Origin of the sequence: Pseudooctadecabacter sp. (genome assembly GCF_965657175.1) — a bacterium.
Taxonomy (GTDB): Bacteria; Pseudomonadota; Alphaproteobacteria; order Rhodobacterales; family Rhodobacteraceae; genus Octadecabacter.
In genome coordinates this window covers 1-228,488 of the sequence record NZ_CBFHNH010000001.1, presented here as the reverse complement: position 1 = coordinate 228,488, position 228,488 = coordinate 1, and the positions used below count along the sequence as shown (strand labels likewise).

The 228,488-nt window shown below is 59.5% G+C and carries 221 protein-coding genes, 1 pseudogene and 2 riboswitches (1 of these 224 running past the window's edge); of the genes and pseudogenes, 122 read left to right on the top strand and 100 right to left on the bottom strand.

Translation table 11 applies throughout. The annotated features are described in order from the left end of the window. The 8 genes from bchZ to dxs all read left to right on the top strand — a co-directional run. A protein-coding gene (gene bchZ, locus ACTG36_RS01110) for a chlorophyllide a reductase subunit Z (protein ID WP_375279498.1) crosses the window boundary here: on the top strand, positions 1-670 show its end. Its footprint begins 797 nt before the window's first position; 670 of the gene's 1,467 nt are visible here — the last part of the coding sequence; the start codon falls outside the window, past its left edge; it ends in the stop codon at positions 668-670. Next, positions 667-900 (top strand): cytochrome PufQ, encoded by a 234-nt coding sequence (gene pufQ, locus ACTG36_RS01105; protein WP_296418328.1) that lies wholly within the window; start codon positions 667-669, stop codon positions 898-900. The genes bchZ and pufQ overlap by 4 nt, the downstream gene beginning before the upstream one ends. Before the next feature lie 121 nt (positions 901-1,021). Continuing rightward, positions 1,022-1,180 (top strand): light-harvesting antenna LH1, beta subunit, encoded by a 159-nt coding sequence (gene pufB, locus ACTG36_RS01100; RefSeq protein ID WP_375279497.1) that lies wholly within the window; start codon positions 1,022-1,024, stop codon positions 1,178-1,180. A 14-nt stretch (positions 1,181-1,194) separates the two neighbouring features. After that, the gene (gene pufA, locus ACTG36_RS01095; RefSeq protein WP_375279496.1) at positions 1,195-1,350 is read left to right on the top strand and encodes a light-harvesting antenna LH1, alpha subunit; all 156 of its coding nucleotides are present in this window, start codon (positions 1,195-1,197) and stop codon (positions 1,348-1,350) included. Between the two features lie 130 nt (positions 1,351-1,480). Continuing rightward, positions 1,481-2,329 carry a photosynthetic reaction center subunit L gene (pufL, locus tag ACTG36_RS01090; RefSeq protein ID WP_375279495.1) on the top strand — a complete coding sequence of 283 codons (849 nt, stop codon included), beginning with the start codon at positions 1,481-1,483 and terminating at the stop codon, positions 2,327-2,329. Then, positions 2,322-3,242, top strand: a complete 921-nt coding sequence (gene pufM, locus ACTG36_RS01085; protein ID WP_375279494.1) for a photosynthetic reaction center subunit M — start codon at positions 2,322-2,324, stop codon at positions 3,240-3,242. The genes pufL and pufM overlap by 8 nt, the downstream gene beginning before the upstream one ends. Positions 3,243-3,256: 14 nt before the next feature. Next, positions 3,257-3,499, top strand: a complete 243-nt coding sequence (pufX, locus tag ACTG36_RS01080; RefSeq protein WP_375279493.1) for an RC-LH1 core complex protein PufX — start codon at positions 3,257-3,259, stop codon at positions 3,497-3,499. A gap of 217 nt (positions 3,500-3,716) precedes the next feature. Continuing rightward, a complete protein-coding gene (dxs, locus tag ACTG36_RS01075; protein ID WP_375279492.1) occupies positions 3,717-5,627 on the top strand; it encodes a 1-deoxy-D-xylulose-5-phosphate synthase in 1,911 nt (636 codons plus the stop codon). Between the two features lie 3 nt (positions 5,628-5,630). Here dxs and idi read toward each other — a convergent pair whose 3' ends face one another. From idi to ACTG36_RS01045, 6 genes are all read right to left on the bottom strand, one after another. Continuing rightward, positions 5,631-6,170, bottom strand: coding sequence for an isopentenyl-diphosphate Delta-isomerase (gene idi, locus ACTG36_RS01070; RefSeq protein WP_375279491.1), 540 nt, complete (start codon positions 6,168-6,170; stop codon positions 5,631-5,633). Between the two features lie 5 nt (positions 6,171-6,175). Next, positions 6,176-7,354 (bottom strand): geranylgeranyl diphosphate reductase, encoded by a 1,179-nt coding sequence (locus tag ACTG36_RS01065; RefSeq protein WP_375279490.1) that lies wholly within the window; start codon positions 7,352-7,354, stop codon positions 6,176-6,178. Between the two features lie 2 nt (positions 7,355-7,356). Next, positions 7,357-8,613, bottom strand: coding sequence for a BCD family MFS transporter (locus tag ACTG36_RS01060; RefSeq protein ID WP_375279489.1), 1,257 nt, complete (start codon positions 8,611-8,613; stop codon positions 7,357-7,359). Then, positions 8,613-9,512, bottom strand: coding sequence for a chlorophyll synthase ChlG (chlG, locus tag ACTG36_RS01055; protein ID WP_439141229.1), 900 nt, complete (start codon positions 9,510-9,512; stop codon positions 8,613-8,615). Before chlG ends, ACTG36_RS01060 begins: the two co-directional genes overlap by 1 nt. A gap of 108 nt (positions 9,513-9,620) precedes the next feature. Beyond that, complete coding sequence (gene ppsR / locus ACTG36_RS01050; protein WP_439141380.1) at positions 9,621-10,976, bottom strand: transcriptional regulator PpsR; 1,356 nt, start codon at positions 10,974-10,976, stop codon at positions 9,621-9,623. 95 nt (positions 10,977-11,071) lie between these two features. Then, positions 11,072-11,887, bottom strand: a complete 816-nt coding sequence (locus ACTG36_RS01045) for a cobalamin B12-binding domain-containing protein (protein WP_375279486.1) — start codon at positions 11,885-11,887, stop codon at positions 11,072-11,074. A 292-nt stretch (positions 11,888-12,179) separates the two neighbouring features. On the opposite strand from ACTG36_RS01045, the gene bchF reads away from it, so the two are divergent. From bchF to ACTG36_RS00945, 20 genes are all read left to right on the top strand, one after another. After that, positions 12,180-12,668, top strand: a complete 489-nt coding sequence (gene bchF / locus ACTG36_RS01040; RefSeq protein WP_375279485.1) for a 2-vinyl bacteriochlorophyllide hydratase — start codon at positions 12,180-12,182, stop codon at positions 12,666-12,668. Next, positions 12,665-13,951, top strand: a complete 1,287-nt coding sequence (locus ACTG36_RS01035) for a ferredoxin:protochlorophyllide reductase (ATP-dependent) subunit N (RefSeq protein WP_375279484.1) — start codon at positions 12,665-12,667, stop codon at positions 13,949-13,951. Before bchF ends, ACTG36_RS01035 begins: the two co-directional genes overlap by 4 nt. Beyond that, positions 13,948-15,504 (top strand): ferredoxin:protochlorophyllide reductase (ATP-dependent) subunit B, encoded by a 1,557-nt coding sequence (gene bchB / locus ACTG36_RS01030; protein WP_375279483.1) that lies wholly within the window; start codon positions 13,948-13,950, stop codon positions 15,502-15,504. Before ACTG36_RS01035 ends, bchB begins: the two co-directional genes overlap by 4 nt. Beyond that, entirely contained in the window at positions 15,494-19,027 is a 3,534-nt protein-coding gene (locus ACTG36_RS01025; protein ID WP_375279482.1) for a cobaltochelatase subunit CobN, read from the top strand. The genes bchB and ACTG36_RS01025 overlap by 11 nt, the downstream gene beginning before the upstream one ends. Before the next feature lie 127 nt (positions 19,028-19,154). After that, positions 19,155-20,051, top strand: a complete 897-nt coding sequence (bchL, locus tag ACTG36_RS01020) for a ferredoxin:protochlorophyllide reductase (ATP-dependent) iron-sulfur ATP-binding protein (RefSeq protein ID WP_375279481.1) — start codon at positions 19,155-19,157, stop codon at positions 20,049-20,051. After that, a complete protein-coding gene (gene bchM, locus ACTG36_RS01015) occupies positions 20,051-20,737 on the top strand; it encodes a magnesium protoporphyrin IX methyltransferase (RefSeq protein WP_375279480.1) in 687 nt (228 codons plus the stop codon). The genes bchL and bchM overlap by 1 nt, the downstream gene beginning before the upstream one ends. Continuing rightward, complete coding sequence (locus ACTG36_RS01010; protein ID WP_375279479.1) at positions 20,734-22,167, top strand: MFS transporter; 1,434 nt, start codon at positions 20,734-20,736, stop codon at positions 22,165-22,167. The genes bchM and ACTG36_RS01010 overlap by 4 nt, the downstream gene beginning before the upstream one ends. A gap of 17 nt (positions 22,168-22,184) precedes the next feature. Continuing rightward, positions 22,185-22,967, top strand: coding sequence for a photosynthetic reaction center subunit H (gene puhA / locus ACTG36_RS01005; protein ID WP_375279478.1), 783 nt, complete (start codon positions 22,185-22,187; stop codon positions 22,965-22,967). A gap of 21 nt (positions 22,968-22,988) precedes the next feature. After that, a complete protein-coding gene (puhB, locus tag ACTG36_RS01000) occupies positions 22,989-23,618 on the top strand; it encodes a photosynthetic complex putative assembly protein PuhB (RefSeq protein ID WP_375279477.1) in 630 nt (209 codons plus the stop codon). Between the two features lie 6 nt (positions 23,619-23,624). Continuing rightward, positions 23,625-24,080: a photosynthetic complex assembly protein PuhC gene (gene puhC, locus ACTG36_RS00995; protein ID WP_375279476.1), complete on the top strand. Its 456-nt coding sequence runs from the start codon at positions 23,625-23,627 to the stop codon at positions 24,078-24,080. Positions 24,081-24,104: 24 nt separating this feature from the next. Then, entirely contained in the window at positions 24,105-24,401 is a 297-nt protein-coding gene (locus tag ACTG36_RS00990) for a hypothetical protein (RefSeq protein ID WP_375279475.1), read from the top strand. Next, a complete protein-coding gene (gene acsF / locus ACTG36_RS00985; protein ID WP_375279474.1) occupies positions 24,398-25,531 on the top strand; it encodes a magnesium-protoporphyrin IX monomethyl ester (oxidative) cyclase in 1,134 nt (377 codons plus the stop codon). Before ACTG36_RS00990 ends, acsF begins: the two co-directional genes overlap by 4 nt. Further along, positions 25,531-26,334, top strand: a complete 804-nt coding sequence (puhE, locus tag ACTG36_RS00980) for a putative photosynthetic complex assembly protein PuhE (RefSeq protein ID WP_375279473.1) — start codon at positions 25,531-25,533, stop codon at positions 26,332-26,334. Before acsF ends, puhE begins: the two co-directional genes overlap by 1 nt. After that, positions 26,324-27,538 (top strand): 5-aminolevulinate synthase, encoded by a 1,215-nt coding sequence (gene hemA, locus ACTG36_RS00975; protein ID WP_375279472.1) that lies wholly within the window; start codon positions 26,324-26,326, stop codon positions 27,536-27,538. The genes puhE and hemA overlap by 11 nt, the downstream gene beginning before the upstream one ends. 114 nt (positions 27,539-27,652) lie before the next feature. Then, complete coding sequence (locus ACTG36_RS00970) at positions 27,653-28,123, top strand: c-type cytochrome (protein ID WP_375279471.1); 471 nt, start codon at positions 27,653-27,655, stop codon at positions 28,121-28,123. A gap of 141 nt (positions 28,124-28,264) precedes the next feature. Beyond that, positions 28,265-28,885 carry a CDP-alcohol phosphatidyltransferase family protein gene (locus tag ACTG36_RS00965; protein ID WP_375279470.1) on the top strand — a complete coding sequence of 207 codons (621 nt, stop codon included), beginning with the start codon at positions 28,265-28,267 and terminating at the stop codon, positions 28,883-28,885. Continuing rightward, positions 28,882-30,081 carry an ABC transporter substrate-binding protein gene (locus tag ACTG36_RS00960; protein WP_375279469.1) on the top strand — a complete coding sequence of 400 codons (1,200 nt, stop codon included), beginning with the start codon at positions 28,882-28,884 and terminating at the stop codon, positions 30,079-30,081. Before ACTG36_RS00965 ends, ACTG36_RS00960 begins: the two co-directional genes overlap by 4 nt. Before the next feature lie 45 nt (positions 30,082-30,126). After that, positions 30,127-31,767 (top strand): ABC transporter permease, encoded by a 1,641-nt coding sequence (locus ACTG36_RS00955; protein WP_375279681.1) that lies wholly within the window; start codon positions 30,127-30,129, stop codon positions 31,765-31,767. Further along, positions 31,760-32,407, top strand: coding sequence for an ATP-binding cassette domain-containing protein (locus ACTG36_RS00950; protein WP_375279468.1), 648 nt, complete (start codon positions 31,760-31,762; stop codon positions 32,405-32,407). Before ACTG36_RS00955 ends, ACTG36_RS00950 begins: the two co-directional genes overlap by 8 nt. A 78-nt stretch (positions 32,408-32,485) precedes the next feature. Further along, complete coding sequence (locus tag ACTG36_RS00945; RefSeq protein ID WP_439141220.1) at positions 32,486-34,477, top strand: hydantoinase/oxoprolinase N-terminal domain-containing protein; 1,992 nt, start codon at positions 32,486-32,488, stop codon at positions 34,475-34,477. 1 nt (position 34,478) lies between these two features. On the opposite strand, the gene msrA is transcribed toward ACTG36_RS00945, so the two are convergent. From msrA to ACTG36_RS00925, 4 genes are all read right to left on the bottom strand, one after another. After that, a complete protein-coding gene (gene msrA / locus ACTG36_RS00940) occupies positions 34,479-34,985 on the bottom strand; it encodes a peptide-methionine (S)-S-oxide reductase MsrA (protein ID WP_375279466.1) in 507 nt (168 codons plus the stop codon). Further along, positions 34,986-35,432 carry a peptide-methionine (R)-S-oxide reductase MsrB gene (gene msrB / locus ACTG36_RS00935; RefSeq protein WP_375279465.1) on the bottom strand — a complete coding sequence of 149 codons (447 nt, stop codon included), beginning with the start codon at positions 35,430-35,432 and terminating at the stop codon, positions 34,986-34,988. An 88-nt stretch (positions 35,433-35,520) separates the two neighbouring features. Then, complete coding sequence (locus ACTG36_RS00930) at positions 35,521-37,038, bottom strand: trimethylamine methyltransferase family protein (protein WP_375279464.1); 1,518 nt, start codon at positions 37,036-37,038, stop codon at positions 35,521-35,523. Further along, positions 37,035-39,431: a GcvT family protein gene (locus ACTG36_RS00925; protein ID WP_375279463.1), complete on the bottom strand. Its 2,397-nt coding sequence runs from the start codon at positions 39,429-39,431 to the stop codon at positions 37,035-37,037. The genes ACTG36_RS00930 and ACTG36_RS00925 overlap by 4 nt, the downstream gene beginning before the upstream one ends. A gap of 218 nt (positions 39,432-39,649) precedes the next feature. Here ACTG36_RS00925 and ACTG36_RS00920 point away from each other — a divergent pair, with 218 nt between their 5' ends. From ACTG36_RS00920 to ACTG36_RS00900, 5 genes and pseudogenes are all read left to right on the top strand, one after another. Beyond that, entirely contained in the window at positions 39,650-40,438 is a 789-nt protein-coding gene (locus ACTG36_RS00920) for a hypothetical protein (RefSeq protein ID WP_375279462.1), read from the top strand. A 3-nt stretch (positions 40,439-40,441) separates the two neighbouring features. Next, entirely contained in the window at positions 40,442-41,812 is a 1,371-nt protein-coding gene (locus ACTG36_RS00915) for a tetratricopeptide repeat protein (RefSeq protein ID WP_375279461.1), read from the top strand. After that, complete coding sequence (locus ACTG36_RS00910; RefSeq protein WP_375279460.1) at positions 41,805-42,209, top strand: DUF6165 family protein; 405 nt, start codon at positions 41,805-41,807, stop codon at positions 42,207-42,209. Before ACTG36_RS00915 ends, ACTG36_RS00910 begins: the two co-directional genes overlap by 8 nt. Further along, a complete protein-coding gene (locus tag ACTG36_RS00905) occupies positions 42,206-42,967 on the top strand; it encodes an FkbM family methyltransferase (protein ID WP_375279459.1) in 762 nt (253 codons plus the stop codon). The genes ACTG36_RS00910 and ACTG36_RS00905 overlap by 4 nt, the downstream gene beginning before the upstream one ends. A gap of 72 nt (positions 42,968-43,039) precedes the next feature. Next, positions 43,040-43,330 (top strand): annotated as a pseudogene (locus tag ACTG36_RS00900) (flagellar motor protein MotB); the annotation flags it as partial. A gap of 92 nt (positions 43,331-43,422) precedes the next feature. On the opposite strand, the gene flgA reads toward ACTG36_RS00900, so the two are convergent. Genes flgA through ACTG36_RS00885 form a run of 3 tightly spaced genes read right to left on the bottom strand, consistent with a single transcriptional unit; the run spans position 43,423 to position 44,735 of the window. Continuing rightward, entirely contained in the window at positions 43,423-43,839 is a 417-nt protein-coding gene (gene flgA, locus ACTG36_RS00895; RefSeq protein WP_375279458.1) for a flagellar basal body P-ring formation chaperone FlgA, read from the bottom strand. Continuing rightward, positions 43,836-44,621, bottom strand: a complete 786-nt coding sequence (flgG, locus tag ACTG36_RS00890; RefSeq protein WP_375279457.1) for a flagellar basal-body rod protein FlgG — start codon at positions 44,619-44,621, stop codon at positions 43,836-43,838. Before flgG ends, flgA begins: the two co-directional genes overlap by 4 nt. 18 nt (positions 44,622-44,639) lie before the next feature. Next, the gene (locus ACTG36_RS00885; protein WP_375279456.1) at positions 44,640-44,735 is read right to left on the bottom strand and encodes a hypothetical protein; all 96 of its coding nucleotides are present in this window, start codon (positions 44,733-44,735) and stop codon (positions 44,640-44,642) included. Here ACTG36_RS00885 and fliK point away from each other — a divergent pair. Further along, positions 44,734-45,381, top strand: a complete 648-nt coding sequence (gene fliK / locus ACTG36_RS00880) for a flagellar hook-length control protein FliK (protein ID WP_439141214.1) — start codon at positions 44,734-44,736, stop codon at positions 45,379-45,381. The two genes, ACTG36_RS00885 and fliK, sit on opposite strands and share 2 nt — an antisense overlap. Before the next feature lie 12 nt (positions 45,382-45,393). Continuing rightward, entirely contained in the window at positions 45,394-46,050 is a 657-nt protein-coding gene (locus ACTG36_RS00875; RefSeq protein ID WP_375279454.1) for a flagellar hook capping FlgD N-terminal domain-containing protein, read from the top strand. 2 nt (positions 46,051-46,052) lie between these two features. Here ACTG36_RS00875 and ubiB read toward each other — a convergent pair whose 3' ends face one another. Both ubiB and ubiE read right to left on the bottom strand, forming a co-directional pair. Further along, positions 46,053-47,585 (bottom strand): 2-polyprenylphenol 6-hydroxylase, encoded by a 1,533-nt coding sequence (gene ubiB / locus ACTG36_RS00870; RefSeq protein WP_375279453.1) that lies wholly within the window; start codon positions 47,583-47,585, stop codon positions 46,053-46,055. A 1-nt stretch (position 47,586) separates the two neighbouring features. Further along, the gene (gene ubiE / locus ACTG36_RS00865) at positions 47,587-48,333 is read right to left on the bottom strand and encodes a bifunctional demethylmenaquinone methyltransferase/2-methoxy-6-polyprenyl-1,4-benzoquinol methylase UbiE (RefSeq protein ID WP_375279452.1); all 747 of its coding nucleotides are present in this window, start codon (positions 48,331-48,333) and stop codon (positions 47,587-47,589) included. An 85-nt stretch (positions 48,334-48,418) separates the two neighbouring features. Here ubiE and mutM point away from each other — a divergent pair, with 85 nt between their 5' ends. The 10 genes from mutM to ACTG36_RS00815 all read left to right on the top strand — a co-directional run bounded on the left by mutM (position 48,419) and on the right by ACTG36_RS00815 (position 59,536). Next, the gene (gene mutM / locus ACTG36_RS00860) at positions 48,419-49,270 is read left to right on the top strand and encodes a bifunctional DNA-formamidopyrimidine glycosylase/DNA-(apurinic or apyrimidinic site) lyase (protein ID WP_375279451.1); all 852 of its coding nucleotides are present in this window, start codon (positions 48,419-48,421) and stop codon (positions 49,268-49,270) included. 62 nt (positions 49,271-49,332) lie between these two features. Next, positions 49,333-50,109 (top strand): enoyl-CoA hydratase, encoded by a 777-nt coding sequence (locus ACTG36_RS00855; RefSeq protein WP_375279450.1) that lies wholly within the window; start codon positions 49,333-49,335, stop codon positions 50,107-50,109. 148 nt (positions 50,110-50,257) lie between these two features. Beyond that, complete coding sequence (gene rpsT / locus ACTG36_RS00850; protein WP_296418191.1) at positions 50,258-50,521, top strand: 30S ribosomal protein S20; 264 nt, start codon at positions 50,258-50,260, stop codon at positions 50,519-50,521. Between the two features lie 576 nt (positions 50,522-51,097). Next, positions 51,098-52,441, top strand: a complete 1,344-nt coding sequence (dnaA, locus tag ACTG36_RS00845) for a chromosomal replication initiator protein DnaA (protein ID WP_375279449.1) — start codon at positions 51,098-51,100, stop codon at positions 52,439-52,441. 116 nt (positions 52,442-52,557) lie between these two features. Then, entirely contained in the window at positions 52,558-53,676 is a 1,119-nt protein-coding gene (gene dnaN, locus ACTG36_RS00840; protein ID WP_375279448.1) for a DNA polymerase III subunit beta, read from the top strand. 100 nt (positions 53,677-53,776) lie between these two features. Next, positions 53,777-54,883 carry a DNA replication/repair protein RecF gene (recF, locus tag ACTG36_RS00835; protein WP_375279447.1) on the top strand — a complete coding sequence of 369 codons (1,107 nt, stop codon included), beginning with the start codon at positions 53,777-53,779 and terminating at the stop codon, positions 54,881-54,883. After that, a complete protein-coding gene (locus tag ACTG36_RS00830) occupies positions 54,880-55,503 on the top strand; it encodes a LysE family translocator (protein ID WP_375279446.1) in 624 nt (207 codons plus the stop codon). The genes recF and ACTG36_RS00830 overlap by 4 nt, the downstream gene beginning before the upstream one ends. 81 nt (positions 55,504-55,584) lie before the next feature. Continuing rightward, positions 55,585-58,002, top strand: coding sequence for a DNA topoisomerase (ATP-hydrolyzing) subunit B (gyrB, locus tag ACTG36_RS00825; protein WP_375279445.1), 2,418 nt, complete (start codon positions 55,585-55,587; stop codon positions 58,000-58,002). A gap of 162 nt (positions 58,003-58,164) precedes the next feature. Continuing rightward, the gene (locus ACTG36_RS00820) at positions 58,165-58,434 is read left to right on the top strand and encodes a hypothetical protein (protein ID WP_375279444.1); all 270 of its coding nucleotides are present in this window, start codon (positions 58,165-58,167) and stop codon (positions 58,432-58,434) included. A gap of 10 nt (positions 58,435-58,444) precedes the next feature. Further along, on the top strand, positions 58,445-59,536 hold the full coding sequence (locus tag ACTG36_RS00815; protein ID WP_375279443.1) for an alkene reductase: 1,092 nt from the start codon (positions 58,445-58,447) through the stop codon (positions 59,534-59,536). Positions 59,537-59,573: 37 nt separating this feature from the next. Here ACTG36_RS00815 and ACTG36_RS00810 read toward each other — a convergent pair whose 3' ends face one another. Both ACTG36_RS00810 and trhO read right to left on the bottom strand, forming a co-directional pair. After that, positions 59,574-60,815, bottom strand: a complete 1,242-nt coding sequence (locus ACTG36_RS00810) for an aminotransferase class V-fold PLP-dependent enzyme (RefSeq protein ID WP_375279442.1) — start codon at positions 60,813-60,815, stop codon at positions 59,574-59,576. Positions 60,816-60,866: 51 nt separating this feature from the next. Beyond that, the gene (gene trhO / locus ACTG36_RS00805; protein WP_375279441.1) at positions 60,867-61,775 is read right to left on the bottom strand and encodes an oxygen-dependent tRNA uridine(34) hydroxylase TrhO; all 909 of its coding nucleotides are present in this window, start codon (positions 61,773-61,775) and stop codon (positions 60,867-60,869) included. 77 nt (positions 61,776-61,852) lie between these two features. On the opposite strand from trhO, the gene pncA reads away from it, so the two are divergent. Next, positions 61,853-62,443, top strand: a complete 591-nt coding sequence (pncA, locus tag ACTG36_RS00800) for a bifunctional nicotinamidase/pyrazinamidase (protein ID WP_375279440.1) — start codon at positions 61,853-61,855, stop codon at positions 62,441-62,443. Between the two features lie 56 nt (positions 62,444-62,499). Then, positions 62,500-62,799: a PilZ domain-containing protein gene (locus ACTG36_RS00795; RefSeq protein WP_375279439.1), complete on the top strand. Its 300-nt coding sequence runs from the start codon at positions 62,500-62,502 to the stop codon at positions 62,797-62,799. 4 nt (positions 62,800-62,803) lie between these two features. Here the strand turns inward: ACTG36_RS00795 and ACTG36_RS00790 are convergent, their stop codons facing one another. Further along, positions 62,804-63,859, bottom strand: a complete 1,056-nt coding sequence (locus ACTG36_RS00790) for a proline racemase family protein (RefSeq protein WP_375279438.1) — start codon at positions 63,857-63,859, stop codon at positions 62,804-62,806. A 244-nt stretch (positions 63,860-64,103) separates the two neighbouring features. On the opposite strand from ACTG36_RS00790, the gene pncB reads away from it, so the two are divergent. Continuing rightward, on the top strand, positions 64,104-65,396 hold the full coding sequence (pncB, locus tag ACTG36_RS00785; RefSeq protein ID WP_375279437.1) for a nicotinate phosphoribosyltransferase: 1,293 nt from the start codon (positions 64,104-64,106) through the stop codon (positions 65,394-65,396). A gap of 8 nt (positions 65,397-65,404) precedes the next feature. On the opposite strand, the gene ACTG36_RS00780 is transcribed toward pncB, so the two are convergent. The 6 genes from ACTG36_RS00780 to ACTG36_RS00755 form a co-directional block, all read right to left on the bottom strand. Next, positions 65,405-65,587 (bottom strand): nicotinate phosphoribosyltransferase, encoded by a 183-nt coding sequence (locus ACTG36_RS00780; protein ID WP_375279436.1) that lies wholly within the window; start codon positions 65,585-65,587, stop codon positions 65,405-65,407. A 55-nt stretch (positions 65,588-65,642) separates the two neighbouring features. Then, positions 65,643-66,062 carry an alternative ribosome rescue aminoacyl-tRNA hydrolase ArfB gene (gene arfB, locus ACTG36_RS00775; RefSeq protein WP_375279435.1) on the bottom strand — a complete coding sequence of 140 codons (420 nt, stop codon included), beginning with the start codon at positions 66,060-66,062 and terminating at the stop codon, positions 65,643-65,645. A gap of 327 nt (positions 66,063-66,389) precedes the next feature. Next, entirely contained in the window at positions 66,390-67,025 is a 636-nt protein-coding gene (locus ACTG36_RS00770; RefSeq protein ID WP_375279434.1) for a queuosine precursor transporter, read from the bottom strand. A 101-nt stretch (positions 67,026-67,126) separates the two neighbouring features. Next, positions 67,127-68,062: a penicillin-insensitive murein endopeptidase gene (mepA, locus tag ACTG36_RS00765; RefSeq protein ID WP_375279433.1), complete on the bottom strand. Its 936-nt coding sequence runs from the start codon at positions 68,060-68,062 to the stop codon at positions 67,127-67,129. After that, positions 68,047-69,429 carry an MFS transporter gene (locus tag ACTG36_RS00760; protein ID WP_375279432.1) on the bottom strand — a complete coding sequence of 461 codons (1,383 nt, stop codon included), beginning with the start codon at positions 69,427-69,429 and terminating at the stop codon, positions 68,047-68,049. Before ACTG36_RS00760 ends, mepA begins: the two co-directional genes overlap by 16 nt. 66 nt (positions 69,430-69,495) lie before the next feature. Further along, entirely contained in the window at positions 69,496-69,957 is a 462-nt protein-coding gene (locus ACTG36_RS00755; protein WP_375279431.1) for a thioesterase family protein, read from the bottom strand. A 184-nt stretch (positions 69,958-70,141) separates the two neighbouring features. Here ACTG36_RS00755 and ACTG36_RS00750 point away from each other — a divergent pair, with 184 nt between their 5' ends. From ACTG36_RS00750 to yaaA, 3 genes are all read left to right on the top strand, one after another. After that, complete coding sequence (locus ACTG36_RS00750; RefSeq protein WP_375279430.1) at positions 70,142-70,429, top strand: YggT family protein; 288 nt, start codon at positions 70,142-70,144, stop codon at positions 70,427-70,429. 74 nt (positions 70,430-70,503) lie between these two features. Continuing rightward, a complete protein-coding gene (recQ, locus tag ACTG36_RS00745) occupies positions 70,504-72,534 on the top strand; it encodes a DNA helicase RecQ (RefSeq protein WP_375279429.1) in 2,031 nt (676 codons plus the stop codon). A 111-nt stretch (positions 72,535-72,645) separates the two neighbouring features. Next, the gene (yaaA, locus tag ACTG36_RS00740; protein WP_375279428.1) at positions 72,646-73,431 is read left to right on the top strand and encodes a peroxide stress protein YaaA; all 786 of its coding nucleotides are present in this window, start codon (positions 72,646-72,648) and stop codon (positions 73,429-73,431) included. Here yaaA and ACTG36_RS00735 read toward each other — a convergent pair. Further along, positions 73,428-74,603: an acetyl-CoA C-acyltransferase family protein gene (locus ACTG36_RS00735; RefSeq protein WP_375279427.1), complete on the bottom strand. Its 1,176-nt coding sequence runs from the start codon at positions 74,601-74,603 to the stop codon at positions 73,428-73,430. The genes yaaA and ACTG36_RS00735 overlap by 4 nt on opposite strands. A gap of 149 nt (positions 74,604-74,752) precedes the next feature. Between ACTG36_RS00735 and ACTG36_RS00730 the strand changes: the two genes are divergently transcribed. From ACTG36_RS00730 to selD, 4 genes are read left to right on the top strand one after another with little or no spacing between them, the layout of a single operon-like run. Further along, entirely contained in the window at positions 74,753-75,409 is a 657-nt protein-coding gene (locus ACTG36_RS00730) for an ABC transporter ATP-binding protein (protein ID WP_375279426.1), read from the top strand. Further along, complete coding sequence (locus tag ACTG36_RS00725; protein ID WP_375279425.1) at positions 75,406-77,790, top strand: FtsX-like permease family protein; 2,385 nt, start codon at positions 75,406-75,408, stop codon at positions 77,788-77,790. Before ACTG36_RS00730 ends, ACTG36_RS00725 begins: the two co-directional genes overlap by 4 nt. Next, positions 77,780-78,817, top strand: coding sequence for a lipocalin-like domain-containing protein (locus ACTG36_RS00720; RefSeq protein WP_375279424.1), 1,038 nt, complete (start codon positions 77,780-77,782; stop codon positions 78,815-78,817). Before ACTG36_RS00725 ends, ACTG36_RS00720 begins: the two co-directional genes overlap by 11 nt. Before the next feature lie 57 nt (positions 78,818-78,874). After that, complete coding sequence (gene selD, locus ACTG36_RS00715; RefSeq protein WP_375279680.1) at positions 78,875-81,007, top strand: selenide, water dikinase SelD; 2,133 nt, start codon at positions 78,875-78,877, stop codon at positions 81,005-81,007. Here selD and mnmH read toward each other — a convergent pair. Then, positions 81,004-82,047: a tRNA 2-selenouridine(34) synthase MnmH gene (gene mnmH, locus ACTG36_RS00710; RefSeq protein ID WP_375279423.1), complete on the bottom strand. Its 1,044-nt coding sequence runs from the start codon at positions 82,045-82,047 to the stop codon at positions 81,004-81,006. The two genes, selD and mnmH, sit on opposite strands and share 4 nt — an antisense overlap. 82 nt (positions 82,048-82,129) lie before the next feature. Here mnmH and ACTG36_RS00705 point away from each other — a divergent pair, with 82 nt between their 5' ends. Then, positions 82,130-82,612 (top strand): GNAT family N-acetyltransferase, encoded by a 483-nt coding sequence (locus tag ACTG36_RS00705; protein WP_439141200.1) that lies wholly within the window; start codon positions 82,130-82,132, stop codon positions 82,610-82,612. Here ACTG36_RS00705 and ACTG36_RS00700 read toward each other — a convergent pair. The 4 genes from ACTG36_RS00700 to ACTG36_RS00685 all read right to left on the bottom strand — a co-directional run bounded on the left by ACTG36_RS00700 (position 82,588) and on the right by ACTG36_RS00685 (position 87,100). Beyond that, on the bottom strand, positions 82,588-83,355 hold the full coding sequence (locus tag ACTG36_RS00700; RefSeq protein WP_375279421.1) for a metallophosphoesterase: 768 nt from the start codon (positions 83,353-83,355) through the stop codon (positions 82,588-82,590). The genes ACTG36_RS00705 and ACTG36_RS00700 overlap by 25 nt on opposite strands. 48 nt (positions 83,356-83,403) lie before the next feature. Next, positions 83,404-83,982, bottom strand: coding sequence for a hypothetical protein (locus ACTG36_RS00695; protein ID WP_375279420.1), 579 nt, complete (start codon positions 83,980-83,982; stop codon positions 83,404-83,406). A 316-nt stretch (positions 83,983-84,298) separates the two neighbouring features. After that, positions 84,299-85,891 carry a phosphoglycerate dehydrogenase gene (serA, locus tag ACTG36_RS00690; protein ID WP_375279419.1) on the bottom strand — a complete coding sequence of 531 codons (1,593 nt, stop codon included), beginning with the start codon at positions 85,889-85,891 and terminating at the stop codon, positions 84,299-84,301. Positions 85,892-85,960: 69 nt separating this feature from the next. Then, positions 85,961-87,100: a phosphoserine transaminase gene (locus ACTG36_RS00685; RefSeq protein ID WP_375279418.1), complete on the bottom strand. Its 1,140-nt coding sequence runs from the start codon at positions 87,098-87,100 to the stop codon at positions 85,961-85,963. A 264-nt stretch (positions 87,101-87,364) separates the two neighbouring features. Here ACTG36_RS00685 and serB point away from each other — a divergent pair, with 264 nt between their 5' ends. Then, positions 87,365-88,234, top strand: coding sequence for a phosphoserine phosphatase SerB (serB, locus tag ACTG36_RS00680; protein WP_375279417.1), 870 nt, complete (start codon positions 87,365-87,367; stop codon positions 88,232-88,234). Here serB and ACTG36_RS00675 read toward each other — a convergent pair. Continuing rightward, positions 88,231-88,665, bottom strand: coding sequence for a 6,7-dimethyl-8-ribityllumazine synthase (locus ACTG36_RS00675; protein WP_375279416.1), 435 nt, complete (start codon positions 88,663-88,665; stop codon positions 88,231-88,233). The two genes, serB and ACTG36_RS00675, sit on opposite strands and share 4 nt — an antisense overlap. Before the next feature lie 89 nt (positions 88,666-88,754). Beyond that, positions 88,755-88,886: riboswitch (FMN riboswitch) on the bottom strand. A 23-nt stretch (positions 88,887-88,909) separates the two neighbouring features. After that, complete coding sequence (locus ACTG36_RS00670) at positions 88,910-89,905, bottom strand: asparaginase (RefSeq protein WP_375279415.1); 996 nt, start codon at positions 89,903-89,905, stop codon at positions 88,910-88,912. Positions 89,906-90,088: 183 nt separating this feature from the next. Here ACTG36_RS00670 and ACTG36_RS00665 point away from each other — a divergent pair, with 183 nt between their 5' ends. Together ACTG36_RS00665 and rlmN are read left to right on the top strand one after the other, a co-directional pair. After that, complete coding sequence (locus tag ACTG36_RS00665; RefSeq protein WP_375279414.1) at positions 90,089-90,616, top strand: invasion associated locus B family protein; 528 nt, start codon at positions 90,089-90,091, stop codon at positions 90,614-90,616. A gap of 94 nt (positions 90,617-90,710) precedes the next feature. Further along, on the top strand, positions 90,711-91,895 hold the full coding sequence (gene rlmN / locus ACTG36_RS00660; RefSeq protein WP_375279413.1) for a 23S rRNA (adenine(2503)-C(2))-methyltransferase RlmN: 1,185 nt from the start codon (positions 90,711-90,713) through the stop codon (positions 91,893-91,895). Positions 91,896-91,898: 3 nt separating this feature from the next. Here rlmN and ACTG36_RS00655 read toward each other — a convergent pair whose 3' ends face one another. Both ACTG36_RS00655 and ACTG36_RS00650 read right to left on the bottom strand, forming a co-directional pair. Further along, the gene (locus ACTG36_RS00655; protein ID WP_375279412.1) at positions 91,899-92,384 is read right to left on the bottom strand and encodes a gluconokinase; all 486 of its coding nucleotides are present in this window, start codon (positions 92,382-92,384) and stop codon (positions 91,899-91,901) included. A 72-nt stretch (positions 92,385-92,456) separates the two neighbouring features. Further along, positions 92,457-93,296, bottom strand: coding sequence for a TIGR00730 family Rossman fold protein (locus ACTG36_RS00650; protein ID WP_375279411.1), 840 nt, complete (start codon positions 93,294-93,296; stop codon positions 92,457-92,459). Positions 93,297-93,377: 81 nt separating this feature from the next. On the opposite strand from ACTG36_RS00650, the gene ACTG36_RS00645 reads away from it, so the two are divergent. The 6 genes from ACTG36_RS00645 to ACTG36_RS00620 all read left to right on the top strand — a co-directional run bounded on the left by ACTG36_RS00645 (position 93,378) and on the right by ACTG36_RS00620 (position 96,505). Further along, positions 93,378-94,301, top strand: a complete 924-nt coding sequence (locus tag ACTG36_RS00645) for a serine/threonine dehydratase (RefSeq protein ID WP_375279410.1) — start codon at positions 93,378-93,380, stop codon at positions 94,299-94,301. Between the two features lie 63 nt (positions 94,302-94,364). After that, the gene (dapD, locus tag ACTG36_RS00640; RefSeq protein WP_375279409.1) at positions 94,365-95,192 is read left to right on the top strand and encodes a 2,3,4,5-tetrahydropyridine-2,6-dicarboxylate N-succinyltransferase; all 828 of its coding nucleotides are present in this window, start codon (positions 94,365-94,367) and stop codon (positions 95,190-95,192) included. Next, complete coding sequence (locus ACTG36_RS00635) at positions 95,185-95,535, top strand: hypothetical protein (protein WP_375279408.1); 351 nt, start codon at positions 95,185-95,187, stop codon at positions 95,533-95,535. Before dapD ends, ACTG36_RS00635 begins: the two co-directional genes overlap by 8 nt. Beyond that, positions 95,532-95,816 (top strand): hypothetical protein, encoded by a 285-nt coding sequence (locus ACTG36_RS00630; protein WP_375279407.1) that lies wholly within the window; start codon positions 95,532-95,534, stop codon positions 95,814-95,816. The genes ACTG36_RS00635 and ACTG36_RS00630 overlap by 4 nt, the downstream gene beginning before the upstream one ends. A gap of 46 nt (positions 95,817-95,862) precedes the next feature. Further along, the gene (locus tag ACTG36_RS00625; RefSeq protein ID WP_375279406.1) at positions 95,863-96,105 is read left to right on the top strand and encodes a GlsB/YeaQ/YmgE family stress response membrane protein; all 243 of its coding nucleotides are present in this window, start codon (positions 95,863-95,865) and stop codon (positions 96,103-96,105) included. A gap of 40 nt (positions 96,106-96,145) precedes the next feature. Next, positions 96,146-96,505, top strand: a complete 360-nt coding sequence (locus tag ACTG36_RS00620) for a hypothetical protein (RefSeq protein ID WP_375279405.1) — start codon at positions 96,146-96,148, stop codon at positions 96,503-96,505. On the opposite strand, the gene ACTG36_RS00615 is transcribed toward ACTG36_RS00620, so the two are convergent. Both ACTG36_RS00615 and ACTG36_RS00610 read right to left on the bottom strand, forming a co-directional pair. After that, entirely contained in the window at positions 96,502-97,443 is a 942-nt protein-coding gene (locus tag ACTG36_RS00615) for a Hint domain-containing protein (RefSeq protein WP_375279404.1), read from the bottom strand. The two genes, ACTG36_RS00620 and ACTG36_RS00615, sit on opposite strands and share 4 nt — an antisense overlap. Before the next feature lie 149 nt (positions 97,444-97,592). Beyond that, the gene (locus tag ACTG36_RS00610) at positions 97,593-99,179 is read right to left on the bottom strand and encodes a Hint domain-containing protein (RefSeq protein WP_375279403.1); all 1,587 of its coding nucleotides are present in this window, start codon (positions 99,177-99,179) and stop codon (positions 97,593-97,595) included. A 297-nt stretch (positions 99,180-99,476) separates the two neighbouring features. On the opposite strand from ACTG36_RS00610, the gene dapE reads away from it, so the two are divergent. Then, positions 99,477-100,619 carry a succinyl-diaminopimelate desuccinylase gene (gene dapE, locus ACTG36_RS00605; protein WP_375279402.1) on the top strand — a complete coding sequence of 381 codons (1,143 nt, stop codon included), beginning with the start codon at positions 99,477-99,479 and terminating at the stop codon, positions 100,617-100,619. Positions 100,620-100,725: 106 nt separating this feature from the next. Continuing rightward, positions 100,726-102,969: a ribonuclease R gene (rnr, locus tag ACTG36_RS00600; RefSeq protein ID WP_375279401.1), complete on the top strand. Its 2,244-nt coding sequence runs from the start codon at positions 100,726-100,728 to the stop codon at positions 102,967-102,969. Here the strand turns inward: rnr and ACTG36_RS00595 are convergent. The 7 genes from ACTG36_RS00595 to rsfS form a co-directional block, all read right to left on the bottom strand. After that, positions 102,966-103,451 carry a hypothetical protein gene (locus ACTG36_RS00595; RefSeq protein ID WP_375279400.1) on the bottom strand — a complete coding sequence of 162 codons (486 nt, stop codon included), beginning with the start codon at positions 103,449-103,451 and terminating at the stop codon, positions 102,966-102,968. The two genes, rnr and ACTG36_RS00595, sit on opposite strands and share 4 nt — an antisense overlap. Beyond that, positions 103,448-103,930: an RNA pyrophosphohydrolase gene (locus tag ACTG36_RS00590; protein WP_375279399.1), complete on the bottom strand. Its 483-nt coding sequence runs from the start codon at positions 103,928-103,930 to the stop codon at positions 103,448-103,450. The genes ACTG36_RS00595 and ACTG36_RS00590 overlap by 4 nt, the downstream gene beginning before the upstream one ends. 69 nt (positions 103,931-103,999) lie before the next feature. After that, on the bottom strand, positions 104,000-105,340 hold the full coding sequence (locus tag ACTG36_RS00585; protein WP_375279398.1) for a S41 family peptidase: 1,341 nt from the start codon (positions 105,338-105,340) through the stop codon (positions 104,000-104,002). Between the two features lie 50 nt (positions 105,341-105,390). After that, on the bottom strand, positions 105,391-106,491 hold the full coding sequence (locus ACTG36_RS00580) for a murein hydrolase activator EnvC family protein (protein WP_375279397.1): 1,101 nt from the start codon (positions 106,489-106,491) through the stop codon (positions 105,391-105,393). Beyond that, positions 106,488-107,999 (bottom strand): 2,3-bisphosphoglycerate-independent phosphoglycerate mutase, encoded by a 1,512-nt coding sequence (gene gpmI / locus ACTG36_RS00575; RefSeq protein WP_375279396.1) that lies wholly within the window; start codon positions 107,997-107,999, stop codon positions 106,488-106,490. The genes ACTG36_RS00580 and gpmI overlap by 4 nt, the downstream gene beginning before the upstream one ends. An 87-nt stretch (positions 108,000-108,086) precedes the next feature. After that, complete coding sequence (gene rlmH, locus ACTG36_RS00570) at positions 108,087-108,557, bottom strand: 23S rRNA (pseudouridine(1915)-N(3))-methyltransferase RlmH (RefSeq protein WP_375279395.1); 471 nt, start codon at positions 108,555-108,557, stop codon at positions 108,087-108,089. Further along, on the bottom strand, positions 108,557-108,916 hold the full coding sequence (gene rsfS, locus ACTG36_RS00565; protein ID WP_375279394.1) for a ribosome silencing factor: 360 nt from the start codon (positions 108,914-108,916) through the stop codon (positions 108,557-108,559). The genes rlmH and rsfS overlap by 1 nt, the downstream gene beginning before the upstream one ends. 226 nt (positions 108,917-109,142) lie before the next feature. Between rsfS and ACTG36_RS00560 the strand changes: the two genes are divergently transcribed. Together ACTG36_RS00560 and ACTG36_RS00555 are read left to right on the top strand one after the other, a co-directional pair. After that, a complete protein-coding gene (locus ACTG36_RS00560) occupies positions 109,143-109,640 on the top strand; it encodes a hypothetical protein (protein WP_439141190.1) in 498 nt (165 codons plus the stop codon). 188 nt (positions 109,641-109,828) lie between these two features. Further along, entirely contained in the window at positions 109,829-111,844 is a 2,016-nt protein-coding gene (locus ACTG36_RS00555; protein WP_375279392.1) for a hypothetical protein, read from the top strand. 4 nt (positions 111,845-111,848) lie between these two features. On the opposite strand, the gene ACTG36_RS00550 is transcribed toward ACTG36_RS00555, so the two are convergent. The 4 genes from ACTG36_RS00550 to ACTG36_RS00535 all read right to left on the bottom strand — a co-directional run bounded on the left by ACTG36_RS00550 (position 111,849) and on the right by ACTG36_RS00535 (position 116,720). Further along, positions 111,849-113,177, bottom strand: coding sequence for a mechanosensitive ion channel family protein (locus ACTG36_RS00550; RefSeq protein ID WP_375279679.1), 1,329 nt, complete (start codon positions 113,175-113,177; stop codon positions 111,849-111,851). Positions 113,178-113,322: 145 nt separating this feature from the next. Beyond that, positions 113,323-114,294 (bottom strand): LuxR family transcriptional regulator, encoded by a 972-nt coding sequence (locus ACTG36_RS00545; RefSeq protein ID WP_375279391.1) that lies wholly within the window; start codon positions 114,292-114,294, stop codon positions 113,323-113,325. Positions 114,295-114,567: 273 nt separating this feature from the next. Then, entirely contained in the window at positions 114,568-115,188 is a 621-nt protein-coding gene (locus ACTG36_RS00540) for an SOUL family heme-binding protein (RefSeq protein WP_375279390.1), read from the bottom strand. Between the two features lie 92 nt (positions 115,189-115,280). Then, positions 115,281-116,720 (bottom strand): hypothetical protein, encoded by a 1,440-nt coding sequence (locus ACTG36_RS00535; protein ID WP_375279389.1) that lies wholly within the window; start codon positions 116,718-116,720, stop codon positions 115,281-115,283. A 281-nt stretch (positions 116,721-117,001) separates the two neighbouring features. Between ACTG36_RS00535 and leuC the strand changes: the two genes are divergently transcribed. The 6 genes from leuC to leuB all read left to right on the top strand — a co-directional run bounded on the left by leuC (position 117,002) and on the right by leuB (position 123,002). After that, positions 117,002-118,408, top strand: coding sequence for a 3-isopropylmalate dehydratase large subunit (gene leuC / locus ACTG36_RS00530; RefSeq protein WP_375279388.1), 1,407 nt, complete (start codon positions 117,002-117,004; stop codon positions 118,406-118,408). After that, on the top strand, positions 118,408-118,890 hold the full coding sequence (locus ACTG36_RS00525) for a hypothetical protein (RefSeq protein ID WP_375279387.1): 483 nt from the start codon (positions 118,408-118,410) through the stop codon (positions 118,888-118,890). Before leuC ends, ACTG36_RS00525 begins: the two co-directional genes overlap by 1 nt. A gap of 76 nt (positions 118,891-118,966) precedes the next feature. After that, complete coding sequence (leuD, locus tag ACTG36_RS00520; protein WP_375279386.1) at positions 118,967-119,572, top strand: 3-isopropylmalate dehydratase small subunit; 606 nt, start codon at positions 118,967-118,969, stop codon at positions 119,570-119,572. A 350-nt stretch (positions 119,573-119,922) separates the two neighbouring features. Next, positions 119,923-120,762: a hypothetical protein gene (locus tag ACTG36_RS00515; RefSeq protein ID WP_375279385.1), complete on the top strand. Its 840-nt coding sequence runs from the start codon at positions 119,923-119,925 to the stop codon at positions 120,760-120,762. A gap of 104 nt (positions 120,763-120,866) precedes the next feature. Continuing rightward, positions 120,867-121,823 carry an endonuclease/exonuclease/phosphatase family protein gene (locus ACTG36_RS00510; RefSeq protein ID WP_375279384.1) on the top strand — a complete coding sequence of 319 codons (957 nt, stop codon included), beginning with the start codon at positions 120,867-120,869 and terminating at the stop codon, positions 121,821-121,823. Positions 121,824-121,898: 75 nt separating this feature from the next. Continuing rightward, a complete protein-coding gene (gene leuB, locus ACTG36_RS00505) occupies positions 121,899-123,002 on the top strand; it encodes a 3-isopropylmalate dehydrogenase (RefSeq protein WP_375279383.1) in 1,104 nt (367 codons plus the stop codon). On the opposite strand, the gene ACTG36_RS00500 is transcribed toward leuB, so the two are convergent. Beyond that, positions 122,999-123,964, bottom strand: a complete 966-nt coding sequence (locus ACTG36_RS00500) for an NAD(P)H-binding protein (RefSeq protein WP_375279382.1) — start codon at positions 123,962-123,964, stop codon at positions 122,999-123,001. The genes leuB and ACTG36_RS00500 overlap by 4 nt on opposite strands. Before the next feature lie 99 nt (positions 123,965-124,063). Here ACTG36_RS00500 and ACTG36_RS00495 point away from each other — a divergent pair, with 99 nt between their 5' ends. From ACTG36_RS00495 to ACTG36_RS00480, 4 genes are all read left to right on the top strand, one after another. Then, on the top strand, positions 124,064-125,041 hold the full coding sequence (locus ACTG36_RS00495; RefSeq protein ID WP_375279381.1) for a DMT family transporter: 978 nt from the start codon (positions 124,064-124,066) through the stop codon (positions 125,039-125,041). Positions 125,042-125,252: 211 nt separating this feature from the next. Further along, complete coding sequence (locus ACTG36_RS00490) at positions 125,253-129,701, top strand: beta strand repeat-containing protein (protein ID WP_375279380.1); 4,449 nt, start codon at positions 125,253-125,255, stop codon at positions 129,699-129,701. Further along, positions 129,586-137,277, top strand: coding sequence for a DUF7507 domain-containing protein (locus tag ACTG36_RS00485; RefSeq protein WP_375279678.1), 7,692 nt, complete (start codon positions 129,586-129,588; stop codon positions 137,275-137,277). Before ACTG36_RS00490 ends, ACTG36_RS00485 begins: the two co-directional genes overlap by 116 nt. Then, positions 137,277-140,657 carry a hypothetical protein gene (locus ACTG36_RS00480; protein WP_439141184.1) on the top strand — a complete coding sequence of 1,127 codons (3,381 nt, stop codon included), beginning with the start codon at positions 137,277-137,279 and terminating at the stop codon, positions 140,655-140,657. The genes ACTG36_RS00485 and ACTG36_RS00480 overlap by 1 nt, the downstream gene beginning before the upstream one ends. Positions 140,658-140,663: 6 nt before the next feature. On the opposite strand, the gene ACTG36_RS00475 is transcribed toward ACTG36_RS00480, so the two are convergent. Continuing rightward, entirely contained in the window at positions 140,664-141,881 is a 1,218-nt protein-coding gene (locus ACTG36_RS00475; RefSeq protein WP_375279378.1) for an NAD(P)/FAD-dependent oxidoreductase, read from the bottom strand. Positions 141,882-142,029: 148 nt separating this feature from the next. Between ACTG36_RS00475 and ACTG36_RS00470 the strand changes: the two genes are divergently transcribed. Next, positions 142,030-143,037: an extracellular solute-binding protein gene (locus tag ACTG36_RS00470; protein WP_375279377.1), complete on the top strand. Its 1,008-nt coding sequence runs from the start codon at positions 142,030-142,032 to the stop codon at positions 143,035-143,037. Positions 143,038-143,102: 65 nt separating this feature from the next. Here the strand turns inward: ACTG36_RS00470 and ACTG36_RS00465 are convergent, their stop codons facing one another. Continuing rightward, complete coding sequence (locus ACTG36_RS00465; protein ID WP_375279677.1) at positions 143,103-144,773, bottom strand: ABC transporter permease; 1,671 nt, start codon at positions 144,771-144,773, stop codon at positions 143,103-143,105. Between the two features lie 120 nt (positions 144,774-144,893). On the opposite strand from ACTG36_RS00465, the gene ACTG36_RS00460 reads away from it, so the two are divergent. Both ACTG36_RS00460 and ACTG36_RS00455 read left to right on the top strand, forming a co-directional pair. Further along, positions 144,894-146,069 (top strand): MFS transporter, encoded by a 1,176-nt coding sequence (locus ACTG36_RS00460; RefSeq protein WP_375279376.1) that lies wholly within the window; start codon positions 144,894-144,896, stop codon positions 146,067-146,069. 81 nt (positions 146,070-146,150) lie between these two features. Beyond that, positions 146,151-147,173 carry an aspartate-semialdehyde dehydrogenase gene (locus ACTG36_RS00455; protein WP_375279375.1) on the top strand — a complete coding sequence of 341 codons (1,023 nt, stop codon included), beginning with the start codon at positions 146,151-146,153 and terminating at the stop codon, positions 147,171-147,173. A 65-nt stretch (positions 147,174-147,238) separates the two neighbouring features. Here ACTG36_RS00455 and ACTG36_RS00450 read toward each other — a convergent pair whose 3' ends face one another. The 4 genes from ACTG36_RS00450 to ACTG36_RS00435 all read right to left on the bottom strand — a co-directional run bounded on the left by ACTG36_RS00450 (position 147,239) and on the right by ACTG36_RS00435 (position 150,277). Next, the gene (locus tag ACTG36_RS00450; RefSeq protein ID WP_439141181.1) at positions 147,239-148,144 is read right to left on the bottom strand and encodes a hypothetical protein; all 906 of its coding nucleotides are present in this window, start codon (positions 148,142-148,144) and stop codon (positions 147,239-147,241) included. 128 nt (positions 148,145-148,272) lie between these two features. Further along, positions 148,273-148,584, bottom strand: a complete 312-nt coding sequence (locus ACTG36_RS00445; protein WP_375279373.1) for a P-II family nitrogen regulator — start codon at positions 148,582-148,584, stop codon at positions 148,273-148,275. A 1-nt stretch (position 148,585) separates the two neighbouring features. Further along, entirely contained in the window at positions 148,586-149,563 is a 978-nt protein-coding gene (locus ACTG36_RS00440; protein ID WP_439141179.1) for a sodium-dependent bicarbonate transport family permease, read from the bottom strand. Positions 149,564-149,629: 66 nt separating this feature from the next. Further along, a complete protein-coding gene (locus tag ACTG36_RS00435) occupies positions 149,630-150,277 on the bottom strand; it encodes a carbonic anhydrase (RefSeq protein WP_375279371.1) in 648 nt (215 codons plus the stop codon). Between the two features lie 139 nt (positions 150,278-150,416). On the opposite strand from ACTG36_RS00435, the gene ACTG36_RS00430 reads away from it, so the two are divergent. Genes ACTG36_RS00430 through ACTG36_RS00420 form a run of 3 tightly spaced genes read left to right on the top strand, consistent with a single transcriptional unit; the run spans position 150,417 to position 153,082 of the window. Beyond that, positions 150,417-150,818: a hypothetical protein gene (locus tag ACTG36_RS00430; protein WP_375279370.1), complete on the top strand. Its 402-nt coding sequence runs from the start codon at positions 150,417-150,419 to the stop codon at positions 150,816-150,818. Positions 150,819-150,878: 60 nt separating this feature from the next. Beyond that, positions 150,879-152,258 (top strand): leucyl aminopeptidase family protein, encoded by a 1,380-nt coding sequence (locus tag ACTG36_RS00425; protein ID WP_375279369.1) that lies wholly within the window; start codon positions 150,879-150,881, stop codon positions 152,256-152,258. Next, positions 152,255-153,082, top strand: coding sequence for a C40 family peptidase (locus ACTG36_RS00420; protein WP_375279368.1), 828 nt, complete (start codon positions 152,255-152,257; stop codon positions 153,080-153,082). Before ACTG36_RS00425 ends, ACTG36_RS00420 begins: the two co-directional genes overlap by 4 nt. Here ACTG36_RS00420 and ACTG36_RS00415 read toward each other — a convergent pair. Together ACTG36_RS00415 and ACTG36_RS00410 are read right to left on the bottom strand one after the other, a co-directional pair. After that, the gene (locus tag ACTG36_RS00415; RefSeq protein ID WP_375279367.1) at positions 153,079-153,414 is read right to left on the bottom strand and encodes a DUF2794 domain-containing protein; all 336 of its coding nucleotides are present in this window, start codon (positions 153,412-153,414) and stop codon (positions 153,079-153,081) included. The genes ACTG36_RS00420 and ACTG36_RS00415 overlap by 4 nt on opposite strands. 179 nt (positions 153,415-153,593) lie before the next feature. Next, complete coding sequence (locus ACTG36_RS00410; RefSeq protein WP_375279366.1) at positions 153,594-153,884, bottom strand: I78 family peptidase inhibitor; 291 nt, start codon at positions 153,882-153,884, stop codon at positions 153,594-153,596. A 95-nt stretch (positions 153,885-153,979) separates the two neighbouring features. Here ACTG36_RS00410 and ACTG36_RS00405 point away from each other — a divergent pair, with 95 nt between their 5' ends. Together ACTG36_RS00405 and ACTG36_RS00400 are read left to right on the top strand one after the other, a co-directional pair. After that, complete coding sequence (locus tag ACTG36_RS00405) at positions 153,980-155,092, top strand: S-(hydroxymethyl)glutathione dehydrogenase/class III alcohol dehydrogenase (protein WP_375279365.1); 1,113 nt, start codon at positions 153,980-153,982, stop codon at positions 155,090-155,092. Then, the gene (locus tag ACTG36_RS00400; protein ID WP_439141174.1) at positions 155,089-156,126 is read left to right on the top strand and encodes a serine hydrolase domain-containing protein; all 1,038 of its coding nucleotides are present in this window, start codon (positions 155,089-155,091) and stop codon (positions 156,124-156,126) included. Before ACTG36_RS00405 ends, ACTG36_RS00400 begins: the two co-directional genes overlap by 4 nt. Here the strand turns inward: ACTG36_RS00400 and ACTG36_RS00395 are convergent. Then, on the bottom strand, positions 156,114-156,731 hold the full coding sequence (locus tag ACTG36_RS00395; protein ID WP_375279363.1) for a TetR/AcrR family transcriptional regulator: 618 nt from the start codon (positions 156,729-156,731) through the stop codon (positions 156,114-156,116). The two genes, ACTG36_RS00400 and ACTG36_RS00395, sit on opposite strands and share 13 nt — an antisense overlap. A 139-nt stretch (positions 156,732-156,870) precedes the next feature. On the opposite strand from ACTG36_RS00395, the gene mbfA reads away from it, so the two are divergent. From mbfA to ACTG36_RS00355, 8 genes are all read left to right on the top strand, one after another. Then, positions 156,871-157,848, top strand: a complete 978-nt coding sequence (gene mbfA, locus ACTG36_RS00390) for an iron exporter MbfA (protein WP_375279362.1) — start codon at positions 156,871-156,873, stop codon at positions 157,846-157,848. Positions 157,849-157,887: 39 nt separating this feature from the next. Then, positions 157,888-158,814 carry an AEC family transporter gene (locus ACTG36_RS00385; RefSeq protein ID WP_375279361.1) on the top strand — a complete coding sequence of 309 codons (927 nt, stop codon included), beginning with the start codon at positions 157,888-157,890 and terminating at the stop codon, positions 158,812-158,814. A 9-nt stretch (positions 158,815-158,823) separates the two neighbouring features. Continuing rightward, positions 158,824-159,522, top strand: a complete 699-nt coding sequence (locus tag ACTG36_RS00380; RefSeq protein WP_375279360.1) for a nitroreductase family protein — start codon at positions 158,824-158,826, stop codon at positions 159,520-159,522. Continuing rightward, the gene (gene fghA / locus ACTG36_RS00375) at positions 159,522-160,349 is read left to right on the top strand and encodes an S-formylglutathione hydrolase (RefSeq protein ID WP_375279359.1); all 828 of its coding nucleotides are present in this window, start codon (positions 159,522-159,524) and stop codon (positions 160,347-160,349) included. The genes ACTG36_RS00380 and fghA overlap by 1 nt, the downstream gene beginning before the upstream one ends. A gap of 70 nt (positions 160,350-160,419) precedes the next feature. Next, the gene (locus tag ACTG36_RS00370; protein WP_375279358.1) at positions 160,420-160,866 is read left to right on the top strand and encodes a YaiI/YqxD family protein; all 447 of its coding nucleotides are present in this window, start codon (positions 160,420-160,422) and stop codon (positions 160,864-160,866) included. Between the two features lie 48 nt (positions 160,867-160,914). Then, the gene (locus tag ACTG36_RS00365) at positions 160,915-161,535 is read left to right on the top strand and encodes an HAD family hydrolase (protein ID WP_375279357.1); all 621 of its coding nucleotides are present in this window, start codon (positions 160,915-160,917) and stop codon (positions 161,533-161,535) included. Next, on the top strand, positions 161,532-162,449 hold the full coding sequence (locus tag ACTG36_RS00360) for an ornithine cyclodeaminase family protein (protein ID WP_375279356.1): 918 nt from the start codon (positions 161,532-161,534) through the stop codon (positions 162,447-162,449). Before ACTG36_RS00365 ends, ACTG36_RS00360 begins: the two co-directional genes overlap by 4 nt. Further along, a complete protein-coding gene (locus ACTG36_RS00355) occupies positions 162,446-163,387 on the top strand; it encodes an alpha/beta fold hydrolase (RefSeq protein ID WP_375279355.1) in 942 nt (313 codons plus the stop codon). Before ACTG36_RS00360 ends, ACTG36_RS00355 begins: the two co-directional genes overlap by 4 nt. Before the next feature lie 17 nt (positions 163,388-163,404). On the opposite strand, the gene ACTG36_RS00350 is transcribed toward ACTG36_RS00355, so the two are convergent. Continuing rightward, positions 163,405-164,661 carry an MFS transporter gene (locus tag ACTG36_RS00350; RefSeq protein ID WP_375279354.1) on the bottom strand — a complete coding sequence of 419 codons (1,257 nt, stop codon included), beginning with the start codon at positions 164,659-164,661 and terminating at the stop codon, positions 163,405-163,407. Between the two features lie 168 nt (positions 164,662-164,829). Here ACTG36_RS00350 and zapE point away from each other — a divergent pair, with 168 nt between their 5' ends. Further along, positions 164,830-165,906 carry a cell division protein ZapE gene (zapE, locus tag ACTG36_RS00345; protein WP_375279353.1) on the top strand — a complete coding sequence of 359 codons (1,077 nt, stop codon included), beginning with the start codon at positions 164,830-164,832 and terminating at the stop codon, positions 165,904-165,906. Here the strand turns inward: zapE and ACTG36_RS00340 are convergent. The 9 genes from ACTG36_RS00340 to ACTG36_RS00300 all read right to left on the bottom strand — a co-directional run bounded on the left by ACTG36_RS00340 (position 165,903) and on the right by ACTG36_RS00300 (position 173,013). After that, positions 165,903-166,805, bottom strand: a complete 903-nt coding sequence (locus ACTG36_RS00340) for a LysM peptidoglycan-binding domain-containing protein (protein ID WP_375279352.1) — start codon at positions 166,803-166,805, stop codon at positions 165,903-165,905. The genes zapE and ACTG36_RS00340 overlap by 4 nt on opposite strands. A gap of 21 nt (positions 166,806-166,826) precedes the next feature. Further along, positions 166,827-167,465 (bottom strand): rhodanese-like domain-containing protein, encoded by a 639-nt coding sequence (locus ACTG36_RS00335; RefSeq protein WP_375279351.1) that lies wholly within the window; start codon positions 167,463-167,465, stop codon positions 166,827-166,829. 253 nt (positions 167,466-167,718) lie between these two features. After that, on the bottom strand, positions 167,719-168,333 hold the full coding sequence (locus tag ACTG36_RS00330) for a rhodanese-like domain-containing protein (protein ID WP_375279350.1): 615 nt from the start codon (positions 168,331-168,333) through the stop codon (positions 167,719-167,721). A gap of 150 nt (positions 168,334-168,483) precedes the next feature. Further along, positions 168,484-169,032 (bottom strand): hypothetical protein, encoded by a 549-nt coding sequence (locus ACTG36_RS00325; RefSeq protein ID WP_375279349.1) that lies wholly within the window; start codon positions 169,030-169,032, stop codon positions 168,484-168,486. Further along, a complete protein-coding gene (locus tag ACTG36_RS00320; RefSeq protein WP_375279348.1) occupies positions 169,029-170,297 on the bottom strand; it encodes a bifunctional folylpolyglutamate synthase/dihydrofolate synthase in 1,269 nt (422 codons plus the stop codon). Before ACTG36_RS00320 ends, ACTG36_RS00325 begins: the two co-directional genes overlap by 4 nt. 76 nt (positions 170,298-170,373) lie before the next feature. Then, positions 170,374-170,769, bottom strand: coding sequence for a hypothetical protein (locus ACTG36_RS00315; protein WP_375279347.1), 396 nt, complete (start codon positions 170,767-170,769; stop codon positions 170,374-170,376). Then, entirely contained in the window at positions 170,766-171,707 is a 942-nt protein-coding gene (accD, locus tag ACTG36_RS00310; protein WP_375279346.1) for an acetyl-CoA carboxylase, carboxyltransferase subunit beta, read from the bottom strand. Before accD ends, ACTG36_RS00315 begins: the two co-directional genes overlap by 4 nt. A 54-nt stretch (positions 171,708-171,761) precedes the next feature. Then, on the bottom strand, positions 171,762-172,649 hold the full coding sequence (locus tag ACTG36_RS00305) for a CPBP family intramembrane glutamic endopeptidase (RefSeq protein WP_375279345.1): 888 nt from the start codon (positions 172,647-172,649) through the stop codon (positions 171,762-171,764). Further along, entirely contained in the window at positions 172,636-173,013 is a 378-nt protein-coding gene (locus tag ACTG36_RS00300; RefSeq protein ID WP_375279344.1) for an ACT domain-containing protein, read from the bottom strand. The genes ACTG36_RS00305 and ACTG36_RS00300 overlap by 14 nt, the downstream gene beginning before the upstream one ends. 111 nt (positions 173,014-173,124) lie before the next feature. On the opposite strand from ACTG36_RS00300, the gene ilvD reads away from it, so the two are divergent. The 9 genes from ilvD to ACTG36_RS00255 all read left to right on the top strand — a co-directional run bounded on the left by ilvD (position 173,125) and on the right by ACTG36_RS00255 (position 181,618). Beyond that, a complete protein-coding gene (ilvD, locus tag ACTG36_RS00295; protein ID WP_375279343.1) occupies positions 173,125-174,897 on the top strand; it encodes a dihydroxy-acid dehydratase in 1,773 nt (590 codons plus the stop codon). 25 nt (positions 174,898-174,922) lie between these two features. Beyond that, the gene (locus ACTG36_RS00290; protein ID WP_439141165.1) at positions 174,923-175,588 is read left to right on the top strand and encodes a hypothetical protein; all 666 of its coding nucleotides are present in this window, start codon (positions 174,923-174,925) and stop codon (positions 175,586-175,588) included. Positions 175,589-175,676: 88 nt separating this feature from the next. Next, positions 175,677-176,450 (top strand): DUF6478 family protein, encoded by a 774-nt coding sequence (locus tag ACTG36_RS00285; protein ID WP_375279341.1) that lies wholly within the window; start codon positions 175,677-175,679, stop codon positions 176,448-176,450. Positions 176,451-176,460: 10 nt separating this feature from the next. Beyond that, positions 176,461-176,844, top strand: coding sequence for a hypothetical protein (locus ACTG36_RS00280; RefSeq protein ID WP_375279340.1), 384 nt, complete (start codon positions 176,461-176,463; stop codon positions 176,842-176,844). Positions 176,845-176,994: 150 nt separating this feature from the next. Next, positions 176,995-179,013, top strand: coding sequence for an NADPH-dependent 2,4-dienoyl-CoA reductase (locus ACTG36_RS00275; RefSeq protein WP_375279339.1), 2,019 nt, complete (start codon positions 176,995-176,997; stop codon positions 179,011-179,013). 54 nt (positions 179,014-179,067) lie between these two features. Further along, positions 179,068-179,265, top strand: coding sequence for a TIGR03643 family protein (locus ACTG36_RS00270; protein ID WP_375279338.1), 198 nt, complete (start codon positions 179,068-179,070; stop codon positions 179,263-179,265). Then, positions 179,262-179,918: an SGNH/GDSL hydrolase family protein gene (locus tag ACTG36_RS00265; RefSeq protein WP_375279337.1), complete on the top strand. Its 657-nt coding sequence runs from the start codon at positions 179,262-179,264 to the stop codon at positions 179,916-179,918. Before ACTG36_RS00270 ends, ACTG36_RS00265 begins: the two co-directional genes overlap by 4 nt. 64 nt (positions 179,919-179,982) lie before the next feature. After that, positions 179,983-180,546: a type 1 glutamine amidotransferase domain-containing protein gene (locus ACTG36_RS00260; protein ID WP_375279336.1), complete on the top strand. Its 564-nt coding sequence runs from the start codon at positions 179,983-179,985 to the stop codon at positions 180,544-180,546. A 166-nt stretch (positions 180,547-180,712) separates the two neighbouring features. Then, complete coding sequence (locus ACTG36_RS00255; RefSeq protein WP_375279335.1) at positions 180,713-181,618, top strand: LysR family transcriptional regulator; 906 nt, start codon at positions 180,713-180,715, stop codon at positions 181,616-181,618. Between the two features lie 76 nt (positions 181,619-181,694). Here ACTG36_RS00255 and ACTG36_RS00250 read toward each other — a convergent pair whose 3' ends face one another. Genes ACTG36_RS00250 through ACTG36_RS00235 form a run of 4 tightly spaced genes read right to left on the bottom strand, consistent with a single transcriptional unit; the run spans position 181,695 to position 184,621 of the window. After that, positions 181,695-182,615, bottom strand: a complete 921-nt coding sequence (locus tag ACTG36_RS00250) for an OmpA family protein (protein ID WP_375279334.1) — start codon at positions 182,613-182,615, stop codon at positions 181,695-181,697. After that, positions 182,612-183,178: a peroxidase-related enzyme gene (locus ACTG36_RS00245; protein ID WP_439141161.1), complete on the bottom strand. Its 567-nt coding sequence runs from the start codon at positions 183,176-183,178 to the stop codon at positions 182,612-182,614. Before ACTG36_RS00245 ends, ACTG36_RS00250 begins: the two co-directional genes overlap by 4 nt. Position 183,179: 1 nt before the next feature. Next, positions 183,180-183,899 (bottom strand): GNAT family N-acetyltransferase, encoded by a 720-nt coding sequence (locus ACTG36_RS00240; RefSeq protein ID WP_375279332.1) that lies wholly within the window; start codon positions 183,897-183,899, stop codon positions 183,180-183,182. Then, the gene (locus tag ACTG36_RS00235) at positions 183,896-184,621 is read right to left on the bottom strand and encodes a competence/damage-inducible protein A (RefSeq protein ID WP_375279331.1); all 726 of its coding nucleotides are present in this window, start codon (positions 184,619-184,621) and stop codon (positions 183,896-183,898) included. The genes ACTG36_RS00240 and ACTG36_RS00235 overlap by 4 nt, the downstream gene beginning before the upstream one ends. Before the next feature lie 39 nt (positions 184,622-184,660). Between ACTG36_RS00235 and sfsA the strand changes: the two genes are divergently transcribed. The 3 genes from sfsA (at position 184,661) to ACTG36_RS00220 (ending at position 187,192) form a co-directional block, all read left to right on the top strand. After that, positions 184,661-185,356, top strand: coding sequence for a DNA/RNA nuclease SfsA (gene sfsA / locus ACTG36_RS00230; RefSeq protein WP_375279330.1), 696 nt, complete (start codon positions 184,661-184,663; stop codon positions 185,354-185,356). Positions 185,357-185,456: 100 nt separating this feature from the next. Beyond that, the gene (map, locus tag ACTG36_RS00225) at positions 185,457-186,266 is read left to right on the top strand and encodes a type I methionyl aminopeptidase (protein ID WP_375279329.1); all 810 of its coding nucleotides are present in this window, start codon (positions 185,457-185,459) and stop codon (positions 186,264-186,266) included. Positions 186,267-186,325: 59 nt separating this feature from the next. Further along, complete coding sequence (locus tag ACTG36_RS00220; protein WP_375279328.1) at positions 186,326-187,192, top strand: serine hydrolase domain-containing protein; 867 nt, start codon at positions 186,326-186,328, stop codon at positions 187,190-187,192. Between the two features lie 4 nt (positions 187,193-187,196). Here ACTG36_RS00220 and rsmD read toward each other — a convergent pair whose 3' ends face one another. Further along, a complete protein-coding gene (gene rsmD / locus ACTG36_RS00215) occupies positions 187,197-187,742 on the bottom strand; it encodes a 16S rRNA (guanine(966)-N(2))-methyltransferase RsmD (RefSeq protein ID WP_375279327.1) in 546 nt (181 codons plus the stop codon). Next, positions 187,739-188,947, bottom strand: a complete 1,209-nt coding sequence (locus ACTG36_RS00210) for an NAD(P)/FAD-dependent oxidoreductase (RefSeq protein ID WP_375279326.1) — start codon at positions 188,945-188,947, stop codon at positions 187,739-187,741. Before ACTG36_RS00210 ends, rsmD begins: the two co-directional genes overlap by 4 nt. Positions 188,948-189,028: 81 nt before the next feature. Here ACTG36_RS00210 and ACTG36_RS00205 point away from each other — a divergent pair, with 81 nt between their 5' ends. Continuing rightward, positions 189,029-189,520: a peroxiredoxin gene (locus tag ACTG36_RS00205; protein WP_375279325.1), complete on the top strand. Its 492-nt coding sequence runs from the start codon at positions 189,029-189,031 to the stop codon at positions 189,518-189,520. 51 nt (positions 189,521-189,571) lie between these two features. On the opposite strand, the gene ACTG36_RS00200 is transcribed toward ACTG36_RS00205, so the two are convergent. The 6 genes from ACTG36_RS00200 to ACTG36_RS00175 are packed head-to-tail and all read right to left on the bottom strand — an operon-like array spanning position 189,572 to position 195,364. Further along, entirely contained in the window at positions 189,572-189,850 is a 279-nt protein-coding gene (locus tag ACTG36_RS00200) for a 4a-hydroxytetrahydrobiopterin dehydratase (RefSeq protein WP_375279324.1), read from the bottom strand. Then, positions 189,847-191,031 (bottom strand): GNAT family N-acetyltransferase, encoded by a 1,185-nt coding sequence (locus tag ACTG36_RS00195; protein WP_375279323.1) that lies wholly within the window; start codon positions 191,029-191,031, stop codon positions 189,847-189,849. Before ACTG36_RS00195 ends, ACTG36_RS00200 begins: the two co-directional genes overlap by 4 nt. Before the next feature lie 30 nt (positions 191,032-191,061). Beyond that, the gene (locus ACTG36_RS00190; protein WP_375279322.1) at positions 191,062-191,805 is read right to left on the bottom strand and encodes a glycerophosphodiester phosphodiesterase family protein; all 744 of its coding nucleotides are present in this window, start codon (positions 191,803-191,805) and stop codon (positions 191,062-191,064) included. After that, the gene (locus ACTG36_RS00185; RefSeq protein ID WP_375279321.1) at positions 191,802-192,263 is read right to left on the bottom strand and encodes a RidA family protein; all 462 of its coding nucleotides are present in this window, start codon (positions 192,261-192,263) and stop codon (positions 191,802-191,804) included. The genes ACTG36_RS00190 and ACTG36_RS00185 overlap by 4 nt, the downstream gene beginning before the upstream one ends. A 57-nt stretch (positions 192,264-192,320) precedes the next feature. Then, positions 192,321-193,613, bottom strand: coding sequence for an HlyD family type I secretion periplasmic adaptor subunit (locus ACTG36_RS00180; protein ID WP_375279320.1), 1,293 nt, complete (start codon positions 193,611-193,613; stop codon positions 192,321-192,323). Then, positions 193,610-195,364, bottom strand: coding sequence for a type I secretion system permease/ATPase (locus ACTG36_RS00175; protein ID WP_375279319.1), 1,755 nt, complete (start codon positions 195,362-195,364; stop codon positions 193,610-193,612). Before ACTG36_RS00175 ends, ACTG36_RS00180 begins: the two co-directional genes overlap by 4 nt. Before the next feature lie 169 nt (positions 195,365-195,533). Between ACTG36_RS00175 and ACTG36_RS00170 the strand changes: the two genes are divergently transcribed. From ACTG36_RS00170 to ACTG36_RS00160, 3 genes are read left to right on the top strand one after another with little or no spacing between them, the layout of a single operon-like run. Further along, positions 195,534-196,295, top strand: a complete 762-nt coding sequence (locus ACTG36_RS00170) for an MlaA family lipoprotein (protein ID WP_375279318.1) — start codon at positions 195,534-195,536, stop codon at positions 196,293-196,295. Further along, positions 196,295-196,891 carry an MlaC/ttg2D family ABC transporter substrate-binding protein gene (locus ACTG36_RS00165; RefSeq protein ID WP_375279317.1) on the top strand — a complete coding sequence of 199 codons (597 nt, stop codon included), beginning with the start codon at positions 196,295-196,297 and terminating at the stop codon, positions 196,889-196,891. Before ACTG36_RS00170 ends, ACTG36_RS00165 begins: the two co-directional genes overlap by 1 nt. Further along, positions 196,888-197,274 (top strand): hypothetical protein, encoded by a 387-nt coding sequence (locus ACTG36_RS00160; protein ID WP_375279316.1) that lies wholly within the window; start codon positions 196,888-196,890, stop codon positions 197,272-197,274. Before ACTG36_RS00165 ends, ACTG36_RS00160 begins: the two co-directional genes overlap by 4 nt. Here the strand turns inward: ACTG36_RS00160 and ACTG36_RS00155 are convergent, their stop codons facing one another. After that, positions 197,275-199,428 carry a transglycosylase domain-containing protein gene (locus tag ACTG36_RS00155; RefSeq protein WP_375279315.1) on the bottom strand — a complete coding sequence of 718 codons (2,154 nt, stop codon included), beginning with the start codon at positions 199,426-199,428 and terminating at the stop codon, positions 197,275-197,277. Between the two features lie 273 nt (positions 199,429-199,701). On the opposite strand from ACTG36_RS00155, the gene ACTG36_RS00150 reads away from it, so the two are divergent. From ACTG36_RS00150 to ACTG36_RS00140, 3 genes are all read left to right on the top strand, one after another. Next, positions 199,702-200,040 (top strand): P-II family nitrogen regulator, encoded by a 339-nt coding sequence (locus tag ACTG36_RS00150; RefSeq protein WP_296418037.1) that lies wholly within the window; start codon positions 199,702-199,704, stop codon positions 200,038-200,040. A gap of 26 nt (positions 200,041-200,066) precedes the next feature. After that, the gene (locus tag ACTG36_RS00145) at positions 200,067-201,380 is read left to right on the top strand and encodes an ammonium transporter (protein ID WP_375279314.1); all 1,314 of its coding nucleotides are present in this window, start codon (positions 200,067-200,069) and stop codon (positions 201,378-201,380) included. A 175-nt stretch (positions 201,381-201,555) separates the two neighbouring features. Next, positions 201,556-202,344 (top strand): FkbM family methyltransferase, encoded by a 789-nt coding sequence (locus ACTG36_RS00140; protein WP_375279313.1) that lies wholly within the window; start codon positions 201,556-201,558, stop codon positions 202,342-202,344. Between the two features lie 15 nt (positions 202,345-202,359). Here ACTG36_RS00140 and ACTG36_RS00135 read toward each other — a convergent pair whose 3' ends face one another. From ACTG36_RS00135 to smpB, 5 genes are all read right to left on the bottom strand, one after another. Beyond that, positions 202,360-203,133 (bottom strand): SDR family NAD(P)-dependent oxidoreductase, encoded by a 774-nt coding sequence (locus ACTG36_RS00135; protein ID WP_439141151.1) that lies wholly within the window; start codon positions 203,131-203,133, stop codon positions 202,360-202,362. A 116-nt stretch (positions 203,134-203,249) separates the two neighbouring features. After that, complete coding sequence (locus tag ACTG36_RS00130; RefSeq protein WP_375279676.1) at positions 203,250-204,434, bottom strand: amino acid aminotransferase; 1,185 nt, start codon at positions 204,432-204,434, stop codon at positions 203,250-203,252. After that, entirely contained in the window at positions 204,434-205,291 is an 858-nt protein-coding gene (gene sseA / locus ACTG36_RS00125) for a 3-mercaptopyruvate sulfurtransferase (protein ID WP_375279311.1), read from the bottom strand. The genes ACTG36_RS00130 and sseA overlap by 1 nt, the downstream gene beginning before the upstream one ends. 140 nt (positions 205,292-205,431) lie before the next feature. After that, positions 205,432-205,740: a hypothetical protein gene (locus ACTG36_RS00120; RefSeq protein WP_375279310.1), complete on the bottom strand. Its 309-nt coding sequence runs from the start codon at positions 205,738-205,740 to the stop codon at positions 205,432-205,434. 122 nt (positions 205,741-205,862) lie between these two features. After that, positions 205,863-206,336, bottom strand: coding sequence for an SsrA-binding protein SmpB (gene smpB, locus ACTG36_RS00115; protein WP_375279675.1), 474 nt, complete (start codon positions 206,334-206,336; stop codon positions 205,863-205,865). A gap of 73 nt (positions 206,337-206,409) precedes the next feature. Here smpB and ACTG36_RS00110 point away from each other — a divergent pair, with 73 nt between their 5' ends. Further along, the gene (locus tag ACTG36_RS00110; RefSeq protein ID WP_375279309.1) at positions 206,410-207,597 is read left to right on the top strand and encodes a winged helix-turn-helix domain-containing protein; all 1,188 of its coding nucleotides are present in this window, start codon (positions 206,410-206,412) and stop codon (positions 207,595-207,597) included. 58 nt (positions 207,598-207,655) lie between these two features. After that, on the top strand, positions 207,656-208,864 hold the full coding sequence (locus ACTG36_RS00105) for a hypothetical protein (RefSeq protein WP_375279308.1): 1,209 nt from the start codon (positions 207,656-207,658) through the stop codon (positions 208,862-208,864). A 39-nt stretch (positions 208,865-208,903) separates the two neighbouring features. Here ACTG36_RS00105 and dapA read toward each other — a convergent pair whose 3' ends face one another. Further along, positions 208,904-209,776, bottom strand: coding sequence for a 4-hydroxy-tetrahydrodipicolinate synthase (dapA, locus tag ACTG36_RS00100; RefSeq protein WP_375279307.1), 873 nt, complete (start codon positions 209,774-209,776; stop codon positions 208,904-208,906). Positions 209,777-209,958: 182 nt separating this feature from the next. Between dapA and ACTG36_RS00095 the strand changes: the two genes are divergently transcribed. Continuing rightward, on the top strand, positions 209,959-212,055 hold the full coding sequence (locus tag ACTG36_RS00095; protein ID WP_375279306.1) for a lytic transglycosylase domain-containing protein: 2,097 nt from the start codon (positions 209,959-209,961) through the stop codon (positions 212,053-212,055). Positions 212,056-212,058: 3 nt separating this feature from the next. On the opposite strand, the gene ACTG36_RS00090 is transcribed toward ACTG36_RS00095, so the two are convergent. Both ACTG36_RS00090 and mnmD read right to left on the bottom strand, forming a co-directional pair. Beyond that, positions 212,059-212,922, bottom strand: a complete 864-nt coding sequence (locus ACTG36_RS00090; protein ID WP_439141148.1) for a DMT family transporter — start codon at positions 212,920-212,922, stop codon at positions 212,059-212,061. Beyond that, entirely contained in the window at positions 212,919-213,584 is a 666-nt protein-coding gene (gene mnmD / locus ACTG36_RS00085) for a tRNA (5-methylaminomethyl-2-thiouridine)(34)-methyltransferase MnmD (RefSeq protein ID WP_375279304.1), read from the bottom strand. Before mnmD ends, ACTG36_RS00090 begins: the two co-directional genes overlap by 4 nt. Before the next feature lie 48 nt (positions 213,585-213,632). Here mnmD and ACTG36_RS00080 point away from each other — a divergent pair, with 48 nt between their 5' ends. After that, positions 213,633-214,667, top strand: a complete 1,035-nt coding sequence (locus ACTG36_RS00080) for an NAD(P)/FAD-dependent oxidoreductase (protein WP_375279303.1) — start codon at positions 213,633-213,635, stop codon at positions 214,665-214,667. On the opposite strand, the gene ACTG36_RS00075 is transcribed toward ACTG36_RS00080, so the two are convergent. Both ACTG36_RS00075 and ACTG36_RS00070 read right to left on the bottom strand, forming a co-directional pair. After that, positions 214,664-215,443, bottom strand: coding sequence for an FAS1-like dehydratase domain-containing protein (locus ACTG36_RS00075; RefSeq protein ID WP_375279302.1), 780 nt, complete (start codon positions 215,441-215,443; stop codon positions 214,664-214,666). The two genes, ACTG36_RS00080 and ACTG36_RS00075, sit on opposite strands and share 4 nt — an antisense overlap. Before the next feature lie 38 nt (positions 215,444-215,481). Continuing rightward, on the bottom strand, positions 215,482-216,018 hold the full coding sequence (locus ACTG36_RS00070) for an NADPH-dependent FMN reductase (RefSeq protein WP_375279301.1): 537 nt from the start codon (positions 216,016-216,018) through the stop codon (positions 215,482-215,484). 93 nt (positions 216,019-216,111) lie between these two features. On the opposite strand from ACTG36_RS00070, the gene ACTG36_RS00065 reads away from it, so the two are divergent. Beyond that, positions 216,112-217,758, top strand: coding sequence for a thiamine pyrophosphate-binding protein (locus ACTG36_RS00065; RefSeq protein ID WP_375279300.1), 1,647 nt, complete (start codon positions 216,112-216,114; stop codon positions 217,756-217,758). A gap of 60 nt (positions 217,759-217,818) precedes the next feature. Here the strand turns inward: ACTG36_RS00065 and ACTG36_RS00060 are convergent, their stop codons facing one another. From ACTG36_RS00060 to cobN, 6 genes are all read right to left on the bottom strand, one after another. Next, positions 217,819-219,129 (bottom strand): aminotransferase class III-fold pyridoxal phosphate-dependent enzyme, encoded by a 1,311-nt coding sequence (locus ACTG36_RS00060; protein WP_375279299.1) that lies wholly within the window; start codon positions 219,127-219,129, stop codon positions 217,819-217,821. A gap of 47 nt (positions 219,130-219,176) precedes the next feature. Next, the gene (locus tag ACTG36_RS00055; protein WP_375279298.1) at positions 219,177-219,521 is read right to left on the bottom strand and encodes a Lin0512 family protein; all 345 of its coding nucleotides are present in this window, start codon (positions 219,519-219,521) and stop codon (positions 219,177-219,179) included. Beyond that, entirely contained in the window at positions 219,518-219,856 is a 339-nt protein-coding gene (locus ACTG36_RS00050; protein ID WP_375279297.1) for a Lin0512 family protein, read from the bottom strand. Before ACTG36_RS00050 ends, ACTG36_RS00055 begins: the two co-directional genes overlap by 4 nt. Before the next feature lie 34 nt (positions 219,857-219,890). Then, a complete protein-coding gene (locus ACTG36_RS00045; RefSeq protein ID WP_375279296.1) occupies positions 219,891-220,229 on the bottom strand; it encodes a DUF3140 domain-containing protein in 339 nt (112 codons plus the stop codon). 53 nt (positions 220,230-220,282) lie between these two features. Next, entirely contained in the window at positions 220,283-220,891 is a 609-nt protein-coding gene (cobO, locus tag ACTG36_RS00040) for a cob(I)yrinic acid a,c-diamide adenosyltransferase (protein WP_375279295.1), read from the bottom strand. 262 nt (positions 220,892-221,153) lie between these two features. Beyond that, the gene (gene cobN, locus ACTG36_RS00035) at positions 221,154-224,861 is read right to left on the bottom strand and encodes a cobaltochelatase subunit CobN (RefSeq protein ID WP_375279294.1); all 3,708 of its coding nucleotides are present in this window, start codon (positions 224,859-224,861) and stop codon (positions 221,154-221,156) included. Between the two features lie 50 nt (positions 224,862-224,911). Here cobN and ACTG36_RS00030 point away from each other — a divergent pair, with 50 nt between their 5' ends. After that, the gene (locus tag ACTG36_RS00030; RefSeq protein WP_375279293.1) at positions 224,912-225,172 is read left to right on the top strand and encodes a hypothetical protein; all 261 of its coding nucleotides are present in this window, start codon (positions 224,912-224,914) and stop codon (positions 225,170-225,172) included. On the opposite strand, the gene ACTG36_RS00025 is transcribed toward ACTG36_RS00030, so the two are convergent. Both ACTG36_RS00025 and cobW read right to left on the bottom strand, forming a co-directional pair. Then, on the bottom strand, positions 225,169-225,618 hold the full coding sequence (locus ACTG36_RS00025; RefSeq protein WP_439141142.1) for a GNAT family N-acetyltransferase: 450 nt from the start codon (positions 225,616-225,618) through the stop codon (positions 225,169-225,171). The genes ACTG36_RS00030 and ACTG36_RS00025 overlap by 4 nt on opposite strands. Then, entirely contained in the window at positions 225,615-226,694 is a 1,080-nt protein-coding gene (gene cobW, locus ACTG36_RS00020; RefSeq protein WP_375279291.1) for a cobalamin biosynthesis protein CobW, read from the bottom strand. Before cobW ends, ACTG36_RS00025 begins: the two co-directional genes overlap by 4 nt. Positions 226,695-226,743: 49 nt before the next feature. Between cobW and ACTG36_RS00015 the strand changes: the two genes are divergently transcribed. Then, a complete protein-coding gene (locus tag ACTG36_RS00015) occupies positions 226,744-227,055 on the top strand; it encodes a DUF1636 family protein (protein ID WP_439141139.1) in 312 nt (103 codons plus the stop codon). Here ACTG36_RS00015 and ACTG36_RS00010 read toward each other — a convergent pair. Both ACTG36_RS00010 and ACTG36_RS00005 read right to left on the bottom strand, forming a co-directional pair. Further along, positions 227,052-227,732 (bottom strand): CbtA family protein, encoded by a 681-nt coding sequence (locus tag ACTG36_RS00010; protein WP_375279289.1) that lies wholly within the window; start codon positions 227,730-227,732, stop codon positions 227,052-227,054. The genes ACTG36_RS00015 and ACTG36_RS00010 overlap by 4 nt on opposite strands. 18 nt (positions 227,733-227,750) lie before the next feature. After that, positions 227,751-227,921, bottom strand: a complete 171-nt coding sequence (locus ACTG36_RS00005; RefSeq protein WP_296417993.1) for a CbtB domain-containing protein — start codon at positions 227,919-227,921, stop codon at positions 227,751-227,753. Between the two features lie 33 nt (positions 227,922-227,954). Further along, positions 227,955-228,175: riboswitch (cobalamin riboswitch) on the bottom strand. Positions 228,176-228,488 lie beyond the last annotated feature (313 nt).

The window sequence follows — 228,488 nt, the reverse complement described above, 5'->3', positions numbered from 1 at the left end:
AATCAAACCCGTCTGGGATTTGTGGCGCTCCGTCACGCAGGACTTCTTTGCAACGGCGTCTTTTGCCGTCGTCGCCAATGAGACCTACGCCCGCGGGATGCGGAAATTCCTTGAGGATGATCTGGGCCTACCCTGTGCTTTTGCTGTGGCCCGCACCGCCGGTGCGAAGACCAACAACGACGAAGTGCGCGCGATGATGGGCCAGAAACGTCCTCTGATCGTCTTCGGGTCCATCAACGAAAAAATGTATCTGGCTGAGTTGAAGGCCGGACACGGCCCATCGCCCGCGTTCATTCCCGCAAGCTTCCCCGGTGCCGCCATCCGGCGCGCCACGGGTACGCCATTCATGGGATATGCCGGTGCGACCTACATGGTTCAGGAGGTGTGTAATGGGTTGTTTGACGCGCTCTTCCACATCCTGCCTCTTGGTTCTGACATGGATGCCGCCGAGGCGACGCCAACGAACTTACGCCGTGATTTCCCTTGGGATGAAGACGCCGCGCGCGCGTTGGATGAGATCGTGGCAACCCACCCCATTCTTACACGAATTTCTGCCGCAAAGACCCTAAGGGACGCGGCCGAGAAAGCGGCGCTGGAAACCGGCGCGGAACGTGTCGTCCTTGAGACGGTGCGTAGATTGCAACCTGCCACGGGAGGGCAAAAGCAATGAGCGATTTTACATCCGGAACACCGATTGAGGTGAAACAGGGTCGAAATACCAACGCCGCAAAGCGCGAATACGGCGCCTATTTCGTCGTGATTTTCTTTGCCTGCCTGCCCTTGGCAGCCTTCACATGGGCGCTTTTCGCCCTGCGTAATTTCCGCCTGCCTGAGAAAGACCCGGTGCAAGCCGCGTGGTCACAGGCCGGGATCATTACGCCGATGATTTTCCAGCCGTGACAGCCATGGCCGGATACCAGTTTGCCGCCCCTTGGGGTGGTGAAGGAGGGCGGAGGATGAGCCTCCGTCGTAGCCCTGTCGCGGGGAATGCGCGGCGTCAGTTCTGTAAGGAGTAATTTACATGGCTGATAAATCTGATCTGTCTTTCACAGGTCTCACTGACGAGCAGGCCCAAGAGCTGCACGCGGTGTACATGAGCGGTTTTGCACTGTTCACGGTTGTTGCCGTGGTCGCGCACATCCTGACGTACATCAAGCTGCCTTGGTTTGCTAATTGGTAAAGGAGGCTTGAGAAATGGCACAGTTTTACAAGATCTGGTTGGTATTCGACCCTCGCCGCGTGTTCGTGGCACAGGGCGTTTTCCTGTTCCTGCTGGCTGCGATGATTCACCTCGTCCTGCTTAGCAATCCAGAAACAAACTGGTTCACTCAAGCCTTCGGCGCGATGTGATTACCAGCTGCATATAGCACAAGTGATAGTCATGGGCGGGTCGGCAACCTTCTCGCCCGTGGCAAACAAACCGACAGAACCGGCGACATGAGTACGTCCGCGTCCATGCCGCATGAAAAGGAGTTTGAAGATGGCACAGCTCAGCTTCGAAAGAAAATACCGCGTCCGAGGCGGGACGCTGGTCGGCGGTGATCTGTTCGACTTCTGGGTGGGGCCGTTTTACGTCGGCTTCTTCGGAGTCACGACATTTTTCTTTGCCGCCCTAGGCACAATTTTGATTTTCTACGGTGCCGCCCTTGGCGACACGTGGAACCCTTGGCTGATTTCGATCAATCCACCGTCGCTTGAGGTGGGCCTCGGCATGGCACCGCTGGCCGAAGGCGGATTGTGGCAGATCATCACGATCTGTGCGACGCTGGCCTTCGTCAGCTGGATGCTGCGAGAGGTCGAGATTTGCCGAAAACTTGGCATGGGGTACCATGTGCCTTTCGCATTCGGTGTGGCAATCCTTGCCTATGTCACACTGGTGATTATTCGCCCCGTCCTGATGGGCGCATGGGGACATGGTTTCCCCTATGGCATCTGGAGCCACCTCGATTGGGTGAACAACGTGGGCTATGCCTACGGCAACTTCCACTACAATCCGGCGCATATGATTGCGATCACGTTCTTCTTTACGAACTGCCTCGCCCTCGCATTGCACGGGTCGCTGGTGCTGTCCGCGGTCAATCCCGCCAAAGGCACGGAAGTGAAATCCCCCGATCACGAAGACACCTATTTCCGCGATCTGATCGGCTATTCGATTGGGCCATTGGGCATTCACCGTTTGGGCTTGTTCCTGGCGCTGATGGCCGGATTCTGGTCCGCCGTGTGTATCGTGATTTCAGGCACCATCTGGTTCGATGAATGGATCGTGTGGTGGTACGGCTGGGTTGACCTGCCGATTTGGGTAGACCTTGAAGGAGGCGTAAATGGCTGAGTATCAGAACATCTTTACTCAGGTGCAGGTCGCTGGACCGCCTGAGATGGGTATGGAAGGCAACGGCAAAATCGCCGCGGAGCGCACCAAAGGCGCATCCATGTCGAAACTGGCAGGTTGGGTCGGAAACGCCCAGCTTGGCCCCATCTACCTCGGGCCGTTTGGTCTGGTGTCGCTGGCAACCGGTTTTGCTTGGTTCTTCATCGTCGGCATGTCGTTCTGGGCGCAGGCGGGCTATTCCCCCGGTGTGTTCATGCGCGATCTGTTCTGGTTCGCACTTGAACCCCCCGGCCCTGAATATGGCCTTGGCTTTGCGCCCTTGAATGAAGGCGGTTGGTGGCTGATTTCCAGCTTCTTCCTGCTGGTCAGCGTCATCGCATGGTGGATCCGCACCTATCTGCGGGCCGAAGAGCTGGGCATGGGAAAACACGTGGCATGGGCCTTTGCCTCCGCCATCTGGTTGTTCCTGGTGCTGGGTCTGTTCCGCCCCATCCTAATGGGATCCTGGAGCGAGGCTGTGCCCTACGGCATCTTCCCGCACCTTGATTGGACGAACCTGTTTTCGATCACCTACGGCAACCTGTTCTACAACCCGTTCCACGCGCTTTCGATTGTGTTCCTCTATGGCTCAGCCCTGCTGTTCGCTATGCACGGTGCCACGATCCTTGCGGTCAGCCGCTTTGGCGGTGAACGCGAGATCGAACAGATCGTGGATCGCGGTACGGCCTCTGAGCGGGCAGCACTGTTCTGGCGCTGGACCATGGGTTTCAACGCCACGATGGAAGGTATCCACCGCTGGGCGTGGTGGTTCGCAGTTCTGACGACCCTGACGGGTGGTATCGGAATTTTGCTGACCGGCACGGTTGTCGACAACTGGTTCGGCTGGGCCGTCGAGCACGGCTATGCACGGTAAGAAAGGACAATAAGATGAGTGACAATGACCACGATTATCTGCGCACAGGCCAAGGCGATTTTCGCCTGACCGCCGACATCACCGCTTTGATGCTGAAGGGCGCGGGATATGCCGCACTGTTCTGTCTGGTGATCGGTCTGGCCTATGCCGTCCTGATCGGGGTTTCGAACCTGCTGCCGGAAGACAGCAAGTTCGCCCCTGATCCGACACCGCTGTCGATGAGCATCGAAGACGCGGAGCCACGCGTCCTGATTTGAGGCCGTGGGCGCGGTGCGCCGCGCCCCCCTCTGCCGAGGTCCGCCCCCTGTTCCCTGGGGCCGGACATCAAGATGCCCCCCAAGGGCCATCTTGGTTCCCTTCCTGTTGGCTACAGGAAACCGGTGTCGTGGGTGGCTTGCCTGCCCACGACACCACACTGGGAACATAAGCGGGCTGCGCCACAGCTCGTTTCAGGGAACTTAGGGAGAATAACACATGACCAACCGCCCCCACACCCCGACACTGGACCGCGTGACGGTACCGTCCGACCTGAAGGCGCTAAGCGACCGTGACCTTGCCGTTTTGGCAGATGAGCTGCGGGCCGAAGTGGTGTCTGCCGTGTCTGAAACAGGCGGGCATCTTGGGTCGTCACTGGGCGTGGTTGAAATGACTGTGGCGCTTCATGCGGTGTTCAACACGCCCCACGACAAGATCGTGTGGGACGTGGGTCATCAATGCTATCCACACAAAGTTCTGACCGGCCGGCGAGACCGTATCCGGACACTACGCCAAGAAGGCGGGTTGTCCGGTTTCACCAAACGGGCGGAATCCGAATATGACCCTTTCGGCGCGGCGCATTCATCGACATCAATTTCCGCGGCACTTGGCTTTGCCACAGCGCGGGACTTGGGTGCACCCACGGGGGACGCCATTGCGGTGATTGGGGACGGTTCAATTTCTGCCGGCATGGCCTACGAGGCTATGAACAACGCGGGCGCCGAAGGCCGGCGCTTGTTTGTAATTTTGAACGACAATGAAATGTCGATTGCGCCACCGGTGGGGGCGATGTCGAAATACCTCAGCAGTCTCTATGCCAGCCCGGCAGCTACGTTGGCGGAAGGGTTTGAGGCTGCGTTGCCCGGTCCGCTTCGCGACCATGCGCGCCGCGCGCGTCAGTTGGTAACGGGGCTGAATGGCGGGTCTGGGACCTTGTTTGAAGAGTTGGGGTTCCAATACGTCGGGCCCATCGACGGGCACGACATGGGGCAGTTGTTGAATGTTCTGCGGACCGCAAAGGTGCGGGCAACAGGGCCTGTCTTGATCCATGCCTGTACGGTTAAGGGCAAAGGCTATGCGCCCGCCGAAGGGTCCGACGACAAATACCATGGTGTCGCGAAGTTTGACGTGGCCACCGGCGCACAGAAGAAATCACGCCCGAATGCGCCAAGCTATACCAAGGTGTTTGGGGAATGCCTTGTCACAGAGGCCGAACGAGACCCAAAGATCGTCGGCATCACCGCAGCGATGCCGTCTGGCACCGGCATTGATATCTTCGGCAAAGCTTTTCCGAAACGCACCTTTGATGTGGGTATTGCTGAACAACACGCTGTGACCTTTGCCGCCGGTTTGGCAGCGTCGGGGATGAAGCCCTTTTGCGCGATCTATTCGTCGTTCCTGCAGCGCGGGTATGACCAGATCGTCCACGATGTTGCGCTTCAAAACCTGCCCGTCCGCTTCGCAGTAGATCGTGCAGGACTTGTCGGCGCTGATGGGCCGACCCATGCAGGGGCGTTTGACATCGGCTACCTTGCGGCCTTGCCAAATATGGTCGTCATGGCCGCCGCCGATGAGGTGGAGTTGATGCACATGGTGGTCACCGCCGCGGCCTACGACGACGGCCCGATTGCGTTCCGTTATCCACGTGGTGAGGGCGAGGGGATGGAGATGCCTGACCGCGGCGATGTGCTGGAGATCGGCAAGGGGCGCATCGTGCAAGACGGGTCCGATGTGGCCCTGTTGTCGTTCGGGGCGCATCTTGGGGAAACCCGTAAGGCGGCAAAACTGCTTGAGGCGCAGGGCGCCAGCGTCACAATCGCCGACGCACGTTTTGCCAAGCCACTGGACATGGGCCTGATCCGCAAATTGGTGAAGACCCACCGCGCTGTGATCACGATTGAACAAGGCGCGGTCGGCGGCTTTGGTGCCATGGTTCTGCAATCGCTTGCGCAGGACGGCCTGCTTGCCGAGGCACAGTTGCGCACCATGACATTGCCGGACCGGTTCATCGATCAGGCGGCGCCGGATGCGATGTACGCAGATGGTGGATTGTCAGCAGTGGATATCGCCGCAACGGCAATGGAGGCGGCGGGTATCGACGCCGCAGAGTCACCGATTAAGGCGAAGTAGGCTCTATTCGCCGACCTGTGCCATCGAAGACTGATCTGCGATCACCAGGTCGAGGTGATCGGCGAGATAGATTTGCAGCCATGGCGTGAATTGATCCGGATGGCGCGCGACTTCCGCCGCGAGGTCGTAGATATCCACCCAGCGAGTCGCCATGACCTCTTCGGGATTCAGGTTCAGTTTGAGGGTATGTTCCGATGCAGGCGCGACGAACAGATCGACCACTTCGTGTTCGATCAACCCGTCGCCAACATTGGCACGATATTCAAGCTGGTCGCGGTAAACGGGGTAAAGGCCCGTGATCCCCAGCTCATCCTCAAGGCGCCGGACGGCACATGTGCCGGAATCCTCATCCCAATGGGGGTGGGTGCAGCAGGTGTTCGCCCACAGCCCAGGCGTGTGATATTTGGACAAGGCGCGCTGTTGGATCAGCACATTCTGACCATCCATCACGAACACCGACACCGCCTTGTGACGCAGTCCTTTGACGTGCGCCTCAAGCTTATCTACGGGGGTCAGGACACCGTTCACCCAGGTCGGGATCATAGTCATCAGACGTGATGCGGCCGGACCAAGCGCGTCAGATGCGCGAGGTTTTTGATGCCGATTTTGATGTGGGCCATGGGACGGGCTTTCACGAGTTTCTTGTTCATATAGGCCTCAAACGTGAGGCGCTGCACGTCGACATCATGACACAGGGACACAAAGCGTTCGCGGCGTTCGTCGGATTTATAATAGGCATCCTGCATGGAGCGAAGAACCTTAAAGACCATCTTGTGTTCTTTCATGAAGGCTTTGCGCGCAAGCTGCAGATCGCGAACCTTGCCGGAGGCGAGGCATGCCAAACACGCCTCCGCCGCAACACGCCCGCCGACCATGGCGTAGTAGATGCCTTCTCCGGATGACGGGGCCACGACGCCTGCGGCATCGCCGGCCAGCACCACATCCCGGCCATTGTCCCAGCGGTCCAAGGGTTTCAACGGGATCGGCGCGCCTTCTTTGCGGATCGTCTTACAGTCGGTCAGGCCTGACGCCGCGCGCAGCTTGGCGGTGGCTTCTTTAAGGTCAACATTCGTCACCTCGGTTCCCATGCCGACGCTGCATTGCGCGCCGTGGGGGAAGACCCAGCCGTAGAAATCGGGGCTGATCGCGCCGTCATAGATGACATCACAACGCATGGGGTCATAGGCGGAATTGGCCTGAGGTGCTTCGATGATCTCGTGGTAGGCGATGACATAGGGAATGGTGTCGCCGCCCGGAACTTCCTGTGTGCCCACTTTAGATCGCGCTCCGTCTGCGCCGATGACCAGCCGTGTCGTCAGGCGCTGTTCATTGCCGGAAATCTTGTCGCGGAACACCACGTGTGTGCCCGCATCATCACGGTCGATCCGAAGGAACGTACCGGTGTAACGATGGGCGCCGGCAGATTTGGCACGGTCACGAAGGAAGGCGTCGAAATGTTCACGGTCGACCATGCCGACATATCCGTTTTCAATCGGGATATCGACGTGACGCTGTGTGGGGGAGATCATCCGCGCTGTGTTCACGCGGGCCACGATCTGCGCATCCGGGATGTCAAAGTCCGCGATCAGGCGTGGGGGCACGGCGCCGCCACACGGTTTGATGCGACCTTCGCGATCAATCATAGCGACTGTTTTGCCCGCGCGGGCGAGGTCTTCTGCTGCGGTGGCCCCTGAGGGTCCGCCGCCGACAACGACGACATCATACATGGCTATTCTCCTGGTTGCAGGATGGGAGGGGAGGCGGGCGATTGGCCCAGAATACGAAGAGCAACGAATGCGGCAGCGCAAAACAGCGCAGCCTCAAGCGTGAAAACGGTGGCATAGGCGGTGGCGTCCGGCAGGATCATGCGGATCAGGTCCAGCATGCCCGTGGCGATTAAACCGGCGAGGCCTGCGGCAATGGCCTGTGCCGCGCCAAAGACGCCCATTCGAACGCCGGTTGATCCTTCACGTTCAGACGACAGCACCATCATGGACCCCACAGCGCCAACGACAAACAGGCCGTTACCAAGTCCAAGGGTCACAGACGACGCGATCAGGGACATTTGTGCGCCGAGCGCCAGGAGGCCAGCGGCTGAAATCAGGCACCCGGCAACAGCCCACATGCGCAGCGTTCCAATCCGCAGCGATGACAAGATTCCGGCAAGAATCATCCCCAGCAGGGCCGCGCCGTCCTTGCCGCCGGACAGTTTTGTGGACTCTTCAGGCGAAAGGCCGTGGACGTGGCCTGCGAAAGGCTCAAAAATCAGTTCTGACAGGTAGAAGGCAAAGATGGACAGGAAGACAAAACCGGTAAAGCGTCGCGCTGCGGGGTCAGCCCACGTGGCGCGCAACGCAGGGCCGAGCGCCGTGTGTTCCGGTGCAGGGGCGTGGCCCAGTTTGCGTTCCACGCCGACGGTCGCAATGATGCATAGCAAAACCGCGATGGCCGCAACGACAGCCACAACTGCGACCAACCGTTCGGGCGAATAGGGTTCTAGGGCGATGCCGGTGCCGATGGATGCAATGATCGCCCCTGCAATTAAAAACAGCCACGCGGTCGTGGCAGCACCGCCCTTGCCGCGTCCGGATGTCACGGTCGCCAAAAGGGCCAAAAAGGATGTGCCCGCCGCGCCAATACCAAGACCGAGCGCGGCATAGGCCCCGATCCAAAGCAGCAGCGCCATTCCCGGTGCGGTGCTGGCAACAAGGATCGCATAGGCAGCGATCACGATAGACAGACCCGTGACAACGATACCGCCCAAAATCAGCGGCGTTCGCCCACCCCGTGCATCAGACCGATGGCCCCAAACAGGCCGCGTTAGCTGAACACCGTAGTGCAGCGCTACCAGCAGGCCGGGCAGAAGGGCGGGCAGGCTCAGCTCCACGGTCATCAGCCGGTTGAACAAATTAACGGGCAGCGCGGCGAGGCCGCCGATGGCCATATTCACCAAACACAGACGCGCGATTGTCGGCCAGCCCACCATCAGACGATCCCTTTTAGTGCCACAGCAGCGACCATCATGCCTGAGATGTAAAAGAGGACGCCGGTGCCGTTGTACCATGGGGCCTTGCCCTTCGGATCGCGCAACATGACGGACATCGCCCAGCCTTGGGCTAGCAACAAAACAGAGACTATTCCGGCCTGAAGTGGCCGATCCCAGAGAAACAGAAGGGCGACGACAACCGCCTGTGGTGCTGCCATGATCGCACAGGCCAACCGCGCTGCGCGGTCTGGGCCAAGTGTGACAGGGAGAGAGGCAACGCCGGTTTGGCGGTCACCCTCAAGCGCCTTGAAATCGTTTAGGGTCATGATGCCATGGGCGCCGATCCCGTAGAGGAGGGCGATGACCACGATACGCCAATCGGGCGCGCCCGCAGACAACACCACCGCGCCAGTGATCCATGGCAGGGTTTCATAGCTGAGGCCCACAAGGCCGGGTCCCCACCAGCCGGACCGCTTCAGTCGCACCGGCTCTGCGGAATAGGCCCAAGCGGCCAAGACGCCCAACACAGTGGCGGCAAACCCCCAAGGGCCAAGCAATGCGCCGACAGCTAAAGACAGGACCGACATCATCAGGGCGATCCACAACCCCCACCGTCCGGGGATGCGGCCCGATGGGATGGGGCGGTCAGGTTCATTGATGGCGTCTACATGCCGGTCGCACCAATCATTGGCCGCCTGCGACATGCCACAGACAATCGGGCCTGCAAGGATGATACCAACCACGACGAGGGAGAGATTCGACAGGGGCGAGACGCCCGATGATACGGTGCCACACAAATACGCCCACATCGGAGGGAACCACGTGATCGGTTTGATCAGGCGGAGCGCTGCGGCAGGTTCGGGATACCGGCGATGGGGGATGGTGGGGCTAACACTCATAACTGTAAACATAAGCTTACAGTTATAGAATCAGCAAGTGTTAAGTCATGTTTACAGGTGCGACGGAGCTAGGCGATGTCGCAGAACCCGTCGATGACCTTCCAGGGATCAGTCGTTCTTATTCAAAAGGTGATATTTGCGCAGTTTCACGTAAAGCGACTGACGCGACAGGCCGAGCATTTCAGCCGCAGCAACGCGGTTATTCGACGTCAGTTCAAGCGCGGTTTCGATGCACATCCGTTCGACGACATCGGTGGTTTCCGCCACAATTACCTTCAGCGTGGCGCTGCCCACCAGCTCCATGACGGATTTGACGTTTTCCTCTCCCACGGGGGCGGGGGACACGCGGACCGCATCAGCGCGGGAGGCATCACGCAGGATAAACGCATAGCCAGGGTGTTCCAGATCGCTGAGGTAGGTGGCAGAAATCTCAACCGTACGAGGTTCGCCAAATTCACCGGCCATCTTGGTGGAATAGAGACGAATATGTCCCACACGGGCCGCATTTTCCAACAAGACGCGCAGGTCGACATTCCCACGATGCAGGTAGTCCCCCAGCGACCGGCCTTTAACGTTCAGCGCATGGGCTGCGTTGGTCAGCTCCAGAAATGCCTCGTTCACCGAAGCGAGGTTCCCATCGCCATCGGTAAAGGCAATCGCATCCGCGCCTTGGTCAAACAGGCCCGACAACCGTTCAGGCAAATCATTGGACACCGTGGCTCCACCGTCCGTCAGATCGAGACGGCACAGGATCACCCGTTCGCCCGTTGCGCGGAACATCGTGGGGTGCACGCGGATCGACTTGCGGCTGTGACGGGTTTGGACAGCGAGGGTGGCGGGCCCTTCCGCGAGCGCTGAGGAAGACAAAGCATCCATCAACTCACCCTTGCGGCGGCCGTCAAATTCTTGCGCAAAGGCGGATCCGATAAGATCATCCCGTTCGCGCCCCAACAAACGGGCAGCGATCGAATTCACATCAATAATCCGGCCCGTGCCAACAGCGACGAAAACCACGGCATCGCGGCTGGATTCCATCAAGACGCGGAACCGCGTGTCATATTCGCGCTGCTGTTCGTAGTCCTGTTCCAGCGCAATTTGCGCCTTTACCAGCTGTTGCTGCATGTCTGAAATAGGGCGCAGATCACGCCCCAGCATCAACAAGGACCCATCTGGCCCAACGTGATGGAGAGTATAGTTCACCGGCAGGCCAAGATCCTTGCGGTCATTGGCGTGGTTCAATTGCACAGGCCGCGCGGCTGGATCGCCTTCAACGAAGCTTTTCAATGCGCGTTCAAATTTAGGAATGCTCTCTGTTGTCAGCGTATCCGCGACCTCACGGCCCTCCCAATGGCCAAGGTCTTCAATCGCCGCATGGGTCGGATTGGTGATGACAGATTTGATTTGTCCGGTGTCGCTGATGACCAACGCAATATCGGCCAACGCCGCAATGATATCGCCGAGCATTTCCGGCGCGATCAACGGTATGGTCCCGGTGTCCCAATATTTGGTCCCGCGCGAGGTCACAGAGTGGCCGGAGGATTGGGGCCGCGCACCACGGCTTAAGTCCGATGTCCGGACTGTGTTGCCTTCTTGCGCGTTGTCTTTGTCAGCCCGCAATGTTCAAGCGCCTCAAACGGATCTTTCGTAGCAAAGTCGGCACCCGTTGCCGCCTTCACATCTGCCTCTTGATCCAGAACGGTCCCGCCAATGATGATGGGCGGAGAACCAGAGACAGATTTTCTTATAGTTTCCACGTATTCACGCAAGAAATCAAGGCTCTCAAAAGTTGTGGCAGACACAAGGACTGCGTCGAAAGACGTGTCCTTGAACATGCTGCGCAGTTCGTGAGGGGACGCACCCATCGCAAGGCGGACAGACAGACCCATCTGGCGCAATTGCCCGCACAAAATCGATGCGCCCAAGGTATGATACGCATCCTTCGCGACGATCACGATTACGCCGGTGCTTTGCCCATTGTCGGACTGGTTGCGCGCATCGTGCCACCAGTCCTTGCCCAGCACCCTCAGCGCCGACTGAAGGCGGGACACGCCGATCGTCACGTGCCCGAAGCTAAGCTCGTCTTCGCACCATTCGTCGCCCATTTGACGGGCCACTTCGGGGATGTAGTGAACGGCGATCACCTCGGCAGAAATCCCGCGCGACAGCATTGCTTTGACGACGTCCGGGACTTCGTTGTGCATGCCAATGGCCGCCGCATCGTGCAGCTGACGCACAAGGGCCTTGTCCAATGGAAGGCCAGCTTTGGTCGTACGGTTCGCGACAACTGATAAGGCGCGCGAGGCCAGCGCATCGACTGATGCGTTCGCCCCCGTTTTCTCAAGGGCCTTTTTGTCCGACTTTGACTGTTCGGCCATTTCACAACTCCTGCGGGTCTTGGGATGGCTGGAAAGCGACTCCTCTCCGGCATGACCCAAACCGCCCGTGCATTGTCAGTCATGCCCTCTTCATTGTCAAAGGTAATTGACAGATTGTCTTGGCCGTGGCCTGTATCGGGTTCATAGCGCCAGCAAACATTGACGTTTAGCACTGTTCTGTGGGCCTTACAGTCTGCACGGTGTGTAAACCGAATGACTGTAAATCTAAATTGACACTTTGCTGTTTTGCCGCGTACATTTGTTCCTGAAGACCACGAGGGAACACCACGCCATGCGAGAGCAGCCAGCCTCTCATTTAGGGAAAACCACGCTGTACACAGCCGCAGAACGCGCCCGACGGGACGCGACGAAATGGACATTGGTGCAGGGCATTCTGGCCCCATTGCAGTTTGCGGTATTCTTGGTGTCCGTGGCGCTTGTCTGGCGTTATCTGGCGGTGGGCGAAGGCTATGCTGCGGCAACCGTTTCCGTTGTCATCAAGACGGGGGTTTTGTACCTCATCATGGTGACAGGCGCGATCTGGGAAAAGGTTGTCTTCGGGCAGTATCTTTTCGCACCCGCCTTCTTTTGGGAAGACGTATTCAGCTTTGGCGTGATCGCGCTGCATACCCTTTATATCTATGGGCTTTTCGCAACCGGTTGGTCGGCTGAAACGCTCATGTGGATCGCCGTCGCAGCCTATGTTGCCTACGCCATTAACGCCGCCCAATTTGTATGGAAATTGCGCCGTGCGCGCCTTGATGCACAGGTGTCCGTATGACGTACGCCCCCACCCCTCCGACCGGTGGCGGTTGCCGCACAGCACCCGTCCTCAAAGAGCGCGGCCAGCGAGAGGTTTTTTGCGGCCTGACGGGTATCATTTGGCTGCATCGCAAAATGCAGGACGCCTTCTTTTTGGTCGTCGGGTCGCGGACCTGCGCACATCTTTTGCAGTCTGCGGCCGGTGTGATGATTTTTGCCGAACCTCGATTCGCGACAGCGATTCTCGAAGAGGGCGATTTGGCCGGTCTGAAAGACGCGCAGGACGAATTGGATGCCCAAGTTGACAGATTGCTGGCCCGCAGGCCGGACATCAAACAGCTGTTTCTTGTGGGGTCTTGCCCGTCCGAAGTGATCAAACTGGACCTCGCGAAGGCGGCAGAACGACTCAGCATCACCCACGGGCCGTCCGTTCGGGTCCTGAATTTCTCAGGCTCAGGGATTGAGACGACGTTCACCGAAGGCGAAGACGCCTGCCTTGCCTCCATGGTGCCGGTGCTGCCCGAAACAGATGCGCGGCAGTTGGTTGTCGTGGGTGCGTTGCCCGACGTTGTCGAGGATCAGATGCTGGGGCTTCTCAGCGGTTTGGGCATCGATACGGTGCGGTGTTTGCCCACGCGGACGGCGGCGGATGAGCTGTCGGTCGGGCCAAACACGGTCTTCGCTTTGACGCAGCCGTTTTTGGGTGAAACCCATGCGGCGCTGCTGCGCCGTCACGCACGGCATCTGCCTGCGCCGTTTCCATATGGTGAGGAAGGCACGACAGCATGGCTTGCCGCGATTGCGGCTGAGTTTGGGGTTGATGCAGACACTTTTGCCAAAGTCACCGACGCCCCCCGTGCCCGTGCACGGGCTGCGGTTTCGCAAGCATCCGAGGCACTGCGCGGCAAATCGGTGTTCTTTATGCCGGACAGTCAGATGGAAATTCCGCTGGCGCGGTTCTTGGCGCGCGAATGTGGGATGCAGCCGATTGAGGTCGGCCAGCCCTATATTCACGACGCACTACACGGCCCCGATCTGGACCTGTTGCCAGCCGGCCCGCAGATTTCCGAAGGTCAGGACGTGGACAAACAACTGGACCGTGCGCGCGCCGCGCGGCCTGATCTGACCGTCTGCGGCCTTGGCCTGGCCAACCCGTTGGAGGCCGAGGGTCTGACCACAAAGTGGGCCATCGAATTGGTCTTCACGCCCGTGCATTTCTACGAACAGGCAGGGGACCTTGCCGGGTTGTTCAGCCGCCCCGTGCGGCGCCGCAACATGCTGGGACTGGAGGCTGCGGAATGAAGCTCAGCGTCTGGACATATGAGGGCCCGCCCCATGTCGGCGCCATGCGCGTCGCCACCGGAATGAAGGGACTGCACTACGTGCTGCACGCACCGCAGGGCGACACCTATGCGGACCTGCTGTTCACCATGATCGAACGGCGCAATCATCGTCCGCCAGTCAGCTACACCACCTTCCAAGCCCGCGATTTGGGCGCGGATACCGCGCATTTGTTCAAGGACGCCTGTCAGGATGCGGTGGACCGGTTTAAGCCACAAGCGATCATTGTGGGCGCGTCCTGCACGGCCGAATTGATCCAGGATGATCCTGCCGGACTGGCCGAGACGATGGGCTTCGACATTCCGGTTATCCCGCTGGAACTTCCATCCTATCAGCGCAAAGAAAACTTCGGCTGTGATGAGACGTTCTTTCAGATCGTCCGCCATCTGGCCAAACCCATGGACCGAACGACACGGGTGACGTGCAACCTGATCGGACCAACGGGCCTTGGGTTCCGCCACCGTGATGACATCGAAGAACTGACTGGGCTGCTGTCCGACATGGGCATCGACGTGAATGTTTGCGCCCCGATGGGGGCCACGCCCGCCGACATCGCCCGCATGGGCGCCGCGCATTTCAACGTGTTGATGTACCCTGAAACGGCGGAAGCTGCGGCGCGCTGGATGGAGCGGAACCTTGATCAGCCGTACACCAAGATCGTGCCAATCGGTGCAGGTGCCACGCGCGATTTCATTGCCGAAGTGGCCGCGATCACGGGCAAGTCGGCGTTGATTGATGAAAGCCGACTGCGCCAGCCTTGGTATGCGGCCTCGGTCGACAGCACCTATCTGACCGGCAAACGCGTGTTCCTCTTTGGCGATGGCACGCACGTTAAGGCCGCCGCCCGCATTGCCCGCGATGAGATGGGGTTTGAGGTCTGCGGCATGGGCTGTTTCAACCGCGAAATGGCCCGCGACATTCGTAAGACGGCCAAAGAATACGGCGTCGAGGCGCTGATCACTGACGATTACCTTGAGGTCGAGGAGGCAATCGAGCGTCTTCAGCCCGAAATGATCCTTGGCACCCAGATGGAGCGCCATATCGGCAAGCGGCTGGGCATCCCCTGTGCGGTCATCTCCGCGCCGGTTCACGTACAAGACTTCCCTGCGCGCTATTCCCCGCAGATGGGGTTTGAAGGTGCCAATGTGATCTTTGACACTTGGGTGCATCCGCTGGTGATGGGCCTCGAAGAGCACCTGTTGCATATGTTCCGTGAGGACTTCGAATTTCACGACGATGCGGGGGCGAGCCATCATGGTGGTCAGGCCAAGCCGCGCGTCGTGGAGGGGGACCAGTCCCCCACGCCTGCGGCGTCCCCCCTGGAGTTTTCGGATCAGAAGAATGCGGACGACAATGTCATCTGGCTTGATGATGCGGAACGTGAGTTGAAGAAGATCCCGTTCTTTGTGCGTGGCAAAGCGCGGCGCAACACAGAGAGTTTTGCGAGCGAACGTGGTTTGGCCGAAATCTCGATTGATACCTTGTACGAAGCGAAGGCCCATTTTGCGCGATAGTGTTGATCATATCCCCTACCGCGTCGTGATTGTGACGTTGGACCAGCATACCGCTGGCCCGATTGCGCGGCTTGCGCCCAAGATGGCAGCGGAGTTTCCGGGTCTCACGGTTGAGGTTTTTGCGTCCGCCGAGTGGGAGGCCAACCCTAAGTCCAAGAACGCCGCTGTTGAGGCCGTGGGTCAGGCCAATATTGTCGTTGGCAATCTGGTGTTTCTTGAGGACCAGCTGAACGCGATTGTGCCCGCCATGCAGGCGCGTCGTGATGATCTGGATGCGTTCGTGGGTGTCATTGCGGACCCTGCCATCGTGCAGATGACGAAGATGGGCGACTTGGACATGTCCAAGCCCGCGTCTGGGCCGATGGCGCTGTTGAAAAAGCTGCGCGGCGCGAAAAGTCATGACAGCGCGTCCGGTGCCAAGAAGATGAAGATGCTGCGGCGGTTGCCAAAGATCCTGCGGTTGATCCCTGGCAAAGCACAGGACCTGCGGACATGGTTTTTGTGCATGCAATATTGGCTGGGCGGATCTGACGAGAACATCGAACAGATGTTGCGGATGTTGCTAGTCCGCTATGCCACCCGGCGTGAGTGGGGTGGCATCACCGTTGAAGCCCCGCGCGAATATCCCGAAACGGGTCTATATCACCCAGATTTGCCTGCTGAGGGCATTGTCACTGACCTCGCTGAATTGCCTAACGTGGACGGGCCCAAGGTGGGGCTGTTGATGCTGCGGTCCTATATTTTAGCAGGCGATACGGCGCATTATGACGCCGTCATTCGTGCGTTTGAAGCCAAGGGCTTGCAGCCAGTGCCAGCCTTCGCTGGTGGCCTTGATGGGCGTCCGGCTATGGATGCTTATTTTGACGATGTAGATGCGATGGTTTCGCTGACAGGATTTAGCCTTGTGGGCGGTCCTGCGTATAACGACAATGATGCGGCGATTGAGGCTCTGACACGGCTTGATGTGCCCTATGTGAATGCACAGCCGCTTGAATTTCAGACGCTGGGTCAGTGGGCCGAGGGAAAGCAAGGGCTTGGCCCGGTTGAGACAACGATGTTGGTGGCGCTGCCTGAAATTGACGGTGCGATGTCGCCCACCGTATTCGCAGGACGTCACGGGCCCGAAGGCTGTGCAGGCTGCGCGCATAAGTGTCAGGCGGCCGAGAAGGCCATGGCGCCATGCCATGAGCGGATCGACAGTCTGGCTGAGAAAGTGCAGCGTTTGGCGCATCTGCATCGCGCCGCGAATGACGACAAGAAGGTTGCGGTGGTTCTATTTGGCTTTCCACCCAATGCGGGGGCTGTGGGTACGGCGGCCTACCTGTCCGTTTTCGAGAGCCTGTTCAACACGCTGACGCGGATGAAAGCAGACGGGTACGACGTTGAAGTGCCTGCCACTGTGGACGACCTGCGGGCGGCGATTTTGCAGGGCAATGCCGCGCAATATGGACAAGAGGCGAATGTCGCGGCGCATGTCAGCGCCGATCAAATCGTCGCGAATACGCCGCCTTTGGCCGAGATAGAATCTGTCTGGGGGCCTGCCCCCGGCAAGGTTCAGTCTGACGGACGGGGTGTTTTTGTTCTGGGGGCGCATTTTGGCAATGTCTTCGTGGGCGTCCAGCCGACCTTTGGCTATGAGGGCGACCCGATGCGGTTGCTGTTCGAAGAGGGCTTTGCCCCGACCCATGCCTTTGCCCAGTTTTATTTGTGGCTTCGCAATACGTACTGCGCTGATGCGGTGCTGCATTTCGGCATGCATGGCGCTTTGGAATTTATGCCCGGCAAACAGGCCGGTTTGGGCGCGAAAGACTGGCCGGATCGTTTGATGTGCGAAATGCCCAACGTCTACCTTTATGCGGCGAACAATCCATCAGAGGCGACATTGGCCAAACGGCGGTCTGGCGCTGTCACGGTCACACATTTGACGCCCCCGTTGCAGTCAGCGGGGCTGTATAAAGGGCTGGCCGAATTGAAGGACAGCCTGACGCGCTGGCGCGGTTTGCCTGCGGATGATCCCGATGCCACCGCATTGGAAGAGCTGATTGCAGCGCAAGCGGAGGCCGTCGATATGGGTGGCATTGCGCCCGATGCGCTTTGGCTGAAACTGCTTGAGACCGAAGACGCGCTCATCACAGATGGCTTGCATATTGTGGGCCGCCCGATGCCAGATAAGGACGCTGAGGCGATGCTGGATCTGATGGCATTTGAGACCGCTGCGGATCGTGCCGACGCAAAACGCAGGATGCGCGCCTCCGGTGAGCTGGACGGGCTGATGAAAGCCTTGTCTGCGCGCTATGTGGCACCGGTGCCAGGCGGTGACGTGATACGCAGCCCCGAGATTTTGCCCACTGGCCGCAACATCCACGCCTTTGATCCGTTCCGGATGCCGACCGCCTTTGCCATGCAAGACGGTGTGCGGCAGGCGGAGCTTTTGCTGGAGACCCATTCGAGCGTGCCGCGCACCGTGGCTTTGGTTTTGTGGGGGTCTGACAATATAAAATCCGATGGCGTGCCGATTGCGCAGGCGCTGGGTCTGCTGGGAGCCAAACCCCGGTTCGATTATTACGGCCGGTTGTCTGGCGCGGACTTGATCCCGTTGGAGGAGTTGGGCCGTCCGCGCGTCGATGTCATCATGACCCTGTCGGGTATTTTCCGCGATCTGCTGCCATTACAGACACGGATGCTGGCGGAAGCGGCGTTTAAGGCGGCGACCGCCGATGAACCGCTGGACCGTAATTTTGTCCGCGCCCATGCGTTGGCCTACGCCAATGAAATGGGATGTACCATGGAAGAGGCCGCTTTACGGGTCTTTTCCAATGCGGAAGGGGCCTATGGGTCCAATGTAAATTCCCTCGTCGATAGTTCCGCCTTTGAGGGTGAGGACGAGTTGGCCGACGCCTATGAGGCGCGCAAGTCGTTCGCGTATGGAATGGATGGCAAGCCCACGAAGAACGCGAACCTGTTGCAGGCCGCGTTGAAGGACGTGGATGTGGCCTATCAGAACCTTGAGAGCGTTGAATTGGGTGTCACAACCGTGGACCATTATTTCGACACGCTGGGGGGCATTGCCCGTGCCGTGAAACGCGCCAAGGGTGAGGACGCAGCGGTTTATATCGGGGATCAGACGCGAGGGGCCGCGAAGGTGCGGACCCTCAAGGATCAGGTCGCGTTGGAGACCCGAAGCCGGGCCCTGAACCCACGGTTCTTTGAGGCGCTTTTGGAACACGGTCATGAAGGCGTGCGCCAGATCGAGGCGCATATCACCAATACGTTGGGTTGGTCTGCGACGACCGGACAAGTCGATCCATGGGTCTATCAGAAACTAAGCGAAACCTTTGTTCTGGATGCAGAGATGCGCGAACGGTTGGCGGCGCTGAACCCGCAGGCCTCTGTTCGAATGGCATCGCGTCTGCTGGAGGCATCGGACCGGTCCTATTGGACACCGGATGAGGACACATTGGCGGGGCTTCAGGACGCAGCAGATGCCTTGGAAGACCGGCTGGAAGGGATTGCGGCGGAATGAGGATGATCTTCGATCAGGTCCTGCGGACGGCAGGGGGCCAAAATTCCGGAATTTTGGCGGCCTCCGGTGGAGGTATTTTTGAACCAAAGAAGCGGGGCGTTGGGCCCGGCTGTGAAGGGAGGGCGCTATGAGCCCCAGAGACGAGATACCGAACCTGCGTGGTGAGGATGGCGAAGGGTCTGTGCAGGTGCATCAGGATGCATCCTTGCAGATTGAAGGCGCGAAGGTGTTTGCGATCTATGGCAAGGGTGGGATCGGCAAATCGACCACGTCCAGCAACATGTCAGCGGCCTTTGCCAAGATGGGCAAACGGGTGCTGCAAATCGGCTGTGACCCCAAGCATGACAGCACGTTCACGTTGACGGGGCAGTTGCAGCCCACCGTGATCGACATTTTGAAAGAGGTGGATTTCCACCCTGAGGAATTGCGGCCCGAGGATTTCGTGACCGAAGGCTATGGCGGTGTGAAATGCGTGGAGGCCGGTGGCCCGCCTGCGGGCACAGGCTGTGGTGGCTATGTTGTTGGGCAGACGGTGAAACTGCTGAAACAGCACCATCTGCTTGAAGACACCGACGTGGTGATTTTCGACGTGTTGGGTGATGTGGTCTGTGGTGGCTTCGCCGCCCCATTGCAGCACGCCGACAAGGCGTTGATCGTCACGGCCAATGATTTCGACAGCATCTACGCAATGAACCGCATCATTGCCGCCGTGCAGGCCAAATCGAAGAACTACAAAGTGCGGCTGGCGGGATGTGTCGCGAACCGCTCCAAGGACACCGATGAGGTGGATCGCTATTGCCGCACGGTGGGGTTCAATCGACTGGCGCACATGCCTGACGTCGATGCCATCCGCCGCAGTCGTCTGAAGAAAAAGACCCTGTTTGAGATGCCTTTGGATGATGAGATTGCGGCCTGCCAGGCGGGTTACATCAAGATGGCCGAGGCGCTGTACAACAGCACCGAGGTGACAACGCCGGCTCCGTTAGAAGACCGTGACATCTTTGAGCTGCTTGGGTTTGATTGATGAGCTATGACGCCACACGCGACAGGGTCGAACATTATTTCGACCGCACGGCGACCCAAACATGGGAGCGTCTGACGTCTGACGCGCCCGTGTCCGGTATCCGTGCAACCGTTCGTGCGGGGCGTGACAAGATGCGGGCGATCATGTTGGCGCAGCTTCCAGATGATTTGACCGGCTGTCGTGTTCTGGATGCCGGATGCGGCACGGGGGCCAAGGCTGTCGCTTTGGCCGAACGCGGGGCTGATGTGGTCGCGGTGGATATCGCGCCAGAGATCATCAAGATTGCCGAGGCGCGGTGTCCAAATCACCTGCGGCGACGGATCACATTCAAGGCGGGTGATATGATGGACCCGGCACACGGGACCTTCGATTACGCTGTCGCCATGGACTCGATGATCTACTACGACAACGATACTTTGGTGGGCCTGCTGAAGGCCAACGAAGGTCGCATTCGGGGTAAATTTGTCTTCACTCTTGCGCCGCGCACGCCGCTTTTAATGGCGATGTTCCGTGTGGGTAAATTGTTTCCGCGCTCCGACCGATCGCCGGTTATGATTCCGCATAACACCGTGACATTAAGCAACGGGTTACGGATTGCAGGCGTGCACGGACGTTTGGCTGAGGTCGAGCGTGTGACCTCAGGTTTCTATATTTCGCAGTGTTTGCGGTTCGGAGGTCGCCCATGATTTTCCGCGCTTCTGACCTTCAGAAAGTGACCCTGCGTATGTTGCCTTTTGCGGATGCCGCAAGTGTTGGTCTGCCTTTAGGGCAGCTGTTGCGGTTGGCTTTGTTTCAGGTCTCTGTCGGTATGGCAGGAGTCTTGTTGCTGGGCACATTGAACCGCGTGATGATTGTTGAACTGGGCGTTCCTGCCTTGATCGTAGCCGTGATGATCGCCATCCCCGTACTGGCCGCACCGTTCAGGGCCCTGTTAGGGTTCAAGTCGGACACGTATCGCAGCGCGATTGGTTGGAAACGCATTCCCTATCTGTGGTTCGGGACCTTATGGCAATTTGGCGGCTTGGCCATCATGCCGATGGCGCTGCTGGTCCTGTCGGGCAACACCGCCGTGGATATTCCCGAAGGCGCGCGGCAGTTTGCCGCCGGTTTGGCGTTTTTGCTGACCGGTGTGGGGATGCATATGACCCAGACGGCTGGTCTGGCGCTGGCCGCAGACCGTGCGGATGATGATACGCGGCCCCGAGTGGTGGCGCTGCTTTATGTGATGTTCCTGCTGGGCATGTTGGTGTCTGCCATTATCATCGGCACCCTGCTGCGTGATTTTAGTGAATTGAAGCTGGTGCAGGTCGTGCAAGGGGCGGCTGTCGTGACGATCGCGCTGAACCTGATCGCGCTGTGGAAGCAGGAAAAGGTCAAGCCGATGTCGCGCGAGGAACGCGCGGCACCCAAGCCGACCTTTGCCGATGCCTGGGCAGACTTCACGTCAGGCGGGACGGCGGGGCGTTTGCTGGCGGTCGTCTTCCTTGGCACGATGGCTTTCAACATGCAGGATGTATTGCTGGAACCCTACGGTGGGGAAATCCTCGGGTTGACGGTATCCTCCACAACGCTTCTGACGGCCGCTTGGGCCATCGGGGCGCTTGCCGGTTTTGCCGCTGCAGCGCGGTGGTTGGCGAAAGCGACGGACCCCTACAAGATCGCCGGACGTGGCATTCTTGTGGGCTTGATCGCGTTCAGTTCTGTGATTTTTGCGGCCCCGCTGGAAAGCGGCGCTTTGTTCTTTGCCGGTGCATTTGCCATCGGCCTTGGTGGGGGCCTGTTTTCGGTCGCCACATTGACCGCTGCTATGACCATGCCCGCAGGCGGGCTGGCGGGGCGCGGTTTGGCGCTTGGTGCGTGGGGGGCCGCTCAGGCCACTTCGGCCGGGCTGTCTACGGTGATCGGGGGCGGCCTGCGGGACGTTGTCGGTGGCCTTGCTGCTCAGGGAACCTTTGGAGAGGCGCTCGCCACGCCATCCACGGGCTATTCTGTCGTGTATCACACGGAGATTGGCCTGCTGTTTATCACTCTCATCGTGTTGGGGCCGCTTGTGCGGGTCCGGGCGATGACCGGAACCGCGAAGACCAAATTCGGTCTGGCGGATTTCCCAACCTAAGACGGAGGACATAATCCATGGTTGGCGTAGAATTCTTTGGAAATTTTGATCTGGCGAGTGCAGCGATCTGGCTGTTCTACATCTTCTTTGCGGGGCTGATCTATTACCTGCAAACCGAAAACATGCGCGAAGGTTATCCGCTTGAGGATGACGACGGTGCCGTGGCCCCAAACCAGGGTCCGTTCCCTGTGCCAAAGCCCAAGACCTTTGATCTGCCTCATGGTCGCGGGTCTGTGACGGTTCCAAGCGCTGAAAACGAAGCAGCACATCGTCGCGAAAACCTGGCCCTAGCGCGTACGTCCAAGGCGGCTGGTTCACCTTACGTGCCAACCGGTGATCCGATGGTTGATGGCGTCGGCCCCGCCGCTTGGGCACCGCGCCGCGATGTGCCTGAACTGGACGGCCACGGCCATGTGAAAATCCGCCCCATGGCGAGCCTGCCGGAGTTTGCCCATTCCGCCGGTCGTGACCCGCGCGGCAAGCCGGTTGTGTCTGGGGACGGCGAAGTCGTGGGCCGGGTGACGGACATGTGGGTCGACGTGCCCGAACAGCTGGTTCGTTTCCTACAGATGGACCTGAACCCTGAAGGGTCCGGCCAAATGCGCCTGATCCCAATCAACCTCTGCCGGATCGGCACCGACCGTGTCACGGTCAAATCGCTTTATGCCCATAATTTCCCGGGCATCCCTGCAACCAAATCTGCGGATGAAGTCACACTTCTCGAGGAAGAAAAGGTCATGGCGTATTACGCCGGTGGCACTTTGTACGCCTCGGAAAAGCGGCTTGAGCCGCAGCTGTAAGAAGTAAGAAAGGACGGACCAATGTCCCACGATGATTTTAAATTCGAACCTGTACGGGGGTTGCCAGAGGCATTGCCCGAAGGGGAACACATCCTGTGGCAGGGCAGCCCTTCGGTGCTGCGTTTGGCGCGCGATGCGATGAAATTGTATTGGGTCATCGGGTATTTCGTCCTTTTGACCGTCTGGCGCGTGGGTGTGTCCTCGACCTTCGTGTCGATGGATCTGGCATTGGCGCATGGCGTCCCGTTCGTCGTGATCGGGACGCTGTGTTGCCTGCTGATTTTGGGGCTGGCAACGATGCAGGCGCGGTCGGCGGTCTATACGCTGACGAACAAGCGCGTGGCCATGAGGATTGGTGCGGCACTGACGATGACGTTGAACCTGCCCTATACGCAGATCGGCAATGCTGCACTGGACCTCAAGAAAACCGGCCACGGGACGTTGGCGTTTGAACTGATTGGCGACACACGGTTCAGCCATATTATGAGTTGGCCGCACGTGCGTCCTTGGTACGTGTCCAAAACGCAACCTGCGTTCCGGTCCATCCCCGACGCCCAAAACGTGGCGCAGATTTTCGCGGAGGCCGCTGAGGCGCGTGTCTCTCAGCCTCAAGTACACCGCATGGAATCCCATGCCGTCGCGGCGGAGTAATCGGTCATGTCTCTTTCAGAACAGATGAAGCACCGCGACAAAGACATGGTCCCTCGTTTTCTGGTGGTCGCCATGTTCAGCCTGATGGCGGCGTCTTTGGCGCTTGTCGCTTATGCGCAGTGGTTTGATGTGCCCAACACAGGCGTCATAGACCGTGCGCCGGTGGCGCGGCAAATGTCGCTTCAATTTGAAACCTCCCGTGAGGGGGTATCGACCGTTTATGACAAAGACGGCGTGCAGATCGCCCATTCCGCCGATGACCTGATGGGGTTTGTGGGCGTTATGGGCATCGTGATCAAACGCGAACGTCTGGTGGCGGACACGCCCAACACCGCGCCGGTCACGTTGATCGAACGCACCAATGGCACCTACGCGATTGAGGATCCAGAGACCGGCTGGTCTGTGGAACTGGTCGGCTACGGCGCTGACAACGTGGCAGCCTTCGCCAGTCTGCTGAACTGAAACGAAGATAAAGGAGGGAACCCCATGGGCCTTTTGACACGAACCAAAGAAGAGGTGCCCTGCGTGGTCACCATTTCGCACCGCTTTGAGGAACTTAGCGCGCATGTGAAATTCACGGACGGATCGGTCGTTGGGCCGGGGGATACTGTGAAAGTCCACGGGGCTGAGATCATGGCGCCATTCGGCGAGATGGTCGAAGAAGAACGTATGGCGACAATCACACGGGCCAGCGGGCTGGAACGCATGTGGACGCGGGCCACTGGTGATTTTGAATTCATGGAGCTGTGCGAATTCAGCTTCTCCGAGGAGGTGACGGTATGAACATTCAAAACACCCCCAAACACTCCGCCGATGCCACCACCGTGGAAGAAGGCCTCGCCATTCAGGAAGAACAGGCGAAGTTTGACGATGATTTTGCCACGGAAACGGCGATGTCGAACACGCTGCTGACGCCGCGGTTCTACACCACCGATTTTGATGAGTTGGACGCGATTGACGTGACACCTGTCCGCAAGGACTGGGATGCGCTGATCGCCCAGATGGAAAGCGACCCCAACAAGGGTCATTTCAAGAAGAACGAAGATTGGGACCACGTTGATTGGGACGCGATGGAGCCCAAGCTGAAGGCGGAGTTCATTGATTTCCTGATCTCAAGCTGCACCGCCGAGTTTTCGGGCTGTGTGCTGTATAAGGAAATGAAACGCCGTGGGTCCAACAAGGACATCACCCAGCTGTTCCAATTGATGGCACGGGATGAGGCACGTCATGCGGGCTTTATCAACGACGCCCTGCGGGAGGCCGGTTTGCGCGTGAACCTTGGGTTCCTGACGCAGTCAAAGAAGTACACCTACTTCCGTCCGAAGTTCATCTACTACGCCACCTATCTGAGCGAAAAGATCGGCTACGCGCGCTACATCACGATCTTCCGTCATCTGGAGGCGCACCCTGAACATCGCTTCCACCCTATTTTCAAGTGGTTTGAGGAATGGTGCAACGATGAGTTCAGCCATGGCGAAGCCTTCGCCCTGCTGATGAAGACCGACCCCAAGTTGACCGAAAGCTTCACCAACAAGCTGTGGATCAAGTTCTTCCTGACGGCAGTCTATTCCACCATGTATGTGCGCGACCATCAGCGGCCCGCGTTCCACAAAGCGTTGGGCGTCGATCCTGATTGGTATGCCCATGAGGTTTTCACCAAGACCTCCGTGCTGACCGGCCAAATCTTCCCGCTTATGCTGGATATCGAACACCCCCGGTGGCAGCGCAATCTGGAACGGATGCAAAAGGCCAATGTGCAGATTGCGGAAGCCAAGAAACGCGGTGGCGTGTCCGGGTTCTTTGGCAACGTTGCAGGCTCCGCCAAAGCGGCGCTGGCGTTTGTATCCCTCTATACGATCCCCGCGATCAAACATCAGGTGCCCGAAAGCACCGTGTTGCGGCCCGCCTACTGATGGGGGTCTGGGGCGCATCTCTCATCGCGCTCTTTACCTGGTGGTCCGCCACCGGGGCGATTTTGTATGTCATCCGTCGGGCGGACCGGACGGGTGGCAACGCCTACAATGTAGCGGTGTTCATGTCCGTGCCGGTGTTAGCGCTGGGCGTGGCCGGTGTGGTTGTGTCTGCGCCCGATACGGGATTGACGGGGCTTTATGCTGGTTTCTTCGGGGCGCTGGGCATTTGGGCGTGGATCGAACTGTCGTTCCTGTCCGGTGTGATCACAGGGCCCGAGCGGGCCCGTTGCCCCAAAGGGGTGGTCGGCGCGCCAAGGTTCTGGCGCGCATGGGATGCATTGGCCCATCATGAAATCCTGCTGCTCGCGGGCATGGCGTTTGTCGTGTTGGCGACCAGCCAGGCCGAAAACCAGATCGCGCTGTGGACCTATGCGATCCTATTCTTTGCGCGCATCAGTGCCAAACTGAACCTCTTTTTCGGGGTGCCGCGCATCAATTTCGAATTTTTGCCTGTGCCCTTGCAACACCTGCGCAGCCATCTGCGCCAAGGGCCGATCACGGCGTTTTTCCCGCTGTCGGTGACGGTGCTGTCCTTTGCTGTCGCGTGTTTCGCGCAGCTTTTGATGACGGCGGACACAGTTATCGCGGCCACAGGCTTTGCCCTTTTGACATCCCTCAGCGCGCTGGCGTTGCTGGAACACTGGTTCATGGTGATCCCGCTGCCGGACGCAAAACTCTGGCGGTGGATGCTGCCGGAACACAAACGATTTACGACTGCCAAGGAAGAGACCAATGGACTTTGATGCCCTGTTTAACGACCAGCTGGACCAACTGAAAAACGACGGCAACTACCGCTACTTTGCCGAGTTGGAGCGCCAGTGCGGCAAATTCCCGAAGGCCGCCAACCACGCCGAAGCAGGCGTGCGCGATGTGACGGTGTGGTGTTCCAACGACTACCTTGGCATGGGCCAGAACCCCAAAGTGATCGACGCCATGGTTGAGGCCGTGCAGCGCACCGGCACCGGTGCTGGCGGCACGCGCAACATCTCTGGTACGAACCACGACCATTTGCTGTTGGAGGCCGAACTGGCTGATCTGCACGGCAAGGAGGCGGCGTTGCTGTTCACTTCCGGCTATGTGTCCAACTGGGCCGCACTTTCCACGCTTGGCAGCCGCTTGGAAAACTGCGTGATCCTGTCGGACGCAGGCAACCACGCCTCCATGATCGAAGGCATCCGCCATTCCAAGGCCAAAAAGGTCATCTGGAACCACAATGATGTGGCGGACCTTGAGGCGAAGCTGGCGGCATTGCCCGCCGACCACCCCAAGATTGTCGCGTTTGAATCTGTCTATTCCATGGATGGCGACATCGCCCCCATTGAGGCGATTTTGGATATCGCGGAAAAGTATGGTGCTATGACCTATATTGATGAGGTCCACGCCGTGGGTATGTACGGCGCACGTGGGGGCGGTGTTTCCGAAGAGTTGGGTTTGGCCCATCGGATCACCCTGATCGAAGGCACGCTTGGTAAAGCCTTTGGATGCGTCGGCGGCTATATCACCGGATCGGCCGCGCTGTGTGATTTCATCCGCAGTTTCGCAAGTGGGTTCATTTTCACAACTGCGCTGCCGCCCGCCGTTGCTGCTGCTGCCTGCGCGTCGATCAAACATCTCAAGGTCAGTCAGTTTGAACGGGCAGGGCAACGCCGCCAAGTGGCCAAACTGCGGGCGATGCTGGATGCCCAAGGCATCCCGCACATGGAAAACGACAGCCACATCGTGCCGGTGATGATCGGTGATCCGGTGAAAACCAAAATGCTCGCTGATTATCTGATGGATGAATGGAACATCTACGTTCAGCCGATCAACTATCCGACGGTCCCGAAAGGCACAGAACGGTTGCGGTTTACACCGTCCCCCTTGCACACGGATGCGGATATCGCCCATTTGGTGGCGGCGCTAACAACGCTTTGGAAACAATGCGCTATCGCGCATCAGGTGGCGTGATATCGTATATCAGTGACGGAATCTTTATTTCTTCTGGACGGCGCAACGTCGCACACTACCCTTGTATCCGATGCGGCAACCTGCCGCGCCAAACTTGACGTTAGGGAGACAACGATGACCAAGTTTATCTACGCAGCAGCTGCGGCGCTTTTGGCAGGCCCAGCATTCGCAGATGGCCATGCCGCAACGGGCGATGCCGCTGCCGGTGAAGAACAATTCAACCGCCAATGTGTGGCCTGTCACGTAGTGGCAGACGCAGACGGCAACGTCTTGGCGGGCCGCAATGCGCGCACAGGTCCAAACCTGTATGGCCTTGCTGGCCGCCAGTTGGGCGCCGTCGAAGACTTCCGTTACGGTGACAGCATCGTAGAGCTGGGCGAAATGGGGACAGTCTGGACCGAAGAAGCATTCGTTGGCTACGTTCAGGACCCAACAGGCTGGCTGCGCGAAACGCTCGACAACAACCGTGCGCGCGGCAAGATGGCCTACCGCGTTCGTGACGAAGGCGAAGCGATCAACATCTACGCCTATCTCGCCACATTTGGCGCTGAGGAAGAGGCTGAGGCAGAAGCCGAATCCAACTGATCCGGTAGATCACAGTAATAGAAAAGGGTCGTGCCTAGGCGCGGCCCTTTTTTATTGGGCTGACCCTGTCACATTCGTGTCAGCACGATTGCGCCACTGCGTCTGATGGGTCAAACAACCACAGACGAATTCGGAGGTCCCATGCTGGACGCTGCCGCCCGCAAATTGATTGACCCGCCGCTCAACGCGATTGGTCAGGGACTGGCCAACCGGGGCATGACCGCGGATGGGATGACCCTCGTGGGTCTTGGCCTTGGGCTGTTTGCAGCTTTGTTCATTGCATTGGGCTGGACCGGTCTGGCGCTGGTCTTGTTGTTGGCGTCCCGCATCGCCGACGGTCTGGACGGGGCGGTGGCGCGGGCCACGCGCAAGACGGACTTTGGCGGCTACCTCGATATCGCGTGCGACTTTCTGTTTTACGGCGCGATCCCTTTTGCCTTTGTCGTGATGGACCCAGCAACCAACGCGGTTGCCGGCGCGTACCTTCTGACAAGTTTTTATTTCAACGGGACCAGCTTTTTGGGCTTTGCGATTTTGGCGGAAAAACGCGGGATCGAAACCTCGGCCCAGGGGGTGAAATCATTGTATTATTCCAACGGGCTTTTGGAGGGGACTGAAACGATCGTGTTCTTTGTCCTGCTGTGCCTGTTTCCGGCATCCTTCGCGACGCTGGCTTGGATATTCGGGACGTTGTGCTTTGCGACAGCGACCCTTCGACTGATCGCCGCTCGGCGTGTATTTGCTATGAAGGAAGACCTATGAAGTATCTTGCATTGCTGGCGGCCCTTGCATCGCCTTCGGCTGTTCTGGCCAACCCTGATCCTGCCGATTGGGATGCCGTTCTGGCTGAGGCCGAAGGCCAGACCGTGTTCTGGAATGCCTGGGGCGGGTCTACCACCACCAACGACTTTATCGCTTGGGTGGGTGAACGCGTGGCCGAAGATCATGGTGTTATCCTTGAACACGTGAAGCTGACGGATACGGCGGATGCCGTCACCCGTGTGCTGTCCGAAAAGCAAGCCGGTGAAAACGATGACGGTGCCATCGACATGATCTGGATCAACGGTGCAAACTTCGCCGCTATGAAGGACGCTGATCTTCTGTTCGGCCCCTTTGCCGAACAGCTGCCCAACTGGGCCGTGGTGGATGTTGACGGCAAGACTGTCCAGACCGATTTCACGGTCCCAGTCGAAGGCTATGAGGCCCCTTGGGCCATGGCGCAGGTCGTTTTTGTTCACAACACTGAGACGATGCCCGACACCCTCGGCTCTATGGATGAACTGCTGGACTGGGCGCAGGCGAACCCCGGTCGCTTCAGCTACCCACAGCCGCCGGATTTCCTCGGCTCAACATTCCTCAAGCAGGTGCTGGTCGACATCATCGAGGACCCCGCCGTCCTGCAAGAGGCCGCGACGGATGAAACCTACGATGACGTCGTGGCCCCGCTCTGGTCCTACCTTGACGCGCTGACCCCGCATCTGTGGCGGTCCGGTCAGGCCTATCCCGCGACAGGCACAGCCATGTTCCCGTTGATCAACGATGGCGAATTGGACTTGTCCATTTCCTTCAGCCCCGGTGCGGCCTCCACCGCGATTGCGAATTTTGAATTGCCAGAGACCGTGCGGACCTTCGTTTTGGACAAGGGCACCATCGGCAACGCGTCTTTCGTGGCGATCCCTTACAATTCAGGGTCCGCTGCGGGTGCGATGGTCGTGGCGAACTTCCTTATGTCCCCAGAAGCACAGGCCCGCGCACAAGACCCCAACATCTTGGGCTACGGCACGGTTTTGGACATTGCGAAACTGTCTGAGGACGAACGTGCCGCTTTTGACGCGCTGGAACTGGGCATCGCCACCTTGTCGCCTGCTGAATTGGGAACGGTTCAGGCCGAACCCCACCCTAGCTGGATGACCCGCGTCACTGACGACTGGGTCGAACGTTACGGCACTGGTCAGTAACGTTCCTACGTGCTGCGCTTTCTGCCTGCACTGACATTGCTTGCAATGCTGGGGCCCGTAATTGCGGGCCTCTATGGCACGGTTCTTCCAGCGTTCGGGCATTTGCCGGCCGCTGGTTTGACCGGCCCGACGCTTGACCCATTCCGCAGCCTCTTTGACTGGGGCGGTTTGGGTGCAGCAGTCCGGTTGTCGGTGACGACGGGCGTCTTTGCGACCGGGCTGTCGCTTCTGATCGTGTCGTTTATCGTCGCCGGTTGGTCTGGCACGCGGTCGTTCCGAGTGTTGGAGAGAATGCTGTCGCCGCTGTTGTCCGTGCCCCATGCAGCGGCGGCCTTCGGTCTGGCGTTCCTGATCGTCCCATCGGGCTGGTTGGCGCGCATGACTTCGCCGTGGTTGACAGGCTGGGAAAGACCGCCTGATTTGCTTATCGTGCAAGACCCCTTGGGATTGGCGATGGTGGCAGGTCTGGTCGTCAAAGAGGTCCCGTTTCTGCTGTTGATGATGATCGCCGCCATGGGACAAGCACAGCCCCGTCGGTCGCTTCTTGTGGCACAATCGCTGGGATATGGCCGCGTGACGGGTTGGCTCAAGACGGTGTTCCCCCGCGTCTACGCGCAGATCCGTTTGCCGGTCTACGTGGTCATCGGCTATTCCATGAGTGTGGTGGACGTCGCCGTCATCCTCGGCCCCAGCACGCCCCCAACCTTGTCTGTCCAGATCGTCAAATGGATGAGCGACCCGGATCTTTCCATGCGACTGACAGGTGCCGCCGCAGCCCTGTTGCAGTTTTGCTTGGTCGTCGGGGTTCTGGTCAGTTGGTGGATCGGAGAGCGACTTGTCGCGGCCCTTGGTCGACGTTGGATCGCGTCCGGTCGCAGGGGCCAGATAGATGCTCCGGGTCGTATGCTGAGTCTTGGTTTCGGGGCAATATCGGCCCTGTCTATCTTGTTGGGATTGGCCAGCCTTTTTGTTTGGTCCTTCGCCGCACGCTGGAGCTTTCCAAACGTTCTGCCAGACGGATTTACTTTGCGGCCATGGGACAGACACGGCCCGTCGGCCCTAGACACGATGGGTGAGACGTTCTTGATCGCGGGCGCTGCCGTGGGTCTTGCGCTTGTTTTGGTGCTGGGCTGTCTTGAAGCAGAACACCGCGGCGGCAGGCAGTTTGGGCAAAGGGGCCTTGTCCTGCTCTATCTGCCTTTGCTGGTCCCGCAGACGGCGTTCCTACCGGGGCTGCAAACGATGTTACTCAACGTCGGCGCGGATATGGGCCGGATGCCGGTGATCTTTGCGCATCTGGTATTTGTGTTGCCCTATGTTTTCCTGTCGCTCGGTGATCCGTGGCGGTCATGGGATGCCCGTAATGCGACGGTTGCACAGGCACTGGGGTCCAGCCCATGGCGGGTATTCTGGGCCGTGCGCTTACCCATGCTGACGCGCCCTGTACTGACCGCAGTCGCCGTGGGTGTTGCAGTTTCTGTCGGGCAGTATCTGGCGACCTTGCTGATCGGTGGGGGTCGTGTCTCGACCCTCACAACAGAGGCCGTGGCGTTGTCATCGGGGGGCGACCGCCGCGCGATTGGCGTGTATGGCCTGTTGCAGACACTGGCGGCCTTAGTGCCGTTCACTGTTGCCTTGATCGTTCCGACAATCTTGTGGCGCAACCGAAAGGGATTGCATGACTAAGGGTCTAACACTGCGCAAAGTGTGCATTTTGCGCGCGGGGTCGCCTTTGATCGAAGTGGATCATGCGATCCAGCCAGGTGAGGTTCTCACTGTGATGGGGCCGTCCGGCGTGGGAAAATCCACCCTTCTGGCGTTCATCACTGGCACCCTTGCGCCTGTGTTCAAAGGTATGGGCAGCGTTGAACTTGATGGTGAAGACATCACCCATTTTGCGCCGCACCGCCGGCAGATCGGTATCCTCTTTCAGGACGACCTGTTGTTCCCGCATATGTCCGTGGGTGCCAACCTTGCCTTTGGGATGCCCGCCGGCGGTAGACGTTCTGAACGGCGCGCCGTGATTGAAGCCGCGTTGGAAGACGTCGATCTGGCGGGCTATGCAGATCGCGATCCTGCAACGTTGTCCGGCGGACAAAAGGCGCGGGTCGCTTTGGTGCGGATGCTGTTGTCAAAGCCACGTGCGCTTTTGCTGGATGAGGCGTTTTCCCGTCTTGATGCGGAACTGCGCGCGCAGGTGCGGGATCTGGTCTTTCGAACGGCCCGCGACCGGGCCTTGCCCGTCTTGATGGTGACGCATGACGCAGACGATGCGGCTGCGGCGGGCGGTGCGCTGATCACCTTGGAAAGTCTGTCGAAGACCTAGCGCGACTGTGGCATGTCGTTTGTGGGCAAGACGTCAGGTAAGACCGGCCTAGCGTCAGGCAAAACGATGGGGGCAGTCATGGCCATTCTTTTAGGGATCGATACGGGTGGCACATATACGGATGCTGTTCTGCTGGACGATGGGGCCGACCGTGTCGTGGCCAATGCCAAATCGCTGACCACGCGCCCCGATCTGTCGCTTGGAATTGGCGGCGCCATTGATGCCGTCATTGCCGACAGCGGTCTTGCACCGGAGGCCGTAGCACTGGTATCGCTGTCCACCACCCTTGCCACCAATGCCTTGGTCGAAGGACAGGGTGGGCGCGTCGCGCTGATCTTTATTGGGTTTGAGGAAAGCGAACTTGCCCGCGCCGATCTGAAAGAGGCGTTGGGCGATGATCCGGTGGTCTTCGTAGCGGGTGGTCATGGCCATTCGGGGGCTGAGGTGTGCCCTCTAGATGAAGGCGCTCTTTTAGCTGGATTAGAGACGCTTTCGGGTGTGACTGGCGTTGCGATTGCCAGTCGGTTTGCCACGCGGAACCCTGACCACGAGGTCCGCGCCCGTGATGCTGTGCGCGCCCGTCTTGGCGTGCCTGTGACCTGTTCCCATGAATTGAGCCAAGCCTTGGGCGGGCCGAAACGGGCCCTCACAGCGGTGCTGAATGCAAGGTTAATCGGTTTGATCGACCGGCTGATCGCCGCGACCGAGGCGCATCTGACAGCCAGAGGAATCGCCGCGCGGCTGATGGTCGTGCGCGGTGATGGCGCGCTCATTTCGGCCGAGATTGCGCGGGAGCGCCCGATTGAAACGATCCTCAGCGGGCCCGCCGCAAGCATCGCGGGCGCGCAGTGGTTGACGGGTGAACAGGACGCGCTGGTCAGTGACATCGGCGGCACCACGACCGACATCTGCTTGCTGCGTGGTGGGCTGCCGAAGATTGATCCGCAGGGGGCCAAGGTTGGCCCGTATCGCACCATGGTTGAGGCGGTTGCGATGCGGACCTTCGGGCTGGGTGGTGACAGTGAAGTGCGTGTCCTCGACGGGTTGGAGGGCGGGCTTGTGCTTGGCCCCAAACGGGTGATGCCCGTATCCCTCTTGGCGCGGGATCATGGGGATTTGGTTCACGGCGCATTGGACAAGGCCGCCGCTTTGGAGACTCCAGCGGAAGAGGCCACACGCTTTGTGATTGGACAATGGGCCGACGTCCCGGACGCCCTTGATCCGCGCGAAGCTGCGGTCGTGGAACGGCTGGAGAACGGCCCCTTGCGGTGGGCTGATGCAGTGCAATCCCGCGTGGAAATACCTGCCCTCGCGCGTTTGGTTCAACGGGGGCTGGTGCTGATATGTGGCGTGACACCATCGGATGCCAGCCATGTTTTGGGCCGGTTGGACGATTGGGATAGGCAAGCGGCGGATAAGGCGCTCTCCTTGATGGCCAAGCGGCGTATCGGGAGCGGGGACCGCCTCGCATCTGACGGACAGACCCTCGCCTCCCAGATCATCGATCAACTCACAAAACAAACGTCCGAGGCCTTGTTAGAGACTGCTTTTGCAGAAGAGGGGTGGTCAGAACCTGCTTCAATGGCCCGCCATGCGTTAATGCGTGCGGGGCTGGCCGACCATAATGATGTCGTGCGGATCAGTGCCGGATTGGCAATGCCGGTCATTGGTCTTGGCGCATCGGCCCGCAGCTACTATGGCGCGGTGGGCGAACGGTTGGGGTGTGCAACCGCACTCCCCCAACACGGAGGTGTGGCCAACGCGATCGGCGCCGTGGTGGGGCAGGTTGTGATCCACGCAGAAGGCACCGTAACAAGCGGCGGTGAGGGCGCGTTTCGCGTCCACTTGCCTGAAGGACCCGCGCAGTTCGGCAGCAAAGACGCAGCCCTGTCCGCCTTGCGTGCGATGCTTACCGAACAGACGCAGGCAAAGGCCCTTGCCGCCGGGGTTGAGGATATCCGGATAAGCGAAAGCCTCGATCTGCGGGAAGCTCAGATCGAGGCTCAGGTCATGTTTATCGAGGCAACCATGCGGATCACTGCACGGGGCCGTCCACGGATCGCTGTTTGATCTATTCCGCAGCGTCCCGACGGGGCAGGACCCAATCGGGCCGCACGAAGTGGCAGGTATAGCCGTTGGGGATGCGTTCCAGATAGTCCTGATGCTCCGGCTCGGCTTCCCAAAAGTCGCCGACGGGTTCCAGCTCAGTCACCACTTTGCCAGGCCAAAGACCGGATGCGTCCACATCTTTGATCGTATCCTCGGCCACCGCCTTTTGATCCTCATCCACGTAGTAGATCGCGGACCGGTAGGACATGCCACGATCGTTGCCTTGCCTGTTCAGGGTGGTCGGGTCGTGGATCTGGAAAAAGAATTCCAATAGCCGTCGATAAGTCATCTGATCGGGATCAAAAATGATCTCGATCCCTTCCGCATGGGTGCCATGGTTGCGATAGGTCGCGTTGGGGACATCGCCGCCGGTATAACCCACTCGGGTCGACACAACGCCCGGCATCTTCCGGATCAAATCCTGCATGCCCCAAAAACACCCACCGGCGAGAACTGCACGTTCGGTCATTTAAATGTCCTCCACTTGGTTGATGTAGTCTCCATAGCCCTCGGCCTCCATGTCGTCACGGTGGATAAACCGGAGCGACGCGCCGTTAATGCAATAGCGCAGCCCACCACGGTCCTGCGGGCCGTCAGGAAAGACGTGGCCGAGGTGGCTGTCCCCATGGGTGGACCGCACTTCGGTGCGGATCATGCCAAGGGTTGTGTCCGTTAATTCGTTCATATTCGCCGGTTCAATCGGCTTGGTAAAACTGGGCCAACCGCAGCCGGATTCGTATTTGTCTGAGGAGGCGAACAAAGGCTCACCTGACACGATGTCCACGTAGATCCCAGGCTCCTTGTTGTCCAGATAAGGGCCCGTCCAAGGACGTTCTGTTCCACTTTCTTGCGTCACATGGAACTGCTCCGGCGTCAGGGTTGCGACGACATCGGGGTTCTTTTCGTACTTGGTCATAGCGTCTTCCTTCCGCTGCTTTACGGCAGAATATGGGGCAAAGTCCGCAAATTTCCAGTGTCGTTACAGCGGCTTCACCGATCCGCGATCAGCTTTCGGGAGGGGCGCCGCCGAGGGCCGTTTTTGCGGCAATATAGCTGTCCAAGGCTTGGATCGTATCAGGGTGGACAAACGGAGGTTCGAAATCGCGAAGGATGGTTTTCCATGTTTGCGTCGCCCGTGTGTTGGCATCCTGCGCACCGCGTTCCGTCCATGTGCCGATGTTCGACCAATCCATACCGACAGGGTCATAAAAAGCGGTTTGATAGCGGTCCATCGTGTGGGCCGCGCCAAAGAAATGCCCGCCCGGTTCGACTTCGGCCAGGGCGGTCAGAGCAATGGCATCATCGTCTGCGTCTGTCGCGGCGCATAGTTCGGCAAAGGTCTGGACCATATCCATATCGGTGATGAGCTTTTCGTAAGATACGGTCAGTCCGCCCTCTAACCAGCCAGCGGAATGGATGATCACCGTAGCCCCCGCCAGAAATGCACCCCAGCCAGAGATTTCGGTTTCATGGGCGGCCTGCGCGTCGTTAATATTGGCCGCCGACCCCGCCGCGCAGCGCCACGGCAGCCCCAACTTGCGCGCAAGTTGTCCGGCCCCAAGCGAGGCCTTGACCTGTTCGGGTGTCCCAAAGGCGGGCGCGCCAGTTTTCATGTCCACATTGCTGGTGAACGTGCCATAGGTCATCGGCGCGCCCGCCTTGGCGATTTGGCCCAAAGTGATCGCCGCCATGGCCTCCGCATGGCTGAGGGTCAGGGCACCGGCAACGGTCACGGGCGCCATGGCCCCCATCAACGTAAAGGGCGTGATGATCGACACCTGCCCTGCGCGGGCAAAATCGATAATGCCCTGCGCCATGGGAATATCCAATTGGCGCGGCGAATTGGTGTTGATGATCGTGTAGCAATAGGCGTTTTGGAAAAATTCAGTGTCTGTTACGCCCCGAAACGCCTTAAGCATCTCAAAGCTTTCGCGCACCTGAGGGGTCCCACGGGAGAAGACGAAAGGGATTTTATCTGACAGTGTAAGCTGCCCACGCATCATGGCGTAGTGACGCAAATGCATGGGCACATCCTGCGGTTCCACCAGCGGGGGCAGCATGTGCAGCGCGTCAAAATGATGGGTCAGTTTTGTAAGCTCGAGGTAGTCGTTCAAACTCCCCGCGCGTCGTCCCCGCTCCAGATCGGTGGCATGGGGCGCACCCGCGCCGGGCTGGAATATCAGGCTGCCCAATTCAAGCGTCACGTCTCGATCTGGCGCGCCGCCTTTGAGAAGGATCGACTTGGGGGCGAGGGCCACGCTGTCCTCCACAAGGGACGGCGGCAGATAGACCATTTCGCCCTCAACCCGTGCGCCTGCGGCCTCATACAACTGCCGCGCCTCAGGCAGCAGGACCTTAATGCCCAACCGATGCAGGACATCCAAAGCCGCCGCGTGAATGGCATCGATCCGATCATCAGGGAAGACCGCAAGGGGCGGGAACGGGTTGCGCAGGGTCTTGTAATTGACCTTACGCGCGACCTCAGCCGCGCCGCGTGCTTTGCGTCCCTGACGGCGGCTCATCCTCGCATCGCTTTGCCGTCCGGGTCGTAGGGCGACGGGGCAAGAACCTTGGCCTGGCGTTCGATGCCCACCACATGCACCGACAAATCCGTGCCTGGTTCCGCATAGGCGCGGTCTACCATGGCCATCGCGATGGATTGCCCAACAGTATATCCGTAAGCACCAGAGGTGGTGAAGCCGATCCGCGTGCCGTTTGACCAGACGGGTTCATACCCTGAACAATCCGCATCAGGGCTATCAAGACCCAAGGTCACTAGCACCTGATCTGGGCCTTTGTCCCGTTCTTTCATTGCCGCGTCGCGGCCAATGAAATCCGGTTTCTGCCAGTCGATCCAGCGGTCCATGCCTGTCATGGCGGCAGTGCGATCTTGGGTGAATTCGGCGGACCAGATACCGTAGGATTTCTCAATCCGGAGGGAAAGCAGCGCGTTAAATCCAACCTCGCGCAGGCCATGCCCTGCGCCAGCGTCCAATAGCATCCGCCGCAGGGCGATGTGTTCATTGGCGCGACAATGAATTTCATAACCATGTTCGCCCGTGACAGACAGGCGACCCACTTTGCAGCGCAAAAGCCCCAGATCGAAGGTGGCACATCCCATGAAGGGCAGGTCCAGTTCAGGCTGGATAGACTGCATGATGGCCTTCGCATTTGGCCCGGCGACGGAAAATCCACATACGTCGTCCGAGATATCGCGCAAGATCATGTTCGGACCTTCGTGATCCGCGAACCAGCGTTTGTGCCATTGACGCAGGTAGTAGCTGCCCATAATCCACCACGTCCCGTCGCCCCAGTTGAAGAGCGTCAGATCGCCCTTCAACTTGCCCTCAGGTGAGAGCATCACCGCCAGACGGGACCGGCCAGGTTTGGGAAGCTTGGTGGCAAAAATCGTCTCTAACCACGCCTCAGCGCCCGGTCCGTAGACTTCGAACCGGCTAAACCCGGTGATGTCCAAAAGGCCCGCGGCTTCACGGACGGCTTTGCATTCCGCCTCAACAAAGGGGGCCGCGTCTGAGCGGTTGAGGGACGGCGTTTCGACGAAATCCTGAGGCGCAAAGTAAAGCGGTGTTTCCAAGCCCCAGCTTTGGCCCCAACGACATCCAGCAGCGGTCATGGCGTCATGGGCGGGGGCCATGCGCAGGGGGCGGCCTGCGGGCAGTTGTTCGTTCGGATAGGTCATGACGAACCGGCGGGAATAGAACTGGCCGGTCGTCTGTTTGATGTACTCGCGGTTGGAATGCTGCGGGCCGTAGCGGGCGATGTCCATCGACCACGCATCCGTCTCTGTGTCACCGTGAATCATCCATTCCGCCAGCGTCTTGCCCACGCCACCGCCTTGCAAGAACCCTGCCATCACCCCGCACGCGAGCCAGTAATTCGGCACGCTTTCAACCGGTCCAACCAGCGGGTTGCCGTCGGGTGAAAAGGTGAAGGCCCCGTTGACCCAATCGCTGATGCCGACCTCGTTCAGCGCCGGGTAGCGATCAAACGCCATCATCAACTCATTTTCGATGCGATCGGTGTCTTCTTGGAGCAGTTCGATGCCGTAATTCCACGGCGCGCCGTCCATCATCCAGTGTTGGTGGTCGACCTCATAAATCCCGACCAAGATGCCCTTCTTGTCTTGGCGCATGTAGGTGAACCCCTCAAGATCCACGGTCATAGGCACTTCAAAGTCGATCTGTTCCAGTTCTGGGATCGTTTCGGTCAGGAAATAATGGTGCGAAAGGGGGGAGACCGGCAGGTCAAGACCGACCATCCGACCGCATTGTTTGGCCCACAACCCGCCAGCATTCACGACGTGTTCGGCTCGAATAGTGCCTTTTTCGGTGACGACTTGCCAGTGATCGCCCTTCCAATGAAGTTCCTCGACCTTATTGTGTTCAATAACATCAGCGCCGCGTTTCTTTGCGGCACGGGCATAGGCGTGGACCGTGCCCGTGGTGTCGACATAGCCTTCGCGGTCGGCCCAGAGCCCGCCGATGATCCCGTCGGTTGAGATGATCGGGCATTTCTCTTTGATCTCGTCCACACCCATCAGGTGACAGTCGTCGATGCCGATGGTCTGGAAGGTTCGGTATGCCCCCTGCAGCCACTCCCAGCGGTTTGGATCACAGGCCACCGTGATCCCGCCGGTCATGTGCAGGCCGATGTCGATGCCGGACTCGGCCTCAACCTCAGACAGCAAATCAATGGTGTAAGCCTGCAAGGCGGCCATGTTCGGGTCCGCGTTAAGCGCGTGAATGCCGCCTGCGGCGTGCCAGGATGATCCTGCGGTCAGAACATTGCGTTCGACCAGCGCCACATCAGTCCAGCCAAATTTGGCCAAGTGATACAAGACGGACGCACCGACAACGCCGCCCCCGATGACAACAACGCGATACTGGTCCTTCATGGCGTGGCCCTCCCTCTCTGGTCCGATCACGAGACCAGCGAAGACGGACCCTGTCTAGTGCCGTTTGCGACATGTTCTGTCGAAATATTGTGCCATTCTTTTGCCCCAAGGGCGCTGTTTTGATGTCACGTCGTGACGCTAATGATATCTGGCGTTTTGACTTACGCGCAGCGATCAGATTCTATCGCCAAAAACATAAGCAGTATTGGAGAGAGGCCATGCGCCTGTCGGTATCCTTTGAAAACACGCAAGACATGGCCGCAGGCCGTGGGCCGGTTCAGGTCGGATGGTTTTTGAACGAAAACAAAGGCAGCATTATTTACGATGCGCCCGAACGTGTCCGATCTGTTGAGGTGAACCGAGAACACGCCAAATCCGCTTCACGCTGCCCTGCTGTGGTCAATATGGAAAGCCGCTACTTCATGGTGAAATGTCCATTCGACATTCACATCGGGTTTGCGCGGGACAAAGACGGCAAAGGTGTTTTGCGCAATCTGGCAGGGACGCAGTCGGGCATTCGGGGCAGCAAACTGGGCGATAAGCTACACCTGACGAGCGAGGTTGAATGGCGCACCAAGGGTGTGCCCACGATCCAATTGTCGCTGCCTTATGTCTTCATCTCCGATGAGCCTGTCTACATGAGTCAGGTCAGCCCATTTATGCACTACAACCGTGATCCATGGCCCGGCACCATCTTTGGCGGACGGTTCCCGATCAACGTCTGGCCGCGCCCGTTGATGTGGGCGTTCGAATGGCATGAGCCCGAGAAGCCGATCAAGATCAAACGGGGCGACCCGCTGTTTTATGCCGCGTTTGAGACTGTTTCACCGGAACGCCCCGTGGTCGTCACCGAAACGGAGGTCACTCCGGAATTGACGGAGTATATGGACATGATTTCCGGTGCGGTGAACTACGTCAACCAGACGTTCAGCCTGTTTGAGGCAGCCGAAGAACGGCGTCCAGAGACCCTGTTAAAGCCCAAAGCGCGTAAGCGATCCAAGGACTAGAACATGCAAAAGGATCAACGTGCGTCCTTACGTGCCCAGTCTGTGAATGCGCATCAGGCCGGACAAACAGCCGAAGCCTTGGACGGCTACACTCGGTATCTGGCGCGCTATCCAAACGATGCCGGCATTTGGACAAACCTGGGTGCGTTATTTCGCAAAACGGGTCAGCATAACAAAGCGCGGGTGGCCCAATCGCGGGCCTACGCCCTAGCGCCAGAGGACACGGGCGTTCTGAACAATTATGCCAACATCCTGTCGGATCTAGGGGAGTATGAACGCTCCATCCAGCTTCGCGAATATTCCCTAGCGAAGGACCCTCATCACCTGATGCATCACGCAATGATCGGGCGGTGCTATCGTGGGATGGGCCTTTATGAGGACGCGATCTCGTATCTGACCCCAAAGGTTGCAGAGTACCCCGATGAGACGGAGATCAAGCTGCAGCTTGCTTTCGCCCAGCTGGGCGCTGGGCACTACGGCGCAGCCTTCCGAACCTATGATGCGCGCTGGAACAGTGACGAATTGAAGCCCCCACAAATGCCATTTCCCAAATGGCAAGAGGGCATGTCGATCAAAGGTAAAACGCTTCTGATCATGCCCGAACAAGGCTTCGGGGACATGATCCTGATGTCGCGGTTCATTCCTTTGATTATTGCCCAAGGGGCCAAGGTGCGGCTTGTCGCCAAAAAACCCCTGATCCGGCTTCTGGAAGGTATTGACGGTATCGATTGGATCGGCACGTCAGCCAGCCCATCTGATCCGGTCGATCTGTGGGTGAGCCTGATGGATCTGCCCAAACTGGTCTATGGCCCCAAAGACAACGGTCCTGTGCCCGCCCCGACATCCCTGACGATACCTGCCGATGCCACCGATCGTGCGAAGGTTCTGACAGGCCAACATCAAGGCATGTTCAAGGTCGGTGTCGTCTGGTCCGGGTCTGCCACCTATAAAGGCAATACATTCAGGTCTTTCACCCATCGTGAATTTATCCCAATGGCGGGGCTTCCCAACGTACAACTGTTTTCACTGTATAAGGGTCCGTATCTTGAGGCTTACCAAGAAGACGGCACCGCAGCCCTGATCATCGACGCCGCCAGTACAGACCGCGATTTTGCGGATTGTGCGGCAACGATGAAAGAGATGGATTTGATCATCACATCCGATACAGCCACCGCGCATATCGCCGGTTCCTCGGGTGTGCCCACATGGGTCATGCTTCATTGGGACGCCTTCTGGGTTTACCGCCACCATGGCGAAACAACGTCTTGGTATCCGTCCATGCGGCTGTTCCGTCAGGACACGCCGCAAGATTGGTCCTCCGCGTTTCATGCGGCCACCGCCGCCCTTGCCGAAAAGGTATCCGATCATGGCTGACCACATTCTTGTGCCCACCGCACCGGGTGAGTTGATCGACAAACTCACCATCTTGCGTCTGAAAGAGGAACGCATCGACGATCCGGCCAAGGTGGCCAATGTCCGCGTTGAAAAGGACGCGTTGATGGCGACGGCCAAAGCGCATATCCCCGCCAGCGCCGATCTTGATGCCCTGTGGGAGGAGCTTTACCGCGTCAATGCGGACCTGTGGGTCATTGAGGATGACATTCGCGATTGCGAAAAGGCCAAAGATTTCGGAGACACGTTCATCCGTCTGGCCCGTGCCGTCTACATCACCAATGACCGTCGGGCTGATGTGAAAAAGAAAATCAATCTCCTGTTGGGGTCCGCCCTGATCGAAGAAAAATCCTACAGCGATCACGGGGTCGAGACATGAAAGATTCACTCAAAGAAGCGCAGAAAATTCTGCAAAATGAAGCACGTCGTCTGGCGCAAAAGCTCGAACAGGATACGACGCGGAAACGCGGCCCTGTGGTGCGACGCCTGCATGATGTTCGGCGGATGCTGTCGCCAGCTTATGCCTACACCTCTCAGGCTGGTCAGGATCTTGTCGTAGATCGGGTCATGAACGGCAAACGCGGCGGAACGTTTGTGGATGTCGGCGGCTATGACGGCACCACCGGGTCCAATACGTTCTATCTGGAAACCCACCGCGGCTGGACGGGTGCGCTGGTCGAACCGGTTCCGGCACAACTCGAAAAGGCCGAAACCGTGCGGCGTTGTCCCTGCCTTGGCCTTGCTGTTGCGGCCGAAGAGGGTGAGGCTGATTTCATCGAAATCACCGAAGGCTACACCCAGATGAGCGGCCTTGCCGCCACCTATGATAAAAAACTTCTCGGGACGGTGCGCAAAGACAAACGTCACAAGGAAAATACCCTCAAGGTGAAGACTCAGACACTGTCAGGCATCTTGAAGGACACAGGGATCGAGAACCCCGACTTCATTTCCCTCGACATCGAAGGCGGCGAATTGGCCTGCCTCAAATCCTTCCCGTTTGCGGATCATGAGGTGAAGGTCTGGGCGATTGAAAACAACACGGGAACGCCAGAGATCAAGAAAATCATGGACCAAAACGGCTATGATCTGATCGAGTTTTGCGGCCCGGATGAGATGTATTTGAAACGTTCTTCATAAGCACGCCCTAATCTGACCACAGGTCTGCACATCAAAACCTCTACCTCGGGACCAAACATCCTGAGGTGGACTATGGCTGACCGATCCAACGCGCCGATCATTATCAAACGAAAAAAGAAGGTGGTGGGCGGCGGTCATCACGGTGGCGCTTGGAAGGTCGCCTATGCCGATTTCGTAACTGCGATGATGGCGTTCTTTTTGCTGATGTGGCTTTTGAATGCGACAACTGAACAGCAACGCAAGGGCATCGCCGATTACTTTTCGCCCACAATCGCAATCAACCGCGTGTCGGGGGGTGGCGATGGTTTGTTTGGCGGCACGAATATAATCAGCGACGACAGTGCGATGCAGGATGGCAATGGCGACAATGGCGGTACCCCGTTCGATGGCACGCCCACAGTCAACGCAAAAAATCCGATGAGCGACGTTAATATCAAAATACGCATTGGGGGCTCCTACTGACTGACAAGGGCAACGCCGCTTTCGTGGATTTGTGCGGTGATGGTGGCGCGAGAAGACAGGTTCATCACTCGTATCCAGTCGCCCGGTCCGGCCCGATCTAAGGCGCGGCCTTCCGTGGAAATGACGATCCCGCCTTGGCGGTAGATGATCTGAATAATCTGGTTCCTTTCCACAATCGCAGGGGTGGCCAAATCGGCAGATCGGATCGGGCGACCGGCATAAAGCGCGACCCGTGCCTCCTGACCAATGGCCAAAGCTGGGTCCGCTATGCCACCTGCCACAGAGACATCGCGGATCAAGATATCTTCGGGCGCAAGGATGGTTCGGGCTGGTATGGTGCGCGCCGCGATCAAAGTTTCCGCGCTGACGAAGCTACCTGCACAGCACATCAAAAGGGCCAAACGTATCATCGGATCTGCACCATGGATCCCATCATCTGATCTGCGGCGGAAATCACTTTTGAATTCAGTTCATACCCACGTTGGGCCTTGATAAGGTCGGTGATTTCCTGAACCGGATCGACGGAGCTGTCCTCCAGATATCCTTGTCGCAACACCCCCAGTCCATCCTGACCGGGTGTGGTGGCCACAGATGGGCCAGATGCGGGCGTTTCCAGAAACAGGTTCGAACCGATCGCTTCAAGCCCCTTCGCGTTTGTGAAACCGGACAGATTGAACTGACCCAACAGTTGCGGTTCAATCTGGTCTCGGAAGAAGGCATAGACCTCCCCCTCGGCATTGATCGAAATGGACCGTGTGTCTTGAGGGATGGTGATATCGGGCACCACCGGGTAGCCATCTGACGTGACGATCAACCCATCGCCCGTCAGTTTCAGCGAGCCATCCCGCGTATAGGCGGCGCGACCGTCTGGCAGCGTAACCTCGAGGTAGCCGTTTCCTTCGATCGCGACGTCCAAATCACCACCCGTGGCCGCCAATGACCCTTGGCTTAACATTATCGAAACCGAAGACGGGCGGACCCCAAGGCCAAGTTGGACACCGGTTGGCAGGACCGTCCCGTCCGAGGCATTAATGGTGCCCGGTCGTTGAAGTTGTTGATAGTGCAGGTCCGCAAATTCGGCGCGTCGGGCGTTGTAGCCTGTCGTGCTCATATTCGCGAGGTTGTTTGAGATCACCTCAACCCGCGTTTGTTGGGCCGCCATACCGGCAGCCGCAATTCTAAGGGCACGCATAGGAATGCCTCCTTTAGGTTATTTGCCAAGGGCGCGGATCGCGCCTCTGATGCGTTCGTCTTCTTTGTCCATAAAGCTTTGGCCAAGTTCATAAGCGCGCTGCACTTCGATCATGCGGCCGATTTCGAGGATGATGGATACCCCAGCGCGGGCATCACAACTATCTTCCCCAGCGTCCGTTCTGTCTGCCGGTTTGCCCGCCGCGACGCCTTACGCGGGCGCATCCTTTGGCCCGTTGCTTTCGGACACGATTGAAGATTTTTCCGTTCATGGGACGAAAGGTGATCCTTTAACAGACGACATTGGCCTGATTGCAAGCCATTCGTCATCGGCGAATGGTATCGCATCGCCCCAAATCTCGATCCCCCGCGTCGCGGCGCACATCGTTGCGCAGCAAATTGCGGCCTCGGTTGCCCAATCATCCGCTGCCAGTACACAGATCGTCCTCAACCCGGAGGAGCTGGGTTTTGTTCGTATTTCGCTGACCACCAGTGATGCGGGGCTTGTTGTGAATATCGTGGCGGAAAGACCTGAAACGACGGACCTTTTGCGGCGCAATATCGACAGCCTGATGCAGGAATTCGCCTCCATGGGCTATGACAATCCCTCTTTCTCATTTGAGGGGCGCGAAGGCCGTACCACCGATCAGAGCGAGCAGACCTCTACCGAAGGTCTGCATTCTGAGGGTGAGACGGCTGTAGCGCCTGCCGTTCAGCATCGATCAAGAACCGCCTCAGGCGGACTTGATTTGAAACTTTGACAAGGACAGAAAATGGAACTGACCCAACCCAACGCAGCGTCGCTGCCGTCGTTCGCGCCGCAGGCAGAAACATCCGAAGCTGTCATCAGCTCCGATTTTGAGACGTTCTTGAAAATGTTGACGGTCCAGATGGAAAATCAGGACCCTCTCGATCCCACAGACTCGGCGGAATATGCCATGCAACTGGCGACGTTTTCGGGTGTTGAACAACAAGTCCTGACAAACGATCTGCTTAACGCCCTCATGATGCAAATGAACACCACGGGCATGGCGCAAATGGCGGATTGGGTCGGCAAAGAAGCGCGCTCACCCATGCCTGCCTATTTTGATGGTAGCCCAATCACGATCGCACCAAACCCGGCCGTCGCTGCAGATACTGTGGAATTGGTCGTTTTGGATGAAGACGGAAATGAAGTCGAAAGGTCGGAGATTCCTGTTTCTGCCGATCCGATCGAATGGGCTGGCACATCAGACGATGGCACGCCCTATCCCAACGGAATTTATGAATTCCGCGTGGTCAGCTCGTCCAATGGTGAGGTTTTGATAAACGAAACGGCGGACGTCTATGCCCGCGTTCAAGAAGTCCGCAGTGAGAACGGACAGGCCATTTTGGTTCTGCAAGGGGACGTTGCCGTGCTGGCATCGGATGTATCTGCCCTGCGGGAGTGACGTCAGCTCAACACGTCGATCAGGGCAATCACAGCAGCCGTCAAACCGGCGCCCAGACTGATCCAGCCTAAGGTAGGCCAATAGGACCTGCGCGGGGCAGGGGCGGGATCATCGCCCAGACGGATCAAAGCGGCTTCGGCGAGGGCAGGCAAACGCGGCCCGAACCTTGCCAAGACCCGCGCGGTCTTCACCAAGTCTTCGACAGCGGCCCGCGGGCCGATGCTGTCTTTGATGTAGGTCTCCACCACCGGTTTCGCGGCATCCCAGATGTTCATGCGATGATCAAACGTCCGTGCCACGCCTTCGACGACGACCATGGTCCGCTGAAGCAAAATCAATTCGGTCCGGGTTTGCATCCCAAACCGTTCGGTCACTTCGAACAGGTAGGACAACAATCGCGCCATTGAGATTTTCTCAGCGTTCATCCCGAAAATCGGCTCGCCCACCGCACGCAGTGCGCGGGCGAATTCATCGACGTCGCGATCGGCTGGAACGTAGCCTGCTTCGAAATGAACCTCTGCTACGCGTTTGTAATCGCGCCGGATAAACCCGAACAAAATCTCCGCATACACTCGACGTGTGTATTCATCCAAATGCCCCATGATCCCGAAATCATAGGCCACGATGTCCCCGTTTTCCGCGATCTTCAGGTTGCCATGGTGCATGTCGCCATGAAAATAGCCGTCTCGGAGGGCGTGGTTCAAAAACAGCTGCAAGACGCGGCGGGACAGCTCTGTCCGGTCATGCCCCGCAGCCTCAATCGCCTCGACATCGGCCGCGTTGATGCCGTCGACCCAATCCAGCGTCATCACCCGCCGCCCGGACAGGGACCAGTTGACCATGGGCAAAGAAAACCCGGCATCGTCCTTGGTGTTGTCCGCAAACTCAGAGGCCGATGCACTTTCCAAACGCAGATCAAGTTCGCTCAGTACGACCCCTTCGAAGTGTTCGATCACATCGACAGGCCGGAGCCGCCTTGACGACGGCGACACCATATCCACGACGGATGCGGCCAAGTAAAAGGCGTCAATGTCCTTTTGAAAGGCCTTCTCAATACCCGGACGCAACACTTTGACAGCCACAAAGGACCCGTCATCGGCCAGCCGTGCTTTGTGCACCTGCGCGATGGAGGCTGCGGCGACAGGCTCCGAAAACTCGGAAAACATCTGATCCAGAGGCTGGCCCAACTCCCGTTCAACCTCCGCCTTGGCGATATCCACAGGGAAGGGCGGCAATTTGTCCTGCAAAACCCGCAATTGCAGCGCCAGATCATTGCCAACCACATCGGGCCGCGTCGACAGGATTTGCCCGAATTTGATGTAGGCGGGGCCCAGCGCTTGCAACGCCCGCGTCACGGGCGGTTGTTTTGGATCGCCCTTTAGCCCCAGCCATTGGAACGGCCAGACCAGCCCCCGCATGACCATTCGCACTGTCGCCGGTGCCTCGACCGCATCCATAATCACCTTCATCGCGCCCGTGCGTTCCAACGTGGCGCCGGTCCGGATCAGACGGATGATATTGTGCGGCCCCCGCATGTCAGAGCTTCCAACCGGAATGCAAACACGCAATCCCAAGGCTTAGGTTGCGATACTTGGCGTTGTCGAAACCCGCCGTGCGGACCATGCCAAGGAAGGTGTCCTGATCGGGGAACTTGCGGATCGATTCCACCAAATACTGATAGCTGTCGCGATCCCCCGTAATGACCTGCCCCATCACCGGAATGGCGTTGAAGGAATAAAGGTCATACATCTTTTGAAGCATGTCGTTGGGGATCTGGCTGAATTCCAGCACCATCAAACGTCCGCCAGGTTTTAAAACGCGGTAGGCTTCATTCAACGCTTCCTGTGGGCGCGTCACGTTTCGGATGCCGAAGCTGATGGTGTAGACGTCGAAGGTGTTATCCTCAAAGGGCAGGGCCATCGCGTCGCCCACGACCCAGTCCAAAGATGCCTCCAACCGTTCGGCCTCAGCCCGTTTTCGGCCTTCGATCAACATCGGTTCGGTCAAATCCAGTACCGTCGCATGCCCGGACCCGGCCCGTTTCAAGAACCGGAATGAGATATCGCCCGTGCCACCGGCCACATCCAGCAATCGCTGGCCCGGACGCGGGGCCAGCCAATCCATCATCGCGTCTTTCCACAGCCGGTGGATGCCAAGCGACATCGCGTCGTTCATGACGTCGTATTTGCTGGCCACACTGGAAAACACGCCCTGAACCAATCCGGCCTTTTCGCCCTCGGGTACGGTTTCGAAACCAAAATGGGTTGTCTTGTCGTCGCTCATTTCACGGGCACCTTGCGCAGTTCACATGGCAGATATAGCGTGCCGCCTTCAGATACAAACGGCCAAATCAGCGCGGGGATGCGGGATGCCTGAATTACCAGAGGTCGAAACCGTGCGTCGCGGACTGGCCCCTTCAATGGAAGGGCAGGTTATTGCAAAGGCCGAGGTCAACCGACCCGACCTGCGCTGGCCCTTCCCCGACAATATGGCGGACCGCCTGACAGGTGCCAAGGTTACGGCGCTCCGGCGGCGGTCCAAATACGTGCTGGCCGATCTAGACACGGGCGAAACGCTGATCATTCACCTCGGGATGTCTGGCCGCATGACCGTGTCGGGCGACCCATTAGGGCAGTTCCACCATGACCACCCCGCGCCCGAAAAGCACGATCATGTCGTCTTTCACATGGGCAATGGCGCGCGCATCACGTTCAACGACCCGCGCCGCTTCGGTGCCATGGATTTGGCCGTAACTGACGCGCTTGAAGACCACTGGCTCATCAATACCATCGGGCCTGAACCCTTGGGCAATGGGTTTAACGAAGACTACCTGACCGCCAAATTGGCCAGTAAAAACACCCCCATCAAAACCGCGCTTCTGGATCAGCGCATCGTTGCGGGCTTGGGCAATATCTACGTGTGTGAGGTCCTGCACCGCGCTCGCATCAACCCCAAGCGCAAGGCGGGTGCTTTATCCAAATCCCGCGTGGCCCGTATTGTACCCATCGTCCGCGATGTTCTGGCAGAGGCAATTGCTGCAGGCGGATCTTCCTTGCGCGACTATCGGCAGGCCGACGGCGAACTGGGGTATTTCCAGCACGCGTTTCAAGCCTACGACCGCGATGGCCAGCCCTGCCAGACCCCCGGTTGCACCAGCACCATCGCCCGTATTGTGCAGTCGGGCCGGTCCACATTCTACTGCCCAAAATGCCAAAGATAGCTTGATCGCCGCGCCACTTGGGGTATTCGTAGCGGCTCATGTCCTCAACGGGAGCCTCCCAAATGGCCTATGAAACCATCACAGTCGATATCTCGGACGATGTCGCCCTGATCACCCTCAATCGCCCTGACGCGCTTAATGCACTGAACTCCAAACTGATGGAGGAGTTGTCAACGGCGGTGGCCGAGGCTGACGCGTCAGACAAAGTGCGCTGCATCGTTCTGACAGGGTCGGAAAAGGCATTCGCCGCAGGGGCCGACATTAAGGAAATGGCGGACAAGTCCTTCGTCGACATGTACCGGCAAAACTTTTTCGGTGAGGATTCCGACCGCTTTTTGCGCGTGCGCAAGCCGATCATCGCCGCCGTCGCGGGCTACGCGCTGGGTGGAGGGTGCGAATTGGCTATGATGTGCGACTTCATCATCGCTGCGGACACGGCCAAATTTGGCCAACCTGAAATCAACCTTGGCGTGATCGCTGGCATCGGTGGCACACAACGTCTGACCCGCTTTGTGGGCAAATCCAAATCCATGGATATGCATCTGACCGGCCGTTTCATGGACGCAGCAGAGGCCGAAGTCTCTGGTCTTGTAAGCCGCGTGGTCCCGGCCAAAAAACTCAAGGACGAAGCCATGGGCGCCGCTCAGCGGATTGCTGAAAAGTCCCTGCTGGCTTCTATGGCGGTCAAGGACGCGGTGAACCGGTCCTATGAAACAACGCTGGCCGAAGGCATCAACTACGAACGCCGCTTGTTCCAGTCTCTCTTCGCGACTGAGGATCAGGCTGAAGGCATGGCATCCTATGTGGAAAAACGCGAACCGCAGTTCCGCGACAAGTAGGGGTTTGCCAAACCCCGCCGTGTCGCCTATACGCGGCGCTGAAATGCGCGTGATGCCCGCTCAAGGCTCGAATCAATCCCGGTTGCGGTCTGCCGGTGGGTTGCGTGCGTTACTGAAATTTTGACGTACAAACCGAAAAGAGACTGACATGGCCAATTCACCACAAGCCAAGAAGCGCGCCCGCCAGAATGAGCGCCGTTTTGAAATCAACAAAGCCCGCCGTTCGCGCATCCGCACATACCTGCGCAAAGCAGAAGAGGCGATCGCCTCTGGCGACAAAGACGCAGCCGCTGCTGCTGTCCGTGCTGTTCAGCCCGAACTGATGCGCGGCGTGTCCAAAGGCGTCTTCCACAAGAACACCGCTGCCCGCAAAATGTCCCGCCTCGTGGCGCGCGTCAAAGCGATCGGCTAAGCCATCGACTGAATATTGGGCGACACGTGATTGCGCCCGATTCTTTGGTTAACAACTTAAAAGGCGGTCCTTTGGGGCCGCCTTTTGCGTTCAGGAGTCTCATTTTTGCCATCGCCGAAAACGACTTTTCCTTGAGATTCAAAGGCCCGCCAGATTCGTTTCAGGCCTTTCCATGTCAAGGCCAACCTTGCTGTTGAAATCGTCTCATACGCGGGGCTAATCTCACCAAGCGATTCATTTTCGTTCCTGGGGGAGCGTGGGAAAGCAAAGCAGAGCGTTGGGACAGTTTGCATCGGCAAACAAACGGTCTGAGCCTTAGAAATAAGGCTGATTTGCGATACCATGAATCGACAGAGTGTGGGAGCTTTGTCGATTTTATGTGACCATGTTGTCTGCGATGCCGCCAATGGTGAGGGGAGTATGACCCCAACCCAGCAGTGGCTTTACGCAACGGTCTGAAAGGCCTGCCGCCGCACATCTTCGTGCGGCGAACAGTGACTTTCGTCCTCGGGAACCAAACGATCCGCATCAACGTGGTGGCAGCCACAATCGTAGTTTGGGACAGACGGGGAAGACATGACACAAGTGCACTGGGAACAGGTAAAGGCGGACATGCGGTCGGCCATTGGTGCAGGCAATTATAAAAGCTGGATTGAGCCTTTGTCTCTCATGACTGCGGACCAAGGTGTGGCCCACCTCGGCGCGCCCAGCCCGTTTCATGGTGACTACGTCAGCAAGACCTACGGCGATCAGATCGTCTACCACCTGAACCGTCAGGGCCTGTCCGTGCAACGTTTGGCCTTCGACACTGTCGCGTCCAAACCGGCCAACGCCGTCAAACCCGCCGCCCCAACTGCCGCCGCACCCAAATCTGTTGCGAACACCGACGCCCAACCGGACCAGCGTTTTACCTTCGACACCTTTGTCGTCGGCAAACCGAATGAGCTGGCCCATGCTGCCGCAAAACGCGTGGCCGAAGGCGGCCCCACGACGTTCAACCCGCTGTTTCTTTATGGCGGCGTCGGTCTGGGCAAAACCCACCTGATGCATGCCATAGCCCACGAACTTGGCGAAAAACGCCCTGATTTGAACGTCCTCTACATCTCTGCCGATCAGTTCATCTATCGGTTTATTTCCGCCTTGCGGGACCGGAAGATGATGGATTTCAAACAGCACTTCCGGTCCGTGGACGTGTTGATGGTCGATGATATCCAGTTCTTGGAAGGCAAAGAATCCACGCAAGAGGAATTCTTTCACACCTTCAACGCGCTGGTAGATCAAAACAAACAGCTGATCATTTCGGCGGATCGTGCACCCGGTGAAATTCGGGATCTGTCTGAGCGGATCAAATCCCGTCTGCAGTGTGGTCTGGTGGTTGACCTGCACCCCACAGATTTCGAACTGCGTCTTGGCATCCTGCATGCCAAACAAGAAACCTATCATAGCATCTATCCGGGCGTGGACATTGCCCCCGGCGTGCTGGAATTCCTCGCACATCGTATCTCCAGCAACGTCCGCGTTCTTGAAGGCGCGTTGAACCGGCTCTATGCGCTGGCGTCGCTTGTCGGGCGGACTGTGACGGTTGAGATGGCACAGGATTGTCTGTCGGACATCCTGCGGGCATCTGATCGCAAGCTGACGATTGAGGAAATCCAGCGTAAGGTGTCTGAACATTACGACATCCGCCTCAGCGACATGCTTGGCCCCAAACGGACCCGCACACTTGCTCGTCCACGTCAGATGGCCATGTGGCTGTGCAAACAACTGACCACGCGCAGCCTTCCCGAAATCGGGCGCAAATTCGGCAAACGCGACCACACAACCATCATGCACGGCGTGCGCAAAATCGACGAATTGCGCCAGTCCGACAGCCAGATCGCGGATGATCTGGAACTCCTGCGCCGCGCGCTCGAAGATTAAGCACCGCCAGCCCTTGTGCAAACCCTGTGATCCGTCCACAAAACCCTTGTGGACGGGGCAAAAACCGCTAATTTCAGCGTCCCGACACCACGGGCATGATTGACGGAGACAGGGCCATGAAACTCAGCATTGAACGCGCAACACTGCTTAAGGCCGTGGCGCAAGCCCAGTCGGTCGTCGAACGCCGCAACACCATCCCGATCCTCGCCAACGTCTTGATCGAAGCCGAAGGCAGCGACGCGACTTTCCGTGCCACGGACCTCGACATCGAAGTCGTGGACAAGGCACCTGCACAGGTCGAACGGGCCGGTGCCACGACGGTGTCGGCGGTGACATTGAACGAAATCGTACGGAAGCTGCCGGACGGCGCTTTGGTCACATTGACTGAAGACAGCGCTTCTGGTCGTCTGACGATTGAAGCGGGCCGGTCGAACTTCTCGCTTGCGACATTGCCGAAAGAGGACTTCCCAGTGATGGCGTCCTCCGACTATGCCGCCAACTTTTCTGCACCTGCGCCAGTGCTGCGCCGCCTCTTTGACAAGTCCAAATTTGCAATCTCAACCGAAGAAACCCGCTACTATCTGAACGGCGTTTACATGCACGTCTCAGAAGCGGACGGCGGCAAAGTGCTGCGCTGTGTGGCCACTGACGGTCACCGCCTGGCCCGAATTGACGCGGAATTGCCCATGGGCGCAGAAGATATGGCTGGCGTGATCGTGCCGCGCAAAACCGTGGGTGAGCTGCGCAAATTGTTGGACGACGACGATATGAAAATCGCGGTGTCCGTGTCCGAGACCAAGATTCGTTTCGCGACCCCTGACATCACGCTGACCTCCAAGGTCATCGATGGTACCTTCCCAGACTACACCCGTGTCATCCCGCAGGGGAATACCCGTAAGCTTGAGGTGGATGCATCCGAATTTGCCAAGGCTGTGGACCGTGTGGCGACAGTGTCGTCGGAGCGGTCCCGCGCGGTTAAGCTGCAGTTGGACGAAGACCGCCTTGTGTTGTCCGTCAACGCGCCAGACAGCGGTGCGGCGGAAGAAGAACTTGCTGTTGCCTATGGGGACGAGCGGTTGGAAATCGGGTTTAACGCTAAGTACCTGCTGGAAATCGCGTCTCAAGTGGATCGCGAGAATGCAGTCTTTATGTTCAACTCTTCGGGTGATCCGACATTGATGCGTGAAGGCAACGACACCTCCGCCGTTTATGTCGTGATGCCCATGCGCGTGTGACCCGAATTCCGGAATTTTGGCGGGACGAACAAAATTCCGGAATTTTGTTCTGCCACCGGCGGGAGTTTTTTGGGTCAGATGAACAGGGCGGGGCACTGCAATGACAGCGCTGTTTTTGTCTCGACTTACATTGTCGCATTACCGGTCCCACAAACGGGCAGCCCTTGATCTTGATGGCCGTCCTGTTGCCATCCACGGGCCTAATGGTGCGGGCAAGACCAATATTCTAGAAGCGGTTTCTATTCTGTCCCCCGGTCGGGGACTGCGGCGTGCCTCATCGGAGGACATGACCCGCAGGCCAGAGGCCTTGGGATGGAAAATCACAGCAGATCTGACGTCCCTCAACCAGCACCATGAGGTTGAAACGTGGTCAGAGGGCGGGGCGTCGCGACAGACTAAGATTGACGGCAAATCCGCGCCACAGACAGCCTTGGGCAAAATCGCCCGTGTCTTGTGGTTGATCCCTGCGATGGATCGTCTGTGGATCGAAGGCGCCGAAGGGCGCCGCCGTTTCCTCGACCGTGCCACGTTGAGTTTTGAACCCACCCACGCCGAGGCCGTTTTGGCCTATGACAAGGCTATGCGCGAACGGAACCGTTTGCTGAAAGACATGGTCCGGGACGCCCATTGGTATACCGCACTGGAGCGTCAAATGTCTGAGGCCGGTGCCAAGATACATTCCAACCGCACCCACACTCTGACCCGTCTCGCGGAGGCACAGGACGCTTCTGAGACGGCTTTCCCGACGGCGACCCTTACGCATCTGACTGCCGATGGCTGTGATGACCCCGCGGACAGTGACGCCCTTGCGGGCGCCTTTGCGGCCTCCCGCCCGGTTGACATGCGTGCGGGGCGCACGCTTGTAGGGCCGCACAGGTCTGATTTAGGTGCCGTCTTTGCTGCTAAGGGCGTGCCGGCCAAGGATTGTTCAACCGGAGAACAAAAGGCACTGCTGATCTCGCTCATCCTCGCCAATGCCCGCGCGCTGCGCGATGATTTTGGTGCGGCCCCGATTTTGCTGTTGGATGAGGTTGCGGCCCACCTTGACGCGGGCAGACGGGCCGCGCTCTATGACGAAATCACAGCGCTGCACACACAGGCATTCATGACAGGCACGGGGCCTGAACTTTTCGCGGAGCTAGGTGCTCGTGCCCAAACCGTGGAAGTGACTGATACAGACGGCATTTCACAGACGGTCCAATCATGACGATCACACCCACCGAATTGGCGCTTTATGCGGGTGCCCTTGCCATTTTGTTCCTGACACCAGGCCCGGTGTGGGTCGGTCTGATTGCGCGCGCGCTGTCCGGTGGGTTTGCCGCCGCTTGGCCGTTAACGATGGGGGTGGTCATCGGGGATGTCCTGTGGTCGCTTTTTGCGGTTCTGGGTATGGCCTGGGTCGTCGATCAATATCCGGGCACTTTGCAGGCCTTGAAGTGGGTGGCCTGCGCCACGTTCATTTTGATGGGCTACCTCATCCTGAAATCTGCAGACAAAGACCTGAGCAAAGCTGACAGCCGTCTGACCCGGCCCGGTGTCTGGGCTGGATTTGTGGCAGGGTTGGCGGTGATCCTCGGCAATCCGAAGGCCATCCTGTTCTACATGGGCATGTTGCCCGGCTTCTTCGATCTGGGTGCTTTCACCACGGCGGATATCATCGCTGTGGCGTCCATGTCGGCGCTCGTTCCATTGGTGGGCAACCTTGCTATGGCGGCTATGATTGACCGGGTTCGACGTCTTCTCACCTCCCCCACATCCGTCCGTCGGATGAACATCACGGCAGGTATTTTGATGATCTGTGTGGGCCTTGTTATTCCTCTGACGTAACCCCACAAAATGTGCCCCATCTGCGTGACAATCCTTTGTAAAATCGCTATAAAATAGCGAACAAAACACAAAGGGTCCGACATGGCCGACGAGCAGCAGCAACCAGAAGAATACGGCGCAGATTCCATCAAGGTTCTCAAGGGCCTAGAGGCTGTGCGAAAGCGTCCGGGCATGTATATTGGCGACACGGATGATGGCTCCGGTTTGCACCATATGGTCTACGAAGTCGTCGACAACGGGATTGATGAGGCATTGGCCGGACACGCCGATGCTGTGAACGTCAAAATCCACGCCGACGGGTCCGTTTCTGTCAGCGACAACGGGCGCGGTATTCCGGTGGGCATCCACGAAGAAGAAGGCGTCTCTGCCGCTGAGGTCATCATGACCCAGCTTCATGCGGGCGGTAAATTCGACAGCAATTCCTATAAGGTCTCTGGCGGTCTGCACGGGGTGGGTGTGTCCGTTGTGAACGCGCTGTCAGATTGGCTTGAATTGCGGATTTGGCGTGATGGAAAGGAACACATCGCCCGGTTTGAACGGGGCGATACCGTCAAACATCTTGAGGTCGTGGCCGAATGCGGCGATCGCACAGGCACCGAAGTGCGCTTCATGGCCTCGCTTGAGACATTCTCGAACCGCGATTACTCCTTCGATACGCTTGAAAAGCGTTTGCGCGAACTGGCGTTCCTGAACTCAGGCGCTCGGATTATTGTCGAGGACGAACGCCCCGCCGAACATCTGCGGTCTGAGTTGTATTATGAAGGTGGCGTTAAGGAATTCGTCAAATACCTTGATCGCAGCAAAACCGCGATGATCCCCGAACCAATTTATGTGGTTGGTGAAAAGGACGACATCGGCGTCGAAGTCGCCATGTGGTGGAACGATAGCTACAACGAAATGGTGCTGCCGTTTACCAACAATATCCCACAGCGCGATGGCGGTACCCACATGGCCGGTTTCCGCGCGGCCCTGACCCGCACCATCAACAACTACGCGCAGTCGTCGGGCATCGCGAAAAAGGAAAAGGTCAGCTTTACGGGCGATGACGCGCGTGAGGGTCTCACCTGCGTGCTGTCGGTCAAAGTGCCCGATCCAAAATTCTCCTCCCAGACCAAAGACAAACTGGTGAGTTCCGAGGTCCGCCCTGCTGTGGAATCCCTCATGAACGAAAAGCTGGCCGAGTGGTTTGAGGAAAACCCCGCCATCGCGCGTGAAGTCGTGGGCAAGATCATCGAGGCCGCCCACGCCCGTGAGGCCGCCCGCAAGGCGCGCGAGTTGACCCGCCGCAAAACTGCGATGGATGTGAATTTCCTCGCAGGGAAATTGAAAGACTGCTCAGAAAAAGATCCGTCCAAGACCGAAGTCTTCCTTGTCGAGGGTGACAGCGCCGGTGGATCTGCCCAGACGGGCCGTGACCGGTCCACGCAGGCGATCTTGCCGCTGAAAGGTAAAATCCTGAATGTCGAACGCGCGCGGTTTGACCGGATGTTGGGCAGCCAAGAGATCGGTAACCTTGTTATGGCGCTGGGCACCGGCATTGGCCGCGATGAATTCAACATCGACAAACTGCGCTACCACAAGATCGTCATCATGACCGACGCCGACGTGGATGGCGCACACATCCGCACGTTGCTTCTGACGTTCTTCTTCCGTCAGATGCCGGAACTGATCGAACGCGGGCACCTGTTTATTGCGCAGCCGCCGCTGTACAAAGTCAGCCGTGGCAAGTCCGAGGTGTACCTGAAAGATCAGGCCGCCATGGACAATTACCTGACCGAACAGGGCGTCGAAGGTGCGATGCTGCGGCAGGGCAACGGCGAAGAAATCACCGGCGCCGACCTGCGCCGTGTCGTCGACGAAGCTGGCCGGCTGAAGCGTGTGCTTGATGCCTTCCCGACCCACTACCCTCGTCACATCCTCGAACAGGCGGCCATTGCCGGCGCGTTTGTGGCTGGTGCGGTGGACAGTGATCTGCAAGGCGTGGCGGACCGCGTTGCTGCCCGTCTGGACCTGATCGCGCTGGAATGGGAGCGCGGCTGGCAGGGTCGGATTACGCAAGACAAAGGCATCCGCCTGACCCGCATCCTTCGCGGCGTCGAAGAAGTCCGCACGCTGGACGGTCCGATGTTGCGGTCCGGAGAGGCGCGCAAGTCAGGGTCCTTCACCCAACATCTGCAGGACGTCTATTCCCAGCCTGCCACGCTGATCCGCAAGGACAGGGTGCAGAACATTTACGGCCCGCTTGATCTGCTGAAAGCGATTTTGGAAGAAGGCGAACGTGGCCTGTCCCTGCAGCGCTACAAAGGATTGGGCGAAATGAACCCCGACCAGCTGTGGGAAACGACGTTGGACCCCGATGCGCGGACGTTGTTGCAGGTCAAGGTCGAAGACTTGGCTGAAGCCGATGACCTGTTCACCAAGCTGATGGGCGATGTGGTTGAACCGCGCCGCGAGTTTATCCAGCAGAACGCTTTGTCTGTCGAAAACCTCGACTTCTAGGGGTGACAAAATCCTGAAAGGATTTTGGTGCAAATTCTCTTTGAGAATTTGGCCTCCGGCGGGAGTTTTGTTGGGCCAGATGAATGAAGGACCGGGCGAATTCCCGCAGTTCCCCTGAACCTTTTTGCCTGCCATGGGTTCTTCCCCCAAAGGAGAACTCCCATGGCAGACAAGACAACAGACAGCACCCAGCCTGAAAGCCGCGCCGAGACCCAGGATTTGACCGAAATCACGCCGGGCGAGAATCGTGACATTCGTCTTGAGGAAGTGGATCGCGATGATCCTCCGGTGGCCGATCTGGCCCGCGAACTTCCCAATGACATGAAAGACGCCAACCGCCTAGAGGGTGATTGGTCCGGTGACGGTGATGTAAATCACGCTGATGATGCGCAGGACGCGCTCGAACCCTTTCAAGAACGCAATTCGCAATAGGATGACGCAAATGACCTCTCCCCTTCTTCAACCCCTAGCGATGGGACCGCTGGAACTGCCGAACCGTGTTCTTATGGCCCCTCTCACCCGCAACCGCGCCCATGATGATGGTGTGCCATGGGAAAAGGCCGCAGATTATTATGCGCAGCGCGCAAGTGCCGGCATGATCTGGACGGAAGCCACCCAAATTGATCCTATGGGCAAAGGATACATCCAGACCCCAGGCATCCACACCGACGCACAGGTTGCCGGATGGCGTAAGATCAATGATGCGGTGCACGCGGCTGGCGGCCGTATGTGCATCCAGCTTTGGCATGTGGGCCGGATCAGCCATACTTCTGTTTTGCCTGAGGGCCGCAGTCCGGTGTCGTCTACGGATGTCGCGGCGGAGGCGCAGACTTTCACGGCAGATGGTTTCACGGATACGTCCAAACCCGAAGCTTTGACCGTCGACGGCATTCATGAGGTCATCGGCCAATTTGAACGTGCCGCCCGCATGGCCAAAGCTGCAGGCTTTGACGCGGTCGAGGTCCATGCCGCCAACGGCTATCTTTTGGATCAATTCCTTCAGGATGGTGTGAACACGCGCGATGATGCTTACGGAGGCTCGCTCGAGAACCGCTTGCGCATTGTGCGCGAGACGATTGGTGCTGTTGCGACGCACTGGGAACGTGGCCGCATTGGCGTCCGTTTGTCCCCCCTCGGGCAGGCCCATGACATGTCAGACAGCGACCCAGAAGGCCATTTTGCACAGATCTACAGCGCATTGAGCGACGAACAGATTGCCTTTTTGCATGTGGTGGAAAACTTCCCGGGCAATGAGAGCGACGGCAAATTGACGGAAGCCCTGCGTAAAAATTTCACGTCAGGGCTGTACATCGCCAATGGCGGCTATGATCAGGCCCGCGCCGAAGAGGCGATAGAAAGCGGGCACGCCGATGCTGTCACGTTCGGCAGGCCCTTCATCGCCAATCCAGACCTGCCCGAACGTATCCGGCAGGGTGCCGCATGGGCTGAGGCCGATCAAGACACTTTCTATGGTGGGGACGAAACCGGGTACACCGACTATCCAAAATTGGATACGGCCGCGGCGGCGGCCTAGAGACCAAGGGTCGCCCATACACGATGGGCGGCCCTTTCTACATCACCTCAGCGATGACCGACAAAAACCGCGTGACCTCAGCCATGCTGTTGTAGTGGCACATTGAAACGCGCACGGCTGCCTCTTGCCCCAAGGGCGTCAGAATATTTCCACTGTAGTGGTCGGCCTTACGAACATGGGTTCGCACACCCTCGGCGTTGAGCGCCGCGACAATATCGGCCGACGTGTGGCCGTTGGCATAAAAGCAGACCAACCCTTCACGCGCAGGATTATCGGCGCCGCCGATGATCGTCACGCCATCGTAGTCCGCCAACCCTTTGAGGTTGCCAATCCCACCGATCATGGCGTCGCACAAAGTGCGTTCATGGGCCTTAATGGCGGCACCCGCATCTTCAATCCGGCCACGTCGTGTGTCCGCCGAACCGACTTGTCCACCGAGCCAATCGAAATAGTCGACGACGTCATGAAAGGTCGCATAGGCACCGGTGTCCCGTGTGCCGAACTCCCATGCGGCGTCGGGTCCGCCTGCCAGTTGTTCTGGCCCAAGGGAGGTCAACCGGTCGGACACCCATGCTACGCCATATCCATGGCGTGAGAAAACCTTGTAGGGCGACACTACATAGCCATCCACATCCGCCGCTGTCAGATCGACCAACCCGTGGGACGCATGCTGGATGCCATCGACGATAATGAAACACTCCGGCGCGACAGCACGGATCGCGGCCGAAATTGCCGCCAGATCCATGCCCATCCCCGTCACCGGTGAGGTGTGCAAGATCGTCGCCACCTTGGTGTCCGGCGTGACCGCCGCTGCGTAGGCCTCCGCTGTGACCAGCCCAAGCGTATCGTCGTGGGGCACCAGCCGGTAATCGCGGCTGAATTTGTCCGCCCAGTGACCCATGGCAGACCGCGACGCGGGGTGTTCAACCGTAGACCCCAACAGCACGCCGCCTGATGTGCCTGCCACCGCAGTACGGATTAAACGGAACAACAGTTCCGTCCCGCTTTCGCCGACGAACACCTGACCGCCGGGCGCATTGAACCACTCCATCGCCGCTGCTTTCGCGTCCGCGATTATGTCCATCAGCGCATGGGCCGCCGGATTATCGCGCCCTTGATTGTCGGGGATGGCGGCAAACCGCGCCGATGTTTCTACGGCTGCCTTAAGGGTCAGCGCCCCGCCTGCATTTTCAAAAAACACGCGCGGTCCCTGAAACGGGCACGCGTCCACATGGGCGAATTTCGACCGGATGGTGGTGAGCAGTTCGGGTGTGATCATGGGCGTGTCTCCTTTGGGCAGACCTCACCCTAAATCGCGCGCGATGACCAGTCAGACTTTGGGGCCCACGTGGTTTTCGCCCCGCGCCTTTGACAGCGCGATCTGCTTTTGGCGTTCGCGGAAACGGGCCTTGTCGGCGTCTGACGTTTCATCGGCGCACTGATGGCACGATACGCCTTCTTCGTACTCGGGGCGCGCGCGGTCCTCAGGCAACAGAGGTCTGCGGCAGGCATAACACAGAACATGAGGGCCTTCTTCCAACCCATGCCCCACGCTGACCCGCGCATCAAAGACGAAACATTCTCCGTCCCATGTGCTGTCGTTCTTTGGGACCTCTTCAAGGTACTTCAGGATACCACCCTTCAGGTGATACACATCCTCTACACCCTGACCGATTAGGAAGTTCGTAGATTTTTCGCAGCGGATGCCGCCGGTGCAGAACATCGCGATCCGTTTGTTGTGAAAGCGGTCCTTGTTGGCCTCCCACCATGCGGGAAATTCGCCGAAGCTTTTGGTTTGCGGGTCGATGGCCCCGTCAAAGGTGCCAATCGCCACCTCGTAGTCGTTGCGCGTGTCGATGACAGCCACATCGGGGGCGGCGATTAATGCGTTCCAGTCCTCGGGTGCTACGTAGCGGCCCACGGCGGCTGTGGGGTCTACATCCGGCTGACCCATGGTCACGATCTCGCGCTTTAGGCGGACTTTCATTCGGTTGAAGGGCGGTACGCTCGCCTTGCTTTCCTTCCACTCCAGATCGGCGCAGCCGGGCAGGGCGCGGATGTGGGCCAAGGCCGCATCGATACCCTCACGCGATCCGGCGATGGTGCCATTGATCCCCTCCCGTGCCAGCAAAAGGGTGCCCATGACCCCATTGCCACAACAGACCGCCGCCAACGGACCCTTGAGGGCCGCCGGGTCATCAAACCGCGTAAAGTGATAAAGCGCTGCAACTGTATACATGGCGCCCCCTTTACGCCGTTGCGCCCGACCTCTCAACCCGTAGGATGCACGCAACCTACCCCAGACGGAGCCTTCCCATGCACGCCCTCATTGTCATCGATGTCCAAAACGATTTTTGCCCCGGCGGCGCGCTGGCCGTAGCCGAGGGCGATCAGATCGTGGCGCCCATCAACGCACTGATGGATGATTTTGACGCCGTCATCCTGACGCAAGACTGGCACCCCGCTGGCCATAGTTCCTTCGCGACCAGCCATGATGCCGATCCGATGACGCTGATCCAAATGCCCTATGGACCGCAGGTTCTGTGGCCAGATCACTGTGTGCAGGGCAGCAAAGGTGCGGAATTTCACGAAGACCTGAACACCACCCGCGCAGATCTGATTGTTCGTAAGGGCTACAACCCCGCCATCGACAGCTACTCGGCGTTCTTTGAAAACGACCATCAGACGCCCACGGGCCTTGAAGGATATCTGCGGACCCGTGGCATAACCGATCTGACGTTCGTGGGCCTCGCGACAGATTTTTGCGTCAATTACTCTGCGGTGGACGCGGCCAAACTGGGCTTCACCGCAACTGTTCGCATGGACCTGTGCCGCGCAATCGATTTTGACAACTCCCTTGAAGCAGCCAAAACCGGCATGCAGGAGGTCGGCGTCACCCTCGTCTGATTACCAGATTTTAAGACGTCGTCCCTACACCGGTTGCAAACTGAGAGGAGATTTCGATGATTCCGCGTGAACCCAGATTGCCAACCCATTCCCCTATCATCCTCGCCGCGCGCGGATTCGGGCGGCATTTCGTCCTCGAAAATGTCAGCAAATCGGGGGCCGGTGTCGTGGGTGACAAACCTTTGCGCGTGGGTGAAAAGGTGACGCTCAACTTCAAAAGCAAAAGCGTGGATGCCGTTGTGCGCTGGGCCACGGAATCCAAGGCGGGTGTGGCGTTTAAAGAGCGGTTGGATGATGGTTTGCTAAGGTCTCTGGTCGGGTCGCCGATGGACCAGCCGACCGCGCGAATGAATTAGGGCGTCACCCCCAGATATCGCCAATGGTGAACCCCTGTGGAAACGGATCGCTGGGGTCCAGCATCCATTGCGAAACCCCTGCGATCCAGCCGCGCCCCGAAAGACTGGGAACAATTGCATCATAGTCGCCCACCCGTGTGACCCGTTCGATACGTCCGGTGAACCGCGTCCCAATGGGGGAGGCATTCACATAATCCTGCCCCACAGCCAGCTCCCCCCGCGCATGCAAAACCGCCATCTTGGCACAGGTGCCCGTGCCACAAGGCGACCGATCCAAAGCGCCGGACAATGCCTCAGGCCGCGAAGGATCAAACGGCCCTGACGATACGGAAATCGCGCCCCGCCCATGGGTGCCTTCGTCAATCGGTGGCGCCACGATCTGACCAATCGTTGGGCCCCTAAGATCGTGGTTGTCGGGGTGGCTGACAGGGTACTGCTCAACCGCGGCATGGCGCATAGCCTCGATCGCGCGCACGCAGGCCCCGCCATTTTCGGCCACGGGATCAATGCCAAACGCACGCGCCTCGGCGATGACGAACCACATGCCACCCCAAGCAATGCTGACCTCCACTGTGCCAAATCCGGGGACATCAAGCGGAACATCAAGATGGGCGACAAAAGCAGGCACGTTTTCGAATTCGACCCTTTCGACCTTGCCGTTTCGACAGGTGGCCCGCACCTCGATCACCCCGGCCGGGGCCTCCAGCCGCAAAACGGTTTCAGGTTCTACCATAGGTACGATGCCCGTTTCCAAAAGGACCGTCGTCACGCAAATGGCATTCGATCCGGACATGGGCGCATATTCGGTTTGCTCCATCACGATGAACCCCGCGTCTGCCGTCGGATCACACGGCGGCACAATCGCATTGCAACACAGTGCCGGATTCCCGCGCGGCTCACGCAGCATCAAAAGGCGGATGTCGTCATGATGCGCTTCCAAATAGCGCATTTTTTCAAACACTGAATTGCCTTTCAGCAGTGGCATCCCACCGGTGATGACCCGCCCTCCTTCGCCTTCGGCGTGGGCCTCAACTGCAGTCAGCATCCGCGCCATCTTCATACTGCATCCTCAGCCATTGCCCCGATCCTTTCATCACACCTTCACAAACACTGCCGTGGGCGCGGCCCCCTGGGCAAGATCAAACTGTCGCGTCTCGACTCAGGCCCAAACCGCCTGCGATCCATGCTGTCTTCGCCACCACTTTGCGCGTTTCCGGTCTGATCGTCATGAAAGCCGCCAGCTAACCCTTGCGCCGGACCGGTGGGATTTGCTCTAACAGCGCCAGTCATAAGGGACACACATCATGGTCGACATCGCAACCCGCGTCTGGAATCACCGCTGGAAGATCGATCCGATCGTCCGGTCCCTGATCGATACGGATTTTTACAAACTGCTGATGTGTCAGTCGGTGTTCCGCAACAAGCCCGACACGCAGGTGACGTTCTCGCTGATCAATCGCACGAAATCCATTCGTCTGGCCGATCTTGTTGATGAAGGAGAACTGCGCGAACAGCTGGACCATGTTCGCTCCCTGTCGCTGACCCGTGGCGAAAGCACTTGGATGCGCGGCAACACCTTTTATGGCAAACGTCAGATGTTTTCCCCTGAATTTATGGACTGGTTCGAAAACCTGCGCCTGCCGCCCTACCATCTGGAAAAACGCGACGGACAATATGAACTGACGTTTGAAGGATCATGGCCCGAAGTGATGCTTTGGGAAATCCCTGCCCTTGCAATCTTGATGGAACTGCGGGGCCGCGCCGTCCTTGGCGCCATGGGTCGGTTTGAACTGCAAGTCCTCTACGCCCGCGCGATGACCAAATTGTGGGAAAAGATTGAAAAACTCCAACCGCTCGACGGCTTGCGCGTTGCCGATTTCGGCACCCGCCGCCGCCATTCGTTTTTGTGGCAGGACTGGTGCGTGCAGGCGATGCAAGAAGGTCTGGGCGACGCGTTTCTCGGCACGTCCAATTGCCTCATTGCCAAAAACCGCGATCTTGAGGCGATCGGCACAAACGCTCACGAACTCCCCATGGTCTATAGCGCCCTAGCGGAAACAGACGCAGCGCTGGCCCGCGCCCCCTACGACGTCCTGCAAGACTGGCACGAAGAACACGACGGTAATTTGCGGATTATTCTGCCCGACACTTACGGCACGCAAGGGTTTCTTGACAACGCGCCCGACTGGCTGGCGGGGTGGACAGGCATCCGCGTCGACAGCGGCGATCCTGCCACCGCCGCCGAACGGGCGATCAACTGGTGGAAAAGTCGGGGCGAGGACCCGCGTGAAAAGCTCGTTATTTTCTCTGACGGGCTGGACGCCGACAAAATCGTAGCCCTCCACCAGCAATTCCAAGGCCGGACGCGCGTGTCCTTTGGGTGGGGGACGATGCTGACCAACGATTTCAAAGGTCTGACTGCAGGCGACACGCTGGCGCCGTTCAGTCTGGTGTGCAAAGCAATATCGGCCAACGGAAAGCCCACAGTCAAACTTAGCGACAATCCCAACAAGGCCATGGGTACGGCTGAAGAAGTCGAACGATACAAACGCGTGTTTGGCGTGGGAGAGCAGGAAAAGGTCGAGGTCGTGGTTTAACCCAAACCTCAGTTAACGTCGGCTTCGGCGCCTTCGACGAAATCAACGACTGCGTTTTCTGCGGGGGCCTCTTCGACCGCCCAACCGCCCAATATTAAAAGAGCGACGAGGGCGACGAAACCCAAAGGGATAATCGCATAGAACTTACTTCGCGTCTTCGGTCCGCTATTGGCTGATGTTTGATCGGTCATCTTGGGTCTCCACCTGGGCTACGGTGATAAACGTCGCATCCCGATAGATGTTCCCCTAAATGTCGGGCCCTTTGCGAAGAGCCTTCACCTCCCCCCGCTTCTTCTTCGCCTCGACCCGCTTGCGTTTCTGGTTGGCCGACACGCGTGTTTTCACCCGTCGTTTGGGTGCAACCAAAGCCGCGCCTATCAGGTCTGCCAACCGGTCTCGCGCCAGTTCCCTGTTGCGGGCTTGTGACCGTGTATCTTGCACAAACAGCACCAAGGCCCCGTCCGCAGTCCAGCGCCGCCCGGCCAGCCGCTTTAGTCGCGCCTTCACCGGACCCGTCAAATTGGGTGAACGTGCAGCTTCAAACCGCAATTCTACCGCCGTGGCGACTTTGTTCACATTCTGCCCACCCGGGCCGCTCGCCCGCACGAACTGCTCCGTCAGCTCCCAGTCTTCAATCGTGATCTGTTCGTTGATGCGCAGTCCCATATTCTTCTGATCCAAAAACTCCGGGGTGAGGCCGCAAGGCCGAGGGGCAGAGCCCCTGTTACCACTCCATCCGCCAAAGAAGAAGGCCGCGCTAGCGATGCGCGGCCTTCCGAAAGTTACGGAGGTGGGGTCGGTTAGGACCGGCTGTCATCAGCGCGCCACCTGTGGATTTACATGCCCAAGGGCTGCCCTAGACACGCACCTCCACAGTTGTCCCGACACCTCTCTCCAAATGCTTTCTCGACACTGGATCACCTCCTTTCGTTGTTTCGCCTATGACTAGAAAAACACAACTTCTGGGGATCACCAAAAGAAAAATGACGACATCTATGCGGTTTGTTGCATCCGCCCAACGATCAGGCGGAACGGGATCAGTGCGATCAAAGCGATAGCAATCTTCACACCCCAGTCCGCCACGGCCAAAGTCACCCACAACGGGGCCTCCGGTCCTGTCAGCAAGAAAGGCACGACATCCCACGCCCAGCTGATTTCACCGTCGGCGGCGGCCCCGAAGGACAGGCTGGCCGAAAACGCGATGGTGAAAAACAGTGCTGTGTCGATGGTTGATCCGATCAGTGTGGACGCCAGCGGCGCACGCCACCACGCACCGTCCCGCAACCGTTGGAAAATCGCCACGTCAATCAACTGCGCCACAAGGAACGCTGTCGCAGACCCGATGGCCACACGCAGCGCGACCGCAGGGAATTCAAACCCGTCGCCTTGGATCATGATCTGGCTGCCAATCAGCGAACAGATGATGCCCACCACAAAGCCGATCAACACAACGCGCCGTGCAGGCCCCGCGCCATAGACGCGGTTCATCACATCGGTCACCAGAAATGCGAGTGGATAGGTAAAAGCACCCCATGTGAGCAATCCATCAAGAATCAAAAACTGCACAAGGATGTTGGACGCCACAACGACGGCGGCCATGGCGATCACGCCAGGAAGAAGTCTGTTCATATCAATAATCCGTTTTGACAAGGTAGTCGGACACTTGGCCCCGCACCACGCGAGACGCCGCGACGTATCCGGTCGCGGCGTGCCTTGTCAAACGGTTAATCTCAATTGCTGTTGGCGACGCTCAGGCATTGCGCCGGTAGGCGCGCCATTGTCAGCGGGCCACGGCCTGGCGAGGGTGTTGCGTTGGGGTCCGGTGGGGGTGGGTTCAAAATCCGGTCCACCCAACCTTGCGCATCGGCGCAGCCGTCACCGGGCGGGGGCGGGGCCTGATCCTCACAGGCGCGGTCACCGGCAGGGCAGTTCAGACGCACGTGGAAATGATAGTAATGCCCCCACCATGGGCGGATCTTGTTCAGCCATGACCGATCCCCGGTTTCCCAGTTGCACATGGCCACTTTTGCGCCGGGAAAGACGAAAATACGCGCTGTGCGCGGATCACTCGCTGCTTCGCGCAGCAGCCGCATGTGTTCTTCGGTCCAGCGGGAATTCGTGAACGCGCCACGTTCGCGGCGCATCGAAATAGACGACAGATCTTCGCGTTCCTGACGCGACAGGTTCAACCGGTCGGGCTGCAACATCCAAATATCCATATCGAGGCCGGATTGGTGCGATGTGTGCCCCGTCAACATCGGCCCGCCGCGGGGCTGGCTCATGTCTCCGACATAGAGGCCCTCCCATCCGGGCAGGCGCGCTGCAAAACGGCTGAGGTCTTGGACGTAATCCACTGTCACAGGCTGCGCCCAGTTGCGGTTACGCGACAGGCGCATGGCCTGCCACGTGGGGCCTGTTTCGGGCAGTTGCACGGCACCGGCCTGACAGCCGCGGGCATAGCCGCCAATGGCCTCGGACCGCTGATTGGACGCCACAGGCAGATAGCCGAAGACCTCCTTTGCGACGCGGTTGTCGCCCGCGTTCTGCGTCGGCACGGTCGCCGCAGAACGCCCGTCGTCTACGTTGCGCGTCACATCATTGTTGCGACACGCCCCCGTCACAGCCAAAGCCGCAATCAGGATGCTCGTTTTTAAGAAACTGCCCATTCGTCTGCATCTCCTTGTGGTTTAACCCACCATAGCAAGACCAACCCAAGAAGGAATAGAAAGATCACCGGCAGGAAGCCCAGTTGCGGACTGCCCGTCAGCCACGTGAACAAGGTGATCCCTGCGGGTGCCAGAAATGCCGTGGCCTTGCCGGATAGTGCGAAGAGCCCAAACGCTTCCGCCGGGCGGTCAGGGTGTGTGTGGCGCACCATCATCGACCGGCTGGCCGAATAGACGGCCCCGCCGGCGCCCCCGATCACGGCCCCGCAGACATAAAACACGGTGTCCGGCACGGTTGATCCGATGGGCAGTGCCACCCAGAATAATTGTTCGCGGGACATGAAGATGATCGTCACAGACACCAAAATCAGGCACCAGACGGCGACGCGGATCACGGGCTTTGGCCCGAACCGTTTGTCCGCTAAACCGGCGATCCACGTGGTCACCGCCGCCGCAATCGCGGCCACGACGCCAAAGACGCCGATCTGTGTGACCGACCACTCCAGCACCAGTGCTGCATACACCCCGCCAAACGCATACAAGGCATTCAATGCGTCCCGGTAGAACATCGACCCGACAAGGAAATTCAACAGGCTCTTGCGTTGGGCCACAGATTTCAACGTGGCCCACAAATCACCCGCCACTGCTTTGATGTCTGTCCGTTTGCCGCCTGCGTGCGGATCATCCCGCACCCACAAGAAAAACGGGACCATAGACACCATGAACCACAAGGCGATAAAGGGCCCCACAAAACGCGTGCCTTCTTTCTCGTCCGGGTTCAGGCCCAAGGCCGGTTCCAGCCCCACAAAGATCGTGCGCCCATTGTCTTGCTCGACGAACAGCAACAGCATGATGGCCAGCGATACCACGCCGCCCCAATAGCCAAAGGCCGCACCGGACCCCGATATACGCCCGACCTCATCCTTGGTCCCAAGGCTGGGCAGGATCGCATTGATGAAATTCAGCGCGCTTTCGGCAGCAACAAAGCCCACGTAAAACAGGATCAGCACCAAAAACAGGTTGGTCCCATCCGGCTGCAATATCCACAAAGATGCAGTGGCCAAGACATACAGAACCGAGAAAAGCGCGATCCAAGGGATCTTGCGCCCTGAATTGTCGGCAAAGGCCCCAATGAACGGCGCGGTGAACGCAATAAACAGGCCAGCAACCGTCTGCCCACCGGACCACATTGCCTGCGCTTGCGCCTTGGCGGCGCCGCTTTCCATGCCGGAATTCAGGAAATACTCCGCCGCGACCGCAGCAAAATAGGGTCCGAAAATAAATGTCAGACCCAATGTGTAAAACGGTTGCGACGCCCAATCGAACGCCATCCAACCCCAAATCCGTTTCTTAGAAACCGTTGCCATATCCCTGCTCCCTTATTGGCAAGGATTAAGACAGGGAAAGCCGCGCTGTGGCAACGAAAAATGGGGCTACAGCTCCGGTGGCCAGTTGCGCGTGGCCTCTGCGTCGATCCAGTTTTTCACCCAAGGGGCAGGATCCGGTCGCGGCGTGGTGATCCCCAGTGCCTCGATCACCTCAGCTGTAGGCACCGCGCGCCCGCCTTTGACCACGGCTGTGCGAAACAAAACATGGCTCGCGCATTCGCCAGACCGCTTGAACATGCCCTGTTCGATATAGACAAACCGGTCATCCCAGGTCGCGATTTTGGTGCGCATTTCATAGCGTTCAAATGGCGTGATCCGCTTGCGATAGCGAATGGATGTGCCCGCGACAGCGAAGCCCCATTTGCGCTTTTTCAACAGCGCCCAAAGCCCCATCCGGACCGACGCCTGAAAGCGCCCGAATTCATATAGGGTCAAAATCCGGCCGTTGTTCATCTCAAGGAAAATGTCGCAATCACTGGGCCGTGCCCAATGTTGGGATACGTGCATGTCCATTGGGTCCATCGGGGGCAACCGGCGCGATGCAAACAAAGTCCAGCCAAGGCGTAAAAAAGGATACATGCCGCTAAGGTGCGGCAGCTGACGTTCGCGTCAACCCATAACGCTGCGGAAAGTCATTGCCCTTTAAGCCATCCGTGCTTACCTGCTGGAAAACGCCAAAAGGACTTCGCCCATGCAATCGATTTTCCAGATCCTGATGATGGTCCTCGACCTCGTCTACTACATTATCATCGCGCATTTCATCATGTCGTGGCTGATCCAGTTTCAGGTCCTGAACGTCCGCCAGCAACTGGTGGGACAAATCTGGTACGGGCTGAGCCGCCTGTTAGAACCGATCTATGGCCCGATCCGCCGGATTTTGCCGCAAATGGGCGGGCTTGATTTGTCGCCCATCGTTGCCCTTTTGGGCATTTCGGCCCTGCGCATCATCCTCATTAACAACTACGCGGCCTTCACCTGACTTGCGCCGGACCCCAGCCTGTGATTCTTTCGATGTTAACGAGCATTTAACAACATCACAGGCAAGGTCCGGGCATGAGCGCTGCCACGCTTCTTCGCGACGTTTTCGGCTTTGACGGGTTCCGTCCGGGCCAGCAAGACATTGTTCAGGCCGTCACTGACGGCAAGAACACCCTTGCGATCATGCCGACCGGCGGGGGCAAATCGCTGTGTTTTCAATTGCCTGCTTTGGTGCGCGATGGGGTGACCATTGTGATTTCGCCGCTGATCGCTTTGATGCGCGATCAGGTCCGCTTCCTGCGGGAAAACGGGGTTGAGGCCCATGCCCTGACCTCCGGCAACACCGAGGACGAAACAGACGCCGCCCATGCCGCCCTGCGCGCGGGCACCTGCAAACTCCTTTACCTTGCGCCTGAACGGCTGGCGTCCAACGGCGCGCAACATATGCTGCGGCAAATTGGCGTCGGGTTGATCGCAGTGGATGAGGCGCATTGTGTGTCTCAGTGGGGCCACGATTTCCGCCCTGACTACCTGCGCATCGGTGATTTGCGCCGCAATCTTGACGTGCCGCTTGCCGCCTTCACGGCGACGGCGGATGAAGAAACCCGCGCCGAGATCGTGCAGAAGCTGTTCGACGGGCAGGCCCCCGAAATCTTCCTGCATGGGTTTGACCGCCCCAACATCCATCTGGCCTTCGCCGCCAAAGACGGCCCACGCGCGCAGATTTTGAACTTTGCCAAATCCCGTCGTGATCAGGCCGGCATCGTCTATTGCGGCACCCGTGCCAAAACCGAAACATTGGCCAAGGCGCTGTCAGACGCAGGCCATTCCACCTGCCACTACCACGGCGGCATGGACCCCGACGACCGTCGCGCAGTTGAACGCCGGTTCCAGCAGGAAGACGGGTTGATCGTTTGCGCCACGGTGGCCTTTGGCATGGGTATCGACAAACCCGACATCCGCTGGGTCGCCCACGCTGACCTGCCCAAATCCATTGAGTCCTACTATCAAGAAATCGGTCGTGCGGGCCGCGATGGCGCACCGGCCGAAACCCTGACCCTTTTTGGCCCCGACGACATCCGCTACCGCCGCCAGCAAATCGACGAGGGCCTCGCCCCACCCGAACGCCGTGCCGCCGACCATGGCCGCCTCAACGCGCTTCTGGGTCTGGCCGAGGCGCTCGTTTGCCGCCGTCAAAACCTGTTGTCCTATTTTGGCGAGACACCCGAAAAATGTGGACACTGTGATCTGTGCGACAAACCCGCCGACGTGTTCGATGGCACCCAACCCGTCCGCATGGCCCTCTCTGCGGCGCTGCGCACCGACGAACGTTTTGGGGCGGGGCACCTTATCGACATCGTGTTGGGCAACCTCAACGACAAAGTCCGTCAGTGGAACCACGATCAACTGCCCACCTTCGGTGTGGGCCGCGAATACTCCCGCGTTCAATGGCAGGCGATTTTCCGGCAGATGATGGGGCACGACCTTATGCGGCCCGATGCCGAACGCCACGGTGCGCTGCGCATGACCAACCACGCCCGCCCCATCCTGCGGGGGGAGGCCACGATCCAACTGCGCCGTGATACCATCAAGGCCGCAAAATCCGGACCCAAGGTCAAACAAATGGTCAGCGAAGAAGACGCACCGCTTCTCTCCGCACTCAAGGCGAAACGTCGTTTCTTTGCGGAACAGGCGGGCGGCCCAGCCTACATCATTTTCAACGACCGCACGTTGATCGAAATGGCCGAAACCCGTCCACGAACCCTTGATGATATGGCGCGCATCGGTGGGGTGGGGGCCAAAAAGCTCGACAAATATGGTGCAGCATTTCTTGAGGTCATCAACGGGGAGGCCGAAGCCCAGCACCCCGCGCGCCAAAAACTTGCTGGTCGCAACGAAGGTACGCTTTATGACCAACTGCTTGAGGCACAGGCCGATCTGACCCGCGGACCAGACGGCACCGACAAACCGCTGTCGTGCACCGCATCCCAATTGGCCAAGGTCGCCAGCCAAAAACCCCGCGATACGGCAGCACTTGAACGGTTGATTGGCCCCAAATACGCCGAACGCTTTGGGCCTGCGTTTATGGATATCCTGCACGCTTAAAGGTCCCGTCCTGTCCGGCAGGGCTCTCCGCCGCAAACGGGCATTTACTTCCTGTGATCTGCGCCTATGTCAGACCCAGTTGACTGACCGTAAAACCCCACAGGATCGCCCATGCTGACTGTCATTTCGCCTGCCAAATCCCTCGATTGGGACCCCGTGGATGTTGCCGCGACCCAACCTGATTTTCAGGCAGACGCGGTGCGACTGGCGAAGACCTCTCGCAATTTGACGTTGGGCGCATTGAAGGACCTGATGTCGATTTCCGATGACCTCGCCCGTCTGAACCGCGATCGGTTCAAGGCGTTTCAGGACGACCCATCGGATGAGATCACTAAACCGGCGGCCTTTGCGTTCAATGGTGATACCTACCAGGGGCTTGAGGCGAAAACCCTATCCGACGAAGACCTGAACTATGCGCAACATCACTTGCGCATCCTCAGCGGTTTGTACGGTTTGCTGCGCCCTCTAGATGCGATCCAACCCTACCGGTTGGAAATGGGGAGCAAGCTGAAAACCCGTCGCGGCACGTCTCTTTATGACTACTGGGGCGACACGCTTGCCAAGGCGCTCAACACCTTGGGCAAAGAGCGGCAGACGGAATTTCTGGTGAACTGCGCATCGCAAGAATACTTCGGAGCGGCGGACACCAAGGCGCTGAAGCTACAGGTCATCACGCCCGTCTTCATGGAAGTCAAAGACGACAAACCCCGCATCGTCAGCTTCTTCGCCAAACGCGCACGTGGCGCGATGGCGCGCTACATCGTTGAAAATCAGGTCACTCAGCTCAGCGATTTGCACGACTTTAACACGGGCGGCTACGCCTTCGCCCCAGAGCTGAGCGAAGGTACCAAAAAGCTGACCTTTATCCGCGACTACCCAGACGCCGCGAACGGCTAAATCCGTTCGATTGCCAGCGCGATTCCCTGTCCGCCGCCGATACACATGGTGATCAGCGCGCGACTGCCGCCAATGCGTTCCAATTCATACATTGCCTTGACGGTGATGATCGCACCTGTGGCACCCACCGGATGGCCCAATGCAATCGCACCGCCGTTGGGGTTCACGCGGTCTGGGTCCAACCCCAGTTCCGCGTTGACGGCCAGCGCCTGAGCGGCAAAGGCTTCGTTGCTTTCGATCACATCGAAATCGTCAACCGACAGCCCTGTTTTAGCGAGCAGGTTTTGGACTGCTGGCACCGGCCCGATCCCCATAACCTCAGGCCGGACGCCGGCGTGGGCATAACCCAGAACGCGAAACTTTGGCGTGAGCCCTGCCGCGTCCGCCGCGTCCGCGCGCGCCAGCACAATCGCCGCCGCCCCGTCATTGATCCCCGACGCGTTGCCCGCTGTGACGGTGCCGTCTTTTTGGAACACCGGCCGCAATCCCGCGAGGGTTTCCGCCGTTGTCGCCTTGGGGTGTTCGTCCACCTTGAATTCCACCATCTCACGCCGTTTCTTTACCATGATCGGGGCGATCTGATCGTCGAAATACCCCGCCTCAATCGCGGCGGCAGCGCGGTCTTGTGATGTTACGGCAAAGGCATCCTGCGCCTCACGGGTCACGTCATGTTCAGCGGCCACGTTTTCGGCGGTGACACCCATATGTCCGGTGCCAAAGGGGCAGTTCAGCGCGCCCAGCATCATGTCTTTGGCGCCGACATCGCCCATCTTTGCGCCCCAACGGGCATCGGGCAAAATGAACGGAGACCGGCTCATGTTTTCGGCCCCGCCGGCAAGGCCGAACTCCGCATCCCCAAGCATCAGTGACTGAACAACGGAGATAATGGCCTGCACCCCTGACCCGCACAACCGGTTCACATTCATCGCAGGAACGCTGTCTGGAATGCCCGCATTCATGGCGGCCACGCGGCTTAGGTACATGTCGCGCGGTTCGGTGTTGATCACATGGCCGAACGTCACATGGCCGATCTTGTCCGGGGCGACGCCGCTGCGGTCCAAGGCGGCTGCGCTGACGGCGGTGCCCAAATCAATCGGTGCGATCCCGGCCAAGGACCCCCCGAATGTTCCAATTGCGGTGCGGGCTCCGGATAGAATGACGATATCGGACATTGGGTCTCCTGTTTGCCTATCCGAAACCCTAACGCGGCAGGGCGCCCGCTCCCAAGTCTGACGTCGCGGCGAAACACCGCGTGCAGGGGGCTTTTTTATTCGTGCGCACCGCTAGATAGAAAGGGAGACCACAAAAATCGGAAAACGCCATGCTTCTCACCGTCACCGATCTGACGAAAACCTACCCCGGCCCGGATGGCGACATTGCCGTGTTGAACGGAATCAGCATGTCGATGGATGCAGGTGAAACGCTTGCCCTGACCGGAGAATCGGGCAGCGGCAAAAGCACGCTTTTGCATTTGGTGGGCGGGCTGGATCAACCAGATGGCGGATCGGTCCGGATCGACGGGACGGACATCGGAACCCTTGATGACGCGGGGCGTGCCGCCGTAAGGCGCGACAGCGTTGGCGTGATTTTTCAGCAGTTCAACCTGATCCCGTCTCTCACCGTGGCGTCTAACATCGCATTTCAGGCGCGTTTGGCAGGACGCGAGGATCGGGGATGGAACGATCGTTTGGCAGACCGCATGGGCCTGACCGCGCAACTGTCCAAATACCCCGAACAGCTGTCTGGCGGCCAACAACAACGGGTCGCCATTGCACGCACTTTGGCCGCCAAGCCGAAACTGGTGCTGGCCGACGAACCCACTGGCAATCTGGATGAGGCGACGGCCGAAACTGTTATGTCCCTGATGCTGGATCTGGTGGCCGAGACCAATGCGGCGCTGCTGGTCGTCACCCATTCCGACCGTCTGGCCGGGCGCATGGGGCGCCGTTTGCACCTGCGCGCAGGGCAGGTCGCATGACCCGTACGGGCCTTTTGGCGCTGCTGTCGCATTGGCGGCGCAACCCGATGCAGCTGTTCACGCTGATTGTGGGGCTGTCCTTGGCGACGGCCCTGTGGTCCGGCGTGCAGGCCGTGAATGCCGAAGCCCGCGCCTCCTATGATGCGGCGGCGGAGACGTTGGGCGAAGGCCAGTTCGCGCAGATCACCCACCCCAGCGGCAGTATTGATCAAGCCAGATATGTGGCCCTGCGTCGCGCCGGATGGCAGGTCAGCCCCGTAGCCGAAGGCCGTCTGGAGGGCATTCGCCTCATTGGTCTCGACGTGTTAACCGCCCCTGGCGGACTTGGCCCCGTGGACCTCAGCGATGGGGACCTGACGGTTGAGGTCATGTTGAACGGCGTGCTTTTTGCGACCCAAGACACGCTTGACCGTCTGCCGCCCGTCGATGTCATGACCCGCACAGCCCCTGATGTCGCCCCCGGTGTGATCCTGACGGACGTGGGCACGGCGCAACGTCTGCTGGGCCTTGACGGACAGCTCAGCCGCCTGATCGTTGCCCCGATCCAGCCCGTCACCCAGCCGCCCCTGACAGACATCGCCCCCGACCTGACATTGCGTCCACCACAGGCCGGATCCGATGTGGCGCGGTTGACGGACAGTTTTCACCTGAACCTCACCGCCTTCGGGTTGCTGTCCTTTGCCGTGGGTATTTTCATCGTCCAAGGCGCCATTGGGCTGGCGTTCGAACAACGCCGTCCTGTGATCCGGACCCTGCGCGCTCTGGGCTTTCCCCTGCGCCGTCTGGTGGCCCTGATCGCAGTTGAATTGCTGGTGCTGTCGGTCATCGCCGGGGCCATCGGAGTTGGGCTCGGCTATATCGTCGCCGCCGCGTTGCTGCCGGATGTGGCGGCCACGCTCTCTGGCCTTTATGGCGCATCAGTGTCGGGCACGTTGCAACTGCGGCCGGAATGGTGGCTGTCGGGGCTGGCGATTGCTGTGGGCGGCACGGGTCTTGCGGCCTCCGCATCGCTTTGGAAATTGGCGCGGATGCCGCTGCTGGCCTCGGCACGACCGCGTGCTTGGGCCATGCAGGCCGGACGCGGGCGCATCTGGCAGGCGGTGGCGGCGGTGACGTTGCTGGTACTTGCCGCGCTTCTCGCGTGGGTTGCTGACGGGCTGGTCGCGGGCTTCGGCATGCTCGCCGCATTGCTAATTGGCGCGGCTTTGGCGTTGCCCCTTGTCCTTGACCGCGTGCTGGCATTGGGGGCGTCCCGCGCGCGCACGGTCATGGCGGAATGGTTCTGGGCTGACACCCGCCAACAGCTGCCTGGTCTGTCGCTGGCGCTGATGGCGCTGCTGCTGGCTATGGCGGCGAATGTGGGCGTGTCCACGATGGTCAGTTCGTTCCGTCTGACATTCACCGGGTTTCTGGATCAACGGCTGGCGTCCGAATTCTATGTCTACGCCGACGACGCGGAACAGGCCGCTGCCTTGCGCGAATACCTTGCCCCCCGCGTAGACAAAATCCTGCCCATCCAATCGGCCAGCCAAGACATCCGCGACATCCCGTCCGAGGTTTTCGGCCCCACCCCCCATGCCACCTACCGCGACAATTGGCTGTTTCTGCAATCCGCCCCTGACGCCTGGGCGCGGATTGAGACGGGGGAGGGCACAGCGATCAACGAACAGCTCGCCCGTCGTGCCGACATCGCCATTGGCGACACCGTCACCATCGGCGGCACCGCGTTTGAGGTGCTGGGCATATACGGCGATTACGGCAATCCCATCGGGCAGGCCCTGATCACCGAAGCCACGTTTGAGGCATTGTTCCCCGATATCATCCCCCTCCGCTTCGGCGTCCGCATGGACCCCGCCGAGGTCACGCCACTGTCCATCGCCCTGCGTGATGACTTCGGGCTGGCCGAGGCGAACATGATCAACCAAGCGGGCATCAAGGCGTTTTCGTTGGAGGTCTTCGATCGGACATTTACCGTCACTGGCGCCCTCAATGTCCTCACCCTCGCCGTGGCGGGGTTTGCCATCCTCATGAGCCTCCTGACCCTCGCCACCATGCGCCTGCCGCAGCTGGCGCCCGTCTGGGCGCAGGGGTTGACGCGCGCGCGGCTGGGGCGGGTGGAAATCCTGCGTGCGGTGTTGCTGGCCTTGCTTACGGCGGCGCTGGCCCTGCCGCTGGGTCTGGCGCTGGCATGGACATTGCTGGCCGTCGTGAATGTTGAGGCGTTTGGCTGGCGTCTGCCGATGTTCCTCTTCCCATGGGACTACGCGCGGCTTGCGGTCTTTGCCGTGCTCGCCGCTGTTTTGGCGGCCCTCTGGCCTGCCCGCAAACTGGCCCGCACACGGCCTGCCGATCTGCTCAAGGTATTCTCCAATGAACGTTAAAGCACTGGCCCTCCTTCTCATGATTCCCACCGTCCTGTCCGCCCAGGGCTTCGCAGGCCTTGGCACCGCGACGGAGGATTTCGCCACGCCTGAGCGCCCGGCGATCTTCGATTTCCCCGCAGACCACGGCCCGCACCCCGATTACCGCATCGAATGGTGGTATCTGACGGCAAACCTAGAGGATACCGACGGCACGGAGTATGGCCTGCAATGGACGCTCTTTCGCACAGCGTTAGCGCCGGGGCAGGGCGACGGCTGGTCGTCACCGCAACTCTGGATGGGCCATGCCGCCGTGACCACGCCCGATGCACATTTTGTCACCGAACGCCTGTCGCGCGGCGGCATTGGGCAGGCGGGTGTGACGCCTGATCCGTTCGAGGCATGGATCGACGACTGGCAGTTGGCCGGCCCCGATTTCGACACCCTTACGATGACCGCCAGCGGTCCCGATTTCGCCTATGATATGGCCCTCACGGCCCAAGGCCCCTTGGTGTTTCACGGCGACGACGGCTATTCCATCAAATCCGCGGAAGGGCAGGCCAGCTATTACTATTCGCAACCCTTCTACGACATCGAAGGCACCTTGACCCTGCCCACCGGCGACGTAGCCGTGACGGGGCAGGCATGGCTGGACCGCGAATGGTCCTCCCAACCTTTGTCCGAAGATCAGACCGGTTGGGATTGGTTTTCCCTGTCACTGGGTGACGGCAAACTGATGGGGTTCCGTCTGCGCCAAACGGACGGAACCTACTATACCGCCGCCACGTGGATCACGCCGGAAGGTGAGGCAACACCCTATCCCGACGGCGCGTTTCAGGCGGAGCCGGTGGAGACCACGGACGTGGGCGGGCGCGATGTGCCGACCCGTTGGCAGGTCCGCCTTCCTGATCGTGGGGTCGATGTGACTGTGGCCGCGATCAACCCACAGGCATGGATGGACACCTCCGTGCCTTATTGGGAGGGGCCGGTGACCATCACCGGTAGCCATACTGGACGCGGGTATCTGGAAATGACCGGCTACGACTGACACATCTGTGATTTGGAATGTATCGCCATGACGCGCACAAGCAGCTATTGGGGGCATATGAAACAACAGATCCCCTTCACCCGTGACCTTGTTTTGATCGGCGGCGGCCACACCCATGCGCTGGTGTTGCGATCTTGGGGGATAAACCCGCTGCCCGGCGTGCGCCTGACGGTCATCAATCCCGGGCCGACTGCGCCCTATTCGGGGATGTTGCCGGGCTTTGTGGCTGGACACTATACGCGGGATGAGTTGGACATTGATCTGGTGAAACTGGCGCGGTTCGCAGGCGCGCGGTTGATCAACGGCAAGGCCGTGGCGATGGACCCTGCGGCTAAGACGATCACCGTGCCGAACCGCCCGCCCGTGGCCTACGACGTGGCCGCGATTGATGTGGGCATCACATCTGAAATGCCGCGCTTGCCCGGCTTTGCCGACCATGGGATCCTCGCGAAACCCCTCGGCATGTTCGCGACTCGGTGGGATGCGTTCCGCGCGACGGCTGGTCAGCCAAAGGTTGCCGTCATCGGCGGTGGTGTTGCAGGTGCGGAGCTTGCCATGGCCATGGCCCACGCCCTGCGCGACAGCGCACCTGAGGTGTCGCTGATCGACCGTGGCCGCGTCCTCGATGGCTTCAACCCGCCCGCCCGTAGCCGCCTGATGGCTGCGCTGTCCGACCTGGGCGTGACCTGTGTGGAGGACGCTGATGTGACCGAAGTGCTGGCCCACGGCGTGCGTTTGGCCGATGGGCGCATTATCGCGTCTGACTTCACCACCGGGGCGGCTGGTGCGCGGCCCCACGACTGGATCGCGGACATCGGGTTGGACCTGCACGCGGGGTTCCTGACCGTTGGTCCGACCCTGCAAACCTCGGACCCTGATGTCTTCGCCGTGGGCGACTGCGCCCACCTGAGCCATGACCCGCGGCCGAAGGCGGGCGTGTTCGCGGTCAGAGAGGCCCCGTACCTCTATGACAATCTGCGCGCCCGACTGTCAGACAGGCCGCTGCAGGCGTTCAGACCGCAAAAAGACTACCTCAAACTGATCTCACTGGGCGGCAAAATCGCGCTGGCCGAAAAGCTGGGCACGGCCCGTCGCGGCAAACTGCTGTGGCGTTGGAAGGACCAGATCGACCGCAAATTCATGACCCAGTTCGACGATCTGCCGCAGATGGAAACCGACCTGCCCCTGCGCACCGCCACCGGCGTGGCTGAGGCGCTGGGCAACGCACCCTTGTGCGGCGGCTGTGGTGCCAAAGTCGGGCGCGGTGCGTTGCAATCGGCGCTGGGTCAGCTGCCCGCAACCACGCGTACGGACGTAACCACGCTGCCCGGCGATGATGCGGCCCTGCTGACCGTGGGGGGGCAGCGTCAGGTCCTCACCACGGATCATCTTAGCGCCGTGACAGACGACCCCGTCACCATGGCGCGCATTGCGGCGGTGCACGCGCTGGGCGACATCTGGGCCATGGGGGCCGCGCCGCAGGCTGCAACGCTCACCTTGATCCTGCCGCGCATGACCGCTGCATTGCAGGCCCGCACGGTCGCTGAAATCACCTCGACTGTGGCAGGCACATTGGGGGATGCGGGTGCCGCGCTGGTTGGCGGGCACACGACCTTGGGCGACGGCCTTACCATCGGGCTTAGCATCACAGGGCTATGCGACACGGACCCGATCACGCTTGCGGGGGCTAAGCCGGGCGATGCGTTGATCCTGACCAAGCCCCTCGGGTCCGGCACGATCATGGCCGCAGAAATGCGCCGCCTTGCTCGTGGGGCCGATGTTATGGCCTGTCTTGACGCCATGCAGCACCCCCAAGGCGACGCTGCCACAGCGTTGCATTCAGCCCACGCCATGACCGATGTCACGGGCTTCGGTCTGGCCGGTCATCTGGCAGGGATGTGCGCGGCCTCGGGTGTCGGGGCTGAGGTTCGGTTGGACGACGTGCCAGTGATGCAAGGCGCCCTTGATCTGGCAAAGGACGGCATCCGGTCCAGCTTGTATCCAGACAACAGGGCGGTTGCTGGCGTGTCCGCACCGGACACGGCACGCGCGGCACTGATGTTTGATCCGCAAACGGGGGGCGGGCTATTGGCCGCCGTGCCGTCTAAGATGGCCGAAAAACTGTCCGGACAGAGTGGCTTCTATATAATCGGTGAGATCACCGAGAGGTCTGGTGTCAGGTTTACCTAACCCAAAGTAGCGGCAACATCCGCAGCCAGTTTTTGGCGTGACGCCTGTGACAGGTCCGCGACCTTGAACCGGTGCAGAACCTGCGGATTATGGCGCGCGCGGGCGGCGCGGTAGGACGGATCATAATGATCCTCCATCAGGGCTGCGGCCAACCCTTCCACATCATCCTGTGCCAACAAGTCGAGCCAGTGATCGACCCGTTTGCCCCTGTGCCTGCGCAGGATGTCCAATTTCGCGGCAAAGGTGGCGCGGTCCTCGACCAGGTCGCGGTAGGCGTCGGCCAGATAGGCTGCGCGTGCGGCCAATGGCGCGTCAATCGTGATGCGGGGTGCGGATTTCATGGCGGCCCAAAGCGTCGGCGGAATGATCCGGTCACCGATCTTGCTGCTTTCGGCCTCGACCACCGTTGGGCGTGTGGGATCAAGGGTCGCAAGGGCGCAAGCGACCCGCGTTTCAAAGGCTTTTTGTGCAGGTTGATCGCCGGCTTGTTCGCCCAAAAGCGACCCGCGATGGTTGGCCAGACCTTCAAGGTCAATGACCTGCACACCAAGGTCGGCCAGCCGCAACAGAATGTCCGTCTTGCCGGTGCCGGTGTTGCCATCCAGCAGGATCAGCCGATGGGATGTGGGCCTGACATAGGCGACACCGTGCACCAAGCCGCGAAACGTCTGATAGCCGCCCGTCACCACATCTGCACGCCATCCGATTTGTTGCAGGATAGATATGAACGACCCGGACCGTTGCCCGCCACGCCAGCAATAGACCAAGGGCCGCCAGCCGCCGTCCTTGTCGGCCAACGGCCCTTGCAGATGTGCGGCGACATTGCGTGCAACAAGGGCGGCCCCAATTTTCCGTGCTTTGAAGGGATCATCTTGGACATAGATCGTCCCAACCTCGGCGCGTTCTGAATTGCTCAGCGCGGGAAGGTTGATTGCGCCAGGCACATGGTCTTCGGCAAATTCCGCAGGGGAGCGCACGTCGATGACAGTGTCATACCCGTGGTTCAGCATCTCGCCCAATGTATCAAAACTCACGCCCATGGGGGATGCTTAGCGGACGCGAACCTGCGCCACCACCGGTAAAGGTCTTTCGTCCGACGTCATCTGCCCCTAGCCTCGGCCCATGCAGATCGTCCCTTTGACATATCCCGCCGATGCCGCCCGCGTCCTTTCGGTGTTTGAGGCGGCGGCGGATTACGTTCTGTTGGAACATGAACATGCGCCGACCAACGCGACGGTTGTGGCTTTCTTCACCGACCGTCCGCCCACGGTGCCGCCTGAAAACACGCGTCATTTGGGGGTGAAGGTTGATGGCAGGCTTGTCGGTGTTGCGGGTTACCTGTTCGGTTTCCCTAACCCTACCGATTGCTACATTGGACTGATGATATTCGATGCGGCGCATCGCGGCGGCGGGCTGGGCACCCAGACGGTCGACCACATCAAGGCCACCGCCCGCATCCAAGGAGCGACCCGTCTTTTGATCGCTGTGCTAGACGAAAACCCCAAAGGCCGCGCGTTTTGGGAACGACAGGGATTTGCCCACCTCAAGACGTTCGCGCGCTCGTCAGACAGGCACACCCGTCACCGGTTGGGGTTCAACCTCTGAGGCGATAGCAGCGTACGGCCCGTTTCATCGAGCGTGTACCAAATGCCGTCGTCAAGAACCGCAGGCACTAAGGTCCGGCCATATCCGGCCCCGCTGTCAAGGTTGATCCGGTTGCCCAGATGTTCGGGAAAGTCCAACGCCGTGTGACCGTGGACAACCATGATGCCGTGGTCGTCCTCATTGTCGATCCAGCCTTCGCGTATCCATACAAGGTCTTCTTCCGTCTGGTGTTCCATGGCGACACCGGGGCGAATACCTGCGTGGACAAACAGATGCCCAGCCGCGTGGTGATAGCGGGGGCCGTTCGCAATCCAATCCAAATGTTCTTGGGGCACAGCATCCTGCAGCAGCGGCTGAAGCTTGGCGCGATCCGCTTGTGTGACGGGGTCAACACCATCGGGGATAGACAGGTCAGGCACATAGGACATCGCCGTCGTGTTGCCGCCCAACCGGTGGTGCAGCCAGCCCTTGCCGGATTTGATCATCCGGTCCTGCCAGATGCCGCTGGTGACAAAGCGCCAAAACATCAGATCATGGTTGCCGATCAGACAGGTCCATGGCCGCCCTGCGGCCTGACCATCCATCATGGCCTGAATCACACCTTTGCCGTTCGGGCCACGGTCCACGTAGTCACCAAGAAAGACCACCGGATCATCGGTCCCACCATCGGTTGCGATCAGATCAAGCGCGCGATCCAACTGGTCCGTAAATCCATGAATGTCACCAACGGCATAAAGCTTCATGTTTTGTCCAATCTCATTTTCTGGCGTTCAGACATCTCTGTCAGACGATCATCGTAAAAGGCCTTGTGATGCGCCGCCTTGCGCGGTGCTTTGCGAAAGTGCAGCCAGTTGCGAAGGACAGCCGTATCGATGGCGACATCCAGCAATCGCCCCCCCCATTTCTGTCAAACCATAGCCCGCCGCAAAAGCCGCGCGACATGCGGCGCGGCGCTGTTCACGGTCTCGGGCCGTTTTGTCCGCGTCAAAAAGGTGCCTGTCGATCCAGCATAAGAACACCGCCATGTCCATTTCACGCTCTGCCGTGATATGGGCCGCGCGATCAATCGCGATCATACCTTGTTCGCCGCGCATAAGGTTGCCCTGCGTGAAATCCCCGAAACGGTAGACCAATTCGGTCGGTAAGCCTGCCGCACGATCCTCTTGCGCGGCAAGCAGGGCCATGGGCATGGCCAGATGGCTGTCCTCGGACGCATCATCTGTCAGCTGGGGCGGAGGTACATGGCCGCGCTGTTCAATAAAAGCGTCACGATGATACCGGCGCGACCATGCGCCCGCCGTGCGTGCCACATCGTCACGGGTCGCGTCGGACAGTCCATACGCGAGGGAGGTCGCGCCAGCATAATCCATCGCAAGAACACCCGACGCTTCGTCCACAAACAACGGGGCGACATGCAGGTTTGTGAAGGCGGTCGTTTGTTCAAGAACTTTGTGGCTGCGCGTGGCGTAGTGCCTTTCCCCATAGACCTTTGCTACGAAAGGTGCCCCGGACGGCGGGTGACACAGAAAAATGACGCGCGGACCACGGGCGCGAACCCAACCTACGATATAGTCAAACCGCCAGCCCCGATCGCGCCCCGCCGCGTGATGTCGGCGGAGCGCGTCTTTCAGTCGGACCCGTGCGCGATGCCTGCGCCTCGCGATATGGGCCCACCGACGAAGGCGGTTATGCCACGTCAAACGTCAGGGGCTTCACTTGGGTGAACAGGCCCGTGTCTTCCAGCGCTTTCAACGCAGTTGCGGGCACAGGCTCGTCGACATAAAGCAACGCGATGGCTTCGCCTTTGACCGCAGCGCGGCCCAAGGTGAAGTTCGCGATGTTGACGCTGTTTTCGCCCATGGTTTGACCCAGCGCGCCGATGATGCCCGGCACGTCTTCGTTGGTGGTGTAGACCATATGCGCGCCGATTTCGGCGTCGATGTTGATGCCTTTGATCTGGATGAACCGTGGCTTGCCATCGCTAAAGACGGTGCCTGCAACCGACCGTTCACGTTTGGCCGTGACAACAGTCACCTTGACGTAGCCGTCAAAGGCGCCGGATTTGTCTTGCTTGGTGGTGCTGATCTTGATGCCGCGTTCCTTGGCGATCACAGGCGCGCTGACCATGTTGGTGTCGGGGTTTGCCTTTTTCATGATCCCGGCAATCGTTGCTGCAGTCAGCGCCTTGAGGTTCATGTCGCTGACCGTGCCGTCGAACAGGATGTTGATGGCCTGAATAGGCTCATCCGTCATCTGACCGGTGAAATTGCCCAGATGGCCGGACAATTCAATCCAAGGGCCCATGACTTTGGCCTCTTCGGCGGTCACAGAGGGCATGTTTAGCGCGTTGGTGACAGCGCCCGTCATCAGATAATCGGACATCTGTTCGGCCACCTGCAGGGCCACGTTTTCCTGCGCCTCAGTTGTGGCGGCCCCAAGGTGCGGGGTTACGACCACGTTGGGCAGGTTGAACAGCGGGCTGTCCGTGGCGGGTTCGACCTTGAATACGTCAAAGGCCGCACCGGCCACATGGCCGGACTTCAACGCCTCAGCCAGCGCATCTTCGTCCACCAGACCACCGCGCGCGCAGTTCACGATCCGCACGCCTTTCTTCAGCTTGGCGATATTTTCCTTGGACAGGATATTCGCTGTCTGCTCGGTGAAAGGGACGTGCAGGGTGATGAAATCGGCCTTGGCCAACAGCTCATCCAGTTCGACTTTTTGAACGCCCATCTTTTCGGCTTTTTCTTCGCCCAGGTAGGGGTCGTAGGCCATGACCTTCATCTTCAGGCCACGGGCGCGGTCGCACACGATCCCGCCGATGTTGCCGGCACCAATGACGCCAAGGGTCTTGCCCGTCAGCTCAACCCCCATGAATTTCGACTTTTCCCACTTGCCCGCATGGGTCGATGCACTGGCCTCTGGGATTTGACGGGCCACAGCAAACATCATTGCAATCGCATGTTCGGCGGTGGTGATCATATTGCCGAACGGCGTGTTCATGACGATCACGCCTTTCTTGGACGCGGCCTCTTTGTCGACATTGTCGGTGCCGATCCCGGCGCGGCCGATGACTTTCAGGTTGTCGGCGCCCTCAAGAAATTTGGCGGTCACTTTGGTGGCGGACCGGATGGCCAGACCGTCATATTGGCCGATCACTTCGGCTAGTTTTTCTTTGTCTTTGCCCAGTTCAGGCATGAAATCTACGTCGATGCCCCGATCGCGGAAGATCTGGACAGCGGTTTCGGACAGTTTGTCGGAGACGAGTACTTTAGGCATTTGAGTTCCTTTCGGACGGGCCGCAAAACCTCTCAGAGGTTTTGAGCCCAAATTTTTTGAAAAATTTGATTACGCGCTGATTTCAGTCTGGAACGCCCAGTCGAGCCACGGCAGCATCGCTTCGATGTCGCTGGTCTCAACCGTGGCCCCGCACCAAATTCGCAGACCAGCCGGGGCATCGCGGTAAGCACCGATGTCCAGCGCAATCCCTTCAGCCTCAAGCCGTTTGGCGATTGCTTTGGCAAAGGCTGCGCCATCTGTGATGCGTGGATCGGTGAACTTCAGGCAGACGGACGTGTTGGACCATGTGGCCTTTTCCACCGCCAGATTGTCGATCCAGTCGCGGGTTGCGCAGAAATTCCAGATCGCTTGGGCATTGGCATCGGCCCGCATTCGCAATGCGGCCAGACCACCGATGGATTTGGCCCAGTTCAGCGCAAAAAGGTAGTCTTCGACACACAGCATTGATGGCGTGTTGATCGTGGCACCAGTGAAAATCCCGTCGATCAGCTTGCCGCCTTTGGTCAGGCGGAAAATCTTCGGCATGGGCCAAGCGGGCGTATAGGACTCGAGCCGTTCCACCGCACGTGGGCTGAGGATCAGCATCCCATGCGCGGCCTCACCGCCCATGACTTTCTGCCAAGAGAACGTCGTCACATCCAATTTGTCCCACGGCAAATCCTGCGCGAAGGCGGCCGATGTGGCGTCACAGATCGTCAGGCCAGCGCGGTCGTTTGGGATCATGTCACCGTGGGGCATCCGCACGCCGGACGTTGTGCCGTTCCATGTGAAGACGACGTCCTCGTCGTAATCGAGGGCAGCCATATCGACGATTTCGCCATAGTCGGCCACATGTTCCGATGCGTCGATTTTCAGCTGTTTGACAACATCGCTGACCCAGCCAGCCCCGAAGCTTTCCCAAGCCACCATCTGCACCGGACGTTCGCCCAGCAGGGACCACATTGCCATTTCCACAGCGCCGGTGTCGGAGGCGGGCACGATGCCGATTTTGTAATCCGCCGGAATGCCAAGCACCTCACGGGTGCCTTCGATTGCGGCTTTCAATTTGTCTTTGCCGACAGCGGCGCGATGGGACCGGCCCAAAGGGGCGTCCTTCAAAGCGTCCAGTGTCCATGTGGGGGGTTTGGCGCAGGGGCCAGACGAAAAACGCGGATTTGCCGGCCGCGTGGCCGGAGCTAATAGAGCCATTGATGCTATCCTCACAGATAAATGCCCTTCGTTGGGGAAGGGTGTCCCACGAGCGGACTTAGTCGGTGGTGCAGGGCGCGGCAACAACGAAAATGCAGCAATACCGACAGGGCGGCGAGAATTTGCGGCACTGTTGGGAGTCTATCGGAAACCTGAATTTTTGGTCGTGCCGTTGGATTTGAGTTTTTTTGGCCAGATGAAGGGGGACCTGTTGCGCTTTGCTGTCATCCTTGGTTTCTGACGGGCAACGGAGGAGGGCCTGCCATGTATGTCACCACATTGATCGCAAAACCGGGCGGCTTGCAGCCAGCCTTGGTGGAGGCTCTGCGCGACGCGTGGGGCGGCCAATCCGCCCAATGGCTGGCCGCAGATGAGGCGGCTGAGTTCGCGATGGAGCGGATGCCGGACAACGTGGATGACGTCTGGGCCGATGTGCAGGGGCAGGGCGTTGATCTGATCGTGCAGCCCTTGGAGGGGCGCCGCAAAAAGATGCTTTTGGCGGATATGGACAGCACCATGATCCAGCAGGAATGCATTGATGAGCTTGCCGATGAAGCTGGCGTGGGTGCGCGCGTGGCAGACATCACCGCCCGTGCGATGAACGGTGAGTTGGATTTCGAGGCCGCGATTGATGAACGGGTCGGCCTTCTGGCCGGATTGCCAGTTCAGGTCATCGCGGATGTTCTGGCCAATCGCATCACCTATATGCGCGGTGGACGGGCCTTGGTTCAAACGATGAAAGCGAACGGCGGGTATGCGGCGCTCGTGTCCGGCGGGTTCACAGCCTTTACGTCTGCCGTGGCCGAGGCGCTGGGCTTTGACGAAAACCGTGCGAATACGCTTGGGGTTAAGGGCGCGGCCCTGACCGGTCAAGTCGCGCGTCCGATCCTTGGGCAGCAGGCCAAGCTGGAGGCGCTGAACGAGATCACGGCGCGTCTGGGCATCACCCCGGCGGATGTTCTGGCTGTTGGTGACGGGATGAACGACCTGCTGATGTTGCAAAATGCAGGCACCGGTGTGGCGCTCCATGGTAAGCCCGCCTTGCAAGAAAAATGCCGCGTTCGGGTCAATCATGGCGACCTGACCGCGCTTTTGTACCTGCAAGGCTATGCTAAGCCCGAATTCGTGACTTAAGCCGCCAGCGCGGCCCGCGTTTTGCCGATCATCAGTGCCGCGCGTGCGGCCTCCCGTCCTTTTTCGACGAAGTGATTGCGGTAGATTGCGCGGTGGTGGTCTGTGTCTTGAAACTGGTGCGGCGTCAGCGACACCGACAACACCGGCACGCCGGTATCAAGACCCACGCGCATCAGCCCGTCCACCACGGCCTGTGCCACAAAGTCATGGCGGTAAATGCCGCCGTCCACGACCAGCGCCGCGCAGGCCACCGCAGCGAAGCGGCCTGACAGTGCCAGATCACGCGCGACCAGCGGCATCTCAAACGCGCCTGGCACGTCGAACACATCGACGCTTTCCGCAGGGATAAGGTCGACAAATCCATCATAGGCACGGTCCACGATTTCGGCGTGCCAGTTCGCCTTTACAAAGGCGTAGCGGGTGGGTGTCATGGGGTCTCCTTTCCCGTTGGCCGCGCGTGGGGCGCGGGTGACACATCACCTCGGGGCAAAGACAATTGGCGCGCGGGATGCCCACACGACATTGCTCTCTCTCATCCGGACTATGACCGTCGGCCCTGGAATTTCACCAGATCTGCTGACACCCCTAAGACAGGGGCCGCTCGCGGGCTGTAACCGCCGGTGGGGAATTTCGCCCCGCCCTGAGAACACCGCCGTTCTGGCGCAGAATCACAGGTCAGGCAAGGGCCGCGGCGGGGCGCATTTCACCGGTGATCAAACCTGCGAAATTCCTAAGGTCTGGATTGCGGTATTGCTTCACAAGCGGATCATTGGCGTCCAACACACCCAACCGGCAGAGGATTGCGGCCATCGCACATTCGGACGCGCGGGTGGTGCCGTCCATGATTTTGAGCGCAACGCCCAAGCCTTTGCCCGGAATGATTGCGATAAAGAACCCTTCGGCCCCGGTTTTGACGGACACCGTGCCCTTGCCTGCTTGCATCAGGTGGGTGCAGGCGCGGTCGACGTTGGCGACCAAGGCGGGGTGGGTCATCGTGGCCTCACGCAGACGGACCATGGCGCCGCCGCGCGCGGTGCTGTCATCTGCAGCGGCAAAACTGGCCATGGCGCGGGCCATGGCGCGGATGGTCATTGCGTGATTGGGGGCGGAACAGCCGTCGATGCCCCAGCCGGGTGAGGTATCTTCGCACAGCTCTTCCAACGTCGATTTGATCTGCACCTGCAGCGGGTGGTCGGCCTCGACATACTCTGGCCCCCAGCCGTTGGCCTTGACCATGGTCAGGAACCCGCAGTGTTTGCCCGAACAATTGTTGTGATAGCGGCAGGGCGTTGCATCCGCCTTGACCAAACCGTCGCGCGCCGGAATGTCCGAGGGCCACTGCGGGCCGCAGCGGAACGCATCATCGTCCAGTTCCAGATCATCCAGCCAGCGATTAACCGGATCCGTATGTATCGCGGCCCCCGAATGGGAGGCGCAGGACAGCGCCAGATGTGCAGGCGTCAGGCCCATCCGGTCCGCCACGCCGCTTTCGACCATGGGAAGGGCCTGAATAATCTTGGCTGATGATCGCGGGTAGGTCACGTGGTCGGGGTTGCCCCAACTTTCCACGACCTCTCCCGCGCCGTTCATCACCACCGCATGGCCGCGATGCAGGCTTTCAAGCCGCCCACCGCGCCAAATCTCAACCAAATCCACTGCTTTGCCTGTCATATTCCCCCATGCGCGGAACCTCGCGCAAATAGACCCACCCAAAAGGCTTTCCCATTTGGGCAAAATATTGCTAATGCTAGGGGTATCGAGTTGAAACCGCTCAATCTAGTCGAAAAGGTGCCCAACAGAGGTGCTGCGCTATATGGAGCAACCAGAGGCAAGGACAGCTTGGAGGCTGTAACTATGATTTCAAAAATGACCCACGCGCTGGGGGCTTTGGCGTTGCTGACGCTTGGCACAACGGCGACCGCCCAGGAAACAAGTTCAAACCGCGTGGCGGCTAACACCCATTGGTCCGTCTTCGTGGAAAGCGATCCGACCGAATGCTGGGCCGTGTCCGCGCCCAAGGAAACCGTGAACTCCCGCGATGGACAGGTTGTGTCCGTGCGTCGTGGTGAAATCCTGCTGTTTGTCTTCTACCGTCCCGGTGCGGGCGTGCAGGGGCAGGTGACGTTCACCGGTGGTTATCCCTTCGCATCCGGGTCCACGGCCGAATTGAACATCGGCGGCACCACGTTTGAACTTTTCACCGAAGGCGAATGGGCATGGCCTGCGACACCTGAGGCCGACGCGCAGATCGTGGCCGCGATGAAGCGCGGGGCCGAGGCTTCGATCACCGCGCGTTCCGGTCGGGGTACCGTCACGCGCGATACGTTCTCGCTCTTGGGCTTTACCGCTGGCGTCGAAGAGGCCGCGAACCGCTGCAGCTAAACGCCGCTATGCAGAATTGCGAAGGCCGGTTTCCCTTGGGCAACCGGCCTTTGTCATTATATAGACCGCGCAACCCCATCTAAGGACGATTCTCATGGAGCCTTCCGCGCCCATCACCCAAGACGTCATGACGATCAAACGCAAGCTGCCCGAGGGCGGCCCTGTGAACATCGTTGGCCTGACCCGCACCCAGTTGCGCGATGCGCTGATTGGTGTCGGCGTGATGGAAAAGCAGGCCAAGATGCGCGTCAATCAGATCTGGCAATGGATCTACCATTGGGGTGTGCGCGATTTCGCGGTGATGACGAACCTCGCCAAGGATTTTCGCGCCACATTGGCGGAGCATTTCACGATTGATCTGCCCGAAGTCGTGTCCAAACACGTCAGCGCCGATGGCACCCGCAAATACCTCGTGCGCATTGCAGGCGGTCATGAGGTTGAGGTCGTCTATATCCCCGAAACCGATCGCGGCACGTTGTGCATTTCCTCCCAAGTGGGCTGCACCCTGACCTGCAGCTTTTGCCACACGGGCACCCAGAAACTTGTTCGCAACCTGACGGCCGGTGAAATCATCGGTCAGGTCATGCTGGCCCGTGATGATCTGGGCGAATGGCCCGAACCGGGGCAGGGCACTGGCGACAACGGCCCGCGTTTGTTGTCCAACATCGTGCTGATGGGCATGGGTGAGCCTTTGTACAATTTCGAAAACGTCCGTGACGCCATGAAGATCGCAATGGACGGCGAAGGGATCGCGCTGTCACGCCGCCGCATCACCCTATCGACCTCAGGCGTGGTGCCCGAAATCGCGCGCACTGCCGAAGAAATCGGTTGTCAGCTGGCCATCAGTTTTCACGCCACCACCGATGAGGTCCGCGACAAACTGGTGCCCATCAACAAACGGTGGAACATCGAAGAACTGATCGCTGCCCTTGCCGCCTATCCAAAGGTCAGCAACTCCGAACGCATTACTTTTGAATATGTGATGCTGAAGGACGTGAACGACAGCGACGCCGACGCCCGCCGTCTGGTAAAACTGATTGATGGCATCCCCGCCAAGATCAACCTGATCCCGTTCAACGAATGGCCTGGCGCGCCCTATGAACGGTCTGACTGGGACCGCATTCAGGCCTTTGCCGATATCGTTTACAAGGCCGGCTATGCCTCCCCGATCCGCACCCCACGCGGAGAGGACATCATGGCGGCCTGTGGGCAGCTAAAATCCGCAACAGAACGCGAACGCAAATCCCGCAAACAGATCGAGGCTGACGCAGGCCTTTAACGCCTATTTCGCCAGCACAATCGACGCGACCAGTTTGGCCGCGCGCTGAACCGGCAGGGTCGCAGGCGCGAGGATGGGGTTTTCGTCAATGGTGGGTGGTTCCAGCGTGCGGAACTGGCTGTTGATCAAACGTTCCGGCATGAAATGACCGGTGCGCCGTTTGAACCGTTCGCGGATCATGTCTTCGGTGACGCGTGGATAAACCAGCCGCGCATCAGGTGCGAATTTGCGCAGGTGATCGCGGTATGACCGGCGCAATGCGGAACACCCCAAAACGATACGTTTATTCTCCTGCAAGGCTTTGCCGCAGGCATCCAGCCACGGCCACCGCATCTCATCGGTCAGGGGCTTGCCGGACGACATATGGGAAATGTTGTCGTCAGGGTGCAGGTCGTCTGCGTCGATAAAAACCGCGTCCAGTTCCTGTGCAGTGGCGACCCCCAAGGTGGTTTTACCGGACCCGGCTACGCCCATCACGATCAGTTTCATCGGCGGCCTCTCACCTGTGCAATTTACACGTGTAAAATGGGCCGACTTGCCGGTGACAGCAACCCCTGAATGTCACCGGCCGGGGATTTCGCCGCGTTTTTCACCTGCGCCTTTCCAAGCGTCCAAAGCGGCCACGGCCTCCTCTGCGGTGTCAACAAAGCGGAAGAGGTCCAGATCATCGGCAGAGATCGTTCCCGCCTCAGACAAAGCATCCCAGTTGATAATGCTGTGCCAGAAATCCTTGCCAAACAGCAAGAACGGCACCTTCTCCATCCGGCCTGTCTGGATCAGCGTCAGGGCCTCAAACAATTCATCCAACGTCCCAAAGCCACCGGGAAAAACCGTGATCGCGCTGGCACGCATCAGGAAATGCATTTTTCGAATGGCGAAGTAGTGAAAGTTAAAGCATAGCTCAGGCGTGACATACTCGTTGGGCGCTTGTTCGTGGGGCAGCACAATGTTCAACCCGATAGACCGCCCGCCCGCGTCCACTGCGCCGCGGTTGCCGGCCTCCATTACGCCGGGGCCACCACCGGTGACAACGACGTTTTCGCTGGCGTCGCCTCTCTCGGTCATCAAGCGCGCAAAGGTGCGGGCTTCGTCATAAAAGGCGGACAGTTCGGCCAAGGTTTTGGTCCGAGCGGTGTCTTTCTTTGCAGGTTCAGGGATACGCGCACCGCCGAACATGACGATGGTCGATGTCACGTTCTGTTCGTCCAACATCAGTTCGGGTTTAAGCAATTCCAACTGCAGCCGCACGGGCCGCAGTTCATCACGACACATAAAATCGGCGTCCGCAAAAGCCAACGCATAGGCAGGCGACCGCGTTTGCGGCGTGTCGGGCACGTGGGCCGCTTCTTCGCGGTCTTGGAGGCTGTCGCGGAAGGGATGGCGGCGGGTGTCGTCTTTCATGGGGCTGCTCCGATGGTGCATTGTGTCTTTTGCAGATTTAGTGGCAGGTTGGCGGGGCTTTGTCCAACCGAAGGCCCTGACATGTCTGTCACCCCCACCGATATCTCCGCCGCCGCCGACCGCATCGCGGGCCACGTTCATGTGACACCCGTGATGACGTCACAGGCCTTTGGTCGCCCGCTTCAGTTCAAATTCGAACACACCCAAGTCACCGGCAGCTTTAAGGCTCGTGGTGCGTTCAATTCATTACTGACAGCGCAGGTGCCGCCTGCGGGTATCGTCGCCGCGTCGGGGGGCAATCACGGGGCGGCGGTGGCCCATGCAGCCCGAACGTTGGGGCATGCCGCGCATATTTTCGTGCCGGAATTCGCGGGACCCGCCAAGATCGACGTCATCCGCCAGACCGGCGCAGATTTGCATATCGTCGAAGGGGCCTACGCCGATGCCGCCGCAGCAGCCGCGGCCCATCAGGGCCAGACAGGGGCGCTGGACGTTCATCCCTACGATGCGCCTGCGACCATCGCGGGCCAAGGCACCTGTTTCATGGAGTGGGAGGCGCAGGGCCTTGCCGCTGACACGGTCCTCATTGCCATCGGCGGCGGCGGGTTGATTGGCGGTGCACTGGCATGGTTTGCAGGCCGCACGCAGGCGCCCAAAATCATCGGGGTTGAGACGACAACAACCAACGCCATGCACGCAGCTTTGGCCACGGGCGCGCAAACCGATGTCGATGTGTCCGGTCTTTGCGCCAATGCGCTGGGCGCAAAGCGCATTGGGGCGCTGCCGCTTGCACTGGCCCAGATCTACGGCCTCCAAACGGTGCTGGTCACCGATGATGCCGTGGCTCACGCCCAATCCGCCCTCTGGCAACATATGCGGCAATTGGTCGAACCGGCGGGGGCTGCGGCGCTGGCCGCACTTTTGTCGGGTGCCTATACGCCTGACCCTGACGAACGTGTCGCCGTTCTTCTGTGTGGCGCAAACCCCGCCCCCATTCCGATCTGATTGCCCCAGCGCGCGCTTCGCGCTATGTGCCGCCCTAACGCAACGCATCAAACGGGGGCCATCATGTCCAACGCACAGCTTGAAACCGCAATCGAAGCCGCATGGGACGCCCGCGACACCATCACGCCCGCCACAACGGGCGAACAGCGCGATGCCATCGAAGACACGTTGGCCGCACTGGACAGCGGCAAACTTCGCGTGGCTGAAAAGCAGGACGACGGGTCATGGCACGTCAACCAATGGGCCAAAAAAGCCGTGCTGTTGGGGTTCCGCATCAAGGACATGGAAGTCCACGAAGGCGGTCCACAGGGCGCGGGCTGGTGGGACAAGGTCGACAGCAAATTCAAAGGCTGGGGCGATGACCAATGGAAGGCCGCAGGCTTCCGCGCGGTGCCCAACTGCGTCGTCCGCAAATCCGCCTTTATCGCACCTGGCGTGGTGCTGATGCCGTCCTTTGTGAACCTTGGCGCTTACGTGGACGAAGGCACGATGGTTGATACATGGGCGACGGTCGGCAGCTGTGCACAGATCGGCAAAAATGTGCACCTGTCTGGCGGTGTGGGCATTGGTGGCGTCCTTGAGCCCATGCAGGCAGGCCCCACCATTATTGAGGACAACTGCTTTATCGGGGCGCGATCCGAAGTCGTCGAAGGCTGCATCGTACGCGAAGGCTCGGTGCTGGGGATGGGCGTGTTCATCGGCCAATCCACCAAGATTGTAGACCGCGACACTGGCGAGGTCATGTACGGCGAAGTGCCGCCCTATTCCGTTGTCGTCGCAGGCTCCATGCCGTCCAAGAATGGCGTGAACCTTTATTGTGCGGTGATTGTGAAACGCGTGGACGAACGCACACGGTCCAAGACCGGCATTAATGAGCTGTTGCGTGATTAAGCGCGCGGCCATAGCCCTTATTCTGCTCGCCGCACCTGCGGCGACTCAAACCCTTGATGGGACCTACCATTGGGCGGGGTCTGATCCAGTCGCGGGATGTGATTTGGACATCTACAATGACGGGCGCATCACTATTGCAGGGGATCAGATCACCTTTATTGAGACCACCTGCACGCTGACCAACGCCACGCCAATCCGCGATATGGCCGAAGGCACCTTGTTCGACATGGTGTGTTCAGGTGAAGGCGAGGAATGGACCGAACGTGTGTTCATCTACCAGACCTTTGATGGCGTAGCCGTCCTGTCGCGTGGGGCGGCCCGAACCTATCAACGCTGCGAATGATCCTCAGCCGGACGCTTGCCAAGTCCCGCATGGCCCGCGGGGCGCGTCCGGGCTGGGCCGCAGCCTGGGCCCCTGTCATGTTCGACGCCGCCTGTCTGGTGTTCGTCTTTATGCTGGCCTACCGGCCCTTCCAGTCCCTTGTTGAAACCTTTGATATGCCCACTTGGGCCGTGGTGACGGCTTTGCTGGCGCTGGGGTTTATTCCTGTGCAGGCGGTCTTGATTTTCTCGTCTCTCTGGGCGGCGAAATCACGCTTTCAAGATGAAGACGGGAACCAATAGCCACGTCACGCCGTTTGTCACCTGACATAGGATACAGGAGACAGACATGGGACTTGGACTTATCGCATCTATCATCGTGGGCGGCCTTGCAGGCTGGATTGCCAGCATGATCATGAACGCCAACACGGGCGTTTTCGCCAATATTGCCCTTGGGATCGTGGGTGCGCTGGTGCTGAACGCGGTGCTTTCTCTGCTGGGCATCTACGCCGCGAATTCGTGGATTCCGCAGCTGATCGTGGGTGCCGCCGGTGCCAGCTTGCTGATCGCAGCCTATCGCCGGTTCGCCTGACATCTTGACATTGGCCCCGCGCGTGACCACCACGGGGCCCATGTCAGACACGAAAAAACCCAAGAAAAAATCACGTCAGCAAGTCTATACATTGCTGGTAGAGGTCGGCCGCAAAGACGGCGACGGCCTGCCCAAAGACAGCACGGGTGCCGCGCTTATGATCTATGCCTCTGGTGTAGATGAAGCAGAGGCCGTGCGCGAAACTGTGGCCATCCTGAAACAGGCGGACGTGAACCCGCTTGATGTGTCAGGTTACGGCACCTTGGACGAACGGCTGGCGGAAGGGCATGACATTTCAGATGAGGAACGTGGCCTCATGCAGCGCGCGCTGGATGAAAACAGCGTGATCGTCGCCCAAATGACGCCCTTCTACGATGATCCAGCTGCGTCAGACGACTAGCCGATTGTGACGCCAGTCAGCGTCAAAGCCTCAAACCCTTGTAGGACCGGTGCAGCAAGGCCCACTTCACGGGGACGCCGATCTTCGGGCATATCTGCCAACACAGACACCCCGAACGTTGACCGTGACGCCAATGCGGCGGACCCATCGAAACTTTCGACTTTGGCGCCGTTCACGCGCATAATTTCATGGGTCTCCAGCAACACCTGATAATAGGTCATCACTGGGGGCGGGTTTTTCACCGGTTCCGCGCAGTTGCGGATTTCAAGGTGACGCACAGCGGTGGTCACCCGTTCTTCCCCAAAAAGGTATTCAACCTCCGATCCCGAAAGGCAAATCCGCTGGTCCATGGATGTGATCAGATCATCCCATAGCCCCATGTAGGGGCGGCGCAGGCGCATCGGCGCAAACCGGCCCAAGGTCGGCACCGACATCCGGCCCACCCACAACGCCTTGACCGGGGATCGCCCATCCGCACAAACCAGATCACCGGCCTTCAGGTCGCGGATCAAGGCAGGGCCGTCTGGCGTGTCCACGGCAGCCGAACCGGACAGACCCGGCACAGGGCCGATGGGGCAGGGGGCGTCCGCCACGGCCATAAATTCCACATCCGGAGACACCGTCGCCGGGTCAGCCACCATCCGACGGACGTCGCGCAGGGACAGCGGGAAGGGGGACAGGACGTCTGTTTGCCACATGTGACCATGATCGGGGACATAGACACTCAACCGGCCACGCCGTTGTGGTGCATCCCAGATGAAGGCGATATGTGCGGTTTCAATCTTTCCACCCAGACCCGTGTGCAACGCAGTTTCCAGATAGCGCCCGCCCTGTCGGACCATCAACCGGACCGTGCCATCGGGTTCAAGACAGATTTTCAGGCCCGTGGGCCAAGGGTCCAGAACGCTAAAGCGCACCAGATTGATAGGGTTCGACAATGGCCTTGTCTTGGTTTCAATCAGGATTGACCCACGGGCCAACAAGCCCAACCCAACAGGACCCGCAGGATCAGCACAGCACAGCCCACGCGGGTGAAATGCACCGCGTTCGGCTGTTCGTGTTGCGATCCAGTTAACGGTCATCGGCGTCAGGCCACCCGACGCCGCAGGGCTTCGGCCTCATAGCGTTTCAACAAGGGACGCGCAGCGGGGCCGTAGCCCTCACCGGTCATGACATCAAGTTCGGGGAAGATCGTCGTGATCTCCTCGACGATGTCGGCCTCGAAAGACTTGCAGGTCTGCGGGCCGGGCAGGAAGCTTTCGGTGGGCAGACCTTCGGAATAAATCACCTGATGCCGGTCGAACATCAGATGCACATATTCAACTTCGCCCCCCTCAACAGGGCGTATGGTGGTCTCGTTGACCAAATCCTTGGCGGCGATCAGAACCTCGTCCTCACCGAACAACAGCTCTGCCACGGCGTCCTTGACCAAGATCCGGTGCAAAGGAGACACCATCAAAGCGTTGTGCTGGCCCAGCACATTCGCGGCCAGTCGGATGGGGGCCATCTTACCAGTGGCGGGCACCGTGCGGCGACCCGTCCAGCGCAGAGGCTGCAGACCATCATCGCGCGTCATCACCATGTCCCCCTCATCAAGGGTTTCCACAGCGCGCGGGCCATCTGCGGTTTCAATCATTGTGCCGGATACGAAACAGGGAATCGTTTCAACGGTGATAAAGCCCGTATCACTTTGGATCGTGTCGCCTGACCCATCGACACTTGCGACGCCATAGGTGAACGCAATGTTATCGTTGTCGGTATCGGTTGTGATCGACAGCGTGCCGTCGGCATTAACGGTGACGATCTGACCTGATCCCAATGTAACGGAATCGCCAGCCTGAACCTCGATCCCATTGATATGGGTAATAACAAGCGTACCGGTCGTATTGTTAGTATCGTTTTCAAGAACGTCGACAGTCTTCGTCGTCCCTTCTTTCATTGTGATGTTGTCGTCGTTGGCAACAAGCGTCGTTTGAATTGAATCGCCCGCGATCAGCAGATTGGAATCGTAGTTGCTGTCCGCGACGTCGGCGATACCTATCCGGATGGAATTGATCTCTCCCACATTGACGGGAATGGTCAGTGTCATGGTGACGGTAAAGCCGTCCATCTCCGTGTTGAAGCTGTCGGCTGTGTTGTCGTTATACAGGTTGGTATTGTCGGACTGGTTGATATCACCAACCGCCGTTGCCTCACCTGTGATCGACAAAGGGACATGAACCCCGTTGATCCAGACCCCGACGACATCGTTATAAACCGAGTTCGAAAACTCTGGATATTCCTCAGACGAGAAAACGAATTGCATCGTCATCGAGTCAGCATCTGGAATGAAATCAATGTCCATATATGCCGCGTCGTAGGTATTCGCCCCGGCAATGGCATTGAAATCTGCGTTGTTGTTTTCGCCGCCCGAATTGGTCGACGTATTGGTGTTCTGATTGGCCTGATTGTTGTTGTTTGTGAACCTATCGGCACGGCCTGTGGACAGGATGACACCTGTGTCACCGGGCGTAGCACCCGGGGCCAGACTGTCACCGTTGGCATATGTGCCGGATGAATAAGTGGAACCGGAATAACTCGCACCGACAACTTGCACACCGTCACCGAACATGGCCTCAGCCATGTCAGTTGCCGATGCACCAATGTCGTAACTCAGCTCATTTGGCTGAACCATTGCTCTCACCTGCCTAATGGTGAGACATGCCAGACGGACCTCACACACGATACGCGTGCGAGAAACCTATATCTTGTGGTCGACGTTGCGACCTATGGACCATTTGGGGTCCGCTCGATGTCTGCCCTGCCTCGGGTCAATTTATTGATTACAATGTAAGGTAGAACGGCGGTTTTCCACCGACTTTTTAAAGCCTTACCTTCACGTCACGTGAAATATGTGTCGATGGGGACACATCCGATGCGGTTTGCATCACCCCCCGCAAAAAGGGTACGCAAGGGCAATAGGAGAGTATCTATGCCCGTCGATCCCATCCAATTGACCGCCGATCTGATCAAATGCCCCAGCGTTACCCCCGTCGAAGGCGGGGCATTGCAGTTGCTGGACAAACTTCTGTCCGACGCGGGGTTTAAGACATGGCGCGTGGATCGTGGGGACACGCCGAACCTTTACGCACGCTGGGGTGCGCGAGGGGCCAACCGGTCATTCGGGTTCAATGGCCACACCGATGTGGTCCCCGTGGGGGATGAGGCCGCATGGACCCATGACCCATTTGGCGCGGAGGTCGTCGATGGCATCATGTACGGCCGCGGGGCTACGGATATGAAATCCGGCGTTGCTGCGTTTGCCGCCGCCGCAGTAGATTTTGTGCGTGACACACCACCCGATGGCGCCGTCATTCTTGCCATCACCGGAGATGAAGAGGGGCCTTCGACCGACGGCACCATCGCCATTCTGGACTGGATGGCCGAACAAGGTGAGACGATGACAGCCTGTCTGGTGGGCGAGCCGACCTGCCCCGATACCATGGGTGAGATGATCAAGGTCGGACGTCGCGGATCACTGACCACCCATTTCACCGTGACCGGCAAACAGGGACATTCCGCCTACCCGCACCGTGCGCTGAACCCCCTGCCTGCAATGGCGCGGCTGATGGACCGCTTGGCGAGCCATGCTTTGGACCAAGGGTCAGACCACTTTGATCCGTCGACCCTTGCCGTTGTCACAATCGACACTGGAAACCCCGCGACAAACGTGATCCCCGCCGTGTGCAAATCCAGCGTGAACATCAGGTTCAATGATCTGCATACCTCGGACGGCATCATTTCGTGGATGCAGTCCGAGGTTGACGCGGTGATCGCCGATTTTGGCGTGCGCATTGATATGTCCACGCGAGTGTCGGGCGAAAGCTTCCTGACCCCCCCCGGGGAGTTATCCGATCTTGTGGCAGCGGCGGTTGAGGCTGAGACTGGTATCTCGCCAGAGCTGTCCACCACAGGCGGCACGTCGGACGCGCGGTTTGTGAAAAACCACTGTCCGGTGGTGGAATTCGGACTGGTGGGAAAGACTATGCACCAAGTCGACGAATCCGTGCCGGTGGAACAGATCACCCAGCTGAAATCGGTCTATACCCGCATCCTGCGCGACTATTTTTCCTGACGCAGGACCAAAATTCCGGAATTTTGGTGCGCCTCCGGCGGGGAGGTATTTTTGAACCAGAGAAAAGGGGCCTGCCCTTCCCCCCCTCACGTGCTACCTGTCGCGGATGACACGTATACCCTCCAAAACCGAAATCCTCGACTGGATTGCTGAAAACCCGACCCAAACGGCCAAGCGCGACATTGCGCGTGCTTTCGGGATCAAGGGGGCCGCGCGGATTGACCTGAAACGGTTGCTGCGTGAGTTGGAGGACGAGGGGAAGCTGCAAAAGCGCAAATCGTCTTACCGTGATCCCGACAAGCTGCCCCCTGTGTCGGTGTTGGAGGTGACGGGGCCTGATGCGGATGGTGATCTTTTCGCGCGGCCGCTGGAATGGTCGGGGGAGGGGGCAGTGCCGCGCATCCTGCTGTCCTTGCGCACGTCCGATCCCGCGTTGGGCGCAGGCGACCGTATTCTGGGCCGGCTGACCGAAGTCACCGGCGAAGACCACGCCTACACTGCCCGCCTAATCCGCCGCATTGGCACCAATCCTTTGCGTATTCTGGGTGTGTTCCGTGCAGGGTCCGAAGGCGGCCGTGTTCTGCCCGTCGACAAAGGATCGCAAAGGGAATGGACGGTGGCCCCCGGTGCCACTGGCGGGGCCAAGGATGGTGAACTGGTGGAGGCTGAACAGGCCGGACCACGGGGCCGCATGGGCCTGCCGAAGGCGCGCATCATCACCCGTCTGGGGGACCCCACCGAACCCCGCGCCGTATCCCTGATTGCGATCCATCAACATGGCATCCCTGACCATTTCCCAGATGAGGTTGTGGCCGAGGCAGACAATGCCAAGCCTGCAGGCCTGAAGGGCCGTGAAGACCTGCGCCACCTGCCGTTGGTGACAATCGATCCATGGGATGCACGTGACCATGATGACGCCTGTTGCGTCATCCCCAACGCCGACGGCGGTTTCGCCCTCTGGGTCGCCATTGCCGATGTGGCGCATTACGTCACACCCGGGTCTGCGCTGGACCGTGAGGCGCGCAAGCGGGGCAATTCCACCTACTTCCCTGACCGCGTTGTGCCCATGTTGCCGGACCGCCTGTCTGGCGATCTGTGTTCGCTGCACGAAGGGGTTGAGAGGGCCTGCATCGCTGTGGAAATGCACATCGACGGGGCGGGCAATAAGGTGGGCCAGCGGTTTGTACGCGGTCTGATGACGTCGCCTGCGTCTTTGAACTACGAGGAAGTTCAGGCTGCCATGGATGGCGATGTGAACGACAAGGTCGCCCCCCTGTTTGATGACGTGATCAAGCCGCTTTATGCCTGTTATGAGGCCTTGAAACGGGCCCGTGCCGTGCGTCAGCCGTTGGAGTTGGACCTGCCAGAACGTCAGATTATTCTGGCCGAGGACGGGACCGTCACTGATGTGGCCTTTAAGGACCGTCTTGATGCCCACCGTCTGATTGAGGAATTCATGGTCCTGGCTAATGTCGCCGCTGCCGAAACCTTGATCGCCAAACGCGCGCCGCTTTTGTTCCGCGTTCATGAAGAACCCAGTCAGGAAAAGCTTGAGGCGCTGCGCGAAACCGCTGCCGCCTCTGGTCTGACGCTGGCCAAGGGGCAGGTGTTGAAAACCGCGCACCTCAACCGGCTGCTGGCGCAGGCGGAGGGGACGGACACCGCCGAACTCATTAATATCTCAACCCTGCGGTCGATGACGCAGGCCTATTACAATCCCGAAAACTATGGTCACTTTGGCCTCGCGCTGCAGGCCTATGCCCATTTCACGTCCCCCATTCGGCGCTATTCGGATTTGATCGTGCACCGCGCGCTGATCAGCGCCCACGGCTGGGGCAAGGACGGGCTGTCGCCTGAGGATGAGGCGATGTTGGGCGACACCGCCAAGTTGATCTCAGACACGGAACGTCGGTCGATGATAGCCGAACGCGACACGACGGACCGGTATCTGGCGTCCTTCCTGAATGACCGCGTGGGTGCAGTGATGGAGGGGCGGATCAGCGGGATCGCCAAGTTTGGTGTCTTCGTGAAACTGGACGACACCGGTGCGGACGGCATGATCCCGATCCGCAATTTGGGCGCAGAATATTTCCACTATGACGCCGACAGCCAGACCCTTATGGGCGCTGATTCCGGTCGCATCATCGGGCTGGGGCAACGGGCGACGGTCAAACTGGTTGAGGCCGCGCCGGTCACCGGCGGGTTAATCGTCGATCTGGTGGAACTAGAGGGCAAAGCCCTGCCGCAAGGCCGCCCGTCGTCCCGTGGCAAGCCGCCCAAACGCAAGATGTCGAAGGGTAAGAAGAAAGCGGCCAAGACCGCGCGCAAGGTCAAACGCACACGGCGTTAACGCAGCAATCCACCCTCGCAGGTATCACCGCGCATGCAGGCCTCGACTTGCTGGACCATTTGACGCGTGGGACGTGCAAACGCCTGCCCGCCGCAGGGCCCGACTGTAAGGGCATATCCGTCTGTCTGCTTTTCCACAAAGGCGATTGTTGGGACATCACCGGCCAATGATCCACACCAGGCTGCGGCACAGCCATGCGTGACAGTCACCATCAGATCACCAATGGGGGTAAACCCAGATCGCCCCAATGCGTCGCCTGAAAAGGTCGCGGTATAGCTGACTTCTCGCGGGGCGTTGATGTCGCCTGTCAAAGACGACGGTGGCTGGGCAAAGGAAAATGTCCCGTGCAGCACAACATAAGCCTCCTCCGCCTCAGCCGCCCACCCGAAGCTTGAGGCCACATCAGGGGCCAGACAGGACAGCGCCGACGCAGGGCCTGCCGCACATACGGCCACCCCTATGGCGGCGACCGCGGCCTTCATATCTTGTCCCCAAAAGCATCGAGAACCTTTGCGTAGACTTCTCGTTTGAAGGGAACGATGTTGGCCAGCAGGTCCTTTGGGTTCATCCATGTCCATTCGGAAAATTCGGGATGGTCTTGGACAATGTTGATCTGGTCGTCCGTGCCATTGAACCGCACCAGAACCCATTTCTGTTCCTGCCCGCGATAACGGCCTTTCCAGATTTTGGGCACGATGTCGTGGGGCAGATCGTAGGGCAGCCAGTTGTCCGTCTCGGCCTCGATCGTCACAAGATCAGGTGTGATCCCTGTTTCCTCCCCCAATTCCCGCAGCGCTGCGGTTTGGACATCCTCACCTGGATCAATGCCGCCTTGTGGCATCTGCCATGCGTCCTGATCACGGTCCAACCTTTGGCCGACGAACACCAGACCTGCGCCATTGACGATCATCAGCCCGACGCAGGGTCGGTAGGGTAGCTTTGCAATGTCATCGGGGGTCATAGCGGGGTCCTTCATATGAAAACGCCGCCAAGGTTACCCCCAGCGGCGTTTGTTTTCCATCTCCGTCGATCAGTCTTGATCGACCAGAGCAGACAGACCCTTGAGGATGTCGATGGCATAGGCCAGCTGGTAATCCTCTTCACGCAACGCGGCGGCGTCTTCTGCCCGCGCACGGTCGGCTTCGATCTGTTCAATCTCATCCTCGGTCAGGCTGTCGTTTTCGAGCGATCCGCGAAGATCGGCCTCGGACCGGATGAAGGCTGCATCTTCTTCCTCGGCCTCGGCTTCTGCGTTTGGATCACGACGGGGCTGTTCGACGATAATGTCGGGCGAAATACCCAACGCCTGAATGGACCGGCCCGACGGCGTATAATAGCGTGCCGTGGTTAGGCGCATGGCGCTGTCGCCGCGCAATGGCATGACGGTCTGCACGGACCCCTTACCGAAGGAATTGGTGCCGATCACAATCGCACGGCGATGATCCTGCAATGCACCCGCTACGATTTCAGATGCAGAGGCAGACCCGCCATTGATCAGAACAACCATCGGTTTGCCCTCGGCCAGATCGCCCTCACGGGCGTTCCAGCGCTGCCCGTCAGACGGGTCGCGGCCACGGGTCGATGTGATCTCACCTGCGTCCAAGAACGCGTCGGACACTGCAATAGCCTGGTTCAGCAAACCACCGGGGTTGTTGCGCAAGTCGATGACGAAACCGTTGACGTTTTCCATGCCGCCCGCCTCGGCCACCTGTTCGGCGAGTTGTTCTTCAAGGCTGGGGTAGGTCTGGTCGCTGAACGTGGTGACACGCAAGACGACTGTCTCACCTTCAACGCGGCTGCGCACGGCGGTCAGTTTAATCGTGTCGCGAATGATGGAGACCTCAAACGGTTGCTCAACGCCTTCGCGAACGACCGTGATCATGATCTCGGAACCAACCGGCCCGCGCATCAATTCAACCGCTTCGTCCAGCGTCAGACCCAACAGGTTTTCCCCGTCCACTGCAGTGATGAAATCACCGGCCTCGATCCCGGCCTCGGATGCAGGGGTGCCATCGATAGGCGATACCACCTTCACAAAGCCCTCTTCCTGCGTGACCTCGATCCCAAGGCCGCCAAATTCACCGCGCGTGGCCTCACGCATGTCGGCTGCGTCTTCGGGGGACAGATAGCTGGAATGGGGATCGAGGGATGTCAGCATGCCGTCAATGGCGGCCTCAATCAGATCGGCCTCATCCACTTCTTCGACATATTGCGCGCGGATGCGTTCAAAAATATCGCCAAACAGGTCCAGCTGTTCATAAACACTGACATTGCTGTTCGCCTCTTGCGCGATCAGGGGGCCCGCCACCTGTGTCGTCGCCACAGCGCCCAGCAAAATGCCACCTGTGGCGGCCATTGCAAACTTCTTCATCTACTCATTCCCATCAACGTTAAATCTCCCGCGCCCAAACCAGCGTCCGTTTATTGTACGGCAAACCACTCTGCAGGGTTCACAGCACTCTGCATCTCTCTGACCTCAAGATAAAGCGTTTCAGTCCGCTGACCGGCGGAACCTTGCGCGCTTTCGGTCAAAATCCCTTGAGCATCGGTGACTTGCCCCCCCATTAGGCCCACCGGCGTGCCCTGTGGGACGATTTGCCCCACCTCGCCAAAGACCTCAGCCAGACCGGCCAGCACCCACAGCACATCAGCCGCAGGTTCCAGAATAACGACATTGCCGTAATCCAGCAAAGGCCCCGCATAGCGCACTGTGGCAGGCACAGGGGCCGTCACCAGTGCGCGCGGGCGGGTCGCGATCACAATGCCGGGGCGTACGATACCGGCGGCATCCGCAGTGTTGAACCCGCGCAGCACTTGGCCCTCGACGGGCAGGGGAACAAGACCCTTCACGGTATTGGCATCGGGACCACCTGCGCTGGTGTCCGCCAGACCGCTGGCAAAGGCCTCCAACGTCTCGGAACTGGCGAGCAACAGGGCGGTTTGGACCGGATCATCTTCGAATCGGCGCGGTAAATCTGTCCGGTCGGCGATGGCCTTTGACAATTCGGCCCGCGCCATTTGCGCGCCGTCCAATCCGTCTTCGAGGATCACAAGCGCATCTGTCTGCAATCCCTGCAAGACCGCCAATTCGTCTAGCTGCGCGCGCAGTGCCGTCACCTTGTCCTGCAAGGCGGGCGTCACATCCGCCAGCATCATGCCGGACCGTGCAGTGCCGGTTGGCCCCGATGGATGCAGCAAAAGGATCGGCGCTGGCGCGCGTCCCATCGTTTGAAGCACACCCAACAGCTGCGCGACCTCATCGGATCGGGCGTCAAGATCGGCCTGCAACGTACGCTGGCGGACCGCTGCGCGGCGCAGCCCATCGCGCAGGGCGGTCAATCCGTCCTCATAGGCCTGTACGGTTTCTGTCAGGGCCGCGACCCTGTCGGATCGCCCCTGAGCTGCCTCCAAGGCAACGCCCGCTTCCCCCAACCGCGCGGCGGCGGCTTGGGCGTCTTCCGCCGGGCTTTGTGCCCAAAGCGGTGCCGCCCAAAGGGTCAGGATCAGCGCCCAACGTGTCACGAAATCAGGCTCTTTCCGGTCATCTCAGGGGGCAAATCCAACCCCATGAGGCCCAGCAGTGTGGGCGCCAGATCCCCCAATCGTCCGTCGCGCAGCTGCGCGTCTTCAGGCCCGCCCACAAGTGCCACAGGCACCGGATTGATCGTGTGGGCCGTATGCGGGCCGCCTGTTTCTGGGTCAATCATCGTCTCGCAGTTGCCATGATCCGCCGTCACGATCATCGCGCCGCCCGCATCCTCCAGCGTAGCCAGAACGCGACCCAAACCGGTATCGACGGCCTCACAGGCCGCAATCGCCGCGTCCAGATCGCCTGTGTGCCCCACCATGTCGGGGTTCGCGAAATTGCACACGATCAGATCGTAGCCATCGTTGATGGCCCCCACGAAGGCCTCGGTCACTTCGGCAGCCGACATCTCAGGCTGCATGTCGTAGGTGGCAACCTTGGGCGAGGCTGCCATGTAACGGTCTTCGCCCGCTTCAGGCTCCTCAATTCCGCCGTTCAGAAAGAACGTCACATGGGGGTACTTTTCCGTTTCCGCCACGCGGAACTGGCGCAAGCCTTTGGATGCGACCCAAGCGCCAAGCGTGTTCTTGATCTCCTGCTTGGGATAGCAGGTGGTCATATAGGCGTTGTGGGAGGTCGAATAATCGACCATCCCCAAAAGGTGCAGATCTGGCCTGTCCGCCACATCGAACCCGTCGAAGTCGGGCGCACCCATGGCCGCCAAAATCTCCCGCGCGCGGTCGGCTCGGAAGTTCAGGCAGAACACGCCATCGCCGTCGGACATGCCTGTATAATCGCCCAAAACCGTGGCCGGAATAAACTCATCGGTCACATCGTTGCCGTAAGCGGTCTCCACCACCTCAACCGCATCCACGCCCGTCTGACCCTTGCCGCGCACCATGGTGGCGTAGGCGGTCTCAACCCGTTCCCAGCGATTGTCGCGGTCCATGGCGTAATACCGCCCCGTGACCGTGCCCAATGTAACACCCTCCGGCATATCCGCGATCAAATCGCGCAAAAATTCCGCCCCGGATCGAGGGGCCACATCGCGCCCATCCGTGATCGCGTGCAGCACAACGGGCACGCCGTGATCCGTCACCGCCTTCAACGCGGCCTGAATGTGCACCACATGGCCATGCACGCCGCCATCACTGACCAGCCCCATAATATGCGCCACACCGCCACGGGCTTTCAGCCCCTCACACCACGCCACAAGTGCGTCGTTGTCAAAGAACGACCCGTCTTCAATGGCCAGATCAATCGCACCGAGGTCCATTGCAACAACACGGCCCGCGCCGATGTTGGTGTGGCCCACCTCCGAATTGCCCATCTGCCCCTTTGGCAGGCCCACATCCGGCCCATGGGTGATCAGCTGCGCATTTGGGCCCTGCATCACGCGGTCAAAATTGGGTGTTGCCGCCAAGATAGGCGCATTGCCTTCCCTTTCGGCGCGTTTGCCCCATCCATCCAGAATACAAAGAACGACAGGTTTGGGCGTGGTCATGCGAATTCTCCTTGGCTGGCCCCGTCTTATCGCAGCCGCAGCGCAGGCAAAACCGCCCCCTGCTTCGTTTTGCCAAAAATACTCAATCTACACCCGATGATAAGGCGCCCCCGCGAGAATGCTGGCCGCACGGTACAGCTGCTCGGTCAACATCACCCGCGCCAACATATGGGGCCAGACCATCTTGCCAAAAGACAGCGCCCCGTCGCATTCGGCCCGCAGGGCAGGGTCAATCCCGTCGGCCCCACCAATAATGAACGCCAGATCAGACCGCCCGTCATCGCGCCACCGCGCGATATCTTGCGCAAAATCGGGGGACGACCGCAGTTTGCCCCGTTCATCCAAGGCAATCACCGCCGCCCCGTCCGGAATGGCTCGACGCAGCAAGACCGCCTCAGCGGCCATGCCGCCACCCTTGCGGTCCTCAACCTCACGCACATCCAGCGGGCCAAGGCCCAGGGCCCGCCCGCTGCGGTCAAAGCGTGTCACATAATCGTCGATCAAATCGCGTTCGGGGCCGGCCCGCAGGCGGCCCACCACGCACAGACAGACCCGCATCAGGTCGTCTTGGCCGCCTCATCGGGGTCCAGCCACATCTTTTCCAGCTGGTAAAACTCGCGGACCTCGGGACGGAACAGATGCACCACCACGTCCCCGGTGTCGATCAACACCCAGTCGCCGGTGGTCTTGCCTTCGACCTTGGACAGAATGCCATAGGTCTGCTTCAACCGGTCGGTCAGCTTTTCAGCCATCGAAGATACCTGTCGGGACGACCGACCGGACGCGATCACCATGTGATCGCCCATCTCAGACTTGCCGCGCAGATCAATCTGCACGACGTCTTCGGCCTTGTCATCGTCGAGGGATTTCAGAACAGCCGCCAAAGTGCTGTCAGAGGTCGGCACCTGCACAGTCATTGTGCGGCCCCGTTCATCGGCAGATCCATCTGCCTGATTGGATAAAGACAGAACATTGTCCTCCTAAAAATACGCCGCCAAGGCCCCGACGCTGGGCATGTCTCAACCTAGCAACGCCCAGCCGCCTTTTCAACGTGGTCTTTGGGGGTCTGTGACGTGATGTCCACAACGCTTCATTGAAGTCGCGCTCTGATTGTTCAATCCTGACGCAACGGAAAGGACAGATATGTTCCAGCCAAAGACTGTTCGCCTTCTTGTCGTGCTGCTCTTGTGGCCGATCGCTGTCCTGTCCCAGACGGGCGAAACGGCCCCGCCGGTCATCATCGATCCGGTCGAAGCAACTGTGGTGATTGCCGAAAGAGTGCCCCCCGACATCTTGGATCCGTCTATTGCGAGAGCGGTCGATTGGTTTACCGAACAAACAGACCGCTTGCGGTCCGGGACTGACCGCGCCGAGGTTGACCTGTCACAGTTGGAAACTCTGCTTGAAGAAGGATGGACCGACGGCGGTATTGATACTGCTCTCTTCCGCCATTTGCGCAGTGCAGCGTTCAATGATGTGCCACCCGAATTGATCCGGTTCGCAGATCGCAACTGGGATGATGCGAGTGAGCTTGAGTATGCGATCACCAATTTTGCGACCGAGTACGGTGGGTTGCTTCAGGATGTCCCCACTGTGACGGATGTGGTACCACTTTCAGATAGCAAAACGCATATTTCTTAGGGGATTTCGTCCGGTCGGCCGTCGCCGCCGAGGACGCGCCTGACACGTGGCATTACGTTCTCTATCGGGCCCGCGCCGCCGTCCACCGCAGCAGCGAAATTGCCAGTGTCGCCGATGACATCGCGTCAGAACGCAACGATGAAATTCGCATCCGCCAGCGTTGGGCGACCGAGGTCTTTCAATACGCCGTGCAGGCCGATTTGGGGCGGCGCGCCTATGCGAATTTAAATGACCGTTGGAAGGTCGCATTTGAAACGGCTGGCCTCGACATCATCGAAACCGATCATCACCTCCTCGTCCGCTCCTCCGACAGCGAAGACAACCGGCTGGAGGTCTTCGAAAACTCCTACCTCACCCTTGCGCTGAACGAATACGGGCGCCTCAGTCTTAACCCCACAGCGGATGAACCAAGACTGGACTGGATGCCTTGGAATCCTGAAGATGCTGACCTTGCGTCGGCCATTGACGCTGACCTTCTGGCCGAAACGCAGGCGGTCTTTCGGCGCTATTACCAGCCCTTTTCGATCAACAGTAACGAACTTGACCTGCTGCTTGATGCCCGTCCCGACGCGGTCGAGATTGATTTCTCCGGTGTCGAACTTTCCGCCAGCTTTTACCGCCGTCCGCTCGATGTGATCGACGTGTCTGACAGTCTTCTGGATGACGTTAGCCTCAACTATTTTGACGGGTCCTTCATCCGTCTTGACGACAACGCCTACGTCACGGAACTCAGCGCTTATCGCGCCGACGCTTCTGCCTTCGTGGAAATATCCGGCGTCACCGACGCCGACTTTGACCTGCGACATGTAAGTAGCCGGTTTTTTGGGCTGCAAAATCTGCGCGTTGTAGGCGAATTCGGCCGCTTTGATGCGTTCCGCATGTGGGATTCAACCATGGGCGAGGTCGATATGTCGTCCTCTCATGTCGATACGTATTTCTACCTGTCCAATCTGACTGTGGAGACGACAGCCGACTTCATCGGCCTCACTGCGACTGAGGCTTCTGTTCAATGTGTGACGGCGGATACTTTCATTCTCGATGGTGCAAACATTTCAGAATATCTCGTCTTACGAAGCCTCAATGTCGATGACCTGAATGTTCGCGACGTCCAGATCGCGAATGCCAATATCTCCAACAAGGCGCTGACGGATGACCAATTCGCCGAATGGTCAGGGGTGCCAAATTCACCCAATCCTGATCGGGAGCCGCTGGAGGTAACGACGTCACTCAATACTGCGTCAGACACCACCGAAGAGGCACCCGTTTCAGAGTGTGATCGGGCCACACGGATCGGCAGCTTGAACCTGTACGATTCCGTTTTTGGCACTGTCAACATCGGGGTGCGGCTTCAGGACATCCTGATCATGAACCACATGCGCGCGGACACCGTGCGGTTTGAAAGCGAACGTCTGGCAATGACACCGGGCGCGCAGATCCTGATGCGGTCTGCAACCATCGACCGGCTTGTCCTTGCCCCGCGATTGTTCCCGCGCGAAAATCAGGACCCCTTCTTGATGGATGTCACAAATTCCAATGTGGGGCGCATTGATCTTTATAATCCTAACCGCGATGCCTTTTCGGAATTGGACAAAGGCGCCGCCGCAATGACCGATGCGCCCAAAGTGGATGCCGGCGACATGCGAACATTGTTTGCCCGCGACCTGCCGCGCGCCCTTTCGATCTTGCCCGATGCCGACGGACATATCGATGCCCCTTACCAGCCACAGGTTTATGCCTTGCTGCGCGCGTCGTCCTCAACCGCAGGATTTCCGGATGTCGCGCGTCGTCTGGCGATTGCCCAGAATGAACATTTCGCCAGCCAATTGCCCGCAAATGACTACGCCCAACGGCTGTTGTACTGGATGGGCGGGGCAATCAATCAGTACGGCTACAACAGCCTGCGCGGTATCGTCCTCTTGGCTGCGATCATCGTGCTGCCGTGGCTCTGGTTCAACCGGCATCTCGTAACCTGGATCTGTAAATGCATGCGACGCGGCGAACGGCTTGATCGGCCCCCACCTCCGGTCGCCAACAGCTTTTTTCGCAGTATCGACCGGACGATCCCCACGTTGCAGCTGGACGAGGCCTTTTCGAAAACCCAAAGCCTAAGCGCCTGGGACGTGCGGATCATCTATCTGCAACGCATCTTCGGGTTCATCGTCATCCTGTTTATTCTGGGCGGCGTCTTCGAGGTATTCCAGTAGACACTTAATCCAGCGCTTTGTGCGCCAATTCGGACCCTTCAAGAACTTTGACCTCGCGTTGTGGGAAGGGGATCGAAATCCCGTTCGCCTCAAACGCATCCCAAAGCGCCAGATAGACGTTGCCGCGAATGTTGGTCAGCCCGCCCGTGGGGTCCCTGATCCAGAACCGCAAAATGTAGTCCACGCTGCTGTCGCCGAAGCCTACGATGTGGCAAACAGGCGGGCGGAAATCCAACACGCGGTCCACGCTGCCCGCCGCCTCAATCGCGAGTTTTCGGACCTCATGGGGGTTGTCGCCGTAGGCCGTACCAAAATAGATATCGAGCCGTACAAAATCGTTCGAATGGGACCAGTTGACCACCTGTGTGGTGATCAGATCTTCGTTCGGGATCAGGTATTCCCGCCCGTCGCGCGTCGTGATGCTGACGTACCGTGCGCCCAGCGAATTGATCCAGCCAAAGGTGGATCCAACCGTGATCACATCGCCAGGTTTGATGGATTTATCCAGCAAGATGATGACGCCGGACACAAGGTTCGACACCACCTTTTGCAGACCAAAACCGAGGCCCACACCGATGGCACCTGACAACACCGCAAGACCCGTCAGATCAAACCCGACCGCCCGCAGGCCTATAAAGAACGCGGCCCCGTACAGAAGCACTTGCAAAAATTTGACGGCCAGCACCTGCATGGACGGGCTGATGTCTTCGTTGCGTTGAATGCGGGCAGATGTGGTCGTGGACAAAAACCGCGCCACAAAGAAAAACAGGCTCAGAATGAACACCGCCTGAAGGACCAGCCACGCCGAAATCCGCGTCTCCCCCAGTTCAACGGCGATGCTGTCCAGCAGCTGTTCTGCTTCATCGGTGATGCCGATGATGTTCAACGTCACATAAATCCAAGCGCCATACCGCACCATTGTCCGCAAAAAGGGGTTGCTGATCAGCCGCGTGGCAAAGGTCACCACCAGCCAAGCCAGCGCCAGATTTGCGATCACCCCAAGAAGATAGGACCGCGACGGCCACGTGACCTCTCGCATGACAAAAACCGCAAGCCAGATCAGCGCGACAAAGAATATCCCGCCCAGACGTTTTTGAACCACAAGCGCCATGCGCAGCCGCCATTTGGGCCAGCCTTCGCGGGTGCGCAGCCATTCGTGCAGCCGTGGCGCGAAGATACGACGCAGGATTAAGGAGGCGGCAAAGACGGCCACGGCAATCAACAGCTGGTAGAAATTCCAAGGCCGGATCAGAGATTCCATAAACGTCAGACCCTGCGCAAACAGGGACTGGCCGACCTCCGCGATTTCATCAAGGGGTGTTGCGGGTGGCAAAGGCGCGTCTGCCAAATCGGGAACCGCCTGAGGGGGCACCTGTTCCGAAAGATCAGTGGCGATATCCTCTGTTGCGGGTTGCGTTGTATGGTTTGCCATTGGAACACCATGCCCCCTTGCCCTAAAGGTATCAAGCGCTGCCAGATCAGCCGACGTTCAGCAAGGTCCGCACAAGGGCGGTTTGCGAATTGATCCCTGTCTTGGCAAAAACCCGGCTCAGATGGGTGCGCGCCGTGTTGATTGTGATGCCCATGTCCTGTGCTGCGGCGGTCAGGCTGTCACCGGCCACGATCCGGTGGCACAGCGCCATCTGGCCGTCTGACAGTCCAAAGATCGTCTTGGCTACGGCCAGCCGTCGTTCAATATCTGCGCGTTGATGGGTTTCAACGACCGTTCGTCCGTTGCGGACGTACAGAACACAGACTGAAATTCCGCCGTCATCCGTTTCACCCAAAACAACAGGCAGTCGAAAGGTCTGACCATGCACCGTCGAATATCGGTAAAATTCAAAGAACCCGTGCTGCCCTGCCGCGATGGCCAGACCGTCGCGCAGCCTTTTGTCCCCGTCCGGCCTGCGACCCCGCAACTGCCCATGAGATACTGTCAAACCGGAATGACCGGCCAGCGCGGCCAGCGCGGACCTGAGGGATGATATGATCCTGCCTTGGTCGTCTACGACGATATCGCTGTCCTCGGCGGCCTGTGGGGTTTGGGTCAGAAAGGAGGCGTATAAGATGCGCCAGTCTTGACCGTCCCGTTTCATCACCCGTGTTTCGAACGTGCGTTCAATCTGTCCGGTGTCATGGTGCGATACGCCATCGAACGTCACATGGGCCAAGTCGCCGCTGACGGTGATCGATGTGTTGCGCCGTTCGAATTCCAAAATGCGGCACACGGCATCTGCATCAAAAAGGGAGTGCATATAGTCCCGAAGCGTATCCCAACCGCACAGCACCTTTGATCCGAAGGAGGCGGATTGGCAGACCATCCTCGTGCGGTGATCTTGCACCCAGCAGCCGGACCAGCCGACCAGATCGCGCCGCACAAAATCATCGGTTTCGCGGGCGATCACGGCCATGATCCGGTCGTTTTCGGGGTGTGGGTCGGTGGGTGTCATTGGCCTCGGGTCACATGGCAAACACGCGACGGACGCGTCGCCGTGTGGTCGATTGGTGTGCCCATATGTGCATCCTCCGCTTTAGGGCCTGCATCCAATCACAGCCGTGGGCTGCATAAAAGTCGTCTATTGTTTGGGGCCGCGCTGCCGCCAGATCACTGAGAGTTTTGGCATGAAGCGCCTCCATAGCATCGGTCCTTTTTGGGTGCGATGCCCCAAGATGGCCGATGTCGGCAGACTGGCACGTCATCCGATCCGACCACACGGACAGATTTAACGCTCGACCCGAAACCCGACCTCATTTCGGCGGTTGCCGGGCAGGGTGAAGGGATCGTCGTAGAACATAAACGTTGGCTCGCCAATGATGGCAATGCCTGACTGATCCGCAAATTGCCGTAACGCTTCGGTCTGCTGTGTCAGGATGCGGTCGGTGCTGCGGCCTGAAAAGGTGGTGACAAGCATCCGCTGGGGCGGGACCTCGACAAATCGCACTGCGTCGTTGTTGGGCGCGGGCAGCGTGTCGCGGGTGAATTCGGATGGCATCATAAAGGTGACTTCCCAAACGCCGTCGTCGCCGGTTTGTGTCACAGGGGCTGTCATGTCGATCTGCGTAGGCGCCTGCGTGACCGGCGATGTCATCGCCACCGATGCGCCGCCGTCGTTGCCGCCAAAGATGTATCCTGCCAGCGTGCGGAACCCTTGGTTCAACGCACCGCGTCTGTCGCCGCGCACGGCCACCACGGCCAGCAAATGCGGCGCGTAAGACCGCAATTCCGCCGCGCCATAGTCTGCCACGACCTCATACCGAGGCGTTTCATACTTGCCGTAGTACCCATCCTCAGCCGCTGCCATCGATGCCGCCCCGATCCCCAATGCTGCCAGTATCCGTTTCATGTCTGTCTCCTTTGCCACACTACGTAGCGCAAAGAAAAACCCCGCCCACATCGCACAACGCAGGCGGGGTTGGCCCCATCCAGAGGGTCGTTCTATTGGGTCGGCAATGCGGCCCCACGGCTGACAGGTTCACCGCCGCCACTGCCCCAGTATTCCAGCGCGAACAGCCCCGATTCGACCTGACCGCGATACTGGATGTAATTTTCGATCCCCTTGGTCAGCTGCATGGAGAAATCCATGCTAACCGCCAGACCTTCATCAAACGCCTCACCGTCTTCGAAATTGCGGAACCATCGCATCCACGCATCCGAGGCTTGGGTGCCGTTCGCCGGAATTTCCACTCCGTCGAGCCATGGCATAATCGCACTGACACTGGGCACTTGACCGGTGGCGTGACACGACATGCAGCTGGAGGTGGGGTTGTCCGCTGGCCCGTTCAGGCGCGAATTGAACCCAAGGTGCATGGCAGGCAGGGCCTCATCAGGGTTGATCCACGTTTCCTCCAGATCGGCATTGATAACCGTTTCGGTGGGCGTGCTGTTGATGAATGTGTCGGCATTGTCGGGGTCATTGCCCCACATCAGGCCCACGGGCATCAGGTTGCACCAGTTTTTGCCATCGCCGGGGATGCCCGCGCAAAACGATCCGTAGTCGGAGTAGTCGGACGATCCTGCCGCCCCGCCGTTGTAGGCAAAGGTGCCAAAGACCCAGCCACCGGCCTCATCCGCGCGACTGTCTTTGACCATAATGTCCATCTGCAACAGGTTCATGGCCTGTGTGACACGCGGGGCTGTCATCATTTCACTCCCCTTGGGGCAGTCCACCGACGGATCGACGTCACATTCATAGACGTAGCCGTTCCATTGCAGTGGATTGTCCAGCCACGGCACCTGATCGGCGCCCAAGGATGTAAACAGGAATTTGCCGACGACCGTGCCCTCCGGAAAGGCAAATCCGGTGTCCATGGCGTCAATCATATGGGTCAGGTCCGGCCCGCCGTAGGGATCATTCCAAACCTGCCCGATCGTGAACCCACCGGGACCGTTGTAGAACCCGACCGCATAGGCATAGGACGCATCCGACTGCTCAGGCGCCAAGACCTTTGCCGCTAGCGGCCCCTCACGGGTGAGGCCGTGATACCCCTCACGGCCCGTGGATCCCCAATGCTGCCATGGCATGTGATACCAATCGATACCGGCGGTATTGTTTTGCAGGACAAAATCACCCTCCACATCGCCGCCATGAATATTGCCGGTGAACACGTAGTCCCGAACGGCCATCACATAGGCCATGGGGTCGGTCTGAAAATCGATGCTCAGGATCTCTTCGACCTGCGGATCAAGCGGGGGAATCGCCTGTGGAAAATCGTCCGCCAAGGCAAAGACCGGACCGTGATAATCACTGGGTGAGATCATGAACCCAAAGTCGGGAAATCCGACCTGGCTTTCATACTGAAAATTTTGCGCTGCGGCGGGGGAGGCCCCGATCGCTAGAATCAACGCAGACACGCGCCACGGCTGACCAATCGACATGACAATTCTCCTTCGGAAATGGGCAATTCGGCTAAAATACGCAGCCACCCTGCGCCCTTTGTCACAAGGCGTCCGTGCGCCTGGACACAGACATCTGACTTGCGACAGGCGGCCTGCGCGTATATCTGACCCCCATGACACAAGTATTCGACATGGATGATCGCGCGCGCCTGCCTTGGCGCTTTTATGGTGCCAACCGCGCCATTCTCGCCCGTCTATGACGCCGCGCCTTCGGGCGACCCCACCCCATTTCCACCACACCAATACGGGAGAGGACCGATATGTCCCCCAAGACGCTCTATGATAAAATCTGGGATGCCCACGTCGCACATGAGGCTGACGACGGCACCTGCCTTCTTTATATCGACCGCCACTTGGTCCACGAAGTGACCAGCCCGCAGGCCTTTGAGGGTCTGCGCATGGCGGGCCGCAAGGTCCGCGCGCCTGAAAAAACCATTGCCGTGCCAGACCACAACGTGCCCACAACGCTGGATCGCGCCAACGCCGAAACCATGACCGAAGACAGCCGCATTCAGGTGGCCGCACTGGACAAGAACGCTAAGGATTTCGGCATCCACTACTACCCCGTGTCCGACGTCCGCCAAGGCATCGTGCACATCGTCGGCCCCGAACAGGGATGGACCCTGCCGGGCATGACGGTCGTTTGCGGCGACAGCCACACGGCCACCCACGGTGCCTTCGGCGCACTGGCCCACGGCATCGGCACCTCCGAGGTTGAGCATGTGCTGGCGACCCAGACCCTCATCCAGAAGAAATCCAAAAACATGAAGGTTGAGATCACCGGCCACCTGCGCCCCGGTGTGACAGCCAAAGACATCACCATGTCCGTCATCGGCGCCACAGGCACCGCAGGCGGCACCGGCTACGTCATCGAATATTGCGGCACCGCGATCGAGGACCTGTCCATGGAAGGCCGCATGACCGTGTGCAACATGGCCATCGAAGGCGGCGCGCGTGCTGGTCTTATCGCGCCCGATGCCAAGACCTTCGCCTATTGCAAAGGCCGCCCCCACGCCCCGAAAGGGGCCGCATGGGAAGCAGCACAAGCCTGGTGGGAAACGCTTTACTCCGACGACGACGCCCATTGGGACAAGGTCGTGACACTGAAGGGCGAAGACATCGCGCCTTCCGTCACATGGGGCACATCGCCCGAAGACGTGCTGCCGATTGATGCTGTGGTTCCTGAACCCTCCTCCTTTGAGGGCGGCAAGGTCGGTGCGGCCCAACGGTCCATCGATTACATGGGCCTCCAGCCCGGCCAGAAACTGACCGACATCGAAATCGACACGGTGTTTATCGGGTCCTGCACCAACGGTCGCATCGAAGACCTGCGCGCCGCGGCCGAAATCCTCAAAGGCAAAAAGGTCAAAGACGGGATGCGCGCCATGGTCGTGCCCGGATCCGGCCTTGTGCGCGCCCAAGCTGAAGAAGAAGGCCTCGCCGATATCTTCAAGGACGCGGGTTTTGAGTGGCGCATGGCAGGCTGTTCCATGTGTCTGGCCATGAATCCCGACCAGTTGGCCGAAGGCGAACGCTGTGCCTCCACCTCCAACCGCAACTTCGAAGGCCGTCAGGGCTATAAGGGGCGCACGCACCTTGTCTCCCCCGGGATGGCCGCTGCAGCTGCGATCACCGGACGTCTCACCGACGTGCGGGAGATGATGTAATGAAGCGGCGCGGGTTCCTGCAACTCTTGGGTGGGGCGATTGCCGCCCCGCTTATGCCATCGGCGTCGTTTGGGGCCGCAACCAAGGCGGCCTATCCGGCCTCAGCCTTGCACGCGGCCATTTACCACGCGCAGTCGCGTGTGAACTTTTCGGTCTTTTCGCTGGCGCAACGGTTGGGGCTCAGCCTTGATCAGGCGCAGGCGGTGATGACCGAAATGTCGTCCCGTGGCATCTTGGGTCCGTTGCAGGGCACCACGCAGGCGGGCACTTGGGCCCGCAGCGCCATCTGGCAGCGTCCCGCCCATGCGGTGGCCGCTGGCAAGGTTGCGAAAGTGGCGGCAAAACCGGTCGTGGCACAAAGTGGCCAGGTCGTCGCACGATCTGCCACGCAAGCGAACCTCGCGCCCTTCATGAAATACCTTCAGGACCTGTGCCGCGCCCGTGGCATGGCCCTTCACCCTACGTGTCAGGCGCACATCTAGCGATCTTGCGCGACACGCCGCTCTCACCATTCGTTAATGGCAATAGAAATACCATTAACGCCCGAAAGGACAGACAATGGAAAAATTCGACACACTCTCCGGCATCGCGGCACCCATGCCGCTGGTCAACATCGACACCGATATGATCATTCCCAAAGTGTTCTTGAAAACGATCAAGCGCTCCGGCCTTGGCGTGAACCTTTTTGATGAAATGCGCTATGATCGTCAGGGCAATGAAATCCCTGATTTCGTCTTGAACCAGCCGGCCTACCGCGATGCCTCGATCCTCGTGGCAGGCGACAACTTCGGGTGCGGATCGTCGCGCGAACATGCGCCTTGGGCGATTGCTGATTTTGGCATCCGCTGCGTTATCTCAACCAGCTTTGCGGACATCTTTTACAACAATTGCTTCAAGAATGGCATCCTGCCCATCGTGCTTCCCGAAGACCAGCGGGACGCTTTGATGAAGGACGCAGAGAAAGGCGCCAACGCGCGGATCGAAGTCGACCTTGAGGCGCAGACCGTGACGTCCTCAGACGGCGAAGTCTTCACCTTTGACCTCGACCCGTTCAAAAAGCACTGCTTGATGAACGGGTTGGACGACATCGGCCTGACCATGGAAAAGGCCGCCGCGATCGACACGTTTGAAGCGCAGGTTTCCGCCCAGCGGCCTTGGGTTTAACCTTAACCCCATCAAATGTGGCAGTATTAATGATAGGGGCGCCTTCCGGCGCCCCTTAGTTTTGACGCAGGTCCTAATGGTGTGTTAATGGAAACTTGTGCCTCATCGGCCGGCACTCCCTACATATAGCTGTAGTTCTTTCAATGCATTGGAATGGTTGCAATCTCGCACCAGTCTTGCCGCAAATCGGCCCCGATTTCTTGGGACATATAAAGCGTCACTTGCGACGTTAACCGAATGTAGGCAACATTATGGCAACTATGAGGCAACCTGCTGACAACAGGCAGGATCAGACCGGGACAAGGGCGCGGCATCGTATCGCGACCGACCGAGATGAAGGAAAAAAGGCAGTGATTTCACGGCTTTCTGGTGCTGTCCTTCGGGCAGCCATGGTCATTTTGATGATATCCATGCCGGCCTTGGTGCTGGCAAGTACACCTGTGGACACAGCACAGATCGTGGGTCTGGTGTGCATTGTTGCTGGGGTGTTCACCTTCGTGGAATACAATTCCTCCTCGCCCAGCTTGATCGAATTCCGCGATGCGCCGCCGTTCAACCGCGTGCGCTTTGCGGGCCTTGCTGCGACCGTTTTCGCCCTGACCATCATCGCAAAAGGCAGCTACGACCCCACGAACCTGACGAACCTGTTTCTGCTGATCGGCGGAAACTTGGCAGATGCCATGGATTTCCCTTATTCGCCGGTGCGCCTTGTCGTTTTGATGCTTCCGGCTGAGGCGGATGCCATGTTGATTAACAACGTCCGTGTCGCCGCCGGTTTGAGCTACCTTGTTTCTCTCATTTCCTTGGCCGTTTTCATCATTGCTTTGCGTTTGAAAAACTGGCCGAACCAACGGGGTGGCTTCAACGTCTGGACGAACCTGCCCACATTCGACCCGACAGCCGGCGGCGATGTTGTCGAACGGTTGGAGAGGGACGGGCAAGTTAACATTATCTTAGGATTTTTGCTTCCCTTCTTAATCCCAGCGCTCGTGAAACTTGCCTCGGATGTGTTCAACCCGATCCAACTGCAAGATTCACACACCCTTATTTGGACGATGACCGCATGGGCCTTCATCCCCGCCAGCTTGATCATGCGCGGCATTGCCATGCTCCGCGTGGCACAGATGATCGCGTTGCAACGGGAACGTGCCTATCTAAACGCGCGGGACGAGGATGGCGTCCTTATCTGATTGGCCTGGTCCTTGCCCTTTGGGCAGGCCATGCATCAGCCGACACCACAGTCCGGATCGCCACCTATGCGGCCCCGCTCAGCCGGGACGGGCCTGCATTGCTGTTGCGCGACATCGTAAAGGGCGAAGACGCCCAAATTCGCGCGGTTGGGCAGGTCATTAACCATGTTGCCCCCGATATTCTGCTGCTGACGGACATCGACTTTGATGCAGGATTGTCGGCGGTGGCGGCATTTTCTGATACGCTCGCCCAACCCTATCCACACCTCTATGCGGCGCTTCCGAATGCGGGGCAGCAGTTGGGGTTGGATTTGAACGGAGACGGCTACACGGGCGATGCCCGCGATGCCCTCGGCTATGGCCGGTTTTTGGGTGACGGGGGGATGGCAGTCCTGTCGCGATACCCGATCATGCGCGAAGACGTCGTGGACCTATCGGGCATTCTTTGGCGCGATGTGCTAGGGTCGATCTTGCCGGAGGTCGACGGGGCGCCTTTCCCCAACACGGCGATCTTCGACGACTTGCCCGTTTCTTCTACCGGCCACTGGATGGTCCCCATAGACATCGACGGCACGCGCATGACGCTTCTGGCCTTCGATGCCACGCCGCCGGTTTTTGACGGGGCGGAGGATTTCAACGGCCTGCGCAACCGCGATGAGGCGCGCCTGTGGCAGGCCGTGTTGGAAGGACATTTCGGGCCTGCGCCGACATATCCTGTCCTGATTGGCAATGCGAATGCCGATCCCTTCGACGGTGAGGGCTTTCACGACGCAATCACCGCTTTGTTGACCCATCCCGCCCTTCAGACGACCAACCCGCGCAGCGCCGGTGCAGCCGAAGCCGCGACCGCCGCCCATGCGGGGCCACCCGAGTTGGACACCGCTGACTGGCCGGAGGACGGGCCCGGCAATCTGCGGGTGTCCTACGTGCTGCCTGCCGCAGACTTGCACGTTGTGGATCAAGGTGTGTTCTGGCCTGCGCCCAGCGATCCATTGGCGGCACTTCTTGATGAAACGGGGCCGCACCGGATCGTCTGGGTCGACGTTGCCTTGCCCCAATAAACCAACGCCATTCTTGACCCTCGCGGCCTGAAAGGCTACGCGCGTGGCAACGCGATTTAGCCAAGGAAAACCATCATGTCGAACCCCTCCCTTTTGATCCTGCCTGGCGATGGCATTGGTGCTGAAGTCATGGCCGAAGTGCGCCGCATCATTGATTGGTTCGGGGCAAAGCGGGACCTTGCGTTCGACGTGTCCGAGGATCTGGTTGGCGGCGCCGCCTATGACAAACACGGCGTGCCGCTGCACGACGACACCATGGCCAAAGCGCAAGAGGTCGATGCCGTTCTGCTGGGCGCCGTGGGTGGCCCAAAGTACGACACCCTCGATTTTTCCGTAAAGCCGGAGCGTGGCCTGCTGCGTTTGCGCAAGGAAATGGATTTGTTTGCCAACCTGCGTCCGGCGCAGTGTTTTGATGCGCTGGCCGATTTCTCCAGCCTGAAAAAGGACATCGTCGCAGGTCTGGACATCATGATCGTGCGCGAACTGACGTCCGGTGTCTATTTTGGTGAGCCGCGTGGCATTCACATGGAAGACAACATGCGCGTGGGCATCAATACACAGCGCTACACCGAGGCTGAGATTGAGCGCGGCGCACGTGCGGCCTTTGACATGGCGATGAAGCGCGACAAAAAGCTGTGTTCGATGGAAAAGGCCAACGTCATGGAATCCGGCATCTTGTGGCGCGATGTCGTCACGGAGGTTCACAAAGACTACCCCGAGGTTGAACTGTCCCACATGTACGCCGACAATGGCGCTATGCAGCTGGTCCGCGCGCCCAAGCAGTTTGACGTGATCTACACCGACAACCTGTTCGGGGACATCCTGTCCGATTGTGCGGCGATGTTGACCGGTTCTTTGGGTATGTTGCCGTCAGCATCTTTGGGCGCACCCATGGCCAATGGCCGTCCGAAGGCGATGTATGAACCCGTGCACGGGTCCGCGCCGGACATCATGGGGCAGGGTAAGGCGAACCCGATTGCCTGTATCCTGAGCTTTGCGATGGCTTTGCGGTATTCCTTTGATCAGGGCGATGAGGCCACTCGTCTTGAGCAGGCGATTGAAAAGGTTCTGGCGGACGGCGTGCGCACGGGCGATCTTCTGGGCGATGAAGACACCACACCGGTCAGCACATCCGGCATGGGTGATGCGATCCTCGCCGCCCTCGACGCGTCGCTTTAAAACACAGCGTGGTCGCCCAAATCGGCGGCCACATCCCCTGCGATCATGGCGCGGTAGTGATCAGCCAAGGTGTCTGATCCAAAGGACGGCGTGGCGTCCGCGTCATAGGTTTCCCCCGTCCAAACCAACATGGATTCGGTGGCGTAGTATCGCCCGATCTGCGCCAATTCCGCCTTGGCCCGCAGGGGCGGGGCAAGGCGTCCGCCCAGTTTCAGAATGCCGATGATCCCGTCCATGACCCAAACGGGCAGGGCGCGGAATTTGGGCGGTTGGCCTGTCAGATCAAACAACAACTGGCCTTGTTGGCGTGGGGTAATTGCCTGCCCCGGACCGCCGATGGGCAAAACCTTGTTGTGTAAGGCGCGGTCATCCAGACAGCGCGTCAGATAGCGCCCCAGATCAGCGTCGCTGATCGGTTTGCAGGCCGTCAAAGCACCATCCCCAAACAGCAAGAACGGTTTGCCTGCCTGCACACGCGCCACTTGGCCAGAGAGCGATTTAAAAAATGCCGTCGGACGGACGATGGAATAGGTCAGCCCGCTGGCCATCAGCTTTTCTTCGAAAGCCAGTTTGGCGCTCTGAAAAGCGAGCTTGGGTTTCTGCACGCAGATTGCGGACAGCAGTACAAAGTGTGCAATTCCAGCCGCCTGCGCGCGGTCTAGAATGGCCGCATTGGCGTCGTGATCCACGCGCCATGCGTCCTTTGGTGCGCCGGTGCGGGACGCAAGGCAGGACACCACGACATCGAACGCCGCGATGTCGGCAGCATCGAACTGCGGCGCACCTGTTGGTGACATCGCCGGCCAGATCGTGGCCGTTTCGGGTAGGCCCGCGGTTTTGGCCCCTTCACGCACCACGCAGCAGACAGAATGGCCAGCATCTCTCAACGCCTTTGCGGTGGCGCGACCAATGGTGCCGGTCGCGCCGAAAAGCAGCACAGATTTTGCGGGGGCATTTATCATATCGTCACCCTATGCGGGCATAGCGGCCTTGCCAATTCCCCGTTGGCTCTGCGGCCTTCGCACTGCTATGTCGGCGGTGTACACGAATGAGGACGACCCATGTCTGCAAATGCCAAAGGCGCCCTTCTGGCCCTTCTGTCTTTCGGAATTTTCGCCGCCCATGATGTCTTTGTGAAAATCCTTGGGGGGATATATTCGCCCATTCAGATCGTGTTTTTCTCTGTTTTGTTTAGCTTTCCGTTGGCGACAGTCATGCTGATGCGGGACGCGAAGCCCGGCACTTTGTTGCCCGTCCACCCGTGGTGGATGGCCCTGCGGACATTGGCCGCCGTCACCACCGCCATCAGCGCGTTCTATGCCTTTACCGTTCTGCCCTTGGCGCAAACCTACGCGATTTTGTTCGCAGCCCCACTTTTGATCACGATCCTTGCCATTCCGATCCTCGGGGAAAAGGTCCGTATTCGCCGCTGGCTGGCCGTTATCGTGGGTTTGACGGGGGTTTTGGTTGTTCTCAGACCGGGTTCAACAGACTTGACGCTTGGCCATGCGGCGGCACTCGCTGCGGCTGTGGGCGGGTCGATTGCGTCGATCATTGTGCGCCGCATTGGGGCCGATGAACGGCCCGTGGTGATGTTGCTGTACCCCATGATGGCGAACTTCGTTTTGATGGGTGTCGCCCTCGCCTTTGTGTACGAACCGATGCCGATTGAACATCTGGGTCTTGTGGCGCTTGTTTCGGTGTTCGCGTGGATTGCGGGGCGCTGCATTATCGCGGCCTATCAGATCGGGGAGGCTGCGATCATTGCCCCCATGCAATACAGTCAAATTCTTTGGGCTGCCCTTTATGGCGCGTTGTTTTTTAACGAAAATATCGATGGCATGACGATCATCGGGGCATGTATCATCATTGCGTCGGGCCTCTATATCGTGTTGCGTGAAAGTGGGGCGGACAATTCGGCAACCACGCCCGTGCTGCGGACAAGATCGCGCCATGAAACCGGCACCTATATGCGGGCGGGGCCGTTCCTGCGATTGGTGGGGCGTCACCCTGAACAGCAGGTTCCCCCGAAGCCCTGAGGGGCTGCGGAAAAAGCAGCAAAGCAGTAAAGTGAGGCTTTTGAGCCGCAATTTCCCCTGACGCGACGGATTTACGCTTATTTTCCCCGTCGGGCGCCATTGTCCGGATCAGAAACGGATTCTACTGTCGATTGAAATAACGACAATCCGACTGCTGGGACGTGAGTTCCCATGACAACAAGAATGGCTGTTGCTGAGTGAGGGATCTGACGTGCGAAAGTCTTGGGTAAAGCTGTGCAAAGCAGCCGTTTTGGGTATGGCAAGCATTGTGGTGCCACATCTGGCAGGTGCGACACCGTTTACGACAACGGTTCCCAATGAGGGGATTTCCCTTCCTGCCCCCTATCCTGAGGCAGGTGGCGTTGCGATCGTGATGATCGGAACCAACGGCAACGTCTATTACCAGTTCTCTGATCCGGACGGCGCGTTCCGCGGGTTCCAGTCCAACGGCCAGCCCACGGCGTTCCGGGGTAACCCGTTCACCATCAACAATCCGATCCCTCTGGATTGTGGCGTGCGGTCGTGTACCGATTATTTTGGCGGCAGCATTGACCGGATGTATGTCCGGTTCTCGGCCTATGATGGCGACACGCAGACGAACGGTTTTGATTTCAACGACATCAGCCTGATCATGAACGGCGTATCAGTCGGAAACTGGTCCAGCATTCAAACCGAAAAGACCGACAATTCCGGCACGCAAAGCTTTGGGTTTGAACAGGGTTTCGGCAACAACTCATTCAACACGGGTTGGTTTTCATCAACCAATCAGGCCCTTTTGGGCAATATCCTGAGTTCCGGCCAAACCACCACGCAGGTCTTTGATGATGACCCCAACGACAACTACTGGGATTTCCGCCGCGGCGAAAGTCTGCCGGATAACAGCCTGCGGACCATTGCGCCGGGGTACGAATTTGAAAAGACCGCCGACCGCACGACCTTTGCGGCGGTGGGTGAACAGGTCACCTACACCTATGTCGTGACCAACATCGGATCCGTGGACATCAACAATGTCCAAGTGACCGACGACCGCATTGCCAATGTGACCTGCGACAAGTCCACGATCCGTGAAACGACCGGCGGCGGCACCGCAGAATTTGCGACCTGTACCGGTGTTTACACCATCACGCAGGCAGACTTTGACGCGCAGGAAGTGACCAACATTGCGCAGGTCACAGGGGAGCCTGAGTTCGGCAATCTTGGCGCTGTCCAGGACACCGTTACCATCACGTCCTCTGGACCGCTTGTCCCTGGAATTCAGGTCGAGAAAACAGCCGATCGAAGCGCCTTCGCCGCTGTAAATGAGGTCGTGACTTATACCTACGTCATCACCAACACAGGCAATGCAACCCTGACGGACATCGTCCTGACCGATGACAAAATTCCTGGCACCATTTGCACGGTGGCGTCTTTGGTTCCGCAGGCGCCAAACAACACAACGACCTGCACCGCGACCTACACAGTCACGCAAGAGGATCTGGACGATTTCGCGCTGTCCGGAACACAGCTTGTGAACGTGGCGGCTGTGAACGCGCAAGACCCCGATGGCGCCACACAAACAGACATGGACAACGCGCAGGTTGATGGCCCTGCCGCTGCACCGGCCTTGACGATCCTAAAGACCGCGATCCAGCCGAATTATGCCGCGACCAATGACCTGATCCAGTTCGAAATCGCGATCCGCAACACAGGCAATGTGACTTGGCCCTCGGCCCCCGCGATTACCGACGCGCTGGTGACAAACGCAGGCGGCACCGTGACGTGCCCCGCGGGGGCCGTCGCCCCCAATGCCGAAATCACTTGCACCGCTGACTATCGCATCATGCAAGGCGATCTGGACGCAGAAAGCCTGACCAATTCGGCCACTGCAGATATCACCGTCGGTGGGGTTCCGATCACAGGCACATCCGACGTCACCATCCCAGCGGTTACCACCACCGGCCTTGAGATCGTCAAGCGTCTGCCCGCAGGCGACCCCACGACCTTTGATGCGCTGAACGATACAATTGATTATGAATACGTTCTGACGAACACCGGCACCCAGACCCTGTTCAACCCGACCGTCACCGACGACCGCGTCAATGCCAACTGCGCCGCCACATCCATCGCACCCGGTACGTCAATTGTCTGTACCTCCGACGCGCCGTTTACGATCACCCAAGTTGAACTTGATGCAGGGTTCGTCACCAACATCGCCTCGGCCAGTTCCACCACGCAGAACGGGGCCACTGTTGCGACAGACCAAACCGACCTGACTGTGAACGCCGACCAGAACCCAGCGCTGACTTTGGATAAGGTGGCGACACCTGTCCCCGCAGGTGATTTCCGCCCGGGTCAGACGGTGACTTATACGTTCACGGTCTCCAACACTGGCAACACGACGCTGACCGATGCGATCACGATCAACGACGATAGGATCGGCGCGCCGTTCGAATGTGCGGCAGGGCCCATTCCACCCGCCCCGGCTGCAGGGTCGCAGATCAGTTGTCAGGCGACGTACCGATTGACCGGCCCTGACGTTGCCGCAGGCTTTGTGACAAACCGGGCAACGGCCACATCCGGGGCGACCACATCGAACGAAGACACGGCAACCGTATCTGACGCTGGCGCGCCGGAGTTGACGTTGTCCAAAGCGCCCGATCCTGTGGGTGCGACGTTCTCGTCCCTCACCGACACTATTGATTACCTGTTCACAGTTGAAAACACGGGCACCACGACGATCACGTCCTTGCAGCCCATCACCGTGAATGACCCCAAAGCGGGGCCTGTGGTGTGTAACCAACCTGCCAGCTTGGCGCCCGGTGACGACTTCACCTGTTCGGTGACTTATTTCGACATCACCCAAGCAGAGATTGACGCAGGTGAGGTCAACAACACCGCCACCGCCAGTTTCACCGCCCCCAGCGGCGATCTGATCACGTCGAACGCAGCAACTGCGACGGTTCCGTCCGCCGTTGTGCCCGGCATGACACTGACCAAAACGGGTCCGGCGAACTTTGGCGTCGCCAATACGACGGTGATCTACACGTTTGAACTGACAAACACCTCCGCCCAGACGATCACTTCGGCCGAGGTGACGGATGTGAAGATACCGGCGCTGCAGTGTGAATTCACCAACATCGCGCCTTTCGGGTCTGTGAGTTGTACGGGTGATTATACCGTCACTCAGGATGACGTGGACCGTGGCACGATCGACAACGTCGCCAATGCGACGGGCAATGCGCCTACAGGGGAAATCCTGTCTGCGACGGCCAATGAAACGATCACCGCTGATCCCGCCGCGCAGGTCCGTGCCTTGTCTTTGGACAAAACGGCCAACGTCAGCAGCTTTGCGGCTGTGGGGGACGAAATCCGCTACAACTTTGCTGTGACCAACACCGGCACGTTGACCCTGCGGGACATCGTTGTCGAAGACCCGCAGATCGGTTTGACCTGCACCATTCCGTCGCTGGCCCCGATGATGACAGATGATACATCCTGCATCGCGACGCATACGATCATCCAAGCAGATATCGACAACGGCACCTTTGATAACGCCGCCACGGCCACCGCGCCGGGTGCGCCTGTGTCCAACAGCAACGTCGAAACACCCGGACCTACACGCACAGCGTCCTTTAACGTTGAAAAGACGGCCAATGACACGACTGATGTGCAAGAAGGCCAGACGATCACCTACACCCATGTCGTCCGCAACACCGGCAACACCACCCTGACGGATATCACGCTGACGGACACCCACACCAGTGCATCCGGCACGACGACGTTGGCATTCACACCCTCCAACGTCATTTCAACCTTGTTGCCCGGCAACACCGCAACGGTGACGACCAGCTATGTGGTGACGCAAGATGATATTGATGCGGGCGCGGACCTGACCAACATCGTCAGCGCCACGGCGACACCGCCCACGGGCGTGACCCCGCCCACCGCGACCGACACCGAAACCGTCGATGTCGAAGACGCAGCACCGGCCATTTCGGTGGTGAAAACCGAAACCGATGGCACAGGTGACTTCGTCAACCTTCCCACCTCCGAGGCGTTTTCGTTTGTCGTGACCAATGACGGCAATGTCACCTTGTCCGGCTTTACCCTGACAGACGATCTGACCGGGTTCACCTGTCCGTTGGCGGATATCCCTGTGGGCCAGTCCACCAGCCAATGTGCCGATACGACGCCCTTGTCTACGACCTACACCCTCACTCAGCCCGATATCGACCGCGCCCAACTGGTTAATACCGTGACAGTATCCGACGGCACACTGACGGCGACCGACAGTGTGACCTTGACCGGACCCACGCAAGTTGCGGCCATTTCCATGGTGAAGACGGCAACCTCGGGGGCGAATTTCTCTGCCATCGGTGATGAGGTCACGTATGAGTATGTCATCACCAACGGTGGCAACATCACCATTCGTGGCCCCATCACGGTGGCGGATGACCAAACACCAGTGACCTGTCCGCAAACCCCCGTCGCGGGCATCGCACCGGGTGGTACGATCACCTGTACAGCGACCTACGCAGTCGATCAGGACGATCTTGATCGTGGGTTTGTCACCAACATCGCTGACCCAGACCATCGTGCCCGGTGGCCCGACCACCGTCACCTCGGGCCAAGAGACCGAGACCGTCAACGCAGCCCAAGATCCGAGCCTCGTGATCAATAAGATCATCACGCCCGGCACCCCGTCCACATTCCAGACGGCGCTGACAGACAGCTTGTCCTATGATTTCACGATCACCAATGACGGCAACGTCACCATTCCGGCCCCCATCACGGTGAATGATGACCAGATCGGCAATGGCCTGACCTGTGGGACGGCCGCCTTGGCCCCGGGCGATGACGTGACCTGTACCCACGTCTGGACCGCAACCCAAACGGCAATCGATGCTGGTCAGATCACCAACGTGGCTTCCCCCGTGGCGACCTTTGACGGCAATCCCGTGCCGGTCGTGAGCGATAATTTCACGGCACTTGCCATTCAGTCGCCCGAGCTGACAATCGACAAGACCTACAACCTTGCCCTGAGCGGCGCGTTTGTGTCCCCGCAGACGCAGGTCTTTGATTTTGAGGTCACGAACTCCGGCAACACGACGATCACGACCTTGCCTGTGATCAACGACACAATCATTGATCCGTCGCGGATCACGCTTCTTGACCCCTTCCCAGCAGGCGGCCTGCTGCCTGGTCAGTCCATCACATACCGTGGTGAATACGATCTGACGCTCGCAGATATTCAGCTGGGCAGTGTGACCAATACGGCGACGGCCTCCAGCGGTGGGGTCACGTCCGATCCGGACAGCGTGACAACGCCCGACGATGTGGAACCGGCCCTGTCGATTGTGAAATCCGCGGATGTTTCAACGTTCGCGGCCCTGAACGACCCGATCATCTACACCTACACGGTGACCAACACGTCCGAAGGCGCGACGATGCCTGCCTTCGCCAATGCCATCACCATCACCGATGACAAATTCCCTGGCGTGGCCATTGCCTGCGACCGCACGGCGGACAACCAACTTGAAGTGGGCGAAAGCACGACCTGCACGGCCACCTACAGCGTGACGCAGGCCGATCTGGACGCGGGCGAAGTCGTGAACTCTGCCGTGGCAGAGACCACATTCGGGGGACAGCCCGTTTTGTCCCCTGCGGATCAAGTGACGGTGTCCGGCAATCAGGCCCCTGCCTTGTCGCTGCTGAAAGAGGTGATCGCGGGCCCTGATCCGGCTGCGGTTGACGACATGATCACCTACCGCATGACGGCCACGAACACCGGCAACCAGACGCTTGCCAATGTGATGATCACGGATCCGCGCATTGCTGATCTGACCTGCACCGTGGGCGGCGTCGCGGCCCCGACTGTTGTGACCCTTGCGCCTGGCGGGGTGTTGATTTGCGAAGGCGACTATACCGTTCAGCAATCTGACGTCGACGCGCAGGCGCTGGACAACACGGCCACCACCATGGCCACCAATCCGTCCGGGACGCCGGTTTCCACCACAGACACAGCGAACCAGCCGATTGATCCGTTTGATCCTGCGTTGACCGTTGTCAAAACCCTGACTTCCGGTGAACCCGGTTCCGACTATTCCGCCGTGGGTGAGGAGATGGTCTTCCAGATCAGCGTCAAGAATACCGGCAATATCACGTTGGATAACGTGTCGGTCACCGACAGCATCGTGCCCGGCACCTGCGACATCGGCACTTTGGCACCTGGTGATGAAGATGTGACCTGCGAATTCACTTATACGGTTGAACAGTCAGACATTGATCGCGGCTTCGTCGACAACACCGCCACGGCGGCAGGCCAGCCCCGCACACCAGACAGCGAAGAGATTACGCAAGATGGCAGCCTGCGCAGCCAAGGCCCCCTGCAGGAGCCGTCTTTCTCATTGGTGAAAACCGCCGATCTTGCGGATTTCGACAGCGATCAGACGACAATCACCTACAGCTACACGGTCGCGAACACGGGTAACGTGACGCTGACGGCGCCCCCGACGATCACCGATGACCGCATTGAAACGGTGACATGCCCACCCTTCCCAGCGGGCGGCCTGCCACCTCTTGGCTTCATCACCTGTTCGGCCACCTATGAAACCACACAGCAAGACGTGGATGATGGTGGGGTAACGAACATTGCCAGTGTGTCGTCGACCGATGCGCCCTTCGATCCAAATAACCCCGGCGGTGCGCAGGATAGCGCAACTGTGCCGTCGGTCCGCACCCCCGGTGTGACCATCGAAAAGGTCGCCTCGGCCACGACGGACGTCGCAGAAGGTGACACGATCACCTACACCTACACGGTCGAAAACACCGGCAACGTGACATTGACCGATGTCATGCTCGACGATCAGCACACGTCTGCGACGGGCACGACGGGTCTGTCGATCATGCCATCCGCGACGATCACCTCGATCGCGCCTGATGGCATCGTGACGCTGACGGCTGAATATGTCGTGACGCAAGAGGACATCGACGCAGGTGCCGCCCTGACCAACACCGTGTCCCTGACAGCAACCAGCCCTGACGGCACGACACCGACAGCCACCGCCGACGAAAGCGTCACACCTGAGAATGAATCCCCCGCGATTGAGGCGATCAAGACCGTCGCATCCAACACCGGCCTGACCGAAGGTGACACTGTTACCTTTGAGGTCCGCGTCGAAAATACGGGCAACGTCACTCTCGACACCATCGGCCTGACCGACAGCTTGATCCGCCTTGACGGGTCCACCGTGACCCCGTCCCCAACCCCAAGCCTGATTGACGGCGACGGCGGCACCCTGTCCCCTGATGAGGTCTGGACCTATCAGATCGTCCATACCCTGACGCAGGCCGATATTGACGCAGGCGGCATTTCAAACTCCGCCACGGCGACGGGCACGTCACCTTTTGACACGGACGTCAGCGATGTATCGGACACCGGCACGGGCACCGGCAGCACATCGACGCCGTTTGTCATTCCGGCCACGCCATCCGTGGAAACCAACAAGGTCGTCGCGATTGAAAACACTGGCGTTGGTGAAACGGTGACGTTCCAGATCACGATCCGAAACACCGGCAACGTCACGCTGACCGGCGTGGCGGTCTCCGACGACACGTTGACGCGTGCGGACGGAACACCTTTGACCCTGACATCTGGGCCGACATTCGCCGGTGCCAACGATGGGTCCGGTAATGGCACTCTGAAGGTTGGGGAAACTGCGACCTACAACGCGACCTATGTTTTGACCCAGCCGGATGTTGACGCAGGCGGAATTGCCAACGTTGCGACGGGCACAGGTACACCGCCCTCGGGCCCACCGGCCACCGACCCTGTCGATACCCCTGCGACGGTGACAATTCCCGCGATGCCGTCGATCACGATGGATAAGGTCCTGTCAGCTGGCGGGCCGAATTTCGACGCCGTTGATGATGTGCTGACCTATCAGTTCATCGTGACCAACACCGGCAATGTGACAATCACGGATGAGATTACGATCACCGATCCGCTGATCACAGACGCCGGCGGAACGATCGCTTGCCCAGCACCCCCGTTGGCGCCCATGGCGGTTGCCACCTGTACCGGCACCTATTCGGTGATTCAGTCGGATATCGACAACGGGTCGGTCACCAACTCAGCCACAGCCAGTGTGCCGGGCGCTGATCCGGTGACCGACAGCACCACGACGCCAGCCCGCCAATTGCCTGCGCTGGGCATCGTGAAAGAGGCGGAAGACATCCAATCCGCCGACTTCATCATCGGGGCAGAGGTGGATTACACCTATACCGTCACCAACACCGGCAACCTGACTTTGACCGATCCGATCACGGTCAGCGATAACCTGATCGCGAATGTAACCTGCGCAGATTTGCCCGTGGACGGTTTGGCACCGGATGCAGAGCTGATCTGCACGGCCACCTACACGGTGACAGCCACCGATGTGCAGCTCGCCAGTGTGACCAATCTGGCCTCAGCCAGCAGTGGCAGCATTGAAAGCCCGCTGACCAGCGAAACGATCCCTGCGGATGGTGTGCCGTCTTTGACGTTGGAAAAGACCATCTCCACAGTGACCGATGCAGCCGACAATCCTCTGCCGGATGGGACGTTCTCGGCCATTGGGGATAAGCTGACCTATGAATTCGTGATAACCAACTCGGGCGAAGTCTCCTTTGCTGCGGCGATTACGGTCACGGATGATTATTTCCCCGACCCGATCACCTGTTACGTGCCTGATGCAAGCAACCCGGACCTGATCCCGGGTGAGACGTTCAGCTGCTTTGCGACCTATGTGATCACGCAGGATGATCTAGATGCGGAAACAGTCCTGAACACCGCGTTCGTCCAGACGACCTTTGGCACAGACCCCGAAACGCCGGTGACAAGTCCGCCCACCACGGAGGAGGTTCTAGCCAACACAGCGCCCGCGCTTGAGATCGTCAAAGCCGTCTCCAGCGGGTCGTATACGGCCATCGGGGATGAGCTGACCTATACATTCGATGTCACCAACACCGGCAACCAGACACTGACGTCGGTCACGGTTACAGACAGGTTCTTCCCTGATCTGGAGTGCACGGTGCCCGAACTGGCCCCTGGCGGATCATTTGACTGTCAAGCAGTGCTGGAAATTACCCAGACGGAAGTTGACGCCGGTGAACTGGTCAACGTCGCGCGCGTGGATGGCCTGTCGCCTTCCAATGAACCGGTAGACGCTGCAAGTAATTTGGTGATCTCCGTCGGGCCTGGCGGCAGCAGTGAATTGACGCTTGTAAAGACAGCCAACCCTGACCCGTTTGGCGCCGTTGGCAGCAGCATCACCTATGCCTTTGCCGTGACAAACGATGGTCCGTTCACGATGAAAGACCTTATCGTGACCGATCCGTTGATCCCCGGCTATTCCTGCACGATCCCGCGCCTTGCCGTGGGTCAGACGGATGCGATCAGCTGTTCTGCGTCCTACACGGTGACGCAAGATGACGTTGACCGCGGTGAAATTGAAAACACCGCAAACGTGACAGGGACAACCTTGATCGACCGGATCAGTACCACGGAGGATACGATCACAACCCAAGGTCCCGATGCAGACCCATCCCTTGCCGTCGTCAAAACAGCCGAGGTTCCGTCAACCGCTGTGGGTGAGACGATCACCTATACCTTGCGCATCAACAACACAGGCAATGTCAGCCTGACTGCACCGGACCTAACCGATCGCATGACGCGGATCGGATCAGGGCGGGCGACTTTCCTGACCACACCCTTCGTGCTGGTTTCAGGTGACGAAGATGATGACATGTTCCTCGATGTGACGGAAACGTGGATTTACTCCGCGACCTATGTCTTGACGCAAAGCGATTTGAACGCGGGCGGTGTGTCCAACACAGTCACCGCTGTCGCAGAGGACCCCAACGGGACGTCCGTCAGCGATGTGTCTGATGATGGCGACACGGGCAACGGTGACGACAATCCGACATTGGTGACGATCACACCGCAACCCGTTTTGGACGTCACCAAAACCGTTGTGGCAGCGGGCAGTCAAACAGGCGACATCGTCACCTTCCGGATCGAGGCCGCCAACCGCGGCAACGTCGACATCCTGAATGTGGTCTTCGACGATACGTTGACCCGCAACGATGGCACCGACATCACCGCAGGATTGACCGCGCCAACACGTGTGGTGCCCAATGCGACCGAAACGGTGCTGCGTCCCGGTCAGGCCTTTGCCTGGACCATCGACTACGAATTGACGCAGGAAGATGTGGATGCCGGCGGTATTTCCAACGTCGCCCTCATCACCGGAGAGGGAGAGCTTGGCGACCCTGCCTCGGACGTATCGGATGATGGCGATGATACGGATGGCAATCTTACAGGTGACCCGACGGTGTTGCCGATCCTGCCAGAGCCGGGCCTGAACCTTGTAAAGGTCGTGACCTCTGACGTGCCGGACGGCGCAGGCGATGTTGTCAGCTTTGCAATCACAGCGACCAACACTGGCAACGTTTCACTGTCGAACATGACACTTGTCGATACCTTCACGCGCGGCGACGGAACCCCACTGACGCCAGACAGCATCACGCCTGATCCAGTATCCGGGCAGACCATCGCAGCAGGCGACAGCCTGACGTGGACGCTATCCTATACGTTGACGCAAGACGACGTGGACAACGGCGGGCTGTCCAACACAGCCACGGCCACAGGCACCAGCCCAATCGGCCTGCCTGTCACGGATGTGTCCGACAACGGCGACGACGCAGACGGCAACGTGGTCGACGACCCGACCGTGATCGACATCCCGCAGGACCCGACGCTACTGGTCGCCAAAGTCGCCACGACGCCGGAACGCATCGTTGACACGTTGATTGAGACGACCTTCACCATCTCGGTCGAAAATGCGGGCAACGTGACCCACCGTGATCTGTCGGTTCTGGATGACATGACCGTCTTTGTGGCGCCCGCGACCTTGGTCAGCGTGTCGACCCCCGTGGTCAACGGCCTTGCCGAAGGCGGAGCGAATGGTGCGTATAACGGCATTTCCACTACTGAGACGCTGTCCGCAGGGTCCACGTTGAATGTGGGTGATACGGCAACCATCGCGATTACGGTGCGTTATGACATCGCGAATGGCTCTCCCGCAGGGTTGAACACAGCTGTGGTCGAAAGTGACTTTACCACTGTGCCGATCACCGCCGTTGTGGGCGTTGACATCAGTGACCCTGATCCGGACCTTTTGGCCAATAAATCGGTCACATCCGCAGGGCCCTATCAGGTCGGGTCGGTGGTGGACTATGAAATCACCTTCACCAACCGCAACACCACGCCAGAGGCGGATTTGACCCTTGTCGATATCTTGCCTGCTGGCATGACCTACGTGCCGGACAGCGCAACCTTCAACGGGGCCGCCACACCGGCGCCCACCCGTGTCGGGCGGCGTCTGGAATGGCGCGGTATCGACATCGACGGCGGCGCGACGGTGACAATCACATTGTCTGCACTGTTGCTCGACGGTGCGGGGTCCTTCGTGAACGAAGCCTTCGTCTTGGACAATCAGGGCGATCAGGTGTCGAATACGGCCACCGCCGAAATCAATGTGGCCCCCGAAGCGGTCTTTGATTGCACCGATGTGATCGGCAAGGTCTTCGATGACCGCAATGGCAACGGCTATCAGGACCCACCGCCTGACGCCCGTGCGCCGATCACGGACCAGACGTTCAACGACGGCAAGTTCCGCGTCACACCTGAGGTTATCGACCAACAGGAACGCGGAGAGCCTGGCCTCGCTGGCGTCCGCCTTGTCACGGTGCGCGGCGATATCATCACCACGGACGAATACGGCCGCTTCAGCGTGCCATGTGCCGAACTGCCTGGACCAACGGGGGCGAACTTTACGCTCAAACTCGATGATCGGTCTTTGCCCACAGGGTATCGCGTGACGTCCGAAAACCCGCGCACGCTGCGGCTGACGGCAGGGATCATGGCCGAGCTGAACTTCGGCGCAACGCTGGCCAATTTGGTCGATATCGATCTTCTGGCAGCGGCCTTTGACGGTAACACAACACAGCCGTCTGCGGGTCTGTCACAGGGTGTTGACGGCCTTGTGGCACAGATCGCAAATACGCCGTCTGTGTTGCGCCTGACCTACTACACCAACGGTGAGGGCACGGACGTCGCCCGTGCACGACTGGCTGCGGTTGAGGCGTTGATCCGCGACCGTTGGCGCGGCCCCTACCGCCTGCGGATTGAGACCACCATCGCGAGGGTTCAGTAATGGAAAAGTATATGATGTATCGCCTGTCCCTTCGTGCGGCCCTGCTGGGCAGCTGTGTTGTCCTCGCGCAGCCAACCTTTGCGCAGGACGGTTCGGGTTTTCTGATCACCATCAACGGCCAACCCACCGCCGGTGATGCTGCCATCCAACGGCAGGTTCAGCGACCGGATGCACAGTTGGCACAGGCTGATGTGCGCATTCAGTATAACGGCCTGACCGCGACACCCGTCCTTGATCTTGAGGTCGTGGGCACCCGCCGTGGTGGGGCCGTCACGCTGCAATCCGCGATGAACTATCCCGCTTACGTGCAGCGCGGTGAGGTGCGGATTTATGACGCCAGCGCAGGCACGCCTCGTCTGGTCCAAACCGTGCCGATCGCGCCCAATGGGACTGCGTCTGTGTCTTTGGGGCAGGGCGATTTTTACGCCACGCACCGCGTCTACGACGCCCGTGGGCGGTATGATGAAACGGCGCCTTTGTCTCTCAACCGCCCCGACAGCCGCCTGCGTGCGGACGGGGTTGAAGACGGCACAGATGCCACTGCCCGTCGCGGCATTCCGGTGCATGGCGGGGCGGTCACAGTGTCCGGGTCTTCGGTGCCGCAAGGGGCCACTGTCCGCACTTTGGGTGAAACGATCCGGCCAGATGGGTCCGGCGCATTTGTCTTGCAGCGCATCCTGCCCGCAGGCGCCTATCCGGTGGGCGTGCAGGTGACCGGTGCAGGGCAAAACGTCGACCTTGTACGCGACATCGACATTCCCCGCGCCGATTGGTTCTACGTGGCCACCGCCGATCTGACCTTCGGCGAACGCACCTCTGACGGGGTGTCTGAAACCTACACCGAAGGCCGCGCTGCGGGCTATGTGAACGGTCACTTCGCCAATGGTGTGCAGCTGACCGCGCAGGTCGACACGGGCCTTGGCCCGCTGGATGAGATTTTCTCAGACCTTGATGAACGCGACCCGCGCAGCGTCTTGTTGCGCGTCGACCCCTACGATCTGTACCCGACCTATGGCGATGACAGCACAATCGTGGATGACACGCCGACACAGGGCAAATTCTACCTCCGCGTGGAACGGGACAACAATTACGCGCTGTGGGGCAACTATCAGGCGCAGGTGCGCGGCGGCTATCTGCGCAACGAACGTACGCTTTATGGCCTGTCCGGCCATTGGGAATCGCAAAACGTCACCGACCAAGGCGACGCGCGGGTATCGGTGGATGTCTACGCCGCACAGCCCGAACGGCTGGCCCAAAGGGACGTTCTGCTTGGCACAGGCGGGGCGGTCTATTTCCTGAACCGTCAAGACATCGGCATCGGGTCGGAGACGATCAGCGTCCAAATCCGTGACCGCTCCACCGGGCGCGTGATCGAAACCCGCGAACTGGTCGCAGGGCAGGACTATTCGATCAACTATATTCAGGGTGTCATCACCTTGGCCGCACCCTTGTCCAGCTACGGCGGGTCCGACGGCGTGGTTGTCACAGCCCCTGGCGGCAACACCGAAACAGCCCTTGTGGCGCAATATGAATACAGCCCCACCGCCCAGGACGTTGACACATTTGCTTACGGTGGACGGGTAGAGGCATGGGTCACGGACGATGTCCGTGTCGGCGTGACCGCCATGACCGAAGACAACGGATCGGGCGATGATCAGGAGGCTGTGGGCATCGATCTGCTGTGGCAGCCTAGTGACACCGCCTTTATTGCGCTGGACTATGCGCGCAGCGAAGGACCGGGGTTCACCTCGTCTGTCTCCTCTGACGGTGGGCTGGTGTTCGACACCCAAACCGGTGCTGGTGGAAATGGTGAGGCGTACCGCTTTGAAGCGGGCGCGGACCTGACCGATCTGGGTCTGTCCACGGACGGCCGGATCGCGGCCTATTATGAGGAACGGACCGCCGGATTCTCGACCCTCGATTATGATGTGGATGCGAATGAAATCCTTTGGGGTGTGGCGCTGGATGCACAGCTGTCGGATCGGGCCGAAGTCGCGGTCTATTATGACGACTACACCTCAGACAATGGCGATGTGAACCGCGAAGGCGGGGTCGAACTGACCTACGCGCTGACCGGCGCTCTGACCCTTGGGGCGGGGCTGGCCTATGTGGATATCAACGACGGCAGCGAAGACGGCACGCGCACCGATGCCGCCCTGCGTCTGACCTATGCGCCCAACGATGATCTGAGCGTGTTCGGCTACGTTCAGGGCACCGTCGACCAGACGGGCACCATCGACAGCAATGACCGCGTGGGCGTGGGCGGTTCTTACGCCTTTGCGGACACATGGACGGTCGAAGGCGAAGTGTCCGACGGCGACCAAGGCACCGGCGCGCGCATTGTGTTCCGTCAGGAACGCGGCGAACAGGACAGCACCTATTTTGGCTATGAGCTCGACCCGGACCGCGAAATCGCAGGCGTTGATCTGGTGGGCAACGATGATGGTCGCCTGATCTTTGGTGGGTCGCGGGATCTGGGCAATGGCTGGTCCGCCTACGGCGAAAACAGCTATGACATGTTCGGCGCGCACCGGTCGCTGACATCGGCCTATGGTGCCACCTATGAGGCGTCCGATTACCTCACCTACTCGGCCTCCGTGGAATTCGGCCAGATCGAAGACGACATCAATGGCGATTATGAACGCCAAGGGCTGGGCCTTGGCATGGCCTATCAGGACGCGGATATGACCGCGTCTGCGCGGCTGGAGTACCGGACCGATGACGGCACGACCGCTGGCAATACGCGCGACAGCGAAACGATCCTGCTGGTGTCCGACCTTGCCTATAAGATCGACGAAGAACGCCGCCTTTTGGCGAGCCTCGATTTTGCGACAACCAGTGGCGATGGCGATATCGTCGAAAGCGGCGATCTGATTGATGCGCAGATCGGCTACGCCTTCCGGCCGATCGATAATGAACGGCTGAATATGCTGTTCCGCTACCGTTATCTGGAAGACACTTACGGCCAGCAGTTGGACAACAGCGACCAGCCGGGGTCCCTGCAGCGCAGCCATGTCCTCAGCTTTGATGCCTCATACGACCTGAACCAGGAATGGACCTTGGGTGGCAAGCTGGGTGTGCGCCTGTCGGAAACGGCACCTGATGCCGATACCGCGTTCACCGAAAACAACGCAGCCCTCGCGGTGGCCAATGCGCGCTATCACTTCATGCACAACTGGGATGCTTTGGTCGAAGTGCGCGCCATGCATTTTGACCAGACCGAGACGACAGAGTTCGGCGCACTGGGGGCCATTTACCGCCACCTTGGTCCGAACGTGAAACTGGGCGTGGGCTATACCTTTGGCACTGTGTCCAGCGATCTGACGGATATCGATTTCGACGAAGGCGGCAGCTTTATCAATCTGGTCGCCCAATTCTAGGGGCGATCAGATCACGGCCTTTTCGCCAAAGGGTTCGCCCTTGGCGATCCGGTCAAACCCGAACGGGCTAAGGTCAAGGGTCCGGTATGCGCCGTAGACCAACATCTCGGCCGCGCCGCGACCCATGGCAGGGGATTGCTGCAGCCCGTGGCCGGAAAATCCGTTGAGGAAGTGGAAATTCGTGATCTCCGGATGGGGGCCATGGATGGCATTGTGATCAAAGGTGTTGAAATCATAGTGACCGGCCCATTCGGTGATGACCTTGATTGCCTCGAACTGGGGGATGCGGGTCGCGATGGTGGGCCAGATGTGGTTTTCCCAAAGCCCGTGATCCATGTTGAAATCGTCAAAATCCACCGCTGGGTCGACCTCTGCATGTCCGCCCGCCAGATAGGTCTGCGGCCCGTCTTGGCGGACGTGTACGCCTGAGGGATCAATCGTCAGCGGCAGGTCACGGTCCAAGGGGTGTTCGGCGGAAAAGATCCAGGTAAAGCGTTTGCGCGGCTCCACCGGAATGTCGATGCCCGCCATCGCAGCCGTCTTGGCCCCGCGTGGGCCAGTGGCGTTGACGACCTGACCACAGGCAATGACGTCACCTGACGCGAGCGTCACACTGTCAACCGCGTTGCCAGAGACCGACAGGCTGACGACCTCACCCGCCAGATATTCAACCCCGCGTTCGCGCGCGGACCTACGCCACCAGTCAAAAACGGTGCCGCCGTCCCAATATCCTTCATCCACAAGGTTGATGGACCCCAGCAAAACGTCGTCGACATTGTAGAACGGGTAGGCAGCCTTGATCTGATCCGGGGTCATCAGCTGGGTCGCGGCACCTGCCTTTGCCTGCACCGCATGGGACGCGCGCAGCTGATCCGCGAAGGCATCGGTGTCCGCCAAATACATATAGCCGTAGCTTTGGATCGACAGATCAGGCACACGTGGGTCATTGCCCATGAAGCCTTTGAACCCCTTGATGAACTCCGCCCCGAATTGGGAAATCTGGACGTTCAGCGGGTTGCTGAACTGTTGGCGGATGCACGAATTGGTATGGGCCGTCGCGCATTTTTCATAAGTCGGGTCCCGTTCGATAACCAGGACCGTGCCATCGAAATCCGGATTGTCAGTCAAAAACCACGCCACGGCCGACCCGTAGATCGCGCCGCCGATGATCACCACATCATAGCTTTGGCGGCTGGGTATTGTTGTGAATGTCGACTTTGCCATTTTGCGATCCTCCTGCGTCTGAACAGGGCGGACAGTCTGCTTTGGGTCAAGTGAAATTAAATCCGATAAAATTTGTCAGAAATGCTTGACCGGCTCTGCACGGCCGAGTATCCGACAAAAGAAGTCAGATTTAGATGGAGCATCAAACATGACACGCCTGACCCTTTCCGCCCTGTTGCTTGCGACCGCAGCACCCGCCTTTGCCGAAGGTGAATTGAACCTCTATTCCTCGCGGCACTACGACACCGATGAACGTCTGTATTCCGACTTTGAGGATATGACCGGCATCACAATCAACCGCATCGAAGGCAACGCCGACGAACTGGTCGCCCGGATGGAGGCCGAAGGCCGCAATTCACCTGCCGACATTTTGCTGACCGTCGACACCTCCCGTCTGGAACGGGCCAAAGACGTGGGCATCCTGCAAGCAGTGGACAGCGACATCCTTGAAGATCGCATCCCGGCCAACCTGCAAGACAGCGACAACCAGTGGTTCGGGTTTTCCCAGCGTGCGCGCGTGATCTTTTTTGACAAGGCCGATGTCAGCAACCCGCCGTCCAGCTATCTGGATCTGGCCGATCCGGCTTACGAAGGCATGATCTGCATCCGGTCCTCAACCAACACCTACAACCAGACACTTCTGGCCTCGATCATCGAAAACCACGGCGAAGACGTGGCACGGATGTGGGCCGAAGGCGTGGTTGCCAACATGGCACGTGCGCCACAGGGTGGTGACACGGACCAGTTGCGCGGGATCGTATCCGGCGAATGTGAGATTTCGGTCAGCAACTCTTACTACTTTTCCCGCGCCATCCGCAAAGACATCGACGGCCTGTCAGACAGCATCGACATGGTGGGCCTCCAGTGGCCGTCGCAAGGCGCAGAAGGTGCGCATATGAACCTGTCCGGCGCCGGTGTTGCCGCAAACGCGCCGAACCGTGACAACGCGGTGGCGTTCCTCGAATACCTCGCCTCTGATCAGGCGCAGCAATACTTCTCAGCCGGGAACGATGAATACCCAGCCGTAGAAGGTGTCGTGCTGAGCGAGGAAGTCGCATCTTTGGGTGAATTTCAGGCCGATGACGTGGATCTGTCTGCAGTGGCCAAGCAACTGCCCCTCGCGTTGACGATCTTCAACGATGTCGGTTGGGAATAAATTCTAATCTACGAAGACCAGAAGGGCGCGGCGAAAGCTGCGCCCTTTCTCTATTCGCGGTCCACTTATGCGTCGTGCCGCGCGACCCTGCGGCACAGCAGGATGACAGGCAGCAACCCAATGGCCCCGATGGCAAGGCTGGGCACCGCTGCCCCAGACAGGCGTTCATCAGATGCCAATCGAAACGCCTGTACAGCCAACGTGTCGAAATTAAACGGTCGCATGATCAAGGTTGCGGGCAGTTCCTTCATCACATCCACAAAGACGATCAGCGCAGCGGTCAGAAGGCTCGGCGTCAGGAGCGGCACATGCACCCGCCGGATGGTGCCCACCGACGATTGCCCCAAGACCCGTGATGCGGCGTCGATATTGCGGCTGACGGCGGCAATCCCGCCTTCATAGGCCCCCAAGGCGGCGGCCAGAAACCGGATCATATAGGCCCCGATCAACAGCCAGATGGACCCGGTGAACAACAGTCCGGTGGACACATCAAAGGTGTCGCGCATGAAGCTGTCCAGCGCGTTGTCAAAGGCCGCAAAGGGCACGATCAGGCCAACGGCAATCACACCGCCGGGCACCGCATATCCCACCCGCGCGATATACAACGCCCCCGATGCCGCCGCCGTATTGCGCAGCCGTGCAAAGCTGCCCAAAAGAACGGCCACAAAGACTGTCACACCGGCCGCGATCCCCGCAAGGGTCAGTGAATTGGTGATGAATTTCAGGTAGCGCGGGCTGAGAAGGTCCTGTTCAGACCCGACCGCCATGAAGCTGAGGGCGATCACCGGAATGATCACGCCAAACAACACCGGCAGACCACATAACACAAAGGCCCCCACCTTTGCGCCGCCGCGCAACGGAATCCGTGCGATGATGTCTTGGCGCTTGCCATTTGAAAACCGCGCGCGGCCTCTGTTGGACCTTTCCAACATCGCGAGCAGCAGGGCAAAGGCCAGCAAGCCAAGGGACAGCTGCGCCGCAGCCCCCCTGTCGGCCATGGAAAACCAGCTGGTGTAGATGCCGGTCGCAAAGGTCTGGACGCCGAAATAGGACACGGTGCCGAAATCCGCGATGGTCTCCATCATCGTGAGCAAAACACCAGCGGCGATGGCAGGGCGGGCCAGTGGCAAGGATACCGTCAGGAAGGCAGAGGTCGGCGATTTGCCCAAGGACCGTGCCGCTAGAAACGTCGTGGCGCTTTGCCCAAGGAACGCCGCACGGGCGAGGAGGTAGACATAAGGATAAAGCACCAACGACAGCATCGCCGCCGCCCCGCCAAGGCTGCGGATTTCAGGGAACCAATAATCGCGCGGCCCCCATCCCGTCAGATTGCGCAACAGTGTTTGCACGATGCCCGGATGATCCAGCACATGGGTGTAGGCATAGGCCAGCACATAGGCGGGAAAGGCCAGCGGAATCACCAGCGCAATTTCCATCCACCTGCGTCCCGGAAAGTCGCACATCGTGACCAGCCAAGCGGCCACAGTGCCGATCAGAAAGGTCGCCGTGCCAACAATCACCACAAGGGCCAGCGTATTGCCCGTGTAGCGCCACAAAACAGTCTCCGCCAAATGGCGCAACGTCTCCGTATCGCCAGTCACCGACGCCAAGAGCACGGCCAGATGCGGCAGCAGGAGAAAGGCCGCGACCGCGAAGGCCAAGGCGGCAATGGCTTTGTCTGCGAAAAACCACGGGGGCCGGTCCGGCTGGGTGTGATGTTGGACGCTGTCGGTCATATCAGCGCGATAGCTGATCTGGGGCCGCACGTCCATCTATGGCTTATCGTTTTGGTCAGGAATGAGGCGACTTGCGTTTACATGTCGCACCATGCCACCTGATGGCCAAGGGGGGATACCATGCGCATTGGTCTGATCTGTTTGGTGCTGGGCTATGTCCTCAGCCAGTTTTATCGTGCCTTTCTGGCCGTTCTGACCCCCGCGCTTGAGGCCGATCTGGGGGCGACCTCGGCTGATCTGGCCTTTGCGTCCGGTCTTTGGTTTCTGGTCTTTGCCGCCATGCAAATCCCCGTGGGGGAGGCGCTGGACCGCATCGGGCCGCGCATCACGGCAGTGACGCTTTTCGCGGTCGGCGGGGCAGGGGGTGCGATGTTGTTCGCCGTGGCGCAGACGCCTGCGCATATCACATGGGCGATGGCGCTTATCGGGGTGGGGTGTTCACCTGTCCTGATGGCCGCCTACTACATTTTCGCCAAGATGTATCCGGCAGCGATGTTTTCGACTTTGGCCGGCGCGATGATCGGCTTTGGCAGTTTGGGCAATCTTGCCAGCTCCGCACCCATGGCATGGGCCGTCGACGCGCTGGGCTGGCGTGAAACGATGGTGGCCTTGGCCGTGCTGACCTTGCTTGTCTCGGTCGCTTTGTGGCTGACGGTCAAAGACCCGCCCAAGACGACAGGTGACGCGCCCAAAGGGTCGGTTCTGGACCTTCTCAAGATCAGGGCGCTGTGGCTGATTTTTCCAATGATGTTCGTGAACTACGCCCCCGCTGCAGGCATTCGCGGCCTTTGGGTGGGGCCCTATGGGGCGGAGCAGTTCGGCGCGGACACCGCGCTGATTGGCACCGTGACATTGGTCATGGGGTTGGCGATGATCGCGGGTAATTTTCTGTATGGACCGGCGGACCGTTGGCTGGGCACCCGCAAATGGGTGGTCTTTGGGGGGAACGGTTTGGGCGCGCTGGGCTGTTTCGCCTTGGTGGTGATGCCCGGCGATGCCTCCATCTGGACGGCCACTGCCTTTTTGTCCTTGATCGGCTTTGCGGGCGGGTCGTTCCCTGTCCTGATCGCCCACGCACGGCCCTTCTTCCCGGAACATTTGACCGGCCGTGGTGTCACGCTGCTGAACCTTTTCGGGATCGGCGGCGTCGGCATCATGCAGATTGTCACCGGTCGGCTGTTCGAAGGGTGGGAGGCCACGGCGCACGATCCCTTCAGATCGTTGTTCTTGTTTTATGGTGTGCTGATCTGTTGCGGCCTTGCCCTTTATGCCTTCAGCCAAGATAGAACCGATTAGACCCCCTTTTGTTTGTGGCGCCCAGCCGCTAAGACGCGCGGGCCTCACCATAGGGGTGAGTCTTAAAAAGGAACCAAGCAGATGGGCTATAAAGTCGTCGTATGTGGTGCCACGGGCAACGTGGGCCGCGAAATGCTCAACATTCTGGCCGAGCGCCAGTTCCCAGCGGATGAGGTTGTCGCACTGGCTTCCCGCAAATCCATGGGCACGGAAGTGACATTTGGCGACACGATCCTGAAAACGAAAGACTTGGATACCTTTGATTTCACAGGCTACGACATCGCGTTCTTCGCGGTCGGGTCCGATGCCACCAAGAAATACGCCCCCGTGGCCGCCAAGGCCGGTTGCGTTGTCATCGATAACTCGTCTCTCTATCGCTACGACCCCGATGTGCCGCTCGTCGTGCCAGAGGTGAACCCCGAAGCCGTCGAAGGCTACGCCAAGAAAAACATCATCGCGAACCCGAACTGTTCGACAGCCCAGATGGTTGTGGCGCTCAAGCCGCTGCACGACCGCGCCAAGATCAAGCGCGTCGTTGTGTCGACATACCAGTCCGTGTCCGGCACCGGCAAAGACGCCGTGGATGAGCTGTGGAACCAGACCAAAGGGGTCTACGTTCCGGGCCAAGAGGTTGAACCGTCGGTCTACCCCAAGCAGATCGCCTTCAACGTGATCCCGCACATCGATGTGTTCATGGAAGACGGATCCACCAAGGAAGAGTGGAAGATGGTCGCGGAGACGAAGAAGATCGTCGACCCGTCGATCAAGGTCACGGCCACCTGTGTTCGTGTGCCCGTGTTCGTCGGCCATTCCGAAGCGATCAACATCGAATTCGAAGACTTCCTCGACGAAGACGAAGCCCGCGACATCCTGCGGGAGGCCCCGGGCATCATGGTGATCGACAAGCGTGAAAGCGGCGGCTACGTGACGCCTGTTGAATGTGTCGGCGATTTCGCCACCTTCATCAGCCGCATCCGTCAGGACAGCACGATTGAAAACGGTCTGAACCTGTGGTGCGTGTCCGACAACCTGCGCAAAGGGGCGGCCCTGAACGCAGTGCAGATTGCCGAAACACTGGGCGCACGGGTCCTGAAAAAGGGCTGATATCCGGCGTAAGAGTTTGAATGCGCCCGCGGGTCCGACACAGGATTCGCGGGCGTTTTCGTATTTTACAGACGGTTGTTGATCGCCGCGGCATTGTGGATCACGGCGTTGAGCGCCCCAATCGCAGCCTCCGCATTGGGTTGGGCTGGATCAATGTCGATATAGCGGGCAAGGCCAAGGTTGGACCGGATCCCCAGATCAACAGCGATCGGATCGTTGTCGACCTCGGACAGCAGCACATTGGCCGTGTTGGCCATATTGTTGGCGGCCTCGGCCATATGCGCGGCCTCGTCTTCGTTGTCGGTCGCGGATGCGACGGCGCGCAGGCTGTCGGCCAGATGGGACAGTGCGGCGATGTGGGCGAAGGCTTCGACATTGGTGTCGAGATCGCCCACCTTTGCGACCACTGCGACCTCCTTGGCAGGCATGGCGGGTGCTGCGGCTTTGGCGGTGGACCACGGCGTATTGCCCAAGGTTTCTACGGTCACAGCCGCGTCAAATTCTTTGGTCCAGAATTGGCAGAAATACTGCTGTCCACCGCCCACAAGCCACCAGCCGTCGATGGTCTTGTTGTCGTCGGTCAGAGCGGGTTGCGATTCAATCTCCCCGAACCACGTCTGTAATGTGCAGTCCTCTTTGACGGTCAGCTGCGCCACGTGCGTGCCTGCGTTCCACGCGGGTTCCACCGCGTTCGTGGCGCGCCAATCGCCTTCGGTGTCGTCCTTGGCGGGCGGTTCTGGCGCCCAGAACCCACCCTTTGCTTTGGCTTTGTTTTTGCCGCCGAACACGCGGTACAGTTTGTCGCCTGCGTTCAGGGTCATCGCATGAACGGGACGGGCCGCCGAATAGGTCACTGTTTGACTGGGGGCGAGGGTGAAATACCCGTCCTCCTTCAATTCGATACTGCGCATTCCGATCAGCAGCATCGGGTCTTTCTGGGCACCGGGAAATGGTGGTGTGTCCGTTGTCATGTCGTGTCCTTTCAAATCGCGTCTCTAAATCATCGGCAGAGTTAACCTGCGCAAAACCTAGAAAACTGTGATCTGGGACACAGACAGCAGCCCGGGTCGGGAAATCCCGACCCTTCTTTTGGGGCAGGCTAGAACCTTTCTGCCCGCAGAACCTCGACGTCGGTGATGGTGACAACGCCGATGTGTTTGTCGACGACTTCAAACGCGGCCTCTAGCAGGCCATCAAGGCGTTCTTCGCGGATGATGCACACGACCTGCACCATGCCCGATGCGCGGCTGATCTGTCCCTCACGGGACCACGCACCCGACCGGCCAGACCCGCCCAAAACGGGCAGAATGGAATAGCCCGTAACGCCTGCCTTTTCCAAGGTATCGGTCAGACGTTTTTGCATGATGGCTTCGATCGTGATGACGACCCGCTTGGCTTTGTGGGTTTGCATGTCAGCCCCCTGTCACGGCTTGGCTGACCGCCACATAAAGCGGGATGCCAATGGTTAGGTTGAAGGGGAAGGTCACCCCCAAAGAAAGTGTCAGATACACCGACGGGTTGGCCTCAGGCAGGGCCACACGCATTGCGGCGGGAACAGCGATGTAACTGGCCGAGGCCGACAGCACCATCAGCAAAGCGACCCCGCCCGGCGACAGCCCGATCAACAGCGCCGCACCAAGCCCGATCATGCTGCCCACGACCGGCATGATAATCCCGAACGCCACAGCGCCCATGTTCAATACCCCGCGCGATTCTCGCAATCCACGTCCCGCGACCAGACCCATGTCCAAAAGGAACAGGCACAACACACCCGTAAACGGTGCCACGATGAAGCTAGAGATTGATGCAAGCCCCTCAGCGCCGGTCACAGCCCCGATGAAGAACGACCCGACGAGCAACACGATGGACCCGTTAAGCATGATTTCCCGCATCAATTCGCCATCCATCCGGCGGCCCGACCCGCCTGTGGACACCAGCCAAAGTGCCGACAGGATCGCGGGGGCCTCCATCACGGCGGCGACGGCAACCATGTAGCCCTCGGATGCAATGGCACGGCCTTCAAGGACGGACGTCGCGGCCACAAACGTCACGATAGAAATAGACCCGTAGTGGCCGGCCACAGCTGCCGCATCGACCCTGCTGAGGTTGGTCAGAACTTGCAGGAGCAAAAAGGCGACAAACGGCAAAACGGCAGATAGGACCAAACCCGCCCCGAGCGAGGCGATCAACGTGCCATCCAGCCCGTTGGCGGCGACGGCAGCGCCGCCTTTGAACCCGATGGCGAACAACAGATAGATAGAAAGCGCCTTTGCCGCTGCCTCCGGCACGCTCAGGTCGGACCGGCCCAAGGCAGCCGCCAATCCCAAGACGAACGACAATATGACAGGGGACAACAGGTTGGTTACTGCCAGATCAAGGATATCAGTCATAGAAACCTCCGATGATCGCTGTTGCGCCCTTTTCTATGAGGGGTGACGTGGCGGCAAGGCCAAACCTTAGACGGTCGTAAAGGTCCGCGTCTCGGGGTGGAATTGCTGCAGGGCACCGCTGGAAATATCGACCCAAAGCCCGTGCAGCGACAGCCGCCCGGCTTCCATGTTTTCGGTCACATAGGGAAAGGTCATCAGATTGCGCATCGATGTCAGAACGGAGCTTTGTTCCAGCTGATGAATGCGTTCTGCATCGTCGCCTTCGGGCAGGGCCTCATACGCGGGGCGCAAAATGTCCATCCAGCGCCCGATGAAGCTGTCTTTCTCTTCCAGCTCAGGCGCTTTGCCTGAACACATGTCATAGCAGCCCTGAACGCCACCGCAGCGCGAATGGCCCAGAACGATCAGGTGATTGATTTTCAACGCTTTTACGGCGTATTCCACGGCTGCTGATGTGCCATGGTGATGGCCGTCTGGGTTATGGGGCGGGACGAGATTGGCGATGTTGCGGTGGACGAAAAACTCACCCTGATCGGCCCCGAAGATCGGTTCCACATGTACACGGCTGTCGCAGCACGAAATCACCATGCAGCGCGGGTGCTGGCCGTCTTCGGCAAGATGCTGATACCAGCCTTTGTTTTCCTCGTAGGTGGTGGCCTTCCAACCGTGATAGCGGCGCACCAGATATTCGGGCAACAAGCGGGCAGTTGGCATGGGGTCGGTCCTTCGTGATTTAGCTGCCTCCTTTTATTCGATTTTTCATGAATTTCGAGTGATTTATGCCGCCGCCGATAAACCTATTAGCAATCTTATCTGCTTAGGGCTGCGCACGGGGCCAAAAGGAGTGGATCAGATGGATCATCAAAACCAACAAGGCGCAGCGGTCGTCGCGCAATTGATACCCAAGGAATCCTTTGGGCAGGACGTTCGGGCTTTGTCGCCTTTCGGGATGGATGGCGATGAATTTGACCACAGCGATGTGATCTGCGCTGGGCTTGAAGAATTGTCGCGCCATCTGCGCTGGCTTGATGATGACTATCAGTCGGGGCAATTTGACCGGCTGGAAACCCGCGCGCGCAGCATTGTTTTGTTGGCCGACCAGTTGGGATTGCGGCGTATGGGGCAGGTAGCGGCAGATGTCGTCTACTGCATCGACGACCCGGATGAAGTTGCCCTGACAGCCACCCTGTCACGTTTGATGCGTTTGATGACCCAAGCCTTGGATCACGCTGCGGGTCCAATTTCCACCTATTGATGCGTGGCCCTCGCGCGGGCCTTGGTCTAGGGTTTGATCTAATCCAAAACCAGAGGCCCCATGTCCCCTACTTTCGCCCCCCCGACATCTGAAGCTATCCCCCTTATCGCCGTTGCATCGGAGGACCTAGATGCCACGCTGAAATCCGTGCCCAAAGCGACCTCGGCCTGGTTGGCGGCCAACGGGTTTAAGGCTGCGATGGGGGCCGTTTGCATGGTGCCCGATGGGAACGGCGGGTTTGGCGAAGCCTTCGTCGGTTTGGGTCCGCAGGGACAGACCCGCCACCGGTTTGTTTTGGCGGCAGGTGCCGCAAAACTGCCCGGGGGGGTGTATCACCTGAAATCGGACCTCAGCGGGCCTGCCTTGGATGAGGCGGCCTTGGGTCTGTTGTTGTCCAGCTACCGGTTTGACCGATACAAATCCCAACCCGCAGCAGCGGCGTCTTTCGTCGCCCCCGCCGGTGTCGATGCACAGCGGGTTGAGGCGATCGCCGCAGGTGAATGTCTGACCCGCGATCTGATCAACACGCCCGCGTCCGATATGGGCCCACAAGAGCTGTCCGATGCGGCAGAAACCCTCGCCCAAACCCATGGCGCGACGTTCAGCATGATCGAAGGCGATGACCTTTTGGCGCAGAACCTGCCGCTGATCCACACGGTGGGACGCGCGTCATCCCGTGCGCCGCGGCTGATCGACATGACGTGGGGGTCGACCGGCCCCAAGCTGACCTTGGTTGGCAAGGGCGTGGTCTTTGATACAGGCGGTCTAAACCTGAAACCCGGTGCCTCTATGGGGTTGATGAAAAAGGATATGGGCGGGGCGGCCAATGTCCTTGGCCTCGCGCATATGATTATGGCTCTCAACGTGCCGGTGCAGTTGCGCGTCCTTATCCCTGCCGTTGAAAATTCTGTTGATGGCTCTGCCTTCCGGCCCGGCGATGTTTTGACCAGCCGCAAGGGACCGACGGTTGAGATCAACAATACCGATGCCGAAGGTCGTCTGGTACTGGCCGACGCTTTGGCCTTGGCAGAGGAAGGCAAGCCCGATCACATCGTTTCAATGGCGACCCTCACGGGGGCTGCGCGGGTGGCTGTCGGGCCTGATCTTGCGCCGTTCTACACCACCGATCACGCTATGGCGCGTGCGCTTCCGCAAGCCGCCGCTGAGGTCGCGGACCCTGTCTGGCAAATGCCGTTCCACGACCCCTACGAGGCGATGATTGAGCCGCAGATTGCCGACCTCGACAATGCGCCAGCGGGTGGGTTTGCGGGGTCCATCACCGCAGCGCTGTTCCTGCGCCGCTTTGTGACGGACACGCCCTACACGCATTTTGACATCTACGGCTGGAACCCCGTAGCCGCCCCCGCACGGCCCAAGGGCGGTGCCTGCCAAGGTGCGCGCGCGTTGCTTGCCGCCCTGCCCGATGTGTTGGGCCTGTGACCGACCGCAGGCTAACCCCCGCCAACGGACGCGTGGCCGCCGCCCACCTGAAGGGCCGCGTCACGGCTGACGCCTTCGTCGTAGGAGAGGCGGCCAGCGTTGGACAGAGTGTCGTTGATCTTTGCGCAACACCGGCGGGTAAACGGGACCGGCAATTGCTGATGGGCGCGGCTGTCACTGTTTACGAAAGACGCGACGGCTGGGCCTTTGTGCAGGCCAAAAAGGATGGCTATGTCGGCTACCTGCGCGAAGCGGCGCTGGGCGCGGCCAGTACGCCAACCCACCGCGTCGGGACCTTGGCCACGCATGCCTATGACACCGAAAGCTTCAAATCCGCCGATCTGGTTCATCTGTCCTTCGGGTCCGAAGTGACCGTGATCGATGAACGTCACAAGATGTTTGAAACAAACCTTGGGTTCATCCCCAAAAAACACCTGCGGCCCCTCAGCCAGACGTTTTCTGACCCCGCCACGGTGGCGCAGTTGTTCTTTGGCACGCCTTACCTTTGGGGTGGCAATTCATCACGCGGCATCGATTGTTCAGGTATCGTGCAGGCCGCCTATTTGGCCAGCGGTCATGCCTGCGCGGGTGACAGCGATTTGCAGCGGGAGGGCTTTGGGATGCCGCTGGCGGCGGATGCGACCCTGCAGCGGGGCGATCTGATCTTTTGGAAAGGTCACGTGGCCATGATGGTGGATGCGGAAACCATGATCCATGCCAATGCCCACCATATGGCGGTGGTCTATGAAGGTTTGGCGCAGGCCACGCTGCGGATCAAGGCGCAGGGCGATGGGGATATCCTTGCGCGCAAACGGTTGGTCTAGTCGACGGCGCGGATCAGTTTGCGTTCCAGTACCCGCAGCACCTGTCGCAGGTCGTTCCCGCGTTTGAGGATCTGACCCTCCATTCCCAACACCACGTATTGCCCTTGCTTCATCCGCAAGGCGGGGCGTTTTTCGATCCGGTACATGGGATGTTCGGCTGTGCGCCGGAACACCGAAAACACAGCCACGTCCTTGAGGTGGGAAATGCCGTAGTCCCGCCACTCCCCCGCCGCGACGAACCGACCATAAAGCGACAGGATCATGTTCAGTTCGGTGCGATGAAAAGCCACCTGCGCAGGGGCTTTCCCGGGGAAGGGGGTGGGCGCGTTCATGATGTCAGAGTTGCGCCGATTTCCCAGCAAATCAACCCGCGGCGGCAATTCTGTCCAAAATGGTCACGCGCCCATCCAACGGATGCCACATTTGCCCTGCAAATCGGTCCCATCGTAAGTCCCTCGGGCGCATCTATTAGCCCCCACCCAGTGGTGCGTCCGAGGTGACTTCGGTGATCTCAATTACATGATACAGACAGGATCCGGTTGTCCGCACCGATGTTGAAATTGATCCGGTCTGGGCGGAAATCCATCGTGACAGCCTGACCGGGGCGGATGACGCGCACGGGGCCCATGATTAAGACACGTTCAAGCGCGGTTGCGTCTTGCCCTACCAAATTCACGTGACGGCCTGCGTTGCAGGTGTCCGCGCCCGCGGCAGGCACGGGCGGCAAAGTTGGTCTTTGCGGTGCGGGTTCCGCACAGGCGGCAAGGACCACAAACGGGGCAAGCATCAGAATATGTTTCATGGCCCCACTATCCTCCAGCGGTGATTGTGACGCAACGGGGATTGCATGGCGCCGCCGTTTCCCACAGGTTAGCCGCAAATATAGGAGGACACATCATGCGTACACGCGCCGCCGTAGCCATCCAAGCGGGCAAACCCCTTGAAGTGATGGAGGTCAATCTGGACGGTCCCCGCGAAGGGGAAGTTCTGGTTGAAATCAAAGCGACCGGCATTTGCCACACGGACGAATTCACCCTGTCGGGCGCGGACCCTGAAGGGCTGTTTCCGGCCATTCTGGGGCATGAGGGCGCGGGCGTTGTTGTGGATGTGGGCCCTGGCGTGACGACGCTGAAGAAGGGGGATCATGTCATCCCCCTCTACACCCCCGAATGTCGCGAGTGTGAATATTGTCTGAACCCCAAAACCAATCTGTGTCAGTCGATCCGCAGCACCCAAGGTCAGGGCCTGATGCCCGACGGGTCATCACGGTTCACAACCCTCGATGGGGACCCGATCCTGCATTACATGGGCTGTTCGACCTTTGCGAACCATACCGTGGTGCCAGAAATTGCGCTGGCCAAGGTCCGCGAAGATGCGCCCTTTGATAAGATTTGCTACATCGGCTGCGGTGTGACGACCGGCATCGGTGCGGTCATCAACACCGCCAAAGTCGAAATCGGCAGCCGCGCGATTGTCTTTGGCCTTGGGGGCATTGGCCTGAACGTCATCCAAGGGCTGCGTTTGGCCGGTGCTGACCAGATCGTCGGCGTTGATCTGAACCCGTCCAAGGTCGAGATGGCGACGCGGTTCGGCATGACCGACTTTGTGAACCCAAAGGATGTGGACGGCGATATGGTGGCCCATCTGGTGGCACTCACCAAGGGCGGGGCAGATTATACCTTTGACGCCACCGGCAACGTAGACGTCATGCGCACGGCGCTGGAATCCGCGCACAAAGGTTGGGGCGAAAGCATTATCATCGGGGTGGCGCCAGCGGGTGCTGAGATCAGCACGCGTCCGTTCCAGTTGGTCACAGGGCGCAGCTGGCGCGGCACGGCCTTTGGCGGGGCGCGGGGCCGGACAGATGTGCCGCAGATCGTCGATTGGTACATGGACGGCAAGATTGAGATCGATCCAATGATCACCCACACCATGGGTCTGGATGACATCAACAAAGGCTTTGATCTGATGCATAAGGGTGAAAGTATCCGGTCGGTCGTCCTCTATTGATCGCGGTCCTTGATAAACTGGCCCGGTCTGTTCAGCAGTCCGGGCCTTTTGCGTTTTGTGGCGTCGGCGTATCCCGTGGCGGCCCGCCCGCCTTTGCCACCGCCTGCGCCGACGGCGTGACCGCCGACGAAAAGACGCTGTTCCGTGTCGCGTCAGTGTCCAAGATCGTCACCGCCGCCGCATTTGAAGTCGCGGCAGGGGCCGCGGGGCTGGATCGCCCCTATGCGGTCGACGCGGGGGAGATACTCGGCCTTGATCTGCGCCATCCGCAGTTCCCCGACACAGCGGTGACTTTGGGCATGTTGATGACCCACACATCGGGTCTGTCGGATGCACATGGATACGGGTTTGATGGTACGCTGGCTGAGGGGTGGACGGCGGCCACGGCCTTTGGTCCGCACGCGCCGGGGTCGTTCTTTGAATATTCCAATCTTGGCTACATCTTGTTGGCCGCCGCAGCCGAGGTTGTGTCGGGGCAGCGTTTTGATCTGTTGGTCGCGGACGTTCTGTCGCCCCATGGGATCGAGGCTGGCTTTAATTGGGCGGGCCTGACTGACGCGCCATCTGTGCCGACCTTCCGTCGGGACGGGCCGGAGTTTGTGGCAATGATCGATGCCCCTCCTGATGAAGCGCGCATCGGTGAAAGCTATATACTTGGCCAACACACGGCACGGTTTTCGCCCCAAGGTGGGTTGCGGATGTCCCTTCAGGGCATGTTAACGCTGGCGATCGCCGGTGCGGGCGTTGCGCGCAGGCCCCTATGGCGACAGACCGACGGCCCCGGTGTCTACGAAAACGGCCTGTTCCAAGACTACGGCGCAGGCGAACAAATTCTGCCCGATCCGCCGTTCTATCCCCGCCCGCTGGTTGGTCACTTTGGCAATGCCTATGGGTTCAACGGGGGCGTGTGGTGGGATGCTGAGGCTGATCTGTGCTTCGCCTATGCCCTCAACGGGGTGCCCATGGGTGAGGAAAGCGATGCTTTGTCAACGGCTGAGCTGGCGATTTTCGAGGCCGTGGCTCAGCTGCCGTAGCGGGCCATGAACGTTTCAACCGCGCCGTCAACGATGCGCTTTTTCTGCGCGTCGTCAAAAGATGTGTCCATGCAGAACACCAGACGCGGGAACAGGTCAGCCTTGCACAATTCACCGAATTGGTCAGCCGCCAGCGGCAAATCATCAATCACCAATTGCCCCCGCGTGATACCGGCTTCCATGAATTCGATCATCCGCTGGCGGGCCAAGGCCGGGCCGCTTTCGTAAAACTCCCGTCCCAATTCGGGGAATCGGTCACTTTCGGCCACGCACAGGCGGAAGACTCGTTGGCCAAAATCAGACGTGAAAAAACACACCATTTGCCACGCAGCCTCGGTCAGGATTGTGCGCACATCCTGATCCATGCTGACGGTGTCAAATGCCTCTTCGGCCTGCCGCAAGCATTCCGCTTTGGCGACTTCCATGAACAGCAGGCGCTTGTCGGGAAAGTAGGAATATAACGTCGCCTTGGACACGCCTGCGGCGCGCGCGATGTCATCGACGCTTGCGCCTTCGAACCCGTCGGACATGAAAATATCCGTGGCCCCGGCCAGCACCTGATCGAATTTGCGCCCACGTTTGACCGTAGGTTGTCCGTCTGCCATGCGTCTCTCCCTGATCCGGTATCTTAAACTGGTCCGTTCAGTATGGACAAGTCAGGTAGGGTGACATCGATGCGATACAAGGTGCTTGATCCTTGCCAAAGCTCGCTTACATTAGAAACATTCTAAAATGAGGTACGTCATGATCCCCGGAGTATCCCACCGCCGCCGCTTTGCCGATCTGACCGAGCAAGAGGTCATCGCCCTTGCGATTTCGTCGGAGGAGGACGATGCCCGCATTTACCGCACCTACGCTGACCGGATGCGTGCGGATTATCCTGCGTCGGCCTCAGTTTTTGCGGCGATGGCCGCAGAGGAGGACGAACACCGGCGCCGTTTGATTGACCTTCATCAAGCGCGGTTCGGGGAGGTGATCCCCCTGATCCGGCGAGAACATGTGGCGGGCTTTTATGCACGTCGTCCGGTTTGGCTTATCGAAAACCTCGGCCTTGACCGGATGCGGGACGAAGCGCGCCAGATGGAGCGTGACGCCCAGCGGTTTTATGAAGCCGCCGCCGCGCGCACGTCGGACGCTGCCACACGTGCCTTGCTGGGCGATCTGGCCGCAGCAGAAGCGGGCCATTCCGACAAAGCCGACGCCTTGATGGACGCCACGGTCACGCCGGACGTTGATCGCGATGAAAAGGACGCGGCCCACCGTCAGTTTGTTTTGACATGGGTCCAGCCTGGATTGGCAGGGTTGATGGACGGGTCGGTTTCGACCCTCGCCCCGATTTTTGCCACGGCCTTTGCGACACAAGACACTTGGACGACCTTCTTGGTCGGCCTCGCGGCCTCTGTCGGGGCGGGTATTTCCATGGGGTTCACCGAAGCCGCCAGTGACGACGGACAGATTTCCGGACGCGGATCGCCTGTGAAACGGGGCTTTGCATCGGGTGTGATGACCACCTTGGGCGGGTTGGGGCATGCGTTGCCCTACCTGATCACCGATTTCTGGACGGCGACCGTCATCGCAATCGCTGTTGTGTTTGTTGAACTTTGGGCGATTGCGTGGATTCAGAACCGCTACATGCAAACGCCTTTCTTTCGTGCAGCCCTTCAGGTCGTGGTGGGTGGCGCGCTGGTTTTGGGCGTGGGTATTTTGATCGGCAGCGGTTAGCGGCTTTAGTACGTGGCCTGAGGGTGCTAACCCTAAGTCATGTGGGACATTTTTCTTCAGACGCTGCCGTTTTTTGCCCTGATCGGGCTGGGCTATGGCGCGGGGCGCACGGGCTTTTTCACGCCTGAGGCGACGGCCTATCTGACGAAATTCGTCTTTTACTTCGCGCTGTCGGCCATGTTGTTCCGGTTTTCGGCCAACCTGTCGCTGGCGGCGATTTTCGATCTGCCGTTTGTGCTGGCCTATCTGTGGGGTACGCTGTTCGTGTACCTGTTGGCCACCGGCGTGGCGTTGATCCGCAAACGCGGGATTGAGGAAGCAGCCGTTGAGGCGCAATGCGCGGTCATCGGCAATGTCGGCTTCTTGGGTATTCCGATGTTGGTGTTGTTGCTGGGCGAAGGTGCGATTGGACCTGTGATGTTGGTCTTGGCCGTGGACCTGATCGTTTTTGGGTCGCTCATCGTGATCCTGATCACCGGGTCCCGCGACGGGCGCATGTCCTTGGGCGTGCTGCGAACCGTGGGGCTGGGTTTGCTGAAAAACCCGATGATCGTTTCGATCTCGCTGGGGTTGATCGTTTCTGGCCTTGGCCTGCCGATCCCCAAACCGGCAAATGAATTTCTGTCCATCCTCGGGGCCGCTGCGACGCCGGGTGCATTGTTTGCGATCGGGGCCTCGCTGGCCACCAAGTCTGCGGAAAAGGTTGCCGTTGCGGGCTGGCTGTCCTTTGCCAAGCTGGTGTTGCATCCGGCGGCTGTCGCTTTTGCCGCCTTGGTGATGCTGCCCGTCGATCCTTATGCCGCCGGTGTGATGATTGCTGCTGCGGCCTTGCCCGTGGCGGGAAATGTCTACATCTTGGCGCAGCATTACGGGGTCGCGCCTGCGCGCGTCTCCGCCTCCATTCTCATTTCGACAGCGGCAAGTGTTGTGACTGTCTCTGTCGTGATTGCCGCCGTCAGCCTGTAGGACACGACCATGACCGATCAATCCCCTCCAACCTATCAGGCGCTGCCCTTGCCCGACCGTGCCGATTACGACGATGCGCAAATGCAGGCCGAGGCCGAGCGGTTCTATGACCACGTCCGCACCCGCCATTCCATCCGCGATTATATCGACCGTCCCGTGCCCCGCGCCGTGATTGAGGCCTGTGTAAAGGCCGCAGGCACAGCCCCCAGTGGGGCCAACCAGCAGCCGTGGCATTTCGTGGCGATCAGTGACCCGGCCATGAAAGCGCGCATTCGCAAGGCGGCTGAGGACGAAGAACAGAAATTCTACGGCGGCGGCGGGGGCGATGCGTGGCTCAAGGCGCTTGAACCCATCGGCACCGATGCCTCCAAACCGCACCTCGATATCGCCCCTTGGCTCATCGTGATTTTTGCCCAACGCTGGGGCATGCGCGACGGGGAACGGGTGAAGCATTACTATGTGCCCGAAAGCGTAGGGATCGCCACGGGCATGTTGATCACCGCCCTGCACACCGCTGGGCTGTCGTGTCTGACACACACACCCAATCCGATGAAGTTTCTGAATGAGCTTTGTGACAGGCCCGAGAACGAAAAGCCGATCATGATCTTGGCCGTGGGTCACCCCGCAGACAGTGCGACAGTTCCTGCCGTTGCCAAACAGAAGAAACCTCTGGATGAAATCATGACCACCTATGATGGGACCGCCTGATGGAAACCGTATCCGAAAACACCTGTTTTGGCGGCACCCAAGGTGTCTACAAACACGCATCAACCGCCACCGGCACCGACATGACCTTTGGCCTGTTCCTACCCGCCGAAGCGCAGGATGGCCCCGTGCCACTGTTGTGGTTTTTGTCGGGCCTGACCTGCACCCATGAAAACGCCATGACCAAAGCAGGCGCACAGGCCTGGGCGGCGGATCAGGGTATCGCACTTGTGTTTCCCGACACCTCCCCCCGTGGTGAGGGCGTCCCCAATGACGACGCCTATGATCTGGGCCAAGGCGCGGGGTTCTACATCGACGCAACCGAGGCACCGTGGTCCGAGCATTACAAAATGTGGACCTATGTGGCCGAAGAACTGCCCGCGCTGTTGGGCGCGAATTTCGCGCTCGATATGGATCGACAGTCGATCACCGGCCATTCCATGGGCGGGCACGGGGCGTTGACAATGGCCATGGCGCTGAAGGGCCGGTTCCGGTCTGTGTCCGCCTTTGCACCGATCTGCAACCCGACGGTCAGCGATTGGGGCCGCAAACAATTCGCGGCCTATTGGGGGGATGAGGCGAATTGGGGTCCACATGACGCGGCGCTGCTGATGCAAGGCGGGGGGTTCGACGGCCCGATGTTGATTGATACGGGAACGGACGATCAATTCTGGGACCTGCTGGGCACCGAGGCTTTCGCGGGTGCTTTTGCCGCCGCCAAACAAGACGGCCAAGTGCGCCTGCAAAAGGGCTATGATCACAGCTATTTCTTTATCTCGACCTTTATGGAAGACCACGTGAATTTCCACGCAGAGGCTCTATGGCGGTAAATCGGCCCGACCCGGTGCCGTGCACCGAACCGCGCCTCCGGGTCGTGCAACGCACGGGTCGGAGGCGCCTGTGATCTATGTCGATGCAGATGCCTGCCCCGTGAAGGCGGAGGTCGAAAAGGTCGGCACCCGTCACGGTGTGCAGATGTTCATCGTGTCCAATGGCGGTCTGCGACCGTCACAGAACCCGCTGGTCGACACCGTGATCGTGCCGGATGGGCCGGACGTGGCCGATATGTGGATCGCGGACCGCGCGAAGGCGGGCGACATTGTCATCACCGGTGACATTCCCTTGGCCGCCAAATGTGTTGAGGCTGGTGCGCGGGTTCTCAAGCACAACGGTGAGGCCCTGACGGCGGCGAATATTGGCAACGTTTTGGCCACCCGTGACCTGATGGCCGACATCCGCGCGGCAGACCCGTTTCGCACAGGCGGCGGGCGCGCCTTTTCCAAAGCCGACAGGTCGCGGTTTCTGGATGCGCTTGAACGTGAACTCAGGGCGGCCAAACGTCTTTGACATTTGCGTAAACCTGATACTCTGACCCAAATATAAAAGGCTGTAGATATGGGCGTGCGCGCTGTTGTTTTTGACATTGGGAATGTGCTGATCGAATGGCAGCCCGAACGGTTTTATGATGCCGCAATCGGCCCCGACCGGCGCAAGGCATTCTTTGCCGCGATTGATTTGCACGCCATGAACGACCGCGTGGATCAAGGACAGAATTTTGAGGCCGTGATCCGCGAAACGGCCCAAGCCAACCCTGATTGGGCGGACGAGGTGATGATGTGGCATGACCGGTGGATCGACATGGCCGCCCCCGTGATTGATTATTCCGTCCGTATTCTGCGGGCGCTCCGACGGGCGGAGGTGCCGGTGTTTGCCCTGTCCAATTTCGGCATCGAAACCTTTGACATTGGCGTGCGGGAATATCCGTTCCTCGAAGAATTCGACCGGCGCTATATCTCCGGCCATATGGGCGTCACCAAACCGGACGCGCGCATTTACGAAATGGTTGAGGCCGATTGCGGCGTACCTGCGGATGGATTGCTTTTTGCGGATGACCGGCAGGAAAACCTTGATGCTGCCGCCGCGCGGGGCTGGCAGGTGCATTTATTCGAAACCCCGCAGGGGTGGGAGGACCGCCTGATTGCCGAAGGACTTTTGACGAAAGAGGCCATGACATGACGGTGATGATCCCGTTTGAAGACGGCCAAAAGGGCCTCGATTGGCTTCAGCTGACCGATGCGCTGGCAGCAGGTCACGACTTGCCCAAGGGCAAGGTTGAGGACGTGTTTTTGTACCGCGATCCGGACACGTTGCTGAACCGCTCTGCCTGGATTGACGGGATGGGGCTGGCGATCAAATGCGCCACGATTTTCCCGCAGAACCGGACGTCCGGTCAGCCGATGATCCATGGTGCTGTGAACCTGTTTTCTGATGCGAATGGCCAGCTTGAGGCGATCCTCGATTTCCACCTTGTCACCAAGTGGAAGACCGCAGGCGACAGCCTTTTGGCCGCACGCCGTTTGGCGCGCCCGGACAGCAGACGTATTTTGATTGTGGGCGCGGGCACAGTTGGGCGGTCCTTGTGGCAGGCCTATGGGGCAGCTTTTCCGCAGGCTGAGTTTACCGTTTGGAACCGATCTGCTGCGGGCGCTCAGGCCTTTGCGCGTGATTGCCCCGGCGTGTCCATTGCCGATGATCTGGAGGTCGCCGTCAAAGCCGCAGACATCGTGACCTCTGCCACGATGACGACGGAGCCAGTGTTGAAAGGCGCGTGGTTCCAGCCCGGTCAACACATTGATCTGATCGGCGCCTACCGCCCCGATATGCGTGAGGTCGACGATGACGCCTTGCTGCGGGCACGGGTCTTTGTGGACAGTTTCGACACCACCCTTGGGCACATCGGCGAACTCAAGATCCCACTCTCGACGGGGGCGATCACCAAGGATCACGTATTGGCCGACTACTATGATGTGGCGTCATTCAAACGCACGTCGGACGCGGATATCACCTTGTTCAAAAATGGCGGCGGCGCGCATCTGGACCTGATGACCAGCCGCTACATCCTCGATGTCTGGAAAGGGCGGCAGGCATGATGGGCTGGTTGATCCCCTTAATCGTGCTGGCCGGTTTGGCCGCATTGCCGTGGTTGGCCGAAAGCAGGCGGCACGGGGCCGATGCGTTTCGCGCCAAAGCGCCAGGACGGTTTGCCAAGCTCACGGATGGGGTCACACACTATCAATGGCTGGGGGCAGGGCGCGGGCCTGTGGTGGTCTGTGTCCATGGTCTGTCTACCCCCAGTCCGGTCTGGTACGCGCTTGCCACGGGGATGGGGCAGCTTGGATTTCGGGTGTTGATCTATGATCTTTACGGGCGTGGTTTTTCGGATGCGCCACGGGGGCGGCAAGACACGAGGTTCTTTGTGCGGCAACTCAAAGACCTAATGGATCATCAAAAGCTGACAGAAGATGTGACTGTCATCGGCTATTCCATGGGCGGGTCGATTGCGACGGCCTTTGCCGCACAATACCCCAGCCATGTGCGCCGCCTGATCTTGCTGGCCAGTGGGGGCGTTTGGCTGCGTGAGGATCGTTTGACCGAATGGGCCCGCAGCATTCCGGTGCTGGGGGATTGGTTGCATCATGTGGTCGTCGCCCGCCGGGACCGTCGCGCGCTCCGCCAGCAGTTGGGCGACAGTTTCGACATCAAGGGAATTATCGAACTGCAGCTTGCCGAATATGAAAGCCGCGGGTTTTTGCGGTCGGTCTTGTCAAGTCGACGCAACGCTTTGGCGGAACGTCTTGAAGATGCGCATCGGACCATCGGCCGTGAGGGAATCCCCGTTGTCGGGCTATGGGCCGAACATGATGCGGTTATCCCCCTCAAATCCTTGGGCACGTTGACCCAGTGGAACCGGTCCGTCCGGCAAGAGGTCATCACCAACGCCGATCACCGGTTCCCCTACACCCATGCAGCGGAGGCGACCGAAATTCTGGCGTCGGTCCTGCGCGAAGACCTCGGCCGTGGTGTGTAAACAGCGCTGAACCCGCCCTAAGTGGCCTGTGGCACCGCAGGTGACCGGGTTTCGCGGATCGGCAGATGCACCACTGCAGAAAACGCCCCGACCGCAACACCGACCCACCAGACCGTCGTGTAGGACCCGTAGGCGTCATACAATCTGCCGCCCAACCAGACCCCTAGAAAGCTGCCCAGCTGGTGTGAGAAGAAAACGATCCCATAGAGCGTCCCCATATACCGCAGCCCATAGATATGCGCGACCAACCCGCTGGTCAGTGGCACTGTGGCCAGCCACAGCGATCCCATGACGACGGAAAAAAGGATGACCGTGGTTGGTGTGATCGGAAAGGCAATGAACAGCGCCGCCGCAATGGTACGACCGGTGTAAATGCCCGCCAACAAGTACTTCTTGGAATACCGTTTGCCGGCCCACCCGGCGAGAAGTGTCCCCGCAATATTGGCCAGACCGATCAGTGAAATCGCAATCGCACCAAGGGCCGACGTCGTGGTGATGCCGATGTTGTGCAGGGTGCCACCGGGAAGGATCGGGCCGGACATCTCGGTGATCATTGCTGGAAAATGCGCTGTGATAAAAGCCAGTTGGTAGCCACAGGAGAAGAAGCCAAGAAAGATAAGCGTGTAGGATGGGTCACGAAAGGCGCGGGTGATGACCTGACCGATGCTTTCCTCCAACTCCTGCCTGTCGGCGGTCGTGGGGGACTTCATCATCGGCAACGTCATGAGGGACGCGAGGATTAGACCCGCAAAGACCAAGAAAACCGATTGCCATGACAAGAGCGTCAAAAGATATTCCGCCAAGGGTGCGCCGAAGACCTGCCCTGCGGACCCTGCCGCCGTCGCAATGGCCAACGCCATAGAGCGGTGCTCATCTGATGCCGCCCGCCCGACGACCGCCAAAATCACCCCGAAGCCCGTTCCGGCGATCCCAAAGCCCACAAGCCAAGCATAGGTTTGATGCCCGATGGGTGAAATCGAATTGGCAGACAGGACCAAGCCCACGGCATAGACAAGCGCGCCAAGGATGATCGCCTTGCGGTCGGTCAATCGCTCCGCCAATGCGCCAAATATGGGCTGTCCAATTCCCCAGGCGAGGTTCTGGATCGCAATGGCCAATGAAAATTCAGCCCGCGCCCACCCGAACTCTTCGGCAATGGGAATTTGGAACACGCCGAATGAGGCGCGGACCGCAAAGCTGACCATGATGACGATACAGCCTGCAACAAGAACGGGTGTGACAAGGTTTGCTTGTGTGGGGGCAGAGGTGTTCATATGCGGACTTTGGGCCGAGACGGTCGGCCGGTCAATTTGGAAGATGTGATAAATCACATCAGAACTTTTGAAGGTGGGCCAAAATTCCGGAATTTTGGCGAAACAAAATACGAGAATTTTGTTGCCTCCGGCGGGGATATTTTTGAGACAGAGACAAAGGGGGCCTGCATGGTGACGGTTGTCGAGGAATATGAGGCGCGTGTCGCGTCGGGCGCATTGCGCGATGACCCAATCCAAAGGGCGGCCTTGCCTGATTTGGAAAGGGTTCGCGCTGCTGTGCGAGAGGCTCCGGCGGCACCCAAGTCAGGATGGTTTCGAAAAGCCGCGCCGGTTGAAGGGCCAAAGGGTTTGTATCTTTGGGGTGGGGTCGGACGGGGCAAATCCATGTTGATGGATTTGCTCTACGACCTCATTGAGGTCCCAAAGGAACGGCAACATTTCCATGCGTTCATGCAGTGGGTCCACGGAGCCATCGCCAAGGCGCGCGCAGAAGGGGTGGACGATGCTATTGCCCCCGTGGCGTCCGATCTTGCGGGGCGGGTACGGTTTTTGGCGTTTGATGAGATGCAGATCAGCGACATCACCGATGCGATGATTGTGGGTCGGTTGTTTGAGGCCCTGTTCGCGGCCGGTGTTACGGTGGTGACGACATCCAACCGCGTCCCAGATGATTTGTATAAAGACGGTTTGAACCGGCAACTCTTCCTGCCGTTCATTGCCTTGCTGAAAGACCGGATGCAGGTGCACGAATTGGCCAGCGATACCGATTACAGGCAAGGTGTCCTTGAAGGAACACCTACCTATTTCACGCCCAATTCTGCGCAGGCACGGGCACAGATTGATGCAATCTGGCACGAACTGGTCAAGGGGGACGCTGCACCGTTGACCTTGCGCGTCAAGGGACGGGACGTCGTGTTGCCCGCCTATGCCAATGGCGTGGGGCGGGCAAAGTTCCGCGACCTCTGCGGTGTGTTTCTGGGGGCTGCGGACTATTTGGTCATCGCGGACGCCGTTCGGGTTCTTGTCCTCGAAGACATTCCGCGATTGGGCCGGTCCAATTTCAACGAAGCCAAGCGGTTCGTCACCCTGATCGACACGCTTTATGAAGCAAAGGTGCGGTTGATAGCCTCTGCCGCCGCCGCGCCGGAGATGCTCTACCTTGAAGGGGAGGGCGTGTTTGAATTCGAACGCACCGCCAGCCGCCTGCGCGAAATGCAGGGGGTCGGTTGGGGGCGGTCAGATTAGACGCTATCGATTTGCGGGATGACCAGACGTTGACCCACGCGGATACGGTCGGGGCTGGACAGCAGGCCACGGTTGGCCTCAAAAATCGCCTCGAAGTGTTCGATTGAACCGAAAAACTTGATCGAAATCGCACCAAGGCTGTCGCCCCGTTGCACGGTGTAGAACCGTGCCTGCACGGCTTCGGTTGCCTGCTGCACGATGCGCACTTCCATGCCGTCCACTTCGTCGGGGGACACTTCGGGGATTACGGGGGCCGGTCCACCGGCTGCGATTTGGGCCTGAACGACGATGTTGTTGAGAAGCACGTGGGTGTCCACGCGGCCATCTGACGTCACCAGAATTTCCGGCACCGCAACGGTACCTGCGGCAGCAGCATCGTTGACTATGGCGTCAATGTCTTCGTCCGATGTGCCCGACCGCAGTGCGGCAATCACGATCGCCTCAAGCGTGTCGCGTTCTTGCAGGACGGACCGCTGGCCCGTCGCGGCCTCAATGCCGGCCAGAATTTCCGATGTTGATTGATGCAGCACCTGACTGTTGGTCGTCACCGGTTCAACCCCCGCAAAGCCGAGTTCCGCCAGAACGTTGTTTGTCATGTCGGACAAGCGGGTGTCGTCTGTGGTGGGGCGGGGCACGTCCACGCGGCGGGGGGCGTCGATCAGACCGGTTTCAGGTTCAATCGTCAGCGGGGTCGTCGCGGCCAAGGCTTCGTCAACGATGGATGTGATGTCTGGCGTCGCGGCGCGGGTCACTTCTTCAGAAGTGATAGCACCTTCGGCCTCGACGGGGGTGCCAAGACGGTCTGCGATCTGATCGCCGTCATCTGCGAAGGGACGAAAGATAATTAGACCGCATAGGAAAACAGCGAAGACGGTCAAGGCGACAACAATACGGATCATAGGTCAGATACTTTCAGAGCGTTAGCCGTTGGGCGACAAAAGGATGGACAGGCCGACAGACAGCCACGCCTGCATTCCGCCGCGGTAGTAGAAGAGTTTTGATGAGGGATAGCCTGCTGTGATCAGTTGGGTGATCGCGTCCGGCGCGTCAGAAGACCATGTTCCGCCGCTGTAAAACGTCAGGTCCATGGCATTGGTAAAGTCGAGTGATCCATCGGACATATCGACGGCACCAAGGGCGCGCAGGATATCTTTGCGGAACCGGTTGCCCTCGGACAAGGTGATGGCCGGAATGTTGACTGATCCGGGAATAGCGCCTGTTCCGTAGTCTTCGGGTGCGCGTGCATCAACCAGCAGGCCACGGCCTTCGGTCACAGTATTTTCCAGAAACGCAAGAACTTCGAGTTCGCCCAACGTCGCCACACCCGTGGCGGCAACCATCGGTTGGATGCAATCGGTGGGGCACGGGCGCGATGTGCGCGCGAAATCGCCCGAAATCACGGCGTTGATGTCAGGGTTGCGGAAAACGGTGAAGCTTTCGCCGTTCAGGCTAAAGGTGCTTGATTGTTTGAATGTGGTGATCCGCACGTCTTGCGCCATGGCCGCAGGGGCCGCCGCCATCAGGCCAGCGCAAGCTGCCGCTTTGATAAACTGTCCCATCTTGCCCTTTCCTCTGATCGTGACGTTGCACGGGCGGCCATTCGGCCTTGGATATTTCGTGGGGCGCGCCTTACGCTTTTCTGCGGTGGTCCGGACGCGCCCCATGGCGGCCACCGTTGCCTGTTGAAACAGAAGGACGAGCCCTCGGGCTCGCCCCCCCGCCCTGCCAAGATCGTGCGGCGCCGATGCGCCAGAACCTTTTCTCAGAACGCTGGCAGCGCGTGCTGAGGGTGAACAGACACGCGCGCGAGGGTCATTGCGCGCTGCCCGTGGTGGTTAGTCCCAAGGTCGTCCAAACCTGCATCCCGCCGCGGTAGTAGCTGATCTTTTCGGGCGGATACCCTGCGGCCAGCATGTCGGTGATGAAGGTCGGGGCGTCTTGTGTCGCGGGTCCATCATCAAAAATGATCAGGTCCATCGCGCCATCGAAGTTGAAGATGCCTTGATAGTGTTCTGCCCCCAACGCCATCAGAATCTCGTCGCGGAACGGGTTGGTTTCGGCCACCGTTGCGGCCGGAATGTTCACGGACGCCGGGATGTGTGCCACGGCGCGCGCATCTGGCAGGCGCGCATCCACCAGCAGGCCGCTGCCGTCTTCGATGGCGGTGGACATAAAATCGATGACGTCCAATTCGCCAACGGTCGCCACATTGCGCGCCGCTGTCATGGGGGACAGGCAGGGCTGGATACAATCGGACAACGCACGGCTGACCACATCGAAACTGGTGTCCGGCAAGGTGGCGGTCCGCGAAATCGTGATTTCCTGACCGTTGAACATGAACACCGCATCATCAGTCACGGGGAGAGACTGCGCCAAAGCGGTGGTTGTCAGTCCTGTGAAAATGCACGCCGAAATTGCGCGTTTCATCCTTCGTCCCCCAACGATATGAGCGCAAGATGTGGTGGTGTGGCTGGCAGGCCGACGCTCAAATAGACTTAAAAACAAGATATAGAGCGATTGCGAATCACTCGTCAAAGGAAAAACGAAGGAGGTGATTCGTTTTTTTGGAAGTGGGGGCTATCGGAGGGTGATGGGCGGATGCTGCGGCAGGCTGCTGAGCATTGCTGTGCCGCCACAATCCAGCGCGGTGGTGCCGGCCTCAAACACCGGAAATCGGGTGTAGCGCGAAATCATGCTGTCGGTGCGCCAGACGTTGTTGACGCAAAGGTCCTGTGCGTTGGTGCCGGAATTAAAGCCGAACCCCGGATCGCCGCAATCATCGGCACGGCCACCGGCATTCCACGCTTGCCCCTTGGGGCTGTCGTGCATCCCGCCGGTGGGAAAAACCATGCCACGCGGATCAAAGCTGAGGTTCCAAGACGTCTGCGGCGTCAGTTGCGACAGGTCCCACGCGCCAAGTGGCACATCGTCTTGGAACCCTTGGATGAAAAAGGCGCTGACATCGTCATGGGTGATCAAGACCCGATCCAGCAGCGCATCTGGCACGGTCATGAATCCTTCCATCCGGTAGCCATTGTCGCCCTGCCAGCAGAATTCGAAATCAGCGGCTTTCACGGCCTGCGCGGGTAGGGTGAGGGCGGCAAGGAGGGCTGCTGCGCGGATCATGTGTTTTCCCGGATGACGTGGCCCGCGAAATACAAAGACCCGCAGATTAGGATGCGCGCATTGGGCGTCTGTGCGGTGATCGCATCGAGGGCGGCCAAAAGATCGGGCGCGGTTTGGGCAGGGATACCTGCCTTTGTCGCGGCGGCGGCGGTGTCTTCGGCAGGCAGTGTGTTCTTCTCACCGGGGATCGACACCGCTGTGAGGGACGCCGCGTAAGGCTTCAGCGGCACCATGAACCCCGTGACGTCCTTGGTGTTGAGCATCCCGCAGATCAGATGTGTTGGTTTTTCCGGAAGCGTCGCAAGCGTCGCGGCAATCGCGTGACCCGCCGCGGGGTTGTGACCACCATCGAGCCAAATTTCCGCCGGGCTGCACCGATCCACGAGGGGCCCCCTCGTGATCCGCTGCATCCGCGCAGGCCATTCGGCCTGTGTCATCGCCGCCTCGCAAGCGGCCTCATCCGCGCCGAGGTGGGTCAACGCGGCCAGAACAGCGCCAGCGTTCTGGATTTGATGGGGGCCAGGCAGGGCGGGCAGCGACAGATCAAGAAGGCGGGTTTCGTCCTGATAGACAAGCCGGTCGTGTTCGCGGGTGACGTGGAACTGTTGGCCATAGGCCAGCACCGGCGCGCTTTCGCGCAGGGCTTTGCGTTCAATCACATCCATCGCGTCATCTTGTTGCGGACCAACGATCACAGGCACGCCACGTTTGATGATCCCCGCCTTTTCGCCAGCAATTTCAGCCAAGGTATCACCTAGGAATTGTTGGTGGTCCAAATCGACCGGTGTGATGATCGACAAACGGGGTGTCATGACGTTTGTGGCATCCAGCCGCCCGCCCAAGCCCACCTCAAGCAGGGTGTAGTCGGCGGGTGTTTCAGCAAAAGCCAGAAGGGCCGCGCAGGTGGTGATTTCGAAATAGGTGATGTCTCGGCCGTCATTGGCGGCATAGCAACGGTCGAGCGCTTCGGTCAGCGCCTCTTCGGTAATCAGCGTGCCTGCCAGCCGGATGCGTTCATGAAACCGCGCTAGATGGGGGGACGTATAGGCGTGGACCTTGGCGCCCGTCGCCTCAAGCCCTGCGCGGATCATGGCCTGCGTGCTGCCTTTGCCATTTGTGCCTGCAATATGAATGACAGGCGGCAGACGGTCCTGCGGGTTGCCCAAAGCGCCCAGCAGCCGCCACATGCGGTCCAGTGTCAGGTCAATCACCTTGGGGTGCAGCGCCATCATGCGGTCAAGGATCAGGTCGGAGGATTGGGGCATCACGGTGGGCCTTTGTGCGGGGTTGAAAGCGGCCCTCCGGGGGGAGTTTTTCGGGCCAGATGAAACAGGGGACCCGTCAGGCTGGAATCCGCTGCGTTTTGATCAAAAACAAGAGCAGAGCACCCGCGACGACGTCAAGTCCGCCGCACATGGCGGGCCACCAAACAGGGCCGGGGTGGCCGGTGAGCAAGGTTGCGGCGTCAAACAGCCCGTGCGCGATAATGCCTGCGGCAAGGACGGTCGCGCTGGTTTTGAAGCCGTAGGCGGCCAGCGCGCTGAAGGCCAGAAAGACGACGCAGTGCAGGATGATCGTGGCGGTGCCTGCGTTAGCCTGAAAGGCGAAGACGGGCCAGAACAAGGCGATGGCCCCTAGTAAAACGGCGATGCCGCTGCGGTCCTCAAGCGCGCCCAAACGGTAGAGCGTGCCGATTAGGACCGCGCCGAGCCCAGCCCCGATCAAAAGGGCCGTCATTCGTTGGTGTCTTCGCCTGTCGCCGCTTCAAGAACGTCCTCGACTTCGGTTTTATCAGCGGGTGCTGGCAAATCACCTGCGACGGCTGGATCAAGGTTCATCAGCATGCGGGTGATCGTGATCAGTTCATCGCGCATTTTGCCGCGTTCTGTGACGCGGTCGAGCATCCCATGATCCAGCAGGTATTCCGCCCGTTGGAACCCTTCGGGCAGTTTTTCGCGGATGGTTTGTTCGATAACGCGCGGGCCGGCAAAACAGATCAGCGCATTGGGTTCTGCGATATGCACATCGCCCAGCATTGCGTAGCTGGCAGTGACGCCGCCGGTGGTCGGATGGGTCAGGACCACGATGTAGGGCAGGTTCGCCTCTTTCAGCATTTCAATCGCGACAGTTGTGCGCGGCATCTGCATCAGGCTGAGGATGCCTTCTTGCATGCGTGCGCCACCGGCGGCGGAAAACAAGATCAGCGGACACTGGCGTTCGACCGCCTTTTCAGCGGCGGCAATGATCGCGTTGCCCACGTACATTCCCATGGACCCGGCCATAAAGCTGAAATCCTGACAGGCGGCCACGATAGGGGTGCGGCCCATGTCGCCGGTGGCCACCAACATGGCCTCTTTTTCGTCAGTCTGCTTTTGGGCGGCTTTCAGACGGTCAGGATAGCGTTTTTGATCGCGGAAATTGAGCGGGTCGACTGTCGGCGCGGGCACGGCCACTTCGGCGAATGCACCACCATCAAAGAGGTTCGCGAACCGGTCGCGGGGGCTGATCTGCATGTGATGTCCGCAAGACGTGCAGACGTTCAAATTCTCGGCCAGTTCGCGGTGAAACAGCATCGTGCCGCATTCATCGCATTTCGACCACAGGTTCTCAGGCACCTCGCGGCGCGAAAAAATCGAATTGATGCGCGGGCGGACGTAGTTGGAAATCCAGTTCATGGGGGCCTCGAATTATGGTTGGTCTCAAATAAGCCTGTCGCTGCGTAAATGCAATCAACGCCGGATGGCCAGACGGGTGGCCAGCCAAACCGACAGCAGAAAGAGAGTTTCAAACGGCACCCAAGGGTCCCATGGCAGGCCGCCTGTGGGCCAGACGTATAAGGATGCACCATACAGCCAGTCGTCGGCGGCCAGCACGAACATGGCAAAGAAATTGTTGATAAAGTGGATCGCAATGGCCGGGCCAAGGGTGCCGTGTCGCGCAGTGACATCCGCGCAGACAAGGCCAAGCCCCATGGCCCAGACCACATAGGCCCAGGTTGAATAGGGCGGTTGGGTGCCGTCGTAGTGGATGAGCCCAAACAGCACCGAGGGGATCACCATCCACACCAGTGGATTGCGCGACAGGGCGGCCATATGGCTTTGCAAATAGCCACGAAAGACCAATTCCTCCGCCCCGATTTGCACCAACAGCAGCGGTAAGGTCAGGGGTAGGATCGCGAGCCATGTGGCGACGTCCATCTGTTGGTAGACAGTAGGGTCAGACAGCGACGGGCCAAGAGCGACGATGTAGAGAGGGATCAAATAGACCGCCACTTTGACACCTGCATAAAGTGCCGTTGCGGGTTGGCCGACCAAAGCCCCGAGTGCAACCCGGTGCAACAACCGCAAAATGCCCCACAGAAGCGCCGCATAGACCGCGAACAGCGCCAGATTCCACCGGACCGCGAGCGGCGTTGACCCACTGTAGAACGCATCTGCCATGTCGGGGTTGTCGACGATCCGAGGGCTGTAGGCCCAGACGGTCAGCACCGGTGTGACCAAGAGCGCGAACCCGTAATACAGCACAAAAAGGCTGATCCCGACGAAGGCCCAATTGGCCGATGCCTCAAACGGGGCGGCCCGTTGGGCCATGGGGGCGTAGCGGTTAGGCAACGACATGGCCGGCCTGTTCCAAAAGGCGGCGGGTTTGGGTAAGCGAAGCGCTGCGCACCAGCAGGTAATCGCGCAAGTGGGTCGAAATCACGAACACACCCAGCCCAGCGGATGAGATTGGCGTGACAGCCGCCATAACCACCCCCGGTTCATCAAGATCTGCCAGTGTTTCGACGCGCAGCGCGGACCAGCCGCGTTCGGCGGCGACAGTCGCGGGGATCAGATCGGCGCGGCAGACGATGGACAATTCATCCTCGGCGCGGGTGATGGACGTCAGCCCCGTCCCGCTTGGCCATTCGGGCACAGCGGCGTCGGCAGGCAGACGGACGATCGCATAAGGATCAGGCAGGGACGTGAAGCTGAGTTGCATGGTGTCATCGTGGCCTGCCTGCCCCCGGATGCCAAGTCACTTGCGGCTTGTCCCTTTCGCCAAGGCAATTTAGACCGTTGCGCAACGCTTATTCCTTGGGAGGATGCCGTCATGGCGAAAGATCACAACAACCGCACCGACAAGACCAATCTGCCCAGCCGTCACGTGACAATCGGGCCCGCGCGCGCGCCGCACCGGTCCTATTACTATGCCATGGGCATGACCGAGGAAGAGATTTACCAACCACTGGTGGGTGTCGCCACCTGCTGGAACGAAGCCGCCCCGTGTAACATCGCCCTGAACCGTCAGGCGCAATCAGTGAAGCTGGGCGTGAAAACCGCCAATGGCACGCCACGCGAATTCACCACCATCACCGTGACCGACGGCATCGCCATGGGTCACGAAGGGATGCGGTCATCGCTTGCCTCCCGTGAGGCGATTGCCGACACCGTTGAACTGACCATGCGCGGCCATTCCTATGACGCTATCGTTGGTCTTGCAGGCTGTGACAAATCCCTTCCCGGTATGATGATGGCCATGGTGCGTCTGAACACCCCGTCTGTCTTTATCTACGGCGGGTCGATCCTGCCGGGTCGTGCGCCTGCGGGCGCTGATGTGCCAGCGGATTTCGCCAACCGCGATCTAACCGTGCAGGACATGTTTGAGGCCGTGGGTCGCCAGCAAAACGGCACCCTGTCTGAGGAAGCCTTGGAAGTGTTGGAACGGGTGGCCTGCCCGTCGGCCGGTGCCTGCGGTGGCCAGTTTACAGCCAACACCATGGCTTGTGTGTCTGAGGCGATTGGTCTGGCCTTGCCGAACTCCTCCTCTGCGCCCGCGCCCTACGAATCCCGCGATCAGTATGGCAAAGCCTCGGGTGAGGCTGTCATGAACCTGATCGCCAAGAACATCCGCGCACGGGACATCGTGACCCGTCAGTCGCTTGAAAACGCAGCCCGTGTGGTGGCCTGTACCGGCGGGTCGACCAACGCCGGTTTGCACCTGCCTGCTATCGCACATGAGGCTGGAATCGATTTTGATCTGATGGACGTCTGCGACATCTTCCGTGACACGCCGTACTTCGTCGACCTCAAACCAGGTGGCCAATATGTGGCCAAAGACCTGTACGAAGTCGGCGGCGTGCCCGTCGTCATGCGCGAATTGCGCAAGGCCGGACTGGTCCATGAGGATTGCATCACCGCCACGGGCGAAAGCATCGGTCACGAGTTGGACCTGATTGAGCGTAACGCCGACGGCAAAGTCATCTATCCGGTCGAAACACCGATCACGGCCACGGGCGGTGTTGTTGGCCTCAAGGGCAATCTGGCCCCCGAAGGCGCCATCGTAAAGGTCGCGGGCATGTCTGCCGAAGAGCAGTCTTTCACCGGCCCCGCCCGTGTGTTCGAAAGCGAAGAAGAGGCTTTTGAGGCCGTCAAAAAGCGCGAATACAAAGAGGGTGAAGTTCTGGTGATCCGCAACGAAGGCCCCTCTGGCGGTCCAGGTATGCGCGAAATGCTGGCGACCACGGCAGCACTGTCCGGTCAGGGCATGGGCAAGAAAGTGGCGCTAATCACCGATGGTCGGTTCTCTGGTGCGACCCGCGGGTTCTGTGTGGGCCACGTTGGGCCGGAGGCCGCGCATTGTGGGCCCATCGGCCTGTTGCAGCATGGCGACATGATCACCATCAACGCCGTCACCGGTGAACTTTCTGTCGATCTGACCGACGACGAACTGGCTGCGCGCAAGGCCGATTGGAAAGGTCCAAAAGAGACGATCTATGCTTCCGGCGCGTTGTGGAAATACGCCCAGCTGGTCGGTGGTGCCCAAAAAGGTGCGGTCACGCATCCGGGTGCCAAGGAAGAACGCCACATCTACATGGATATCTAGGTTCGTGTGGGGGCGGGGGTTCGTCATGGTGCGGGGGATCGCAGCGGCTGCTTTGATCGCTTTGTCGGGCTGTGCGGATCTGACCACCGGCGTGGCCGACACTTTGGCGGGTTTTGGGTCCTCGCGTGATGCGACGAACGAAGGCATCTGCACCTTGGCCCTTTTGGGCGGTGAAGTGCGGGTGCGCGGACCCGAAGGCTATTGCATCGACCAAGCCGCCAGTGACGCGCGCCGTGGGTTTGCCGTTCTGGCGGGCTGCGCATTGCTGTCGGATGAGGCTGTCGTCATGCCCAGCACCGATGGCCTGATCCTTGTACAATTCGGGGATGAAGGCACCGCCAGTGTGACCGACAACGAAGAACCCTTCGCGGCCTTTCTGGCAACAGACCTCGGCCGATCCGTTTTGTCGGCCAACGGCGATGCGGCGAATGTGGCATCGGTGTCAACGGTGACGGATCGCGCAGGTGTCTTGGCGCGGTTCGAAGACGCCTCAGGACCGGGGTTTGCTGGAACCAGTGGCGCGCAATGGCGCGGGTTTTTGGACGTACAGGGCCGTTTGACGACCGTCTCTATCCTGAGTTTTGATCGCAATCCCCTTAGCCGTGGGGAAGGCGAGAGACTGCTGGTCGTGTCCATGGCGGAATTGGCCGAGGCCAACACCCTGTCGGACGACGTCGCACTGTCCAACTAATTCACTGTATTTGCCTGTATAATTGTTTCCTTTTTCGAAACAATTTGTCAGGTATGGTCGCACAACGAGAATCCGACCGGCGGGAAAAATGGCGCAACACAAAAGTGGGATATTGGAACGCATCGTGATGCGGCGCGCACGGGCCTTTTGGGCACGAGCCGCCAATGCGGCCCCCACAACGGATTTGGCCGTCTTGCGCAGGCGTCGCAATCAAGCGCGCATTCTGCGTCAGAAACTGGATGAGCTGACACACACAGCCGACAGCCGCTTGGCCCTGCCGCGCATCGGGTCGTCATCGTTTCCCAAGCCGCCGGGCACCGATTGGGCGTGGCGGCCTCAGCTTTGGCGCGGGGCATTGCCGGTCAAAGGAATGGCGTCGGTTGAAAGCAAAACCATGCTGGGCGATGAGGTCACGATCTTTCATGATTGCCACATCTCTGAGTTGACACTGCGCCAGTTGCGCAACATCCGTGAGGCCGATTTGGCCCCCTTTGGGCTGCGCATGGATGTGTTCCGGTTTGACGGTTCTTTCCTGAGCCTTGTGCTGAACCTGCCGCCCGCCAGTTGTGATGGCCTGCTGCGCACACATCTTTTGCGGCTGGAGGCGATTGTCGAGGTTGAAAAACCCCTTGAGGTTTTTGCGCGCCTCAATGTGCGCCACGGCCCAAACACCGAACAAATCGTGCGGGAGCTGCCCCTGAACGATGATCATGTGATGGTCGAGTTTGATCTGGCCTACACCAAGCTGAACGAAAAGCGGGTGGATTCGATGTGGGTTGATCTGATCTTTGAAGGGCCGGAAATGAATCAGGTTACGATCCGGGACGTGACCCTATCACGCAACCCACGAGCCGAGTTGTAAGAGGATGTCCATGTCTGACGATATCGAACTGACCAAACTTCGAATGGTTGAAGGCGTCTGGACCGGGGCCTTGCGCCACACTGGGTCAAGCGATTGGCAGCCCGACATTCAAGTCACCCATCTCGATGACGTCTTGCCCGGCGTTGACGTTGTTGAGGACCGGGTGGAGGAACATTGGCTCGTGTCTGTGCCTGTCCCGGCTGAGAAAATCGCCGATGGTGTGCAGACCTTCGTGATTTCCGATGCGCGGTCGGACACGGTGTTGGGCAGTTTTTCCATCGTTGCGGGGGATGCCCTGGCAGAGGATATCCGCGCCGAGATGTCGTTGCTGCGCGCTGAGTTGGATATGTTGAAGAAGGCCTTCCGTCGGCACTGCGTCGAGACTTTGGGCTAAGATTTTCGAATTGGCTTCACCAATCCGATCCGCGCCGCTGCGCGGCGCAGATTTTAGGTATTTTTGAACCAGAGAAATAGGTGACGTCGCGTTTGGGGTGACGTGCGCGTCAAGGTGCACCAGATTGTCTTGGAAACGAGGAGATGTCCCATGACCCAGTATCCGCATTTGTTGGCCCCTTTGGATTTGGGCTTCACCACGTTGAAAAACCGCGTGTTGATGGGGTCCATGCACACCGGACTTGAAGAAACGCGGGATTGGAACCGGGTGGCGGAGTTTTATGCCGCCCGTGCCCGTGGCGGGGTTGCCTTGATGGTCACAGGTGGGATGGCCCCCAATGCCGAAGGTGGCGTGTTCCCCGGTGCGGCGGGTCTGTTTTCGGATCAGGACATCGCGAACCACAAAGTTGTCACAGACCGCGTGCATGATGCAGGTGGCAAGATTGCCATGCAAATCTTGCATGCCGGGCGCTATGCCTATTCCAAGGACTGCGTGGCACCGTCGCCGGTGAAATCCCCCATCTCTCCTTTCCCGCCGCGCGAATTGGACGAGGATGGCATCGAACAGCAGATCACCGACATGGTCACCGCAGCCGTGCGCGCCAAAGAGGCCGGTTATGACGGGGTCGAGGTTATGGGGTCTGAGGGGTATTTCCTGAACCAGTTCCTTGTGACCCATACCAACAAGCGCGAAGACCGCTGGGGCGGGACCTATGAAAACCGAATGCGCCTGCCGGTAGAGGTCGTGCGCCGTGTGCGTGAGGCCGTGGGGACGGATTTTATCGTGATCTACCGGCTGTCGATGATCGACCTGATCCCAAACGGGTCCACTTGGGACGAGGTCGTCACGCTGGCACGCGCGATTGAGGCGGCGGGGGCGACGATCCTCAACACAGGGATCGGTTGGCATGAGGCACGGATTCCGACGATCGCCACCTCAGTGCCGCGTCGGGCCTTTACCTGGGTGACCAAGAAGCTGATGGGGGAGGTGGGTATCCCTGTCATCACGTCCAACCGCATCAACACGCCGCAGGTGGGTGAGGATGTCTTGGCCGATGGTTGCGCGGACATGGTCAGCATGGCGCGGCCATTCTTGGCGGATCCGGATTTCGTCGCCAAGGCGCAGGCCGGTCGGGCGGAGATGATCGCGCCCTGTATTGCCTGTAATCAGGCCTGTCTGGATCATACGTTTTCGATGAAGATCGCGTCGTGTCTGGTGAACCCCAAAGCCGCCCATGAGACCGAACTGGTGATGACGCCGTCCACAAAGTCGGTTGGCATCGTAGGGGCGGGCCCGGCGGGGTTGGCCGCTGCTTTGGCGGCAGCGGAACGGGGCATGTCTGTAACGGTCTTTGATCGTGCAGACGACATCGGCGGGCAGCTGAATATGGCCAAACAGGTTCCCGGTAAGGAAGAATTCTGGGGACTGGTCGATTATTATCGCGCCGCCGTCGCCGACGCCGGGATCACCTTGAAACTGGGTGCCAAAGCCTCCGCCGATGATCTGACCGGTTTTGATGAGGTCATTGTCGCCACCGGCGTGACCCCACGTGACCCGCAAATCGACGGCCAAGACATGCCCCATGTGCTGTCCTACATCGACGTTCTGCGCGGTAAGGCCAAGGTCGGCCAGAAGGTCGCCATCATCGGGGCCGGCGGGATCGGGTTTGATGTGGCGGATTATCTGGTGACGGATGACAGCCCCACCGAGGATCTGGCCGCATGGCTTGAAGAATGGGGCGTTGGTGATCCTGAGGATGTTCGTGGCGGTTTGCGCCCCGAGGGGCCGCAACCCGATGCTGCAATCCGTCAGGTGACGTTGTTGCAGCGCAAAGCGCAAAAGCTGGGCAAGGGTCTGGGCAAGACTACGGGCTGGATTCACCGCGCGGCGTTGAAGATGAAAAACGTCGAAATGGTGGGTGGTGTGAACTACGAACGCATCGACGACAAAGGCCTGCACGTCAGCTTTGGCGACGCGCGGGAGAACCCGACGTTGATTGAGGCCGACACCATTGTCTTGTGCGCGGGTCAAATCCCCCAGCGGTCCCTTGCGGATGCGTTGGAGACCAAAGGCATCACCGCCCATGTGATTGGCGGTGCGGATGTTGCAGCCGAACTGGACGCCAAGCGCGCGATTGATCAGGGCACCCGTCTGGTTGCAGGTCTATAGCGCGGGGTTGACCCCGTCACATCCGGTCTAGGTCTTGGCGTCAAGGAGGGCGCCATGACCGAAGCCGATACATCTGCCATCATTGAAATGGCGCTGAGCGATCATGTCCCTTTCGCGACGATCCATGCTGAATACGGGTTGAGCGAGAAAGAGGTCGTGGCCTTGATGCGGGCAAATTTGAAACCCAGCAGCTACCGAACATGGCGCAAACGGGTGCATGATTTTGGATCACGACGGGAATATTATAAATGAAGCTCCTTTCCGTTCTGGCGTTATGCGCCCTGTCCGCTTGCGTCGTCATAGCCCCACGTGTCGATCCTGATGCGGAGGTCCTCGTCATCGGCGACAGCATTCTTGCGTGGCATCGCGGCAAGGGCGCGTCGATTCCTGCGGTAGTCGAAGATCAGACCCAACGTGGCGTGACGAACCAAGCCATTGCGGGGGCCACTTTCATCGGGTCGCGCGGGATTCCTTCGCAATTTGCCTCAGGTGACTGGGACATTGTCCTGATGAACGGTGGCGGAAACGACATTGGTGACGTCTGCGGCACATCCGGTGAGGCTGCGGTGCTGAACCGGTTGATCTCACCCGATGGTACCCAAGGCGCCATTCCTGACTTTGTGCGCCGCGTGCGGGCGACGGGTGCTGATGTCATTTGGCTTGGGTATTATCCGATCAGTGTTGAAGGTGGGCCTTTCGCGCCGTGCCGCGTGACCCTTGATCAACTGAAAGCCCGACAACAGACCATGGCGCGCATTTTGGATGGCGTGACTTTCGTGGATACGGCCGATGTGATCGCGCCCGACAACCTTGCGCTTTATGACGGTGATCTTGTGCATCCGTCGGTGGACGGTGCGGCGCGGATCGGTGTTCAGGTGGCTTCCGTGGTGCGCCAGCTTCCGTAAAGACAGCGTGGAACATCGGCACACTCTCCGCGTTGTTTTTGCAAGCAACTTATAGGAGGCCATCATGCCAAAGATTGACACATCCAAAATCCTTATCCTGTCGACCCACGGGTTTGAGCAGTCCGAGCTTGAGTTCCCCCGCGACCAGCTGCGCGCCAAAGGCGCGACTGTCCATGTTGCCACATTGGACGGAAAGGCGATCAAAGGATGGGAAGGCGATGACTGGGGCCGTGAGGCAGACGCTGACCTGAAAATCGCGGATGCGAAGGTCGAAGATTATGACGCCCTTGTCTTGCCCGGAGGCCAGATCAACCCCGATCTGCTGCGTGTGGACAAAGACACGTTGTTGTTGATCCGTGCCTTCGCTGACGCCGGTAAAATCATTGCCGCTGTGTGTCATGCGCCGTGGTTGTTGGTTGAGGCCGGACTCGCACAGGGGCGTGAGATGACGTCCTTCCACTCGATCCGGACTGACGTTGAAAATGCGGGCGCACAGTGGGTGGACCAGTCTGTCGCCATCAGCAACGGCATTATCACAAGCCGCAATCCCGACGATCTTAAAGACTTTGTCGCAAAGATCGTGGAAGAGGTGGAAGAGGGCAAACATCCACGCGATATCGCAGCCTAGAACCTTACAATGTAGAGCGCCCCGTTTTGGAAACGGGGCGTTTCTGCGTTTCCTGCCCCGCAACAGTCGTGCAGAAACCGCGTAATTGTCAGGCGAGCGTCTCAGTCCTGCCCGATTTCAAACCGATAGATGGTCCTCGAAAAAAGACGCAAACCGAGGACGACGCATGGATCGCCTGACCGAAATGGAAGCCTTCGCCACAGTTGTGGATCAAGGTGGATTTACTGACGCAGCCAAGAAAATGGGGATTTCCAAATCCGCCGTGTCCAAGCATGTGTCATCTCTCGAAGCCCGCCTTGGCGCGCGCCTTTTGAACCGGACGACCCGCCGGGTTAGCCCCACCGAAATCGGCCTTGCCTATTATGATCGGGCCCGTCGCGTTCTAAATGACGCAGGCGAAGCGGATGCGCTTGTCACGTCCATGCAAAGCGCGCCGTCTGGTCTGTTGCGGATTTCCGTGGCCACTGATTTTGGAGTGAACCATCTGTCCCCTGTGTTGGGCGATTTCCTTGGCGAATTCCCGGACATCACGGTCAACATGGTTCTCAACAACCGGTACGTTGAACTGATTTCCGAAGGTTTCGACATGGCCGTCCGCATTGGTGAGTTGGAAGACAGCACTTTGAGGGCACGCAAATTGACGGAAACGTCCCGCCGGATGGTCGCGTCCCCTGCTTATTTTGAACAATACGGTCGCCCCGAAAAGATCGATGATCTGAATGACCATAAACTGCTGCACTATTCCAATCAGGCCAATTCGGCGGTCTGGAAATTGACGGCGCCCTCAGGCGAGAAACGTCAGGTTCGCACGGCTGGGTGGTTGACGGTCAACGACGGTCAGTCCTTGTTGAACGCCGCGATCTCGGGCCTTGGCATCGCCTATCTGCCGTCCTTCCTTTACGCTGATGCGATGGAAAAAGGCCTGATCGAAGAGGCCATTCCCGACCTTCCGGTCGAAACCCAAGGCATTTACGCGGTCTATCCGCCTGGTCGTTTCACACAGCCTAAGGTCCGCGCCTTTATTGATTTCTTGGTCCATGCTTTTGCCGAAAAAGGCCCCGACGCTTGGTAGCCACAGACGTGACGTGTTAAATTCCCATGGGTGCATAGGCCCCACCTAACGCAGCCTTCGGGTTGCGTTTTTTTGTTCACTGGGTTGAGGTGATGATGACTTCGACTCGACGGTTTGCGTCACGACCGGCTTCGGTCACGTTTGTGGCGACAGGGGCCAGATAGCCTATGCCTTGGGCGTCCAATTGGCGACGTGGGACGTTATAAGTCGTCACCAAACGTTCCAAGACGGACCCCGAACGCCGCTTGGACAATGCAATGTTGCTATCTAGCGATCCGACTGCATCCGTATGTCCGACCAAAGCCACCTGCCGGTCGGGGTTGGCGATCAGGTACTCGGCCAAGGTCCGGAGGCTGTCAAAAGACGCGTCTCCCAATTGTGCCGATCCGGTTTTAAATGTGAGGTCGGACAGAATAAACCGCCCCGATTGTTCCAATTCTTGCGCCAGATCACCGGTCACGACAGGCCCTTGCGCCCGCACTGCGGGTGCCGCGGCTGTGGCCAAAACCTCAGCCTGGCCGCCAACGCGTGTGACTTGCACGAACCCCGCCGAAGACGATCGGCTGGCCAGCAGGCTGACCAATTCCGTGTCCTCATCGGTGGTGCGCCGTGCGGCGAGGTAGCGGTAATCGCCAAAATTCACCTGCATATCCGGAGCGGGCAAAACGCGTGTGCTAAAGCGGAAATCAAATCCGCCGCACACGTCGTCGGTGCAGGTGAACACCACGTCAAACCCGGCTTCGATCAACTGCGCCTCAAGCGGGTCGATGATTTGAAAGGTGGTCAGCCCCGTCGCCTCAATCCGCCAGGCTTGTTGGACGAAGGCGCCCGCTTCCGTCTGGGTGGGTAGGCCCTCCACCGTCCAGCTGCCGATGGGCATGGCATAGCTGTCCGCAGCGCTCACGTCCTCCGCTGTCAGCGCCGCATTGGCTGGCATGTCGAGGGTGACAGCCAGCGCAGGCAGCGGCAAAAGGGACAGGAGCGCGGCGCGGATCATCTGTTCTGGGCGTGATAGTCGTCGTTCGGGCGCATGTCCGTGGCAGACGCCATGCGGTTCGTCATGTTGAAAAAACCGACCACTGCGGTGATGTCCCAGATGTCGCGGTCCGTAAACCCGGCGGTGCGCAGGGCGGTGCGATCATCCTCTGTGATCTCCGCACTGGCCTTTGTGACTTTTTCGGCAAAGCCCAACATCGCCGTTTGGCGCCCGTCCAGATCGGCCACCCGCCAGTTCATCACAAGCATCTCCCCCAGCTTCGGATCACCCGACAGGGCGCGCACGGCTTGGCCATGGGCCGTCAGGCAGTAGAAACATTTGTTGATGGAGGACACGACCACCGCGATCATCTCCCTCTCCAACTTTGTCAGGCCCGACTCCGCCAGCATCAAATCGTTGTACATGGCCGAAAACGCATCGAACTTGGCCCCGTCAAAGGCATAGGCCCGCAGGACGATGGGCACGAAGCCCAGCTTGTCGTCACACACGTCAAAGTATTTCGCGATGTGATCTGGCAGCGGGTCCTGTGCGGGCAGGTTCAGGGCGGTTGGCAATTTGGTCATCTCAAGCCTCTGGGTGGATGCGGTAGTGGTATCCTCCCACAGGGGTCATGCCGAGGGAAGTGTAGAGAGCATTTGCCCCCACATTGGCCTTTGTCACCAACAGTGCAATTTGGGCTGCGCTGTGGTCTTGCGCCCAGAACGCCAAGGCGCGGATCATGTGGCGGCCAAGCCCGTTGCGACGAAAAGAGTGGGCTGTCTCAATCGCGTGGAGCATGGCGGTGCCATCGCGGATCGCGGCAAAGGCCGTGCCTGCGGGCGTGTCATGGATGCGGCCCAACACGCATGTTTTTGGGCCAGCGGCACGGGCCATCACGGCCAGCCGCGCGTCATCAACACCGCCTGCGTCCCAAATTTCCGCTTGCGTGGCCAGCGGTGGCCAGACCTGAAAACAGGTGACAGCTGGGGGGCGTTCCGTGGCCAATGTGGCCGTTGGGGCCGTGTAAAATGTGACGGGGTCCTTGATGGCATAGCCATCGGCCTCAAGCGCGGCATCCAACGCGTCTTCGCCATGGCGGACCATAAACAACGGGCGTTGCCCCAAGGCGCGCATGGCGGCTTCGGCCTGTCCGCGTTCGTTGATCTGGGCCGCGGGCGTGGCCGTGGCTGCCGACACGCGACTGCCGCCACCCGCGCCTTCACGGATGGTCCAGCCTGCCACGTCGGTCATGGATTTGGCGGGCCAAGTGGCATCAATCAGCGCGGTCAGGGCCTCGGGCGTCATGCGGGAAACGCGGCCCGCAAATCGGCCAAGGCGGCATCAATCTGGGCGCGGTCCTGCCCACGGATCACGATGTTCGCGCCATACTGTCCCGTACCGCTTTGGAACGGGTAGGACCCGAGTGACAGGTCAGGATACTTGGCGTCAATCTCCCCCAGGGGGCCAGCGATATCGCCTTCACCGCGATCAATCCGCAGGCTTTCGGAGATCAACGGCGCACCGCCCGTCAAGGTCGGCAGAACCGACGCCACCATGGCACGGAACACCGATGGCACGCCTGCCATCACATGCACATTGCGCAGGGTGAACCCCGGCGCCACGGACACTGGATTGTCGATCAACGTGGCCGACGCAGGGATGCGCGCCATGCGCTGACGCGCGGCGTTAAATTCTTTGCCATCACGATCATAATGGGCCTGCAACAAAGCACGCGCATCATCTCGGATGTCGATGGTGTCGCCAAAGGCCTCAGCAATGCAATCGGCGGTGATGTCGTCATGGGTAGGTCCGATTCCGCCGGAGGTGAACACACTGTCATACCCCGCCGATAAGGCCTGCACAGCGGCGATGATCGCGGCGGCATCGTCGCTGACCACGCGGACTTCTTTCAGATCAATACCATGGGCCGTCAGTTCATTTGCCAGATGGTGCATATTCGCATCCCGCGTGCGGCCCGAAAGGATTTCGTCACCGATGACCAACATGGCTGCGGTTGGGTTTTGCATGGCATTCTCCTGTGCTGTGAAATGGTATATGGGGCGAATATGCGCTTTGCCACTCCCCTTGTGTCCGGACGTCTGATCCGCCGTTACATGCGGTTCCTGTGTGATGTGGAATTGGATGACGGGCGCGTGGTGAAGGCCCATTGCCCGAACCCCGGGTCCATGATGGGTCTGAAAGACGAAGGGCTGCGCGTCTGGCTTGAGGGGAACGATGACCCCCGCAAAAAGCTCGACTGGGGGTGGCGGATTGTTGAGGCGGATGGCGCCTGCGTGGGCATCGACACTGGTGCCGCCAATGGCATCGTGGCTGAGGGTTTGGCGGCGGGGCTGACAGGCCTAGACGGTTACGACACGATCCGGCCCGAAGTAAAATACCGCGACAAAAGCCGTGTGGATTTTCTGCTGTCTGGTGCGGATCGGCGGGATTGCTATCTGGAGGTCAAATCCGTGACCTTGCTGCGCCAAAGCGGTCTGGCAGAGTTTCCTGATTCTGTCACTGCACGCGGGGCCAAGCATCTGGGTGATCTGGCGGCCATGGTCGCCGAAGGCCACCGCGCGGTCCTGCTGTTCCTGATCCAGCGTGGCGATTGTGACCGTGTGGCGGTGGCCGCTGACATTGACCCCACCTATGCGGCCGCTTTTGACGCTGCACGCGCCGCAGGTGTTGAGGTTCTGTGCTTTGATTGCGATGTGTCCCCCAGCGGTATTGCGTTGCGGCGACGGATCGCCTTTGGCTGACGGGCCTGCGGGGGCCGATGTTGCGGCCAAGATGACAGCAGGGGGTTTAAAACCGCCCCATGATGACCTATTTGAAGGTCAAGCGAGACGGATTGAACACGTGAGCACCAACAAAGCGCGCCTGACCAAAGATGGCATTCGACTGTATGACCCGAGCGATTTTGCAGGCATGCACGCAGCCGGTCGTTTGGCTGCCGAAATCTTGGACCGAATTGCCGAACATGTGGAGCCGGGTGTCACAACCGGCCATCTGGATCAGTTGATCACCGATTGGGTGACTGAGGCGCGTGCGACCTCTGCCACGATCGGCTACAAGGGCTATCAGCACGCCAGCTGCATTTCGATCAATCACGTGGTGTGTCACGGAATTCCGTCCGACAAGAAGCTGAAATCGGGCGATATTCTGAACATCGACGTAACGGTGATTGTCGACGGTTGGTTCGGGGACACCAGCCGGATGTATGTCGCGGGTGGGCAGCCCAACCGCAAGGCGGAACGTCTGATCCAAGTGACCCATGATGCCCTGATGTTGGGGATCGAAGCCGCCAAGCCAGGCAACACCTTTGGTGATATCGGCCACGCCATCCAGTCCTACGTCGAAGCGCAGCGCATGTCTGTTGTGCGCGATTTTTGCGGGCATGGGCTGGGGCTGGTGTTTCACGCGCCGCCCAATGTGCTGCACTACGGACGTGCGGGCACGGGCCCTGTACTGGAGGAAGGCATGTTCTTCACCATCGAGCCGATGGTGAACCTTGGCCGGCCCGAGACGAAAATCCTTGCCGACGACTGGACCGCTGTAACGCGGGACAAATCCCTGTCGGCACAATTCGAACATTCCATCGGGATCACCTCGGACGGGGCGGATATCTTTACGCTGTCGCCCAAGGGCATGTTCCACCCAACGTATTGAGGACTGCGGCGCTTCTCCTTGCCCTTGCAGGCCCGGCTGTCGCAGACGAGGCCGCGATCTTGCAAGCATGGGAGGAGTGGCTGGTCACCAACGATGTGACCCAATCCGCGTTGGCCATCACCAAGGACGGCATTTTGCTGTCCGACCATGGGCGCGGGATGCAGGCCGATGATGCCGTGCCGCTTGCGTCCTTGTCCAAAGCAGTGACTGGGGCCTGCGTTCTGGCGCTTCAGGACGAAGGCTTGCTGGAGGTGTCCGACACCTTGGATACGGTCTTTGCCGCCACACCTGATCGCGTTGGGCAGGGCGGGGACATCACGATTGATGCGCTTTTAACCCATACCTCCGGTCTTGATTTTGACCGGACACAAACGGTGCTGAACCCGTCTTTGTGGGGCGCGTCTGACATGCACGACCAGATTGCGGACCTTGCCTTGGCGCGCCCGCTTGGTGCGGCGGAATTCTTCTACAACAATGAAAATTACGCGGTGCTGGGCAGCGTTATCATGCAAGTCACAGGGCAATCAGTTGCGGAGGCCTGTGCCCCTCGCGTGCTGGCCGGTCAGCCAACCGCAGCACCTGACAGACGCACCGGTGGCGGGTTGGCCTACGGTGGGTGGTCTATGTCGGTGGAGGATTACGCGGCCTTTACAGCCACGTTGGCACCCGACGACGATTGGCCGGGCGCGCCGGTGGGCGGGGGCGCATACTACGGGCCCGGCGTTCTGGTCCGCGACATGCAGAACGGCACGAACCTTTGGCATTTCGGTGGCTTTTGCCTGATGGGGTTGGGCGACTACGGGTCGTATTTCTACGTGCTGGAAAATGGCTGGGGTGTGGTTGTCTGGTACGATATTTGTGCATCCGGCGCGCAGGCGGTGGCCCTTGATAACGCCTTAGCCCGCGCCGCCTATTCTGGCGAATGATCGCTTATGGCAGGGTGAGCATCGTCACATGCGTGTCGCCGTAGCGGCGCAAATCCACCTGCACAAAACCCGCTAACGGCTGCGGCGCATTGTCTTCCACCACAATCAATGCATCAGCGGTAAGCCAGCCCCCGGCCTTGGCCGATGCAACGGCGCTGGCTGCCATCCCCTTGCCGTAAGGGGGATCCAGAAACACCAGATCGCAGGGCGCAGGTGCCGCTGGCAGTTTGTCCGCCGCACAGGTCAGAAGTGTAGCGTCATCGATCCGGCCCGTCTTGGTAATGTTTTCGCGGATCAGCTTTTGCGCTGTGCGGCCATTGTCCACGAAGGTGCAGTGGGCGGCACCACGCGACAGGGCTTCCAACCCCAAAGCACCCGTGCCCGCAAACAGGTCGAGGACCCGCGCGCCTCGGGGCAATCCATGGCCCACCAGCACGTTGAATAGGCTTTCGCGCACACGGTCGGGCGTGGGCCGCAGGTGTGCCGCAGCATCGCCTTTGCCAACCGAGGCCAGCGTCAAACCGCGATGCTGACCGGCGATGATCCTCATGGGCGCAACAGGGCTTTCATATCCGTTTCGGGGTCTTGGATCAGGGGTTTGGCGGGGGATTTTCCGGCCTCGATCAACCGCTTTCCGATCATGTAATTGCGCGGGTCGTTCATGGCGTCGACGGCCAACAACTGATCGCCTCGGAAATACCAATGGGATTGCGCATCGCCGGTCTGGCGCACGACCACATCGTCGTAGCCAAGGTTTAGCCCCGCAATCTGCAATTTGACGTCGTACTGATCCGACCAGAACCACGGTTTCGGGGCGTAAGGCACTTCCGCCCCCAGCATGTTGCGCGCCACGCATTCCGCCTGATCAATGGCGTTGCCGACGCTTTCGAGACGGATTTGCTGCCCGTACCAGTCCAGCGTGGCGCAATCACCTGCGGCCCAGATGCCGGGCACGCTGGTCTGGCCGTAAATATTCGTCTGGATGCCATTATCACAGACCACGCCCGCGTCTTCGGCCAAAGCGGTCGCGGGGTAAATGCCCACACCGACGATGGCGAAATCAACGTCGAGAGTTGTGCCGTCTGACAAAATCGCACCGGTTACACGGTCCTCGCCCGTCAGCCGGTCCAGCCCCGTGCCTTCGCGAATGTCGACGCCGTGGGCGGCATGCAGGTCGCGGAAGTAGTCAGAGGTCTGGGGCGCTGCCACACGTTGCAAGATGCGGTCCGCCATTTCCACCAGCACCACCTGCAGGCCTAGCTTGGCCGCGACCGCAGCAGCCTCAAGCCCGATATAGCCCCCGCCGATAATCAGCAGCCTGCGACCTGCGACGAATTCGGGCATCATCGCATCGGCATCCGCCAGATCGCGGACCTGATACACGCCGTCCAGATTGCCGCCAATGGCATCGGGTAGCAGACGCGGGTGTGATCCGGTGGTGAAGGCCAACTGGTCGTAGTGCAGCACCTCATCCCCTTCCAGCGTCACGGTTTTGGCCGCGCCATCTACCGCCACGGCGCGGGTGCCGGTGCGCAGGGTGATATCATTGCCATCGTACCAATCGCGTGGCCGCAGGAAGAGGCGTTCACGCTCCATCTCACCCAAAAGATACGCCTTGGACAGGGCTGGGCGTTGGTAGGGCGGCCCGTCTTCGGCCCCTAGTAAGGTGATGTCGCCTTCATACCCTTCGGTCCGCAGTTTCCCCACCAAGGACGCGCCGGCCTGACCGGCCCCGATCACTACAATATGGCCCATTTTGCGTTCCCGTCTGGTGTCTACCGACCTCGACCCTATATGGTGGATTGACGAATATGCAATTGCCGAAAGGGGCAGAGAATGACAATTTCAGTTGGCGACAAACTTCCCGATGCGATGCTTGTGAAAATGGGCGATGAGGGGCCCGAGCAGGTTTCGGTGTCGACCCTGACCGAAGGCCGCAATGTCGTGATCTTCGCCGTGCCCGGCGCCTATACTGGTGTGTGCACCACGGCCCACGTCCCGTCCTTTATCCGCACCCAGGACCAGTTCAAGGAACGCGGCGTGGAAGAGATCATCTGCGTATCCGTCAACGATCCCTTCGTCATGAGCAACTGGGGAGAGGCCACAGGTGCAACCGAAGCAGGCATCGCCATGGTCGGTGACGCCGCTGCCGAATTCACCAAAGCGCTGGGCATGGATTTCACGGCCCCGCCTGCGGGCCTGATCAACCGGTCCAAACGATATGCTATGTTGGTCATGGATGGCGAAGTGAAAGTGCTGAACGTCGAAGACAGCCCCGGTGAGTGCGGCATCTCCGCTGGCGAAGGCCTGCTGGACGACATGGGCTGACGCCTCGGACCCGCCGTCCGGGTTCGGCGCACAGGCGCCGGATCAGGGCGGTCAGCCTGCCAGTGCGTCCATTTTCTGGGCAAGCTTTAGGTCAAGATCTGACAACCCACCTGTGTCGTGGGTTGTCAACGTTACCTCGACGGTCTTGTAGACATTGAACCATTCGGGATGATGGTTCAGCTTTTCGGCCACAATCGCGGCCGATGTCATCCAGCCAAATGCTTCGATGAAATTGCCGAAGGTGAAGGTTTTTTTGGCGGAGGATTCCCCGACCTCCCAGCCTGCTGCGGTCAAAGCGTCTTTGCCTGTTTGGTCCAATGGGTCGCTCATTGCTGTTCCTCCACATTGATTTTCTTGAAAGGTCCGTAAGACGTCAGGACCTCGATCTCTTCGTCAATTGCCGCGCGTTCGGCCTTAAGGTAATCCGCCACAGCCCCGCGGAACCCTGCATCGCTGAACCAATGCAGCGAGTGGGTTGTGACAGGCAGATAGCCGCGTGCAAGCTTGTGTTCGCCCTGCGCGCCGGCCTCAACCCGCGCCATGCCGTGGGCAATGGCGTAGTCGATGGCCTGATAATAGCAGACTTCGAAATGGAGGCAGGGGTGATGTTCGGTGCAGCCCCAGTAGCGCCCATAAAGCGTATCACGTCCGATAAAATTCAACGCGCCTGCCACGGGCACGCCGCCGCGCAGGGCAAAAACCAGCAACATGTCATCGCGCAGGGTGTCTTGCGCGATATCGAAGAACCGCCGCGTCAGATAGGGCTGGCCCCATTTGCGCGCGCCGGTGTCTTGGTAGAACGTCCAAAAGGCGTCCCAGTGGTGCGGTTCAATCTGATCGCCGGTCAGCGGCACAATCTCTCCGCCAAAATCCTGCGCCGTGCGGCGTTCTTTGCGAAGCGTTTTTCGTTTGCGCGATGACAGTGCGGCCAGAAATTCGTCCCAATCTGCATAGCCATTATTTGCCCAATGATACTGTTGGGACGTGCGGTGCAGCAGGCCCATTTCCGCGCCGGCCAATGCCTCATCCTCGGTGCAGAAGGTGGCGTGCAAGGACGACAGATCATTGTCCGATGCGATTTGCACCGCACCCTGAACCAAGGCCCCCATGCCGATGGTGTCAAACCCCGGTCGGGTCAAAAAACGCCGACCGGTGGCAGGTGTGAACGGCACGGCAATTTGCAGTTTCGGGTAGTACCGACCGCCCGACCGTTCAAACGCATGGGCAAAGTTATGGTCGAACATATATTCGCCCTGGCTGTGGGATTTGCCATAAAGCGGGGCCACCGCGATCAACTGTCCATCTTGGCGCGCGGCCAGATAATGCGGGTCCCACCCGGTGCCCGCGCCGACGCTTCCGCTGTCTTCAAGTGCTTTCAAAAAACGGTAGGTCGTGAAGGGATCAACGGCGCGCCCGTCATGCGCTTCGGAACAGGCGCAGGCGTCCCATTCGGCCGCATCAATGCGGTCGAGGGTCGTATGCGTGGTGATTTCGATTGCGCTTCCGTCCATTCCCATCAGGTGGCGCGGGCGCGGCCAAGTTCAAGCACGGTAACCTTCGAAAGTGATGTTATCTGCGATCTTGCGCGCCTCAGCCTCCATCTGCGGGGATTTGATTGTCCAGCACAGGACTGGCACATCCAGCGCGCGCAGACGTGCCACATGGGGGGAGTTCAGATCGTCTTGTTGGTGGCTGATAAAACAGGCCCCAACGCGGTCGAAATCGGGGATCGTGGCCTGTTCATGGCGGACGGCGCTGGGCACAGTCGGCCAGTCTTCGGGCGGATAGGGGCAAGTTGTTAGGCCAAGAGGACGGTCGGGCGCATATTTAGCGCAGGCTGCTACCGCGTGCGGGTTGAACGACATCAGCGCCACGTCACCTTTGTACCCATCAAGCACAGCGCAAACCGCCTGTTCTAACGGACCAACCGAGGGGCCAAGCCCACCGTCTTGATCCTTAATTTCAATCAGCAACGGCACGGCGCCATCTACAATTTCCAAGACCTGCGCCAGCGTTGGGATTGTTCCGCCCCCGCTGAGGGGGATCAAGGCAAGCTCAGCCGCGGTTTTGCCCGCAATCGGGCCGGACTCCCCAGTCAGGCGGGCCATGTCGTAGTCATGAAACACCATTGGCACGCCATCTTTGGATGGCTGGATATCGACCTCAATTCCGTACCCTTCGGCCACAGCGGCCTGAACGGCCTCAGCCGAATTTTCCGCCCATTTGTCGTCGTGCAGGGCGCGGTGTGCGATCGGGCGCGCAAGGAAGCTGTCAGGCAGGGTCATGCGATTTCAAAGACAGCTTCGATTTCCACGGCCACGCCGAAGGGTAGCGATGCCGCAGACACCGCGCTGCGGGCATGGCGACCTTTGTCGCCTAAAGCTTCGACCATGAAATCCGATGCGCCGTTGATGACCTTTGGCTGGTCGTGGAAATCGGCGGTGGAATTTACAAAGCCCACAAGTTTGACCACTCGCACGAGCCGGTCGATGTCGCCGTCGCACCCCGCTTTGAGTTGCGCCAGCAAGCTGATCGCGCAGGCTTTGGCTGCGGCGGCCCCTTCTTCGGCGTCCATGTCGGACCCCAGTTTGCCGGTTATGAACCCGTCGGCATTGGCCGAAATCTGGCCTGACACGAACAACTGATTTCCGCTCCGCACCCATGGTACATAGTTGGCGGCCGGTGCAGGGGCGTCGGGCAGGGTCACGCCCAGTTCGGCGAGGCGGGCTTCGATGGTGGACATGGGGGCTTCCTTTCGTCGGTTTGCGCCGACGCTAGACTGCCCCGTGTCGGGCTGCAATCACCCGTCGCGGAAAGTGCGGGCGATGTAGTCGGACAAGGGGCGGACAAGATAATTCATCGGCGTGCGATCTGCTGTCCGTATAAAGGCTTCTACCGGCATGCCGGGCAGAAGGGTCGCCGTTTCCGGCAACCGCGCCAATTCCCCATCGTTCAGGGTAATTTCTGCGCGGTAGTAAGACGCACGCGTGGCGTCATCTGTAAAGGCGTCCGCCGAAACCGACGCTACCGTGCCGTAAAGTTCAGGCGTGGTCCGCTGATCGAGGGCCGAGAACCTGACGCTGACCTCTTGTCCGATGCTTAGAACATCAATGTCAGTGGGTTCCACCCGCGTTGCAATCACAAGGGGTCTGTCTTGCGGGACAATGAACAGCAACGGATCGGCGGGGCGAATGACGGCCCCCGTGCCAAAAACAGCCAATCCATAGACAATGCCGCCCACGGGGGCGCGGATGTCCAGCCTGTCCAACTGCCGCAGAAGGGACGTGCGCTGTTCGCGTAATTCCAGCTCATTGAATTGAAGGTCACGCAGACGGGTGATCGCCTCTTCACGGCGGGTTGTTTGAAGGCCCAGGAGTTCAAGGTCAATTTCGGTGATCCGTTCCGCCGCACCTGCCATGCTGGCTGTCAATTCGCCGACTTGGCCCAACAAACGGGCCTGTTCCCGTTGCAGGTTCAAAATAGTAGATGCCTGGGCCAAGCCACGGTCCAGAAGGGATTGTTGATTGGCCAGTTCTTCTTCAATCAATTCAAGCTGGGTTTGCAGGGCCGTCTGCTGGGCCTGAACCCCCGCGATCTGCGCCGCGATCTGATCTTTTCGGTTGAGAAGCTGTTCGCTACGCCGCGTTTCACTGTCACGTCGCGCGTTGAACAGATTGATCTGGCCGGCCTTTAGGGCGGCAATTGTGTCAGCGTCCCCTTCATCGATCAAAGGATCGAACGTAAGGTTGCTTGCCCCGTCCCTCTCAGCCTCAAATCGTGCACGCCTTGCGAGGATTTCGAACAACTGTCCCTCAACCACTGTCAAAGACGCCGAAAGGTCCTGCGGATCGAGACGCAGCAACAATTCCCCCGCTTCGACAGTGCCGCCTTCGTCAACGGAAATCTGGGTGATGACGCCGCCGTCAGGGTGCTGCACGATTTGCCTGTTCTGGTCGACTTCGATGAGGCCGCTGGCAATGACAGCGCCTGTGATGCGCGCCGTGACAGCCCAGCCGCCAAAGCCGCCAACAAGGATCAGCAAAGCGATCAGGCCCAATGTCAAAGGCCGCCGTGCGGACCAATCGGTTCTCATGTGACACCCCCGCCTTTGCCCTTGCTGCGGTCAATCTGCTGGCGATTGGCGAGGATTTTGGCCTTCACCTCTTCGGTGGGGCCAAAGGCTTTGACGATGCCGTTGTCGATATACATCAGCTTGTTGCACTGTTCGATCGCGGCAGGGCGGTGGGCCATGACAAAGACAGACCGGCCTTCGGCGCGCATCATGCGTATCGCCATATTGACGGCGATCGACCCCTCATTGTCGAGGTTCGAATTCGGTTCATCCAAAACCAGAAAGACCGGGTCACCATAGAGGGCCCGCGCGAGACCGATGCGCTGCACCTGCCCACCCGACAGCCGCCCGCCGGACCCATCCACGATGGTGTCATACCCTTCGGGCAATTGCAGAATCATGTCGTGGGCCGCCGCCTCTTTCGCGGCCTTGATGACCGCGCTGTGGTCCGGATCGGACGCCATCCGAGCGATGTTGTCGCGGATTGTGCCGGACAACAGCGTGACGGTCTGTGGCAGATAGCCGATGTAGCCGCCCAGCGTATCCGCGTCATATTGATCAAGGGACGCACCATCCAGCCTGATGGTCCCGCCCGCGGGATGCCACAACCCAGACAGGGCCCGTGCCAAGGTGGATTTGCCGGCCCCCGATGGCCCGATCACGCCAACTGCGTCGCCGGGATCGACTTTGAATGACACCATCCGAAGGCTGGCCTTGGTTTCCCCCGGAGGTAGGATCGTCACCTGATCGGCCACGATTTTTGCCTTGGGTCGCGGCAATTCGGTGCGGCCTTGTGGGATAGGGACTGCCCCCAACAGACGCGTCAGGTTGATCCAACCGATGCGGGCGCGTTCCAGCACGGCCCATTGGTTGATCAGCTGTTCAATCGGGGCCAAAGCGCGACCCATCAGGATTGACCCTGCGATCATCGCCCCAGGCGTAAGCTGCCCCTGAAGCACCAGATAGGCCCCAAGGCCTAGCATCGCAGATTGTAAAAACAGGCGGAACGACTTCGTCACGCTGCCAAAAGTGCCCCCCAGATCGCCTGCGTGAATGCCTGCCCTTAGGGATTTGTTGCGCAGGTTCAGCCAGCGCTGAAACGCAGCACGGCGCATGCCGAGCGCTTGGATGGTATCCGCACCACTGCGCAGCTGTTCCCCCATGGCTTCCGCGCGGAAAGTGGCCTCATTCGCGCTATCCAGCGGCTTTCGGCTGGTCATCTGGTTGAGCAGTGCCACGACAATCAGGATCGACCCACCCCCGAGCGCCAGGTACCCCAGATAGGGATGGAAAATGAAAAGACCGGCCATAAACACGATCGCCCAAGGCAGATCAAATGGGGCCATGGCCACGGGGGACATGATTGCGCGCTGAATAGACTGCAAATCGCGCTGGGCTGTCTCAGCCTCAACCGGGGCGCGGCCGGATGCTTTGGCCCTCAGGGCTGCGTTGAACACCCTTTCATCCAGATCGGTTTGGAACTGCGCCCCGATCCGCCCCATGATGCGGCCACGGGAATAGTCGAGAATGCCCATCATCAAATACATAAAGCCCACGATCACGGACAAAGCGATCAAGGTTTCCATCGACCGCGACCCAAGAACACGGTCATAGACGTTCAGCATGTACAATGGGCCGGTCAGCATCAGGGCGTTCACAAAGCTGCTGAAAATCGCCACAAACCAATAGAGCGCACGCGCCCGCGCACGCACCGCCACCAATTCGGCGCGGCCTGCTTTGATTTCTGCCTTCGTTGGCTCTTTTTGCATCATGAGCGCAAAATCGCCTTTCCCTATGCCTCGGCCCACATATGTGAGACCTTGGGGTTGAAAATGAACTTATACTGTATCAGGCCCTGCCACGATCATTTCAGTCCCCGTAATCCATATTCATCATAGGATTATTTCATAAGTCTTACCAACAGCTGCACCGGATAGGCCATTGTTACCCAATCTCTCGACCCGAATTCACATCATCTGCGTCCTTATCGCCATAGCCGGAGTGTCGGCCTGTACCGTTGGTGACACGTCTTTGTCGATCAACGATCCATATGAGGCGACGAACCGCCAGATTCATGCGTTTAACAAGGGCCTCGATCAAGCGGCACTGCGCCCGTCGGGTCGCGTCACGTCGTCGATCCCCGCAGAATACACCCAGCCCATCACCAATTTCGCCGACAACGTGGGTTTGCCAAGTGCCGTGGCCAACGGAATTTTGCAGGCTGATGTGGGCGGTGCCGTGACCAACACAATGCGGTTTTTGATCAATACGACGGTCGGGATCGGAGGGCTTTTCGATCCCGCAGGGGCCATTGGGCTGACCGAACAAAAAACGGACTTCGGCGAAACGCTCCATGTCTGGGGCGTGGGTGAAGGCGCCTATATCGAATTGCCGTTGCTGGGGCCGTCCAACCAGCGCGATGCCTTTGGCGAATTGGTCGAATTGGTATTCGACCCGCTGGATCACCTGGGCACGTCGCCGCAACTTGCATATGGCACCTATGCGCGCGCCGCTGATTTGGCGGTCAATCGTGGTTCCCTGTTTGAGACCATTGACGGTGTGCTTTATGACAGTGCCGACAGCTATGAACAGACCCGCCTGATCGCCTTGCAAAACCGCCGTTTCGAATTAGGTCAGGAGGCACCGGCAGAGGACGCGATTGATCCTTTCGCCGGTGATCTGAGCCTTGAGGGGTTTGAATAATGACCGACCTGATGTTGTCCCGCCGCCGCTTTATCGCTTTGGGTGCAGCCCCCTTAATAACTGCTCTGCCGATGCCTGCCTTGGCGCTCACCGGTGCGCAGGCAGAAGGCCTCGTTGATCGCGCTGTGGCTGAGATCAACAGCGTTATCGCATCAGGCGCATCGCTGAATTCCATGATCAACAGCTTCAAGGGGATCTTTGATCGCTACGCCGATACGGCCTATCTGGCCGCTTATGCGCTGGGCAACGACGGGCGGTCGGCCTCAACCGCGCAAAAGCAGGCCTTTGCAGATGCGTTTGGGTTCTATCTGGCGAACAAATACGGCCGCCGGTTCAACGAATTCGTGGGCGGGCAAATTCAGGTTCAAGGGTCCCAGCCCGTCAATTCCTATATCGAGGTTCAGACCCGCGCACTACTGCCCAACCAATCCCCCCTTCAGGTGGATTTCCATGTGACCGACCGTCCGGGCCGCCCGGTGTTTTTCAACCTCATCGTCGAAGGCATCAACATGCTGCTGAGCGAACGGGCCGAAATCGGGGCCCTGCTGGATGCACGTGGTGGTAATCTGGACGCATTGATCAGGGATTTGACATGAGACGACTGGCCTTGGCGATGATCCTCGCCCCCGCGATTGCAGCTGCGACGCCTTACGATGGTATCTACCGTCAGAACGCCAATGCGGAATGTGCCCTTGTGGGCGTGGACGGTGGCGCATTGCGGATCGAAGACGGTATTTTCTATGGTGTTGAGTTGGAATGCCGGATGACCCGCCCGGTCAACGTCGTCGATATGGACGCGACCCTCTATACAATGAACTGTTCGGGCAATGACGAAGTCTGGACCGAACGCGCAATGCTGATGCATGACGCCGAAGACGACGGCATCATCATGATCTGGGACGGTTACGCTTTCCGCTATTCTCGGTGCCCCGATCTTGACGCGACGGTGGAAGACGCCGCCGCAGCCACGGACGGTTGATCAGCCCCCGTTTGTGATCAGGTCCAGCAGTAGGTTTTCGATGATGTCGCCTGCTTCTTCCTCGGAATAGCCGAGCCCTTGCCCCCCCTGACCTGTGCCGCCCTGTGGCTGCTGGGCGACCTGCGAGGGCACAGTCATGGGCAGCGGCGTCACAGGCAAGCCATCCAACACACGGCGCATGGTTTCGTGCCAAATCTCGGCCGGCAGGCCCGATCCGGTGACCCCTGTCAGGGGGGTGTTGTCGTCATAGCCCATCCAGACACCGGCCACATAGTCGCCGGAAAAGCCAATGAACCACGCATCTCGTGCGCCTTGTGTGGTGCCGGTTTTACCAGCGATTTCCCACCCGTCGACGCCAGCGCGACGACCAGAGCCGCCTTCGACGACCTGATACATCATCCACGTCAGCTGCCGCGCCGCGGCTTTTTGGATCACACGTTCGCGGATACCGCCTGCGGCTTCAAGCAACGGCGTTTCATCGCCCATCAGACGCAGTTCAACGAGCCCGTAAGGTTTCACCGCAGATCCGCCGTTCAGGATGCCCGCATAGGCCCCCGTCATCTCCAGCAAAGTGCTTTCTGATGCGCCAAGGGCCAAGGCTGGGCCATTCGCCAAATCGCTGACGATGCCAAAGTTTTCCGCGACGGTCCGCACGTTTTCGCGGCCGACGGATTCGGACAAAGCAACGGCTGGAATGTTCAAGGACTGTTGCAAGGCCTCTGTCAGTGTGACGCGACCTTGGAATTCATTGGTGTAGTTGCGCGGGCAATATTCCCCGGACCCTGGCACGGTCCAACATCGCGGTTCATCCACCAAGACATCCAAGGGCGTCATGCCCAGTTCCAACGCTGTGCCATAGACGAAGGGTTTGAAGGCAGACCCTGTCTGCCGCAACGCCTGCGTGGCGCGGTTGAACGCCCCCGCCACTGTCAAATCGCGCCCGCCCACCATGCCCCGCACGGCGCCATCGGCTGACATCACGACAATCGCGGCCTGCGCCTGCGATCCCTCGCGGACCTTGTTTTCAAACACCCAGACCAACGCGTCCTCCGCCGCGTTTTGAATGCGCGGATCGAGGGTGGTTTTGATGATGACGTCTTCGGTCGTCTGTTCGGTAAAGAAGTTCGGGCCGCTGTCCATCACCCAATCGGCAAAATACCCGCCCGCACGGCGGCGTGCGGCCGCTGACAAGGTCGCAGGGTTGGCCTGCGCGATCGCGTATTCTTGCGGGGTTAGATAGCCCGCCTCCCGCATCAGTCGCAGAACGGTCGCGCCACGATCCTGTGCCGTCTGCAAGTTGCGCGTGGGCGAGAAACTGGACGGCGCTTTCAGCAGCCCCGCCAACATCGCCGCCTGTGGTGGGGTCACCTCGGCCGCAGAAATCCCGAAATACCGCTGTGCTGCCGCTTCAAAACCGCGTGACCCGGCCCCCAGATAGGCGCGGTTCATATAGATCGTCAGAATTTCATCCTTGGTATAACGGGTCTCCATCGCCATGGCGTAGGTCATCTCGACGATCTTGCGCCAAAGGGTCGTGCTGCGGCAGTCTTGTTCGTAGGCGGCTTCATCTTCCCAACGGTCGGGATCGAACGGTTGACCAAAACACAAAAGCTTTGCAGTTTGCTGGGTGATCGATGACCCGCCTGCGCCACGGAACGGATGCCCGTGTAGCCGCTGATTGCGGATTATGGCGGCACCGGTGGCGTAGAAATCCACACCGATGTGGTACCAATTGTAGAACCGTTTGTCCTCGGTCGCGATGATGGCGTTGCGCAGATGGGGGCTAACGGTCTGGGCTGTCACCATGCCGCCGAACTGGTCCCCGCGCCACGCAAAGGTCTCCCCGCGTGCATCAAGCAACGTCACCGACCCGCGCGTGCGCCCGTCTACCAGTTCTTCGAAATCCGGCAGGGTCGACGCGTAATAAAGTACCGCAAGACCAACAATCGCGCCCACAACAAGGCTGCCGCGCCATGCAAGACGCCACAGCAAGATCAAAACCCATTTGAACGGCCACAAGATCATCCCCAAAAAGCCGCGGGGCTTTTTGGCCGTTTTGCGTCGCGTGGGGCGTGCGGGCTTTCGCTTCTTTGGCGCAGGTGTGCTGCGTTTTTCGGCAACCAATGGTGTCCGCGATCCTCGTTTGCCAGTCATTCTGCCCACTCTCACTAGCGCCGTTTCGGCGTCACTTTGGCCCATGATACGTCCGGTGATTCCAAAAGTAGAGAAACTTTGACGTTGTTTGAGCGGTTTTCTGCCTGACTAATTTTTAGGCAAACGGATCAAATTGTGCATTTTTTGTGCAAAAGGCGAGTTGGCGCGCGCAAAATTAACCCGCCTTTGCTTGAGGTACCCCCGACCTTGCGACCTTTTGTGACCAGCGCGGCCCCGAGGGGTCAGCCATGACGAAAACCGGAAGGGACAATCGTGAAACTCATTATTGCAACAATCAAACCGTTCAAGCTGGAGGAGGTCCGCGAGGCCCTGACAGCCATTGGCGTTCGCGGGATGATGGTCACCGAGATCAAGGGCTTCGGCTCTCAATCAGGGCACACCGAAATCTACCGTGGCGCGGAATATGCCGTGAACTTCGTGCCGAAGGTGAAGCTGGAAATCGTCGTGGCCTCCGCCATGGCCGAACAAGTGGTCGAAACCATCGCCAGCACCGCCAAGACCGACAAAATCGGCGACGGCAAAATCTTTACGCTCGATGTGCAAAGCGCCCTGCGCGTCCGCACCGGTGAAATCAACGACGACGCGATCTAAACGAATATCAAGGGACCTTGAGAGATATGAAATTCCTGAAAACACTATCGGTCGCGGGTGCAGTTGCAGCACTTCCGACCCTCGCGCTGGCGCAAGACGCCGCTCCGGGCTTCGATGAAATCGGCCCCTATATCATGACCACCTTGTTGTTCCTCGTGGGCGGCTTTTTGGTGTTCTGGATGGCCGCAGGCTTTGCCATGCTTGAGGCAGGCCTCGTGCGGTCCAAGAACGTCACAATGCAGCTGACCAAGAACATCGCTTTGTTCTCATTGGCGGCGATCATGTATTGGCTGGTTGGTTTCAAACTGATGTACCCGGATGACTTTAACGGCTACTTCGCCTTCAATTTTGTCCCAACGGTACTTGAACCTGTGGGCCTGTCCGCCGCTGACGCATCGCTTGATTACGCGTCCGTCGCATCCGACTTCTTCTTCCAGCTGATGTTTGTGGCCGCCACGGCGTCCATCGTGTCCGGTGCCGTCGCCGAACGCATCAAACTGTGGCCCTTCCTGATCTTCGTGATCGTTCTGACAGGTATCCTCTACCCGATCTCCGGTTCCTGGCAGTGGGGCGGCGGCTTCTTGTCCGAAATGGGCTTCTATGACTTCGCCGGTTCGACAGTTGTGCACTCCGTCGGTGGCTGGGCTGCTTTGGCTGGCGCACTGATCCTTGGGCCACGTCTGGGCAAGTATAAAGACGGCCGTGTGAACCCGATGCCTGGTTCCAACTTGGCCCTCGCAACGCTCGGTACGTTCATCCTGTGGATGGGTTGGTTCGGCTTCAACGGCGGCTCTCAGCTGGCTGCGGGCACCGTAGGTGACATCACCGACGTGGGTCGTATCTTCGCCAACACCAACATGGCGGCCGCTTCCGGTGCTGTCGCGGCGCTGCTCCTGACGCAGATCATGTACAAAAAGGTCGACCTGACCATGGTGCTGAACGGCTGTCTTGGAGGCCTCGTGTCCATCACGGCATCCCCGCTTGAACCATCCATGTTCGGATCCCTGTGGATCGGTGCTGTTGGTGGTCTGATCGTGGTCTTCACCGTGCCGCTTCTGGACAAGCTGAAGATCGACGACGTGATCGGCGCCATCCCGGTACACCTTTTTGCGGGTATCTGGGGCACGATCGCAGTTGTCTTCTACACCCCCGATACTTCTCTCATGGTGCAGCTGACGGGGATCGTCTCCTACGGTGTGTTCACCTTCGTTGCCGCTGGCGTCGTCTGGTTTATCCTGAAAGCCACGGTGGGCATCCGCGTCTCCGAAGAAGCAGAGATCCAGGGCCTCGATACGTCCGAGCTTGGCATGGAAGCCTACCCCGACTTTACCAAAGGCTAATCTTCCCCGACATAGCCTTGCCAAAGAAGGCCCCGCTTTAACCGGCGGGGCCTTTTTGCATGCTTTTGCGGCGACAAAGGCACATGAGGCAAAAAATCCTTGGTTCTGGGCCGGTTTTGCGCACATTGTGCCGCAAGACCCCTCAACGGGTCATTCATTGACAAGAGCAGGCCAAATGACAACGAACGAGATGCCCGAATGGGCGGACAACCTGAACAAGATGATGGTTCGGTTAAACCGCAGAATTGAACACCAGAACTTTCTGATCGCTTACGGAAACCTGGGGCCTGATCGGATCGTCGACATCAGCCACCGAGGGGATCCCTTCCGGCTCTACGTGCCCTTTGGGGATCGCGATTTGATCCAGCGGCACCTGATTTCAGACCGCGACTTTTACGAATCCGGTTACCTGAACGCCTTGCGTGAAATGGGTGTCGTGCCACACGACAAGGTCATCATTGATGCCGGGGCCAATATCGGCAACCACACCGTTTTTTTTGCGCATTACTTCAAACCGTCGAAACTGTATTCCTTTGAACCCCAGCGCATGGTGTTCGACACGCTGCAACGCAATATCGAACTCAATTCCAACGGGCGGGACATCACGGCGGTCAATGCGTTGTTGGGCGCGGAAAAGGGGACAGGGTCGCTTGCGTTCTACAAACAGGGCAATCTGGGGGCCGCCTCTTTTGCACTGGACGATAAGGGTGAAACCCCCATGGTCGCGCTGGATGACGCGGTGACAAAGGCCGACCGCAAAAACGTCGGCTTCATGAAGATCGACGTCGAGGGTTTCCAGATCGAGGTTTTGCGCGGCGCGCATGACATCCTCACCCAAAGCAAGCCCGCCCTGTGGGTTGAGGTCTTCCGGAACGAACGTGAGGAATGCGATGCGTTTCTGGCCCCCTATGGCTACACCGCGACAGAACTGTCGCGCAGCAATGTGGTCTATCAGGTCAGTTGACGGGCGGGTGCAGCCCTACTTCGACTGCATCTTTTCCACCATCTTGAGGACCGCGCGGCGTGGCATGAACGGTATGATCCAGCCCAGTATGAACGACAGCCGTCTGTCGTTGATTGCGACCAGATCGCCGTTCATCATCGCATCGTATCCGTATTTTGCCACGCTTTCGGGCGTGGCACCTGATTTGACCAGATCGGTCCCGTCCAGATCGGCGCGTTCGGCAAACTCCGTTTCCACATAACCCGGGGCGAGGACGGTCACGGTGACACCCTTGCCGCGCAATTCATGATCCACGGCCTGGCTGAAGGAATTTACAAACGCCTTTGTGGCGAAATAAACCGCCTGCAAAGGTCCTGGCATGAAACCGGCCGTGGACCCGACGTTCAATATCCTGCCGCTGCCCCGGTTGGCCATTTTGGCGCCAAACGCATGGGTCAATGTCACCAGCGCCTTGATGTTGAGGTCGATCATCGCCTGCTCGTCCGCCAGATCGCGGTCAATCAAACGACCATGCCCACCAAATCCTGCGTTGTTGATCAAGATGTCGACGGGCACGTCAAAGCCCTCGACCGCCTCGACCAGACTTTCGGCGCCGTTGACTGTCCCCAAATCCAGCGCGACCACACGTACGGTGACCCCATGGGCGGCTTCGAGTTCATCCTTCAACGTGTTGAGGGCATCGGCCCGTCGGGCGGTCAGGATCAAATCGCCGCCGGTCTGGGCGTGATGGCGGGCAAGGGCGGCACCGATCCCGGAGGAGGCTCCGGTGATGAGGGCAGTGTTGGGCATAATCGTCTCCAGTAATGGCAAAGGGCGTCCCTGGCATATGGGAACGCCCTTCATGTGTTTCGAGGGTGCAGACTTTCTTTTGAAAGTCTGTGCTCAAAGCCTCATGTGAGGCTTTGCTACACCCCTGCGTCGATGATCGCTTGCGCTAGAATGGGCACGGTTTCAGCGTTCAGACCGGCGATGTTCATCCGGCTGTCACCCACCATGTAGATCCCGTGATCGGCGCGTAGGGCCTCGACCTTGTCAGGGCTTGTCCCCAAACGGCTGAACATGCCGCGATGTTCCGCAAGAAAATCGAAGCGGTCGGAATTGGACAGGCGGCGCAGTTCAGCGGCCAGCTGCTGGCGCAGGTCCAACATGCCAAGACGGACTTCTTCCAGCTCGGCCTCCCAATCGGCACGCAATTCAGGATCGGTCAGGATCGTGGACACGATCCGCGCACCGTGATCGGGCGGGAAGCTGAAATTCTGGCGGTTGAGGAAAGCAAGGTTCTGCTGTGCGAGATCGCGCTGCGCCTCATCCTTGGCGATGGCCATCAAGATGCCTGTGCGTTCGCGATAGATGCCAAAATTCTTGGAACAGCTGGCCGCGATCAGCACATTGTCAAAGCTTTCGGCAACCATGCGGGTCGCCGCCCCGTCTTTGTCCAACCCGTCGCCAAAACCCTGATAGGCGATGTCGATGAAGGGCAGCGCGGACTTTTCTTTCAGCAGGTTGATGACACCTTTCCACTGGGGCATCGTCAGATTCGCACCGGTCGGATTGTGGCAGCAGCCATGTAGCAGCACCACGTCCCCGGGCAACACCTGACCCAGATCGGTCAGCATGCCGACATAGTCGACCTGACCGGTTTCGCTGTCAAAGTAACGGTAAGATTTCGACTTCATGCCGAGGTATTTGATGATCGACGGGTGGTTCGGCCACGTGGGGTCCGACAGCCAAACGGTCGCACCGGGGGCCGCCATTTTGATCAGCTCCAACGCCTGCCGGATCGCACCTGTGCCGCCGGGGGTGGCCACAGCGGCAACGCGGTTGCGCGCCACAGCGCCATCCAGCACCAGATCAATCATCGCATCGGAAAACGCAGGATCGCCCGCCAGCCCGGTGTAGGCCTTCGTCGTCTGATCGGCATTGATCCGGCGTTCGGCCTCTTTCACCGCGCGCATGACCGGCGTGTTGCCGGACGCGTCCTTGTAGACGCCGACACCAAGATCGATCTTGGTGTCACGCTCATCCGCGCGGTAGGCCGCCATAAGGGCGAGGATTTTGTCTTTGGGTTGGTCTTTCAGATGCTCAAGCATCATGCGTCTCCGGTATAGATGGGAAGGTCAGGGAAGAGGCCCCATTCGGACCAGCTTCCGTCATAAACAGCGTGATCGGTCTTGCCAATGCGTTCCATGGCGAGGGCAAGGATCGCGGCAGTGACGCCGGACCCGCACGACAAGATCGCAGGTTTGGACAGATCGACGCCCGCGGCCTCAAATATAGGGCGAGTGGCGTCAGGGGATTTCATAGTGCCGTCGGGGTTCAGCAGATCGCGGTAAAACACGTTGCGGCTGTTCGGGATGTGGCCTGCACGCAGGCCTTCACGGGGCTCGGGCACATCGCCACGAAACCTCTCCGGCGCGCGGGCATCGACGATCACGTAGTCCCCAAGTTTGGAAGCGGCGGCCACCTGTGTGACGTCCTTGACCATCTGGTTCTGGCGGCTGGTTGTCATGTGGCGGTCGCGGATCACGGGGGGCAGGTCTTCCACCGGATGACCCTCCGCTTGCCATTTGGGAAACCCGCCGTCCAGCACCGCAATGTCTGTCTTGCCCATCAGGCGGAACATCCACCACACGCGCGCCGCACTGAAAATCCCCATGCCATCATAGACCACGATCTGGTGTCCATCACCAACACCCATCTTGCGCATCCGGCTCATGAATTTTTCGGTCGACGGCATCATGTGCGGCAGTTCAGACCGCTGGTCGCTGATCTCATCAATGTCAAAGAACCGCGCGCCGGGGATGTGGCCGGCATCGTATTCACCCTTTGCGTCCCGCGCTTCGTTGGGCATGAACCACGTGGCATCCAGCACCCGCAGATCGGGGTCTTTCAGATGGTCGGCCAGCCATGTGGTCGATACAAGCGTTTTGGGATCGTCAGAGGCCATGGGCGCACCCTCTCTCAGCCAAGAAATGCAGGCAATTTGGTTGCCTCGTCCCTACCGCCGCTGCCGTCTCAGTGCAAGGGAAACACCGAAAAAGGGCGCCCCAAACGGGACGCCCTTCCATCTGCTACAGCTGCCAAGGCTTACTTGTTCAGCGCGGACTTGATGATACCGCCGATGGACCCCAGCACGCCGCCGCCTGCGGCACCGCCTGCTACAGCGCCCAGAAGCGATGTCACGTCAAAGTTGCTCGCGGCTTCGACCGCGGCTTCGCCAGAAGGTGCATCAATGCCCAGCTGACCCAGAATCGTGCCTGCACCCAGGCCGCCAACGGCGCCCAGCACCGTGTTCAGCATGCCGCCGCCGTTCAAAGTTTCGGAAATCTTACCCGTAATGTTGCCGCCCGCTGCGCCGGACAGCGCGGGGATCAGCAGTCCCAAAATCATTTCCATAGTTCCCAATCCTTCCTATTGGGGGCGATATATTCAATTTCGCACAGCTCCGCCCACCACAGCATGTGCTGCGCGCAGGCTAACAGAAGTCGGTTTTCAAACAATAGGGGAGCTTACGCCGTCTATTCCCCGTGGCGCAGCAGGCGGGCCTTCTGGCGGCCCCAATCGCGCTTGGCCTCGGTGGCGCGTTTGTCTTGCTTTTGCTTACCCTTGGCCACGGCGATCTTCAGTTTCACCCGGCCCTTGTGGTTGAAATACATGACCAGTGGGACAAGGGTCATCCCTTGCCGCTGGGTCGCATTCCAAAGCCGCGCCAGTTCACGCCGCGACACCAGCAACTTGCGTCGTGCGCGTTCTTCATGGGGGAACATGGCCTGCTTGTAGGGCGCGATATAGGCGTTGGTCAGCCACAATTCCCCATCCTCAACAGAGGCATAGCTGTCTGCGATGTTGGATTGCCCCGTGCGCAGGGATTTGACCTCGGACCCGGACAGGATAATGCCGCACTCAAGGTCATCCTCGATTGTATAATCATACCGAGCTCGCCGGTTTTCGGCGATCACCTTATAGTTGGAGTTGTCGTCTTTTTTGGCCATGATCCGTTGCAGATAAGGGATGGCATGGGGCACGACAACCCGTAGCATGCCGGAAACCACGCCAAGGACCCTCATGACCCGCCCCCTGATCGACAATCAAACCGCGCGCCGTCTGTTTTTGGACCATCACCTGCTGCTTGGGCCTCGCAGTGGGACGGGCAAAGGCGCAGATCTGCAAACGGTCATTGATGATCTGGGCTTTGTGCAGGTGGACAGCGTCAACACATTGGCCCGCGCCCATGACCTGATCCTGTGGTCGCGCCGTCAACAATACCGCCCGCCAAATTTGCCGCGCCTTATGAAAACCCGTGGGGCCTTTGAACACTGGACCCACGACGCCTCGGTCATCCCAATGGCCAGCTTTCCTGTCTGGCGGCACAAATTCGCACGTGACAAAGCGCATATGGACACAAAGTGGGACGCATGGCGCCGCGAGGGCTTTCGCGACCAACTGGATGCGGTGATGCGTCAAATCGCGGATGCGGGTGCCTGTTCCTCTACGGATGTGGGCGAAGACGAAGAGAGAAAATCAGGCGGCTGGTGGGATTGGCACCCGTCCAAAACCGCCCTCGAATACCTGTGGCGTTCGGGTGAGCTGTCCGTCTGCCATCGGCGCGGGTTTCGCAAATATTACGACCTGACCGAACGGGTGATTCCGCCAGAACACCTCAATGCCCGCGTGACGGAAGAGGACATGATCGATTGGGCCTGCCGCACCGCTCTTGACCGTTTGGGCTTTGCCACCTCCGGTGAACTTGCGGCCTTCTACGCCATCGCCACCCCCGCACAGGCCAAAACATGGTGCGCCCGCGCGCTCAAATCCCAAACCATCGTTGAGGCAGACGTCCAGTCTCATGATGGCACGCTCCGTCGTTGCTTCGTTTTGCCTGAAATACTCAATAGCGCCCCGCCAGAGCCGTCCACGCGGGTGCGGCTGCTCTCCCCCTTTGATCCCGCCTTGCGCGATCGCAAACGTGCCGAACGGCTTTGGGGGTTTCATTACCGGATAGAAATTTTTGTCCCTGCGCCAAAACGCCAGTACGGCTACTACGTTTTCCCCGTCCTGCAGGGGGACCGCATCATTGGTCGTATTGATACCAAACGGGACGGTGACCGCACCGTCGTGACCGCCTTTTGGCCAGAGACCGGCGTGCGGATGGGCAAAGCCCGCGTCAAAGCATTGGAAGCCGAAATCGACCGCGTCGCCACCTTTGTGGGCAGCGCGGACGTTGATTGGGGCGACGGATGGCTCAAGATGTGACTTGAACAGTGTTCAAAAATGCGTTACATGAACGATGTTCATAGATCGGAGCCACCCCATGCCCCACGTCGTCCAAACCGAAGCCCTTATCGCCGAAGGCGTTCTTACACCCGCCCAAGGACAGATTATCGCCCGCAGATCGCGGCAGGTGATGGTGTCGCTTGTGATCAATTCGGTGCTCTGCGTCGGGATCATCGCCGCTGCCATCGGGTTCGTATTTTGGTTGGCTGATGCTCTCGCCGTGGCGATCACGGGCGGTTTGTTTCTGGCAATCGGCACCGTCGTTTTGCTGAAAGCAAGCGACCTTTACCGCATGTTTGGCACTGCGGCGGCCCTCATCGGGGCGGGGATGCTGACCTTTGGCGGGATGGTCGATTTGGTGGATAAATTGGGGGAACGGGACGGTGGTCTTGCGCTGATTGTGTTGGGCATCCTGTCGATCCTCGGGACTGTCTTTGCCTTCCGCCGTAGCCCACCCCACGCCCGTTTCCTGTCAGGTAGCCTGACACTCATGGCGGCCTCCCTGCACATCGCGGGCGTCTATATCTGGGGCGAGGCGATTGAACTCACGGGGCTGCCGCTTGCCGTAATCCACGGCTACGTCGCAGCCTTGATTTTCGGGTTCGGCCTGTTGGTTGACGTGCGCCTTGTCACCGCATTGGCCATCGTGCCCTTCGCCCAGATGCTGGAGACCGGCACGTTCTACTGGTCGGGCATGTATGCTTTCTATAGCCCGGAAAGCACCCTCACGATCCTGCAAATGTCGCTTGCGATGGTCGTGTGCATCGCACTCGCCCACATGCTGACGGAACGGGTCCGTCGTCACACGCACCTGTTTGGCATCATGGCGTTTATCGTCGCGAACCTCAGTTTTCTGGTGGGGTCGCTCTGGGGGGATGTTGTCGGCCTGTCGATCTGGGGCCCCGGCACATCCTACTGGCGGGCCGAAGGGACCTATGAAGAGTACACTGCCGCGCGCGATGCGTTCGAGGCCACGGCCCTCACCATTTCCGAACACGTTTATTCCATCGTCTGGGCTGTTCTTCTGGTGCTGGCCGCCGTCTGGTCTGCACACACCAACCGGCGTGGCATCTTCAACGCGGCCATGACCTTTGGCGCAATCCACGCCTACACCCAAGCGTTTGAGACATTCTATGACGAGCCGCTGGCCTACGTCATCGGTGGCCTTGCGGCGATCCCTGTGGCCTGGGGCATCTGGCGGCTCAACGACAGGTTTGAGGCGCAAACGCAAACGGGCGGGGTTTAATCCCCGCCCGCAAAACATTCTAAATCTGGCTGGCTGATCTTAGTTCAGCAGACCCGCATGAACCATCGCATCGCGCATTTTGGTCTTGGTGCTGTCTTCCAAACCGGTCAGCGGGGACCGGACCTCATCGGAACACAGCCCCAACAGGGACATGCCATATTTCGCCCCGACCAGACCGGGTTCGGTGAAAATGGCCTTGTGCAGCGGCATCAAGCGGTCGTTCAGTGCTAAAGCCGCCGGATAATCCCCCGCCAGAGTCGCCTCTTGCATCTGGGCGCACAGGGCAGGGGCCACATTCGCCGTCACAGAAATACAGCCCACGCCGCCTTGTGCGTTGAACCCGATGGCGGTGGGGTCTTCGCCGGAAAGCTGCACAAAGTCCGTCCCGCAGCTCAGCCGCTGGTTCGGCACCCGTGCCAGATCACCCGTCGCGTCTTTGACGCCAAGGATATTGTCGTGCTTGGCCAATACGCCCATGGTTTCAGGCGTCATATCGACGACCGACCGGCCCGGAATGTTGTAAATCACAATCGGCAGTCCGCAGTCCGCAGCGGCCGTGAAATGCGCGATCAATCCGCGTTGTGTGGGCTTGTTGTAATAGGGCGTCACGACCAGTGCGGCATCGGCACCGGCGGCCTTTGCGGCCTTCACCAGACGCACGGTTTCAGCGGTGTTGTTGGACCCGGCACCTGCCACCACGGGAATACGCCCAGCTGCGGCCTGCACCACGGTTTCGACCACCAGATCATGTTCCGCGTGTGTCAGGGTCGGGCTTTCGCCGGTCGTGCCGACGGGCACCAGACCATGACTGCCTTGCTCGATATGCCACTCAACCAGTTTTTTGAGCGTATCAAGATCCAACTGGCCGTCCTTGAACGGCGTGACCAAAGCGGGGAGAGAACCCTTGAGCATGATACGCATCCTTTCAGTTGGGGGGGCAAGTCGCCCGTGAATCCCTCGTCCCCTAGCGGGGTTTTCCGCCTTTGCCAAGTTTGTGAGTTGTAGCTTTCGCATGACGCCTTAGGTTTGTTGTAACAACAACAGACCTGCGGCTGCGCGTGCGGGCGACGATCAACAGGGCGGGAGGGGATCAGATGTCATTGAAATTCGGCTGTCGGATGATCGCCGCCCTGGTTCTAAGCGCGACCACCAGCGTCGCGCAAACCACACCGGATGCAACGTTTTCCAACGCGGTAGACATGCTGCGCACGGGTGACAGCGCCAGTGCCTACCAGACCGTGCAGAAGATGGATCCGGTTGAGGCTGATCTGCTCCGCTGGTTGGATCTGCGTGACCCTGAAGGCGCGGAGCGTCCTTTCGCGGTCTATACCCGATTCCTAGCAGAGCGGTCCGATTGGCCGGGCCTTTCGCGCATCCGTGCCGCCGCCGAACGCAGCATTGATGGGGCCGTGGCCGATGCGGATATCCTGCGATTTTTTGACGGCCACGATGTAGAAACCGGCGCAGGGGCCGCAGCCTATGCCGGTGCCTTGATCCGCGCGGGCAGGCGGGCGGAGGCTGAAACCATGCTCGCCGCTGTGTGGACGACGGCGGGCCTCACGGAGATGGGTCATCAGGCCATCGTCGATGCCTATCCCGAGGTGGTCGCGCCGTTTCACGCGGCCCGTGCCGACATGCTGTTGTGGCGTTGGCGGACATCTGATGCCCTAAATGTCCTGCCGCTTTTGGACGAAGGGACCGCGGCCCTGACCCGCGCGCGTATTGGCTACATCACGAAAGCCAGTGATCTGGAGGACCGTCGCGCCCTGATCCCGGACCGCCTGCGGTCTGATCCGGGGCTGGCCTATGACCGGTTCAACTGGCTTGCGGATCGCAGCGACTGGACCGATGCCTCCGAATTGCTGCTGGCGCAATCGTCCAGTGCGGATGCGCTGGGGGTGCCGTGGCGCTGGGGGTCGTGGCGGCGCATTCTGGCGCGCTGGCACATGCGCGAAGGCAATATTGACCGCGCCTACGCGTTGGCCGCGGATCATTTTATTGCCCCGGATGAGGCGAATTTTTCCGACCTCGAATGGCTCTCTGGCTACATCGCACTGACGTATTTGCGCGATTTTGATCGTGCGCTTGGGCATTTTGAGGCTTTTGACGCCTCCGTCTCCTCGCCCATTTCCAAAGGGCGTGCTGGCTATTGGTTGGGTCGCGCCCATGAGGGCCGTGGCGATGCAGAGGCGGCGGTGGCCGCCTTTCAGGCAGGCGCGCAACATCAGACGTCGTTCTATGGCCTGCTGTCTGCGGAACGGTTGGGCCTGACCCTCGATCCCGATCTGGTGGGCGGTGCTGATTTCGGCGACTGGCGCACGGGGCGCATTTTGCAAAACGATCTCGTCCGCGCGGGATTGGCCCTTTTGGATGCCGGTGAACGCGGGTCTGCGGTTCTGTTTATCCGCGATGCGGCAGCCCAGATGTCACGTCAGGATTTGGGCCAACTGGGTGCGATGCTGATGGAAATTGATGAACCCTTCTATGCCGTCCTTGCCGCCAAAACAGCCGTTCGCGATGGGACACTGGTGCAAGACGTCTACTTCCCGATCCATCCCATGGCCGACCTCGACATGCCCGTCGAACCCGCCCTCGCCCTGTCCATCGCGCGGCAGGAATCGGAGTTTCGTGTCGACGCCGGAAGCTCCGTTGGCGCGCTGGGGCTGATGCAGTTGATGCCCGGCACCGCCAGCGACGTGGCAGGCTGGCTTGATCTGCCCTACAGCCGCGCGCGGCTGACGACCGATTGGCGGTATAACGTGGCGCTTGGGTCGGAATATTTGGCCTATCTCACCCGTGAATTTGGCAACAGTCCGGCGATGATTGCGGCGGGCTATAATGCGGGTCCGGGGCGGCCCAGCCGGTGGATGGCGGAACGTGGTGATCCGCGTCGCGGATTAGGCGGCGGGACGCCGGTGGACGTCATCGACTGGATCGAACACATCCCGATTCGTGAAACCCGCAACTACGTCATGCGCGTCACCGAAGGCATTCCCGTCTACCGCGCGCGGCTTTCAGGCCGCATTGCGCCGGTGCGTTTTACCGATCTGCTGATTGGTGAGGTTCCGGTCATACGCCCCGTGGCGCGCCCCGCCGTTGCCGCAGCACCTGACCTCGACCGAACCCCCGACACCCCGCCCGCGCCAAGCGGCCCCGCGCCCGTGCGCCCTGTCGCCCCCGCTGGCGAATAGGCGCTAGGCTGCGGCCCGCTGCGCCCGCCATAGTGTGAACAGCCCGGCGGCCACGACCAGCCCCGCGCCCAACATCACGTTCAGCGACAAGACCTCGCCGAAGATCATCAGGCCGATGGCGCTGGCGAAAACCAGTTGCAGATAGGCGAAAGGTTGGACTGTGCTGGCCTCCGCCACTTCGTAGGTTTTGATCAACAACCAATGGCCCGACGCGCCGGTGATGCACAGTGCACCCATCCACATCCAATCCGTAAGGATCATCGGCTCCCATGCCCAAAGACCCAGCGGGGTCATCATCACAGCACCAGTCACGCCGGTCCAAAAGAACGACGTCGCAGTACTGTCGCGTCGTGCCACGTAGCGCGTCAGAAGTCCGTAAAGCGCAAACATAAACGCCGCCAATAACGGCACCGCCGCCGCCGGACTAAAGACAGCGACCCCCGGTTGCAGAATGATCAGAACGCCGACAAATCCCACGCCAATGGCCGCCCAGCGCCGCCAGCCGACCCGTTCGCCCAAGACCGGTCCGGATAAGGCGGCGACCAACAGCGGATAGAAGGTGAACACGGCGTGTGCCTCCACCAGTCCCAACAACACGAAGGCCCAGACCATGACGCAAATCTCAGCCGCCAACAGCAGCCCGCGAAACCCCTGCACCCACGGCTGCGACGTGGCCGCTGCCGCACGGATGGACCCAGCCTGACGACGGGCAATGGCGATAACAAAGGCGGCAAAGAACCAGTAGCGGATCGCCACGATCATCAGCACGTTGTATTCGCCTGCCAGATGGCGGCTGATCCCGTCCTGTACCGCGAAGACAAAGGTTGTGGCCACCATCAGCCAGATGCCCAACCGGTCGCCTGTCATCGTTTGACCCCTCGGGTCATATGCCGCTTGCGCCCGAAACCGGGGGTGCGGGTGATGTCGAACCCTGCGGCGTCAAGCCCGCGCCGCACAAAACCGGCGGCGGTATAGGTGGCGCAAGTGCCCCCGCTCTTGGTATGCGCGCCGACCTCAGCCAACAGCGCGTCGCCCCAGAGTTCGGGGTTCTTGGCCGGTGAAAATCCGTCCAGAAACCACGCGTCGGCCATGTCGTCCCAAGTCGGCAGAGTGTCCCGCGCATCGCCGTAGACCACATGCAAATCGTAGTCCGCCCCGCTGAGGTGCGGGGGGATCAGGTCGTCTTTCACGTCAAAGACATCTACGGGCAGACCTTCGTGCGCGGACAAAGCCGCGATCATTTCTGACACACGCATCGGGAAAGCCTCAAAACTGGTGAAGTGCAGCCGCCCCTCTACCCCCGCCGTCCGCCATGCGGCCAATGTCACCAGAAAGTTCAACCCCGTGCCAAAGCCCAATTCGGCAACGTAAAATCCATTCTTAAACCGCGCAGGCAGGTCGTTGCCTGCCAAAAAGACATGCTGCGTCTCCGCCACCCCATCATCGAGGGAAAAGTAAGGGTCATCGAACCGGCGCGACACCGGCACGCTGCCGTCGCGCCATTCCAAATCTGCCCGCTGGTCTGTCATGTCATTGTGTCCTATGTCTCGCCCAGACCATGAAAGCAGGGGACGGCGATGGCAATGCCAGACGTGACAGTGCGCGGGGCTGGAGTCTTTGGGCTGGCGACCGCTTGGGCGCTGTTGAAACGGGGCCTGTCCGTGCGCGTCATTGACCCAAACGGCGCGGCGTCCGGTGCATCTGGCGGGATCGTGGGCGCGCTGGCGCCTCATGTGCCCGAACAGTGGAACCCCAAGAAGGGCTTTCAACTGGACAGCCTTTTGATGGCCGAAGACTGGTGGGCCGATATTGCCACCATGGGCGGGCGCGATCCGGGTTATGCCCGCACGGGACGTCTGCAACCTTTGGCCGAGGCGGGTGTCGCCTTGGCCAAGGACCGCGCCAAAGGGGCTGAGGCCCTGTGGCAAGGCCGCGCGGTATGGCGCATCACCGATCAACCGGGCGATTTCGCCCCGCCGTCTGCGTCCGGCCTGTGGGTCTTCGACACCCTGTCGGCCCGCATTCATCCCCGTCAGGCCTGTGAGGCTTTGGCCGCCGCGATCCGCGCCAAGGGCGGGATCATCAGCGCCGATGAGATGCCCTTCGACGGCCCCACAGTCTGGGCCACGGGCCATCAGGGTCTGGCAGAGCTGACAGCGCAACACAGCCGCCTTGTGGGGGCAGGTATCAAAGGCCAAGCCGTGTTGCTGGATCACGACGCGCGAAGCGCCCCGCAGGCTTTTATCGACGGGCTGCATATTATTCCCCACGGCGATGGCACCACGGCAATCGGGTCCACCACAGAACGCGAATTCGACGATGGCACCGCGACGGACGCCCAGTGCGATGCGCTGCTGGACAAGGCACGTGCCCTTATGCCGGTCCTGCGTGACGCGCCTGAAGTCATGCGCTGGGCCGGTGTCCGCCCTCGTGCGCGCACCCGTGCGCCCATGTTGGGCCAACATCCGTTCCGCCAGGGTGATTTCATCGCCAACGGCGGCTTTAAAATCGGCTTCGGCATGGCACCGCTTTGTGCCGAACAGTTGGCGCATCTGATCACCACTGGCGAAAACCTGATCCCCGAGGCTTTTGCCCCCGACCGCAGCCTCTAGCGCATCTGCGCGATCATGCATTGTACCCCGTGCGGGCCGCGCACCCATGCGGTTCCATCGGCCCAACACAAGGTGGCCGAATGGGGCAATGTCAGAGGTGACGTCGCGCGGTAATTCACTTCGGTCAAAGAGCGGTCCAACATCCGTTCCCCCATCAGCATCAACCGTTGGGCCAGCAATGGCCCATGACTGACCAAGCCGTCGTAGCCCTCAACCTCGCGGGCATAATCCGCGTCATAGTGGATGCGGTGCCCGTTGAACGTGAGCGCGGAATACCGAAACAAAAGCGTGTTGTTGAAATGGGCGTCCTCACGGTGGGTTTCATCGACGCGGGCTTGGGGCGGGGCCGCTGCCGCACCGCCATCTTCGCGGTAGACCAGATCCTGCCATTCAGTCAGAACCACCGTGCCCCGTTGGCGAATGTCGTGGCGTATCCGGACAAAGGCCAGTGGCCCGGACCGCCCTGTTTTGCGTGTCACCCCTTCAATCATTCTGGTCTTATCGGCCTGCACACCCGCCAACAACGGCGCGTGAAACAGCAAGCGACCAGCGGCCCACATCCGCCGTGGCAACCCCATATCGGCGAGGAACCCGCCCACCGCCGGATGGCCGTCACGCCCCAGATTCTCAGGTGGCTGCGGGTCCCAGAAATAGATGTGGTGAAAGAACGGGGGCAGGGCACGCCCCGCCTCAGCCGTCACATCAACCCCAAGGGCGGCCTGCAACGCCCGCGCGCGGGCGGGGTCCATTACATCGGTTAGAGTCTGTTCCGTCATGCCCGGACGCTGACCAATCCTATGCCGCGGCGCAAGTCCTAGCTGCGCGCGACCTCGGCCTTTAGCGCGTCCATCAAGGCTGTCAGCGTTTTGACATATCTGTCGCCGGTCAAGGCTCCCGCGTCGTCAAACTGCTGCGAACTGGCGGCCACCAACACCTCTGGCGTCTGGATGATCCGCGTCCCGAAAGGCATCATGCACAGGCGCAGCGAAAATTGCGCCCGCTCCCCTCCGGCGCGGCCTGCAGTGGCGGACATGATCGCGAGGGGTTTGTCTGACCATGGGCTGCCATCTGTCCGGCTGACCCAATCAAGGGCGTTCTTGAGGACCCCGGAAATCGCCTTATTGTATTCAGGGGATGAGATCACGACCGCCTCCGCCCCTTTGATCTGGTCCGCTAAGGTCTGGACGGATGCGGGGATACCCTCAGCCTCCTCCAGATCACCATTATAAAGCGGCAATCGCAAATCCCCCTCTTGATAGTCGCCGCCATAAATATCCGCAGCGGCGCGGATCAATTTGGTGTTGGTGGATGCCGCGCGCAGCGATCCAGACAGGCCGAGAAGATAGGACATTGTGCCTCCGATTTTGTGTTGGATATCAACCTAGGGGCTTTCCCCCACGCGGCCAGTGCGCAAAGGTGCAGGCCAAGCAAGAAAGGCCTCAATATGCGACATGGCGGACAGATTTTGGTGGATCAATTGGTGAAGCTCGGCGTGCGGCGTGTGTTCTCCGTGCCGGGTGAAAGTTTTCTGGCCGCTTTGGATGGTCTGTATGACGCGGGCATCGACAATATTGTTGGCCGCCAAGAAGGCGGCGTCGCCATGATGGCTGAGGCTTATGGCAAGATGACAGGCCAGCCCGGCGTGGCCTTTGTGACCCGTGGCCCCGGTGCCACCAATGCCTCAGCCGGCTTGCATATTGCCCAGCAGGATAGCACACCCATGGTGCTTTTTGTGGGCCAGATCAACAACCGTCACACCGATCGCGAAACCTTTCAGGAGGTGGATTATAAATCGCTCTTCGGTGGTCTCGTGAAATGGGTGGCGCAGGTGGACCATACCGATCGTCTGCCCGAATACATCGCCCGCGCCTTCCGAGTGGCCCAAACCGGACGGCCCGGCCCGGTGGTTCTGGCTCTACCCGAAAACATGCTGAGCGCGCAGGCAGAGGTTGCAGATTTCACCGGTGTTGTGGTGCCGGATACAGCAGGGAGCCAAGACGGTGCCGCCCCCTTTGCCAAAGCGTTGGCGCATGCTGAACGCCCCCTTATCATCGTGGGCGGCCCCCATTGGGACAAAGGTACGACCACTGCCGCCGCCCGACTGGCCGAGGCCGCGAAGGCGCCCATCGTTACATCCTTTCGCCGCCAAGACTATGTGGACAACCGTCACAGCCACTACGCGGGCGACTTGAACGTGGGCATCAATCCTAAACTCGCCGACCGCATCCGCGCCACCGATTGCTTGGTGCTGATCGGCACGCGTTTTGGCGATATCAACACGCAAGGCTACACGCTTGTCGATCCGGCGGAGCCGCAGAAAACCATTCTTCACATCCACCATGATGTCGCAGAAATCGGTCGCGTTTACGGGCCAACCCTTGGCTGGGTCGAAACCGCCCCCCGCGCCATCCCCGCACTTTTGAACGCGCTCAAGCCTGCCGACATGCCCGACCGAAGCGCTTGGATCAAAGCCGCGCGCGCTGACTATGACGCATGGACGAACCCGCAAGAAACCCCAGGCGAGGCGAAGCTGGAACAGGTGATTAAACACCTGTCAGAAACCCTTCCCGAGGACGCAATGGTGACAAACGGGGCGGGCAATTACGCCGCGTGGCTGCACCGCTATTTCACGTACAAAACCTATGGCACTCAACTGGCGCCCACGTCTGGTTCGATGGGCTATGGCTTTCCTGCGGCGATCTCCGCCTCCCTCGAACATCCCAGCAAGACGGTCGTCTGCCTCGCTGGCGACGGCTGTTTCCAGATGACGCTGAACGAACTCTCCACCGCGGCCCAGTATGGCGCGACACCCATCGTGATCGTTGTGAACAACGGCCGCTACGGCACGATCCGCATGCATCAGGAAAAAACCTATCCCGGTCGCGTCTCCGGCACGATGTTGACCAATCCTGACTTCGCAGCCCTCGCGCGCGCCTATGGCGGCCATGGCGAAACAGTGACAACAACTGCTGACTTCGCCGCGGCCTTTGACCGCGCCAAAGCAAGCGGCACCTTCTCCGTCATTGACCTGCATGTGGACGAAGACGCCCTGTCCCCTGCGCTCACCCTTTCGGGGCTTGCCAAGGTTTAGGTTTCGTTTTGCCCTAAATACTCCGGGGGAGGCGCCAAAGGCGACGGGGGCAGCGCCCCACTATCCCGCCAGCACAGACCGCAACGTGGCCCCGACCTCATCCACATGGTCCTGCGTGATCGTCAGCGGCGGGGACATGGCGAGCGCGTCCCCGATGGGCCGTACGATCAGCCCCGCATCCCAAAGTGCCGCATGGGCTGCACGGCCCGCGTCACCCACTGCACCGTCTTGACGCAGTTGCACTGCACCGATGATCCCGCAGTTGCGCACGTCGACCACTGCGTCGATATCGGCCAGCCCGTGCAACATCTCCTCCCACGGGGCGGCCATGCGCGCGGCGTTGCCAAAAATATCCTCGTCCCGATAGACATCCAGTGTGGCGATACACGCGGCGGAGGCCAGGGGATGGCCTGAATAGGTATATCCATGAAACAGATCGGGCATTTTGCTGGGGGCCTGACGGAAGGCCTCACGCACAGCACTTGTCGCCAACACGCCGCCCATGGGCACTGTGGCGTTCGTCATGCCTTTTGCGCAGGTCACCAGATCGGGCTGCACACCAAAGGCTTCATAGGCAAAGGGCGTGCCCATACGGCCAAAGCCGGTGATAACCTCATCAAAAATCAGCAAAATCCCGTTGGCGTCACAAATCTCACGCAGTCGCTCAAGGTACCCCAGAGGCGGCGGAAAGACTCCGCCCGCCCCCGACACAGGCTCTACAATCACCGCCGCGATAGTGTGACCGCCATGCAGATCGCACAGCCGTTGCAAATCCTCTGCCAGATGCGCGCCGTGCTCTGGCATTCCACGGCTAAAGTGGTTTTCTTCTAACCATGTGTGCCGCAAATGCGCGGTGGAGGAATAGAGCGTGCCGAACTGTCCCTTGTTCAAGCCGATCCCGCCCACGCTGAGTCCGCCAAAATTGATCCCGTGATAGGCTTTTTCGCGCCCCACCAACATGCGCCGCCCGCCGTCCCCGCGCGCGGCGTGATAGGCCAGTGCGATCTTCAGCGCGGTATCCACGGCTTCGGACCCGGAGTTGGTGAAAAACACGTGGTCCATGCCGGGCGCCAGATCGACGACCCGTGCTGCCGCCTCAAACGCAATCGGATGGCCTTGGCCAAAGTTATGGGCGAAATCCAGCTCCGCCGCCTGACGCTGGATCGCCTCGACGATGCGCGGATGATTATGACCCGCGTTGGAACACCACAGCCCGCCCGTGCCGTCAAACTTTTCGGCCCCGTCGATGGTCACATAGCGCACGCCTTCCGCCTTGTGGATCAGCCGCGGCGCATCCTGAAAGGCGCGGCTCGGCGTAAAGGGCATCCAGAAGCTGTCCAAATCATTTGGAATGCGAACGTCATCAGGCATGGCAAATCTCCTTTGCCCGAAACCCTGACATGGGTCCTGAACCCGTTCTAGCCCTGAAACGGCAAAAACGCTTCAACTGCGGCAGAGGCTATGACGATCACATTGCCATTGTCCGGATTGGTCACGTTCAACCCGCCTTTGACCGCCCGCACATCGGCCTGCCCACGGGGCAGTTTTTCCGCCAGTGCCGCGCAATCTACGGCATCCGGGTCCTGCACGCCCACAGTCACCTGCACCCTCATGGCATCATGGGACAGGCCTGTGGCCTCAAACAGGGGGAGCGATGAATGACGCAAGGCGTCCTCAATCGCGCGCGCGGCGGCCTTGGTGTAATCTTGACCATAAAGGTCATTGCCCATGCCCATTTCGATGATGAACCGCTGATCGCTCATGTATTCAACTCCAACGCAACAGATAGGGCGACATTGGCGATGACCGTAGGTTCCCCATCAGGGCGCGGCACATCCAGCCCGCCTTCGACGACCGAAAAGTTCAGTTGGCCGTAGGGAAAGATGTCCCGCAAGGCGTCGGTGTCGACAGCATCAGGGCGCTGCACGCCGATCTCAACGGTGATTTGCATGGCCTCTTTTGGCTTGCCGTAAAGTTCCGCCAGATTGATCGAGTTGTGCCACAGCGCATCCTGCAACGCACGGCGTGCGGCCTGCGTGTAGTCGCGCCTGCGCAGCGACGTTCCCATACCGAATTCTGTAAGTAGCCGTGTCGCCATCCTGTCCTCCACCGCGCGCTAAAGTTCGAGAAATTTAGCTGCCTTCTTGCAGGGGGTCATGTCCCCAGTTCATCAAAGAATACCGCCACGCCGACGTTTCCACATCCTCTTTCGGCCCACCCTGCGACAAATGTCGTTTGATATAGCCCACGACCTTGCCCATGTGCGACCACTGATCGTCTGTCAAATCGTCCTTGTTGGTGCGTTTGATCTTCACGATCCGCCGGCCGGATTTATGACCCGTGCTTTCGCCGTCCTCGGTGTCGCCGACTGATTTGCTCTCATCCGTGTCCAGCCAATCGTCCAATTCCTGCGGCGCCATATTCACCAGATCACGCCATTCGTCCCAAACTTGCTCTCGGTTCTTGCTCATCTTTGCTCTCCTGAAAGGTCAAGCAAACAACCGACAGGACGGGTCAACGGTTCCTAAAATTCAACGCCAATCTGTGCCTTGATGCCGGACCGGAAGGGGTGTTTGACCAATTCCATCTCCGTCACCAGATCGGCAATTTCGATCAGGTCGTCATGGGCGTTGCGGCCCGTCAAAACCACGTGGGTCATGTCGGGCTTTTCTTCGGCCAAAAACTGCACGACCTCGGCGATGGGCACATAATCGTACCGGATTGCGATGTTGATTTCGTCCAGCAAGACCATCGAATTGGTTTCATCGCGGATCAGTTCCTTGGCCTTTTCCCACGCGGCCATGGCCATCTCTGTGTCGCGGGTTTTGTCCTGCGTTTCCCAAGTGAACCCTTCACCCATGGTATGAAACGCACATTCATCCGAGAATTTGCCCAAGATCAGATCACGTTCGCCGGTGGACATCCCCCCCTTGATGAACTGCACAACAGCGCATTTCATTCCATGGGCGATGTGGCGGAAAATCATCCCAAACGCGGCGGAGGATTTACCTTTGCCCTTGCCGGTATGGACGATGATCAGACCCTTTTTGTCGGTCTTGGTCGCCATGATCTTGTCCCGCGCGGCCTTCTTCTTGGCCATCTTCATGGCGTGGCGGTCGGCGTCGTCTGTCATGGCGATCTCCTGTGAATGTCTGTGGGCGCGCGACATGTGTCCCGCGTTTTTGGCATGATGCCAATGGTTATTTTCGCGTGCAGCGTGGAATGCCTCGCCTTTAAGGTTAGGGTAAGTCGTCCTGTCTTTTCCCCTGAAATTCCCGCCCCTTCCCGTGGTCTTAGAGCGTCAGGAGGACGGCTGGATGCGAACTTTTTCACTGTGTATTTTTTGTATGTATCTGGGCATTGCAGCGCTTGCTGCTGGGCTCTAGCTTCCGTCGTTACTCCGCTATCGCCAAAATCCGTGCCCGCGCTGAATTGCTGCGCGGGGTCCAAAGGCCGCGATCAATGGCCTCTTGCAGGCGCTGGGCGATCTCGCGCAGGGCCGGTGCGTTGTGCTCGTTGATAAACTCGCGCGTGTCATCGTCGGCCAGAAAGGCCTCTTCGACCAAATCGAAGTGGTGGTTTTTGACGACGCCCGTCGTTGCGGCGAAGGCGAACAGGTAGTCGACCGTGGCGGCCATTTCAAATGCGCCCTTGTAGCCATGGCGTTTTACGCCCGCGATCCACTTGGGGTTCACCACGCGGGACCGCACGACCCGCCCGATTTCATCGTCTAACGTGCGGATAACCGGCCGTTCGGGTCGCGAATGATCGTTGTGGTAAATCGGCCTGTCGCGCCCCTGAAGGGAAGCCACTGCCGCGGCCGCCCCACCTTCGAACTGGTAGTAATCGTCGCTATCGAGGACATCATGTTCGCGATTGTCTTGGTTTTGGACAATCGCCTCAACCTGACCCAATCGTGCTTCAAACCCTGTCCGATCCCGCTCGCCTTCTTGCGCGGCGGAATAGGCATAGCCGCCCCATTCAAGGTAGGCATCTGCCAAATCGGCGCGGTCCGCCCAAAGCCGTTCGTCGATCATGGCTTGCAGCCCCGCACCATAGGCCCCGGGTTTGGACCCGTAGACCCGTGCCGCCCCTTCGCCAGCGCGCGCACGCGCGGCCGCTGGGTTTTGTGCGGGGGGTTCATCCAAGGCCTGAACGGCGCGCGCCGCACTGTCAAAAAGAGCAATCAGCTGTGGAAATGCATCGCGGAAAAAGCCGCTGATGCGCAGGGTGACATCGACCCGGGGGCGGCCCAATGCGCCTTCGGGGATGATGTCAAACCCGGTGACACGGCGGTTTGCGGCGTCCCATTTCGGTTTCACCCCCATCAGCGCCATGGCCTGCGCAATGTCATCGCCGCCCGTGCGCATGTTGGCCGTACCCCAAGCCGTGACCAACATGGCCCGTGGCCAGTCGCCGTGGTCTTGAAGGTGTTTTTCAATCAATAGGTTCGCTGATTTCCATCCAAGTGCCCATGCCGTGGGCGTGGGCACCGCGCGCGCATCGACGGAATAGAAATTTCCACCCGTGGGCAAGACATCCAACCGCCCGCGTGTGGGGGCGCCCGATGGGGCGGGGGCCACGAACTGCCCCGCGAGGGCGCGGAGCAACCCGTGCCCTTCGCGCGGACCACAGGCCGCAACAGTGTCTGCAATCGCGCCCCGCATTTCAGTGGCAACGGCTGCCGATGCGGGGCCGGGGGCTTGAGAGCCCTCCATCAGGGCAATTGCCAACAGTTCCAACCGTTCGACGGTGTCGCCCAGCGTGCGCCATGTGTCCGAAGTCAGGTCGGCCAATAGGGCCGGTTTGTCCCCGGCGGGTGCGGCCATATCGCAATCCAGCGGATCAAATCCAAGGCCCAGATCAGATGCCAAGGCGCGCAAAACGGACGCATCCCCGCCCTGCCCATCGCTACGGGGGATGCGGGCCAAGGCGATCACCAGATCGCGCAGTTGTTCGCCCTCGGGCGATTGTCCAAAAATGTGCAGCCCATCGCGGATCTGCGCCTCTTTCAGCTCGCACAGGTAAGCGTCCAGCTTGGTCAGATCGCCGTCTTCATCCCCGTCAAAGCCCACGTCTGCCGCCAGCCCGGTCACGTCTGACAGCGACAGGATTTCCCGACGCAGATGGTCTATCCGGCGGGGATCCACGCCTGCGGCTTCATAATATTCATCGACCAAAGCCTCCAGATCGCGCAGGGGGCCGTAGCTTTCGGCGCGGGTGAGGGGTGGGGTCAGGTGATCGATGATAACTGCAGCCGCGCGGCGTTTGGCCTGCGTGCCCTCGCCGGGGTCGTTGACGATGAAGGGATAGACGTGGGGCGTGGGGCCAAGGACCACTTCGGGCCAACAGGTGTCTGACAGGGCTGTGGCCTTGCCGGGCAGCCATTCGAGGTTGCCGTGTTTGCCCATATGCACGATCGCATCGGCGCCCCAGTGGTGGCGCAGCCAGAAATAGAAAGCCAGATAGTTGTGGGGCGGCACCAGATCGGGGCTGTGGTATGTGTCTGTGGGATCGACGTTATATCCTCGCGCCGGTTGCAGCCCCACGATGGCGTTGCCGTAGCGATGAATGGAGAGGGCGAAGCCTGCCTCAGACCGACCCTCCGGGGGGAGTTTGTCGGGCCAGATGAAGAAGGGATCCTCCTCAGGCGGGCCCCAGCGTGTGAGGACCTGGTCTTTGACGGCCCAAGGCAGCGCATCGAAATGGGCGCGGTAGATGTCGAGAGGGAGGCGTTCGCCCCCCTGTCGGTCGGCGCGGTCGGTGAGCCAGTTTGTGGGCCCCGCCATCATGCGATCCATCAGCGTTTGCGCGTCGGCCGGCGGTGTCACGTCATAGCCTGCCTGCGCCAATAGACCCAAGGCGTTGACTGTTGCTGCAGGGGTATCGAGGCCCACGCCATTGGCCAGACGCCCGTCTTTGTTGGGGTAGTTTGCCACCACCAGTGCGACTTTGCGCTGTGCAGCAGGTGTGCCGCGTAAGTTGGCCCATGCGCGGGCCAGTTGCACCACGAAGTCCACCCTGTCGCCCACGGCGCGGTAGGTGGCGATGGGGCATTCGGTGGCCTCGTCAAAATAGGCCTCCCCTTTGAAACTGATCGCACGGGACAGCACGCGGCCATCGACCTCAGGCAGGGCTACGTTCATGGCGATATCGCGGGAGGACAAACCGGTGAGCCCTTCGGACCATGCGTCTTCAGAGGAGGCCGCGAGCACGACCTGAAACACCGGTGCTGCGTTGGCGTAGTCTGCGGCCAGCGGGTTCATCGCCGCTGTATCGCCTGCGTGGGGGGAGCCGACGGCGAAGCTTGTGCAGTTCAGGATCACATCGGGTGGGGCTGCGTTGAACAGGCTTTCAAGCGTGGCTTGCGACAGCGGGTCCTTCAGTGAGGCAACGAACACCGGAAGCGGGTTCAGGCCAGCACGCAGGAGGCCTTTGACCAACCGATTGATCGGGTTCAGCCCCGCGCCCTGCACCAAAGCACGGTAGAATACGATCGGCACAACGGGCGCGCCGTCGGTCCACGCGGCTTGTGCGGTCGCAAGATCGCTGACGCCCGCGCCGGGCCAATAGACCCCTGCTTTGAGTAGCGGTCGCGCTGGATCAGGACGCGCGGACCCCTCCAACATCGTGGCCGCGTAGCGTAGAAAATTCGTGGAATTTTCGGGGCCACCTTCGACAAGGTAGGACCACAATGCGTCGTAGTCCGCATCGGTGACCGTAGACAGCGCGCGCAATTCCGCGTCTGGTTTGTCGTCCCCTGGCAGCAGGGCCAAAGGCACGCCCGCTGCACGCAGTCGTGCTGCGTATTGTTCGACGCCATAGGTCCAATAGCCTACGCCGCCCAGCACCCGTGCAATCACAAGCCGCGATTTGGTGGCACAGCTGTCCAGATGCAGATCGACCGACATCGGATGCATCAAATGCATCAGGCTGGCCAATCGCAGGCTGGGTGCCTCCGCCATCTCGCCCCGCGCTGTCGACAGCGCTGCAAGTTCCGTATCAGCGGCAGAAATGACCACCACATCGGCGGGGGTCTGCCCCAGATCAACGGGTTCCTTCCCGTCGTCAATCGTGCCGGGCGCTGCGGCTAAAAGGTGCATGGCTGAACCTTTCGGCGTCTTGCTCCGTTGATGACGCAAAGGAGACAATCATGACCAAAGACCTGCCCAACCCGATGCCTGATCCAAAACCCGCACCCGGCAAAGATCTGCCGTCCCCCATGCCCGACGGGCCCAAGGCCATGGAAGACCGCGATATTCCAGAACCGCTGAAAGACAACAAAGCAGGCGAGACCGCCATAGACGAACGGGGCGGTAAGGCCCTGCGCGGCTGGGAAAACATCGACCAGAAAGGTCATGATCAAAGTAATGGCGACGCACCAGAGGACAGAGACGGCACAAACGGACATTAAAGCGCCTTTTCAAAAAACAACGAATAAGGGCCTGCTTCGTAGCTGCCAAAAGGCCCGCATTCGGTGAACTCAAAACGGCGATACAGCCGGTGGGCCGCATCAAGCCCTGTGCCTGTTTCCAGCCGCAACAGCGACAGGCCTTCAGCGCGTGCTGTGTCTTCGATCATCCGCAGCACGGCGGCGGCCACGCCTTTTCCGCGCCCAGCTTCGTCCGTGAACATGGATTTGACTTCACCGTAGCCGTCCATGACCGCCAGTGCGCCAGTGCCAAGCACGGTCTCGCCATGACGCGCCGCAAAGAACCGGATGTGGTCCGCGCACAGCGCATCCAGATCCAGGTAGTGACAGGCATCAGCTGGAAACATCGCATTCATCAAGGCGTGGCTTTGGCCCAGCAGCGCGGCTGGGCCGGGGGCCTTGGGGTCAGCGGGTTCGACCGAAATCATGCGCGCAGGGCGGCATCAATCGCCGCATGATCCAAACCGGCCTGACCAATTACGACCAGCCGCGTGATGCGGGGCGCGTCGCCAAAGGGGCGGTCGAAATAGGTATCGACCCGAGGGCCCACGGCCTGCAGGGTCAACCGCATAGGCTTCCCTTCGATGGCGGCAAACCCTTTCAGGCGCAGAATGTCATGGGCGCGGATCACATCGGCCACCTGTTCGGCAAAGGCCGTGGCATCTGTGATCTCCCCCCGTTCGACCACGAAACTCTCAAACTCGTCATGGCCGTGTTCATGATCATGGTGATGATGGTCGTCCGCGTGATCATCATGGTGATCATCGTCGTGATGATGGTGGTGATGCACCTCATGGCGAGCGTCCAGATCTCCTTCGGCCCCGACACCCTGACCCAGCAACACATCTACCGGCAGTGCACCCATCGTTGCGGTCACCACCTGCACGCCGTCACGGGCATCCGATTTCAACGCGGCGCGCAGATCATCGGCCTGACCGCCTTCCAGCAGATCCGCTTTGTTAACCACGATCATATCCGCACAGGCGATCTGGTCCTCGAACAGCTCACTCAGCGGCGTCTCGTGATCGAGGTTGTCGTCCAGCTTGCGTTGGGCATCCACAGCCTCAACGGAATGGGCGAACCGCCCGTCCGTCACGGCGCGTCCGTCCACGACCGTTACCACACCGTCCACAGTCACCTTGGTCGAAATGCCGGGCCAGTTGAATGCGCGTACCAAGGGTTGCGGCAACGCCAGACCCGACGTTTCGATCACGATGTGATCGGGCGGGTTATCGCGGCCCAGCAGCTTTTCCATGGTCGGGATGAAGTCATCGGCCACGGTGCAGCAGATGCAGCCATTGGACAGTTCCATAATGTCGTCTTCGGTGCAGGTTTCATCGCCGCAGCCTTTCAGGATGTCACCATCGACGCCGAGATCACCGAATTCATTGATGATCAACGCAATGCGGCGCCCTTGCGAATTTTCCAGCATGTGGCGGATCAACGTGGTCTTACCGGCCCCCAGAAAACCAGTGACGACGGTGGCAGGAATCTTGGCAGGCATGTTTTTCGTCCTTATGTCATGTGGCCCAAGGCGCGCGAAAGGAAGTCCAATGGCCCCCACGACCGGAGACCGATTTATCATTTGCACCGGCTGTACCGGCGGCGCGGATCTGGCCCGCGCATTGAAGGGCAGCGTGCCGGTGGAAACCACCGACTGCATGAACGTCTGCGACAGCCCTGTGTCTTTGGCCGTTCGGGCCGAGGGCAAGGCCGCTTATCTGTTCACCGGCGTGGACCCCGACGCCCCCGAGGACATTGAGGCCTTTGCCAAACTTTACGCCGCAGCACCCGATGGGCAGATTATGGACGCACGGCCCGCCGGCAATCTGCGGTTTTGTCTGGTGGGACGTATCCCCGCCTAAGCCTCCCGCGTCCAGAAATAGGCGCAGAAAAAGCCCAGACAGGTCCAGCCCACGGCAGCCGCCCCCAGCGAATAGGTCACAAATTGCGCGGCCAGTTCTGGCGGGGCCACGCCCCAATAGGTGTCTAGCCGCGGTGCCCCGATCAGCTGTGGTGCTGCCAGCAACGCCACCCCTAGCAGCGCCAATGGCCCGCGCACAAAGGCGATCATCCACAGACCCAGACCGGAGGCAATCAACGTGCCCAGCCACCAAGCCTGGCGCGCCTCAACCTCGGCCCCGATGGTGCCAGGCAATACAGGCGGCAGGCCAATCGCCGGGGCGAGTTGGATTGCGATAAAGCCGCACAGGCCCCAGATGATCCCCTGACGGGCCGTGATTGTGGTGAACCCCTTCATCTCGGTCAGGGCCATCACGGCGAGCATCAAAAACCCGAAGCCCACATACGTCACGATATTGAATCCGACCGTCATCAGATGACGGCCCCATTCGCCGCCCAAACCGGGCGCACCCCGTTCGGATTGTGGCGATCCGTCGGCACCGAAATGCACGCGAGTGCCGCCCTCGAACAGCTCACCCTCCAGCAACGTCGGGATGACGAAATAAAATTGCAACGCGGCGACAATCAGCCCCGCTGCAAGCCCAGCGAACACAGCGCTGGTCAGCAATTTTTGTGACATGGTTTTACGCTGTCTGCCTTAGTGGCAGGGGAACGCCATGGCGTGACGCTGATCGTGCGCCGCATCATGCAGCACAGACGCCTGCGCGTAGCCAGAGGCCAGCAGCAACATCGCACCGGCAAGGGCCGCGAATACGATGGGCATCAGTTGCACGTCAGCGCGGGCGATTGTTTTGGTGGTCGCGTTCATAGTCTACTCTCCTGTTCCGTCATCCCCGACGGTTGGTTTCAGTCTCGCATGGCAGGTCTCCTGGCTTGCGGGTCATCGTGGTTTGCGCCCTCCTTCCCGGTTACCCAGTGGATTTGGACGCACACTCACCGCTTACAGTCGCGGGGGCGGCTGTGGCATTCGGCCTCCTGATTGGATCGGCCCGCACCACATTCCCTTTTGATCCCCTTTCCGGCTTAGCCGGTCAGAGTGGAACCATGCCCGCCTGTTGTGCGCCTTTGTCGCACGGTGGGTCAAGGTGGTTTCCGGCGTCATTGGGTCGAAAGCGACAGCGACCTTGGCAGGCGCGTCCTAAAATTCGCGAATTTTAAGGCCTCCGGCGGAGGTATTTTTGAACCAGAGACACCTAATGCACCCGATATCTTGTGGATAACCGCCCATTTTGCCCCATATCCGGTGCGGTTTCGTTGACTCGCGGGTCTTCCGCCGCGCAGCATAGACCCCTGACGCAGAATCAGTGTGGGCCTTCTTCATGCGGTTTTCCCGCCTTCGCCTCAACGGCTTCAAAAGCTTCGTAGATCCGACCGA

Coding starts and splice junctions, on each gene's coding strand:
- pufQ (WP_296418328.1), top strand. CDS start 667: ATGAGCGATTTTACATCCGGAACACCGATTGAGGTGAAACAGGGTCGA.
- pufB (WP_375279497.1), top strand. CDS start 1,022: ATGGCTGATAAATCTGATCTGTCTTTCACAGGTCTCACTGACGAGCAG.
- pufA (WP_375279496.1), top strand. CDS start 1,195: ATGGCACAGTTTTACAAGATCTGGTTGGTATTCGACCCTCGCCGCGTG.
- pufL (WP_375279495.1), top strand. CDS start 1,481: ATGGCACAGCTCAGCTTCGAAAGAAAATACCGCGTCCGAGGCGGGACG.
- pufM (WP_375279494.1), top strand. CDS start 2,322: ATGGCTGAGTATCAGAACATCTTTACTCAGGTGCAGGTCGCTGGACCG.
- pufX (WP_375279493.1), top strand. CDS start 3,257: ATGAGTGACAATGACCACGATTATCTGCGCACAGGCCAAGGCGATTTT.
- dxs (WP_375279492.1), top strand. CDS start 3,717: ATGACCAACCGCCCCCACACCCCGACACTGGACCGCGTGACGGTACCG.
- idi (WP_375279491.1), bottom strand. CDS start 6,170: ATGATCCCGACCTGGGTGAACGGTGTCCTGACCCCCGTAGATAAGCTT.
- ACTG36_RS01065 (WP_375279490.1), bottom strand. CDS start 7,354: ATGTATGATGTCGTCGTTGTCGGCGGCGGACCCTCAGGGGCCACCGCA.
- ACTG36_RS01060 (WP_375279489.1), bottom strand. CDS start 8,613: ATGGTGGGCTGGCCGACAATCGCGCGTCTGTGTTTGGTGAATATGGCC.
- chlG (WP_439141229.1), bottom strand. CDS start 9,512: ATGAGTGTTAGCCCCACCATCCCCCATCGCCGGTATCCCGAACCTGCC.
- ppsR (WP_439141380.1), bottom strand. CDS start 10,976: ATGCTCGGCGATATCATTGCGGCGTTGGCCGATATTGCGTTGGTCATC.
- ACTG36_RS01045 (WP_375279486.1), bottom strand. CDS start 11,887: ATGGCCGAACAGTCAAAGTCGGACAAAAAGGCCCTTGAGAAAACGGGG.
- bchF (WP_375279485.1), top strand. CDS start 12,180: ATGCGAGAGCAGCCAGCCTCTCATTTAGGGAAAACCACGCTGTACACA.
- ACTG36_RS01035 (WP_375279484.1), top strand. CDS start 12,665: ATGACGTACGCCCCCACCCCTCCGACCGGTGGCGGTTGCCGCACAGCA.
- bchB (WP_375279483.1), top strand. CDS start 13,948: ATGAAGCTCAGCGTCTGGACATATGAGGGCCCGCCCCATGTCGGCGCC.
- bchL (WP_375279481.1), top strand. CDS start 19,155: ATGAGCCCCAGAGACGAGATACCGAACCTGCGTGGTGAGGATGGCGAA.
- bchM (WP_375279480.1), top strand. CDS start 20,051: ATGAGCTATGACGCCACACGCGACAGGGTCGAACATTATTTCGACCGC.
- ACTG36_RS01010 (WP_375279479.1), top strand. CDS start 20,734: ATGATTTTCCGCGCTTCTGACCTTCAGAAAGTGACCCTGCGTATGTTG.
- puhA (WP_375279478.1), top strand. CDS start 22,185: ATGGTTGGCGTAGAATTCTTTGGAAATTTTGATCTGGCGAGTGCAGCG.
- puhB (WP_375279477.1), top strand. CDS start 22,989: ATGTCCCACGATGATTTTAAATTCGAACCTGTACGGGGGTTGCCAGAG.
- puhC (WP_375279476.1), top strand. CDS start 23,625: ATGTCTCTTTCAGAACAGATGAAGCACCGCGACAAAGACATGGTCCCT.
- ACTG36_RS00990 (WP_375279475.1), top strand. CDS start 24,105: ATGGGCCTTTTGACACGAACCAAAGAAGAGGTGCCCTGCGTGGTCACC.
- acsF (WP_375279474.1), top strand. CDS start 24,398: ATGAACATTCAAAACACCCCCAAACACTCCGCCGATGCCACCACCGTG.
- puhE (WP_375279473.1), top strand. CDS start 25,531: ATGGGGGTCTGGGGCGCATCTCTCATCGCGCTCTTTACCTGGTGGTCC.
- hemA (WP_375279472.1), top strand. CDS start 26,324: ATGGACTTTGATGCCCTGTTTAACGACCAGCTGGACCAACTGAAAAAC.
- ACTG36_RS00970 (WP_375279471.1), top strand. CDS start 27,653: ATGACCAAGTTTATCTACGCAGCAGCTGCGGCGCTTTTGGCAGGCCCA.
- ACTG36_RS00965 (WP_375279470.1), top strand. CDS start 28,265: ATGCTGGACGCTGCCGCCCGCAAATTGATTGACCCGCCGCTCAACGCG.
- ACTG36_RS00960 (WP_375279469.1), top strand. CDS start 28,882: ATGAAGTATCTTGCATTGCTGGCGGCCCTTGCATCGCCTTCGGCTGTT.
- ACTG36_RS00955 (WP_375279681.1), top strand. CDS start 30,127: ATGCTGGGGCCCGTAATTGCGGGCCTCTATGGCACGGTTCTTCCAGCG.
- ACTG36_RS00950 (WP_375279468.1), top strand. CDS start 31,760: ATGACTAAGGGTCTAACACTGCGCAAAGTGTGCATTTTGCGCGCGGGG.
- ACTG36_RS00945 (WP_439141220.1), top strand. CDS start 32,486: ATGGCCATTCTTTTAGGGATCGATACGGGTGGCACATATACGGATGCT.
- msrA (WP_375279466.1), bottom strand. CDS start 34,985: ATGACCGAACGTGCAGTTCTCGCCGGTGGGTGTTTTTGGGGCATGCAG.
- msrB (WP_375279465.1), bottom strand. CDS start 35,432: ATGACCAAGTACGAAAAGAACCCCGATGTCGTCGCAACCCTGACGCCG.
- ACTG36_RS00930 (WP_375279464.1), bottom strand. CDS start 37,038: ATGAGCCGCCGTCAGGGACGCAAAGCACGCGGCGCGGCTGAGGTCGCG.
- ACTG36_RS00925 (WP_375279463.1), bottom strand. CDS start 39,431: ATGAAGGACCAGTATCGCGTTGTTGTCATCGGGGGCGGCGTTGTCGGT.
- ACTG36_RS00920 (WP_375279462.1), top strand. CDS start 39,650: ATGCGCCTGTCGGTATCCTTTGAAAACACGCAAGACATGGCCGCAGGC.
- ACTG36_RS00915 (WP_375279461.1), top strand. CDS start 40,442: ATGCAAAAGGATCAACGTGCGTCCTTACGTGCCCAGTCTGTGAATGCG.
- ACTG36_RS00910 (WP_375279460.1), top strand. CDS start 41,805: ATGGCTGACCACATTCTTGTGCCCACCGCACCGGGTGAGTTGATCGAC.
- ACTG36_RS00905 (WP_375279459.1), top strand. CDS start 42,206: ATGAAAGATTCACTCAAAGAAGCGCAGAAAATTCTGCAAAATGAAGCA.
- flgA (WP_375279458.1), bottom strand. CDS start 43,839: ATGATACGTTTGGCCCTTTTGATGTGCTGTGCAGGTAGCTTCGTCAGC.
- flgG (WP_375279457.1), bottom strand. CDS start 44,621: ATGCGTGCCCTTAGAATTGCGGCTGCCGGTATGGCGGCCCAACAAACG.
- fliK (WP_439141214.1), top strand. CDS start 44,734: ATGCGGCCGATTTCGAGGATGATGGATACCCCAGCGCGGGCATCACAA.
- ACTG36_RS00885 (WP_375279456.1), bottom strand. CDS start 44,735: ATGATCGAAGTGCAGCGCGCTTATGAACTTGGCCAAAGCTTTATGGAC.
- ACTG36_RS00875 (WP_375279454.1), top strand. CDS start 45,394: ATGGAACTGACCCAACCCAACGCAGCGTCGCTGCCGTCGTTCGCGCCG.
- ubiB (WP_375279453.1), bottom strand. CDS start 47,585: ATGCGGGGGCCGCACAATATCATCCGTCTGATCCGGACCGGCGCCACG.
- ubiE (WP_375279452.1), bottom strand. CDS start 48,333: ATGAGCGACGACAAGACAACCCATTTTGGTTTCGAAACCGTACCCGAG.
- mutM (WP_375279451.1), top strand. CDS start 48,419: ATGCCTGAATTACCAGAGGTCGAAACCGTGCGTCGCGGACTGGCCCCT.
- ACTG36_RS00855 (WP_375279450.1), top strand. CDS start 49,333: ATGGCCTATGAAACCATCACAGTCGATATCTCGGACGATGTCGCCCTG.
- rpsT (WP_296418191.1), top strand. CDS start 50,258: ATGGCCAATTCACCACAAGCCAAGAAGCGCGCCCGCCAGAATGAGCGC.
- dnaA (WP_375279449.1), top strand. CDS start 51,098: ATGACACAAGTGCACTGGGAACAGGTAAAGGCGGACATGCGGTCGGCC.
- dnaN (WP_375279448.1), top strand. CDS start 52,558: ATGAAACTCAGCATTGAACGCGCAACACTGCTTAAGGCCGTGGCGCAA.
- recF (WP_375279447.1), top strand. CDS start 53,777: ATGACAGCGCTGTTTTTGTCTCGACTTACATTGTCGCATTACCGGTCC.
- ACTG36_RS00830 (WP_375279446.1), top strand. CDS start 54,880: ATGACGATCACACCCACCGAATTGGCGCTTTATGCGGGTGCCCTTGCC.
- gyrB (WP_375279445.1), top strand. CDS start 55,585: ATGGCCGACGAGCAGCAGCAACCAGAAGAATACGGCGCAGATTCCATC.
- ACTG36_RS00820 (WP_375279444.1), top strand. CDS start 58,165: ATGGCAGACAAGACAACAGACAGCACCCAGCCTGAAAGCCGCGCCGAG.
- ACTG36_RS00815 (WP_375279443.1), top strand. CDS start 58,445: ATGACCTCTCCCCTTCTTCAACCCCTAGCGATGGGACCGCTGGAACTG.
- ACTG36_RS00810 (WP_375279442.1), bottom strand. CDS start 60,815: ATGATCACACCCGAACTGCTCACCACCATCCGGTCGAAATTCGCCCAT.
- trhO (WP_375279441.1), bottom strand. CDS start 61,775: ATGTATACAGTTGCAGCGCTTTATCACTTTACGCGGTTTGATGACCCG.
- pncA (WP_375279440.1), top strand. CDS start 61,853: ATGCACGCCCTCATTGTCATCGATGTCCAAAACGATTTTTGCCCCGGC.
- ACTG36_RS00795 (WP_375279439.1), top strand. CDS start 62,500: ATGATTCCGCGTGAACCCAGATTGCCAACCCATTCCCCTATCATCCTC.
- ACTG36_RS00790 (WP_375279438.1), bottom strand. CDS start 63,859: ATGAAGATGGCGCGGATGCTGACTGCAGTTGAGGCCCACGCCGAAGGC.
- pncB (WP_375279437.1), top strand. CDS start 64,104: ATGGTCGACATCGCAACCCGCGTCTGGAATCACCGCTGGAAGATCGAT.
- ACTG36_RS00780 (WP_375279436.1), bottom strand. CDS start 65,587: ATGACCGATCAAACATCAGCCAATAGCGGACCGAAGACGCGAAGTAAG.
- arfB (WP_375279435.1), bottom strand. CDS start 66,062: ATGGGACTGCGCATCAACGAACAGATCACGATTGAAGACTGGGAGCTG.
- ACTG36_RS00770 (WP_375279434.1), bottom strand. CDS start 67,025: ATGAACAGACTTCTTCCTGGCGTGATCGCCATGGCCGCCGTCGTTGTG.
- mepA (WP_375279433.1), bottom strand. CDS start 68,062: ATGGGCAGTTTCTTAAAAACGAGCATCCTGATTGCGGCTTTGGCTGTG.
- ACTG36_RS00760 (WP_375279432.1), bottom strand. CDS start 69,429: ATGGCAACGGTTTCTAAGAAACGGATTTGGGGTTGGATGGCGTTCGAT.
- ACTG36_RS00755 (WP_375279431.1), bottom strand. CDS start 69,957: ATGCACGTATCCCAACATTGGGCACGGCCCAGTGATTGCGACATTTTC.
- ACTG36_RS00750 (WP_375279430.1), top strand. CDS start 70,142: ATGCAATCGATTTTCCAGATCCTGATGATGGTCCTCGACCTCGTCTAC.
- recQ (WP_375279429.1), top strand. CDS start 70,504: ATGAGCGCTGCCACGCTTCTTCGCGACGTTTTCGGCTTTGACGGGTTC.
- yaaA (WP_375279428.1), top strand. CDS start 72,646: ATGCTGACTGTCATTTCGCCTGCCAAATCCCTCGATTGGGACCCCGTG.
- ACTG36_RS00735 (WP_375279427.1), bottom strand. CDS start 74,603: ATGTCCGATATCGTCATTCTATCCGGAGCCCGCACCGCAATTGGAACA.
- ACTG36_RS00730 (WP_375279426.1), top strand. CDS start 74,753: ATGCTTCTCACCGTCACCGATCTGACGAAAACCTACCCCGGCCCGGAT.
- ACTG36_RS00725 (WP_375279425.1), top strand. CDS start 75,406: ATGACCCGTACGGGCCTTTTGGCGCTGCTGTCGCATTGGCGGCGCAAC.
- ACTG36_RS00720 (WP_375279424.1), top strand. CDS start 77,780: ATGAACGTTAAAGCACTGGCCCTCCTTCTCATGATTCCCACCGTCCTG.
- selD (WP_375279680.1), top strand. CDS start 78,875: ATGAAACAACAGATCCCCTTCACCCGTGACCTTGTTTTGATCGGCGGC.
- mnmH (WP_375279423.1), bottom strand. CDS start 82,047: ATGGGCGTGAGTTTTGATACATTGGGCGAGATGCTGAACCACGGGTAT.
- ACTG36_RS00705 (WP_439141200.1), top strand. CDS start 82,130: ATGCAGATCGTCCCTTTGACATATCCCGCCGATGCCGCCCGCGTCCTT.
- ACTG36_RS00700 (WP_375279421.1), bottom strand. CDS start 83,355: ATGAAGCTTTATGCCGTTGGTGACATTCATGGATTTACGGACCAGTTG.
- ACTG36_RS00695 (WP_375279420.1), bottom strand. CDS start 83,982: ATGGATTATGCTGGCGCGACCTCCCTCGCGTATGGACTGTCCGACGCG.
- serA (WP_375279419.1), bottom strand. CDS start 85,891: ATGCCTAAAGTACTCGTCTCCGACAAACTGTCCGAAACCGCTGTCCAG.
- ACTG36_RS00685 (WP_375279418.1), bottom strand. CDS start 87,100: ATGGCTCTATTAGCTCCGGCCACGCGGCCGGCAAATCCGCGTTTTTCG.
- serB (WP_375279417.1), top strand. CDS start 87,365: ATGTATGTCACCACATTGATCGCAAAACCGGGCGGCTTGCAGCCAGCC.
- ACTG36_RS00675 (WP_375279416.1), bottom strand. CDS start 88,665: ATGACACCCACCCGCTACGCCTTTGTAAAGGCGAACTGGCACGCCGAA.
- ACTG36_RS00670 (WP_375279415.1), bottom strand. CDS start 89,905: ATGACAGGCAAAGCAGTGGATTTGGTTGAGATTTGGCGCGGTGGGCGG.
- ACTG36_RS00665 (WP_375279414.1), top strand. CDS start 90,089: ATGATTTCAAAAATGACCCACGCGCTGGGGGCTTTGGCGTTGCTGACG.
- rlmN (WP_375279413.1), top strand. CDS start 90,711: ATGGAGCCTTCCGCGCCCATCACCCAAGACGTCATGACGATCAAACGC.
- ACTG36_RS00655 (WP_375279412.1), bottom strand. CDS start 92,384: ATGAAACTGATCGTGATGGGCGTAGCCGGGTCCGGTAAAACCACCTTG.
- ACTG36_RS00650 (WP_375279411.1), bottom strand. CDS start 93,296: ATGAAAGACGACACCCGCCGCCATCCCTTCCGCGACAGCCTCCAAGAC.
- ACTG36_RS00645 (WP_375279410.1), top strand. CDS start 93,378: ATGTCTGTCACCCCCACCGATATCTCCGCCGCCGCCGACCGCATCGCG.
- dapD (WP_375279409.1), top strand. CDS start 94,365: ATGTCCAACGCACAGCTTGAAACCGCAATCGAAGCCGCATGGGACGCC.
- ACTG36_RS00630 (WP_375279407.1), top strand. CDS start 95,532: ATGATCCTCAGCCGGACGCTTGCCAAGTCCCGCATGGCCCGCGGGGCG.
- ACTG36_RS00625 (WP_375279406.1), top strand. CDS start 95,863: ATGGGACTTGGACTTATCGCATCTATCATCGTGGGCGGCCTTGCAGGC.
- ACTG36_RS00620 (WP_375279405.1), top strand. CDS start 96,146: ATGTCAGACACGAAAAAACCCAAGAAAAAATCACGTCAGCAAGTCTAT.
- ACTG36_RS00610 (WP_375279403.1), bottom strand. CDS start 99,179: ATGGTTCAGCCAAATGAGCTGAGTTACGACATTGGTGCATCGGCAACT.
- dapE (WP_375279402.1), top strand. CDS start 99,477: ATGCCCGTCGATCCCATCCAATTGACCGCCGATCTGATCAAATGCCCC.
- rnr (WP_375279401.1), top strand. CDS start 100,726: ATGACACGTATACCCTCCAAAACCGAAATCCTCGACTGGATTGCTGAA.
- ACTG36_RS00595 (WP_375279400.1), bottom strand. CDS start 103,451: ATGAAGGCCGCGGTCGCCGCCATAGGGGTGGCCGTATGTGCGGCAGGC.
- ACTG36_RS00590 (WP_375279399.1), bottom strand. CDS start 103,930: ATGACCCCCGATGACATTGCAAAGCTACCCTACCGACCCTGCGTCGGG.
- ACTG36_RS00585 (WP_375279398.1), bottom strand. CDS start 105,340: ATGAAGAAGTTTGCAATGGCCGCCACAGGTGGCATTTTGCTGGGCGCT.
- gpmI (WP_375279396.1), bottom strand. CDS start 107,999: ATGACCACGCCCAAACCTGTCGTTCTTTGTATTCTGGATGGATGGGGC.
- rlmH (WP_375279395.1), bottom strand. CDS start 108,557: ATGCGGGTCTGTCTGTGCGTGGTGGGCCGCCTGCGGGCCGGCCCCGAA.
- rsfS (WP_375279394.1), bottom strand. CDS start 108,916: ATGACTGTGCAGGTGCCGACCTCTGACAGCACTTTGGCGGCTGTTCTG.
- ACTG36_RS00560 (WP_439141190.1), top strand. CDS start 109,143: ATGTTCCAGCCAAAGACTGTTCGCCTTCTTGTCGTGCTGCTCTTGTGG.
- ACTG36_RS00545 (WP_375279391.1), bottom strand. CDS start 114,294: ATGACACCCACCGACCCACACCCCGAAAACGACCGGATCATGGCCGTG.
- ACTG36_RS00540 (WP_375279390.1), bottom strand. CDS start 115,188: ATGAAACGGATACTGGCAGCATTGGGGATCGGGGCGGCATCGATGGCA.
- ACTG36_RS00535 (WP_375279389.1), bottom strand. CDS start 116,720: ATGTCGATTGGTCAGCCGTGGCGCGTGTCTGCGTTGATTCTAGCGATC.
- leuC (WP_375279388.1), top strand. CDS start 117,002: ATGTCCCCCAAGACGCTCTATGATAAAATCTGGGATGCCCACGTCGCA.
- ACTG36_RS00525 (WP_375279387.1), top strand. CDS start 118,408: ATGAAGCGGCGCGGGTTCCTGCAACTCTTGGGTGGGGCGATTGCCGCC.
- leuD (WP_375279386.1), top strand. CDS start 118,967: ATGGAAAAATTCGACACACTCTCCGGCATCGCGGCACCCATGCCGCTG.
- leuB (WP_375279383.1), top strand. CDS start 121,899: ATGTCGAACCCCTCCCTTTTGATCCTGCCTGGCGATGGCATTGGTGCT.
- ACTG36_RS00500 (WP_375279382.1), bottom strand. CDS start 123,964: ATGATAAATGCCCCCGCAAAATCTGTGCTGCTTTTCGGCGCGACCGGC.
- ACTG36_RS00495 (WP_375279381.1), top strand. CDS start 124,064: ATGTCTGCAAATGCCAAAGGCGCCCTTCTGGCCCTTCTGTCTTTCGGA.
- ACTG36_RS00480 (WP_439141184.1), top strand. CDS start 137,277: ATGGAAAAGTATATGATGTATCGCCTGTCCCTTCGTGCGGCCCTGCTG.
- ACTG36_RS00475 (WP_375279378.1), bottom strand. CDS start 141,881: ATGGCAAAGTCGACATTCACAACAATACCCAGCCGCCAAAGCTATGAT.
- ACTG36_RS00470 (WP_375279377.1), top strand. CDS start 142,030: ATGACACGCCTGACCCTTTCCGCCCTGTTGCTTGCGACCGCAGCACCC.
- ACTG36_RS00465 (WP_375279677.1), bottom strand. CDS start 144,773: ATGACCGACAGCGTCCAACATCACACCCAGCCGGACCGGCCCCCGTGG.
- ACTG36_RS00460 (WP_375279376.1), top strand. CDS start 144,894: ATGCGCATTGGTCTGATCTGTTTGGTGCTGGGCTATGTCCTCAGCCAG.
- ACTG36_RS00455 (WP_375279375.1), top strand. CDS start 146,151: ATGGGCTATAAAGTCGTCGTATGTGGTGCCACGGGCAACGTGGGCCGC.
- ACTG36_RS00450 (WP_439141181.1), bottom strand. CDS start 148,144: ATGACAACGGACACACCACCATTTCCCGGTGCCCAGAAAGACCCGATG.
- ACTG36_RS00445 (WP_375279373.1), bottom strand. CDS start 148,584: ATGCAAACCCACAAAGCCAAGCGGGTCGTCATCACGATCGAAGCCATC.
- ACTG36_RS00440 (WP_439141179.1), bottom strand. CDS start 149,563: ATGACTGATATCCTTGATCTGGCAGTAACCAACCTGTTGTCCCCTGTC.
- ACTG36_RS00435 (WP_375279371.1), bottom strand. CDS start 150,277: ATGCCAACTGCCCGCTTGTTGCCCGAATATCTGGTGCGCCGCTATCAC.
- ACTG36_RS00430 (WP_375279370.1), top strand. CDS start 150,417: ATGGATCATCAAAACCAACAAGGCGCAGCGGTCGTCGCGCAATTGATA.
- ACTG36_RS00425 (WP_375279369.1), top strand. CDS start 150,879: ATGTCCCCTACTTTCGCCCCCCCGACATCTGAAGCTATCCCCCTTATC.
- ACTG36_RS00415 (WP_375279367.1), bottom strand. CDS start 153,414: ATGAACGCGCCCACCCCCTTCCCCGGGAAAGCCCCTGCGCAGGTGGCT.
- ACTG36_RS00410 (WP_375279366.1), bottom strand. CDS start 153,884: ATGAAACATATTCTGATGCTTGCCCCGTTTGTGGTCCTTGCCGCCTGT.
- ACTG36_RS00405 (WP_375279365.1), top strand. CDS start 153,980: ATGCGTACACGCGCCGCCGTAGCCATCCAAGCGGGCAAACCCCTTGAA.
- ACTG36_RS00395 (WP_375279363.1), bottom strand. CDS start 156,731: ATGGCAGACGGACAACCTACGGTCAAACGTGGGCGCAAATTCGATCAG.
- mbfA (WP_375279362.1), top strand. CDS start 156,871: ATGATCCCCGGAGTATCCCACCGCCGCCGCTTTGCCGATCTGACCGAG.
- ACTG36_RS00385 (WP_375279361.1), top strand. CDS start 157,888: ATGTGGGACATTTTTCTTCAGACGCTGCCGTTTTTTGCCCTGATCGGG.
- ACTG36_RS00380 (WP_375279360.1), top strand. CDS start 158,824: ATGACCGATCAATCCCCTCCAACCTATCAGGCGCTGCCCTTGCCCGAC.
- fghA (WP_375279359.1), top strand. CDS start 159,522: ATGGAAACCGTATCCGAAAACACCTGTTTTGGCGGCACCCAAGGTGTC.
- ACTG36_RS00365 (WP_375279357.1), top strand. CDS start 160,915: ATGGGCGTGCGCGCTGTTGTTTTTGACATTGGGAATGTGCTGATCGAA.
- ACTG36_RS00360 (WP_375279356.1), top strand. CDS start 161,532: ATGACGGTGATGATCCCGTTTGAAGACGGCCAAAAGGGCCTCGATTGG.
- ACTG36_RS00355 (WP_375279355.1), top strand. CDS start 162,446: ATGATGGGCTGGTTGATCCCCTTAATCGTGCTGGCCGGTTTGGCCGCA.
- ACTG36_RS00350 (WP_375279354.1), bottom strand. CDS start 164,661: ATGAACACCTCTGCCCCCACACAAGCAAACCTTGTCACACCCGTTCTT.
- zapE (WP_375279353.1), top strand. CDS start 164,830: ATGGTGACGGTTGTCGAGGAATATGAGGCGCGTGTCGCGTCGGGCGCA.
- ACTG36_RS00340 (WP_375279352.1), bottom strand. CDS start 166,805: ATGATCCGTATTGTTGTCGCCTTGACCGTCTTCGCTGTTTTCCTATGC.
- ACTG36_RS00335 (WP_375279351.1), bottom strand. CDS start 167,465: ATGGGACAGTTTATCAAAGCGGCAGCTTGCGCTGGCCTGATGGCGGCG.
- ACTG36_RS00330 (WP_375279350.1), bottom strand. CDS start 168,333: ATGAAACGCGCAATTTCGGCGTGCATTTTCACAGGACTGACAACCACC.
- ACTG36_RS00325 (WP_375279349.1), bottom strand. CDS start 169,032: ATGATCCGCGCAGCAGCCCTCCTTGCCGCCCTCACCCTACCCGCGCAG.
- ACTG36_RS00320 (WP_375279348.1), bottom strand. CDS start 170,297: ATGCCCCAATCCTCCGACCTGATCCTTGACCGCATGATGGCGCTGCAC.
- ACTG36_RS00315 (WP_375279347.1), bottom strand. CDS start 170,769: ATGACGGCCCTTTTGATCGGGGCTGGGCTCGGCGCGGTCCTAATCGGC.
- accD (WP_375279346.1), bottom strand. CDS start 171,707: ATGAACTGGATTTCCAACTACGTCCGCCCGCGCATCAATTCGATTTTT.
- ACTG36_RS00305 (WP_375279345.1), bottom strand. CDS start 172,649: ATGTCGTTGCCTAACCGCTACGCCCCCATGGCCCAACGGGCCGCCCCG.
- ACTG36_RS00300 (WP_375279344.1), bottom strand. CDS start 173,013: ATGCAACTCAGCTTCACGTCCCTGCCTGATCCTTATGCGATCGTCCGT.
- ilvD (WP_375279343.1), top strand. CDS start 173,125: ATGGCGAAAGATCACAACAACCGCACCGACAAGACCAATCTGCCCAGC.
- ACTG36_RS00290 (WP_439141165.1), top strand. CDS start 174,923: ATGGTGCGGGGGATCGCAGCGGCTGCTTTGATCGCTTTGTCGGGCTGT.
- ACTG36_RS00285 (WP_375279341.1), top strand. CDS start 175,677: ATGGCGCAACACAAAAGTGGGATATTGGAACGCATCGTGATGCGGCGC.
- ACTG36_RS00280 (WP_375279340.1), top strand. CDS start 176,461: ATGTCTGACGATATCGAACTGACCAAACTTCGAATGGTTGAAGGCGTC.
- ACTG36_RS00275 (WP_375279339.1), top strand. CDS start 176,995: ATGACCCAGTATCCGCATTTGTTGGCCCCTTTGGATTTGGGCTTCACC.
- ACTG36_RS00270 (WP_375279338.1), top strand. CDS start 179,068: ATGACCGAAGCCGATACATCTGCCATCATTGAAATGGCGCTGAGCGAT.
- ACTG36_RS00265 (WP_375279337.1), top strand. CDS start 179,262: ATGAAGCTCCTTTCCGTTCTGGCGTTATGCGCCCTGTCCGCTTGCGTC.
- ACTG36_RS00260 (WP_375279336.1), top strand. CDS start 179,983: ATGCCAAAGATTGACACATCCAAAATCCTTATCCTGTCGACCCACGGG.
- ACTG36_RS00255 (WP_375279335.1), top strand. CDS start 180,713: ATGGATCGCCTGACCGAAATGGAAGCCTTCGCCACAGTTGTGGATCAA.
- ACTG36_RS00250 (WP_375279334.1), bottom strand. CDS start 182,615: ATGATCCGCGCCGCGCTCCTGTCCCTTTTGCCGCTGCCTGCGCTGGCT.
- ACTG36_RS00245 (WP_439141161.1), bottom strand. CDS start 183,178: ATGACCAAATTGCCAACCGCCCTGAACCTGCCCGCACAGGACCCGCTG.
- ACTG36_RS00240 (WP_375279332.1), bottom strand. CDS start 183,899: ATGACGCCCGAGGCCCTGACCGCGCTGATTGATGCCACTTGGCCCGCC.
- ACTG36_RS00235 (WP_375279331.1), bottom strand. CDS start 184,621: ATGCAAAACCCAACCGCAGCCATGTTGGTCATCGGTGACGAAATCCTT.
- sfsA (WP_375279330.1), top strand. CDS start 184,661: ATGCGCTTTGCCACTCCCCTTGTGTCCGGACGTCTGATCCGCCGTTAC.
- rsmD (WP_375279327.1), bottom strand. CDS start 187,742: ATGAGGATCATCGCCGGTCAGCATCGCGGTTTGACGCTGGCCTCGGTT.
- ACTG36_RS00210 (WP_375279326.1), bottom strand. CDS start 188,947: ATGGGCCATATTGTAGTGATCGGGGCCGGTCAGGCCGGCGCGTCCTTG.
- ACTG36_RS00205 (WP_375279325.1), top strand. CDS start 189,029: ATGACAATTTCAGTTGGCGACAAACTTCCCGATGCGATGCTTGTGAAA.
- ACTG36_RS00200 (WP_375279324.1), bottom strand. CDS start 189,850: ATGAGCGACCCATTGGACCAAACAGGCAAAGACGCTTTGACCGCAGCA.
- ACTG36_RS00195 (WP_375279323.1), bottom strand. CDS start 191,031: ATGGACGGAAGCGCAATCGAAATCACCACGCATACGACCCTCGACCGC.
- ACTG36_RS00190 (WP_375279322.1), bottom strand. CDS start 191,805: ATGACCCTGCCTGACAGCTTCCTTGCGCGCCCGATCGCACACCGCGCC.
- ACTG36_RS00185 (WP_375279321.1), bottom strand. CDS start 192,263: ATGTCCACCATCGAAGCCCGCCTCGCCGAACTGGGCGTGACCCTGCCC.
- ACTG36_RS00180 (WP_375279320.1), bottom strand. CDS start 193,613: ATGAGAACCGATTGGTCCGCACGGCGGCCTTTGACATTGGGCCTGATC.
- ACTG36_RS00175 (WP_375279319.1), bottom strand. CDS start 195,364: ATGATGCAAAAAGAGCCAACGAAGGCAGAAATCAAAGCAGGCCGCGCC.
- ACTG36_RS00165 (WP_375279317.1), top strand. CDS start 196,295: ATGACCGACCTGATGTTGTCCCGCCGCCGCTTTATCGCTTTGGGTGCA.
- ACTG36_RS00160 (WP_375279316.1), top strand. CDS start 196,888: ATGAGACGACTGGCCTTGGCGATGATCCTCGCCCCCGCGATTGCAGCT.
- ACTG36_RS00155 (WP_375279315.1), bottom strand. CDS start 199,428: ATGACTGGCAAACGAGGATCGCGGACACCATTGGTTGCCGAAAAACGC.
- ACTG36_RS00145 (WP_375279314.1), top strand. CDS start 200,067: ATGAAATTCCTGAAAACACTATCGGTCGCGGGTGCAGTTGCAGCACTT.
- ACTG36_RS00140 (WP_375279313.1), top strand. CDS start 201,556: ATGACAACGAACGAGATGCCCGAATGGGCGGACAACCTGAACAAGATG.
- ACTG36_RS00135 (WP_439141151.1), bottom strand. CDS start 203,133: ATGCCCAACACTGCCCTCATCACCGGAGCCTCCTCCGGGATCGGTGCC.
- ACTG36_RS00130 (WP_375279676.1), bottom strand. CDS start 204,434: ATGCTTGAGCATCTGAAAGACCAACCCAAAGACAAAATCCTCGCCCTT.
- sseA (WP_375279311.1), bottom strand. CDS start 205,291: ATGGCCTCTGACGATCCCAAAACGCTTGTATCGACCACATGGCTGGCC.
- ACTG36_RS00120 (WP_375279310.1), bottom strand. CDS start 205,740: ATGGAAATGATTTTGGGACTGCTGATCCCCGCGCTGTCCGGCGCAGCG.
- smpB (WP_375279675.1), bottom strand. CDS start 206,336: ATGGCCAAAAAAGACGACAACTCCAACTATAAGGTGATCGCCGAAAAC.
- ACTG36_RS00110 (WP_375279309.1), top strand. CDS start 206,410: ATGACCCGCCCCCTGATCGACAATCAAACCGCGCGCCGTCTGTTTTTG.
- ACTG36_RS00105 (WP_375279308.1), top strand. CDS start 207,656: ATGCCCCACGTCGTCCAAACCGAAGCCCTTATCGCCGAAGGCGTTCTT.
- dapA (WP_375279307.1), bottom strand. CDS start 209,776: ATGCTCAAGGGTTCTCTCCCCGCTTTGGTCACGCCGTTCAAGGACGGC.
- ACTG36_RS00095 (WP_375279306.1), top strand. CDS start 209,959: ATGTCATTGAAATTCGGCTGTCGGATGATCGCCGCCCTGGTTCTAAGC.
- ACTG36_RS00090 (WP_439141148.1), bottom strand. CDS start 212,922: ATGACAGGCGACCGGTTGGGCATCTGGCTGATGGTGGCCACAACCTTT.
- mnmD (WP_375279304.1), bottom strand. CDS start 213,584: ATGACAGACCAGCGGGCAGATTTGGAATGGCGCGACGGCAGCGTGCCG.
- ACTG36_RS00080 (WP_375279303.1), top strand. CDS start 213,633: ATGGCAATGCCAGACGTGACAGTGCGCGGGGCTGGAGTCTTTGGGCTG.
- ACTG36_RS00075 (WP_375279302.1), bottom strand. CDS start 215,443: ATGACGGAACAGACTCTAACCGATGTAATGGACCCCGCCCGCGCGCGG.
- ACTG36_RS00070 (WP_375279301.1), bottom strand. CDS start 216,018: ATGTCCTATCTTCTCGGCCTGTCTGGATCGCTGCGCGCGGCATCCACC.
- ACTG36_RS00065 (WP_375279300.1), top strand. CDS start 216,112: ATGCGACATGGCGGACAGATTTTGGTGGATCAATTGGTGAAGCTCGGC.
- ACTG36_RS00060 (WP_375279299.1), bottom strand. CDS start 219,129: ATGCCTGATGACGTTCGCATTCCAAATGATTTGGACAGCTTCTGGATG.
- ACTG36_RS00055 (WP_375279298.1), bottom strand. CDS start 219,521: ATGAGCGATCAGCGGTTCATCATCGAAATGGGCATGGGCAATGACCTT.
- ACTG36_RS00050 (WP_375279297.1), bottom strand. CDS start 219,856: ATGGCGACACGGCTACTTACAGAATTCGGTATGGGAACGTCGCTGCGC.
- ACTG36_RS00045 (WP_375279296.1), bottom strand. CDS start 220,229: ATGAGCAAGAACCGAGAGCAAGTTTGGGACGAATGGCGTGATCTGGTG.
- cobO (WP_375279295.1), bottom strand. CDS start 220,891: ATGACAGACGACGCCGACCGCCACGCCATGAAGATGGCCAAGAAGAAG.
- cobN (WP_375279294.1), bottom strand. CDS start 224,861: ATGCACCTTTTAGCCGCAGCGCCCGGCACGATTGACGACGGGAAGGAA.
- ACTG36_RS00030 (WP_375279293.1), top strand. CDS start 224,912: ATGACCAAAGACCTGCCCAACCCGATGCCTGATCCAAAACCCGCACCC.
- ACTG36_RS00025 (WP_439141142.1), bottom strand. CDS start 225,618: ATGATTTCGGTCGAACCCGCTGACCCCAAGGCCCCCGGCCCAGCCGCG.
- cobW (WP_375279291.1), bottom strand. CDS start 226,694: ATGCCTGCCAAGATTCCTGCCACCGTCGTCACTGGTTTTCTGGGGGCC.
- ACTG36_RS00015 (WP_439141139.1), top strand. CDS start 226,744: ATGGCCCCCACGACCGGAGACCGATTTATCATTTGCACCGGCTGTACC.
- ACTG36_RS00010 (WP_375279289.1), bottom strand. CDS start 227,732: ATGTCACAAAAATTGCTGACCAGCGCTGTGTTCGCTGGGCTTGCAGCG.
- ACTG36_RS00005 (WP_296417993.1), bottom strand. CDS start 227,921: ATGAACGCGACCACCAAAACAATCGCCCGCGCTGACGTGCAACTGATG.